This window comes from Buchnera aphidicola (Macrosiphum euphorbiae), assembly GCF_005237295.1.
Classification (GTDB): domain Bacteria; phylum Pseudomonadota; class Gammaproteobacteria; order Enterobacterales; family Enterobacteriaceae; genus Buchnera; species Buchnera aphidicola_AP.
In genome coordinates, this window is the sequence record NZ_CP033006.1 from 115,343 (window position 1) to 346,028 (window position 230,686).

Here is a 230,686-nt window from a genome sequence, read left to right on the forward strand (position 1 = left end):
TGGATTTAAAATTCCTAAATATCCTAATAAATATTTTTATGTTTGGCTTGATGCTCCTATTGGTTATATAAGTGCATTTAAAAATCTTTGTTTTAAAAATAAAGAGTTAAACTTTAATGAATTTTGGAATGAAAAATCCAATTATGAATTGTATCATTTTATTGGTAAAGATATTATTTATTTTCATACTTTGTTTTGGCCTGCAATATTGGAAGCCATTTCCTTTAGAAAACCTAGTGGAATTTTTGTTCATGGTTATCTTACTATGAATGGATTAAAATTATCAAAATCACGAGGTGCTTTAATTAAAGCTAGCGATTGGATTAAATGTTTTGATTCAGATAGTTTGCGTTATTATTATGCAAGTAAGTTATCTAATAAAATTCATGATATTGAAATTAATTTAGAAGATTTTGTTCATAAAATAAATAATGATATTGTTAATAAATTAGTTAATTTAGCATCAAGAAATGCTAGTTTCATTAATAAATATTTTAATGGATATCTATCGAGTACAATAAGTGATATTAAATTATATGAATATTTTGTTGATGTCAGTAGTAATATTGAAAATTTTCTAGAAAATCGTGAATTTAGTCGTGTTGTAAGAGAGTCCATGAGATTGCTAGATATAGCTAATCAATATATTAATGAAAAAAAACCATGGAATATTGAAAGAACAGAAATAAATATTCTAGAATTACAAAAAATTTGCACAATGGGTATTAATTTATTTAGAATTGTTATGATTTTCTTAAAACCAATCATGCCTGATTTAGCAATTAAAACAGAATCTTTTTTAATTGCAAAATTGACTTGGAATAGCATCAAAGAACCATTATTATCTCACCAAATAAATCAATTTATCCCATTATACACTAGAATTAGTGTAAAAAAAATTTTTGAATTAATTGATCTGTGTAGATAGAAATAAATTTATTTTGAAAATATACAAGAAATTACACTCAATAAAAGTGTACTAATAAAATGAAAAAAAATCATTATGATTTGATTTTAAATCATTTTTCCAAGATACTGTCCAAGCATTTCTATACTGATTTTTTATATTAACAACAAATAATCCTAGAGCGCTGATTAAATTATTGTTATAAAATAAAAGTGGAATTTGATTTCTTAACCAAGGAGGAATATTTTTTTCTTGCCAAATTTTTTTTATTTTTCTTTTTTTATTCCTCCCTAAAATTAGCACATTTCCTTCGTATTGAAAACGAATGTTAACTAATTCATTGTTTTTAGGTGCTGGAAGTGTCATGCCATTATTATTTTTTATTAAATATCCTAAATTATTTGGAAGTGTTAGTTTTTCGTTTTTTTTATGCCAAAATAATAAAATACTTTTAATATCAGGTTGTGTTTTTATAAAGTGTAATGATTTTTTATAACGCCTTATTTCATATTTTTTTAAACTTACTTTAGGATTTGCATCTATTCGACTAAAAATTATTTGATGATAAATACATTGAATATTTTTGTAAGAAGGTATTTTTATTTTTTTTAATGAAAGCCAATATCTAATTAACGCTGTACACATTTCTTTTTTCATATTTTTAAAATTTTCAATATTTAAAGAATCATCATATTGTATAAAATGATAAATTTTTTTATGAAGAAAGTAATTTAGCAACATAGTTTCTTTTTGACATATATTCGTTGTACGAAAACAATTTTTTAAAAAATAAGGCCATCTTTTTTCTAGTATAGGAATAATTTTATTTCGTATAAAATTACGATCATAATCAATGTTTAAATTACTAAAATCTTCAATCCATTGTAAATTTTTTTTTATTGCCCATAGTTTTAGTTCTTTTTTTGTTTTTTTTAGAAAGGGTCGAATTATTTTTTTGGTTCCAAATAAAGTCTCAAAAGACATGCTAGAAAGTCCCGTAGGACCGCTTCCTCTTTTCAAGGATAAAATAAATGTTTCACATTGATCATTCATATGATGACCAGTAAGCAGTATTTCGTTGGGAAGTAAATGATTGTATATAATGTTATATCGCTTTATTCTTAATGTTTCTTCAATATTTTTTGTATTTTTTTTAATATTAATATTTTCAATAATTAAAGGTATGTAATTTACATGACAAATTTTTTTACAATGTTCTGTCCATTTTTTTGAAAGTGAAGTAAGATTATGATTGATATGAATGGCACGTATTTTTATATAGTATTTCTTTTTTATTTCTAGTAATTGATAAAGTAAAACTGTGGAATCTAATCCGCCACTAAAAGCTATTAAAAACGATTTATTGTTATATTTCCTAATAGTTTTTTCGATCAAATAAAAATTACCTATAAATTTATATTTTTTAATACGTTCGAGTGGACTTGAACCACCAACTTCTACCATGTCATGGTAGTGCTCTAACCAATTGAGCTACGAACGTAAATATTAAAAAATTTTTTAATATTCTTACGATTTAAATTATATATTATTATTAATCCAATATACAAATACTTTTTATAAAAGATTGGAGATTTATAAAAAATATTTTATTTTTTATATAATTAATATTTGTAAAATAAATTTAAAATTATTATTTTAAGGAAATATTATGTTTACAGGTATCGTAAATGGAATTGCTACTATTGTTTCTATAGAAAAGAAAAAGAAAAAATATATCTATAAAGTTAAAATACCATCTATTTTATCTAAAAATTTAAAATTGGGTGATTCAGTATCACATAATGGATGTTGTTTAACTGTAAAATTAATTGATAATTCTTATATAACATGTGATGTTATAGAAGAAACTTTAAAAACTACTAATTTAGGAATATTAGATGTTGGAGATGATATTAATATCGAAAGATCAGTAAAATATGGAGATGAAGTTGGTGGTCATATAATATCTGGTCATATTATGAATACTGCTGAAATCTCTAAAATATTAAAATCAGATAACAACAATTGTGTTATATGGTTAAAAATGAGAAATAAATCGTTAATGAAATATGTTTTTTATAAAGGATTTATTTGTATTGATGGAATTAGTCTTACTATTGGAGATATTATTAAAAATGAATTTTGTGTTAATATTATACCCCACACTTTTTTATCTACTACTATAAAAGATAAAAAAAATGGTAGCTTAATGAATATTGAAATTGATTTTTATACTCAAACAATTGTAGATACAACAGAACGCTTAATTAAGAATTATATTAAATATGGTTCATAATTTCATTTAAATAATAAAAAATTTTTATTTTTAATAGATGTAATCTAAAATAATTGAATGATTAAGAGAACAATCAATGTGCTTAATTACAGGAATTGTAAATGAAACATTATATTTTATTTTTTGTTTCTAACATATTAATTGAAAATTTTATTTTAGTAAAATTTCTTGGTTTATGTCCTTTTTTAGGGGCTTCAAGTAAAATTGAAACTGCTTGTGGAATGAGTTTTGCAACTACTTTTGTTGTACTTATATCATCAGTATTATTATGGTCTGTGAATTTTTTTATTTTATTGCCTCTTGATTTAGTTTATTTAAGAATTATAGCTTATATATTAATTATTTCGTTTAGTGTTCAATTCTTAGAAATAGTTCTACGTAATACTAGTCCTATTTTATATCGTTTACTTGGAATTTTTCTTCCGTTAATTACAACTAATTGTGCGGTTTTAGCTATTCCGTTATTCAGTTTGTATTTGAATCATACATTTTTAGAATGTATATTCTATGGAATAAGTGCCTCATTGGGATTTACTTTAGTAATGATTATTTTTTCTTGTATTCGTGAACGTATAATATCATCTGATATTCCGTTGCCATTTCAAGGTGCTCCAATTATTTTAATTACTGTAGGTTTAATATCTATTACATTTATGGGTTTTAAAGGTTTAATAAAATTTTGATGATGCTAATACTTTTTATTTTTGGTACGTTATCTTTTCTATTGGGAATTATATTAAGTTTTACTGCTTATAAGTTTCAGTTTAAAAAAGATCCTGCTATAGAAATAGTGAATAAATTATTGCCTCAAAGTCAATGTGCTCAATGCGGATATTCTGGATGTTATCCGTACGCTAAAGCAATTGTGCAAAACTCTGAAAAAATTGATAAATGTACTCCTGGTGGTGCTGATCTTATATTAGAAATAGCTGATGTCTTGAATATAGAAGAATCTAAAGAAAATTTAATCATTAAAAATAAAAACAAAAAACTAAAACATAATGTTGTATGGATAGATGAAAAAAACTGTGTTGGATGTTCAAAATGTGCGACTTTTTGTCCAGTAGATGCAATAGTTGGTGCACCTAATTTTATACATACAGTTTTAGAAAGATTTTGTACTGGTTGTAATATTTGTATATTACATTGTCCTACTGATTGTATTAAAATAAAAAAAAGAGATATATGAATAATATAAATTTATCAAAAATAAAAAAATTTTTTAAAAATTTTCCTCCTTTAATTTTATGGAAAAAAATAATTTTCTCTGTTTTTAACATAAAAAAAAATATGATTTTAAGGGTGGTTTAAAATATTTATTAGAAAAAAATAAATCTAACGATTTATTGTTAAAGTCTCTACCTCTCCCTGATAAATTTTTTATTTTTGTAAAAGGTGATTTTTGTAATAAAAAATTACGTATTAAAATAAATCAAAAAGTGTTGCGTGGACAACCTCTAATTTTTAGTGATAATTTTGATGTGCCTATTCATGCACCCACTTCAGGTTTAATAGAGAATATTTATTTTAATTCCGATCCTATTAAAAAAAATATAAAAATTGTAGTTTCTTCTGATTATCGAGACAAATGGATTAGATTAAATCCTATTAAAAATTATACAAAACATACTCCTGAAAAACTAATTAAAATAATCCATCAATCAGGTATTGTTGGTCTTGGAGGAGGTCAATTTTCTTCTGCAAAAAAATTAATGTTAAGTATTAATAAAGTACACACTTTAATTGTAAATGCTGTGGAAAGTGAACCTTATATATCATCAGATAAGTGTTTAATATATAATCATATTGATGAAATTTTAATAGGATGCAAGATTATTTGTTGGATTACTAAAATTAAAATAGTTTTTATTGCTATTCAAGAAAATAACGTTAAATTAATTTCAAAAATTCATGATTTCATTGAAAATGAATCATTATTTAAAATTTGTATTATTAAAAAAAAATACCCTGGAGGTAGTAGCAAGGTACTTATTAAATCTTTAACAGGAAAAGAAATACCTTATGATAAACACTCTATAGATATAGGATATCTTATTTTTAATGTTGCTACAATATTTTCTATGAAAAGAGCAATTATTGATGGAGAACCATTAACGGAACGTATTGTAACTTTTTTAAGCGACAAGAATTTTTTATCTGGTAATTTTTGGGTTAGGATTGGAACTCCAATAAAGTATTTTTTAACTAAAGAAAAATTAAACAAATATTTTATTGAATCTATATATTTAGGGGGTCCATTCATGGGGAAAAAGATTAGTGATGTAAATTATTCTGTTTTAAAAAAGACAAATTGCATTTCAATTGCATTTGAAGAAGAAAAATATAAGAATATCACTGAACAAAATTGCATTCGATGTAGTTATTGCTCAGATGTATGTCCAGTAAATTTGCTCCCCCAGCAAATTTATTTGTATAGTAAAAGAAAAAATCATGAACAAACAAAAAAACATTATGTTTTAGATTGTATTGAATGTAAAGCATGTGAAAAAGTATGTCCTAGTTATATTCCATTAGTAAAATATTTTAAACAAGAGAAAATTATTTTAAAAAATATTAAATTAGAAAATAATCGTAAAAAAATATCATTAATTCGTTTTAAAAAAAGAGAGGAACGATTATTAGATGTAAAAAGAATCATTAATATAAATGATAAGAATTTTAATCTTATTAAAAATGCTAATTTATTTTCAAAACAAAAAATAGATAAAAATATTAATGATATAAAAAAAAATATACGAAAAAAAAGAGTTCAAGATGCAATAAAACGCATGCAATCTAAAAAATAGAGTTTTATATAAATATATTTTATAATAATAAATCATGTAAGAAGAAAAATGAACTTTCCTTATATATATAATTTTTATAGTGTTAGAAAAATAATGTTTTTAGTTATTTTAGCTTGTATTCCGGGTATTGTTGCTAAATTCTACTTTTTTGGTAGCGGTGTTTTAATACAAATTTTATTTTCTATATTAATTGCTTTGTTCCTAGAGATTACTATTTTAAAAATACGTTTTAAAAAAGTTCAAATTAATTTGAAAGATAATTCAGCAGTTTTAACTTCAGTTTTATTTGGAGTTAGTATTCCTCCTTTACTTCCCTGGTGGATGATAATCATTGGCTTAATTTCTTCTATTATTGTGACAAAACATTTATATGGTGGTCTTGGTCAAAATATATTTAATCCAGCTATGGTTGGATATGTAGTATTATTGATATCTTTTCCCATTTACATGAATGATTGGCATAAAAGAGATTTTTCTGTTTCTTTTTTTAATGATTTAAAACAATCTGCATATGTTATTTTTTTAAAAGATCATATAGACCATATTGATAAAAATAATAGCATTGATGATCCTAGTTTAAACATTACTCCTGATTCTTTTACAGAAGCTACTCCTTTAAATGATTTTAAGATTAAGTCACATTTGATGAAAGATGATTTTTCATTAAAAAAGTATATCTTAAAAAATAAAAAAATTTCTGTTCAATCCAGTTGGAAGTATATAAATATAAGTTTTTTTTTAGGTGGTGTTTGTTTATTGTTTGCAGGAATTATTTGTTGGCGCATTCCAATAAGTTTTTTAACTTCATTAGGTATTTTGTCAATGACAACTTATTGTTATTCAGAAAAATTATTTATGTCTCCATTAGTTCATTTTTTTTCTGGTGGAACTATGCTATGTGCATTTTTTATTTCTACAGATCCAGTGACTACTTCTTGTACTAATATAGGAAAAATAGTTTTTGGGATTATTATTGGTACTTTAGTTTGGATTATTCGTAATTATAGTGATTATCCTGATGCAATTGCTTTTTCTGTCTTATTTGCAAATATGACAGTTCCATTAATAGATTATTGTACAAAAACTTCTGGATATGGTCATAATAAGATATGAAAATTTTTAAAGAAATATTAAAAAACGCTTTTTTAATGAGTATCTTTTCAATTTTATTTATATTTGGGACAATATTAATAAATAATATAACAAAAAATAAAATTATTTGTCAAAAAGAAAAAGAAAAAAAAAAATATTAGAAGAGGTTATTCCTTCTAATATGTATCATATGTTTGAAAAAAAAACGTATAAAATTAAAAATAAATTTTTAGGAGATGATAAAACTCATAATTTATGGATATTATTTAAAAAAAATAAAATACCTGAAGCAGCAATTGTTGAAACTACAGCACCTGATGGATATTCTGGTTCTATTTATATGTTAGTTGCGGCATATTTTAATGGAAAAATTATTGGGGTAAGAGTTTTGTCTCACAAGGAAACACCTGGAATTGGAGATAAAATTGAATTATCTATTTCTGATTGGATCAGTAAATTTACTGGCATGTATGTATCTTCTATCGAAGATAATAATTTTACGTTGCGAAAATATGGAGGAAAAATTGAACAATTTACAGGAGCTACAATAACACCACAATCAGTAACAAATGCAGTTAAAAGAACTGTTTTTTTTATTAAAAATATACCATCAAAATTTGATTTATTAGATAGAGATGTTCATGAATATTAAATATTTTTTATATGATAGATTATGGAAAAAAAATTCTTCTTTAGTCCAATTATTAGGACTATGTCCAGTTTTAGCAATGACAACTAATTCTATCAATGCTATAGGATTAGGGATAACAACTACTTTAGTATTAACTTTTACAAATACAATTATTTCTATTCTTAAAAAACTTATACCTAAAGATTTAAGAATTCCAATTTATATGGTAATTATTTCTTCTGTTGTTACATCTATAGAAATGTTAATTCATGCGTATCAATTTAATTTATATCAATCTTTAGGTATTTTTATTCCATTAATAGTTACTAACTGTATTATTGTAGGACGAGCAGATCTTATCGCTTATAAAAAATCTATAATAGAATCTTTTTTTGATGGTATTTTTATAGGTTTAGGTTCAACTTTTTCTATGTTTATCATAGGTTCTATACGTGAAATATTGGGTAATGGAACTTTATTTTTTGGAGCTAATAAGTTTATTTCGAGTATAGATAGTTCAACTTTTATTACATTATTAGATAAAAAACATACAATAATTTTAGCTATTTTCCCACCTGGTGGTTTTTTTGTATTAGGTTTTATAATTGCTATTAAAAATTTTATAGATGTATGTTATAAAAAAAATATAATTGAAAATTCCTTGCAATGTTCATGTGTTAATAAAATAAAAAAATAATATTATAATGAATAAAGAAAAACGTTATAAAATTTTATCGATATTTAACAGTAAATATCCTGAACCTAAGATAGAATTAATTTTTTCTTCCGATTTTGAATTATTATTATCTGTAATGCTTTCGGCTCAATCTACTGATGTTATTGTAAATAAAACTACTAAAATGTTATTTAAAATAGCAAATACTCCTGAAAGTATTTTATCATTAGGATTAGCATGTCTTAAAAATTACATTAAAGATATCGGTTTATACAATACTAAAGCATTAAATATTATTCGTAGTTCTTTTTTAATATTAACTAAATACAATGGAATTATTCCAAATAATCGTATTGAATTAGAGTCTTTACCTGGTGTAGGAAGAAAAACATCTAACATTCTTTTAAATATACTGTTTAAAAAGAAAACTATTGCTGTAGATACACATGTTTTTAGAGTATCGAATCGTACTAATTTTGCTAAAGGGAAAAATGTGAAAGAAGTTGAAATGAAATTAATTAAAGTAGTTCCTAACATTTTTAAATTAAACTTTCATGCATGGTTTGTTTTACATGGTCGGCATATTTGTACTGCTCGGAAAATTAAATGTAATATATGTTTAATATTTAAACAATGTGAATTTAATAAAAAAAATTTTAATATATTTTGATGGATATATCAGTGATTATTGTAAAAGTTGTTTTACCTATTCCTATTAGACAATATTTTAAATATTTTGCACCTAATTGTATGCGTCCTGTTATTGGAGGACGAATTTTAGTTCCTTTTAATTCTAAATATATAATAGGTGTCGTGGTTGCTATTTATAAAAAAAATGATATAAGTCAATTAAATTTGAAATATATTAAATCATTGATTGATACTAAATCACTTTATCCTAATATTATATTAGATCTTTTGGAATGGATAAGTAAAAATTATCATTGTCCTATTGGAAATATATTTTTTTTTATTTTACCAAAGATTTTACATTCTAATTATATTATAAAAAATAAATATATTTCTGAGTGGAGTATAACAAAAAAGGGTCGGGAATTAGATTTAAACCATTTAAAAAGAAAAAAAAAACAATTACATACTTTAATTTTTTTAAGGAAAAAAAGTGTTTTAAGTACTGAATTAAAAAAATACAACTTATCTAAAGCAATTTTAAAAAAATTAGAAATTCAAGAACTATGTAAAAATAATACTGATAATAAGATTTTTTTTAAAAAAAAAATATTAACACTAAAAAAAGATTTTTTTTTAAATGTCAGAACATCGATTGTGCTTAATGATATTTTAATAAAAAAATGTTTTTCATCTTGGTTGTTAACTAAAATTAATTTATATTCAAAAGTTAAATTTTATTTAGGTTTGATTAAGTCCGTATTATATAAAGGTATGCAAATTTTAATTTTAGTTCCTTACATTAAAAATATAAATATAATTTTAGTATTTTTAAAAAAATATTTTAGCATCCCTATTGATATAATACATTCAAAATTAACTAGTACTAAATACTTTAAAAACTGGATCAGAACAAAAAATGGTGAAAATTCTATTGTTATTGGTACAGGAAAAAGTATTTTTTTACCATTTTTAAGATTGGGTGTTATTATTTTTCTTGAAGAACACAATTTGAAATATAAAAGCTTAAATGAATGTAGATATAATGTTAGAGATTTAGGCATTTTAAGAGCATATAAAGAAAATATACCGATAATTCTAGACTCAGAAACTCCTTCGTTAAAAACATTGTATAATATTTTATATAAAAAGTGTTCTTACATTAAATTATATTCATGTAATCATGTGAATAGATTGAATAATAATATTATTGATTTAAAAAAAGATAAAATAAAATTTGGTCTATCTTTGACTTTAATAAATGAAATTCATAAAAATTTTAAAAGAAAACAAGTCTTATTAATTTTTAATAAATTTAGTTTATTTTTTTATGTATTAAAATGTAATAAATGTAATTGGATATTTGAATGTAGTATTTGTCATGATTATTTAGAAATTAATCAATATCGCAATATATTATCTTGTAAATTTTGTTTAATTCAAATCAAAAAACCAATTTTTTGTTTTAATTGTGGATTTCTTTCTCTAATTATAACAAGTATAGGAATAGAAAAAATTAAAGATAAAATACAAAATATTTTTCCAAATATTTCTTTGTTCTTTTTATTAAGTAAAAAAAACATAGATCAAAAAATATTAAATACGAAAATTTATGAGTTTTCTATTTTAAATCCTTATATCATTATTACAACTGAAGAAGTTGTTCAACAATATTATTTTCCGCATATACAATTAATTGTTTTGATTTGTATTGATAATTATTTTTTATCTTTTAATTTTCGTGCTGTAGAATATTTTGCTCAGTTTTATATTAATTTAGTTCAATTAACTAGAAAAATAAAAAAATCATTTAAAATATTTATACAAACATCATTTCCTAATGATTTAAATTTAAAAGAAATATGTAATAATGGATACTTTTCTTTTTCGAAGAAAATATTATCAATTCGAAAAAGTTTTTTATTACCTCCTTGGAGCTTTCAGAGTGTTATTTATTCAGAAAGTTTATACGCTGAACATAATATAGTTTTTTTAAGTTTAATTCGTAAAATCTTAGAAAAAAAATCTAATAAACATAATTTTTTTTTATGGTGTGTAGGTCCTTATAATACTTTTTTGCCAAAAAATAAGAAAAAATATTTTCATAAATTATTAATTCAATGTTCTTCACGTTCTTTTCTTAAAAGTATATTAAATGAATGTATTGATTTAATTAATATTTTTACTGTTTCTAAAAAGGTTAAATGGTTTATAGATATTGAACCTAATTAGAATTAAATAGAATTTGTATTCTTGAGGAATAATTAATAGTTTTTATGCTTTGCTCATTGATGTTCTAAGAAAATTAGAATAAGATATTTTTAAAAAATATAAGATATCAATTAAACTGTGAGATATTTTTTTATTTGTAGAAGATTAATATTAAAAAAGAGGTTTTAATGAATGAATTTAATTTAATTGAAAGATTACACAATAGAGGTTTAATATCTTATATTACAAATGAAGATAATTTAAGTAAACTTATTCAAAATCACTCAATTTCTCTTTATTGTGGCTTTGATCCTACAGATGAAAGTCTGCATATAGGTCATCTTTTACCTTTAATCACTCTAAAAAGATTTCAAATGGCAGGTCATAGACCTATAATATTAATAGGAGGAGCTACAAGTCTAATTGGAGATCCTAGTTTTAAAGACAAAGAACGCATTTTTAATACCAATAAAAATATTAATATATGGACAGAAAAAATTAGCAAGCAAATTTCTTGTTTTTTAGATTTTAATTGTGGAGAAAATAGTGCTTTGTTATTAAACAATAATACATGGTTTAATAAGATTAATATCTTATCTTTTTTAAGAGATGTGGGGAAATATTTTTCAATTAACACTATGATTAATCGAGCTGCAGTTAAACAACGCATTACAAGACCAGATCAAGGAATTTCATTTACAGAATTTTCTTATAATTTATTGCAAGCATATGATTTTTTTATTTTAAATAAACAATATGGAGTAGATCTCCAAATTGGAGGATCAGATCAGTGGGGTAATATTTCTTCAGGAATGCATTTAATAAATCGTAGATCCAAAAAATCAGCATATGGTTTAACAGTGCCTCTTCTTATCCAGTCTAATGGTGTTAAATTTGGTAAAACAGAATCGGGGACGATATGGTTAGATGCAAATAAAACTAGTCCTTATAGATTTTATCAGTTTTGGATGAACATAGAAGACTCTAATGTTTATCATTTTTTAAAGCTTTTTACTTTCATAAAAACATCAGAAATCAACAAAAGGGAACAAAAAAAATATATTGATAATCAAATTATTAATGATAAGTCTTTTTTAGCAAAAAATATTACTCAATTAGTACATGGAAAAGAGAAATTATTAGCAGTGGAAAGGATTACAGAATTTCTATTTTCAAAAAATATTACTAATATCGAAGAAGCTGATTTTCAACAATTAAAACAAGATGGTATACCATTTATTGAAATAGATAATATAAAAGATTTGCAAGAAGCGTTAGTATTAACCTCATTAGCAGAATCTAGAACTCAGGCTAAAAATATGATAATTTCTAATTCTATATCTATTAATACTAAAAAAATAAGAAAAAATCATATTTTTAATAACCAAGATAAATTGTTTGGAAAGTTTACTTTGTTATCTCGAGGTAAAAAACAACATTCTTTATTATGTTGGTAATTTATTTTTAATTCATTGAAAAACTTTCGCCACAACCACAAAATTTTTCTAAATTAGAATTATAAAACTTAAATATTTTATTTATATTATGTTTTACAAAATCTATTTTAATACCTTCCAGAAAGGGTATATCTTTAGAAGATATATATATAAGAATATTTTTATAAAAAAAACTAATTTCTTTTTTATCTCTTTCTTTTTTTAATTCTGAAGATTTTACTAATTTCATAGTATAACGAAATCCTGCACATCCTGATTTTTTTATACTTAATCTTATTCCTATATTATCAGAGTTTAAATTAATGAGAAATAAAATTTGTTTCATAGCATCTTCAGTTATTGAAATATTTTTCCATGTATTTTTTTTTGGCAAATAAGTGCTAACTTCATTTTTATTCATCATGTCCTCTTTTTAAAAAATATATTTATGAAAAAAAAAATATATTTAGAATATACTTCTATTTTAAATAAGTATTTGTATTTTAAAGAATATTCTTTTTTATTAATTATTTTTATAAATTTTAATGTTATAATTATTTTATCTTTCTTTAGGAATATAAATTTTTTTTTATAAATCTACATTAATTTTACAAGAAATTATTTATAATATAAAAATGTTGAGGTACAACAATTATATGCAAAATCCAAAAGAGAAAATGGATTTATCGCAGTCTATTTTATCACTGATATTTATTATTGCTATGGGTGTAATAAGTTTTTTGGTAATCCATCCATTTATATTAGGATTTTCTTGGGCTAGTATGATTGTCATTGCCACTTGGCCTCTTATGTTAAAAATACAGAAATGTTTGGGCGGAAAACGTTCACTTGCTGTAATAATTATGATTGTAATTTTGGTTCTTTTATTTATTATTCCAGTATTTTTCTTAGTAAATAGTTTAATTGCAACAAGTATACCTCTTATTCATTGGTTTAGTTCAAATACTCTAGAATTTCCAGAATTAATATGGCTGCAAGATATTCCTCTTATTGGTAAAAAAATATTTATTAGTTATCGAGAATTATTAGATAGCGATGGAGGTGAATTAATTCGCGAAGTCAGACCTTATATGGGAAAAACTACTGAATTTTTTATAATACAAGTTAAAGATTGTGGGTTATTTATTGTGCATTTAATACTAATGTTATTTTTTAGTGCTTTATTATATTGGAATGGTGAAAAAGTTAGCAATTTTATTCATCATTTTGCTTTTCGACTTAGTAAAAAAAATGGTAATGCTATTGTTTTATTAGCTACTCAAGCAGTTAGAGCTGTTGCATTAGGTGTTGCAGTGACAGCTTTGATTCAAGCTTTATTGTCTGGTTTGGGATTATTAGTTTCTGGTGTTCCTTATTGGGCTTTATTAATGATAATAATTTTTTTTTCTTGTTTAATACAATTAGGACCATTGCCTATTTTGATACCTTCAATTACATGGCTTTATTGGAGTGATCATCCTACTTGGGGTGCAATATTGTTAATTTGGAGTTGTCTTGTATTTATACTTGATCATATACTTAGACCATTTTTTATACGTTTAGGAGCTGATTTACCTATTTTATTAACTTTATCTGGAGTAATTGGTGGTTTATTGACTTTCGGCATGATTGGCTTGTTTGTTGGTCCAGTAGTACTAGTAATATTTTATCGTTTAATAATGTCATGGATGTACGGAATTTCAATTGGATCTTTTGCAGAACAGACATCGTTAAAATAAAATTTAAATTAATGTTAAGATAATAGATAAAATAAATGCTTTTAATTAAATATAATCTAAATTATGATAATATATAAAAGATAATTTAGTTATATTTTCGTAATCAATAAGTAGAAAATTGATTATATTATATAACTATAATTGTTTTTAAGATTTAATCTTCATTTTTTTCTATTTGAAATTTCTGTTATATTATTTAAAGTATACTATTAAACAATCTTCTCCCTAATATTATGAAATTTTTTATTAAGTATTTAAAAAAACTATTAGAAATGAGATTATGACTGGTTAGTTTTTCGTGATTTTTATGAAATATTCATATTCTTTCCAGAATAAAAAAACTCATTTAGAGAACAAAATGAAAAAAACAGATGAATTACGTACGATACGAATTGATCCATTAATAACTCCAGCTGAATTAGCTAAAAAATATGCTATTACTTCAGATATCATGGATACTGTTATTGCAACAAGACAAAATATTGCTCGTATTATGACCGGACAAGATTTGCGACTACTTGTTGTGATAGGTCCATGTTCAGTTCACGATCCTATCGCTGCAGTAGAATATGCACATCGATTATATGAATTACGATTAAAATATAAAGATCGTCTTGAAATTATAATGCGCACATATTTTGAGAAGCCAAGAACAGTTGTTGGATGGAAAGGACTTATCTCGGATCCAGATTTAAATGGAACTTTTCGAGTTAATCATGGATTAGCTGTAGCTCGTAAATTATTACTAGATATAAATGCATTAGGAATGCCTGCAGCAACAGAATTTCTTGATATGGTCATAGGCCAATTTATTGCAGATTTAATTAGTTGGGGCGCTATTGGTGCAAGAACAACTGAAAGTCAAATTCATAGAGAAATGGCTTCTGCTCTTTCTTGTCCAGTAGGTTTTAAAAATGGTACTGATGGTAACATACGAATTGCAATTGATGCTATTCGTGCAGCAAGTGTGCGACATTTATTTTTAGCACCTAATAAAGATGGACAAATGACAATTAATCATACTAGTGGTAATCCATATGGGCATATAATTATGCGAGGTGGTCGTTCTCCTAATTATCATTCTGATGATATTAATTTAGCAGTAAAACATTTACGCGAATTTAATTTATTAGAACATTTAATGATTGATTTTAGTCATGGTAATTGTTTAAAACAACATATCCGTCAAAAAAATGTTTCTGACTCTGTTTCATATCAAATTTCTCATGGTTCTAAAGCTATTTTTGGTGTTATGATTGAAAGCTTTTTAGAAGAAGGTTTTCAACCAGTAATTAATAATCAGCCATTAATATATGGTAAATCGATTACTGATGCGTGTTTAAATTGGAAAGATAGCACTTTAATTATTAAACAATTAGCAGATGCTGTAGATGCACGTTTTTAATTCATATGCTAGTCAAAAAAATTTGACTAGCATCGTTTTTTCAATTTTGAGATATTTTATATAAAGTTTATTTTTATACTATATATGCAAAATTTTTTTTACATAAGAACATATATCCTGTAAACACTTAATAAGCAATTGATTTTTCAGATAGAAAACAATTAATATTTTTTAATTAAGGACTTAAGAATGCCTGTAATAAGATTTTTTGATGGAAGTCAGCAGGTGTACGAGCATTCTGTTTCATTGATAGAGATTATTAAAAACAAAAAACCTAGTATTATGAAATCTCTTATTGCAATTTCTGTTAATAATCATTTTGCAAATTTGAATACTTTAATAAAAGAAGATTCTTTTATAGAATTTATTAATGAAAAAGATCATAAAGCATTAAATATCGTTCGGTATTCTTGCGCACAGCTTTTAAGCTATGCTGTAAAAAATACATGGCCACTTTCACATATTGCTTCAAGTAATATTATAGACAATGGTTTTTATTGTGATGTTGAGGTTGAAAGAAAAATTTCAGAAAAAGAGCTTATCTTATTAGAAAATAATATGAAAACTCTTGTAAAAAAAGAATATGATATTTTAAATAAATTAGTTTCTTATACTGAAGCAAAAAAACTATTTCAAAAGTTTTTTGAGAAATATAAAATCTCTTTAATTGATAAAAACAGCAATTTTGAGAAGAAAGTTTCTCTTTATTATCATGAAAATTATGTAGATATTGATATAGGAATGCAAGTTTTTAATATAAAATGTTGTAAATATTTTAAATTACAGAAAATCGGAGGTGTTTACTGGGAGAGAAATAAAAAAAATAAAATGTTACAGCGTATTTATGGTACTGCTTGGACTAATCAGAAAGAACTAGATAAACATATTCACTATTTAAATGAATTAGATAAAAGAGATCATAGAAAAATCGGGAAATTTCTGCAATTGTATCATATGCAGGAAGAATCTCCAGGTATGATTTTCTGGCATAATAAAGGCTGGATTATTTTTAATGAACTAGAAAATTTTGTTCGATTGAAATTAAAAGAATATAAATATAAAGAAGTTAAAACACCATTATTAATAGATAAGTTAATTTGGAAGAAAAGTGGACATTGGGATAATTATAAAAATTCTATTTTTACTACAATATCAGAAAATCGAGAATATTGTGTTAAACCAATGAATTGTCCTGGACATGTACAAATTTTTAATAGTAGATTAAAATCGTATCGCGACTTACCTATCCGTATGGCAGAATTTGGAAGTTGTCATCGTAACGAACCTTCAGGATCTTTACATGGGTTAATGCGGGTACGTAATTTTACTCAAGATGATGCTCATATATTTTGTACTCGAGAACAAGTGCGTTCTGAAATTAACAATTGTATTAAAATGATATATGATTTGTATAGTACATTTAATTTTAAAAAAATATTAGTTAAATTATCTACACGTCCAGAAAAGCGTATTGGGACCGATTCTCTATGGAATGAATCGGAAAAAGATTTATCTGATATGTTGATAGAAAATCATTTATCATTTGAATATCAATTAGGAGAAGGCGCTTTTTACGGACCTAAAATTGAATTTATTTTACAAGATTCTTTAAACCGAAATTGGCAATGCGGAACGATTCAACTTGATTTTTATTTGCCATTACGTTTAAGTTCGTTCTACATTAATGAAAAAAATGAACGTAAAGTTCCTGTAATTATTCATCGGGCTATATTAGGCTCAATAGAACGATTTATTGGCATATTAATTGAAGAATGTGCAGGTAATTTACCAACATGGTTATCTCCAATACAAGTAGTGATAATTAGTATCACCGATATTAGTTCAGATTATGTAAAAAAATTGTTTAAAAAATTCTCTGGATTTAATATTCGTATAGAATCTGATTTAAGAAATGAAAAAATAGGTTTTAAAATTCGAGAACATACGCTTCGTCGAATCCCTTATATCTTAATTTGCGGTGAAAAAGAAATTAGTTCTAAAAAAATATCTGTTCGAAATCGAAATGGTCATGATTTTGGAATGATTGATGTTGATCTTTTTATTAAAAAGTTGCAAAAAGAAATTATTGATCGCAACTTTTATCAAATGGAGGAATAAAGTATTAAAGGTGGAAAAAGAATTCAATTAACACGTCCTAATCGAATTAATAGTGAGATACGTGCTATTAAAGTTCGTCTGACAGGCGTTGAAGGTGATCAAATTGGTATAGTTAATTTACGTGAAGCTTTAGAAAAATCTGAGGAGTTAGGATTAGACTTAGTTGAAATTAGTCCGAATGCTGAACCTCCAGTTTGTCGTATCATGGATTATGGAAAGTTTCTTTATGAAAAAAGTAAATCTTCCAAGGAACAGAAAAAAAAACAAAAAGTAATCCAGATAAAAGAAATAAAATTTCGTCCAGGAACTGATGAAGGTGATTATCAAGTTAAATTACGTAATTTAGTACGTTTTTTAGAAGATGGTGATAAAGCTAAAATTACTTTGCGATTTAGAGGACGAGAAATGGCACATCAAAAAATTGGTGTTGATGTGCTAAATAGAGTTAAAAATGATTTAATTGAATTAGCAATTGTAGAATCTTTTCCATCTAAAATTGAAGGTCGACAAATGATAATGATTTTAGCGCCAAAGAAAAAATAATCGCTTTTAATTAGATTTTTTAGAATTAATATACATATTATTTAAATAATTTTTTATATTTTTTTTCATAATTTAAATGAAATAGTTTATGCCAAAAATTAAAACTTTAAAAAGTGCAGCTAAACGTTTTAAAAAAACTGCATCTGGTAAATTTAAACGTAAACAAGCAAATTTACGTCATATTTTAACGAAAAAAACAACAAATAAAAAACGTCATCTTCGTCCTAAGATTCTAGTATCTAAAGGAGATATAGATAAGGTTAAATCTTTTTTACCATATGCGTAAATTAACTTATTTTATTAAGATTTTACGAATAGGAGAGCATAAATGGCTCGTGTAAAACGTGGGGTAATTGCTCACGCTCGTCACAAAAAAATCTTAAAACAAGCAAAAGGTTATTATGGAGCTCGTTCACGCATTTATAGAGTTGCTTGTCAAGCAGTGATTAAAGCTGGTCAATATGCTTATCGTGACAGACGACAACGAAAACGACAATTTCGTCAATTATGGATTTCGCGTATTAATGCTGCTGTTCGTCAAAGTAAAATGTCTTATAGTAATTTCATGTTTGGTTTAAAAAGAGCTTCAATTAACATTGATCGAAAAATGTTATCTGATATCGCTGTATTTGATATTTTTTCATTTAATGCATTAGTAAAAAAAGCAAAAGAAGCTTTATTGTAAATATTAATTTTTAATCTGTAAGAGGGGGAAATTAATCTCCCCTCTATTTTTAATGATTGATAATATTCAATAGATTTTTTTGTATTTCAAATTTAGACTTATTAGTCTAAATAAAAATAAGCTTCCTTTATGGGAGCTTTTTCGTATGTTAAATATATACTTAAATATTAATAAAATAAAAAAATACACAATATGCTAAATTTAAATAAATTATTTGAAACTGTCAAAATAGATATAAAAAATTCAAAAAAAATAGAAGAATTAGATGAAATTCGCATTAAATATTTAGGTAAAAAAGGTGTTTTTATTTCTTATATGAAACATTTAAAAAACTTGCCTTTTGAAGAAAAGAAGAAATATAGTATTTTTATAAATGAAAAAAAGCAAGAAATTATTAGTAAAATCAATCAAAAAAAACAAAAATTAATCACACTTATTCTAGAAAAACGTATTAGAAAAGAAACTATTGACGTATCGTTACCTGGACGTCGTACTGAACGTGGTTGTTTGCATCCTATAACACAAACTATTAATTATATAAAAAACTTTTTTTTAACATTAGGTTTTCAATCAATAAATGGTCCTGAAATAGAAGATGAACATCATAATTTTGATGCTTTAAATATTCCTCAAGACCATCCAGCTCGAGATAGTCACGATACTTTTTGGTTTGATAATACGAGATTATTAAGAACTCAAACTTCAAATATGCAAATTCGTATTATGAAAAAAGAAACACCTCCAATTAGATTTATTTTTCCTGGAAAAGTATACCGTAATGATTACGATGTTACACATACACCTATGTTTCATCAGATTGAAGGTTTGATAGTTGATAAAAATATTAATTTTTCTCATTTAAAATGGATTATATATAAATTTTTATATAATTTTTTTGGAGACAAAGTTTCTATTAAATTTCGTCCATCATATTTCCCTTTTACTGTTCTTTCCGCAGAAGTAGATATTATTAATTGTCATGGAAAACCTTTAGAAATATTAGGATGTGGCATGGTACACCCTAATGTTTTAAAAAATGTTAATATTGATTCAAAGATATATTCTGCTTGTGCTTTCGGAATAGGTGTTGAAAGAATAACTATGTTACGCTATGGAATATCTGATATTCGATCTTTTTTTGAAAATGATATAAGATTTTTAAATCAATTTAAATATAATTAGTGAGATAAAATGAAATTTAGTGAAAAATGGTTACGTGAATGGATAGATCCAAAAGTTAATAGCAAGATTTTACATGAACAAATTTCTAGTTCTGGTATTGAAGTAGAACATGTCAAAAAATTTAAATCTACATTTTATGGTATTGTAGTTGGTAAGATAGTTCAATGTATTTTACATTCTCAATCTCATAATCTCAAAATACTAAAAGTAGATATAGGCAAAAAAGAATTGTTAAACATTGTATGTGGAGCATCTAATTGTTGTAATGGCATGAAAGTTGCAGTAGCTACTGTGGGTTCTATTTTGCCTAACAATATTATAATTAACAAAAGAGTTTTAAAAGGAGAATTATCTGAAGGAATGCTATGTTCTTTTTTTGAATTAGGTCTTTTTTTTAATGATAATAAGATTATTGAATTTTCTAAAAAAACACCAGTAGGAATTAATGTTAATGATTATTTATCATTAAACGATAATATTATTAAAGTTGCTACAACATCAAATCGTCCAGATGGTCTCAGTATTTTAGGCTTATCTCGCAATATAGCTGCTATAAACAATTCAAAAATATCACCTTTAATATATAAATCAGTCCCTGTTATTATTGACAAAAAAATTGATATTGATATTCAAGCTAAAAAAGAATGTATTAATTTTGTAGGAAGAATTGTACAAAATATTGATGTAAATGTTGATATTCCTTTTTGGATGAAAAAAAAATTATTTTTTTCTGATCTTTTGTCAGAAAATATTATAACAAATATTATGAATTATGTATTAATTGAAATAGGACAACCATTAAATGTGTTAAATTTAGATAATATAAATAATCCTATTATAATTCGTATGGCAAAAGATAAAGAAAATATATTTTTGGAAAAAAATATAGAGGTACGTTTAAATAAAAATATATTAGTTGTTTCTGATAAAGAGAAAATATTGTCTGTTCCTGGCAATATTAATTCTTATGTTGTTAACATAAATAAAAACACTAAAAATATATTATTAACTTCATCTTTAATTAATAGAAAATCTATTTCTTATATTATAAAAAAAATGAAATCTAATAAAGTGTTAGAATATTATAATTATGGTATTGATCCATTTCTTCAAAACTATGCTATTGAATATGCAACTGATTTAATTATAAAAATATGTGGGGGTATTCCTGGTCCTATTAGTTCTAAAAAAACTAATTCAATTGTATATAATAATAAAATCAGGTTAAATTATGAAAAATTAAATAAAATAACAGGTGTTTCTTTTGATGTAATTGTTGTTTCAAAGATTTTACATAGTCTTGATTACCAGTTAAATTTTCAAGAAAAATTTTGGGATGTCATTCCTCCTAGCTGGCGATTTGATATATTAATTGAGGAAGATGTAATTAGTGACATACTTCGAATATATGGATATAACAAAATTTGTTCAACTCCATTGAAAGAATTTTTAAACTGCAACAAAAAAAATGAATTAACAGATTCTTTATTTAAAAAGTCTGCTATTATATTAATTAATCAAGGTTATTATGAAGTTATAAACTATGGTTTTATTGATCCTAAAATACAAAATTTAATTTTCCCGAATAAAAAAAATTTATTATTATCTAATCCTATTTCTCAGGATATGTCATGTATGCGTGTATCGCTATGGCCTGGTTTGCTTAAAAATATTTCTTATAATAAAAATCGTCAGAAAAATAGTATTCGTATTTTTGAAAGTGGACTTTGTTTTTCAATAGATAAAACTGAAAATCTTAGTGTTAAACAAGAAGTTTTTTTAGCAGCAGTAATTAGTGGAAATTACATTAAAGAAAATTGGTATGATAAAACCAGGAAAATGGATTTTTATGATTTAAAAGGTGATTTAGAATCTATATTAGAATCATTTTGTAAATTAGATCATATAGAATTTCGACGAGAAATAATATCTGGACTACATCCAGAACAAAGTGCATCTATATATTTTAAAAATTATTTTATTGGTAATATTGGAGCTATCCATCCCAGATTAGAAAAAGAATTAAACGTTAACAGTTCTACATTTTTATTTGAAATATCATTCAATAATTTTCCAGATATTAAACCATTAAAAATTCAAGAGATTTCAAAATTTCCTACTATTCGACGCGATATTGCAATATTGATATCAGAAGATATTGCTGTTTATACTGTTATTAAAAAATGTAAAAATTTTTTTATTAATCAAAAAGTAGAAATTAATTTATTCGATATATATTCTTGTAAAGAATTTTATAATAAGAAAAAAAGTTTAGGGATTAGTTTTATTTTTCAGAATCAAGAAAGAACTTTGAAAGATAGTGAAATCAATTTAATGATGAACGATTGTATAGGAGTATTAAATAAAAAATTTCAAGCTATCTTAAGGAAATAAACTTATGGTACTTACAAAAGCCGAAATTTCAGAAAATTTATTTGAGAAATTACAATTGACTAAAAAAGACTCAAAGAGATTTGTAGAATTTTTTTTTGAAGAAGTTAAAAAATCTTTAGAAAAAGGAGAAGATGTTAAATTGTCTGGATTTGGAAATTTTCAAATAAAGAATAAAAAAGCTCGTCCTGGTAGAAATCCTAAAACAGGAGAAATTTTTCTTATCACAGCTAGACGAGTAGTTACTTTTAAAGCTGGTCAAAAGCTAAAAGGTAAAATTGATGATTATTTAATAAAAAAATAATGATTTTTAACATATTTTTAAAAATATGCTTTCTTTTAAAAAGAAGTGAAGCATGTAACTTTCTGAATTTTTTAATTTAATAAAATCAATTGTATCTTTTTATCCTTATTTTATTCGTAGTATATATCGTTTAATAATTGCTTGTAGACATACTAAGATACTAACCCATAAATGTTTCTTCAACATTGTCAATAAAATTGATCTTGAAATTTAATTATTTTAAAAAATATCGAAGTAATTACTATTCATTTTTTTTGGATATAAAGAAAATAGAAGTAAAATTGATTTTTTTTTAAAATATTAGATGTTCTAAACATAGCAGAAAAAACTTAAAATTTTAATAATATTAGTATAGAAAATAACATTTTTTAGAAATAAAAATAAAATTAAAACTTTCATTGTTGATTATAAAAATTTTCTTTAAATTCTGTTTTATAGTAATTTTTTATTTATTTATTGAAATTATTAATGATATTAGAGAAATCTCTTGACTATCTTATAGTAAAAGATTTAGGAATATATCAGATATTGACCTGTATTAAATTATATAAAAAAATATATTCTATTGCTATATTTAATACTAGATTATATTTTGATTTAACTTTTTTTAGATAAATTACACAAGAACGATTTAGTCATAAATTATATAATTTTTCTATATAGGTTCTAGTATATTTTAACTTATTAGAATCATTAAAATCAAAAAAAATATTATTTATTATGTGTTAGTTGAAGTTTTTTCTTCGATAATTAAAAATATTAAGTTTCATGAAAAAAGGTAATCCTATTATTCCGATAGAAATTAGTATATTTTGTGTTTTAAAAAATGTCATTTATTTTCCCGAATAAAATAAAAATTTTATTTTAGTAATGTTAATATTTTTATATGTCTTATTTATAAAAAAAATTATTGATATATCGATTATTAATTTTAATTTTTTTAAATTAATATTAATTATGTCAGTTTCTTATTCTTAAGATATAAAAATATAATAAATATTTATCATAAAGCAACTATAAATATATTTTTTATTTATAGCCACGTGATATATAGAATTCATAATAAATTAGCTTTATACAAAAGATTTATTATGTAATATATTTTAAACAAGAATTCTTTTAAAAATATTATAAGAATTTTGGAGATGAAATGAATTTTCAAGTTGTTCATCAAGATGGAAATGCTAGATATGGTGTATTTAATTTTCATAACGAATTAATAGAAACACCTATTTTTATGCCAGTAGGTACTTATGGTTCTGTAAGAAGTATTAGTACAGAAGAGATTAAAAATACAGGAAGTAAAATTATTCTAGCTAACGCTTTTCATTTATATTGTAGACCTGGACATGAAATAATAAAATTACATGGCACCTTGCATAATTTTATGAATTGGTCAGGACCTATTCTTACCGATTCTGGAGGATTTCAAGTTTTTAGTCTTTCACGATTCTGCAAGGTCAATGAAGAAGGAGTTATTTTTCAAAATCATATTAATGGGAAGAAAATGTTTTTAACCCCAGAAATCTCTATGAAAATTCAATTGGATTTAGGTTCAAATATTGTTATGATTTTTGATGAATGTATTGAATACACTCAAGACTGGCAAAAAACAAAAAATGCAATGGAGAGATCATTACACTGGGCAAAAAAAAGTCGTTTACATTTTGATTTTTATAAAAATAGAAATTTATTATTTGGCATTATTCATGGAGGAATATATCCATCTTTGCGTGATATATCGCTAAAAGAATTAATAAAAATCGGTTTTGACGGGTATGCATTAGGTGGTTTAGCTGTTGGAGAAACAAAAAAAGAAATGTATCAATTATTAGATCATATTTGTCCTCAAATGCCAAAAAACAAACCTCGATATTTAATGGGAGTAGGTAAACCTGAAGATTTAATAGAAGGGATAAATCGGGGTGTAGATATGTTTGATTGTGTTATACCCACTCGAAATGCAAGAAATGGATATTTATTTGTTACAAATGGTATCATTAAAATTAGAAATAAAAAATATAAAAAAGACTTATCGTGTTTAGATAATACTTGCACTTGTTATACTTGTCAATATTATACTCGTTCTTATTTACATCATTTAGATTCTTGCAATGAAATATTAGGAGCTCGTTTAAATACAATACATAATTTGCATTATTATCAGACATTAATGTTTAATATAAGAAATGCAATAAAAAATAATAAATTTCATCAATTTGTATTGAATTTTTATGAGCAAAAAAATAAAATCGTTTTGTAGAAAAATAATTTTAAGGAAAAATAAATGAGTTTTTTTATTCAGAATGCTAATGCTGTGACAAACGGAACGTTAGAAAGTAGTAATTCCTATTCTTTAATATTTATGGTTATAATATTTTTGCTAGTTTTTTACTTTATGCTTTTTCGTCCTCAACAAAAGAAAGATAAAGAACATAAAAATCTTATGAATTCTCTTGTTCAGGGAGATGAAATTATAACAACTAGTGGTTTATTAGGACGAATAAAAAAAATCACAAAAAATGGATATATTTTACTTCAACTGAATGATACAAGTGAAGTATTTATAAAGCAAGACTTTATAGCATCATTATTGCCTAAAGGCACTTTAAAATCTTTATAATTTTAAAGAAAATAGATTATTTATATTTAATACTCAATTTTTAAAAATAAATTTAATATAAATAAGAAAAATCTGTTATTGTAAAAAAAATTTTTTTTATTTCATCTAATAGAAGTAGTCGATTTAAACGTATTTTAGCATTGGTATCATATACTTTAACTTTTTTAAAAAAATTAGATATAGGTTGTTCGAAATCTTTAATTTTTATTAAAATATCTTGATATTTTTTTTCTAAAAATAAATTTTTTGTGTTAATTTTAAATTTTTCTATTTGATTAAATAATATAATTTCTTCTGCTTCTTTTATTAGTTTTGTGTTAATACATCCAGTAATTTTGTTATTTTCTTTTTCTAAAATATTAGATATTCTTTTAATAGATAATATTATTAGTTCCGAATTTTCTATTTTTATAAAATAAGATATAGCTTGTATTCTTTGATGAATATCTATTAGATTTGTTGATTTATATGATAATACTGATTTAATGATTTTTATACTATATCCAGTTTCCTCATACCAATGAAATAGTCTTTTTATAAAAAATTTAAAAATTTTATCAGATAAAATTACATTTTTAAAATTTTTTTCATGATGTAAACAAAGACTTTTATTAATTAAATCTTTCAGATTTAATGTTATGTTTTTTACTATAATAATACGTATTATTCCTATAGCTAAACGTCGTAATGCAAATGGATCTTTGTCTGCACTAGGGATGTTTCCAACATAAAACATTCCTGATAAAGTATCCATTTTATCAGCAATTGATAATGCGCAACCTATAGAAGTACATGGGAGTTTATCACCTGAAAAAACTGGTAGATATTGCTCTTTAAGAGCAATGGCAACATCTTTTTTTTCTTGATCTTCTAAAGCATAGTACATGCCTATCGTACCTTGTAATTCTGGAAATTCGCATACTATATGAGTGACAAGATCACATTTAGACAGAAGTGCTGCTCTAATTGAATCTTGTATATTACTAGAATTATATTTAGCAATCCATTTTATAAGCGTTTTAAGACGTAATGTTTTTTCATATAATGATCCGAGATTATTTTGAAATAAAACTTTTTTTAGAGATAAAAGATAGTTTTCTAATTTTACTTTTCTATCATTTTTAAAAAAAAACTCAGCATCTGAAAGTCGTGCATGCATCACTTTTTGATTACCCATAATAATTTTTTCTGGTTTTTTTGAATTAATATTAGAGACTAAAATAAAATTTGGAAGAAGTTTTTTTTTAAAATCATATACTGGAAAACATTTTTGTTGTTTTTCTATAGTATGTATTAGTATTTGTTTCGGTAAGTTGAGAAATTTTTTTTCAAAATCAGCTAAAAGTACTGTAGGTGATTCTACTAAAGAAGTTACTTCCTCAATTAAAAAATCATTATTTTTTATACAACCATTAATTTTTTGTGCAGTTTCTTTGATATTTTTTATAATTTCTTCTTTTCGAATTGTATAATCAGCAATAATTTTATTTTTTTGAAAAAGAATTTTTGGATAATCTTTTGCATCTTTGATTGTTATTTTATTTTCTTTTGAAGAAAGGTGATTTTGCAGAAGATTACTAGAAGGAATATTAAATATATTTCCAGTGATAGTTTGATTGTTTAAGAGAATTACAATATTGCGAATAGGACGAAAAAATTTTTGATTATTTTTTTCCCATCGCATATATTTTTTTATAAAGATATTTTTAAGAGCTGATTCAGTAATTTTAGGGATCAATAGTTCAATTTTTTCTTGCTTTTTTTTTGTTTTATATAACAACCATTCACCTTTCTCATTTTTTAAACGATGAGTTTCATTTATATTAATTTCGAAATGTTTTAACCAACGTATAGCCGTTTGTGTTAAAGATCCATTTTGATCATAAGCATGTACTATCGATGGACCCCTTTTTGTTATTTCTATAAACTTATCTGTTGTATCAATATCTATTACTTTTAATGCTAGTCTTCTTGGAGTAGAAAAGCATCGAATATCTTTATATGAAATATTATAAAAATTCAATTTTTTCACGAAATTTTCATGAAAATATGAAGATATTTTATATAATAATCTAGAAGGTAATTCTTCGGTTCCTATTTCAATTAACAATGTTTTTTTTATCATTTTTTTCTCTTTTTTTCTGACATAATGGAAAACCTAATTTTTTTCTCATATTCAAGTATTTTATGGCTACTTCAGTAGTTAATTTTCGAATACGCAAAATATAATTTTGACGTTCATTTGAAGATATAGCTTTTCTTGCATCTAATAAATTAAATATATGATTTGCTTGTAATATTTTTTCATATGACACTAATAATAATGGTTTTTTTAACTTCATTAACTTTTTTGCTTCTGATTCATATTCTTCAAATGCATTAAATAAAAAATTAATATCAGAATGTTGAAAATTGTATTGTGATTGTTCTATTTCATTTTGTTGAAAAATATCTCCATAAGTTATTTTTTGATTATCATGTGTATTCCAAACTAAATCGTATACATTTGATTTATTTTGCATATGCATAGCAATTCTTTCTAAACCGTATGTTATTTCTACAGTTACAGGATTACATTCTAATCCACCTACTTGTTGAAAATAAGTAAATTGAGTGATTTCCATTCCATTTAACCAGACTTCCCATCCAATGCCCCAAGCACCTAACGTGGGGTTTTCCCAATTATCTTCTACAAAACGTATATCATTTATTTTTTCGTCTATATTTAATAAATTTAATGATCTTAAATAAAGATTTTGAACATTATCTAGAGAAGGTTTGATAATTACTTGAAATTGATAGTAATGTTGCAAACGATTGGGATTTTCTCCATATCTTCCATCAGAAGGACGACGACAAGCTTGTACATATGCAGCATTAATTGGTTCTGGTCCAATAGTACCTAAAAAAGTGATATTATGAAATGTTCCTGCTCCTATCGGTAAATCTAATGGTTGAAAAATAGTACATCCTTGTTGTAGCCAGTAATTTTGTAAAATTGTAATTAAACTATAAAAATTGTTATGATTATTTTTCATTGTACATCCAGAAAGGATAATAAAGATAAATTGTATGTTTTTATAATAATTCTTTTGAATTTTATATATTTGATATAATTCAAAATATATTTATCATACACAACATTTACCATATACAAATAATTATAAAATTTTAAAAAGAATTAAATTTAAAATATAATGTATTATTAAAAAAAATAAAATATCTCATTTAAAAAGAATACAATGATATAAATGAAAAAGAAAGAAAATTATTGATTGCTTAATATATATGATAAATTTTAATTCTACTGAATTTAAATTTAACAAGTAATATTTTAAAATACAAATTAGTTTATGTATAAAAAATTTATTTTATGAGTTTTCTTTAGGATTAATGTATAGAAATTTTTAAAAATATATTTTTAGGTAACATAATATTATAAAAGACAAAGAAATGATTGTAATTTAAAATATATTTATGTATTTATATTAAGTGGAATTATATAGTTTTCATGTTTAAAAACTTTAATTTTAATAATTTCCAATAAATTAGAAATTAATTATATTGTAAGTTCTATTAGAAACTAAAAATATAGAAACTAAAGATATTGCAATCATTATAAACATTTAATTTTTTTAATTCTTATTTAGAAGATTATTTAAATCTGAAGAAAATCTTAATAAGTTTCTGTATCTACAAAAATATTAAATAACCAATTAAATATATTCAATTTATTTTTATTGATTAAAATATGTTTTCTCAGTATTATATTATTTTAAACATAAAAATTTATATTTATAATTTTAAAAAATAATTTTATACTAAAAATATATTCTTATTACTTTATTTTTCAATATATTTTAAATTATTAAAATAAAAATTTTTTATAGGAAAAAGACAAAAAAATGAACTATATTGGTGCACATATTAGTTCTGCTGGTGGTTTAGAAAAAACAGTTTTACGTGCTGTTCAAATTAAAGCAACAGCTTTTTCTTTTTTTACTAGAAATCAGCGTCAATGGATTTCTCCTCCATTAATTCAAGAAAAAATAGACTATTTTAAAGATTTGTGCATTAAATATACATTTAAACCTCAACAAATTTTACCTCATAGTAGTTATTTAATTAATTTAGGTCATCCTATTGATGATTTATTAAGAAAATCTAGAAATGCTTTTATTAATGAAATAATTCGTTGTAGTCAACTTGGTTTAATATTTTTAAACTTTCATCCCGGTAGTCACTTAAATAAAATTACTGAAAATTCTTGTTTGTTAAGAATTTCTGATTCTATTAATATAGCTTTAGAAAAAACTAAAAATGTAGTCGCAGTTATAGAAAATACAGCAGGACAAGGAACTAATGTAGGATATTGTTTTGAACACTTATCTGAAATTATTAAAAATGTTGATGATAAATCTAGAGTTGGAGTTTGTATTGATACATGTCATTTGTTTGCATCAGGATATGATTTGCGTACTGAACAAGATTGTGAAAACACATTTACACAATTTAACAATTTAATAGGATTAAAATATTTAAGAGGAATACATTTAAATGATTCTAAAAGAAAATTTAATAGTCGTGTTGACCGTCATGAAAGTTTAGGATTAGGTGAAATAGGAAAATTAGCTTTTAGATGGATCATAAGAAATAAAGATTTCTACAATATTCCAATGATTTTAGAAACAGTCAATCCTAACATATGGGCAGAAGAAATTTGTTGGTTAAGATCACAGAAAAATTATAATTGAAAAATTTATTATACTTAAAGAGGTTTAAAATGTTGACACTTCAAGTAGAAAGAAGAGTAGAAAAAGGCAAAAGCTTTAGTAGAAGATTGCGGATTAATAATAAAGTTCCAGGAGTTTTATATGGAGTTAATAAAACTGAAATTTTACTTATATTAGATCATAACTCTGTTTTTAATCTACAAAAAAAAGTAGAATTTTACAAAGAAAATTTATTCTTACTGGTTGAAGATGAAAAATATAAAGTTAAAGTGCAAGCTATCCAACGACATTCATTTAAATTAAAATTGTTGCATATGGATTTTTTATATGTTTCTTAACAATAAGAAATATGATCTAATATCATTAGCTATACTTATCGTTTAAAACTGTAATTTATATTTTTTTATCAAAATATTATATTTATAATAATATAGTAGAAAAAATTTTTCTAAAAATCAACATTGTAGGATGAAATTGTATAGCAATTAAGCTTAAAATTCCAGATGACATAGTTAAAATTGCTAACCATCCAATCTTGTTCTTAGTAAAGAAAGAAGTAGTATTATCTACATGATTTTTTCTTATTTTCCACCATTTTGATATTAGCCATGTTCCGATCCATATCAAAATTGCAATGAGTAATAAGAGCCATTTAAAATAATTATTTTGAGAGCTTTGGGGTATTTTTATAGCAATTCCGGTGACTATACCAGGAAAAAAATATACTGGAGGCCACAATATACATCCAATAATACTAGGAAGAATGAATTTTTTTAATGGTAATTTCAACATACCAGAAACCATTGGTATTAATGGCCTAGTCGGACCTATAAACCGTCCGATAATAATAGTCATCATACTATGTCTATGCAATACGAATTTAGTTTTATCGAGTAATTTTTGATTTTTTTTTAAAAAATTAAAATTACATAGCCAATTTTTAAAATACAAGCCAATATAATATGAAATCCAATCACCTAACAAACATCCTATTGTGCCAGATATCCAAGCAGGATAGAATAATAATTTTCCATCACCTATAAACGTTCCTAATGTAGTCATTAAAATAATACCAGGAAGTAATAATCCTACTAAAGCAAGAGATTCTAAGAAAGAAACAACACCAACGACTAAAAGAGAGTATGCTAACGATTGTGTTATAAAAGATATTAACCAAGATTCCATAAATTCTCATTATTTTAGGGTGTATTAAAAATAAATTTTTGCATAAATAATTTATACTTTATATTTTTTTTAAACTAACCTCAAGAAAATATTATAAATTTATTTTAATTTTTTTTAATACCTGTAAAGAAAATCATAAAAAATATTTTTTATTATATTATTAATAATGAAAATATTTTGGTATAAAACACTTATTTATAAAAGAAGAATTGTAATGAAAGTATGTATTTTTTTATTTTTTTATATTTTTACTGGCATTTTTTATGTTTTAGCAAAAGATAATCACATAGATCAAATTGCAGCCATTGTTAATGATCAAATCATATTAAATAGTGATGTAAATAAAATTCTTTTTTTATTAAAAAAAGAAGGTAGAAATTTTAAAATTCCTTTAAAAAATAATTTTTTAAAAGAAAAAGTAGTTCAAAAATTAATTGTAGATTCTTTAATATTACAAGAAGCAAATAGAATGAATATTAAAGTGACTGCAGAACAAATTGATAGTGTTATTAAAAATATTGCTGTAAAAAAAAATATTAGTTTTAAGCAATTAAAAAATCATATTTTATTTCATAATCTTCACGATCATTTGTATTATGACAACTATATGAAAAATATTGAAAAATTATTAAAAATAAAAATAATACAAGATTATCAACTTCGTAAACGCATTAATATTTCTGAACAAGAAATCAGTTTTATTTTTAAAAAACTCGTGGAAAATAATAAAAAATTTAAAAAAATAAATTTAAGCTATATTTTACTGCCTTTTTCAAAAAAAGATTCTGATGATACTATTAAAAATAGAAAAGAAACAGCAGAAAAAATCGTAAAAAAACTTCAAAAAGGTTATAATTTTGAAAAATTATTCATAAATTGTAAAAAAAATAGATCTATTTTTTTAGTAAAAAAAAGTTTTTGGATGCATTTTTTAGATATACAAAATAATTTTTCTGAAACTTTAAATATTTTTAAAAACGGACAAATTTTAGGGCCTTTTTTAGGAGACAAAGGATTTTATATTTTAAAAGTGAATGATATTAAAAATAATAATGAGACGATTGAAACTGAATTTTACATACAACACTGTTTAATAAAGCCATCTATTGTTTTAACAGATGTAGAATCAAAAAAGAATATTTTTAGTATATATAAAAACATTAAAAAAGGACTTTATAATTTTGATGATGCAGTTAAAAACTTATCTCATGACTCTTATTCATCTAATAAAAAAGGTGATTTAGGATGGATTTCAAAAGAATTATTTAGTTTTAATTTTAATAAAGAATTACTATATTTAAATAAAAATGAAATTAGCAAACCTATTAAATCTGATTTTGGATGGCATATATTTAAATTACTAGATAAACGTGAAGTAGATCAGTTTTATAACTTCAAAAAAAAACAAGCTTATAATATTCTATTAAACCAGAAAATGAAACTAGAAAAGCGTAAATGGATAGAAGAACTTAAAAATATTGCTTATATCAAAATTATAAGTTCATAAGTATATTTTCTTTAAATACATTTAAATTTTAAATAAGTTAATATAAATTTATGATTATAAAAAATTTCAAAAAACATTTTCCTTTGAAAAAGTATGGACAAAATTTTCTTGTAAATAAAAATACTATTCAAGATATTGTTAAAATCATTAACCCCAAGACAAAACAAACATTAATAGAAATTGGACCTGGATTAGCCGCACTAACTAAACCAATCTGTCAATTATTAGAAGAACTTATTGTCATTGAAGTAGATCCTAATTTATTATTTTTATTAAAAAAACGTTCATTTTATTCAAAATTAATAGTTTTTTGTCAAAGCGCGTTAAATTTTAATTATGTAGATTTATTTTATAAGAAAAAACAATTAATTCGTATTTTTGGAAATTTACCATATAATATTTCTACATCTTTGATTATATTATTGTTTAAACAAATTCAATTTATTCAAGATATGAATTTTATGTTGCAGAAGGAAGTTGCTGAAAGATTAGTTTCTATTCCTGGTAATAAATCTTATGGTCGTTTAAGTATTATATCTCAATATTACTGTAATATTAAAATATTATTAGACGTTAGACCTGAAGATTTTCAACCTATTCCTAAAGTGAGTTCTGTTTTTATTAATTTAACTCCTCATACCAATTCTCCTTATTTTGTTTATGACATAAATATTCTAAGTTATGTTACAAAAAATGCTTTTCAGAATAGAAGGAAAATTTTACGTCATAATTTAAAAAATCTATTTTCTGAAAAAGAACTAATTATATTAAACATCGATTCAAATTTACGAGCTGAAAATATTTCTATTTTTCAGTATTGTCAATTATCTAATTATTTATATAAAAAATTAAATGCTATTTCAAAAGTTAATAAAATTAACTTTTAATACTCTGATTTTTATTTTAAGAGATGATAATATATGAGTACTTATTTTATAAGTGATATACACGGTTGTTATAAAGAATTTAGAATGCTGTTAAAACAATCATCTTTTAATACTAAGAAAGATTATTTGTGGATTGCAGGTGATTTAGTATCTAGAGGTCCCAATTCTCTTGATGTTGTAAAATATCTTTATTCTTTAAAAGATAGAGTAAAAATAGTTTTAGGTAATCATGATATTAATTTAATTGCAGTACATGCTGGTGTCAAGAAAAATAAAAAAGAAAATTGCTTTGATGAATTTCTTTCTTCATCAGATAGTACTAACTTAATAAATTGGCTTCGTTGTCAACCTCTTTTAAAAGTTGACGAAAAACGTAAAATTATTATGGTACATGCGGGAATTAGTCCACAATGGGATATTAATATAGCAAAATTTTGTGCATTAGAAATTAACTATTTTTTATCGGGTAAAAATTATTCTGTATTTCTACAAGATATATATAATAATAAAATAAATTTTTGGCAATTAAACCTAAACCCATTAGATAAACTACGATATGCTATAAATGCTTTTACAAGAATGCGATATTGTCATCCTGATGCTCGATTAAATATGTCGTATAAGCAATCTCCTAGTTTTGTTAAATATCCTTTAAAACCATGGTTTTTAATACCGTCTAATATTTCAAAATTTTATTCTATTTTTTTTGGACACTGGTCTTCTTTAAAAGGAACTTATATACCTAAACCTTTTTTTGCATTAGATGGTGGTTGTTGTTGGGGAGAAGAATTAATTATGTTCCGATGGGAAGATAAAAAATGGTTTTCACAAGCTTTTTTATCAAAATAATTTATATGAATTACTTATTTTGAAAAATATTTACTTTATCTTGATAGAATTTCAAAATAATAGTTATATGGATTGACTGAATTTTTAAGATTTCTTTTTCTAAATAAAACTTTCCAAGATGGAAATAATCTATATTCGGGAAAATAAGAATCACCAATAATATTGATATCTATATGAGTTAAATATAATTTATTAGCATAAAATAACATTTCTTTATATATTTTAGCTCCTCCGATAACCATAATTTCTTGATTGCATGTCGCAGAGATAATTGCATCAGATATTGAATTAGCCCAAATTATACCTTTTTTTTTGATTTTATTAGTGCTAATAACTATATTTTTACGCATTGGTAAAGGTTTTTTAATAGATTCCCAAGTTAAACGACCCATAATAATATTTTTATTTATTGTTTTTTGTTTAAACCATTTTAAATCTTCTGGAAGATACCAAGGAATTGTATTATTATTCCCAATCACAAAGTTATTAGACATAGCAGCGATCAGACTTATATTCATGAGGAAATAGAGTTCCTTAATATGAATTATAAATATGTTTCACAACATATTTATAAAAATTTATTTAATTTAAGCGAAATAGATTATTTTTTATGATAAAGTTATTGTATTTTTTTATGCATCTCTTGTAAAGATTTAACATTTTTTGTTGGGTTTTCATTTAAGGCCATAACAGTTGCAAAAGCTCCATTGACTGTTGTATCATAGTGTACTTTATATTGAAGAGCACTTTGACATATTAGTTTTGAATCTTTTAATCCTTGATGACAAGATGTAGTATTAACAATATAAGAGTACTCCCCGTTTTTTAAACGATCCTGTATGTGAGGACGTCCTTCATGTACTTTATTTACTAACCTAGACGCAATTCCAGACTTTCTCAAAGCTATAGATGTACCTCTGGTTGCATCTATCTTGAAACCTATCTTTTTTAATTTAACTGCTAGGTTTACAATATTATTTTTATCATCATCTCTGACTGAAAGTAGTATACGACCTGTTCTTTTCATATTCGTATGAGCGCCTAACATAGCTTTAGAGAAAGCTTCGGAAAAATTTTTTCCAATGCCCATTACTTCTCCTGTAGAACGCATTTCTGGACCTAATATAGGATCTACACCTTGAAATTTATCAAATGGAAGAACGGCTTCTTTTACTGAGAAATATGGTGGAATAATTTCTTTAATAAAACCTTGTTCTAATAATGTTTTTCCACACATTACTCGAACAGAAATTTTTGCCAATGCAAGACCTGTTGCTTTCGAAACGAATGGAACTGTACGCGCTGCTCTTGGATTTACTTCGATAATATAGATTATATTATTTTTAATAGCGAACTGCACATTCATTAATCCTCTTACAGATAATTCTAAAGCTAGTTTTTTTACTTCATTTCTAATTTCATTTTGAACTTTATCAGTTAAAGTATATGCTGGTAATGAGCATGCAGAATCGCCAGAATGAACTCCAGCTTGTTCAATATGCTCCATGATTCCTCCAATTAAAACTGTTTTGCCATCACATATAGCGTCTACATCTACTTCTGTAGCATAATCTAAATATTGATCTAATAAAATAGGCGTCGTATTATTTTCTTTTAATACTGTTTTGAAATAATTTTCTAATCCGTGTGATTCATACACAATTTCCATTGCTCTACCACCTAAAACATAAGATGGTCGTACCATTATTGGATAACCAATTATTTTAGCTTTTTTATGAGCTTCTTCTAAAGTAAAAACTGTTGCATTTAAAGGTTGTTGTAACTTTAATTTAGTGACAGTTTTTTGAAAACGATCACGATCTTCTGCGTTATCAATAGCATCTGGACTTGTTCCTATAATAGGAACACCTTCTTTTTCAAATGCACGTGCTAATTTTAAAGGTGTTTGTCCTCCATATTGAATAATAATTCCTTTAGGTTTTTCTATTCTTACTATTTCTAAAATATTTTCTAATGTAATTGGTTCAAAGTATAGTCTATCTGAAATATCATAATCAGTAGATACTGTTTCTGGATTGCAGTTAATCATGATTGCTTCGAAACCATCTTCTCGTAAAGCCTGAGCAGCATGTACACAGCAATAGTCAAATTCTATACCTTGTCCTATTCTATTAGGACCACCACCTAATATAATAATTTTTTTATCATTTTTATTGGGATATGATTCACATTCATCCTCCCATGTTGAATACATATAAGCTGTTTCAGTTGAAAATTCAGCTGAACATGTGTCAATTCTTTTATAGACAGGATGTAAATTTAGTTTATAACGTAACTTTCTTATTTCGCTTTCATTTTTTTGTGTTAGTATTCCAATTCGTTGATCAGAAAAACCTTTTCTTTTAATAAAATAAAGAAAATCTCGTTGTAATCCAATAAATCCATGTTTTATAATTTTTTTCTCTAAGAGAATAATTTCTTCAATTTGAATAAGAAACCATGGATCAATTGATGTTAAATTAAATACATCGTTTACAGACATACCAGCTCGGAATGCATCACCTATATACCAAATACGTTCAGAACCAGCATCTTTTAATTCATGTCTAATTTTGATTAAATATTCTGGATCAAGATGAGATATTTTAGAATCAAAACCACTAACACCTATTTCTAAACCACGAATAGCTTTTTGTATAGATTCTTGGAAAGTACGACCTATTGCCATTACTTCTCCGACAGATTTCATTTGTGTAGTCAATCTATCATCACATCCTAGAAATTTTTCAAAATTAAATCTGGGAATCTTTGTTACTATATAATCTATTGATGGTTCAAATGATGCAGTAGTATTCATTCCTGTTATATCATTTGCAAGTTCATCTAATGTATATCCAATGGCTAGTTTAGCTGCGATTTTTGCAATAGGAAATCCTGTTGCTTTAGATGCTAATGCAGAAGAACGAGAAACTCTAGGATTCATTTCAATAACAATCATTCGACCGTTTTTTGGGTTGATTGCGAATTGTACATTAGAACCTCCTGTTTCTACGCCTATTTCTCGTAAAATTGACATAGATGCATTTCTCATTACTTGATATTCTTTATCAGTAAGAGTTTGTGCAGGTGCAACAGTAATTGAATCACCCGTATGAATTCCCATTGGATCTAAATTTTCAATTGAACAAACTATAATGCAATTATTATTTTTATCTCGAACAACTTCCATTTCATATTCCTTCCAACCAATAAGTGACTCATCAATTAGAAGTTCTGTACTAGGAGATAATTTAAGTCCTCTTTCACATATTTTTTCAAATTCTTCATGATTGTAAGCAATTCCTCCTCCATGTCCACCCATAGTAAAAGAGGGACGAATAATACATGGAAAACCTACATTATTTAAAACTATAAATGCTTCTTGAATATTATGCGCAATACCACATTTTGCAGTTTCTAAATTCAGTTTCCTCATAGAGTCTTCAAATAATTTTCGATTTTCAGCTTTTTTAATTGCATTAACTGTTGCACCTATTATTTTCACTCCATATTTATCTAAAATACCTTTATGATCTAATTCTAAAGCACAGTTTAAAGCTGTTTGTCCTCCCATAGTTGGAAGAAGTGCATCGGGTTTTTCTTTTTGAATAATTTTTTCTACTATTTTCCAGTGAATTGGTTCGATATATGTAGCATCAGCCATACAAGGATCTGTCATAATAGTTGCAGGATTAGAATTTACAAGAATTATTTTGTATCCTTCTTCTTTTAAAGCTTTACAAGCTTGTGCACCTGAATAGTCAAATTCACATGCTTGTCCAATCACTATTGGACCTGCACCAAGAATTAAAATTGATTTTATATCAGTAGATTTAGGCATTTTTTTTCCCTAATTAATTACTGAGTTTTAGTTTTTTGATAAATGATTAATTTAATGAAATGATCAAATAAAGATGAAGCATCATGTGGTCCAGGGCTTGCCTCTGGATGACCTTGAAAACTAAAAGCTAGTTTATTGGTTAAAGATAGTCCTTGTAATGTGCCATCGAAAAGAGAACTATGTGTAATTTCTATGTTATTTGGTAGATTTTTATTATCTACAGTGAAACTATGATTTTGAGATGTGATAATAACTCGGTTGTTTTTAATTTCCTTAACGGGATGATTGGCGCCATGATGTCCAAATTTCATTTTTATAATTTTAGCTCCGCTAGCTAAAGCAAGTAGTTGGTGTCCTAAACATATTCCAAAAATAGGGATATTAATTTTTAAAAAATATTGGATAGCATCAATAGCATAACGGCAAGGTCTTGGATCACCTGGCCCATTAGATAAGAAAATTCCATCTGGAGATAAATTTAAAACTACTTTTGGATCTGTTTGAGCAGGAACAATTGTTAAATAGCATCCTCTATCTACGAGCATACGAAGTATATTTCTTTTTACTCCAAAATCGTATACAACAATATGAAATAAAAATTTCTGTTTGTTAATAGAAATAAAATTTTTTTTATTAAAAGTGAAACTGCCTTGTTTCCAATTATAAATAAATTTAGTAGAAACTTCTTTTGCTAAATCTAAACCTTGTAAACTTAAGAAGTTTTTAGCTTTTTCATGCGCTATAGTATAATTGTGTTTTTTATCTTCTATAATACATCCATTTTGCGAACCTTTTGTGCGTAAAATACGTGTTAATTTTCTTGTGTCAATATCAGATATTGCAACAATATTATTCTCTTTTAAGTAGGAAGATAGATTTTTTTTATTTCGATAATTACTTGAAACTGGTGATAAATCACGAATAATAAGACCTTTTACATGAATTTTAGATGATTCTTCATCATTAGAATTAGTTCCAACATTGCCAATATGAGGATGAGTTAATGTCACGATTTGATGTGAATAAGAGGGATCAGTAATTATTTCTTGGTAACCAGTTATTGATGTATTAAAAACAACTTCACCTACAGTTATTCCTTTAGCCCCAATAGCTCGTCCGTGAAATCTAGTCCCGTCTTCTAAAACTAGTACTGCTGATTGGCTCAAAACATCCTCCATTAAAAAAACTTTTTTTTATATGCTAATTTTTATTACTGTTGTATTAATTACATTTTATTTTAACTAAAATTAATATTTTTGTCTATTATCATGACAAACATTTATATTTTGTTAAAAATCATATAATTTAATTGAGATTAAATATTTTTCAAATATGAGTTTATATTAGATAATAATAAAATTATTAATAAAATGCGTTGTTATTCATTTATTATTAAAATGATAGCACATCTTTCATATCAAATAGACCTTCATTTTTTTTGTGAATCCATAAAGCTGAGTGTATAGCACCTTTAGCAAAAGATTTTCTATTAGATGCAGTATGAGTAATTTTAATTTCTTCACTAGAACTAGAAAACATAACACTATGTTTTCCAATAATATTACCTGCACGTACAATAGAAAATCCAATTTTTTTTGCATCTCTGATTTCAGTTATTCCTTTTTTATAATATATAGAATGTTTGTTTAAATCCCAATTCATTACTTTTGATATAACTTCGCCTATTGCTAAAGCTGTACCTGAAGGAGAATCTATTTTATTACGATGATGATATTCAATAATATCCATATCAGAATTTTTTCCTATAACTTGAGTAGTTTTTTCAATTAATTGAAACAGCAAATTAATTCCTATGCTAAAATTTGATGATACGATCATAGCAATATTTTGAGAATAGGATTTTATGATATTGATTTCTTCTCTTGAAAACCCAGTAGTTCCGATGATAATATTTTTTTTAAATTTATTACAGTATTGTAGATATTTTAATGTACTACTAGGTTTAGTAAAATCAATTAAAACATCAAAATCATTTTTTTTTATATTTAACATATCAGTAATACAGACATCCATTTTGCCTATTCTGAGAATGTCACCAATATCTTTTCCAATTAGCGGGTGATTTTTTTGAACTAAGGCTGCTGTTAAATATGCATGATCATGTTTTCGTATTTCTTTAATAAGTATTTGACCCATACGACCCATAGGACCAGTAATTGCAATACGAGTTTTTTTATTCATTTTTTTCATCCGCATCGTGTAAAATTGTTTTGATGTTTAATAGTTTTTTAGGCATTTTAAAAATTTTTTTTTCTTTAATACCTATCATTTCTATTGGTTTATTAGCACCTAGTTTTTGTAAATGTTGGATTACTTCTGTTACTAATATTTCTGGTGCAGATGCACCGGCTGTAATACCGATATAATTTTTATTTTTTAACCATTTTTCTTTAATATCAAGAAAAGATTCAATAAGTTTTGTATATGTACCAGTTTCTTTTCCTAATTCCATCAGACGATTAGAATTAGAAGAATTCCTTGAACCTATTACAAATATTATATCAGTTACTTGAGATAATTTACGAACTGCTATTTGACGATTAATTGTTGCATAACAGATATCTTCTTTAATAGGACCAGAAATCTTTGGAAATTTATTTTTTAAAGCAGTAATGATATTTTTTGTATTTGTAATAGATAGAGTAGTTTGTGTAACAAAATTTAATTTTTGATGATTTTTAACAGATAAATTATTTACGTCTTTTACAGATTCGACAAGATATATTTTTCCATTTTTGTTGTTATATTGTCCCATTGTACCTTCTACTTCAGGATGTCCTTTATGACCAATAAGAATTGTTTCTATTCCTTTATTGCTAGATTTTGAGACCTCTACGTGTACTTTTTCTACTAAAGGACAAGTGGCATTTAATATAATTAAATGTTTTTTTATCGCTTCTTGTACAACTTTTTTTGATACACCATGTGCAGAAAAAATAACTACTGAATGATCTGGAATTTGTGAAATTTTTTCAACAAAAATAACACCTTTTTTACGTAATTCATTGATAACATATTGGTTATGTACAAGTTCATGTCTGATATAAATTGTTTTTTTATAAATTTTTAATGCATTTTCAACTATTGAAATTGCTCTTTTAACGCCAGCACAAAAGCCTCGAGGGTTGGTTAGTATAATATTCACTCTATGATCTCTGGAATATGCATATTAATAGTGATTAAATATTATATAAATTATTTAATTTTTTATATTTAATAATTTATTCGTATAAGCATTATTATGCCAATAAAAATACTACAATCAGCTATGTTAAATGTAGCAAAATGCCAATTATTAATATGTACATCAATAAAATCTATTACGAATCCATAATTAATTCGGTCTATTAAGTTTCCTATTGCACCTGCAATGATAAAGGAATATCCAGTTATTTTTTTCGTGTCTTTTTTTTTTGATTTTACAATAATTCTTGCTACTACTAGTATAGTAAAAATACTAATAATTGATAAAAACCATATTTGCCATCCTTTTTCATTAGATAATAAACTAAATGCTGCACCATAGTTATGTACATGAAAAAAATTTAACATTGAAAAAATTTTTTTTGTTTCATATATTTTGATATATTCTGTAATGCAATATTTACTAGATATATCTAAGACAAGAATAAAAATTATTATAGCTATATAAATCCAGTTTTTTGATTTTTTAAGATATTGATTTTTCATTATATAAATATACGTTTTTCACCATGGCCTGTAGTGTTTAAAATACAGCGATTGCAAATATTGCTATTTTTTATATGGTTTTTAGAAAAATTAAAATAATGCCAACATCGTGGACATTTTTTACCTTTAACTTTTTCTAAAAAGATTTTTAAACATGGAACAATTTTACTTTTTTTTGTGTTTGCAGGAGCTGTATCATACAATTTTACTTCTATATCAGATGTTAAAAAAATAAACTTTATTTCTTTTCCTAGGATTTTTAGTTTATTTAATAATTCAGTCGAAACATATAAAATAATCGAAGCTTCAAGTGAATTATTAATAGTTTTGTTTTTTATTTCTTCTTCTAAGAATTTATTTATTTCGTTTTTTATTTCAATTATTTCATTCCAGAATTGATAATTAAATAAATCATCTTGATCTAAATAAAATAATTTGTCAAACCACTCTTCCATAAATACATATTGAGAATTTTTGTTTGGTAAATAGCTCCATATTTCATCGGCAGTAAAAGATAATATTGGTGCTATCCATCGTACAAGTGAATTAATTATATAATACATAGCTGTTTGAGAACTACGTCTTTCTTGACTATTAAATTTTAATGTATATTGTCTATCTTTTATTATATCAAGGTAAAAAGAGCCCATTTCTATAGAACAAAAATACATTAAACGTTGTACTATCGCATGAAAGTTATAATTTTTATATAAATCAATAATTTCTTCTTGAACTATTTTAGTTTGTCCTATAGCCCATTTATCTAAAAAAACCATATTATCTTTAGATATTGTGTCTCTTTTGGGATCAAAATCATTAATGTTTGCCAACATAAAACGTGCTGTGTTTCTGATTCTTCTATATACTTCTGATGAACGCTTTAATATTTCATTAGAAATTGAAATATCGCTAGAGTAATTAGAAGAAGCAATCCATAGCCTCAAAATATCAGCTCCTAATGTATTTACTACATCGTTAGGACTAATAGTATTGCCTATAGATTTAGACATTTTTTGTCCTTTTTGATCTACAACGAATCCATGTGTTAATACTTCAGAATATGGTGCCTTCTTAGTAATTAATGTTGATATTATTAATGAAGACATAAACCAGCCTCTATGTTGATCTGATCCTTCTAGATACATGTCTGCATTTTTTTTAGTATATTTTTTATTATTGTATTCTATTGAAGTGTGTGTATTCCCTGATTCAAACCATACATCTAATATATCTAAAACTTTTTCATATGACTTATATTCTTCATCCAATATCTCTTCTAAACTTATGTTCCACCATGCTTGTATCCCCTCTAATTCTACTTTTTTTGCTATTTTTTCCATTAAAAGAAAAGTATCGGGATGAATTGTTCTTTTTTTCTTATGCATAAAAATCGACATTGGAACACCCCATTTTCTTTGTCTTGAAATGCACCAATTAGGTCTTTTTTTGATCATCTCTCTTATTCTTAATTCTCCCCATTCTGGTATCCAATGTACATTTTTTATTTCTTTTAATAATTTATCACGTAATTTCATTTGGTCTATATTTATAAACCACTGCGGAGTGGCTCTGTATATAACTGGACTTTTGTGTCTCCAACAATGTGGATAATTATGTTGCAAATATTTATGATTAAATAATGTATTATTTTTAATTAATAATTTTATAATAATTGGATTAGCTTTAAAAACGTTTATACCATCTAATTCAGGATGTATATCAGAAATATAGTCTCCTTTAAAATCTACTAAATTGCTTGTTTTTATATCATATTTTTGACTGATTATATAGTCATCTACCCCATGATCTGGTGCTGTATGAACAGCTCCTGTTCCTGATTCAAGAGTTACGTGTTTTCCCAAAATTATAGGTAAATTAATATTTTTTAAAAATGGATGTGAAAACTTTATTTTTTCCAATAATTTTCCTTTAATAGAATTTATTTCTATCCATGTTTTTATATTTAATATGTTTAGCACACTTTTAACTAATTCTTTTGCCATAATTAAATAATGTTTTTTAGTTTCTATTAATTGATACTGAAAATTTGGATGTATTGAGATAGCTTTGCTAGATGGAAGTGTCCACGGTGTTGTTGTCCAGATAAGTAGGTGAATTTCTTTCTTATTTGAAATTTGAAAATGAAATAAATTTTCTATAATTAATTTTTCTTTACATTTAAACCCAACCATAATTGAATCTGATTTTTTTTTAGAATATTCAATTTCTGCTTCAGATAATGATGATGAACATTGTAGACACCAATGTATAGGCTTGAAATCTTGATATAAATATTTTTTTTTAATAATTTTAGACAAAGTTCTAATTATATTTGCTTCATTTTTAAAGTTCATTGTAAGATGAGCATTTTCCCAATCACCTATTACTCCTAATCTAATAAAATCTTTTTTTTGTTTTTCAACTTGATTTTGCGCGTATTTTCTACATTTTTCTTGAAATTTTGAAGTAGATATTTTTTCCTGATTAGATTTAATTTTTTCTTCAACTTTTTGTTCGATTGGCAAGCCATGACAATCCCAAGATGGAATATAAGGCGCATCAAAACCTGACATATTTTTAGATTTGATAATAATATCTTTTAAAACTTTATTCACTGCATGTCCAATATGAATATTTCCATTAGCATATGGCGGACCATCATGAAGAAAAAATATTTTTTTTTCTTGCTTTTTTTTTCTAATTAATCCATATAAATTGTTTTGATGCCAATCTTTTAATATTTCTACCTCTTTTTTTGAAAGATTTCCTCGCATAGAAAACTTTGTTTTAGGCAAGTTTAAAGTTTTTTTATAATCATTCATTTTTGTTTTTTTCCATTATTTTTAATAAATTTTAAAATATTTTTTAACTATTAAAACATCTTGAAAAATTTGATTTTTTAGTTCTTTTTTTGAAGGAAAAACTTTTTCATCACGTATTTTTTGATATATAAATACTTCTATATCTTTTCCATACAAATCTATTTCTATATTAAATAAGTGTACTTCAAGTAATTTATTTTTTTGAGTATTGAAAAAACTGGGTTTGATCCCAATATTAGATATCCCTATAGCTTTTTTTTTATTTAAAGAATATCTTACTTTCACTGCATATACTCCATTAGTCAATGGAAAATTTTTATTTAAAAGTATATTAGCTGTAGGATAATTTATTGTTCTTCCTATTGCATGTCCATGAATGACTTTACCGGATATACTAAATGTACGACCAAGAAACAAAGAAGCTAATTTCGTATTATTTTCAGAGAGTGCTTTTCTAATATTAGTACTACTAATTTTTATATTATTTTTATATAAGGATTTAACTTTTATAACATTAAATTGATATTTATTTCCTAATTTTTTTAATAGATCAATATTTCCATTTTTTTTAAATCCGAATCTAAAATCATCTCCTATTACTATAAATTTTACATGCAGTTTATTTATTAGTATATTTATGATAAAATCTTCTGCACTTAGAGATTCGAAAGACTTATTAAATCTAATACATAAAATGCGATTGAAACCGTAAGAAGAAATACGTTGCACTTTTTCACGGAATCGTGTAATTCGAATAGGAGCATTATTTTTTCTTAAAAATTCTAGTGGTTGGGGTTCAAATAAAATAATTATAGTTGATAATTTATATTTTTCACCTATTTGACATGTATTTAAAAATAATTTTTGATGACCTAAGTGTACTCCATCAAAGTTTCCAATAGTGATAACTGAATTAGAATTTATTTCCTTAATATTATGGATGCCTCGTATAATCTTCATTGTTAAGTCAACCTTGTTAAATGAAGCAAATTAGATTGAAAAACTTTTTTTTTAAATGTTATAGCGTTTTTGTATAATTTTTTTAATAAAAATTACTTTTAATTAAATTCATTATTAAAATTATATTAATAATAATGTATTTTTAGTATTTTAATATTGTTTTTTTCAAATAAATATGTGATTTTTTAAAATTTTAGAGGTAAAAATTGGCTAATATAAAATCTGCTAAAAAAGATGCAGTTACATCTGAAAAACGTCGAAAAAAAAATTCTAGTCGACGCTCAATGATTCGTACTTTTATAAAAAAAGTACGAGTAGCTATCATGTCTGGGAATAAAAAAATAGCAGAAGATGCATTTAAAAAAATGCAACCCATTATTGATAGTCATGTAAATAAAGGTTTAATACATAAAAATAAAGCTGCACGCCATAAGTCTAATTTTTCATTACAAATTAGTAGAATATGTAAAACATAGTATTGTCAATAGTATTGCCTCTAATTTATAGAAGCAATACTTTATAAAATTCTATCTTGTCAAGTCATCAAAAAATCTTTTTACTCCATCAAAAAATCTTTTTGAACGAGGACTATTTTTTTCACCTCGAAAACCATTAAAACTATTTCCTAGTTCATGTAAAAGATTTTTTTGTTTTTCATTAAGATTAACGGGTGTTTCTACAACAACACGACATAATAAATCACCTTGATGTCTGTTTTGTATAGATTTTACTCCTCTTCCACGAATACGAAAAAGTTTTCCTGATTGTGTTTCATGAGGTATTTTTAGTTTAACTCTACCGTCTAGTGTAGGAACCTCTATTTCTCCACCTAATGCAGCCATTGTAAAATTTATCGGTACTTCACAGTATAAATTATTTTCTTCTCGCTCAAAAATAGGATGTTTTTTAACTGTAATTTGCACATAAAGATCGCCTGATTGTGCACCATTAGCACCAGCTTCTCCTTCGTTATTTAAACGAATTCGATCATTGGTATCAACACCTGGTGGAATTTTTACTGATAATGTTTTATATTTGTCAATTCGTCCTTGTCCACGGCATAAATTACAGGGATCAGTAATTACTGAACCTTTTCCGTGACATGTCGGACATGATTGTTGTACAGTAAAAAAACCTTTTCTAATATGTATTTGACCTTTACCATGACATGTAGAACATGCACGAGGTTTAGTTCCAGTTCTTGCACCAGTTCCATAACATGTTTGACATTTTTGAAGAGTTGGAATTTGAATTTCTTTTTTTGTCCCTTTTACTGCTTCTTCTAATAAGATTTCTATATTATAGCATAAATCCGCTCCTTTTTTAGATCTTTGAGTTCTATTTCCACCAAAAATATCTCCAAATACATCTCCAAAAATATCTCCAAAATCTGCAGAACTGGTAAAAGTGCTACTGTATGTATTATTAGACTGACCATTTTCAAACGCTGCATGTCCATATTGATCGTATGCATTTCGTTTTTCTTCATTAATTAAAATTTCGTAAGCTTCTTTTATTTCTTTAAATTTTCCTTCAGCAGTTTTATCTCCTTGATTTCGATCAGGATGATACTTCATTGCTAATCGTTTATACGCTTTTTTAATTTCGCGTTCTTCAGCTGATTTCGGAATCCCTAGAACTTGATAATAGTCTTTTTTTGCCATTCTTACTTACTCTTCCTGATTTAAAAATAATTACACGGGCGTAGAAGATTATCTGCGCCCGTGCTAGTTTAAAGTCCGTAATAGTTACTTTTCAATCTTTTATTAAAATTAATTATTTTTTAGGATCTTTAATTTCTTCAAATTCTGCATCTACAACATTTTCGTCTTTTTTAGTAGACGATATATTTTCATCTTCCTGATTTTTTTCTGATTTTTTTTGATGAATTTCTGTTAGTACAGAAGATATTTTTAAGAGATTTTGTATATTTTTTTCAATATCAGATTTGTTTTCTCCTTTTAATACTTTTTCTAATTCATCTAAAGCCAATTGAATATTTTTTTTATTTTCTTCTTCAATCAAATCTTTATTTTCATTTAATTGTTTTTTTATACTATGAACTAACTGATCACCTTGATTTCTTGTTTGAATTAATTCTTCAAATTTTTGATCTGCTTCAGAATTAGCTTCTGCATCATTCACCATTTTTTTGATTTCTTCTTCATTTAGTCCGGAAGATGCTTTTATAGTAATTTTTTGTTCTTTTCCAGTTTTCTTATCTTTTGCAGATACATGTAATATTCCATCAGAATCAATATCAAATGTTACTTCAATTTGTGCCGTTCCCCTAGGTGCTGGATCAATTCCATCTAAGTTAAATTGTCCTAATGATTTATTATCTGATGATCTTTTACGTTCACCTTGTAACACATGTATAGTTACTGCTGATTGGTTATCTTCTGCTGTTGAAAATATTTGACTATGTTTAGTAGGAATAGTAGTGTTTTTAGTTATAAGTGGAGTCATTATTCCACCCATAGTTTCAATTCCTAGTGATAAAGGAGTCACATCAAGTAATAAAACATCTTTAACATCACCAGAGAGTACTCCTCCTTGTACTGCAGCACCAACCGCTACAGCTTCATCTGGATTCACATCTTTTCTAGGTTCTTTTCCAAAAAAGTCTGCCACTTTAGCTTGAACCATAGGCATTCTTGTTTGACCACCTACTAATATTACATCATTTATATCTGATATTGATAATCCTGCATCTTTTAAAGCAACTTTTAGTGGCTCAATAGAACGTATTATTAGATCTTCTACTAAAGATTCTAATTTTGATCGAGTGACTTTGATATTTAAATGTTTAGGTCCACTAGCATCTGCTGTAATATAAGGAAGATTAACATCTGTTTGCTGTGCAGATGATAATTCTATTTTGGCTTTTTCTGCAGATTCTTTTAAACGTTGCATAGACAATGGATCATTTCTTAAATCTATTCCTTGTTCTTTTTTAAATTCTGTTACTAAATAATTAATTAATCTACTGTCGAAATCTTCTCCTCCAAGATGTGTGTCTCCATTCGTAGCAAGAACTTCAAACGTTTTTTCTTTATCTACATCATCAATTTCAATAATAGATATATCAAAAGTTCCACCACCTAAATCATAAACAGCTATTGTTCTGTTTCCTTTTCCCTTATCTAAACCATATGCAAGTGCTGCTGCTGTTGGTTCATTAATGATTCTTTTTACTTCTAGTCCTGCAATTCTTCCAGCATCTTTAGTTGCTTGACGTTGAGCATCATTAAAATATGCAGGCACTGTAATAACGGCTTCTTTTACTGTTTCTCCTAAATAATCTTCTGCAGTTTTTTTCATCTTTTTTAATACTTCTGCAGAAATTTGAGGAGGTGCCATTTTTTGTTTTTTAATATCAATCCATGCATCACCATTATCAGAATTTACAATTCTGTAAGGCATAATTTTTATATCACGTTGTACTTCATCATCTTTAAATTTTCTACCAATTAAACGTTTTATAGCAAAAAGTGTATTTTTTGGATTAGTTATAGCTTGACGTTTAGCAGGTTGTCCGACTAAAACTTCCCCTTCTTGAGTATACGCAATAATTGAAGGTGTAGTGCGATCGCCTTCAGCATTTTCTAAAACACGTGGTTTGTTGCCATCCATAATGGCAACACAAGAGTTGGTTGTTCCCAAGTCAATACCAATAATTTTACCCATTAACGTTTCTCCTATTTAATATCTTGATAAATTGGGTTTGCAACCTTTATGTGGCCATTTTTTTGGCTTTTAATTAGTTACATAGCGTTTTATATTATTACTTTACTTCTACAATGTTGAATGATTATTAGATGGGGTCGCTTTTTCGCTCATCAAGGGTTAAGAGAAAAAAAATAAAGTTTTAATAAACTATAAACTATATATTATAAGTTTTTTTATTTAACATATTGGTTAACATATTTAATGTTATAGTAAGTTTGTTTTTTTATATAGTTTAGATATATAAAATAATTGACATTTAGTAACTTAAGTATTTTAAAAATTTTTAGGGGAAATCTATGTTCATAAATACAGAAACAATTACTGAATGTTTATCTTTTTTTGTTTTTGTAGTTTTTTCTTTAGGATTATGTTGTTTTATGCTTTTTTTAAGTTGGTTTTTAGGTGGTAGATCTTCATCTAGATATAAGAATACTCCTTTTGAATCAGGGATTGTGCCAACAGAAAACGCTTATCTTTATTTTTCTGTAAAATTTTATTTAATTGCTATGTTTTTTGTTGTTTTCGATGTTGAAACACTTTATTTATATGCTTGGTCTATTAGTATAAAAGAATCTGGATGGATTGGATTTAGTGAAGCTTTGATGTTTGCAATATCTCTTTTATTAGGATTATTTTACTTGGTTCGTATTAAAGCGTTAAATTGGGTGTCTTCAAAATAAAAATAATATTTAATTGTGTTAAACATATCATATATTTTAATTTAATGAGATAAAAAATGAATTATACTTTAACTAGAGTAGACATTGATAAAAATAATAAAAAATATCCAAAACAAACGATTGAGTCTGTTTCAGATCCTATTAAAGAATATTTAAAAAAGAACATTTTTATGGGTAAAATAAATCAATTATTGCATAAATTAGTTAATTGGGGACGGAAAAATTCTTTATGGCCTTATAATTTTGGATTGTCTTGTTGTTATGTTGAAATGGTTTCTGCTTTTACTTCCGTTCATGATGTTGCACGTTTTGGATCTGAAGTGTTACGTGCATCTCCTAGACAAGCTGATGTCATGGTAATTGCAGGTACTCCATTTATAAAAATGGCTCCTGTTATTCAACGATTATATGATCAAATGTTAGAACCGAAATGGGTGATTTCGATGGGGGCATGTGCTAATTCTGGAGGTATGTATGATATTTATTCTGTTGTTCAAGGTGTAGATAAATTTTTACCAGTTGATATTTACATTCCTGGTTGCCCACCTCGTCCTGAAGCATATATGCAAGGTTTAATGTTATTGCAAAAGTTAATTAATGAAGAAAGAAGACCATTATCTTGGGTTGTTGGAGAACAAGGTGTATATCATAAAAAAATGCTGTCTGAAAAAGTTAAAAAGAGAAGTAAAATAATTAAGATTATTAATCTTCCAACTTCAGAAAAAATTTAACTATTTAATTGAAAGATATAAATTTATTTAATATGACTCATGTTTTTTAGATAATAATATTATTATATTTTTAAACTAAGTACAGTGAGAGATTTATGATGGATTTAATTCCAAAAGAAGATGTATTTTTATTGAACAAAAAAACTGAAGAACAATCAACAGATTCAGTAATTAAAAATTTATTTGATGTTTTTGGTAGAGAATTGTTTTTTCATCAAATTACTTTAACTGGTTTTCCTGTTATTTGGATTAATAAAATATTATTAATAGAAGTAGGAAAATTTTTATGTAATTTATCTCAACCATATATTATGCTTTATGATTTGCATGGTATAGATGAACGTCTCAGATTGAATCGTGAAAATTTACCTAAAGCTGATTTTTCTGTTTTTTATCATTTGATATCTATTGAACGCAACTCTGATATTATGATTAAAGTACCATTGTTGAAACATGATTTAATTTTGCCAACATTTACTGTTCTATTTCCTAATGCTAATTGGTATGAACGTGAAACTTGGGATATGTTTGGTATTGTTTTTAATAAACATCCTAATTTGACTCGTATTATTATGCCTAGTACATGGAAAGGGCATCCATTAAGAAAAGATTATTCAGCAAGAGCAACTGAGTATGAACCTTTTTTCTTAAACGAAGAGAAAGAAGATTGTGAAATGGAGGGACTAAGATTTAATCCTGAGTCATGGGGTATGAAACGTAAACATGATAACGTAGAATTTATGTTTTTAAATTTAGGACCTAATCATCCTTCTGCTCATGGTGCTTTTAGAATTATTTTACAATTAGATGGTGAGAATATTATAGATTGTGTTCCGGATATTGGATATCATCATCGCGGAGCTGAAAAAATGGCAGAACGTCAGTCATGGCATAGTTACATTCCATATACTGACCGAATCGAATATCTTGGTGGTTGCGTAAATGAACTTCCTTATGTGTTAGCTGTAGAAAAACTAGCTAATATCTCAGTTCCAGAAAAAGCAGAAGTTATTAGAGTAATGATGTCAGAGTTATTTCGAATAAATAGTCATTTATTATATATTTCAACTTTTATTCAGGATGTAGGATCTATGACTCCAGTTTTTTTTGCTTTTACTGATCGTCAAAAAATATATGATTTAGTTGAAGCAATTACAGGTGCTCGTATGCATCCTGCTTGGTTTCGTATTGGTGGGGTAGCTAACGATCTGCCAGAAGGTTGGCATGTTTTATTAAAAGAGTTTCTTGATTGGATGCCAAAACGATTAAAATATTATATAACAACTGCTTTAAAAAATAGTATTTTAATTAATCGCTCAAAAGGAATTGCTGAATATAATAGAAAAGAAGCATTGCAATGGGGTGTGACTGGTGCAGGTTTACGTGCTACAGGATTAGATTTTGATGTAAGAAAATGGAGGCCGTACTCTGGATATCAAAATTATACTTTTGAAGTACCAATAGGTTCAGGAATAAGTGATTGTTATTCGAGAGTTATGATTAAAGTAGAAGAAATTTATCAAAGTCTTATTATTTTAAAACAATGTTTGCATAATATGCCAAAAGGTTCTTTTAAATCTCAAGATCCATTAACCACACCGCCTTCTAAAGAATGTGTTTTACAAAATATTGAAACTATGATTACTCATTTTTTGCAAGTTTCTTGGGGTCCAGTTATTCCAGCAAATGAAAGTTTTCAAATGATTGAAGCAACAAAAGGAATTAATAGTTATTACTTAATCAGCGATGGTGGTACGATGAGTTATCGTACAAGAATACGTACACCTAGTTTTCCACATTTACAACAAATACCTTCAGTAATTCGTGGAAGTTTAATATCAGATTTAATTGTATACTTAGGTAGCATAGATTTTGTTATGTCTGACGTGGATAGATAATTATGAATAAAAAAAAAGTCAAATTCGAGAAATTTCTATAAAATTTAAATTAACTAATGAAGAAATAAGTGAAATAGAAAATCAAAAGAAATATTATGAAAATTTTCGTGCTATTTCAATAGAAGCATTGAAAATTGTTCAAAAAAAACGAGGCTGGATTTCTGATCAAGCCATTTATGCTATTGCTGAAATACTTCAAATCAAACCAAGTGATGTTGAAGGAGTTGCTACTTTTTACAGTCAAATTTTTCGTCAACCCGTAGGTCGTAATATCATTCGTTATTGCGATAGTGTCGTTTGTTTTTTAACTGGTTATAAAACAATCAAAATAGCTTTAGAAGATTATTTAAAAATAAAAATAGGAGAAACCACTAAAGATAATAGATTTACCTTATTACCAGTTTGTTGTTTGGGAAATTGTGATAAAAGTCCAACAATCATGATTAATGAAGATACATACTCTTTTTTAACTCCAGAATCTATACCACATTTGTTGGAATCATACAAATGAATAAAATTTTACGTATTGCAGAGACACATCCTCTAACTTGGCGGTTAAGAGATGATCAAAAAACTGTGTGGATTAAAGAATATTGTAATTTAAATGGTTATAAAGCTTTAAAAAAAGCATTAAAAGATATGTTACCAGAAGATATTGTGAATATAGTAAAAGAATCTGGTTTGAAAGGAAGAGGAGGGGCAGGATTTTCTACTGGTTTAAAATGGAGTTTAATGTCTAAAAATACATCTTACATAAAAGAATGTTCTTATTTAGTATGTAACGCTGATGAAATGGAACCTGGCACATATAAAGATAGATTATTAATTGAAAAAATTCCCCATCAATTAATTGAAGGAATAATATTGGCGTCGTATGCATTAAATGTTTCTCGTGCGTACATTTTTTTAAGAGGAGAATATATTCAAGCAGAATACATTTTGAAAAAATCTATACAGGAAGCAATAAATTTTGGTTATATTGGATTAAATATTTTAGGAAGCAGCTTTAATTTTGAATTAGTTTTACATACTGGAGCTGGGCGATATATTTGTGGTGAAGAAACAGCTTTAATCAATTCTTTAGAAGGTCGTAGAGCGAATCCTAGATCCAAACCACCATTTCCAGGAGTATTTGGTTTATGGGGAAAACCTACTTGTGTAAATAATGTCGAAACATTATCTAACGTTCCATCTATTATACTAAATGGTGTAGATTGGTATAAAAGTTTATCTAGAAGTTCTGATACAGGTACTAAATTAATGGGTTTTTCAGGAAAAGTAAAAAATCCTGGTGTTTGGGAATTACCTTTTGGTATTACTGCTCGTGAAATTTTAGAAGATTATGCATTTGGAATGAAGTCTGGTTTTTTCTTAAAAGCTTGGCAACCAGGTGGTGCAGGTACAGATTTTTTAACTGAAGAACATTTAGATCTTCCAATGGATTTTAATAGTATCAGTCAAGCTGGTAGTCGTTTAGGAACTGCTCTTTCTATGGCTGTTGATAACAAAACTAATATGGTTTCTCTTGTGTATAATATAGAAAAATTTTTTGCTCGAGAATCATGTGGTTTATGTACTCCATGTCGAGATGGATTGCCATGGATTGTAAAAATATTAAAAAGTTTAGAACAAAAAACAGGGCAAAAGAATGATATTCAAAATCTAGAACGATTATGTTTTCATTTAAGTCCTGGAAAAACATTTTGTGCTCATGCACCCGGAGCAATAGAACCTTTGCAAAGTGCTATCAAATATTTTCGATCTGAATTTGAATCTGGAATTAATGTAAAAAAAATTCATTTGAATAAAAAAATCATTGGGATTCAATCTAATGATATTTAGTTGAAATATCAAAATTGTTATAGAAAATATTTATTTTAATTAGATTACTCTAAAATAGAAGTTTTTGGAATTATTCTCTTATGGCTAAAATTTATATAGATCATAAAATTTATAATGTTAATAAATCAGGAAATTTATTGCAAGCCTGCTTATCTGTAGGTATTAATGTTCCTTATTTTTGTTGGCATCCTTTATTAGGAAGTTTAGGAGCATGTCGTCAATGTGCAGTCACACAATATGATAGTTTAGAAGATCGTAAAGGTCGATTAATTATGTCTTGTATGACTCCTGTAACTGATGGAGCTATTATTTCTGTTAAAAGTGCTGAATCAGAGATTTTTCGAAGTACTATTATTGAACTTTTATTAACAAATCATCCTCATGATTGTCCAGTATGTGAAGAGGGTGGTCATTGTCATTTACAAGATATGACTGTAATGACAAAACATAGTATGCGAAATTATAGATTTAAAAAAAGAACACATAAAAATCAATATTTAGGATCTTTTATTAAACATGAAATGAATCGATGTATTGCGTGCTATCGTTGTGTTCGATACTATAATGATTATGCAGATGGTGTTGATTTTGGAGTGTATGGTGCTAATAATAATGTTTATTTTGGTCGTGTAGAAGATGGTAAATTAGAAAGTGAACATTCAGGAAATTTAATAGAATTATGTCCTACTGGAGTATTTACTGACAAAATTCATTCTAAAAAATATAGTCGTAAATGGGATATGCAATATGCTCCAGGCATATGTCATAATTGCAGTATTGGATGCAATATTAGTATTGGAGAACGTTATGGTGAAATACGTCGAATAGAAAACAGATATCATGAAAACATAAATCATTATTTACTTTGTGACCTTGGTCGTTTTGGGTATTCACATGTTAATTTGAATGAACGTCCAAAAAAACCTACATATATTAATTGTAATAATCATTTAACTGTGTTGAATTTTGATGAAGCTATAAAAATGGGAGTCACTTTCTTTAAAAAATATAAGCGTATAATTGGAGTTGGTTCTACGAGATCAAGTATAGAAAATAATTTTGCATTACAAGAACTAGTCGGAAAAGAGAATTTTTCTAATGGAATGTCTAAAAAAGAGCAAGCGTGTATTAGAGTAATTTTAGAATTTTTAAAAAATAATTATATATATACTCCATCGTTAAAAGAAATTGAAAGTTATGATGTAATTTTAGTTCTTGGAGAAGATCTAACACAAACATCTGCTCGTGTTGCTTTAGCTGTTCGTCAAGCAGTTAAAAATAAAGCAAAAGATATAACACATTTACATGGAATACCAAAATGGAATGTTTCTTCTAGTATTTATATTTCAGAAAAATTTAGAAACTCTTTATATATAATGCATACACATGAAAGTAAATTAGATGATATTTCTGAATGGTGCTATTTTGCACCTATCGATAAACAAGTAGATTTAGCATCTGCCATTGCTCATGAATTAGATAAAAGTTTACCAAAAGTTTTAAATCTAGATTTAAAATTAAAAGAAAAATCATTATTAATTGCTAATCGATTGATTTCATCTAAAAAAACATTGATTATTTCAGGTTCTCATTCTTTTAGTGATTCTATTATACAAGCAGCTATAAATATAGCTAAAGCCATTAAAATTCATACTATTAATCATCATGTCGGTGTTACTTTTTTAACATCGTCTTCTAATTCTTTGGGTTTAGCATTGCTCGGAGGTATGTCTATAGAATGTGTTTTAGATAAAATTAAACAGGAAAAAGCAGACGCTGTAATTTTTATGGAATACGATTTATATCGTTTTGCCTCTCAACATGATTGCGATCATTTTTTTAAAAATAAAAAAAATGTGATTACTATAGATCATCAGTATACAGAAACTTATAAAAAATCTGGATTATCTTTGCCTTCAACAAATTTTACTGAAAGTTCTGGAACAATAATAAATTTTGAAGGAAGAGCACAGCGTTTTTTCCAAGTTTATGATCCCAGTTTTTATAATAAAAATAATTGTCTTTTTGATAGTTGGAAATGGTTGCATACAATCAAATCAAAAATTGATAATACAGAAGTATATTGGTTTAATTTAGATGACGTAATCAATACTTATTCCAAAAAATATTCAATTTTCGAAAAAATTAAAACAATAGAATTAAGTTCTAGTTTCAAGGTGCAGGGACAAAAAATTGCTCGATCTCCTATTCGGTCTAGTGGAAGAACATCTTTACGTGCGGATATCGATGTTCATGAACCTTGTCAGCCTAAAGATGTTAATAGTATGTTTGCGTTTTCTATGGAAGGATACAATCAACCCGACGCGTCTGTATCTCATATTCCTTTTGCTTGGTTTCCTGGATGGAATTCACCTCAAGCATGGAATAAATTTCAGATAGAAGTAGGTAAAAATTTAATATCTGGTGATTCAGGAATACATATTTTTAAAGAAAATAAAAGTAAAGTCGATATGTATTCAAATGTAATTTCAAAAAATTTTATAATAAAAAAACAGTGGAATATAATTCCTTATTATCATCTTTTTGGAAATGAAGAATTAACTCAATATTCTTCTGCTATACAAGAAAATATCCCTTTAGAATATGCTTTAATTAGTCTAATAGATGGAATTAAGTTAGGTCTAAAAAAAGATTCTATAATAGAATTTAATTGTTTAAATAAAGATTATTATTTAGCAGTACAATTCTCTAAACATTTAAGTGAAAAACAAATAGGCTTGCCAATTGGAAGAAAAGGTTTTCCTATTATGCTTGTTGGTAAAACAATTAAATTTTTACAGGAATTTATTCAATGATTTGGTTAGACACAAACATTATTAAAATAATTTTTTGTTTGTTAAAAGTTATTTTTATTTTATTTTTAACGGTTTTTTCTGCTGCTATGTTAAGTGTGATTGAACGAAGATTGCTAGCTTTTTTTCAAAATAGACATGGACCTAATCGAGTTGGTTGGATGGGAAGTTTACAATTATGTGCTGATATGATTAAAATTTTTTTTAAGGAAGACTGGATTCCTCCTTTTAGTAGAAAGTTTATTTTTGTTTTATCACCAATAATAGCTTTTACTTCATTATTATGTGTTATTCCAATTATTCCTTTTACTTCGCATTTTGTTATTATTGATTTAAATATAGGGGTTTTATTTTTTTTAATGATGGCTAGTTTGTCTGTTTATTCCGTATTATTTGCTGGTTGGTCTAGTAATAATAAGTATGCATTGTTAGGATCTATGCGTGCTTGTGTTCAAACGTTAAGTTATGAAGTATTTTTAGGCTTATCATTAATGGGAGTAGTCGCTCAATCAGGATCTTTTAAAATATCTGATATTATAAACAGTCAAAGAGATATATGGAATGTTTTCCCACAGTTTTTTGGTTTTTTAACATTTTTTATAGCAGGTTTGGCAGTATGTCATAGACATCCCTTTGATCAACCTGAATCTGAACAGGAATTAGCTGATGGTTATCACATTGAATATTCAGGAATGAAATTTGGTCTATTTTTTATTGGTGAATATGTTTCTATTATTACAATTTCTTCATTAATAGTAACAATTTTTTTTGGTGGTTGGCTTGGTCCTTGGATTCCTGGATTTATTTGGTTTGCTTTAAAAACTATTTTTTTTATTGTTATTTTTATTTTGATCCGAGCATCTTTACCAAGACCACGGTATGATCAAGTATTACTATTTGGATGGCAATTTTGTTTGCCATTAACATTATGTAATTTGTTTTTAACTGCTTTTTTTATTTTGTTATAAATTTTATAAGAGATTTTTTATTTATGATATTAAAAAATATTATTGTCGGATTTTTTACCCAAATAAGAAGTATTTTAATGGTTGGTATGAATATTTTTTCTAAATCTGAAACTAAATTATATCCAGAAGAAAAAGTATATCTAGCTCCTCGTTACAGGGGTCGTATTATATTAACTCGTAATATAGATGGACAAGAACGTTGTGTTGCTTGTAATTTATGTGCTGCAGTTTGTCCTGTTGATTGTATTTCTTTACAAAAATCTGAAAAAACTAGTGGTCGTTGGTATCCAAAATTTTTTAGAATAAATTTTTCTCGTTGTATATTTTGTGGTTTATGTGAAGAGGCTTGTCCTACAGCTGCAATACAATTAATTCCTGATTTTGAGTTATCTGATTTTAAAAGAAAAGATTTAATATACGAAAAAAAAGATTTATTAGTTTCAGGTCCTGGTAAATATCCAAATTATGATTTTTATAATTTTTCCGGTGTAGCTATAAAAGGTAAAAAACCGGGCGATTTAAATATCGAATCCAAGCCTGTCGATGTAAAAGATTTATTGCCATAAGGAGATTTTTATGGAATTTGTTTTTTATATATGTTCATTTTCAGCAGTTATTTCTACTTTTTTTGTGATTATCCAAAAAAATGCAGTATATTCCTTGTTGTACTTAATAATTTCTCTTTTATCCATATCTGGTATTTTTTTTTCACTCGGAGCTTTTTTTGCTGGTGCTTTAGAAGTTATTGTTTATGCTGGAGCTATTATAGTGTTGTTTGTTTTTGTTATTATGACTCTTAACATCAGTAATGAATATGATTTACAAGAGCAAAATTACTTAAAACCTATTTTTTGGATTGGTCCTAGCATTTTATCATTAATATTATTTTCATCTATGACTTATGCAATATTTTGTTTAAAAGAAAAAAGAATAGATGGTATTTTAATTGATTCTAAAATGGTGGGGATGAATTTATTTGGTCCGTATGTGCTCTTAGTTGAATTATCCTCTATTCTTTTATTATCTGCTTTAGTTGTTGTATTTCATATTGGAAAAGAAAAGAAATATTTAAATAAAAATAAAATTCTGTAATCAATTAATTTTTATTAAGGATAATAATGCATGATTTCTTTATTTCACGGATTGTTTCTATCATTAATATTATTTATTTTAGGTTTAACTTCTTTAATTGTTCGACGTAATATATTGTTTATATTAATTGGTTTAGAAATAATGATGAATGCTGCTGGATTAGCATTGATAGTAGTTGGCAGTTACTGGCATCAAACAGATGGTCAAATAATGTATATATTTGCTATTACTTTAGCTGCATCAGAAGCTAGTATAGCTTTGGCATTATTACTTCAAATTTATAGGCGTAAAAAAACATTAAATATTGATATTTTAAGTGAGATGAATGGATGAATATTATTTTTTTCATAATTTTATTTCCACTAATCGGATTTTTATTTTTATCTTCTGTACAAGGTGTTATTTCTAGAAAAAGTATATCAAAAATAGGTATATTTTCTATATTTATATCATTTATTATAACTTGTTTTTATGGTGCAAGTATTATTGAAAATAATGATCAAATTTTTACTCAGATATTGTGGAAATGGTTATCTATTAATGAATTAAATATTGATTTTGCTCTATTTTTAGATGGGCTGTCTTTAAGTATGTTATTTGCAATTACAGGTGTAGGTTTATTAATACATATTTTTTCTTCTTGGTATATGAGACACAAAGAAGGTTACTCACGTTTTTTTGCATATACTAATTTGTTTATAGCAAGCATGTCAGTTTTAGTGCTAGCTGATAATTTTTTGTTTATGTACTTAGGATGGGAAGGAGTCAGTGTATGTTCTTATTTATTAATTGGTTTTTATTATACTGAATATAGAAATAACATTTGTGCTTTTAAAGCTTTTATTTTAACTCGAATTTCTGATATTTTTTTAATTATTGCAATATTTTTAATATATAAAAAATACAATACTTTTAATTTTCAAGAAATTAAATTTTTATTAAGTTTTTTGAACATAGAAGGTTTTTCTGATCTAAATCTTATCACACTTTTCTTATTATTGGGTGTGATTGGGAAGTCAGCTCAATTACCGTTACAAACTTGGTTATCTGATGCAATGGTTGGTCCAAGTCCTGTTTCTGCTTTAATACATGCTGCTACTATGGTAACAGCAGGTGTTTATTTGATAGCAAGAACACATTTTTTATTTTTACTAACTCCTGAAATATTATATTTTGTAGCGCTTATTGGCACATTAACAATATTAATTGCTAGTTGTTCTGCTTTAGTTCAAAATGATATAAAACGTATTTTAGCCTATTCTACAATGAGCCAAATAGGATATATGTTTTTAGCTCTAGGGGTTAAGGCATGGAGTGCAGCGATTACACATTTGATTGTGCATGCGATTTTTAAAGCATTATTATTTTTATCTGCAGGTTCATTAATCCTGTCATGTAAAAATGAAAAAAATATATTTAAAATGGGTGGTTTACGTAAACAGCTACCTTTTTTATACATTAATTTTATAGTCGGAGGTGCATCTTTAATTTCTTTTCCGTTAATTACCTCTGGGTTTTATAGCAAAGGTAATATTTTATTTAATGTTTTACAAACTGATCATTTTTATTTATTTTTAATCGCGTTATTTTGCTCTTTTTTAACAGCTATTTATACATTTAGAATGATTTTTATTATTTTTCATGGAAAAAATGTTCATAAAGTTAGTTTATCTAAAAATTTAGCACACAATATTTCATTATTCATTCTTTTATTTTTTTCTACTGTGTTTGGTTCTTATATATCACCACCATTGTTATATGTATTTCCTTTATCTTATTTATTGACAGATAATAAATTAATATTTGAAATAATATGCAGTATATTATCTATTTCTGGAATATATTTCTCTTATTATTTTTGGATTCAAAATCCATATTGGATTAATAAAATTTTTGAATTTAAATTAATAAGATGTATATATTACTTTTTTTTAAAAGGATGGGGTTTCGATTGGTTCTATAATATATCTTTAGTAAATTTTTATTTGTATGTATCTAAAATTTTATCTTCTGATCCATTCAACAAAATTGTCAATTTTTTTCTAAAAATGATTCAAATATTTAATTTTTATTTATTAAAAACTAGTAATGGTTATACAAGATGGTATGTAACTTCAATAATATTAGGTGTAAATTTGATTTTTTTGTTAATTTTATTTTATTAGTTTAATTTAAAATAGTATGTTCTATTAATAAATTTATATTTTCTAAAAATAAAAAATAATTCCATTAATTAAATAGTTATAGTGAATAATAGGAATATACGTGTAATGTTACTCTCTTTGTTAATTATCATTCCATTTTTTAGTAGTTTTTTTTCTTTTTTCTCTTATAGACTGCATAAAAATTTTCCTCGCTGGATTGCATTATCAGGAATAATTTTCACATTATTAATTGTCATTCAAATATTTATTCAGAAAGATGTTAATTTTTTTCAGACAAGACATGATCTTGACTGGGATCATCAATTAATTATACCTTGGATATCAAGGTTCGGTATTGAATTTAACATTGCAATTGATGGTTTTTCTATTATCATGCTTATTTTTGCTTCTTTTTTGTCTATAATAGCGATTTTATGCTCATGGCATGAAATAAAAAAAAACGAAGGATTTTTTTATTTTAATTTTATGCTTGTTTTAACCGGAATTATTGGTGTTTTTATTGCTTGTGATCTTTTTTTGTTTTTTTGTTTTTGGGAAGTTATGTTACTTCCAATGTATTTTTTAATTGCATTATGGAGTGATCAAACTGAAAAAAATAAAAACTTTCTTGCCGCTAATAAGTTTTTTTTGTATGGACAGGTTTCTGGTTTAATACTTTTATCGTCTATTTTATTATTGGTTTTTAGTTATTATCAAAGTACTAATATATTAACCTTTAATTATAATTTATTGCTTGATACACCAATTAATCGACATATAGAATATATAGTTATGATAGGTTTTTTCTTATCATTTGCTATAAAAATGCCTATTGTTCCATTTCATGGATGGTTACCAGATATACATTCCCAATCAGTTTCTTGTGGTGCAGTAGAAATTATTGGTGTTTTACTAAAAACTGCTCCTTATGCTCTTTTACGGTATAATTTAGTTTTATTCCCTTATTCAACAGAAAAGTTTTCTTTCATTGCAATGTTTTTAGGTCTTTTAAGTATTTTTTATGGAGCTTGGCTTGCTTTTTCTCAAACTAATATTAAACGATTCATTGCTTATTCTTCTGTTTCTCATATGGGTTTAATTTTAATAGCTATTTATAGTAATAATGAAATAGCGCTTCAAGGAGTAGTCATTCAGATGTTATCAAATAGTTTGACTACTGCTGCTTTATGTATTTTATCTGGTCAAATCTATAAACGTTTTAAAACTCAAGATATAAAAGAAATGGGGGGTTTATGGTCTTGTATTTATTGGATTCCAGGTTTTTCTTTGTTTTTTTCTCTTGCAAATTTAGGGGTTCCTGGAACAGGAAATTTTATTGGTGAGTTTTTGATTTTGTCTGGTGTATTTCAAGTTTTTCCAATAGTGTCTATATTAGCAACAATAAGTATTGTTTTTTCTTCTATTTATTCTTTAAACATGATGCAAAAAATTTTTTATGGTCCATGCAAAAAAAAATTTTCAAATTTTTTTATAAAAAAAGAAGAATTATGGTTAATAATAGTATTGATATTTATGTTAGTTTTTTTAGGTTTAAATCCACAAAAAATTATAGATATTTCATATAATTTTATACATAACATTGAAAAAGAATTTAATAATTCTATTCTAAAGATAAGGTTGTAATCAGTAATGACAATAAATTTACAACAATTAACAGCATTGCTACCTTTGTTGATTATAATATTCACTGCATTAACAGTTATGTTATCTATTTCTTATAATCGAAATCATTTCTTTATTGCTGTTTTTAGTATATTAGGTTTTATATCTGCATTTTGTTCGCTATATTTATTGACTAAGATTGTTCCTATAGATATAACTTTTTTATTTTATATTGATAGTTATTCTATTTTATATATTGGAATGATTATGATTTCTAGTATCTGTGCATGTATTTTTTCATATCCATGGCTACTAAAATATCCATTTAATAAAGAAGAATTTTATTTGTTAATAATAATTTCAAATTTAGGGGCTATTTCATTAATTATATCAAATCATATGGCGGCATTTTTTATTAGTATTGAACTTATATCTTTACCAATTTTTGGTTTGATTGCTTATTCTAGTTATCAAAAATATTCTTTAGAAGCTTCGTTTAAATATATTATTTTATCTGGTATTTCATCTAGTTTTTTATTACTTGGTATTGCATGGATTTACTCTATTTCTGGAAGTCTTGATTTTTTATCAATACATCAAGTTTTTGATATTGCCTCTAAAAATGAAAAGTTAGTAGTTTTATTTGGTATTAGTATGGTTCTTGTATCTTTATTTTTTAAATTATCAATTGTGCCATTTCATTTATGGACTCCTGATATTTATCAAGGAACGCCTACATCAGTATTATCTTTTTTTTCAACCACTGGTAAAATTGCTGTTTTTAGTGCATTGTTACACTTTTTATCACGTATCTCTGATTTGGATAATGAAATATTATATTTTATATTATTATTAATTACTATTTCTTCTATATTAATTGGCAACTTAATGGCTCTTTTTCAGAAAAATATTAAAAGATTTTTTGGATATACATCAATATCTCAATTAGGATATCTGTTAATAGTATTATTTATATCTAAGAAGAATTATTTATTTTCTTTAGAAGCTAGTGCAATATATTTGTGTAGTTATTTATTTAGTAATATAGCATGTTTTGGTATTATTAATTTAATTTCAAATGCAGACAAAAAAAATAATATTGATTCATCAATACATTCATATCAAGGATTATTTTGGTCACAACCACTTTTATCTGCTATATTTACTTTATCACTGCTTTCTTTAGCAGGTATTCCAATGACTTTAGGGTTTATTGGAAAATTTTATATATTATCAATCATTACACAAGAACATTTATGGATAATAGGTTTTTCTTTTCTGATTGGAACTGTGTTAGGTTTATATTGTTATTTAAGGATAATTTTGAATTTGTATTTAAATCAAGAAAAATTATTAAAAATAAATTCGAATATATCTAAAAATTGGTTTTATACTCCTTCTGGGGCAGTAATATGTATTTCAGGAATAATATTGTTAATATTAGGTATATATCCGAGTCCATTAATTAGCTTAATGAAATTAACTATATAATATTTATTTTTAAAATACATATATATATTATATTTTAAAAATTTGTACTGATAAAAAAGGGATGTTTAGTATATACTTTTTTATGTGCTATAACTTTAGAGTATTTTTTCTTAATTTTTATGATGTTTACAATAGATAATTATATCTATAAGATAAAAAAAATATAATAATATTTGAAATATTATTTTCTTTATAATTTTTTTTAGTTTTTTATTTCTATTATTTTTTTAATATTGTGGTATGTAGTTTTTGAAAATGAAGTCAGTCAAATTTCTAATTTAAAAATTATATTATTTTCTACTAGTTATTTATTAAAAACATTGTTTTCAATAAATAATGTTTTTATAATGTTTTGTTTTTTAACTTTTAAAATATTAAAAAATTTTTAAAAAATATTATTATCTTGCTGGTATATAAAAAAACTAAAATTAAATATAGACTATTAGTTTTTTAATTTTTATTGAAATAAAAATGATATTTAAAAAATTCTTGATTGTTCTAGTTTTTATTACTTTATAATAATATTAATTATTATAACAATGACATCTATAATCAATAGTATTTCGTATAATAAAAAATATTAATATTTTTACTTAAAAATATAATTATACATAGAAATTTTCAATATTACTTCATACTAAAAGATACTAAGAGTGATATGCTTAATAAAAATTATTCTTTATCTATGTGGCTTGAATATTTAGAGAAATTAGATAGAAAAACAATATATGATCTTCTCGAATTAAAATCTCTTGCAAAAAAGTTAGATGTGTTAGATTCAAAAGCTTTTATTTTTACTGTTGCAGGAACTAATGGAAAAGGAACAACTTGTGCAATGTTAGAAAGATTACTATTAAATTCAGGTTATCAAGTAGGACTATACACTTCTCCTCATCTTATAAAATTTATCGAAAGAGTTCGGGTTAATGGATTTTTTCTTAATGAAGAAGAGCATGTCTCTGCTTTTCAAAATATAGAATCAGAAAGAAATGGTGTTTTACTAACTTATTTTGAATTTATTACACTTGCTGCATTGATTTTATTTAAAAGATATTCATTAGATATTCTTATATTAGAAGTAGGATTAGGAGGTAGATTAGATGCTACCAATATTTTAGATTCTGATATATCTATAATAACTAATATAGGTATAGATCATACTTCTTTGCTAGGAATAGATCGTGTAAGTATTGCACGTGAAAAATCTGGTATTTTTAGAAAAAATAAAATTTCTGTAATCGGAGAGATAAATATTCCTGAATCTATGTATCAAATAGCTAAAGAAAAAAAAACAATATTAAAAAAAATTAATATAGATTGGTCATGGGAAAAAAAAAATTATTATTGGAATTTTTTTCATTCAGATATTAAGTTATATAATTTACCTATTACTCAAATACCATTACCAAATACAGCTATTGCATTAGCTGCTCTTTATTATTCAGGAATTAAAATTGATCAAAAAATTATAAGAGAGTCTATTTCTAATGTTCAATTATTAGGTAGATTTCAGATAATTTCTACTCATCCTTATATTATTATTGATGTAGCTCATAATCCTGATGCTGCTTTTTATTTATCTAAAAAAATAGATGAAATCAATATAAAAGGAAAAATATATGCAGTGGTAGGTATATTAAACGATAAAGATATTTCAGGTATCATCAATCCGTTAAAAAGTAAAATTCATTATTGGTTTGCTGCACCTTTAAAAACAATGCGAACTGCTACTAAAAAACAATTAAAAGATATTTTTCCAGTGTACAATACATCTGTTTTAAATGATATTAATGAAGCTTATAAAAAAGCGTTTATATTAGCAAAAAAACAAGATGCTATTATAGTTTTTGGTTCTTTTTTGACTGTTGCAGAATTTCTTGCTTTAAATATATAAATGCAAGTAACATAATACATAAAAAAATATAATTTTGGAAAAATCTATGTTTCTACTAGATTATATTATTATTGTAACTGTTATTGTTTCAGTTTTTTTTGGTTTATTACGTGGGCTTTATCAAGAAATATTTTCCGCTTTTTTTTGGTTTTTTAATTTTTATTTTTTTAATAAATATGATTATTTTAGTTCTTTTTTTAAAAATGCAATTCAAAATGTTTTTTTAAAAGATAAAATTTTAATATTAGTTATGATTGTTTTTTTTTTATTATAAAATATATTTTAAATTTTATTATGAAAAAGATTATCAAAAAAATCAAATTTTCTTATTATAATATTATTTTAGGAGGTTTATTTGGATTATTCCGTAGTATATTTTTAATATTTTTATTTCTTTTTATTTTTAATTATTTTAACCAGAATAGTTATATATATTATATAGATCATTCTATGTTAATCTCTATTTTTTTAAAATATAAAAAGTACTTTTTATTGCTTTTAAGTTTATTTTAAAAACTAAGCACATTATTCGTATCAGCATAAAAAATTATAGTGTGCTTAGAATTGCAGAAGTTTTAATAAAGTACGTTTAATGTTCAAACATAGCAGAAATAGATTCTTCATTACTAATGCGTCTTATTGCTTCTGCTAACATGCCTGCCAAGGTTAGTGTTCGAACGTTTGGTAGTAATTCAATTTTTTTTGATAATGGAATAGTATCACATACAACTACTTCATCAATAACAGAATTTTTTAAGTTTATTGATGCGTCTCCAGAAAAAACAGGGTGCGTTGCATATGCAAAAACTCTTTTTGCTCCTCTTTCTTTAAGTGCTTCTGCAGCTTTACAAAGAGTGCCTCCTGTATCTATCATATCATCTACTAAAATACAATCACGATTAGCTACGTCTCCAATAATATGCATAATTTGAGATACATTAGCACGAGGTCTTCTTTTATCGATAATTGCCATGTCAGTATCATAAAGTAGTTTAGCAATTGCTCTGGCTCTTACTACTCCACCAATATCAGGAGACACTACAATTGGATTTTTTAGTTCTCTTTGAAGCATGTCTTCTAAAAGAATTAAACTACCAAAAACATTATCAACAGGAACATCAAAAAAACCCTGTATCTGTTCTGCATGAAGATCTACTGTTAATACACGATCTACTCCAATACTAGATAGAAAGTCAGCTACTACTTTTGCTGTTATAGGAACTCGTGCTGATCTAACTCTACGGTCTTGACGAGCATATCCAAAATATGGTATTACTGCAGTAATCCTGCCAGCAGATGCTCTTCTTAAAGCATCTACCATTACAACCAATTCCATTATGTTATCATTAGTAGGCGAACAAGTAGACTGAATAATAAAAACATCCCCACCTCTTACATTCTCATTTATTTGAACACTTATTTCACCATCACTAAATCGGCCTACAGCTGCTTTTCCTAAATTAATATACAATCGATTTGCAATGAATTTTGCTAGTTTAGGAATAGAATTTCCAGAAAAAAGTTTCATATCAGGCATAAAGAACCTTTTTTATTTTGAATTAGTAATTTTTTACATATTTAATTGCAAAATATGTTATTTTGTTCTTTGAATAAATAGATTTATATAAAAATATTTTTTTAGTTAAATATATATATATTTTTTTTTATAAAGAGTTTTATGCAATGGTGAAATATTAACACTTTTTGCTATAAATCCTTTCATATTTTTAGGCAACAAAGAAAAAATTTTTTCTGCAGATCTCTTATTATTAAATTCAGAGAAAACGCAAGAACCTGTTCCAGTCATCCGTGAAGGTGCATATGAAGATAACATGGAAATTAATTTTTTTATTTTAATAAATTTTTTTTTCGCTATATTTTCAAAATCATTGCTAAACGGTAGTGTCAATAATTCTGGAATTGATTTTTTAGGTGTATCACTTTTTAAAAATGGACTAGAAAACATCTTTCTTGTTGAAATATGAATATAAGGATATACAACTAAATACCATTTTTCTTGTTGTATAACAGGAGATAATATATCTCCTATTCCTTCAATAATAGCTGTTTTTCCTGTAATAAAACCAGGCACATCTGCTCCTATTTTAAGACTGAATAAGGCTAGTTCTTTTAATGTGTATTCCGTGTTCCATAATTTATTTAAAACAATTAAAGTAGTTGCAGCATTAGATGAACCTCCACCTAATCCACTTCCTGTAGGTATTTTCTTTTTTAAAATTATTTTTGCTCCATAATTAGGATTGAGTAATTTTCCATCAAATAATGCTTTTTCTTTTAGTAAATTAGCAGCAATAATGATACTATTTTTTACATTTAGAAGGTTTTTTTTTTCGCTAAACAACTGAATACAACCTGTTTTATTGGCAATGATTTTTAATGTATCACCATAATTAAGAAATTGAAATAATGTTTGTATATTATGATACCCATCTTTGCGTATGCTTGTTACATAAAGAAATAGATTAATTTTTGCAGGAGATAACCATGTATGGATCATTTTAAGTTTTATTTATTAATTTAAAAATTTTTTTTATGTTAGTTTTTATTAAAATTACATGAAAAAAATTAAAATGATATACTTATTTTAGTATAGATATTTTAATTTTTATAGTTTTTAAAAATTACTAAATAAAAAAATATTTTTTTTAATTTTAATTATATTAATAATACATTGTTTGATATTAATTAAAATTTATTTTTAAAATATTCTGATTAATAGAAGAAGGATTTTATGAATAGCTCTATTTTAAATAAATTAAAATCTTTACGAAATCGTTATCAAGAAATTGAAGTCATGCTTACTCAGAAAAAGATTATCTCGGATCGAGATAACTTGAAAAGTTTATCTAAAGAATATTTAAAACTTTCTAAAATTATAAAATATTTTATTCAATGGGAACAATTAGAAGATGATATCAAGAATGTTAATATTTTATTAAATGACATAGAACTTCAAGACATGGCTGAAGAAGAATTGTTTTTTTTTAATAAAAAAAAGAAAACATTAGAAAAAAAAATTAGTCAATTATTATTACCTAAAGATCCTAATGATAAACATAGTTGTTTTATTGAAATTAGATCAGCAACAGGTGGAGATGAATCTTCTATTTTTGCTGGTGAATTATTTAGAATGTATTTTCGATATGCTGAATATTATTCATGGAAAGTAGAAATAATGAATGCGAGTGAAAGTGAAAAAGGAGGATTTAAGGAGATAATTATAAAAATTACAGGAAAAGGTGCATGTGGTCGTTTAAAATTTGAATCAGGTGGTCATCGTGTGCAAAGAGTTCCAGAAACAGAATCACAAGGAAGAATTCATACATCTACTTGTACTGTTGCAGTTATGCCTGTCACTCCTGAAGCTGAAAAAGAAGAAATTAATTCTTCAGATTTAAAAATTGATACTTTTCGTTCTTCTGGTGCAGGAGGACAACACGTTAATACAACTGATTCCGCTATTAGAATTACTCATATTCCTACTGGAAATGTAGTAGAATGTCAAGATGAACGTTCACAGCATAAAAATAAAGCAAAAGCCTTATCTATTTTATCAGCACGTATTTATGCTGCTAAATTAGAAAAAAATCATCAAGAAAAATCTTCTATGAGAAGAGTTTTGTTAGGAACGGGTGAACGATCAGATAGAAATAGAACATATAATTTTCCTCAAAACAGAATCACAGATCATAGAATTAATTTAACTATCTATAAATTGGATGAAGTATTACAAGGAAAATTAGATTTGCTTATTGATCCAATAACTCAAGAATATCAAGCAGATATGCTTGCTTCTTTATCCCAATCAGAACTATGAACATTAAAAAATGGTTAAAAAAATCTATTAAAAGATTATCTTTTGTCGATAATCCAAAATATGAAGCCGAATTTTTACTGGGTTATGTTTCAAAATGCACACGTAGTTTTATTATTAGTTCTGATGATATTGAATTGACTCAGAAACAATATGAATATTTAAATTATTTAATTTATCGTAGATCTTTAGGAGAACCTATAGCTTATATAATAAAAGAAAAAGAATTTTGGTCTTTGTCTTTATGTGTTTCATATGATACTCTTATTCCAAGACCTGATACAGAAATTTTAGTCGAACAAGTATTGTCTAAAATTAAGAGTAATTCTGTTTTAATTCTTGATTTAGGTACTGGATGCGGAGCTATTTCTCTAGCTTTAGCAAGTACATGCTCTGATTGGAACATTATTGGTATTGATAAATCGGAAAAAGCTCTTACAATAGCCAGAATTAATGCAGATAAACTAAATATTAAAAATGTGACTTTTTTTTGTAGTAATTGGTTTTCAAATATAAATCACAAATTTAATATTATTGTAAGTAATCCACCATATATTAGTAAGAAAGAAATAATATTTTTTAAAAAAGATATTTTTTTTGAGCCGTTTGATGCTTTGATATCTGGTAATAATGGATTATCAGATATTAAAAATATAGTAAAGAACGCAAAAAATTATTTATTTCATGGAGGTTGGTTATTAATAGAGCATGGATGGAAACAAAAATTACAAGTACAATATTTATTCAGAAAATATAATTTTGTTGAAATAGAATCTTATAAAGATTATGGAGGAAATGATCGTGTGACAATCGGTAAAAAATATGATAAATAAAATTTTATAATATTTTAAAAGTTTTATAAAATAAAAAAATGTTTTATTAACAATAATAAAAAAAAATGTTATATTTTAATATAAAATATATTAATTATATATAAAATTATACCATTTAAATTTGTTTACTAATTTAAAAAAATATTACTATTACTAATAATATGAAAGCGATTTCTAATATTGATTTTTCTAAATTATCACTTTTTGAATCTATTATTATTGCTTCTCAAGCTATTCGAGAAGATTTTCCTTCAGATCGTGTTTTATCTGAATTAAAAAGTAGAATAAAAGAAGCCGAATCTTACATTTCATCTGAAAATGAACCTAATCGACAATTAGAAAAATTGTTGGAATTATTTTATGTTCACTGGAATTTTGGTGGCGCAAGTGGTGTTTATAATCTTTCAGATGCACTATGGATTGATAATGTTCTTAAAACACGAAAAGGTACTGCAGTATCCTTAGGTATTCTTTTCTTACATATTGCTCAGGAATTAAAATTGCCATTAAATCCTGTTGTATTTCCTACTCAACTTATTTTAAGAGCAGATTGGATTAATAAGAAAAAATGGCTTATTAACCCTTTTAATGGAGAGATATTAGATCAACATACATTAGAAGTCTGGTTAAAAGGCAATATTAGTCCTACAGCAGAATTATATGAAAATGATTTGTATAAATCTGAATCTATTACTGTTATTCGAAAAATGTTAGATACATTAAAATCTGCATTAATGGAAGAAAAAAAAATGGAATTAGCATTAAATGTTACTAATTTATTACTTAAAATTGATCCAAATGATCCATATGAAATTCGTGATAGAGGCTTAATATATGCACAATTAGAATGCAATCATGTTGCTTTAACAGATTTAATCTATTTTGTAGAACATTGTCCCGAAGATCCAATTAGTGAAATTATTAAAATTCAAATTCATTCTATTGAACAAAAAAAAATTGTATTACATTAAAATTATTTATGGTATAACTGGTAAATTACGTTTATGCAATGTATTAAAGTACAATTTTTCAATAATTTTTTGGTTTTCGAGATCTATTTTTTTTCCTTCTAAATAAGAATCAATTACATTATATGTAACTCCTAAAATGGATTCGTCATCTTGTTGTGGATGCTCATCTTCTAAATCTGCCATTGGTTTTTTTAAATACAAATGCTTTGGACAATTTAATTTTTTTAATAATAATTGAATTTGTCGTTTATTTAATTTGGCAATAGGATTTATATCCGTTCCGCTATCTCCATATTTTGTAAAAAATCCGGTTATGCTTTCTGCCGCATGTCCTGTGCCGACTACTAGACCCTTTTTTACTGCAGCAACGCTATATTGCACTTTCATTCTTTCTCTAGCTTTTTCATTGCCTCTTATATAATCTGAAATAATAATACCTGATTTTTTTAAAGAATTTTCACTACTTAAAACCGCTTTTTTGATGTTAATATTAAATACTTGATCTGGTCGTATAAAATTAATTGCATCTTGACAATCTGTTTCATCGGATTGAATACCATATGGCAAACGTAATGCGATAAATTGATAATTGATGTCTTTTCTTTCATTTCTTAATTTTTCAGCAGTTATTTGACATAATTTGGCAGTTAATGTAGAGTCTTGTCCTCCACTAATACCGACTATTAAAGATTTTAGGTAAATATGATCAAGTAAATATTTTTTTAAAAAATCAATACAATTTTTAATCTCTATTTCTGGTATAATTACTTCTTTTACTCCTAGTAATTTAATAATTTTTTTTTGAAGTGTCATCTTATTCTCCTGGTTTTTTAAGAAGTTTAAATATTTTTATATGAAATATAAAATGTATTTTTTAATATTATTACAACAGAAAAATGGATAAAAAATTGAATAATTTAATTTTTGTATTAAATTGTGGTAGTTCTTCTATAAAATTTGCAATATTAAATCCTAATAATGAAAAAAAATATTTATCTGGTTTAGTAGAGTGTTTGTTTTTGTCAGAAACATATATTACTTGGCAGTGTTCAGGTGTAACATATAAAAAAAAAATAGGTTCAAAAATTAATCATGAAACTGCCTTAAATTTTATTATAGACCAAGTTTTATCAGAACAAAAAGATATTTTTAAAAATTTAATAGGTGTAGGACATAGAGTAGTTCATGGGGGAACTAAAATAAAAAAATCAACTTTAATTGATAATAATATTATCAAATGTATTCAGGACGCAGTTTCTTTTGCCCCATTACATAATCCAGCTAATTTAATTGGTATTAAAATAATTATAGAAAAATATCCTAGTTTATCAAGAAAAAATGTAGCAGTTTTTGATACATCTTTTTATCAAAATATGCCTGAAACCTCTTTTCTATATGCAATTCCGTATAATTTTTATAAGAAACATGGTATTAGACGTTATGGTGCTCATGGTACTAGTCATGATTACGTTGCTCATAAAACTTCTATTATATTGAATAAAAAATTCAAATCTTTAAATATTATAACATGTCACTTAGGTAACGGAACTTCTATTTCTGCTATTTGCAATGGAATATGTGTAGATACTTCAATGGGATTAACTCCTCTAGAAGGATTAGTTATGGGGACTCGAAGTGGGGATTTAGATCCTTCAATTATTTTTTTCATGAATAAAAGTCTTAATTTAAGTATTAATGAAATTGAAACAATCTTAAATAAAAAATCAGGATTATTAGGATTAAGTGGTATTAGCAGTGATTTTCGCTATTTTGAGAAAAATTATAGTTGCAAAAAACATGCTAAAAGATCTGTAGATATTTTTTGTCATCGTTTATCAAAATATATTGCTTCTTATATGAGCTTAATGGAAAATCGTTTAGATGCTGTAATTTTTACTGGCGGAATTGGTGAAAATGTACCTTTGATTAGAGAGTTAACTCTTTCTAGATTATCTATATTCGGTTTCAAGATTGATTTAAAATTAAATTTATCTATGACAGCGGGTAGATCAGGAATAATAACTCAATGCACTTCTCGTCCAGTTTTTGTAGTTGCAACAGACGAAGAGTTAGCAATAGCTCAAGAAACTAGTAATATAATTAGTGACAAATAATTATTTTTTAGTATTTTATTATTTTTATATGTCATAACAGGATAATTATGTCACGTATTATAATGTTAATTCCTCTAGATATAGATATTGGTTTGACTTCAATAAGTTTGAGTATGATTGATTTTTTTGATAAAAATAAATCCGAAAAAAAATCTATTCCATCTATATTATATTTTTCTTTCATAAAAAATTCATTAGATGATACATCGTCAATTATTAAAAAATATTTTTCAAAAATTGTTCATGTACTAGATGATATAGATTTTTCTGAAATTTTTTTTAATTCTTCTGAATATTTGTTTTTATCAAATAAAATTATAGAAGAATGTTATAATAACAAGTTTTTATATCAATTTATTTTAATTGAAGGTATAAATAATAATCATAGTGTTAATTCTCAAGAGATTAATTATGATATTTCTCAAAATTTAAATGCAGAAGTGATATTTATATCGAATTTAGAAAATTCTTCTTCAGCATGTATCAAAAAAAAAGAAAGACAAATAAATTTATTTTTAAAACAAAAAAAGTATAAAAATGTTTTAGGTGTAATTTTTAATAAGATTAATTCTCCTTTTATAGAAAAAAAATATGATTTTATAAAAAAACTAACATTTTTAAAAAAAATAAAATCTCAAGAAAAAATAATTAGTTCAAAAGAGGTTTTTAAAAATAATTTTTTTCCAATTATAGCTTGTATTCCTTGGAACAAAAATATTATAAAAACATATGTAATGGATCTTTTTAATTTTTTAAATGTGAAATGGATTAATTTAACACAAAAAAAAACTTCTATTATAGAAGAAATAATTATATTTGATGAAAGTTCTCTAAATATGTTAAATAAGAATTATTTAAATACTTTAATAATAATTTCTTTTAGTCGTATAGATGTTTTTATAGATATTTTAAATTTAAATTCTAATTTTGATAGTAGCAAGATTAAATGTATTATATTAACAGGAGTATTAAAATCAAAAAAATATATTATTTCTTTATGTAAAGTTTTAATTAAAAAATCTATTTCTGTTCTTTTTACAGAAAGTAGTACAATGGATATTGTATCGCAATTGCAAATATTTAACTTTAATATTAATGTAAAAGATTTAATATATATTAAAAAATTGCAAAAATATATTTCTAGTTTTTTTTGCTATTCTTCTATTATCGTTTCTAAAAAAAAGTACAATTGTAGTGTCATGTATTCACCAAAAGAATTTTGTTATACATTAAAAATATTATCAAAAAAAAGAAATAAACGTATCATACTACCTGAATCATATGAAATAAGAATATTAAAAGCTGCTGCAATATGTTGTGATTCTAATATTGCTCAATGTGTATTATTAGGAGATCCAAAAAAAATATATAGTATAGCAAATGAACAAGGAATTTACTTAAATAAGGATATTGAAATAATTAATCCTGTTTCGATAAGGGAAAAATATGTTTCTCGTCTTTTAGAACTTCGAAAAGAAAAAGGTATAAATGAGTTTTCTGCAAGAAAACAATTACAAGACAATACTGTTTTAGCTACTTTAATATTAGAATCTAACCAAGTTGATGGATTAGTTTCTGGATCAGTAAATACAACATCTGATACTATACGTCCAGCATTACAAATCATTAAAACTAATCCTCAGAGTTTGTTGGTTTCATCTATTTTTTTCATGTTGTTACCAAATCAAGTTTTTATTTATGGCGATTGTGCTATTAATATTAATCCAACTGCAGAAGAACTAGCAGAAATTGCAATTCAATCTGCAGATTCAGCAAAGATTTTTGGAATAAAACCACGTATTGCTATGCTATCTTATTCAACTGGTTGTTCTGGATTTGGATATCAAGTTGAAAAAGTAAAAGCAGCTACTTCTATTGTTAAAAATAAAAGACCTGATTTAATTATTGATGGTCCTATACAGTATGATGCAGCAGTTTCAAAAAGCGTTTCTAAATTAAAAGCCCCTTGTTCACCAATTGCAGGATCTGCAAATGTATTTATCTTTCCAGATTTAAATTCTGGTAATATAGCTTATAAAGCTGTTCAGCGTTCTTCAAAAATAGTTTCTATTGGTCCAATGTTGCAAGGATTAAGACAACCAGTCAATGATTTATCACGAGGCGCTTCAGTAGAAGATATTGTTTATACTATTGCATTAACATCAATTCAATCTTGATAAAAAATATATTTTATAAAATAAAAAAAATATATTTTTTCATATCTTAATTACAATATTTCCATTTGGTTGACAACAACATGGAAATATTTCGCTTTCTTTAAATAAAGCAGCCATGGGCTGTTTTTTTAAGTAGAATATTTCTCCTTTAATCAATTCAATTCTACACATTCCACAATATCCAGATCGGCACTGATATTCTATATTGATATTATTTAATTCTAAAGCAAATAATAACGAGTTTTTTTTTTATAAATAATTTTTTTTTTGATATTTATTATTTCAATAATAGTGTAAGTCATTTTATAATTTAAATTTTTTAAATTCATTATTAGATAGTTCTGAATCAATCTGACCAACTAGATAAGAACTAATTTCTGTTTCTTGCGGAGCAGTTTGTATATTATCAGAAGTTAACCAATTATTAATCCAAGGAATAGGATTAGATTTTTTTGTAAAAGGCATTTTAAAACCTATTGCGTGCATACGCATATTTGTAATATATTCTATATATTGACAAAGAATATCTTTATTTAATCCGAGCATTGAACCATTTTGAAACAAATATTCTGCCCATTTTTTTTCTTGTTGTGAAGCTGAAATGAAGATATTAATAGCTTCTTCTTTACATTCTAAAATTATATCTTTCATGTCCTCATTATTTTTTGCATTGCTTAAAATATTCAAAATGTGTTGAGTTCCCGTTAAGTGTAATGCTTCATCACGTGCTATTAATCTTATAATTTTTGCATTTCCTTCCATTATTTCTCTTTCTGCAAATGCAAATGAACATGCAAAACTAACATAAAATCTAATTGCTTCTAAAACGTTTACACTGATTAGACATAAATATAATTTTTTTTTGAGCAAGTGTAAATTGACATAAATTTTTTTTCCATTTACTAAATGGACACCTTCACCAAATAAATGCCAATAGCTCGTTAATTTTATTAGTTCATCATAATATATAGAAATATTTTGAGCACGGTCATTAATATTTTTATTTGAAATGATGTCATCAAATACTAAAGATGGAGAATTTACAATATTTCTAATTATATGAGTATAAGAACGTGAATGGATGGTTTCTGAAAAAGACCATGTTTCAATCCATGTTTCTAGTTCAGGAATGGAAATAATTGGTAAAAAAGCTATATTAGGGCTTCTTCCTTGAATGGAATCAAGTAAGGTTTGATATTTTAAATTACTAATAAAAATATGTTGTTCATTATTAGGTAAGTTTTGAAAATCTATTCTATCTTGAGAAAGATCTATTTCTTCAGGTCTCCAGAAAAATGATAATTGTTTTTCAATTAATTGTTCAAATATATTATACTTTTGTTGATCATATCTAGCAATGTTTACAGGTTGTCCAAAAAACATGGGCTCTTTAAGTTGATTATTTTTTTTTTTTGAAAAAATTGTATAAGACATATTATTATACCTAATGATGAATTAAATGTTTTAGTATGTATTTTTTTAAATACTTATATTTTTTGTTTTTATATAATACATGAGCCACTGTCGCAAATATTTTCTGTTATAGATTCAGATATAATGTTCTGATGTTCTTCAGAACCATCTCGAGTATTTTGATAATATAGTGTTTTTAAACCAAGCTTATAAGATAATAGAAGGTCGTAAATAAGTTGTTTCATAGGTATTTTATTGTTTAAAAATCTTTTTGGGTCATAGTGAGTATTTACTGAAATAGATTGATCGATAAATTTTTGCATAATACCAGTAAGTTGCAGATATCCTGTGTTATTTGGTATATCCCAAAGCAATTCATATTGTGACTTTAATTTTTTATATTCAGGAACAACTTGACGCAAGATTCCATCTTTTGATACTTTAATACTAATAAAACCTCTTGGTGGTTCGATGCCATTTGTTGCATTAGATATTTGAGAAGATGTTTCTGAAGGCATCAAGGCAGATAATGTTGAATTTCTTAAACCATATTTTTTAATTTTAGAACGTAATAAATTCCAGTCTAAATGTAGAGGTTCATTACATATAGCATCAATATCTTTTTTATATGTATCTATAGGTAATTTTCCTAAATAATAGTTAGTATGATTAAATAGAGAGCATGCTCCTTTTTCTTTTGCTAATTCACAAGATGCTTCTAATAAATAATATTGCATTGCTTCAAAAGTTTTATGTGTTAAATTTTTTGCGCTACCATCTGAATAACGTACTTTATTTTTAGCTAAATAATATGCAAAATTAATGACACCAATACCTAACGAACGTCTAGAAATAGCTGATTTTTTAGCTGCTAGTATTGGATAATTTTGATATTCTAATATTTCATCTAATGCACGTACAGATAATATAGATAATTCTTTAAATTCATTGAGATCTTTAATAGTTCCTAAATTAAAAGCTGACAATGTACACAGTGCTATTTCTCCATTTACATCATAAATATCATTTAACGCTTTAGTAGGCAATGTAATTTCTAGACATAAATTAGATTGTCTTATTGGAGATAATTTCGGGTTAAACGCACTGTGTGAATTACAATGATCTACATTTTGTATGTAAATACGTCCAGTAGAAGTTCTCTCTTGCATCATTAATGAAAATAGATCTAATGCTTTGATTGTTTTTTTTCTTATGTTTTTATTTTTTTCATATTGTAGATATATTTCTTCAAATTTTTTTTGATCAGAAAAAAATGTTTCATATAAGTCGGGAACATCAGAGGGGCTAAATAATGTTATTTGATCTCCTGATAACATTCTTTGATACATTAATTTATTAATTTGAATTGCATAGTCGATATGACGTACTCTGTTTTCTTCAATTCCTCTATTATTTTTTAAAACTAATAAACTTTCGACTTCAAAATGCCATATTGGATAAAAAATAGTTGCAGCTCCACCTCTAACACCTCCTTGAGAACAAGATTTTACAGCACTTTGAAAATGTTTATAAAAAGGTATACAACCAGTATGAAATGCTTCTCCATTTCTAATGGGACTTCCTAACGCGCGAATTTGTCCAGCATTAATACCGATTCCAGCACGTTGAGAAACATATTTAACAATAGAGCTCGTTGTAGCATTAATAGAATTTAAATTATCAGCACATTCAATTAAAACACAGGAACTGAATTGACGAGTAGGAGTTCTAACTCCGGACATAATTGGTGTTGGTAATGAAATTTTAAAAGTAGATATAGCATTATAAAAACGATGGATATAATTCATTCGAATATTTTTAGCATATTGAGCAAATAAACATGCGGCTATTAAAATATATAAAAATTGTGCGCTTTCATATATTTTTCCACTTACACGATTTTGTATTAAATATTTTCCTTCTAACTGTTTTACCGCTGCATATGAAAAATTCATATCTCGCCAATGATCAATAAAAGAATTCATCTGTAAAAATTCTTCATAAGAATAATTTTTCAATAAATTTTTATCATATTTTCCTAAAAAAACCATTTTTTTTACATGATCATATAGTTGAGGTGGTTCAAATTGACCGTAAGCTTTTTTTCTAAGATGAAAAATAGCTAATCTTGCAGCCATATATTGATAGTCTGGTGTATCTTGTGAAATGAGATCAGCTGCAGCTTTTATGATAGTTTCATGAATATTTATAGTAGTAATATTATTATAAAATTGAATACGAGAACACAATTCAACTTGTGATACAGATATATTATCTAATCCTTCAGATGCCCAATTTAATACTTTATGAATTTTATCTAAATTAATTTTTTCTTTTCTTCCATCACGTTTAGTAACAAACAGACTATTTTTCATAATGAATTTAACTTATTATAAAGAGTATAAAAAAATTTTTTATTTTTATTTAATTATTAATATATATTAGATGTTTTAAGAGATAAATGTATTTTTTTTTATATAGGTTCTACAATTTTTTGTAAAGCAACAACTTTTTCATTTTTTGAGGTTCTTATCAATATTACACCTTGTGTATTTCTTCCTAATACTCCTACTTCAGAAACCCTAATTCTAACTAATGTTCCTGCATTAGTAATCATCATAATTTGATCTTTTTCTACAACCTGTATTGCTCCAATGATTTTACCATTTTTTTTTGTAATTTTAATAGAGATAACGCCTTGAGTAGCACGTGATTTTATAGGAAAATCAGTAATTTTTGTGCGTTTTCCATACCCATTTTTTGTTGCTATCAAAATACTTCCTTTATTTTTTGGTACGATTAAAGAAACAACTTTATCATTTTTTTTAATTTTAATACCTTTTACACCAGATGCAGTTCTGCCCATAGTTCGAACACTGTTTTCTAAAAATTGAACTACTTTACCATTTTGTGTAAATAACATAATGTTATTATTTCCATCAGTTAAAGCAACTCCAATTAATTCATCGTTTGCATGTAAATTAATAGCGATAATTCCTGCAAGTCTAGGCTTTTTAAATTGATTTAAAGAACTTTTTTTTACTATTCCATGTGCTGTAGTCATAAAAATATTAAGATTATCTTTATATTCATGCACTGGTAATATCGCTGTAATTCTTTCTTTGGGACTTAAAGGTAATAAATTAACTATAGGTCTTCCTCTTGCATGTCTACTAGACTCTGGTAATTGGTAAACTTTCATCCAATACAGAATACCACGACTAGAAAAACATAATATAGTGTCGTGTGTGTTTGCTATTACTAAACTTTCTATAAAATCTTCTTCTTTTATTTTTGCAGCCGATTTTCCTTTTCCACCGCGTCTTTGAGCATTATAATCAGAAAGAGGTTGATATTTTACGTATCCTGAATGAGATAGTGTGACTACTACATCTTCTTGATTAATTAAATCTTCAATATTAATATCAGAATGATTTTCAATAATTTCTGTGCGTCTTTTATCACTAAAATTATTTTTTATGAATAATAATTCTGATTTAATAACATTAAACATACGGTTTGGATTTTCAAGTATTTCTTTTAATTCTTTAGTTTTTTTTATTAAATCACTATGTTCAGCAATAATTTTTTTCTTTTCTAAATTAGTTAATTTATGTAAACGTAAATCTAATATAGCTTGTGCTTGTTGTTCAGTAAAAAAGTATTCAAGTTTTTTATTTGAATAATTTTCTTCTTTTAAACAATCATGTTTTTTTATCGTTTCAGATATCCATTTTTTTTTAATTAAAAAATTTTTTGCATCTATGGAGTTTCCTGAGTTTTTTATTATTTCAATAATTATATTAATGTTTATTAAAGCAGTGTTTAATCCTTCAAGAATATGCATACGATTGCGCATCTTATTTAATTCAAAAATACTACGTCTTGTAATAATTTCTTGTCTATGAAATAAAAAATATTTTAATATTTCTTTTAAAGATAACGTTTTTGGTTGTCCTTGACATAACGCAACCATATTAATCCCAAAAGATATTTGCAGTTGAGTTAAAGCATATAGTTGATTTAAAATTATTTCAGATATTGCTTCTTTTTTAATTTCTATAACAATTCTCATTCCATCTTTATCAGATTCATCACGCAAAGCAGTAATCCCATCAATTCTTTTGTCTTTTACTAGTTCTGCTATTTTTTCAATTAAACGTGATTTATTTACTTGATAAGGTATTTCGTCAAATATAATAGATTCTTTTTTATTTTTGTTATTTTTTTCAATTTTGTTTCGTGCTCGAATATAAATTTTTCCTTTTCCTGTACGATAAGCTTCTTCAATACCTAATTTTCCATTTATAATCCCAGCTGTTGGAAAATCTGGTCCTGGAATATATTTGATTAACTCTTCTAGAGTAATATCATTATTGTCAATATAAGCTAAGCATCCATCAATGACTTCATGCAAGTTATGAGGTGGAATATTTGTAGCCATTCCTACAGCTATACCTGATGAACCATTTATTAAAAGATTAGGTATTTTTGCGGGTAGTATTTCTGGAATATATTCAGTTCCATCGTAGTTTGGCAAAAATTCAACAGTATTTTTTTCTAAGTCACTTAATAGTTCATGAGCTATTTTAGACATTCGAATTTCTGTATATCGCATTGCTGCTGCCGAATCTCCATCGACAGAACCAAAATTTCCTTGACCATCTATAAGCATATAACGTAATGAAAATTTTTGAGCCATACGCACTATGGCATCATATACAGCAGAATCTCCATGTGGATGATATTTTCCTATAACATCACCTACTACACGAGCAGATTTTTTATATGTTTTATTCCAATTATTATTTAATACATACATCGCAAAAAGTATTCTTCGGTGAACAGGTTTTAAACCATCTCGAACATCTGGCAAAGCTCGGCCAACTATTACAGACATAGAATAGTCTAAATAAGAGCTTTTTAACTCTTCTTCAATATTGACCTGTATGATTTCTCGTGCAGGATCTTTCATATGAACTTTTATCTCTTTTATTAAAAACGATCAAATTAAGTAAAAAAGTATAACATAATTAAACTATTAGATGCATATAAAGAAAATCATTCTTCAGGATAAACAATCCTATTATTGTAAAAAACATTTTTTTTATATTGTTTATTTGAAACGAAAGTATTATTATAAAAGAATTATAATTTTATATAAAAATTATTAATTTAATTAAAGATATAATAGTTTATTAACTTGACTTGAAAATGAGATCTTATTATGAAAGATGAAGAAAAAAATTTAATAGAAAATTTATTTCATCGTTTGAAGAAAATTGAATTAAACTCTTCTGAAAGAGATGAATCAGCAGATAATTTAATTCAAAATTTAGTGAAAAAACAACCAGCTTCTTCTTATTATATGACTCAAACAATATTGATTCAAGAAACAGCTATAAAAAAAATGAGTATGAAAATTGAAGAATTAAAAACAAAAATAAAGCAATTGAATAAAGAGGAATTAAATAAAAAAAGAAGTTTCTTGTCTAGTTTTTTTAAAAAAAATTCTTCTGCTCAAGTATCATCTAACGATAACAGTATGTGGCAAAAAAAAACAGATACATTGCCGAATAATTATTCGAATACAACTAGTTTACCTGTTAATCAATCATTTCCGACAACAAACAGTAATGGCAGTAGAAGCAGTAGTTTTCTTGGTAGTGCATTACAAACAGCAACAGGCGTAGCAGGTGGGATGATTTTAGGTAATATGTTAATGAATGTTTTTAACCACACGAAACCAGAAGAAGATATATTTGATACTGTTAATAAATCGTCTTTAAATCAGCATGCAGAAGATAATTTTTTAAATAATAATTCTAATAATAATAATGATCTAATAAATTATGAATATGATCAATCAGATATTAATAGAAACGAATCAAATTCAGAAAGCATCAATAATGATGTTTATGATACAGATGATGATATTGATATTGATGATGATAACTTTATTTAAAAATATGTATTGTTCTAATTTATAATAAATGATATTAAGACTGTATTATAAAATAAAATACAGATTAAAAAATAAAGCCAGCATAAAATATTTTTTTTGCTGACTTTAAGTTTTTTTTTAAGAATATTTACTTAAATATTCAGCAACTCCTTCTGAAGAAGGGGCTATACCTTTTTCTCCTTTTTTCCAATTAGCAGGACATACTTCACCAAATTTATTATGAAAATCTATAGCGTCTACCATGCGTATCATTTCTTTTATGTTTCGTCCAAATGGTAAATCGTTTACAACTTGGTGACGTATAATCCAATTAGAATCAATTAAAAATGAAGCTCTCAGTGCTACACCAAGATTTGGATGTTCAATCCCATAAGATTTTTGAATGCTATGTTTTATATCAGATACCATAGGGAAGTTTATTTTCCCAATTCCACCATTTTTAGGTAATATTTTTTGCCATGCTTGATGAACAAAAATACTATCAATTGATACACCCACAATTTTTACATTTCTTTTTTTGAATTCTAAATATAGTGTATTGAATTCTATAATTTCAGATGGACATACAAAAGTAAAATCCATTGGCCAGAAAAATAGTACAATTGATTGACCATTAGAATATTTTTTAAGATCAAACTGTTCAACGATTTCATTATTTTTTAAAATCGCTGGAGCTATAAAGTTAGGTGCATTTTGTGTTACTAGAACCATTTTTTTTCCTATAATATTATATTATCAAAAGAAGATTGTTATTAAATTTTTATTAAAAATGGAAATTAAAAATGAATCCAATTCTAACTTGGAAAGATGTTTTATCTCAAGAAAAAAAAAAAGATATTTTATTGATATAATTAAATTTCTTAAAAAAGAACGTTTAAATAAAATAATTTATCCAGAACAGAAAAATATATTTAATGCATTTTTTTTAACTAATTTTAATGATATAAAAGTCGTTATTCTTGGACAAGATCCATATTTTTCTAAGAATCAAGCACATGGTTTATCGTTTTCTGTGCCGAAACGTTTTACTATACCACCTTCTTTAAAGAACATATACAAAGAGTTAAATAGTGATTTTAAAAAAAAATATAGTTTTAATCATGGATGTCTTGAAAACTGGGCTCATCAAGGTGTTTTTTTGTTGAATACTATTTTAACAGTTGAATCAGGAAAACCAAAATCACATAGTAATATTGGATGGACTATTTTTACTGATAAAGTAATTTCTACAATTAATTTATATAGAAATTCTATTATTTTTTTGCTATGGGGCAATGATGCACAAAAAAAATCTTATTTAATTAATGAAGATAAGCATTATATATTAAAAACATCTCATCCTTCTCCTTTATCAGCATATCGAGGTTTTTTTGGATGTAAACATTTTTCTTTAACTAACAAAATATTAGTTGAAAATAAAAAAAAACCGATTGATTGGTTTGTTATTTAAAAAAATAAAAGATTTTCTATTCTTAAATAATATAAAATTATTATTTAAGTAAGAATTTTATAAAATAAAAAAATATTAATTTTTAGCAATTGTTACTATTGCTTTTCTTAATAATACCTTATTGAAGGTAAATCCCTTTTTATTAGTAGAAATGATATGATTAGGAAGTGTATTTTCAGATAATTCTTCCGACATTAATGTATGAATATCAGGATTAAAAAGTTCATTTTTTTGACCTTCGACTTTTACTCCTAATTTATGCAATATATTTAATAAAGATTGCAATGTAAGTTCGATACCTTTTATTAAAGGCTCGTCTTTTATATTTAATTTATCAGATAATATTAAAATATCTTCTAAAGAATCTATTATAGGAATTATTTTTTTTAAAAATGTTTCAGTTTCTGTTTTTTTTATTTTTTTTATTTTGTCTTCAGTGTTTTTTTTTATATTTTCTATATTTGCTAATTTTCGTAATTCAATATCACTAATTTTTTTTTGATTTTGAATTATTTCTAATTTTAAATCTTCTATTTTTTGGTTTTGCAGAGTAAGTGTATCAATTGAATTATCTTTTTTTTCTTTTATAGTATTATTATTTTGACAAACATTTTCTTCATGTAATTTTTTTTCTTTATTTTCCATAAAAGTTACCATTTATTAAATTAATAATTAAGCTATTATAAACCTTATAATTAATCTTTCAAGACTGTTTAGTATTATAATATAATATACATTATTTTTTTGGGAATTTTTATGTAATGAAGCAACATTTCACTTGTATAGGTATTGTTGGGCGTCCGCGTCATGCGAGTGCATTAATAACACATAAGACTCTTTATAAGTGGTTAATAAAAAATGGTTATAAAGTTTTTATTGAACACACTGTTGCTAAAGAATTAAAATTAAATAATCCTCATACTGCTACATTAATTGAAATTGGTGAATCTTGTGATTTAGCAGTTATTATAGGGGGTGATGGTAATTTATTATGTGCAGCACGTGTTTTGTCGTTTTATAATATTAAAATTATTGGGATTAATAGAGGTAATCTAGGTTTTCTTACTGATTTAAATCCGGATACTGGTTTAAAAAATTTATCAGAGGTTTTATCTGGAGATTATTTTTTGGAAAATCGGTTTTTGTTGGATGCACAAGTTTGTCAAAAAAAAATAATTTCAAGATCTAGCATAGCTATTAATGAAGTTGTTTTACATGCAAAACATTTAGCTCATATGATAGAATTTGAGGTGTATATTGATAATAAATTTTCTTTTTCTCAGCGTGCAGATGGATTAATTGTTTCGACGCCTACAGGTTCTACTGGTTATTCGCTGTCAGCTGGTGGACCAATTATAGCAGCATCTTTAGATGCTATTCTATTAGTTCCAATGTTTCCACATACTTTATCTGCTCGTCCTTTAGTAATTCACAGTAATAGTACAATTTGTTTAAAATTTTCTAATATTCAAACTAATTTAAAAATAAGCTGTGATAGTCAAACTATTTTAACAATTAAAAAAGATGAATGTGTATTTATTCGTAAAAGTTGTTATTATTTAAATCTTATACATCCTAAAAGTTATAATTATTTTAAAACTTTAACTTCTAAGTTAAGTTGGTCTAAAAAATTTTTTTAGATTATTTAATAAATATAAGCAAATATGAATTTAATCAAAATATTTTTGAATGATTGATGTTTTTTATTAATATAAATTATTGTAAAATACTAAAAATACTATGTAATATACTATAAAGAGTATTAATTATTTTTTATGTGAACTATGATAAGATATTATTATGAATAATTATATCAAAATGCTATTGATAGTCATGTTATTTTCTAGCTGTTCTATTTTAGAAAAAAGAAAACTTAGCTCAGATTTTTTAGAAAAAACATATTTAAATGAGAACATGTTAAATAAAAATTATGTTGGTATGACAAGACAACAAATAGTTTATATTTTTGGTATACCAATCATTTCTGATTCTTTTAATGATGTATATCATTATTGTTTATATAATTTTAAAACCGATAATAAGCTCCAAAAAAAAATGTTAAATTTATATTTTAAAGAAAATAAAGTTTCAAAATTTAATATCACATAGTTTTATAAATATTTTTGGAGCTGGCGGGATTTGAACCCGCGTCCAAAATTTCTACGAATAAAGTACTACATGCTTAGTTTTTTCTTTATTCAATTCATTACCTAATTTGGAAAAACGCATTTTAGGTATATAGCTTGAAAAATTTCTTCGTGTCACCGTCAAGCTTGATGTTCACGTTTTTCTCTTTTTTATAACCTTCCTGATTTCTCGTCCTAAGAGAAAGGCTGAGAAGGAAGGGCTTAATACAGTTTTTTAAGCTGCTAAAGCGTAGTTTTGTTTATTATTTGCAATTATTGTTTCACGGCTTTTATCGAGGCAAACCGTTCCTCGGCATGCACTTTACTTTGTTGATAATTTTGTCAAATCCAAAAACAGCCCCTTTTTTCTAACAACGTAGTATTACAAAAAAAAATAAGTTTGTCTATCAATTATTTTGTAGTATTCTAATAAAATTTTTATATAAATTATTCAAATAAATATTTTATACGAATTTTAAAAATGGAAATTAATATGAGTATTATTGAAAAAATAAAGAAACAAATTAAAGATAATATTATTTTAATTTATATGAAAGGAACTCCTGAAGCTCCTAGTTGTGGTTTTTCTGCACAAGCAGTAAAAGCTTTATCAGTTTGTGGTGAAAAATTTGCTTATGTAGATATCTTAGAAAACACAGAAATTAGAAATAAACTTCCAGAATATGCAAATTGGCCAACATTTCCTCAGTTGTGGATAGATGGTGAATTAATTGGCGGTTGCAGTATTATACTTGAAATGTTAGAAACTGGTCAATTAAAAGAACTTATATCAAAAACAGTAAAAAAATATAAAACATAATTTTCAAAAAAATCTAAATGTAGATAATGTATATAGAAAATTAGATATGACATTAAATAAAGAGTATTAAATTTTTGATCTTTATTGCTAATGTCATATCTTTTTCTTATTAAAAAAACTATAAAATATATAAGATAATTATGTTGTTAATATTTTTAATACTAACTATTAAAGTGTTTTTTCTAAATTAAGAGGCCAACCACCTAAACGTTTCCAACGATTTACTAATTCACAAAAAAGTTCAGCAGTCTGCAAAGTATCATAAAGTGCAGAATGTGCTTGATGGTTATCAAATGACAAGCCAATAGCTTTACATGCTTTAGATAAGACAGTTTGGCCGACTACTAATCCGCTTAATGCGGCCGTATCAAATGTAACGAATGGATGAAAAGGATTATTTTTTATTTTCACTCTTTGAATTGCAGCCATTAAAAAATTATGATCAAAATTAGCGTTATGTGCTACAACAATTCCTCGACTACATCCTTGTATTTTAATTCCTTTGCGTACCATTTTTAATATAGATTGAATTGCTATTTTTTCGCTAATAGCACCACGTAATGGGTTAAATGGATCAATTTTATTGAAAGCTATTGCATCAGAGTTTATTATAGAACCTTTAAAGGGTTCTATATGAAAATGCAATGTATTTTCTTTGTGTAACCATCCTAATTCATCCATTTTTAATGTAATTATAGCAATTTCTAATACTGCATCAGTATTTGCATTGAATCCTGCTGTTTCAATATCTATAACGACAGGATAAAAAGTACGAAACCGATTACTTAGTAAATTGAATTCTTGAGTTGTAGACATCAAAATCTCATTTTTTAAAATATTTTTTATTGAATACAGTTAATCTTTTATATTTTTATAATTTTAGTTCTAGATACTTTAAAAATATGTATTATGGTTCTTGTGAATAATTTAATAAGTGTACTATAATTTATAAGAATGTTTAAGATTAAATTATCAATTTAATATTTTTAAAAAATAATGCAGTAATTTTATTACAATCATATCTAAGGAAATAAAATGAGTTATGTTCTGCCTTCTTTACCTTATTCATATAATGCGTTAGAACCATTTTTTGATGAACAAACTATGAGAATTCATCATACTAAACACCATCAAAATTATATTAATAACACTAATTCTATTTTAGAAAATACAACTTTTTCTTCATTATCTATTGATGAATTAATATCTATTTTTAATGAAATTATTTTAGAAAATAAAAATGTATTACGTAATAACGCAGGTGGTCATATAAACCATAGTTTTTTTTGGAAAGGTTTAAAATTAGGGACAGTTTTAACAAATGATCTAAAAATAGAAATAGAAAAACAATTTGGTACTATTGATAGTTTTAAAGAAAAATTTGAGTCAATAGCACTTAATCATTTTGGTTCTGGTTGGGTATGGTTAGTAAATCAAAATGGTGTTTTATCTATAGTTTCTACTATTAATCAAGATAATCCTTTAATGGGGAAATCAATATCTAATACTTATGGTGATCCTATAATTGCCTTAGATGTCTGGGAACATGCTTATTATTTAAAATATCAAAATAGACGGTTAGATTATATTAAAGCTTTTTGGAATGTTGTTAATTGGGAAGAAGCTTCTAATCGTTTGCAGAAGTAGTTTATAAACCATATTAAAACAGTATTATTTATATAGATTACATATTATATCGTTGTTTTTTTATGGCATTTTATGTAATTCTTAAAAAACATATAATATATATTATATGTTTTTTAATTTATTTTATAAAATATTAAAATAATGATTTTAAGATTAAAGGATATTTTTTGAATATTATTAAAATGATAGTCGGATTATCTAATCCAAAAACAGAATATCATAATACACGTCATAATATAGGTTCTTGGTACGTTTATTCCTTAGCAAAAAGTTATTTGAACAATTTTAAAAAAGAAGAAAAATTTTTTGGTTTTACTTCTTCTTGTTATATAGATTCAAATCATGTTCGATTACTGGTACCTAATATCTTTATGAATATAAATGGTCAGTCAGTATTAAAAATGGCATCATTTTATAATATTAATTTAAGTGAAATATTAATAGTTCATGATGATCTAGAACTTAATCCTGGAATTATAAAATTAAAATATAGTTATGGACATAATGGACATAATGGACTAAGAAACATTATTAGTGTTTTTAATAATAAAAAGATTAATTTTTATCGATTTAGAATTGGAATTGGTCGTCCAATAAATCGTGATCAAATAGCTTCTTTTGTATTATCAATTCCAACAAAAAAAGAGAGAATATTAATTGAAAGATCAATTTTACATGCAATAGAAGAAAATTTTATTTTAAATATTTTAAAATGTTAATTAAACAAAAATATCTTCTATTTTTCAAGGCGCATAAGACATGGGTTTTAAATGTGGTATTATAGGTTTGCCTAATGTTGGCAAATCTACTTTATTTAATCTTTTAACCAAGGGAAATTCAGCAGTTGCTAATTTTCCATTTTGTACTATTAAACCAAACATAGGTATTGTTCCAGTTATTGATGAACGTATTGAGCATCTTGCAAAAATTGTTTCTCCTAAAAAAATAGTTAATGCATTTATAAAATTTATAGATATCGCCGGATTGGTTAAAGGAGCATCTAAAGGTGAAGGATTAGGTAATCAATTTTTAGCTAATATACGAGAGACAGATGCGATAGTACATGTTGTACGTTGTTTTAAAAATGAAAATATTACTCATATTTATAATAAGGTTGAACCTGCTCAAGATATAGATATTATTAATGCTGAACTTATATTATCTGATTTTGATCTTTGTGAAAAAAATATATCACAATTACAAAAAAAAATATCATTAAAAAGTAACGAGACAGAAAAAAAAATTCATGTTTTAAAGAAATGTATCAATCATTTAACAAAATTTTTAATGCTAAAAACTCTTAATTTAAATAAAGACGAAAAAGAATTAATTAGTTATTTGCGCTTTTTGACTTTAAAACCAATAATGTATGTTGCTAATATGAATGAAACAAAAGAATCTTATTATTTTTTAGACAAATTGAATAAAATTGCTAAAAAAGAAGGTTCTACAGTTATTCCAATTTATGCAAATTTAGAATCAGAATTAGTTGAAATGAACAATGAAGAACAAAAATCTTTCATGAAAGAATTTAATATAAAAACTTTAGGTTTAAATAGTATTGTTTCTGCCGGTTATAAACTATTAAATTTAATAACTTTTTTCAGTGTTGGGATAAAAGAAATTCGTGCTTGGGAAATTCTTAATGGAAGTACCAGTATTCAAGCTGCTCATAAAATACATAGTGATTTTAGCAGGGGTTTTATTAGAGTAGAAATTATCAAATATATAGATTTTATAAAATATAAAAGTGAAGTGAAAATTAAAGAAATGGGTAAAATGAGAATAGAAGGGAAGAGATATTGTATTCAAGATGGGGATATTGTTCGTTTTTTATTTAATGTTTAAAATTACTTAATTTTTAAATTTATATATGTATTGTTTATTAGAGAGGAAGATTTCATCTATCCTCTCTAATGTGATAATTTTTATTTTTCTAATAAAAATGTTTTTAATTTACTAAAAATAGGATCAATATTATGAGATAATAATGGAAGATCAATTCTATTTTTCAGTTCATTAGGCAATGAAATTTTAATTTTTAATATTTTTTCTATGGTATTTTTAAATTTAGCTGGATGAGCGGTACCTAGAAATAGACCAAATTCATTTTTTTTCAATTGATCTCGTAGTAATCGATATGCTATTGCAGCATGAGGTTCGGAAACATAACCTAACTCAAATAATTCTTTTAATGATTCTTTAGTCGCAGTATCTGATACGCTGCCAAATCTGAGTTCTTTTAAATTCCATTTTTTTCTATAAAATAATTCTTCAATTCGAGGCCAATTATTAGGTTGGCTAATATCCATAGCATTCGAGATTGTAGATACAGTTTTTTTAGGATTCCATGTTCCATTGTCAAGGAACCTTGGGACGGTATCGTTAGCATTTGTACAAGCTATAAATGATTTAATTGGTAATCCAAGAGATTTAGATAATAATCCAGCAGTTAGATTACCAAAATTACCACATGGTACTGCTATAACTAAATTTTTTCTTTGTTGCTCTGAAATTAAAGAAAAAGCTTCAAAATAATAACAAATTTGCGCTAATAATCTACTTATATTAATAGAGTTAGCTGAATTTAATCCTATTGATTCTTTAAGTTTTTTATCGTGAAAAGCTTCTTTTACTAGTTTTTGACAATCGTCAAAACTACCGTTGATTGATACAGTTTTTATATTTTTTCCTAAAGTACAAAATAATTTTTCTTGTAACTCACTAATCTTTCCTTTAGGATATAAAATAATTACTCGTACATTCTTCATTTCATAAAATGCATGTGCTACTGCTGCACCTGTATCACCTGATGTTGCGGTTAAAATAGTAACTGACTCATTGTTTTTATTGAGTGACAGTATCATTTGAGCCATAAAACGTGCTCCAAAATCTTTAAATGCTAATGTTGGTCCGTGAAACAACTCAAAACAATGTATGTCTTCTGTGATTTTTATTTTTAATGGATGTTTAAACAAAAAAGCCTGTTTAACATTTTCATATAATTTTTCTTTAGATATTTCGTGATAAATGAACTTAGAAAGTATTTCAGTACTACGAGTAATAAAATCCATTTTTAATATTTTTTGTAATTCGATAGGTGTAATAATAGGTAATTCTACGGGAAAAAATAATCCTTGTTGTTTTCCTAATCCTAATTTTACAGCTGTTTCAAAGTTTACTTGTTCGCTATGATCTTTTAAATTATAAAGTCTCATTTTTTATCCTATTTTACGTGCACCTTTTGAATCTAAAAAACAAATGTGAACAAATCCTGTTTCATTTTGTAAATAATTTTCTGTTAACCATGAAGATATTTTTTGAGCTGTATGTATATTATCAGAAATAGAAAAAATAGTAGGACCTGAACCAGATATACCACAACTAATAGCTCCAATTTTTTTAATGTTTTCTTTGGCTTTTAAAAAATTAGGCAGTAATTTTATACGATATGGTTCTGCTATAAAATCTTGCATTAATCGTGCTGCTAAATAAGGTTGTTGACTATATGAGGCATGAATGAAACCAGCTAAATAACGACTATTTTTAATGCATGTTTCTTTTTTGTACTTTTTTGGTAGTATTTCTCTTGCTTCTGAAGTAGGAACTTTTATTCCTGGCCAGGCTATTATCCAGAACCAATTCTTAAAACTTGGGATTGTTTGGCTTATTATCTCAGAATCTTCTAGTATTAACTGTAACCCTCCAAGATAAGATGGAGCAACATTATCATAGTGTATGCTTCCTGATATTTCACCTTCTATTTCTCCCATAAGAAATAATAATTCTTTTGAACTTAAAGGTTTATTACACAATTCATTCATAGCAACTAAAGTGGCTACTACTGAACAAGCACTAGAACCTAGTCCTGATCCAATAGGCATATTTTTTTCTAGTAGAATAGAAACTGGAACATTTTTTTTTATGACACTACAAAATTTTAACCAGCATTTCCAAACGATATTTTTTTCAGTATTTTTAGGTAATTTGTTAGAAAATACACCTTTGTTGATTAAGTTGAATTTCTTTGATAATTTTACTGTTACAAAATCGCCTAATAAATCACCATTTATAGGTATAATTGCTGCACCTAAAATATCAAATCCCACTCCAACATTACCAATAGAAGCTGGCGCATAAATTTTAATCATTACTATGCTCCTGACGTTTATGATAGTGTACGCAGTAAGTCGGAAAATACTCCAGACGCTGTAACATTATTACCGGCACCGTAGCCTCTTAGTACTAAAGGAATAGGTTGATAATAATTAGTATAAAATGCGAGTGCATTTTCACCATTTTTTATTTTATATAATGGATCATTAATTTTCACTTCTTCGAGTTTTATAAAAAATTGTTTCTTTTGTTCTATAGTTGCAACAAATCGTAGTACATTTCCTGCACTGCGTGCTTGATTAGTTTTTTCTAAAAAATACAAATCTAATTCTTTTAGTTTCAATAAAAATTTATCAACATCTTTATATCTTTTAAAATTTTCCGGTAGTAAAGGTTCAATTTTTATATCTTTGAGTTCTATATCATATCCAGATTCACGTGCTAAAATTAGCAGTTTTCTTGCAACATCTATACCAGATAAATCATCACATGGATTTGGTTCAGTAAAACCTAAGTCTTTAGCTTCCTTAGTAGCTTGTGACAATAAAACACCTTCTTCTAATCTTCCGAAAATAAAAGATAATGACCCAGATAATATACCTTTAAACCGAATTAAAGTATCACCTGTTTTAAATAGATTTTGAAGAGTTTCTATTACTGGTAATCCTGCTCCAACGTTAGTTTCATATAGAAATTTTTTATTTGTTTCAGTAGTAGCATTTCTTATTTTTTTATAGTAGCTCCATTCACTAGTATTTGCTTTTTTATTTGAAGTAACAACATGAAAATCATTATAAATAAAATTTACATATTGTTCTGATAATAATTGATCAGACGTACAATCAACAATTACTGAATTTGAAAAATTATTATTCTTTATTAAACTATTTAATAGTTCTAAATCAAAGTTCTTACTTGATTTTTTAAAATCTCTTTTCCAATCAGATAAATTATGTTCATTATTTAAAAAAAATATTTTTTTAGAATTTGCAATAGTACAAATTTTAATCTCTATATTTCTTTCTTCTAAAAATTTTTTTTGTTTTAATATTTGATTTAATAGTGTACGACCAACTCCACCTATTCCCATTAAAAAAACATGAATGATTTTTTTATTGCAAAATAATATATTATGAACATTTTGAACAGCTTTTAAAATATGTTCTTTTTTCATTACTAGTGAAATAGAATGTTTTGAAGAGCCTTGTGCAATTGCAAGAATATTAATTTTTGAAGCTCCTAGAGTAGAAAATATTTTTGATGCAATATTATATTTTTTATAAATATTTGATCCAATTACTGAAAGAATAGATAGGTTTTCTTTTGTTTTAAAGGGATTTAGTAATCCATTTTTCAATTCTAATTGAAATTCTTTGTTTAATGAGTGTAGAACTTTATAAACATCATGTTTGAAAATACAAAAATTTATTTTATATTCTGAAGATGATTGAGTAATTAGTAATATTTTAATGTTATCTCTTGAGATTATAGAAAATACACGTGGAATAATATTTCTTACATCTTTTATATAAGGTCCAGATATATTAAACATTACTATGTCATTAAGATAAGTAACACCTTTCAAGAAATCTTTTTTAGAATCATTCTTTTGACAAATTAAAGTTCCAATAGATTCAATTTTATCAGTATTTTTAATAAAACATGGGATTTTAAACTGAGAAAGTGGTTCAATAGTACGAGGATGTAATACCTTAGCACCAAAATAAGATAATTCCATTGCTTCTTGATATGATATTGATTTCAATAAATAAGTATTTTGAATTTTTCTTGGATCAGAAGTAAAAACTCCGTCAACATCAGTCCAGATCTCACAGCAATTTGCATCCAAACAAGCTGCTAAAACTGCAGCAGAATAATCAGAACCATTTCGTCCTAATACTACTAATTCTTTATCTTTATTACCTGAAATAAAACCAGGCATCAAAATAATATTATTTTTATCAATATTTATATTATGAATACGTTCTTTAGATTTAGATATGTCAACTCTTGAATCTAAGTAGTTGTTACCTATGGAAACAAAATTCTTGACAGGATTGATGATAGTTACATTATGATTCTTAGATTGTAATATACTTTTCATAATAAAAACTGAAAGTATTTCTCCACGAGAAATTATAGTGGCACGAATATTATCTGGACATTGTTTTAATAATATTATTCCATGTATTATATTTTTTAATTTATCAAATTCTTTTTTTATAATTTTTTCTATTTCTTGATAGGGAAAATTAGATTGTATTTTTAAAAGATTATTTGTTAATTGAATAAATATATTTTCTGCAAGATCTATACTTTCTAAAATTTGATTATTCTTAATTGTTTTTTCTACAACTTTAACAAGATAATTAGTAACTTTAGCTGGTGCTGAAAGAACCACTGCAATTTGATCTTTTTTAACGTTTTCTTCTATAATATTAGCTACACATAAAAATTTTTCTGCATTAGCTAATGAAGTGCCACCAAATTTTAATAATTTCATATTTTATAATTCCTTATGTTTATGTCATAAAAAAACCCGCCTTTGGGTATGGGCAGGTTTTTTAAAAAGATCATCTGAGCCCACATCATGACTAGTTATAATAATTAGAACAGCTATTCTAGTGAAGAGGCTATAAATAGATATTAATATTTTTTTGTGAATACATAAAGTCTGTTAATTAATTCTATTAAGTAATATCTTTTAATATATAATTTATATTGTTAATGAAAAATATTTTTATTTATTTAGAATGCTGTAAAAGCAGTATTTTTTGATTTTATCATAAATTAGATATGTTTATGTTCATAAAAAATTATTTATTTATGAAATATTATTTTTTATAATTAAATATAAAATATAACATAAATTACATTTTGATATAGACAGAATACATGTTTTTAATTTTTTTAATTTGTGTAATTACTGTTTTTATTGAAAACTTTTTTCATTGAATTAATTTTTATAACATAATGATCATTATTAGTGGAATAGTTTAAAAAATAAATATTTTATTTTTAATTTTATATTAAAAGTTAATATGTTTAATATATTGTATTTTTCTTAAAAAATATCAGTCTATTATTTTAAATTTTTAATATAATTCACTTTACATTAACCATTTATTTAATATTATGAAACATATCATTCAAGTTATCATTACTGAAAAAGAACTTGATATTCGCGTTCGAGAATTAGGTCAAGAAATTACTAAAAAGTATAAAAATAGTAAAAATAAAATGATATTAATAGCATTACTACGTGGTTCATTTGTATTTATAGCTGATTTATGTCGGAGAATTAATATTAAACACGAAATAGATTTTATGACAACTTCTAGTTATGGTCGGGGAATGCTATCTAGTGGCGACGTAAAAATTATCAAAGATTTAGATGAAGATATTTATAATAAACATGTTTTAATTGTAGAAGATATTATTGATTCAGGAAAAACTTTAAGTAAAGTATTAGGTATTCTGAAACTTAGAAATCCAAAATCATTATCAATTTGTACTCTTTTAGATAAACCTGATTACCGTGAGGTGGATATTAATGTTGATTTTATAGGGTTCTCTATTTTGGAGAATTTTTTTATAGTAGGTTATGGTATTGATTATGCTCAATCTTATCGTCATCTACCATATATAGGAAAAGTAGTTTTTAAAAAATAAAATAACATAAAAGATACAGCTATTTCAATTAATTAAAGAAAATTTTTTATTATCAATTAAACGAGTTTTTCCTAACCATACAGATGCTAGAAGAACTACTTTTTTAATTTTTTTAGATGGATTTTTTAATGTTTTGGAATCATATATATTAAATACATCAATAGAAAACCCTTTTTGAATTAATAAATTTTTTGATGCATTAATGATTTTTTTTCTAACATGACTTTCTTCTTTTGCAATTTTTTCACATGTTTCTCTTATAATTTTATATAAATAAGGTGCTATTTTATTTTCTTGAGAATTTAAATTATTATTTCTTGAGCTTAGAGCAAGTCCATTTTTTAGTCGTATTATAGGTAAGCTAATTATCTTTATCATATAATTCAATTCTTTTACAAGAATTTTTATAATTAATAATTGTTGATAATCTTTTTCTCCAAAGAAAGCAAAATCTGGTTGTATAAAATTGAATAATTTGGCAATAATTGTTGTGACACCTTTAAAATGTCCCGGTCGTGCTTGCCCCTCTAAAATTTTCGATAATTTTGGAACTTCAACAAACGTTTGATTTTTTATACCATTAGGATAAATTTGATCAATATGAGGAAAAAAAACTATATCTACATTTTTTTCTTTTAATATTGCACAATCTTGTATAAAGGTTTGGGGATAGTTTTTTAGATCTGATAAATTATTAAATTGCATTGGATTGATAAAAATACTTACTATAATAATATCTGCATATTTTTTTGCTAACAGTATTAATTTTACATGACCATTGTGCAAATTACCCATTGTAGGAACTAGACCTATTTTTTTATTTGTTTTTTTTAGAAGTATTATTTTTTTATGTAATATTTCTATTTTTTTTATAATATACAATTTAACTCCATATTTTTAGAAACTATATTTTTTATTAGGAAAAATGCCTTTTTTAACTTCGTATATATATTTTTGAATTGCTTTTTGAACACTACCACTTTCAGAAAGAAAATTTTTAGTAAAACTAGGCTTTTTACCTTCAGTAATTCCTAATAAGTCATGCATTACAAGAATTTGTCCATCAGTATATTTGCCTGATCCTATCCCAATAACTGGAATAGATAAATTTTCAGTTATTTGTTTTGCTAATTTTTCTGGAATACATTCCACTACAAGCATTTGAATTCCAGATTCTTCTAATAATAAGGCATCATCTATTAATTTTTTTGCATCACTTGCGTTTCTTCCCTGAACTTTATATCCGCTTAAATAGTTAAAGGATTGGGGTGTTAAACCTATGTGACCACATACTAATATTGATCTATCAGATAGTTCTTTAATAATTTCAACTAGCCATTTTCCACCTTCTATTTTTATCATATTTGCACCGGATCTTATAATTTTTGCCGTGCTTTTAAGCGCTTGTTTAGTATTGTAATAAGACATGAACGGTAAATCAGATAACAAGAAAGTGTTTGGTGCTCCTTTTCTAACTGCTTTTGTATGATACTCAATATCTTTAATTTTTACTGATAATGTAGAACTGTGACCTTGTATAGTCATTCCAAGAGAATCACCTGTAAGTATAACTGGAATACCTTGATTAGAAAATAATTTAGCAAAGCTAAAGTCATAAGCTGTGATGGCTGCAAATTTTATTTTATTTTTTTTCCAATTTTTTAATTCAGAAATTGTAATAGATTCCATATTTACTCCGGTTGATTATATTTGGATAACAATGTAAATTGAATTGTGAAAGGATATTCAAATTAATTTTTTCAATCAATTGAACATCCTCCCTATCTAAATATTTCAATCTGTAAAATTAACCAGTCATTTGTTTTTCTCTAATTTCTGCTAGTGTTTTACAATCAATACAAAGATTAGCAGTAGGTCTAGCTTCTAAACGACGAATTCCAATCTCAATACCACAAGAATTACAGTAACCAAAATCTTTTTCTTTAATTTTTTTTAAAGTGATTTCAATTTTTTTAATTAATTTTCGACTGCGATCGCGATTTCGTAAATCTAAACTAAATTCTTCTTCTTGTGTAGCCCGATCAATAGGATCTGGAAAATTTGTAGCTTTATCTTGTATATAGAGTAGAGTATGGTTAATTTCATCTTTTAATTGATTTTTCCATGTTTCAAGAATTTTATGAAAGTGTAACATTTGATCTTCATTCATGTATTGTTCATCTATTTTTTTTTGATAAGGTTCTAAACCTGCAATAGAAAGAACATTTAAAGATGATGTTTTTTTATTTTTTTCTTTTTCCATAGCTCTCTCCGAGATAATATTTTTAATAAATATTGAAAATAAAGAAAAATTGTCAATATAATATTTATTATATTAATTTTATAAATTTAAATTTAGCAAACATTTTTTAAGATATATTAAATTTATATTTTTTCTTAATGTACTATTCAGATTTTAATTGAAAGAATTTAAGTCAGAAAAAACTTTCTTAAGTTTTTTAAAAAAATACTTTAAAATATTGTATTTGAATATAATTTTTTCTTATCTTATCGATAAATGAAACATTATAATAAACTATGTTAACATAAACTATAATTAAATATTTTTTTATATGATTAGATTAATTTTTAAAGAAATGTCTTTTTTATAAAAAATAAATTTATTATTTTTATTGATATTTATAATAGGATTTTTTTAAATGGCATCAAATAACATTAAGAAATTTGCTTTGGGAGTTGAATATGATGGAAGTTTATATCATGGATGGCAACGTCAAAAAAATGTGCCTAGTATTCAAGAAGAAATAGAAAGAGCCTTGTCTATGATTGCCAATCATAAGATAAATATTATATGTGCAGGTCGTACTGATGCTGGAGTTCATAGTGTAGGACAAGTTATACATTTCAACACTACAGCTGTTAGAAAAAAATCATCTTGGTCAATAGGAGTAAATAGTTATTTATCTAAAAATATTTCTATTGTATGGGTGAAAGAAGTTCCAGAAAATTTTCATGCTCGTTATAGTGCTATTACACGTTCTTATCGTTATATAATATACAATGGTAGTCTTCGTTCTGCTATTTTTCAGACTAAATTAAATCATATTTATAAGGAATTGAATGTAAAAAAAATGTATTCTGAATCTCAATTTTTATTAGGAGAACACGATTTTACATCTTTTAGAGCACTTGGTTGTCAATCATATTCTCCATATAGAAAAATTACAAAATTAAACGTTTTTCGTTTTGATAATTGGGTAGTAATTGATATTACAGCTAATTCTTTTTTATATCATATGGTTCGCAATATTGTTGGTTCTTTAATTGAAATTGGTATTTCTAAAAAAAAAGAATATTGGATTCAGGAGTTATTAAAAAAAAAAGATAGAAATTATGCAGGAGCAACTGCTCCAGCCAAAGGTTTATATTTAGTATATGTAGAATATCCTTTACATTTTAACTTACCAAAATCAGTATATAAAACTATGTTCTTTAAATAAAAAAATATTAAATTATTTTTATCTTTTAATTTTTATAAAATTATTTGTAATAAAATTAGCGAGAATTGTTAATGTATATAAATATAAAAAAAAAAGAAAAATATTGATAAAAATATTTTTTTTCATGTTAATTTCAATAATTTTTTATGGGTTTTATTTATATATTAAGATAAATCGATCAATCACAGGAAAAGTATGGATTCTCCCTACTTCAATATATGGACGTATAGTTAATTTAGAACCAGGCAATTTATATTCTCAGAATGAGATCTCAAATCTTTTAGAAAATACAATGTATAGAAAAGTAGATTCGGTTATGTTGCCCGGAGAATACAGTATAAAAGACAACACTATAGAATTTATACGACGTTCTTTTGATTTTCCTGATATTAAAGAAGGTGAGTTTCATACACGCTTATCTTTTAATAAAAACACTTTAATAGAAATTAAAAATATTGAAAATAATCGTAATTTTAGTTTTTTCCGTTTAGAACCTAAATTAATTGCCATGTTGAAATCTTCTGAAAAAAAGAAACGTATATTTATTTCTCGTAATAAGTATCCCGAAATGTTAGTCAAAACACTTTTAGCAATTGAAGATAAGTATTTTTATCAGCATGATGGTATTCATATATCTTCTATAGGTCGAGCTTTTTTAGCGAATGTTATGGCTGGTCGTACAATCCAAGGTGGAAGCACTCTTACTCAACAGTTAATAAAAAATTTATTTTTAACAAATACTCGTTCCATTTTGAGAAAAATAAATGAAATGTATATGGCTTTAATTTTAGATGGTTTTTATACAAAAGACCGAATTTTAGAGTTGTATTTAAATGAAGTTTATCTAGGACAAGATGGTGATGAACAAATTCGAGGATTTCCTCTTGCTAGTATTTATTATTTTGGTCGACCAATAGATGAATTGACTTTAGAACAATACGCTTTATTAGTTGGAATGGTAAAAGGCGCATCCTTATATAATCCTTGGACTCATCCTACATCTGCATTAAAAAGAAGAAACTTAGTGCTATTTTCATTATATGAACAAAAATATATTACTGAAAATATTTATAAAGATTTATGTAAACGATCTTTAAATGTTCAACCTAAAGGTAATATTATTTCACCTCATCCTTCTTTCGTACAACTCGTCTATCAAGAATTTAAAAAAAAAATTCATAGTCCAATCGAGAATTTTTCGGGCATAAAGATATTTACAACTCTTGATCCTACTTCACAAAATGCAGTGGAAAAAGCTGTAAAAATAGAAATGCTTTTATTAAAAAGAAAAAAAAGACTAAAAGATTTAGAAGTTGCTATGATAGTTATAGATAGATTCACTGGAGAAGTCCAGGCAATTATTGGGAGTTCTAAACCAGAATTTAATGGTTACAATCGTGCTTTAAAAGCTCGTCGTTCTATTGGTTCTTTATCTAAACCAATAACATATTTAACTGCTTTATCACAACCAAATAAATATCGTTTGAATAGCTGGATTTCTAATCGTCCTATTTCGATTAAATTAGATAATGGTAAATATTGGATACCAAAAAATAATAACTTTTCTTTCAGTGGAAAAGTAATGTTATTAGATGCTTTAATTAATTCGATTAATATTCCTGCAGTTAATCTCAGCATGGATATAGGATTAAAAAAATTAGTTGATAGTTGGTTACATTTAGGTATTTCTAAAAATCAAATTACTCCTTTTCCATCAATATCTTTAGGAGCTATTAATTTAACACCTATTGAAATAGCACAAGTATTTCAAGTAATTGCAAATGGTGGTTATAAATCATCATTATCATCAGTTAGATCAATTATTTCTGATGATGGTCAAGTATTTTATCAGAATTTACCTCAATCGAAACATATAGAATCCTCTGAAGCTTCTTATTTAACACTATATGCTATGCAACAAGTAGTTAATAGTGGTACGGCAAAATCATTAGGAGTAATTTTTAAAGAATTTTCTTTAGCAGGGAAAACTGGTACTACAAATAATTTAGTTGATAATTGGTTTGTAGGTATTGATGGAAAACAAATTGCAATTACTTGGATAGGAAGAGATAATAATAAAACAACAAAATTATACAGTGCTTCTGGGGCAATGCAAATTTACAGAAGATATCTTCAATATCAACGTCCAATACCATTAGTATTAAAACCTCCAAAAAATATTAATATGTTTTATGTTGATCATTTGGGTAAATTATTTTGTGAAAAAAATGATAAACACAATCGAATTTTACCCGTATGGTCTGTAAAAAATCAAGAAACTTGTAATCATGATGAATTATCAGAACATTTTTTAATAAAAGAAAAAAAGAATTTTTTATTTCGATTAAAAGATTTTTTTAAAAAATAGAAATTTTTTATTAATGAAGGTGTAGTTTTAATCTATATGATTATTTAGGTTTTTATCATCTATATATTATTGATGTTAATTTTAGAATGTTTTATTAATAAAGTTTTTTTTATTATATTTCATATGTACTGAATTGAAATAATTTTTAAGTCATTTAAAAGAATAATAAAAAATTTTTAATTATTACTTAATTTAAAGATTGTAAATATGAGAATGTACAGTATGTTAATTAAATTTTTAACTAAAATATTCAGTAATCGTAACAATCGTATTTTAAAAAAGTTCAAAAAAATAGTTTTATCTATTAATGAATTAGAAGAAAAATTTAAATGTTTATCAGATAAAAAATTGAAAGAACAAACAAAACTTTTTCGTTTACGATTGAGCAATGGTGAAACTTTAGATGATATATTGCCAGAGGCTTTTGCTACAGTTCGAGAAGCGAGTAAACGCGTTTTTAATATGCGTCATTTTGATGTGCAAATTCTTGGGGGAATAGTTTTGAATCAACGATGTGTTGCAGAAATGCGAACAGGAGAAGGAAAAACTTTAACATCGACGTTACCAGCTTATTTAAATGCATTAAGTGGAAAAGGTGTGCATATAGTAACTATGAACGATTATTTAGCTCAGCGAGATGCTGAAAAAAATGCTCCTTTATTTGCATTTCTTGGTTTAACAGTAGGATTAAATTCATCTGAAATGTCTTTTTTTTCTAAAAGAAAAGCTTATTTATCTGATATTACTTATGGCACGAACAATGAATATGGATTTGATTATTTGCGTGATAATATGGTTTTTTCTTCTAAGGAAAGAGTGCAGAGAAAATTAAATTATGCATTAGTAGATGAAGTAGATTCAATTCTAATAGATGAAGCTAGAACACCTTTAATTATTTCGGGACCATCAGAAGATAGTTCTGAATTATATAAAGAAATTGATAAAATTGTCCCTTCCTTAATTTCTCAAAAAAAAGAAGATTCAGATATTTTTAGTGGAACAGGGCATTTTACTATTGATGAACAATCAAAACAAGTATATTTAACAGAAAGAGGATTAATAAAAATTGAAAAAATATTATTTGATAGGAAATTAATGAATACAGGTGAATCATTGTACTCTTCAAATAATATAATATTAATGCATCATGTCTTATCTGCGTTGCGTGCTCATAAATTATTTATTCGAGATGTTGATTATCTTGTAAAAAATAATAGTGTAGTTATTGTAGATGAGCATACAGGTCGTACTATGCCAGGAAGAAGATGGTCAGATGGACTACATCAGGCAATAGAAGCTAAAGAAAATGTTCCTATAAAAAATGAAAATCAAACTCTTGCGTCTATTACTTTTCAAAATTATTTTCGCTTGTATAAAAAAATAGCAGGTATGACAGGTACTGCTGAAACTGAATCTTTTGAATTTAGTTCTATTTATAATCTTGATACCATTGTGATACCAACAAATAGAACGATGATACGTAAAGATTTGCCTGATTTAGTGTATATCACTAAAAAAGAAAAAATTAATGCTATTATTAAAGATATACAAGAATGTATAGAATTAAATAAACCTGTATTAGTTGGCACAGTATCTATTGAAAAATCAGAAATTATTTCTAAGAAATTATTAAAATTGAATATCAATCATAGTGTTTTAAATGCTAAATTTCATGCTAAAGAAGCTGATATTATAGCACAAGCAGGCAAACCTAAATCTATTACAATTGCTACTAATATGGCTGGAAGAGGAACAGATATAGTGCTTGGTGGTAATTTAGAAGTTGAATTAAATCGACATAAAAATATAACTTCAGATGAAGTTGAAAGAATTAAAAAGAAATGGAAAAAAGAACATGACTTAGTTGTTTCTGCTGGAGGGCTACATATAATTGGCACTGAACGTCATGAGTCACGTCGTATTGATAATCAATTGAGAGGTCGTGCTGGTCGTCAAGGAGATAGTGGTTCTTCACGTTTTTATCTTTCTATGGAAGATTCATTGATGCGGATTTTTGCATCTGATAAAATCATTTATATGATGCGTAAATTAGGATTATCTTCAAATGAAGCTATTGAACATCCTTGGGTAACTAAAGCTATAGAAAATGCTCAAAAAAAAGTAGAAAATCGAAATTTTGATATTAGAAAACAATTATTAGAATATGATGATGTTATTAATGAACAACGTAGTGCGATTTATTCCCAACGTAATAAATTAATTGATGCAAAAAATATAAAATCAATGATTTATGATATTTTCAAAGATGTTTTGAAAAAAAATATTATTTTATACATGCCTAAAAATACAATGAAAGATAAATGGAATATTATTGGGTTAGAAAATAAATTAAATTTTGATTTTCATTTAAATATACCAATTTCAGATTGGTTAACTATAGAACCTAATTTAAAATATGAAAAAATTATAAGTAACATAATTGATTTTGCAAAAATTAATTATAAAAATAAAGAAAAATTAATTGGTTCAAATAATATGCGTACAATAGAAAAAATGATTATGTTGCAAACATTGGATTCACTTTGGAAAGAGCATTTATCAGCTATAGATTATTTAAGACAAGGTATTCATTTGCGTGGTTATGCTCAAAAAGACCCTAAACAAGAATATAAAAGAGAATCTTTTAATATGTTTTCTAGCATGTTAGAATTATTAAAATATGAAGTAATATCATTTCTTAGTAAAATTAATTTATCTTATGCAAAAAAATATATAGATTTAAATAAACAATTTGTAGTTAATCCCAATGATACTAAAATTAGTCGAAATGCACTTTGTGTATGTGGTTCAGGTAAAAAATACAAGTATTGTCACGGTAGTTTATAACTATGCGTCTTATACAAAAAAAGATATTTTTTTACTCAGGATAAATTCAATGAATTATATACATGCAGCAATTGGAATTATTATAAATAAAAAAAAAGTTTATATAACTAGAGGAAAATATAAAAAAAATACTTGGGAGTTTCCAGGTGGAAAAATTAAGAAACATGAAAATATAGTACGTGCATTAAAAAGAGAATTATTAGAAGAAGTTGGCATTACTATATTACAATTTAATTTTTTTAAATATATAAAATATATTAATTCTAAAAAAAAATTAAAGTTATACTTTTTTTTAATAAAAAAATGGAAGAGCCAACCTTATAGTATTGAAGGATGGTCTTATCGTTGGGAATTTTTATATCATTTAAGAACTCTTGATTTTCCACCTGCAAATCATAATGTTATAACTTTTCTTAAAAAGAAATATTAATATTTTTATGTCTTATTATAAAAATATCAATAAAATTTTGTTAAATAGTTTTTTTTAATTTCTGTGATTTTTTTATCATTTTTTTTTGATAAATATGAATAAAGTAAATTAAAATAATAAATATATGAATTTATTTTTTTTATGTTTTTTTTATTAAAAATAATATCATCTGATATAGAAATTCTTTGTTTTCTAGTAGCTTGTAATGCAATAATTTTTTTAGCTTCAAGGAGATTAATTTTATCTCTTTTAATTATACGTTTTATTTGTTCTTTTACTGGTGTGTCAACTAAAAGAATCCTATGAGCTTTTTTTTCTAATTTTTTTTCAATTAGCAATGGCACTACCCATAAACACCAATTTGATTGTGTGAGTTTTATTTGAGTTTTAGTTTCTTGGTAAATTTTAGGATATAATAAGTTTTCTAGCCATAAACGATGATTTTTATTATTAAAAATATATTTTCTAAGCAGAATTCGATTGATTGAATTTCCTGTATTTAATATTTTTTTTCCAAATTTTTTTTTAATAGAAAATAATATCTGTGAATTGTATTCTATAATATTTTTTGCAATAACATCTGTATCAATAATATTGATACCTATTTTTTTAAATCCATTAGAGACAGTAGTTTTTCCACTACCAATCCCTCCAGTAAGTGCTACAATATAAGTCATGATATTTTAAATCTCCATTATCAGTATTATATGTTTAAATCAGTATTATATGTTTAAATAAGGATAATAATTTTATGAGAATTGAAGAAGATATTAAATTAGGTTTTAAAGATGTACTGATTAGACCAAAACGTTCTACATTAAAAAGTCGTGCTCAAGTTGATCTTGTTCGTTGTTTTTCTTTTAAATATTCGTCTATTATCTGGTCTGGTATTCCTATTATCGCAGCAAATATGGACACCATAGGTACATTTGAGATGGTGAAATCTTTATCAAATTTTAATATATTAACAGCAGTTCATAAGTATTATTCTTTTGAAGAATGGGAAATTTTTGTTAATTCATCTTCTAAAGAAGTATTAAATCATGTAATTGTATCAATTGGAATTTCTAAAATAGATTTTTTAAAAATTAAAAAAATATTTTTATTGTCTTCCGATTTAAAATATATTTGTATTGATGTTGCAAATGGTTATTCTGAACATGTTGTTTCTTTTTTAAAGTCAGTAAGAGATTATTTTCCAGATAAAATTATTTGTGCTGGTAATGTTGTTACTGGAGAAATGGTTGAGGAATTGATACTTTCTGGAGCAGATATAGTCAAAGTTGGTATTGGTCCAGGTTCAGTATGTACTACACGGGTAAAAACTGGAGTTGGTTATCCTCAACTTTCAGCGATTATAGAATGTGCTGATGCAGCACATGGTTTAAGTGGACAAATCATTAGCGATGGAGGGTGTACTGTTTCCGGAGATATTGCTAAAGCTTTTGGAGGAGGTGCAGATTTTGTTATGTTAGGAGGAATGCTTTCAGGTCATAAAGAATGTTCAGGAGATATAGTTAAAGAAAAATCAAAAAAATATATGTTGTTTTATGGTATGAGTTCTATCTCTGCAATGAAACGTCATGAAGGTAAAATTGCTGGATATCGGGCATCTGAAGGTAAGACAGTTAAAATACCTTTTCGTGGAAGTGTAGATTGCACTATACGTGATATTCTTGGAGGATTACGTTCTTCTTGTACTTATGTTGGTGCAGAGAAATTAAAAGAACTAACAAAAAGAACTACATTTATACGAGTTACCGAACAAGAAAATTGCATTTTTAATATTTTTAAATAATATTCATTTAAAAGATTTTTGATATTTTAAAATCAATAAAATTAATTATATTTATATATATTTAATTTTATTGATTTTTTTTAGATATTCATGATTGATTCTCAATCAAACGAATAGTGTGTAAAAATAAAATTTTATTAAAAAAATAATATAATAATTTTTTAGACCGAATTTTAATTTAATCGTTAAATACATATAATGTATAAGGAATTTATGCCATGTCAGAACGTTTATATAATGACGTGGATCCAATTGAAACTAGTGATTGGGTGCAAGCTATTGAATCTGTTGTTCGTCAAGAAGGTCGCAAAAGAGCACATTTTTTAATTGAACAAGTTTTAAAAAAATCTAAAATTAATAGAGTGGAGTTTTTTAGATGTTTTTTTACCAGCGACTATATTAATACTATTTCTAGTGAAGATGAATTTGAATATCCTGGCAATCTTATTTTAGAAAAGCGTATTCGCTCAGCAATTCGCTGGAATGCTATAATGATGGTATTGCGTGCATCAAAAAAAAATTTAGAATTAGGTGGACATTTATCATCTTTTCAGTCTTCTGCTACAATATATGAAGTATGTTTTAATCATTTTTTTAGAGCTAAAAATGATAATGATGGAGGCGATTTAGTTTATTTTCAAGGTCATATTTCTCCAGGTATTTATGCACGTTCTTTTTTAGAAGGACGTTTATCAGAAGAACAACTTAATAATTTTAGACAAGAAGTTGATGGAAAAGGATTGTCTTCTTATCCCCATCCTAAATTAATGCCAAATTTTTGGCAATTTCCTACTGTATCTATGGGTATAGGACCAATTTGTGCTATTTATCAAGCAAGGTTTTTAAAGTATTTACAAAATCGGGAATTAAAAAATACTTCAAAACAAATAGTTTATGCTTTTTTAGGTGATGGTGAAATGGATGAACCAGAATCTAAAGGTGCTATTTCTATTGCTGTTCGTGAAAAATTAGATAATCTAATATTTATAATCAATTGTAATTTGCAAAGACTGGATGGTCCAGTAGTAGGAAATGGAAAAATTGTAAATGAATTAGAAAGTTTTTTTTATGGTGCAGGATGGAAAGTTATAAAAGTTATATGGGGAAGTAGATGGGATTGTTTATTAAAAAAAGATAAGACTGGAAAATTAATTCAATTAATGAATGAAACAGTAGATGGAGATTATCAAACTTTCAAATCTAAAGATGGCGCATATGTTCGAAAATATTTTTTTGGTAGATACAAAGAAACATATGATTTAGTTAAAGATATGACTGACGAAGAAATATGGAAATTGAATAGGGGAGGACATGATCCTAAAAAAATGTTTAATGCATTAAAAAAAGCAAAAGAAACAAAATATAAACCAACAGTTATTTTAGCACATACTGTTAAAGGATACGGTATGGGAGTAACTGCAGAAGGTAAAAATATTGCTCATCAAATAAAAAAGATAGATATTAATGGAATAATGCATATTCGAGATCGTTTTAATATTCCTATAAAAAATGAAGATATAAATAAATTACCATATATGACTTTCGAAAAAAATTCTGAAGAATATTGTTATATGCATTTACAACGAAAAAAATTAGATGGTTACATTCCCTTTCGTTTATCTCGTTTTACTAATCAATTAGTTTTACCAGAGTTAATAGATTTTCAATCATTATTAGAAGAACAAAAAAAATATATTTCTACAACTATAGCTTTTATACGTGTTTTAAATATTATTTTAAAAAATAATTCTATAAAAAATCTAATAGTACCAATTATTGCTGATGAAGCACGAACTTTTGGGATGGAAGGACTGTTCCGGAAAATTGGTATTTATAGTTCTAGTGGTCAAAAGTATGTTCCTCAAGATCGAGAACAATTAGCATATTATAAAGAAGAAAAAAAAGGTCAAATATTACAGGAAGGAATAAATGAATTAGGTGCAGCTTCATCTTGGTTAGCTGCCGCGACTTCTTATAGTACCAATAATTTTCCTATGATTCCTTTTTATATTTATTATTCAATCTTTGGTTTTCAAAGAATAGGGGATTTATTTTGGGCTGCTGGAGATCAACAAGCAAGAGGTTTTTTAATTGGTGGGACTTCGGGAAGAACTACTTTAAATGGTGAAGGATTGCAACATGAAGACGGACATAGTCATATACAATCTTTAACGATTCCTAATTGTATATCTTATGATCCTGCTTTTGCTTATGAAGTTGCTGTAATTATACAAGATGGATTAAGACGTATGTATGGTCCTTCTCAAGAAAATATATATTATTACATTACTACAGTTAATGAAAATTATTATATGCCTGCTATGCCTATAGGTGCAGAAGAAGGTATTTGTAAGGGAATTTATAAATTAAAAACTTTACATGGTACTGCATCAAAAGTACAGTTAATAGGTTCTGGTGCCATTCTACGTTCTGTTTGCGAAGCCGCGGAAATTTTGTTAAAAGACTATTCTATTACAACAGATATATACAGTGTTACTTCTTTTACAGAATTAGCAAGAAATGGTGAAGATTGTGAACGATGGAATATGTTACATCCCAATGAAGAAAATAAAATAGCATATGTTAAACAAGTGATGAATAAAAATCCTACTGTTGCAGCTACTGATTATATGAAATTATTTGCTGAGCAAATTCGTCATTATATTCCATCCCCAGAATATCATGTATTAGGAACAGATGGTTTTGGTCGTTCAGATAGTCGTGAAAAATTACGTAATCATTTTGAAGTTAATGCGTATTATATTGTTGTAGCTGCTTTAAATTTATTAGCTAATATAAATAATATTGAGAAACAAGTAGTAGAAGATGCAATTTTTAAATTTAATATCAATGCTAATAAAATTAATCCGCGTTTAGCTTAAGAGGTAAAAAACAGTGGATATAGAAGTAAAAATGCCTGACATTGGTTTAGATAAAGTAGAGGTAATAGAAATCTTAGTTAATATTAATGAAAAAGTAAAATTAGAACAAGGATTAATAACTGTAGAAGGAGATAAAACTTCTATGGAAATACCCTCACCGATATCAGGTGTGGTAAAAAATATCTATATAAAAATTGGTGAAAAAATTACAACTAATTCGCTTATAATGATGTTTAAAGTTGATAGAATCAATTCTTTAATAAAGAAAAAAAAAGAAAATTATTTAAAGGAAGATATTGATCTAAATTTTAAAAAAAAATTAAAAAAAGATATTTTATTTCATGCGACTCCAGTTATAAGACGTTTAGCACGAAATTTAAATATTAATTTATCTAATATTACTCCTACCGGTCCTAAAAATCGGATTTTAAAAGAAGATGTAGAATCATATCAAAATCATTTAAAACAAAATATTTTAGAAGAAAAAAATACAATTAATTTTAACGATTATAATAAATCCAAAACAGAAGAATTAGAATTAAGTAGTATTCAAAAAATTATAGGTGAGAATCTACATCGTAATTGGACAAATATACCTCATGTTACACAATTTGATGAAGTCAATATTACTGTATTAGAAAGATTTCGTCAGAAATATAATAATGAAAAGAAAAGTCAAAATAAAATAAGTAATAATATTACAATATTAGTTTTTATAATCAAGGTAGTTGCATATGCATTAGAGAAATTTCCTATTTTTAATAGTTCTTTCACTTTAAACAATAAGAAAATTATTTTGAAGAAATATATTAATATCGGATTTGCTGTAGATGTAAATAATGATTTATTTGTTCCTGTATTAAAAGATGTTAATAAAAAAAATATTGAACAATTATCTTCTGAATTAAAGTTGTTGTCAGAAAAAACACGAAAAAGAAAATTAAACACTTCAGATATGACAGAAGGATGTTTTACTATATCTAATTTAGGTGGGATTGGAGGCAGTTGGTTTTCTCCAATTATCAATGCGCCTGAAGTAGCAATTCTTGGTGTTTCAAAATCTCAAATAAAACCATTATGGAATGGAAAAGAATTTATTCCATCTTTAATGTTACCATTATCTTTATCTTATGATCACCGTATAATTAACGGAGCTTATGCCGCGCGTTTTATTACATTTATTGGGAAGCTATTATCTGATATACACTTATTAATTATGTAGTTTTTACATGTATTTAATATCATTTTTTTAAAATTAATTTATAAGGGGTTATAATGCATCAAAAAATTTATACACAAGTTGTAATTATTGGATCAGGTCCTTCAGGTTATTCTGCAGCTTTTCGTTGTGCAGATTTAGGTTTAGATACTGTTTTAATAGAACGTTATAATAAATTAGGAGGGGTTTGTTTAAACGTTGGTTGTATTCCTTCAAAAACATTATTGCATATAGCTAAAGTAATTAAAGAATCAAAAGAATTACATAGAACAGGTGTTTTTTTTAGTGAACCAGTAATTGATATTGAAAAAATTAAAAATTGGAAAGAAAATGTTATAAACAAACTAACTAATGGTTTGTCTAATATGAGAAAACAAAGAAAAATAAGAATTTTTCAAGGAAATGCTGTTTTTGAGACCAATAAAAGTCTTTTTGTTACAAACGAAGAAGATCAATTTTCTATTTTCTTTGATAATGCAATTATTGCAACAGGTTCTAAACCGATTAAAATTTCTTCAATACCTAATGATGACACAAGAATTTGGGATTCAACTGATGCTCTATCACTTACAATGATACCAAAGCGTTTTTTAATTATAGGTAGTGGAATTATTGGTTTAGAAATGGCTACAATATATAGTGCATTAGGTTCAAAAGTTGATATTATTGATCGATTTAATCATTTTCTCCCTTCAATAGATAAAGATATTACTGATATATATGTAAAATCTATTAATCAGAGATTTAACTTAATGTTAAATACTCACATAGATAAAGTTGAAATAAAAAAAACAGGATTAAAAGTAGATATTGTTCAAGAAAATATTGCTAAAAAAAATATATTTTATGATGCCGTATTAGTAGCAATAGGAAGGACTCCTAATATTGACAGATTAAAATTAGATGAAATAGGACTAAAAATAAATAGTTTTGGTTTTATTGAAGTAGATAATCAATTAAGAACAAACATACCTAATATTTATGCTGTTGGTGATGTAACTGGCACACCTATGTTAGCCCATAAAGGAGTACATGAAGGTCATATTGCGGCAGAAGTCATTGCTGGTAAAAAACATTATTTTGAACCTGTAATTATTCCATCCATAGCATATACGGAACCAGAAATTGCTTGGGTAGGATTAAATGAAACACAAGCTAAAAAAGAAAAGATAGATTATAAAGTTGCAATTGTTCCTTGGAGTATATCGGGTAGAGCTATTGCTTCGAACTCTAGTATAGGTATGACAAAATTAATTTTTAATAAAGACAATAATAAAATTATTGGTGGTGCTATAGTAGGTACAAATGCTGGTGAATTAATTGGTGAAGTTGGACTAGCTATTGAAATGGGATGCGATGCTGAAGATATTGCATTAACTATTCATGCTCATCCTACTTTATATGAATCAATCGGATTATCTGCAGAAGTTTTTCAAGGCACAGCAACAGATGTATTAAATTCTAAGTTCAATAAATAATTATTGATTTTTTAAAATGTTCTATTTTTATTTAAATTAACAAATTTCTCTTAGAAAAAGAAAAGATTATAGAAATTAAGCTTCTATAATCTTTTCTTTTTCTAACAAAAATTTGTTTTATTCTGAAGAATCTATCATAGATATATTTCTTCCATAATAGATTTCACGCATTTCCCTCCAGAGCAAGTTGACAATATAAGAACGTTCTTCTTTTTCTAGATCTTCTAGATTAATGTTAAATAAATAATTTTTTAAATCAAATTCTCTTAATAACATTCGAGTATGAAAAATATTTTCTTGATATATATTTACATCAACCATGTCATACATTGATTTTATATCATTTGACATAAAATTTTGAATTGAATTTATTTTATGATCAATAAAATGTTTTATACCGTAAATATCTCTAGTAAATCCTCGAACACGATATTCAATGGTAACAATATCTGATTCTAATTGATGTATAAGATAATTCAATGCATTTAGAGGTGATATAATTCCACATGTTGAAACTTCGATATCAGCTCGAAAAGTGCAAATACCACTTTGAGGATGGCTCTCTGGATATGTGTGTACACATATATGACTTTTATCTAAATGTGCAAGTACAGAAGATGATATAATGTTGCTGTTTAAAACACTAATTTTTTCTATATTGATTGGTTCTTCACATACTAGAATAGTGACACTTGCGCCTTGAGGTTCATAATCTTGATGAAATATATTTAAAATATTAGCACCAATAATTGAACATGTTTCTTTTAAAATTTTAGTTAATCGAATAGCATTATATTGTTCATCAATATAAGCAATATAACTATTACGTGAATCGTTAGTATTCGCATAGCAAATATCATAGATACAAAAACTTAGGCTTTTAGTTAAATTATTAAAGCCATATAATTTTAGTTTTTGCAATTTAATTACTCTCCTATGAAAGGATTTTTAAATTTCATCTAATGCATTAAGAATGTATTGAGGTAAATAAAAACTACTTATATGAATTTTAGCATTATAGTAATTAAAAGTTAATTTTGCATATTTTATGCGTGTTTGTATTTCTATTAAACTGTTTTTGTGTAATTCTATATTATTAGTACCCCATGCAAACATCATCATTCCACCATAATAAGTAGGGATATTTGCTTGATAAAATTTTGTATTATAAAAATGTTGTTTTAAATTTTTATAAGTAAGAATAGTTTCATCTTTTTGAAGAAAGAAAACGCCATTTTGTGATACAAAAAGACCATTTTTTTCAAGACAGTTCTTACAATTAAAATAAAATTCTGATAGAAATAAATTTTTTCCACAACCAATAGGATCTGTAGAATCTGATATGATTAAATCAAATTTATCTTTTGTTTTTTTTGTAAAATTTAGACCATCATCAATAATTAATTTTAAACGAGAGTCTTCATAAGCATTATTACTATGGTTAGGGAAATATTTTTTACATAAATCAATAATATTGATATCAATTTCTACCATAGTGATATTTTCAATGGTTTTATGTCTACATACTTCACGAAGTATACCTCCATCACCTCCGCCTATTATTAATACGTTCTTTATCGAACCATGAGAAAATATGGGTACATGAGTTAGCATTTCATGATATATAAATTCATCACGTTCGGTTGTTTGAACAATATCATCTATTGCCATAACTTTTCCAAATACAGCATTTTTAAAAATCATCACTTTGTGATGAGAAGTATTTTTTTTATATAGCAATTTTTCAATTAAAAAATGTTGTCCAAGATGACAATAAAGTTTTTCATGCCATGTTTTTTTTTGATCCATGGTTATATTTATATATCCTATAAAATGTAATGTTATAGATTATTTTGGGATTAATAAAAAATTACGAGTATTTTGAAATAGTAGATTTTATTTTCGGAATTTTTAAAAGAAGGATAATAATTCTTAAAAATATAAATTGCTTTTTAAAAATAACTTTATCACTTGTATAAAAAATTTTTTATAAAATTTTAAAAAAATGAAGGTTATGAAAAAATTGTCTTAATAGAGGTTATCAAAAATAATATAAGAATGCTATTATTTATTAAATAGATTACATGATATTTATATATTAATTAAATTTTCTAGAATTATTTTCACAAATTCAGAAAGTTGACATGATGCAATTGAAATATTTTTTTTAAAATTAAAAGTAGCATTATTATCAGATGCATCAGATATAGATTTTATAACAATAAGAGGAGTATTAAATTTATAGCAAACTTGAGCTATTGCAGTAGATTCCATTTCAACGGCTATTGCAGAAGGAAATATTTTTTTTAAAATTTTTATACGTGAATTTTCTCTAATAAATGAATCTCCACTAATAATAAGTCCTTTTGTAAATTTTAATTCATATTTATAAGAATTTTTTTTACAAAAATTATATATTTTTTTATTAATTATAAATTTTTTTGGATATTTAGGTATTTGTCCTTGAAAATATCCAAAATTTGTTAAATCTACATCATAATAGCATGTTTTTTCGGGTATAATAATATCACCAATTTTTAGTTTTGAGTTTAAACTTCCAGCAGAACCACTATTAATAATTATATCTATTTGACATAAATTAACAAGAACCATAGTTGCAATGCTAGCAGAAACTTTGCCTACTCCTGATTTTATTAAAAAAATATCATTTTTTTTAAATTTTCCTATATAAATTTTGTAATTTGCAATTATTTTTTCTACATATGGATGTATTATTTTCTTTAGTACTTCAGTCTCTTGACTGATAGCACCTATTATTCCAATTTTCATTTTAATATGATATATATTTAATAATTAAAAATTATACAAGATTATTTGATCTATCTTGTGGTGTTTTAAATGCTAAATGATGAACCGCATCCACATGTATTTTTTGCGTTAGGATTAGAAACTATAAACTTAGAACCTTCTAGATTTTCTAAATAATCTATTTTACCACCGTATAAGTACTGCAAACTAATAGGATCAATAATTAATGAGATATCTGATTGAGTAATAATAACATCATCCTCATTCATTAATGCATCAAAAACAAACTGATATTGAAAACCACTGCATCCACCACCATTTATATAAATTCTTAATTTTAAATTATGATTTTTTTGGATTTCAATAAGATATTTTATTTTTTTAATTGCTTTTTCAGTGAATGTAAGATAATCTTTAACAGTTTTTTTCATTTTTATTTTATTCTCAAAATTTGTTAAATATATTTATTTGACATAGATATTCTATTATGATCTTATCATAAATAAATATTGTTTGAAAATTTTATATGTGCATTTTAAATTTAAAGCGTATCCGTGCGCCGATAGAGAATTTAGTCATTATTGGCGCAGGTTATCAGGAACAATAATATTATTTATTAGGACTTAATTCAACATTTTTAAAGATTTTTTCAAATAATTTTAAAAAAATCAATCTGCTTTCTTACGAAGAAAAGATGGGATGTCTAAATATTCCGGTTCTTTGTTAATTTTTTCTTCTGAATTTTTTATTTCTTTTTTGATAATTTTTTTATCGATTTTTGTTGGAGATATATTTAAATATTGATAACGATAATCCATTAACACTTCTCGAGAAGATTTATTTTTTATTTGGTTAATATCTAAATTTTTTTCCATTCCAATACCAGTAGCTACAACTGTTACACGAAGAGAATCGTTCATATCAGGATCTAAAGAAGTGCCTATGACAACTGTTGCATTATCTGAAGAAAAAGATCTAATAGTATTTCCGACAGTTTCAAATTCGTCTAACTTTAAATCAAATCCAGCAGTAATATTGACTAATACACCGCGTGCACCAGACAAATCTATATCTTCTAGCAAGGGGCTAGATATAGCTATTTCCGCAGCTTCTTCTGCACGATTTTCTCCGGAAGATATTCCAGTTCCCATCATTGCATATCCCATTTCTACCATTACAGTACGTACATCAGCAAAATCTACATTCATTAATCCAGGTCTTGTAATTAATTCCGCAATACCTTGTACAGCGCCTTTTAAAACATTATTGGCTGCACTAAAAGCATCTAACAAAGAAATTCCTCGACTGAGAACTTTTAACAATTTATCATTAGGAATTGTAATTAAGGAATCTACATATTTTGATAGTTCGATTATACCTTGTTCTGCTACAATCATTCTTTTTTTACCCTCAAAATTAAAGGGTTTTGTCACTACAGCAACAGTGAGAATACCTAATTCTTTTGCAATTTCAGCTACTACAGGAGCAGCTCCAGTTCCAGTTCCACCTCCCATGCCAGCTGCTATAAAAACCATATCAGAACCATCTAATGCAGATTTTAATAATTCTTTATCTTCTTCTGCTGAGGTGCGTCCAATTTCTGGATTAGCTCCAGCACCTAATCCTTTTGTTATATTGTTTCCTATTTGTATAGTTTGTCCTACTTCTATTTTTCTTAGTGCTTGCGCATCAGTATTAACTGCAAAAAATTCTACACCTTCAATACGTTCTCTAACCATGTGTTCTACTGCATTTCCACCTCCGCCTCCAACACCAATTACTTTAATTATTGCGTTATTACTTAATTCTGCAGGTTCAAACATGATTGGTTTCCATTATATATCTATTTTTTATAAAGTTTTAAGTATAATATATTTTTAAAACTCTTTTTTAAACCAATTGTTAATTTGTTTAAAAATTTTTTCAAGAAAAGAATTTTCTTTTTTTTTCTTATCGATATTTATATAAGATTCTTTTCCATAATGCAATAAACCAATTACTGTGGAGTAATGTGATGCAGTTATTTCCTCTATTGATCCAGAAACATTAAAAGGTTTAGCAACACGGATTTTTTTATGAAAAACTTTTTCTGCACAGTCAGTTAAATATGAAATATTTGACCCACCTCCAGTAAGTACTATGCCACCTAATAATTCATATTTTTCTCCTTTTTTATGTAGTTTTTTTTGTGTATAAACAATTTTATTTTGTACTAAAGATAGCAATTCAATATATCTTGATTCGATTACTTCTATTAATGCATCTTGTTGTAAAGTTTTTGGAAAATTACTATTTGTATCAGAAAAATCAATATTTTTTGATGTTCCTAAAGACGGTTTTTTTGTAGATCCATATTGAATTTTCATATTTTCTGCTTCATAGTAAGAAGTACTAAAGGCATATGAGATATCACTAGTTACAATATTTCCAGCATATGGTATAACCTGGCTATATTGTATAGATCCATTAATATAAATAGTAAAGTCTATTGTTCCTCCACCTATATCAATCATACATACGCCAAGATTGCATTCATCTTCAGTTAAAACAGCTTTACTTGAAGCAAGACCTGAAAAGATAACTTGATCAACTTTTACATCACATTTTTCTACAGCTTTAATAATATTTTTTGTCATATTTTGATGGCAAGTAATTAAATGCACTTTTACTTGCATGCGCACTCCAGATAAACCTATAGGGTTTTTTATTCCAGATTGCTGATCAATTGAGTATTCTTGAGGTATTACATGTAATATTTGATGTTCGTTAGGAATTTGAACAGATTTTGCAATATGTATTACATTTTCTAAATCTTCTTTTGTTACTTCATCTTCAGAAATTGGAATCATACCTATTTCATTTTGAGAATTAATATATTTATTAGATAAAGACAGATATACAGAAGTAATTTGACAATCTGCCATAATTTCAGCTTTATTAATAGATTCCTGTATACATGAAACTATTGAATCTAAATTGTTAATTCTTCCTTTATCTATTCCTTTAGAAAAACAAGTTCCAAATCCAATTATTTTAATTGTATCATCTGTTAATACTTCTCCTACCAAAGTTACAACTTTAGTAGTACCAATTTCTAATCCGACTACTAATTTTCTATCTTTTGATATGATCATTTATTTTTTAGCCTGTACTTTATTTCTTTGTTTTATTGCTTTTTTGATAAATTAATTTCTTGTTTTTTTGCATATATAAAATATCAAAATCAATAGTCGTACTTTTAAACATAAACTATGTTAATTAATTTTATACTTAAATAAATCTTAATTTTTCATATTTAAAATTAATAATACTAGTTCATCAAATGATATTCCCATTTCTTTCGCAGAAATTGGAACTAAACTTCTGTTTGTCATTCCAGGTATAGTATTGGCTTCTAGTAACCAAAACTTGTTTTCATTATCTAATATAAAATCAATCCTTCCACATCCACTGCATCCTAGTGTATTCCATGCTAAGATTGCTGTTTTTTTTAATTCTATTTCTTGGGTTGTGTTTAATCCACTTGGACACAAGTATTTGGTAGAAGAAGATATATATTTAGAATTATAATCATAAAAATCATTATTAGTAGAAATATGAATAGAAGGTAGTGCTTTTTCGCCTAAAATAGATATTGTATATTCTTTTCCTTTTATAAATTTTTCAATAAGAATATTGTCATCATAATCAAAAGCTATATTTATAGCATTATTAAGTTGTTTAAGATGAGATACTAGTGTTATACCTATACTCGATCCTTGATTATTTGGTTTGATTAAGACAGGAAATCCTAGTTTTAATATTTTTTTTATTATAATTTTATACGAAGATGCAAAATTTTTTTTTTTGAAATATAAATATCAGGTGCTGTTAAAAGACCGCGGGATTTCCATAGTAATTTAGTTCTAAATTTGTCTATAGAGATCGAAGATGCCATAATTCCACTTCCTGTATAAGGAATTTTTAAATATTCTAGCAGTCCTTGAATACTACCATCTTCTCCACCTTTTCCATGTAATGAAATATATGCTTTATCAAAACCTTCTTGTTTTAATTGTATTAAAGAATAATCACGTGTATCAATGGGATATGCGTTTAATCCAGATTTTAATAAACTATTAAGAACAGCATATCCTGATTTAATTGAAATTTTTCTTTCAGAAGATGTTCCACCCAATAAAACTGCTATTTTTTTGTTCATTTTATCACTTTTTTATTTTTTTAATTAATATTTTATGCATTATCGTATCTATATTTCCCGCACCTTGTATTAAAATAATATCATTTCCATTTAATTTAGAAACAAGAATATCTAATATTAGATTATGATCAGAAATAAAAATTACATGATTTTTTCCTAATTTTTTTATGTCGTTAAAAAGTGAAAGACTATCTGCTCCAACAATAAATTTTTCATTTGCAGAATATACATTTAATATTATAAGAACATCAACTTGAGATAAAATTTGAACAAAATCATGATATAAATTATATGTTCTTGTATAGCGATGGGGTTGAAATATCATTATTAAGTTTTTATTCGGCCAACTTATTCGTATTGTTTTAATAGTTTCAGATAACTCTGTCGGATGATGTCCATAATCATCTATTAACATACAATTACTATTTTTACTAATATCTTTTTGAATTGAAAGAAATCCTAGAAATTCAAATCTCCTACAGGTGCCTTGAAATTTTTTTAATGATAAAATTATATCACGAATTTTTACTCCCTCATTTATTGCGAGAGCAATAGCAGCTGCTGCATTTAATGCATTATGTCTGCCAGGTATATTTAATGTTAAATTAAATTTTTTTTTATCCTTTAAAAGAATTTGAAAATTACCAAGAAAATAATTTTGTTTATAGCACAAAATTCGCACATCTGCATTTTTATCAAAACCATATGTAACTACTTTACATTTTATATCAGGTAAAATATCGCAAATAGCGCTATTGTCTATACATACTATAGCGGTTCCATATAATGGAATTTTTTTTAAAAAAATCAGAAAGGTTTGTTTTAATTTTTTAAAACTATTGTTGTAATGATTTATATGATCAATTTCAATATTAGTTATAATTACTATTTTCGGATTTAAATATAAAAGAGAAGCATCACTTTCATCTGCTTCTACAATAAAATAATCAGAAGAACCTAATTGTGCATGAGAATTAATTGATTTTATTAAACCACCGTTAATTACAGTAGGATTTAGACCACTGTCAATAAAAATATCAGAAATCATCGATGTTGTAGTAGTTTTACCATGTGTTCCAGAAATTGCTATTCCAAATTTAAAATTCATCAATATTTCAAGCATTTCTGCTCTTAATAATATGGGAATATTATTTTTTTTAGCAGCAATCATTTCTTTATTTTTTGATGAAATAGCACTAGATTTAATAATAAAATCAATATTTTGAATATTTTCTTCCGAATGTTGAAAATATATAGTTGCACCTAGATTAATTAACTTTTCTGTAATTAAACTTTTAAATAAATCAGAACCGCTAATTTTATATCCTAATTTTAATAAAATTAAAGCAATCCCGACCATGCCTGCACCACCAATTCCAATAAAATGAATATTTTTATTTTTTTTTTCAGAAATAAAAAAGTTAATTTTTTTTATATCTTTTACATTCATACTTTAATCTTTTTCATTTTTATATGTTTAAATATGTAAGATTTATGTTTTTTTAGCAACATTATTAATAATATTGAAAATATTTAACATGGAATCACGAATACCGAGAGAAAAAGCTTTTTCTGCCATAATCAATAGTTTATCTCTATTGAGCGAATTGAGTATATTAACTACTAACGCAGTATTAAAATTTGATTGGTCAATTATTTTTGCCGCACCAATAGATTCTAAATTTTCTGCGTTTCGATGTTGTTGTTTATCTTTATGTGGATAAGGTATAAAAATAGCAGCTATTCCTACTATAGATATTTCACTTACAGTTAATGCTCCAGAACGACAAATAATTATATCAGCCCATTCATATGCAGAAGCTATATTTTTTATAAAACAGGTAATTGCACATTGATCTAATTGTAATTCTTGATATTTTTTTTTGGTTTTTTCTAATTCATAACTCCCTGTTTGATGCCAAATAATAATTTTTTTCTTTAATAAAAATAATACTTCAGGTAATATATAATTTAAAATTGATGATCCCTGACTACCACCAATAACTAATACTCGTAAAAGACCCTCTCTATTTTTAAAACGATTCATAGGAGGATTGACATTTATAATACTTTCACGAACTGGATTGCCAACTACTTCTGCATTTTTTAAAACTCCAGGATATGCTTGCATATTTTTTGTAGATATTTTAGAAAGCCATCGATTTGTAATTCCTGCAATTTTATTTTGTTCATGTAAAACAAATGGAATTTTGCAATTCCAAGCAGCAATCCCCCCTGGACCAGATACATATCCCCCCATTCCCAATATGATATCTGGAGACCAGTTTTTTATTATTTTTTTAACATCGTAATAAGCACGTAATATATACATTGGTGAAATAATTAAATTTTTCAAGCTAGTATTACGTAGTCCTTTAATTTTTATATAATGAAGTTTAATACCATATTGAGGTATAATTTTAGATTCTATACTATTTCTTGTTCCTATCCAATTAACATACCATCCTTTTTTAATCAAATAACGTGCTATAGTTAGTCCTGGAAAAACATGACCACCACTTCCGCCTGCCATAATTATTATTTTTTTAGCAATCATTTAGGTCCTCTAGGAAATGCTTGTGATGTTCTTAATCTCATTTCAAAATCTATTCTTAATAGAAAAAAAATAGCTATTGAATTTATAATTAAACTAGACCCACCGTAACTAATAAATGGTAAAGTTAAACCTTTAGTTGGTAAAATGCCAGTAACAGCACCAACATTAATTAATGTTTGAAAACTAAACCAAATACCAATAGAACATGATAAAAAACCTGAAAAAATTTGTTTTTTTTCTAAAGCTTGTTGTCCAATACACATGGCACGAAAAGCAATAGTAAAAATTATTAACAATATTAAAAAAGAACCAATATAACCTAATTCTTCACCTATAATAGAAAATATAAAATCACTATGTGCATCAGGTAAATAATTTAGTTTTTGTATTGAATTACCCAGACCTTGTCCTAAAAAATTTCCACGACCTAATGCTATTAATGATTGCGTTAGTTGATATCCATTTCCAAAGGGATCTTCCCAGGGATTCCAAAAAGATAAAACTCTTTTAACACGATACGGTTCTAGTAATACTAATGAAATTACTATTAATAAACTAATTGTGATAATTATAAAAAATTGTCCTATTTTAGCACCAGAAATAAATAAAATAGATAAAGTAGTAAAAAAAAGCACAATAACAGTTCCTAAATCAGGTTCTGCTAATAGAAGAATAGATTGTATTGTAATAATGCTCATAGGCTTAAAAAATCCCCAGAAATTATTACGTACTTCATTAGATTTTCGTGATAAATAACTAGATATATAACAGAAAGAAGAAATTTTACATATTTCAGATGGTTGTATATGTAAGAAACCTATATTTATCCATCGAAAAGATCCATGTATTGAATGACCTACTAATAATACGAAAATTAGCAATAAAATTGAAATAATTAATATGATATTGCTATTTTTCTCCCAGAAAATAATTGGTGTGCGTAAAAAAATAAAAGATAATAAAAATATTAAAAAAAAATAAAATATTTCTCTTTTTATGAAAAAAAAAGGATTATGATATATATTTTGACTTATAGGAATTGATGTGGACATAACCATAATCAATCCAATAGAAAACAAACTTAAAGTCAACCATAACAATACACGATCATATAGTATAAAAATATGATTTTTTCCTTCAATATTTTCTTTATTTTTTAAATTTTTTTTTTGTAAGTACATCAAGTTATTTCCTTTATTAATTTTATAAAAAAATTACCCCTCTCTTCAAAATTAGAAAATTGATCTAAACTACTGCATCCAGGAGACAAAAGCACTGTATCACCTGATTTAACTTGTTTTGAAACTAATATTATTGCCTGTTCTAAAGTTTCAACATAAATAGATTTTTTCTTGCATATTTTTGATAGTTTAATACCATCTTTCCCAAAACAGTAAATTTTTATTTTTAAGTTTTTAAAATATATTTTTAATGTATTAAAGTTTGCAAACTTGCTATCTCCACCTAATAATAATCGTATTATTCCAGATGTTTTTATGGATTGTAAAGCAACTGTAGTACTATTTACATTTGTAGATTTAGAATCGTTTATCCAACTTATTCCTTTTTCATGTTTAATTATTTGACACCGATGTGGTAAGTTTGAAAAATTTTTAAGTGTGTTTATTACATGATTCCTAGGAAATTTCATTGCATCTGAAATAGCAATAGAGACTAATACATTATTATAATTGTGATCACCAGATAATAATATTTCATTAGCATTCAATATTTTTTTATGTTTATAAAATAAAATGGCATCATTATTTTGATAAGATACATAATAATCACTTTGACTTGTTCCAAAACTAATCCAAGTTTTTTTTTTATTGTGAACAAGATTCTTTAATTTATCATTAGAATTGATTATACAAATTTCTGCTTGTTTATAAATAGATATTTTAGTATTTTTGTATTGTTGAAATCCTTGTGGATACCGATTTATATGATCTTCGGTAATATTAAGAATAACTGCTATTTTTGATTTTAAAGTAAATGTATTTTCTAGTTGAAAACTAGATAGTTCTATTATGTACAAATCTACTTTTTTATCAAGCATTTTTAGAACAGGAAAACCAATATTTCCACCTAGAGAAACTTTGTAACCTGCGTTTTTTGCAATTTTTGCAATCATTGTAGCTACTGTGCTTTTTCCATTAGTTCCTGTAATCGAAATAATAGGAATGGTCACTTCTCTAGCAAATAATTCAATATCACTAAGAATTTCAATTCCTAATAAACGTGCTTTAATTAAAATAGGTTTAAATGAAGAAATTCCTGGGCTTATAATGATTAGATCTGATTCTAAAATCCATTTATTTTTTAAATTTCCTAAACTGTATTCAATTTTTTTAGGAATTTTTGTGAAATTTACAGGACATTTAGATTCATCAATAATTTTAGGTTTTATACCTCTTCGTAAAAAAAAATTAAGACATGATATTCCTGTTAATCCCATACCTAAAATTAGTATTTTTTTACCGAAATAATTATATGACATCAACACACCTTTAAAGAAATAAGACCTATTAATAGTAATATTAATGAAATAATCCAGAATCTTACAACAATTAAAGATTCCAATATTCCTTTAATTTCATAGTGGTGGTGAATTGGGGCCATTTTAAAAATTCTTTTTTTTCTAATTTTGAATGATATTATTTGAATGATAACAGATATTGTTTCAAAAACAAAAATTCCACCCATGATAATTAGCAACAATTCTTGATGCAATAATATTGCTATAGTTCCTAGAGAACCACCTAATGATAAGGATCCGACATCTCCCATAAATATCTTAGCTGGATAGCTATTAAACCATAAAAAACCTAATCCTGATCCAATAATTGCCATACATAATACAGCTAATTCTCCTGAATTTTTTATATAATGAATATGTAAAAAATTAGGGTTGTTTATATTTTCACTAAATAAAGATATTAATGCAAAACCACAAGCTAAAAAAATTATAGGCATAATAGCTAAGCCATCTAATCCATCTGTAATATTAACGGCATTGCTAGTTCCAACTATTACGAAATAACAAAGAAATATATATAAATAATTTATTTCAAAAGAATTTTTTATATAAAAAGGGATCATTAATTGAGTAGAAATAATATTTTGATTATTAGTATTCATTATACAAATAAATACTAAAGCAAAAATAGATAGAAAAAAATATTTCCACTTTAATGTTAAGCCTTGAGAATTTTTATATTTTATTTTCTTATAATCATCTATTAAACCTATTACACCATATCCTATTAACATAACAATAACGTACCAAATATAAATATTAGATAAATTACAATATAATATTGTCGAAAATAATATAGAAGAAATTACAAAAATTCCACCCATAGTAGGTATTTCATTTTTTGAGTAATGTGTTTTAGGTCCATTTTCTCGTATTATTTGATATTTTTGCGATTTTTTAAAGTGATATATGAAATATGGTCCGAGATATAAATTAATAAAAAAAGAAGTTAATAAGCTAAATATTGCGCGATATGGTACATAAGAAAAAATATTTAAATTAAAATTCAAATACTCATTAAATAAAACTAACATTTTTTTTACTCTCCTTTATAAGCTCTTCTACTACTTCTTCCATTTTTGTACTACGAGATCCTTTGATTAATATCGTTATTTTTTCTTTCTTTGAAAAAAAATCTTTTAGAGATTTGCATAATTTTTTTTTATTATAAAAATGTTTGCCATTATTAAAAACCATAGTAATTTGATTACTTATGTTTCCAATACTAAAAATTTTGTTAATTTTAGATAAATTAGCAGTGTTTCCTATCATTTTATGATATAAAATACTATTTTCTCCTAATTCAGCCATGTCTCCAGTAACCAGTATTTTATAGCCTGGCATTTTTTCTAATACTTTTATTGCTGAAATCATAGATGAAACGTTAGAATTGTATGTATCATCAATTAAAATTTTATTAGGCTCCAATATAATTGATTCTAATCTTCTTGACACGAGAGGAGTTTCTGATAGTCCTTTTTTTATTTTTTTTAAAGGTATTTTAAGTGCGAAAGAAAGAGCGCTAGCTGCTAATGCATTAGATATATTTTGATAACCTAAAAATGGTAGAGAAATATTTATTTTTCCACATGGTGTGTGCATTGTAAAAGATGTACCATACACATAAATTTTAATATTACTACAAAAAAAATTGCTATATTTTTTTTTTTAATGGAAAAAAATAAAATCTTATTTTTTTTTATATCTTTTTTCCATTGTGAAAGATGGTGACTATCCAAATTAATAACAACTATTCCTTTAGGTTTTAATCCGGTCAATATTTCTGATTTTGCTTTAGATACTCCTAATAATGATTTGAACCCTTTTAAGTGAGCACAATGAATATTATTAATTAATATAATCTCTGGTTGACTAATATTGCTAGTATAAGAAATTTCACCTGGTTTATTTGCTCCTAATTCAATTACAGCATATTTATGTTTTTTTGTTAACTGTAATAAAGTCATAGGTACACCAATATTGTTATTTGAATTATTAATAGTAGATATTGTATTTCCATTTTTTCTAAGTATAGATGCTGTCATTTCTTTTACTGATGTTTTTCCACAAGAACCAGTAATGGCCAACACTTTTACGTTAGTTTTTTTCCGAATCCAACTAGAAATTTGACCTAAAGCAATAGATGTATTTTTTACTATGATATATGAAACAACATGAGAATTTATATTCTTTTGTGTAATAAAAGCAGAACACCCTTTTTTAATAGCATCATTTATAAAAATATGTGCATCAAATTTTTTTCCTATCAAAGCAATAAAAAGACAACCTGGAATAATTTTTTTAGTATCAATTACAATCTCATCTATCAATAAATCTGTTCCATGTAGCTTTCCATTAGTAATTAAAGCAATTTTTTTTAATGATAAAGAAATCATATCTTTTTTTCCAATAAGTTTAAGACTATTTTTTTATCTGAATAATTGATATGTCTATTTTGAATTATTTGTTTTTCTTCATGTCCTTTTCCAGCTATCAAGATTATATGGTTATGTTTTGCTTGACAATAAGCATAAGATATTGCTTTTTTTCTATTTGTAATAATTAGTATTCTTTTTTTATTTTTACAACCATTTAAAATATCTTGGATAATTGTTTTTTCTTTTTCATTTCTTGGGTTATCATTAGTAATGATAACTTTATCTGACATTTTTTCTGCAATCGCTCCCATAATAGAACGCTTTTTTTTGTCCCTATCTCCTCCACATCCAAATATACACCATATATACCTTGAATAATGTAATCGAATAGCATCAAGTGTTTTTTTTAATGCATCAGGTGTATGAGCATAATCAATAATAAAAGTTGGTTTTTTAATAAAAGTAAATATTTCCATTCGACCATGTACAGGTATTAATTTTGAAGATGTGCGAATCAGATCAGATAAACTATAACCTAGTTCTAAAAGACAAGCTAATGATAACAAAAGGTTTGTTGCATTAAAATGTCCAATTAGATGAGATGATATTTTACCTGCCCCCCAACTTGATTCAAATGCAATAAGAACAGAATTATTAATATACTTAATATCAGTGGCATTTATCCATTTTTTAGAATATTTTTTTTGTTTAGGATTTTGAATAGTAACTGCTACCGTATAGTAATTAAGTAGTTTTTTTAGCCATATTTTCCCATATTCATCATCGGCATTTAGTATGATTTTTTTTACTTTATGTGTGCTAAATAATAACCATTTTGCTGATTCATATTGTTTCATATTTTGATGATAATCTAGATGATCTTGTGTAAGATTTGTGAAAATTGCAATATAAAAAGGAACTTCTTTAACACGATTTTGCATTAAACCATGTGAAGAAACTTCCATAGTAACTAGTTTAGCTTTTTTTTCTAGTACTATAGATAAGAATAAATGAATAAAAATTGCCGAAGAAGTGGTATTTTTTGTAGGATTTAAGGAATTGTAAAAACCGTTTCCTAAAGTTCCCATAGTTGCGGTTTTATTACCTAAAATTTCGCTCCATTGATTAATTAATTGTGTTACAGTTGTTTTTCCATTAGTACCAGTTACACCAATTATTTTTAATTTTTTCCCTGGTTCTTTATAAAAACGATTGGCTAACATCGATATATTTTCAGATAGTTTAAAAAAATATATTATAAGAACATTACCAATGTATTTAAATATTCCATGATTTTCTTTTTTTTTAGTTTCGCACAAAATTGCTGCTGATTGTTTGTAAATAGCTTCACGAATAAAATGACGTCCATCTTTTTTTGTTCCTGGAACAGCTATAAATAAATCTCCTTTAGTTATAGTTCTGCTATCCATATTTAAATTCAAAACATATTTATTTGGAATATTTTTAATCCATGGTGATAATAAATATTTTAAGCAAGTTTTATTCATTCATTTCCTTTTGATTTAATTTAAAGACTATTATTTTAATTTAATAAATTGTCTGGTTTTATATTCATTTTTTTTAATACTAAAGTCATTATATTACTGAAAACTGGAGCAGAAACTGCACCTCCATAATATTTTTTTCCTTTAGGATTATCGATAACAATTATCAATGAAAATCTTGGATTACTAGCTGGTGCGATTCCAGCAGTATAAGCTGTGTATTTTTTAATATAATACCCATGAATTCCTACTTTTTTTGCAGTTCCTGTTTTAATAGCAACACGATATCCTTTCACTGCTGCTTGAACACCTCCTCCTCCGGGTTTAGCAACACTTTCCATCATATTAATTACTTTTTTTACATATTTTTTTGGGAAAATTCTCTTTTCTTCTATTGGGCTACTAATTTTTATAATTGAAAGCGGGCGATATATTCCATAACTTCCAATAGTGGCATATAATCGAGCTAGCTGAAGAGGCGTTACCATTAGTCCATATCCAAAAGAGAAAGTAGCTTTATCTAAATCAGACCAGTTTTTTTTTTTAGGTAAAAATCCGCTTTTTTCGCCAATTAGTCCTAGTTTAGTCGGTTGTCCTAGTCCAAAATTAATATAACTATCAATTAATTTTAAAATTGGCATAGATAATGCGATTTTTGATACTCCTACATTACTAGATTTTTGTAATATTCCGGTTATAGTAAGTTGGTCATGATAGGAAACATCTTTTATTTGATGCTTTCTAATAAAAAAAGGTTTTGTGTTAATTATTGAATTTTCTTGGATTATTCCTAGTTTTAATGCTTCCATAATTACTATTGGTTTTATTGTTGATCCTGGTTCAAAAATATCTGTAATAGCTCTGTTACGTACATTTTTTTTTATCGTATGTTTCATATTATTAGGATTAAATGCAGGACTATTTGCCATAGCTAGCACTTCCCCAGTTTTAATATCAATTAAAATAGCAGTTCCAGAATCAGCTTTATTTTGTTCTACCGATTCATTTAGTTTATGATATACAATAGTTTGTAATTTGGTATCAATACTGAGTGTCAGGTTGTTAGATGCGCTTTTATCAACCAAAGATATATTTTCAACGATTTGGCCTATATTATCTTTTCTTATCTTTCTTTGTCCTGGTTTTCCTGTTAAAAGTGCATTAAAACTTTTTTCTATACCCTCAATGCCTATTCCATCTATATTGGTTATTCCTATAAGTTGAGCTGCAATTTTTCCGAAAGGATAATATCTTTTTGATTCTTCCAATAAAAAAATACCAGGCAACCGCAACTTTTTAATATATTCTGAAATTTCAGGATTGATTTGACGTGCTAAATAAATAAATTTTGATTTTTTGTAAGAATTTATATGAAAGATTATTTCTTTTAATGGGATAGAAAGAACTTCTGATAACGCTTTCCAGCGTTTATCATTGTTAATATTTTTAGTGTCAAGAATTACTGATGGATCTGCGCAAATAGCGTTTACTGATACAGTAACTGCTAGCGGATAACCTGATCTATCATTAATAATTCCTCTTGTGCTAAGTAAAGATTGTATTCTTAATGTTCTACGATCTCCTTCTATTATTAGTGGATTCGGATTGATTATTTGTAAAAAAATTACGCGTAGGGTCAAAATTATTAAGGATAAAAAAATAAAATTATATAATATAGAAAATCGCCAATTTATATAGTTTATTTTTTTTATTTTTTTTTCTTTAAAAAAGTTAATTTTTTCTTTTTTGTACATTTTCGAAATGATATCCATCAATTTACATTTTCTTTATTAAATAAAAATTATTTTTTTTGAACTGTAGAATGAATAGATAAAGAATTTTTTTCAATTATTAAATTTCTCCATTCGTCGTTTTTTTCTTTTTTTTTAAAATAAGATTTTCTTCTTGAGTAATTAATAGACGAGTTTTATAAACTGTTATAACAACAAGACTAGCAGATAATATAATAGATATTAATAAAATTAAGTGAGTTTTTCCATATAAAAGGAAATCATTTTTGATTATTGTTGGTAAATCATAACGTTGAATTTTCATATTTATTTTTTTATTTCTGCTACACGAAGTATAGAACTACGAGCTCTAGGATTGTCATTTATTTCACTTTGAGTTGGTGATATACGATTGATGATTTTTAATTTACATATTTTTAAATCATTTAATTGTTTTTCTGTAATAGCCATACCATATGGAATTGTTGCTTTCGTACTATTTTTAATCATAAATTTTTTTACTATTCTATCTTCTAAAGAATGAAAACTAAGAATTGATATACGCCCGCCTGGTCTTAATATTTTTAGCGTACTTTCCAAAGCTTTTTTAATTTCTTCTAATTCTTGATTGATATAAATTCTAATAGCTTGAAAACTTCTTTTTGCTGGATGTTTAAATTTATTTTTTATCGGTATAGCTTTTCTAATAATATTTGCTAATTCTAAAGTACTTGTTATTTTTTTTATTTGACTTGCATATTTAATTGCATAAGCTATTTTTTTTGAAAATCGTTCTTCTCCAAAATTTTTCAAAACGAAAGCAATTTTGTTGACATTGCTTTTAAAAAGCCATTCTGAAGCAGAAATTCCATGATTAGGATTCATTCGCATGTCTAAAGGTCCATCTTGTTTAAATGAAAAACCTCTTTTATAGTCATCAATTTGCAATGAAGAAACTCCTAAATCAAATATAATTCCATTAACTTTTCCTATAATTTTTTTATTTTTTGCATAATCTAATAATCTTGAGAAATTTTCATTGATTATATGAAAGCGTGAATCTTTAATATTATTTCCTATAGAAGCAGCGATTGGATCTTTGTCAATGGAATATAGTTTTCCATCTTTTCCTAGTTTTTTTAAAATTTCATGTGAATGTCCACCTGTTCCGAATGTGCTATCAATATAAATACCATTTTCTTTTATTTTTAAAGAATGAATTAATTCTTTTTTCATTACTGGAATATGTTTAAGTATACGATTCATTTTAAAATATAATATGATATAAAGTAAGAATACAGTACATGGTCATTTTGAAGAAATGACCATGTGTAATATATTTTATTTAAAAACTTCATCATTTAAATAGTATTAACCTAAATGTAAATGATCTTTTAGTATTAACCTAAATGTAAATGATCTTTAGTGTATTTTTAAAAAATTTTTTTAATGTTTTTGTTAAAACATTTAAAAAATTTATAAATAAATTATTTTTTATGTAAAAATTTATCCCCGAGAAATTCCAACAATTCCAGAACGGGTTACTTCAATAACTTCCGAGATATTACGTATTATTTTTAAAAAAGAATCAATTTTTTTTGTAGTTCCAGATAATTGTAATATATATGTTGTAGATGTTATATCTATAATTTGTCCTCGAAAAACTTCGGTAACATGTTTTACGTCATCTCTTTTATGGTTGTTAATCTGAACTTTTAATAATATAATTTCACGTTCTATATGAGAAGATTGTTCAATTTGTACGACTCTCAATACATCTATTAATTTATGAAGTTGTTTTTCAATTTGTTCAATTGTTTTTTCATTTCCTACAGTTTGTATAGTCATTTTTGATAAAGAAGGATCTTCAGTAGGTGCAAGTGTAATAGTTTCTATATTATATCCTCTTTGTGAAAAAAGGCCTATTACTCGTGATAATGCACCTGATTCATTTTCTAATAGAATAGATAAAATTCTTCGCATATTTTAGGAGGCCTCTTTTTTTCTTAACCACATTTCATTCATACCACCGCCTTGAATCTGCATAGGATAAACATGCTCAGAATTATCTATTTGAATGTCTACAAATACTAAATGACCATCAGATAATTTATTTAATGCTACTTTTAATTTTTCTTCTAATTCTATAGGTTTAGTGATTTTAATACCAAAATGTCCATAAGATTCTGATAATTTTACAAAATCCGGAAGTGAATCCATATAAGAATGAGAATGTCGTCCGGAATAAATCATGTCCTGCCATTGTTTAACCATTCCTAAAGAAGAATTATTAAGATTTAATATTAATACTGCTAAATTATATTGTCGTGCTGTAGATAATTCTTGAATATTCATTTGAATACTACCGTCTCCAGTAATACAGATGACAGTTTCTTTAGGTAAAGCTAATTTAACTCCTAATGCTGCAGGCAATCCAAATCCCATTGTACCTAAACCACCTGAATTTATCCAATGTCTAGGTTTGTTAAATGGATAATATAATGCAGCAAACATCTGATGTTGTCCAACATCTGAAGTAATATAAGATGTGCCTTTTGTGAGTTTGAATAGAGTTTTAATTACTGTTTGTGGCTTTATTTTATTACTTTTTTGATTATATTTAAGACTATTAACTTCTTTCCATTTTTTAATGGTATTCCACCAATCTTTTAAAAATAATGTTTTCTTTTCTTTTTTTAATAGTTCTAGCATTTTTTTTAAGACGTATTTTGCATCTCCGACAATAGGTATATTAGCTGAAACAGTTTTAGAAATAGAAGTGGGATCAATATCAACGTGCAAAATAATAGCATTTGGACAGTATTTATTTAAATTGTTTGTTGTTCGATCATCAAATCTAACTCCGATTGCAAAAATTACATCAGCATGATGCATTGTCATATTAGCTTCATAAGTACCATGCATGCCTAACATAGAAATATTTTGAATATGAGTTCCTGGAAAAGCACCTAATCCCATTAAAGAAGTAGTAACAGGACAGTTTAATTTTTCTGCAAAAATTTGTAATTCTTCACTGCTGTTAGAGCTAATAATTCCGCCACCTGCATAAATTACAGGTTTTTGAGAGTTTAATAGTGTATATAGTGCTTTTTTAATCTGTCCTATATGACCTTTAGTTGTTGGATTATATGATCGTATATTAATTTTTTCTGGCCATTTATAATAGAATTTACTTTCTTTTTTTAAAATATCTTTTGGTAAATCAATTACTACAGGTCCCGGACGTCCGCTTGATGCTAACCAAAAAGCTTTTTTAAAAATAACAGGTATATCTTCAGTTTTTTTGACTAAAAAACTATGTTTTACTACTGGTCGAGAAATGCCAATCATATCACATTCTTGAAAAGCATCATAACCGATTAATGAAGAGGCAACTTGACCGGATATAACAACCATGGGAATGGAATCCATGTATGCTGTAGCAATACCAGTAATGGCATTAGTTGCACCTGGTCCAGAAGTAACTAACACAACTCCTATTCTTCCAGTAGAACGAGAATAACCATCTGCCATATGAGTTGCAGCTTGTTCGTGTCTTACTAGAATATGTTCAATTCCACCAACAGTTTTTAGAGCATCATAAATATCTAGTACAGCACCACCAGGATAACCAAATATATGCTGTATTCCCTGATCAATTAATGATCGAACGACCATTTCGGCTCCTGATAACATTTCCATTTTTTCCTCCAGGACACTAATTTATTAGGTTGGATTTCCTAGTTCGCTATCTATCAGTTTATCCTGTAGTTTATCTAGATAAAATTAGCGCTATTTAATATAAAAAATTTCAAAAATAAAATATTTCAAAATTTTTATTTTTAAGTATTATGTTTAACTTTTATACAATAAAAAATTATTTGATTTTTAATTAATACTGCATGGAACTATAATATTAATTTTTATTATTACAAATATATCAGAGATTATCAATTAATAGAAAGCATTAAGTATAATTTATATGATTTACTTTTAATATAACAAATTATTAGATGTTATGTTTGTTAACTAAAAATTTTTTAAATTGAGGTGAAGTCCATGTTGAAAAAAAATTTTTTTCTTTAGTAATAAGACAAACAGCTAATTTTTCTTTCAATGCTAATTCTTTAGCTTTTTTAAAACCTAATATTAGTAATCCTGTATCCCAGCTATCAGCTTCTAAAGCTGTTGAGGAAATAACACTAACTGAAACTAAATTGTGATTTATAGGTTGCCCGTTAGCAGGATCAATTAAGTGTGAAATATATTTTCCATTAAGATAGTAATAATTGCGATAACTACCTGCTGTACTAATTGCATTATTTTTCAAATGTATTAACAAATGTATTGATTTTTTTTGATCAATTGGTTTTTGAATAGCAATAATTTTAGCTTTTTTTTTATATTTTTCTGTTTTAACTAGAACAGTTCCGCCCACTGAGATAGTGTAATTTTTTATTTTTTTTGTTTTTAGTATACATGATAGATGATCTACAGCAAAACCTTCACCAAGAGTAGAGAGATTAATTTCTATTCCATCTATATCTTTTTCTAAAAACATTCCAAAAGAATTTTTAATAAGTTTTAAGTGTTGACTACCTGAAAGGTGAATTTTTTCTTTTATTTTTTTTTGGGAAGGATAGCTATCTGGTTTTTCTTTAGTACCAAATCCCCATATATTAATTAAAGGACTAATTGTAATATCTAATTTTCCATTAGTTTTTTTATTAATTTTTAAAGCAATTGAAATAATATTAAAAAAATTTTCATTAATTTTTTTCTGTTGGTGTTTTTTTAACCTATTAAATTGAGAGACTATAGAGTTTTTTTTCCAAGATGAAAGCATTTCTTCATCTTCATTTAAATATTTTTGTATTAAATTTTTTATATGTCTTTTGTTTTTTAAATTAGGAATTTTAACTTGCCAATATGTTCCCATAGTTTTTCCTGTTAATACAGTAATATTTTTTTTTTCTTTTTGTAAAGGTTTATTATGGAAAAAAACTATTATAAATGTAATAAAAATAAAAATTCTGCAAATGATATTCAAAGACATAAATGATGTCATTCTCCTAATTAATTGAAATAAATTTTAGTAATTACTTTATAAAAATGAAATTCTAGATATTTTTTTTTGCACAATAATTATTGTTGATATTTTTTTTAGGACTTTTAAGTATAAATATTTATTGTTTTATATGCTCTAGTCTAATCTTGATATTAGTATAAATTTTTATAATATAGATATTAAGGAGGAATGGAGTTAAATATCGATGGAGTGTATAATAAACATTTATTCGATTAGGTAATGCATTATAATAATTTTTTTATTTGCAGATTAGATTGTAATTATGAGAAAGAAATAATGAAAAAATCAGCCATCACATCAAGCCAAGTAATACTGATTTTGACGCTATTACTAAGTTTTGGAATGTTTTGGAGTGATGTTGCTCCTACTACAAAAAATAGCACTGTTTCGAGAGAAATATATCCTAGTTTAGCGCCAATGTTGGAAAAAGTTATGCCTTCAGTAATTAGTATTAATATTGAAGGAAGTACTATTGTACGTACTTCTCGTTTACCTCATCAATTTCAGCCATTTTTTGGCGATAATTCTCCTTTTTGTCAAGGTAATTCACCATTTCGACATTCTCCTTTTTGCCGAGTTAATCCTGATTCTGATAGTACTAATGAAAAATTTCGTGCATTAGGTTCTGGTGTAATTATCAATGCTGACAAAGGATATGCAGTAACAAATAATCATGTTGTTGAACATGCAAATAAAATTCAAGTTCAATTAAGTGATGGACGTCGTTATGAAGCTCAGATAATTGGAAAAGATCCGCGTTCTGATATTGCTTTAATCCAATTAAAAAATGCAAACAATTTAAGTGCTATAAAAATTGCTGATTCTGATTCTTTACGAGTAGGTGATTATACTGTAGCTATTGGAAATCCATATGGTCTTGGAGAAACTGTTACTTCAGGTATTATTTCTGCTTTAGGACGAAGTGGTTTAAACATTGAGCATTATGAAAATTTTATTCAAACTGATGCGGCAATTAATAGAGGTAATTCTGGTGGGGCATTAGTTAATTTAAATGGTGAATTAATTGGAATTAATACTGCTATTTTAGCACCAGATGGTGGAAACATCGGAATAGGATTTGCAATTCCTGGGAATATGGTAAAAAATTTAACTGCACAAATGGTTCAATTTGGACAAGTAAGACGAGGTGAATTAGGAATAATAGGCATGGAGTTAAATTCAGATTTAGCACAAATTATGAAAATAAATGCACAAAAAGGTACTTTTGTTAGTCGAGTTTTACCTAATTCTTCTGCATTTGAGGCAGGCATTAAAGCTGGTGATATTATAATTTCTTTAAATAAAAAACCCGTTTCTAGTTTTTCAGCATTACGTGCTGAAATAAGTTCTTTACCAGTGGCAACTAAAATGGAATTAGGAATATTTCGAGAAGGGAAAATAAAAAATATCATTGTCGAATTAAAACATTCTATAAAAAATAATTTAAATTCAGAGAATATTTATATAGGAATTGAAGGTGTAGATTTAAGTAATTATGTATCTAATGAACAAAAAGGTGTGAAAGTAGAGAATGTAAAATTAAATACTCCTGCTTTCAAGATTGGTTTTAAAAAAGATGATATTATTATTGCGGTTAATCAGCAATTAATAAGTAATTTAGAAGAATTAAAAAAAATTTTAGATACTAAACCTAAAATATTAGTTTTTAGCGTGAAAAGAGGAAATGATAGTATATATTTAGTAAGTGAGTAATTGTTTCATAGTTCCGCCCGAAAAAATACGGGCGGTTTTTTAATTTATGTTATATTTCTTAATAATTGATTGATTTCTGTTTTTTTGAGTGTTTGTGAATCTACTTTCTTTACAATAATAGCAGCATAAAGATTATAGTTTCCATTTTTAGATGGCAAGCTTCCAGAAACTACAACAGAATAAGCTGGTATTCTTCCATAAAAAATCTTTCCATTTTCTCTATCATAAATTTTGGTACTTTGTCCAATAAAAACTCCCATAGAAATTACACATCCTTTTTCTACAACAACTCCTTCTACAATTTCGGAACGAGCACCAATAAAACAGTTATCTTCAATAATTGTAGGATTATTTTGTAGTGGTTCTAAAACTCCGCCTATACCTACTCCTCCAGATATATGTACATTTTTACCAATTTGAGCACAAGAACCTATCGTAGCCCAAGTGTCTACCATAGTTCCTTGATCAATATATGCACCTATATTTATATAAGAAGGCATGATGACTGTATTATAGTTGATGAATGCACCATATCTTATAGTTGCTGGTGGTACTATGCGTGTTTTTTCTTGTTTAAATTTTTTTTCATCATATTTTTCATATTTTAATGGAATTTTATCATAGTAATTAGTATAACTACCTTTTATAAAGTCATTTTTTTTTATGTAAATATATAGTAGAATTGCTTTTTTTAACCATTCGTGTGTAATCCAATTATTGTCTTTTTTTTCCGAAATCCTAATTGTGCCATTATTTAATAATTTAATAATATGAAAAATAGTTTTGCAAATTCTACTATCAATATTATTAACATTAATTTTATTCTTATTTTCATAAGCGTCTTCAACTATTTTCTTTAATTCTTGCATCTTCTAATTTAACCTGATTTATTATGAATGAATAAGAGATTTTTTATTGTAAAAAATTAAATATTATTTAATTTTTATTAATTAATTTTGCAGGAATATCTTCATCTTTTTGCCATGTTAAAATATCGCATCCATAGTTCGTTACTAATATGGTATGTTCATATTGAGCTGATAAAGAACGATCTTTAGTCTTTATGGTCCATCCATCTTTCATGCATCTTACTCGAGGATTTCCAGCATTAATCATTGGTTCAATAGTAAAAATCATTCCCTCTTCTAAAATAATATCATTTTCTTTGTTTTTGTAATGTAATACATGAGGTTCTTCATGAAAATTACGACCAATACCATGACCACAATATTCTTTTACAACAGAAAAATTATTATTTTCAACATAATTTTGAATAATTTCACCGATTTTGTATAGGGGTATGCCTGGTTGAACTAGTTTTAAAGCTAAATAAAGACTTTTTTGAGCTACTTTACATAAACGTTTGGACAAAATACTCGGTTTGCCTATAAAAAACATTTTTGAAGTATCACCATGATAGTGATCTTTAATAATTGAAATATCTATATTAACTATATCTCCTTCTTTGAATATTTCCTTTTCATTTGGGATTCCATGACATACTACATCATTAATAGAAATGCAGATCGATTTAGGAAAACCATGATATCCTAAACATGCTGAAACAGCTTTTTTTTTATGAACAATATAATTATGACAAATTTGGTTGATATCTTCTGTGCTTATTTTTGGTTGAAGATATTTTTCTATCATTTCCAATACTTCAGCTGCTAATTTTCCAGATTTTCGCATTTTTTTAATTTCTGATGCTGTTTTAATTATACAACTCATGATATTTAGCCGTTTTTTGTATCAATTTTTAAAATTTAAGATATATTAGAATTATACTGTAAAATATATTTTTTTTTTAAAATTTAATTATAAAATTAAATAAAAATATTAATAATTATTCGTTTTTTCATATAAAAACATGATATAAATTATGTTATATGATATGTAAAATAAAAATAAAAAATTAATATATTGATCTTTATTTTTATTTAATATAATACTTATAAAGTATTTAATATTTTAAAATTAGGGGTAATTATGGAGATAGTATTAATGCGCGATATGTTAAAAGCAGGAGTTCATTTCGGGCACCAAACACGTTATTGGAATCCAAAAATGAAACCTTTTATTTTTGGAACTCGTAATAGAGTACATATTATTAACTTAGAAAAAACTCTTCCAATGTTTAATTTTGCTCTTTCTGAATTAAAAAAAATCTCTTTAAAAAAAGGAAGAATATTATTTGTAGGTACTAAAAGGGCTGCAAGAAAAGGGATAAAAGAAGCTGCTATTAATTGCGAACAATTTTATGTAAATCATCGTTGGTTAGGCGGAATGCTGACAAATTGGAAAACGGTTAGACAATCTATAAAACGTTTAAAAGATCTAGAAATAGAATCGAAAGATGGCACGTTTTCTAAGTTAACTAAAAAAGAAGCTTTAATAAGATCACGAGAATTGTGCAAATTAGAGAATAGTTTAGGTGGCATTAAAAATATGGGCGGATTGCCTGATTGTTTATTTGTTATTGATGCTGCACATGAAAATATTGCAATTAAAGAAGCTAATAATTTAGGTATTCCCGTATTTTCTATTGTTGACACTAATTCTAATCCTGATGGAGTAGATTATATTATACCGGGAAACGATGATGCTATTCGATCAGTAAATCTATATTTAAAATCTGTTGCACTTATTATTTCTAAAACAAATAAGCAAAATTTATTAGATAAAGCATTAATTCATTCTAAAAATAATTTAGACATTGAATAAGAAAGATTTTATAAAATTTAAATAAATTATTTATAAAAAGAAGGCAATTAAGTATGACAAATAATAATAATATAAATACTTGTCTTATTAAAGAACTAAGATCTCGTACAGGAGCAGGTTTTTTAGAATGTAAACGAGCATTATTGAAAGAAAATGGAAATATCGAATTAGCTATTGATAATTTACGCAAATCAGGTCAGATGATTGCTGAAAAAAAAATAAATAATATTACTAATCAAGGTGTAATTTTTTCAAAAATTCAAAATAATATTGGTGTTATGCTTGAACTGAACTGTGAAACTGATTTTGTTTCTAAAGATCATTCATTTATTTGTTTAGGAGAAGATATTATATTAAAAGCATTAGAAAAAAAAATTAAAAATATTAATCAATTAAAAGATATGTTTGAATCAAAAAGAACGGATTTAGTTTTAAAAGTAGGCGAAAATATTAATATACGTCGTTTTTGTTGTATTGAAGGTGAAAATATTTTTTCCTATCTTCACGGGATTCGAATTGGTGTGTTAGTTAGTGCAGGTCCTTTAAATAAAATCATATTAAAAAATATTGCGATGCATATAGCTGCAAGTAAACCCGAATATTTACATCCAGAAAATGTATCTAGTGCAGTGTTTAAACGTGAATATGAAATTCAGTCAGAATTAGCAAGCAATCTTAAAAAACCGCCACATTTATTAAAAAAAATTATCGATGGCAGGATGAATAAATTTATCAATAATATCTCTTTAACAGGTCAGAATTTTATTATAGATCCCACAAAAACAGTAGGAGATATTTTAAAAGAAAATCATTCGTATATTACATCATTTATTAGATTTGAATTAGGTGAAAAATATCTTTAAATAAATTATGGATTTAAAAACATATTAATATAAAATATATTTAGGTTGAGAAATATGTCTACGAATAAGAAATTTATATATCGACGTATTTTATTAAAAATAAGTGGAGAAGTATTACAAGGAGTTAATAAATTTGGCATTGATATAAACTCTTTGAAAAGAATAGCAAAAGAAATTGAATCTGTAGTAAAAATTGGAATTCAAGTAGGTTTGGTGATTGGAAGTGGCAATTTATTTCGTGGTGCAAAATTATCTGAATTAGGTCTTAATCGAGTAGCTGCCGATCATATTGGGATATTATCAACAGTTATTAATAGCTTAGCAATGAAAGATACAATTAATTCAATTTCTTCTATTAAGACTTGTTTAATGTCTGCAGTACCATTAAATGGTATTTGTGAAATATACAGTTGTGAACGAGCAATACATTTATTATCTAATAATTTCATTATTATTTTTGCTGCTGGAACAGGTAATCCTTTTTTTACAACTGATTCAGCCGCTTGTTTGCGAGGTATTGAGACAGAATCTGATATTATTTTGAAAGGCACTAAAGTTGATGGAGTATATTCACAAGATCCAAAAAAAAACGAGCATGCTATTCTATATAGAAAATTAACATATAAAGATGTCCTTAAAAAAGAACTAAAAGTCATGGATTTAGCTGCTTTTACGCTTGCTCGAGATTATCATTTGCCTATCCGAGTTTTCAATATAAACAAGCCTGGATCTTTATATCGTATTATGATGGGTAATAATGAAGGCACTCTTATTACTAGATAAATTTTTGAAAAATGTAATAATATTTTATTAAATTGAGAACATATTAAATAGGTAATCATGTGATTAATCAGATTAACACACACACTCAGGAACGAATGGAGAAATGTATTCAAACATTTCAAAAAAATATTAATAATATTAAAACCGGTCGAGCATCTCCGAATTTACTTCATAACATTTATATTGAATATTTTGGTTCTAAAACTTCTTTACGTCAAGTATCTAATATAATAGTTGAAGATTCTCATACTCTTAAAATTAATGTTTTTGATAATTCTATTACATCTTTAATCAGTAAAGCAATTTTAAATTCAAATCTTGATTTAAATCCAATTGTGAAAGGTAAAGATATAATAATACCAATACCTTCATTAACAGAAGAAAGAAGAAAAAAATTAATTAAAATTATTCGTAATGATGCTGAAAGCAGTCGTATTAAAATTCGCAATATTCGTAGAGATTCAAATGATAAAATTAAGAGACTTGTTAAAAATAAAATTATTAGTGAAGATAATGAACATATTTCTCAGACCAAAATACAAACTATGACAGATGAATGCATTAGAAAAATAGATTCTATTTTGTCTAAAAAAGAAATCGAACTTATGAAAGTTTAAGATTTTTATTTTTAATATATATATTTGATATAATAAAATATAAATTAAAAAATTTATGTAAAAAAGTTTATTAATTTTTTGTAATTAAGAATATTTATGAAAAAAATTACTATTTTAGGATCAACTGGTTCTATTGGTATTAGCACCTTATCTATTATTCAAAAAAATCGAAATTTATTTAAAGTAGTTGCTTTAGTAGCTAATACAAATATTTCTACTATGTTACAGCAATGTGAATTGTTTTCTCCTGATTGGGCAGCAATGAGAGATGAGAAATCTGCTCACATATTAAGCAAAAAATTAAAACATAGAAAGATAAAAACTCAAGTTCTTTTTGGGGAAAAAGATATTTGCATATTAGCTTCATTACAAGAGATAGACCAAGTTATATCTGCAATTGTTGGAGTAGCAGGTTTGTTGCCAACACTATCTGCAATATATGCTGGAAAAACTATATTATTAGCTAATAAAGAATCTTTGATTACATGTGGTCATTTATTCATGAAAGCAATTGCTTCAAGTGGTGCTAAAATTATTCCTATTGATAGTGAACATAACGCTATTTTTCAAGTCTTACCTTTAGACATTCAAAAAAATTTAGGTGTAGCTAGTTTAAAAAAAAATAATATTAAAAATCTTATTTTAACTGCTTCTGGAGGACCTTTTTATAAATTTTCTTCATCTGATTTATCTGGCGTGACTCCAGATCAAGCATGTTCTCATCCTAATTGGTTTATGGGAAAAAAAATTTCTGTAGATTCAGCAACTATGATGAATAAAGGTTTAGAATATGCTGAAGCAAGATGGTTATTTAATGCGTCAGGATCAGAAATTAAAATTTTAATTCATCCTGAGTCAATAGTTCATTCTATGGTGCAATATTGTGATGGTTCTTTATTAGCACAATTATCAGTACCTGATATCAGAATCTCTATTTCGTATGCAATGTCTTGGCCTGATCGTATTCATACAGAAGTTAATTTTTTAAGTTTATCTCAAATAAATAACTTATCTTTTTTCGAACCTGATTTTGTTCAGTTTCCATGTTTAAAATTAGCTATTGATTCTTTTTCTCAAGGTCAATCTTCTATGATTGTTTTAAATGCTGTGAATGAAGTTGCTGTATCAGCTTTTCTTAATTCCAGAATTTCTTTTACTGAAATTTATGAGATAAATATTGAAATATTAATGTCTTCCTGTTTTTCAGAACCTGATTGTATTCAAGATATTTTAGAAATTGATAGAAAAGCAAGAATATTGGCTCAAAAAAAAGTGTTATCTTTAGTTGTTTAAACATACATTATTATTAATGTATTAATTATTTCATTCAGAATATTTTAATAAAATTCTATTTTTTAAGAGAAATATATACGTACTATGCAGTGTAAATCCTCATTAGAATATAATGAAAAAAAGCATGAATATAATCCTCGTCATGTGGCAATTATTATGGATGGAAATGGACGATGGGCTAATAAGAAAGGTAAAATGCGTATTTTCGGTCATAAAGAAGGTTTTAAAGCGGTTAAAGAAGCAATAAGATTTTCTATTATAAATGATTTAAAAATATTAACATTATACGCTTTTAGCAGTGAAAATTGGAATCGTCCATTATTTGAAATTAAATCGTTAATGGAGCTATTTTCTTATGCATTAGAGAGTGAAATTAAAAATTTAAAAAAATATAATATTAGATTTAAAGTTATTGGTGATATAACATATTTTAATAAAAAATTACAAAATAGCATTCATAATGTAGAACAAATGACCTCGAATAATAGTGGTCTAATTTTAAATATAGCTGCAAATTATGGTGGAAGGTGGGATATCGTTCAAAGTATTAAGAAGATTATTCACAAAGTTCAACGAGGAATCTTGAATGTAAATAATATTAAAGAAAAAACTTTTTCGGAATACTTATCGACTAGTAAACTGCTTCCAGTAGATTTAGTTATTAGAACAGGAGGAGAAAAAAGAATTAGTAATTTTTTATTATGGCAAATAGCTTATTCTGAATTGTATTTTACTGATGTTTTATGGCCTGATTTTAATCATTATGTTTTTCAAGAGGCCATAGATGCTTTTATTTCTCGTGAACGTCGTTTTGGAGGATTTAAAAAATATGAGAAAGAATAAGTTTTTATATCATTAGTATTTTTTATGTAAATAAAATTTGAATTTATATTGAATATTCATATTAAATAATAAAGTTTTTAAATTATTGCAATAAATATTTTTTTACTAAACAATTATGATGCAAAACATAACTAACAAGTAATTATGTTTTAAATTTTATTTTTACTTTATCATTTCTCTTGAATTGTAAGTGTTTTTAATAAATTTTACGAAAAAAGAAATCTATTGCAGGAAAAATTATAATAATAATGTTAATTAAAAATTTTCTTATAGCTTTTTTAATGTTTTTTAGTGTGGTAGTTTGTGCAAAGGATACATTTTTAGTTAAAGATATTCAGTTTAAAGGATTAAAAAAATTTTCACAAAATGAAGCATTAAAAAATATTATTTTTAGTATCGGAAGTGAAATATCGCAATATGATGTACAAAATAGTATTAAATCTTTATTTAAAACAGGAAAGTTTGAAGATATTAAAGTGGCGTTTTCAGAAAATACCATTACTTTTAATATTAAAGAAAGACCTGTTATTTCTAATATTGTTATTTCTGGTAACCATATTTTGAATTATTCTATTTTAGATAAATATTTAGAGAAACTAAATATTAAAGAGGGAAGACTTTTTAACGATTTTTTTATTAAAATTTTTATTAAAACAATAGAAGATTTTTATCATGATATTGGAAGATATAAATCAAATATAACAATATTAAAAAATTTTTCTGAAAATAATACTGTGAATTTAAAAATATTAATCAATGAAGGTATGCCAATAAAAATTAATAGTATAAAAGTAGTTGGTATTCAAGATTTTTGTAAAGAAAAAATTATGTCATTATTTAAGTTGAAAGATCATCATGCTTGGTGGGATTTTCTAGAAAAATGCATTTACTCCCCAAAAGAACTAAATAACGATTTAGAAAATTTAAAGTATTTTTATTTAAATCGTGGATATTTTTATTTTAATATAGATGCTCAAAAAGTAGATTTTCTTCAAGATAAAAATGAGGTAAATATCACTATAAATATTTCTGAAGGAAAAAAGTATAGAATTTCAAATTTTTTCATCAATGGCAATTTTTTTCCATATCAAGAATTAATTACTAAGTTTATTACAATTAATCGTTATGAATTTTATAATAAAGAAAAAATTGATGTTATAGCACATAGAATAACAAGATTTTTATCTGAAAATGGATACATTAATGCTAAAATTATAGTTGAACCAAAAATTAATCATGAAAAAAAAACAATAGTATTAGATTTTAACATTGATATTAAAAAACGTTTTTTTGTGAAAAATATTCATTTTGAGGGAAATGAAATAACTCAAGATAAAGTTTTACGTCGTGAAATTAAACAAATAGAAGGTGAATATTTCAATATAAAATTAGTAGAATTAGGTAAAAAATTACTAGAAAAAACAAAATATTTTAGTGATGTTGAAATAATTAAAAAAGTGAATCCTGACAAATCTAATCAAGTGGATATTACCTATAAGGTAAAAGAACAACCTACTGGTTCTATAAATTTTGGATTGGGATATGGGATAGATAGCGGTACGAGTTTTAATGTTTCTTTTTCCCAAGAAAATATGTTTGGTTCTGGAAACGCTTTGAAAGCTAGTATCATTAAGAATAATAATCAAAAATATGCTGATATATCAATGAGTTATCCGTATTTTTTTTCTAATAGTGCAGATTTAAACACTAGATTTTTTTATAACGATTTTAAATATAATTTTAGCAGTATTTCAAATCTTATAAAAAAAACTTATGGTTTTGAAAGCAATTTAGGGTTTTTAATTAATGATTCTAATAAAGTAAACTTTGGATTTGGATATACTCATAACGGTATTAATAATAAAGAAAAAATAATCGATTCTTCTTTATTAACAAAAAAATCATTAGATTCAATGTTTTTAAAAAATAGTTTAGTGGAAGATTTTACTATAAATTATTCTTGGATTTATGATAATTTAGAATATTTTTATTTTCCTACTTCTGGTAATCAAATACACATTAGCGGAAAAAACACTGTTCCTGGATCTGATAATAATTTTTATAAAATAATATTTGATGGCCAGAAATATATTCCATTAAATCAAGAAAAAAATTTAATATTTTTAAGTCATATTTATATGGGAATGGGGAATATCTTTAATAAAGAAAAACTTCCTTTTTATGAAAACTTTTATGCTGGTAGCACAAATAATATTCGTGGTTTTCGTATGAATACTATCGGTCCTAAAACAACATATAATCGTGATCAGTTAGACGATTGTATTGGATATAAAAATAATAATATATGTGAATCAATTGATTCAATCGGTGGAAACTTGACTTTAGTTTCTAATTTAGAGCTTATTGTACCTTGTCCTTTTATAAATAAAAAATATTCTAAATTTCTTCGTGCTTCTTTGTTTTTAGATGCTGGTAATGTTTGGGATACACAATATGATAATACTAAAAATATTGATTTTTTTTCATTTCTAGAAAATAACATATTAAATGATATTTATTCATCAGTTGGTCTTTCATTACAATGGTTTTCTCCGATTGGTCCACTAGTTTTTTCTTATGCAATTCCTATTCAAAAAAATCAAAATTATCAGTTAGAACCATTTCAATTTAATATTGGTAAAAATTGGTAATTATAATATAAGTTAAGATAAAAATTATTTGGTATATTTTATTATAAAAATATTTATTTTCTTAATATCAAATAAATAGTTTAAATCAAATTTATAATTTTCAAATATAATTTTTGACTTCAATAAAATTATGAAATGAGGTAAGTATTTTGAATGTTGTAAATAATACGTTAAATATTAAAAAAATTTTAAAAATTTTACCTCATCGCTATCCTTTTTTACTAATTGATCAAGTTGTAAACTTTGAAAAATTTAAATATTTGCAAGCAATAAAAAACTGTACTATAAATGAACCGTATTTTCAAGGCCACTTTCTAAATGAGCCAATTTTTCCTGGTGTATTAATTGTTGAAGCTATGGCTCAAGCAGCAAGCATTCTAATATATAAAAGTTTAGGTAAATTAAACATAAATAAATTGTATCATTTTGTAGGTATAGATAATACTCGTTTTAAGAAAACAGTGATTCCTGGAGATCAAATATTTATAGAAGTAACTATTTTAAAATCTAATAAAAATATTTTAGTTTTTAAAAATACAGCTGTAGTAAATAATAATATTATTTGTAAATCTAATATTACATTTGCTAAAAAATATTTATTTTAAAATAAAAATTTATATATAAATTTCGGAAAATATATGAATAAACCAAAATTTATTCATCTTCATGTACATAGTGATTATTCCATTATTGATGGATTATCAAAACCTGAAGACTTAGTTAAAAAAGCAGCATCTTTAAATATGCCTGCTATTGCAATAACTGATTATAATAATTTATACGGTGTGATTAAATTTTATAAAATGGCTCATAAATTAGGTCTAAAACCTATTATTGGTGTTACAGTAAAATTTTTTTCTGATTTAATTAATAATGAATTAACGAAGTTAACTTTATTAGCATCAACTCAAGAAGGATATAAAAATTTAATTTTATTAATTTCTCGTGCCTATCAAAAAGGATATATCAATAATGATGATGTTACTATTGAAAAAAAATGGTTATTAGAAATTAATAAAGGATTAATATTACTTTCTGGAGGTACTCAAGGTGAACTTGGAAAAATTTTACTTAACGGTCAATCGTCGTTAATATCTACTTGCTTATCGTTTTATCAAAAATATTTTCCTGATTCTTACTATTTTGAATTATTTCGTACAAATAGAGATAACGAAGAAAAATATCTACATTTAGCTATAGATTTATCTTTATCTACTAATTTTCCTGTTGTTGCTACTAATGATGTTTGTTTTTTAAACGAAGAAGATTTTAAAATTCATAAAATTAGAATTGCTATTAATGAAGGTAAAACATTACAAGAGTCAAAAATTCAAAATAATTATAGTAATCAGCAATTTTTAAAAAGTGAAAAAGAAATGTCTGATCTTTTTTCAGATATCCCAGAAGCGCTTATAAATAGTGTGGAAATAGCGAAACGTTGTAATGTTTTTATATATTCTGGAAGATATTTTTTACCCCAGTTTTCAACAGGAAAAACAAGTGTAGAAAATTATTTAATTACACAATCATATAAAGGCATAAAAAAACGTTTAAGTTTTTGCGACTTTAATAAAAAAAAATATAAATATATTTATCAAAAATATAAAAATCGTTTAGATATGGAATTGGATGTAATTAATAAAATGGGTTTTCCTGGATATTTCTTGATTGTTATGGAATTTATACAATGGGCAAAAGATAATAATATACCAGTCGGTCCAGGACGAGGTTCTGGAGCAGGTTCTCTTGTAGCGTATGCTTTAAATATTACAGAAATAGATCCATTATCTTTTGATCTTTTATTTGAAAGGTTTTTAAATCCAGAACGTATTTCTATGCCTGATTTTGATATTGATTTCTGTATGGAAAAACGCGATAAAGTCATTGATCATGTTTCAGAAATATATGGTAGAAATGCAGTTGCACAAATTATTACTTTTGGGACATTAACAGCAAAAGCTGTTATTAGAGATGTGGGGCGAGTTTTAGGGTATCCATATGGATTTATTAATAAATTATCTAAGTTAGTGCCTTTAGATCCTGGAATCACTTTGAATGAAGCTTTTTCAAAAGAATCTGAATTATCTAATTTTTATAGAAATAATGAAGATGTTAAAAATTTAATTGATATTGCTAAAAAATTAGAAGGAACAAATAGAAATGTTGGTAAACATGCAGGAGGTGTAGTTATTTCACCTACTAAAATTACTGATTTTTGTCCATTATATTGTGATGAAAAAGGGGATAATCCAGTAACTCAATTTGATAAAAATGATGTAGAATATGTGGGATTAGTCAAATTTGATTTTCTTGGTTTACGCACACTCACTATTATTAATTATGCAGTAGAAATGATTAATGTAAGATTAAGAATTTATAAAAAAAATCTAATAAATATTAATTTTATTCCTCTTGACGATGTAAAGTGTTTCGATTTATTGAAAAAATCTGAAACTACTGGTGTATTCCAATTAGAATCTTATGGTATGAAAGATTTAATTAAAAGATTACAACCTGATTGTTTTGAAGATATAATTGCTTTAGTAGCACTTTTTAGACCCGGTCCGCTGCAATCTGGAATGGTCGATAACTTTATTAATCGAAAACACGGACGTGAGAACATTTCATATCCTGATCATAAATGGCAACACATATTATTAAAACCTATACTAGAATCAACATATGGCATTATCTTATATCAAGAACAAGTAATGCAAATAGCACAGGTTTTAGCAGGTTATACACTAGGTAGTGCAGATATTTTAAGACGTGCAATGAGCAAAAAGAATTTAAAAGATATGTCAAAACAACGTGTAATATTTGAAGCAGGAGCTTTAAAAAATGGTATCAATAAAAATTTATCAATAAAAATTTTTGATTTGTTAGAGAAATTTGCAGGATATGGATTTAATAAATCTCATTCTGTAGCTTATGCTTTAGTTTCTTATCAAACTTTATGGTTAAAAGCACACTATCCTGCTGAATTTATGGCTTCAGCTATGACATCTGATATAGATAATACAGAAAAAATTATTGTTTTAGTTAATGAATCTTTGAATATGGGAGTAAAAATTATACCTCCAAATATTAATTTAAGTAGATATGAATTTTATGTAAACGACCAAAGTAATATAGTCTATGGTATTGGTGCTATCAAAGGAATAGGAGAAAACTCAGTACGAAATCTTATTGAAGAACGCGAAAAAAACGGATTTTTCTATGATTTGTTTGATCTTTGCATGAGAATTGATCCTAATAAAATAACTCGTAGAATTTTAGAGAAATTAATAATGTCTGGAAGTTGTGATTGTTTTAATGAAAATAGAAATTATTTGCTTAAATCAATTGATGATGCTATAAATGCATCAAAAGAATCTCTTAGAACGCAATCTTTTAAACAGGAAAGTCTTTTCGGTGTTTTCAAACATGAGTTAAAACAAGTAAAAAAACATAATTTTATTAATTTAACTTATTCTGAAAAAAATAAATTAGAAAATGAATATCAAGTATTAGGATTTTATCTTACAGGACATCCTATTGATCAATATGAAGAAGAATTAAAATATTATGTAAATAGTCTAAAATTATCACAATTAAAATTTTTTAGAAAAAATAAGAAAGTTTTAGTTGCAGGAATTATTGTCTCTATTAAAATAAAAATTACTAAAAATAAGAATCGCATAGCTATTTTAATATTAGATGATAATACTATTCGTTTAGAAGTCGTGATTTTTACAGATTTATTAAATTTAAATGAATCTATTTTAAAATTAAATACACTTTTATTTGTAAGAGGAGTTTTAAATGTTAGTTTTATCAGTAAAAATATTAAAATGATAGCTTATGATCTCATAGATTTAAGTATGATGAGAAAAAAATATATAAATAAATTAATTATTACATTAAATGAAGAAAAAACTGATGTGTTTTTTTTAAATAAGTTATGTGACTGTTTGGACAAACAATCTAAAGGAAACGTGCCTGTTTTTATTTCTTATTATAAAAAAAGATCACGCTTAAAATTAGAATTAAATAAGGAATGGTCTGTTATAATTACTGATGATTTTTTAAATGAATTAAAATTATTAGTGGGGTCAAAAAAAATACAATTAGAATTTTTTTAATAACATCTTTTAAAGTAATTTATATAAAAAATCAATAGATTCTATAGAGTAGAATTTTTAATCAAATTTTTAAAAAAAAATTTGATTAATGATGTTTTTGAGTATTAACGTAATAATTTTTTAAAAAATATTTTTTATAAATAAAATTATATGAATAATTTTAGTTTCTAAGTTGCTTCACGATAAAATTTATTATGTCTTTAATATGAATTAAAATGTTTTTCTTGTTTTTTCTTTCACGATATTCAACATTATTATTTTTTATTAAACGTGTACTAAGAATAATTTGATGGGGAATACCAATTAAATCAATTTCATTGAACATAACTCCCGGTTGTTTATTACGATCATCCAAGATAACGTCTATTCCTATTTTTTTGAAATTTTGATATAAAATATTTGCCATTTTTTTAATTTGATTAGATTTTTCCATATTTATAGGCAAAATAACTAATTCAAAAGGCGCAATAGAATGTGGCCAAATAATACCGTTTTTATCATGATTTTGTTCAATAACAGCTGCTACAATTCGTGTTATTCCTATCCCATAACAACCCATATATAAATTTTCTTGTCCACCATTTTTTATCTTAATAGACTTTTGCATTTTTCTAGAATATTTTTGTCCGATTTGGAATATATGACCAATTTCAATGCTTTTTTTAATATTTAATAATCCTATACCATTGGGACTGAAATCATTTTCTGTTACTTTTCTAATATCTTTAATTATTGGTATAGGTAAATCAATACCCCAATTTACATTAATAAAAAAATATTTATTAATATTTGAACCAATAGTAAAATTTTTCATTTTATAAGTAGAAACATCAGCAATAATAGGAATATTTAATCCTAAAGGTCCTAAGAATTTTTTTTCCGTTCCTATTAATGACATAGTTTCTTTTTCATTGAGGAATATCAAAGGTTTTTTTAAAATATCAATTTTTTCTATTTTAAATAAGTTTAATTCATGATCTCCTCTTATTAACAACGCAGCGATTGAAGTTATGTGTTTTATTTTTATTTGTACTAAAAAAGTTTTAATTTGATTATGTAATGGTGTATTTAATTTCTCAGAGCTTATTATAGACTTATTAGTTTTTGATTTATCTTGAATAATTGTAGATTGATCTTTTTTTTTAAAAAAACTTATTGTTTCTATAGATTCAGCCATATTAATATTTGAAAAATATGATTTATCAGAAGAAAAAACTATTTCATCTTCTCCATTTTTAGAAAAAGCTTGAAATTCATGTGAAATATTACCTCCCATAGAACCTGAATCAGCTTTTACTACACAAAAATCTAACTTCATTTTTTTAAATATATTTATATAACTATTATAAAATTTATTATATGTTTTTTCTAGACACGTTTGGTTAATATGAAAAGAGTAAGCGTCTTTCATTGTGAATTCACGTGCTCTAATTACTCCAGAACGAGGTCGTGTTTCATCTCGAAATTTTGTTTGTATTTGATATATAATTAATGGAAGTTCTTTATATGAATGAATTTCAGTACTAATAAAATTAGTAACTACTTCTTCATTTGTAGGTCCTAAAATAAATTGGTTGTTACGACGGTCAGAAAATTTTAATAATTCCTCTCCATATACACTAAAGCGACCACTTTCTTTCCATAAATATTCAGGTTGAATAATAGGCATTGATATTTCTAATGCGTTTATTTTTTCCATTTCTTTTATAATGATTTTTTTTATTTTTTTTAGTACTCTTATCCCAGTTGGAAGCCAAATATATAAACCTGAAGATGTTTTTCTGATCATACCACTTCTTAACATTAGTTGATGGCTGATAATTTTTGCGTCATAAGGTATGTCTTTTAAAGTTGATAATAAATATTGACTTGTAAGCATTTATTGAGGTCTCAAAAATAAAATTTTTTTAATGGTGAACATAATTTTATTATATAATAGAATTATGTTCTAAATAATTTATTTCAAAATAAAATATGTAAAAAAATAAATATATATACTTTTTTTGAATTAATATAAATATTATATATTTTTAAAAAAATTGAATATAAATGTATATTATTTCAATATGTATAAAACGGATTTAGTCTGTGTAGATCATTAATAAAATTAACTTGTTTTTTTTTTAATACAGAGGTTTAATGATTTTTTTACATATAAAAACAGTGGTTAAAAATATCTATAATGAATCATAATACAAATGAGGAAAAAACAGAAAATCCTAGTGAACATCGTATTAGAAAATTTCGTAAAACAGGAAAAACAAGGTATTCTAGAGAATTAAATTCTTTATTAATTTTATTAGTAGGATTTATAAATTTATGGTGGTTTAGAGATTTAATTATTTTTAATCTTGGTAAAATGATGTCTAATAGTTTTTGTTTTGATAAGAATGATTTTTTAAATAAAAATAATATTTTATTAGAAATATGTACATCTTTAAAAGATATATTATATGTTTTTTTTCCATTTTTAATATCTTTGTTAATTGTAACTACAATACCTCCTATACTTTTCAGTGGTATTAAATTAAATTTTAAATCATTAAAATTTAATTTTATAAAATTAAATCCTTTTCAGGGTTTGAAAAGAATGTTTTCTTTGCAAATAATGATAGAGTTTTTAAAGATTATATTGAAATTATTTGTAGTTAGTAGCATATCCTTTTGGTATTTATATGTTTCTTTTTCTAAAGTCTTATCTTTAATTAACGAAAATTATATATCTTCATTATTAGATGGATGTAATGTAATTTCTGTTTGTTGTTTTTTAGTAATATTAGGATTAGTTCCTATTGTTTTTTTTGATATTATTTGGCAACAATTTAATTACTATAAAAAATTAAAAATGACTCGTCAAGAAATCAAAGATGAATTAAGAGAGAAAGAAGGAAATCCAAATATAAAAATTCGGATTCGTCAAGAAATGAAAGCTGCTATGCGCAGAAGAATGATTGCAGATATTCCTAAAGCTGACGTAATTATCACTAATCCTATACATTATTCTGTTGCACTTAAATATGATGAAAGTAAAATGAACGCACCTAAAGTGATAGCTAAAGGTATAGGTGAAGTAGCTATAAAAATACAGAATTTAGCACTTAAAAATAATATCTCTATTATTTCTGCACCATCATTAGCTCGTTCATTATACCGTTATTCCGAAATAGGACAATACATTCCTGGTCCTCTGTATAAAGCTGTTGCAGAAGTTTTAGCATGGGTTTGGAAAGTACGACAATGGAAAAAAGAAGGCGGCGTTTTTCCTGAAAAACCTAGAAATATACTAGTTCCATCTGAATTAAATTTTACAGGAGAACATAAAACTGATGATTAATTTGTCTTCTTTTTTTCGTATTGTAAAAAGTTTAAAAACAACTCAATGGCAAATACTTTCAGGTCCAGTACTTATTTTAATGATTTTATCAATGATGGTTTTGCCATTAGCACCTTTTGTTTTAGATATTTTCTTTACTTTTAATATTGCTTTATCAATAATAATTTTGCTTGTTTCTATGTTTACCCGTCATACTTTAGAATTTACTGCTTTTCCAACAATTCTACTATTTTCTACATTATTACGTTTAGCGTTAAATGTGGCATCTACTCGTGTTATTTTTTTAAGGGGTCATACTGGAACAGATTCGGCAGGAAGAGTAATTGAATCATTTGGTCATTTTTTAGTAGGTGGAAATTTTGCTATTGGTATAGTTGTGTTTATAATTTTAGTTATTATTAATTTTATTGTTATTACTAAAGGAGCTAGTAGAATAGCGGAAGTTGGTGCACGATTTATATTAGATGCTATGCCAGGGAAACAAATGGCAATTGACGCTGATCTAAACGCAGGTTTAATTGGTGAAGAAAAAGCTAAAAAACGCCGTATAAAAATAACACAAGAAGCTGATTTTTATGGTTCTATGGATGGTGCTAGTAAATTTGTACGCGGAGATGCAATTGCTGGAATTTTAATAATGATCATTAATATTTTTGGGGGTTTAATTATTGGTCTAATACAACATCATATGCTATTAAATAAAGCTGTAGAAGTTTATACATTGTTAACTATTGGAGATGGTTTAGTTGCTCAAATTCCAGCTTTAGTTATTTCTACCGCAGCAGGTGTTATCGTGACACGCGTTAGTAGTAACCAAAATGTTGGGGAACAAATGGTTAGTCAATTGTTTTATAATCCTCAAGTTATTTTATTGAGTGCAATAGTATTAGGAATTCTTGGTTTGGTTCCAGGAATGCCAAATATTATATTTTTAGCATTTACAGTTTTATTGTTCATTCTTTCTTGGTGGTTATACGAAAAAAAATATGATCTAGAAAATAATTTTTTAAATTCTAATAAAAAATATAAACTAATACATGATGCAATTTCTGAAGCATCTTGGAAAGATGTTGAACTAGAAGATCCAATTAGAATAGAAATAGGTTATAAATTAACACCAATGACAGATGTTAATCAAAAAGGTGATTTATTAGATAGAATTCGTGTAGTTCGTAAAAAAATTGCCCAAGAAATTGGATTTTTGCCTCCACTAGTACGTATTAAAAATAATATGAATTTATCAGGAAATATTTACCGTGTTTTTATTAAAGGAGTAGAAGTAGGTCAAGGAAAATGTTTTTATGGGCGTTTTATGGCTATTAATTCAGGCAGAGAAACAGAATCTTTACCTTTTGAAAAAATATATGAACCTACTTTTGGTTTATCTGGTTATTGGATTGATGAAGAATTTAAAAATACCGCTCAAAAAAAGGGGTATTCTGTTATAGAATCTAGTGTTGTGATTTCAACACATTTAAATTTTTTAATTACTAAGCATGTTGATGAATTATTTGGACGTCAAGAAGCTCAACAATTATTAGAACATGTCAGTGTAGAAATGCCAAAATTAACTGAAGATTTAGTCCCGAATGTAATTAATTTAACAGTACTTCATAAAGTTCTTAAAAATTTATTATTAGAACATGTTCCAATACGTGATATGAGAACTATTTTAGAATCATTATCAGAATGTGCAGATACTCAAAAAGATCCAAATGAACTAACCAGTACTGTACGTATTGCATTAAGAAAAATTCTTATGCAAAAATTATTTCATCAAAATAGTATTATTGAAATAATAGGACTAGAATCAAATCTAGAGCAATTATTATTAAATAGTTTAAAAGCGGGAACTAATATTATAGAACCTACTCTATCTGCAAGTTTATTAGAAAAAACAAAAGAAGCTATTAAAAAACAATTATTAATAGGTGCTCCTCTTGTATTATTAGTCAGTCATCCCTTGCGATATTTCTTATCTAAATTTTTACGACAAAGTTTTCCAGAATTAACTGTTTTATCTCATCTTGAAATTATAGATGCAAAAAAAATAAAAATGACTAATATTATTGGTGTTTCATAAAAAATAGAATTAGAAAGTTGTTTTATCTATATTTTAAATACAGATTGGTGTGGCGGTAAGTAGTGCGTTTTAGTGCTACATTATTTCCTCACCTTGCTGGTTTTTTAGAGTTTGTATAATATGAATAATATTTTACATTTTTTTTGTCACTTTAATACCAAGTATATTAAGTCCTTTTTTTAACGTTTTAGCTGTTAAAATAGATAACTTAAGTCTACTTTTACGATTTTTTATTTTTTTAGAAAAAAGTATAGAACAATTTTCATAAAAATTAGAAAAACTTGTTGCAAGTTGATAAAGATATTTGCATAAGATATGAGGTGTTCCTTTTTGAGAAATCAGCAGAATAATTTCTTCAAACTCTAATATTTTAATAGCTAAATTAATTTCATTTTCTTTTTTCAATACAATTTTTTCTTTTAATTTATTCACAGGAATAGTAGATTTTTTTAAAATGGAAATAATTCTTGTATAAGCATACTGAATATAAGGGGCAGTATTACCTTCGAAACTTAGCATTTTATCCCAGTCAAAAACATAATTAGTGTTTCTATTTTTAGATAAGTCTGCATATTTTACTGCGCCAATACCTATTATATTAGCTAATTGAACTGCTTTTTTTTTAGATAAATTAGTTTTTTTTTGTTTGATTAAATGTATTGCTCTTTCTATGGCTTCATCGAGAAGTGCAGAAAGTTTGATGGTATCACCATTACGAGTTTTAAATGGACGTTTATTTTTTGATAACATCATTCCAAACATATGATGTTCTAATGATAAATTAGGAGATGTATAATTAGCTTTTTTAGCTATAGTCCAAGCTTGTATTAGATGTTGATGTTGACGAGAATCAGTATAATATATAATACGATTAGCATGTAATTTTTGACATCTGTATTTAAAACAAGCAATATCAGTAGTAGAATATAAAAATCCCTTATCTTTTTTTTGAATAACAACACCCATAGATTCTCCTAATCTATTCTTGAATTCTTTTAAAAAAACAACTGTAGAACCGTCTTTTTCAATTGCTATTTTTTTATTTTTAAGATCGTTAACAATATCAGGAAGCATTTTGTTATATACACTTTCTCCCATAGTATGATTTTCTTTTAAAGTTACATTTAGCTTTTTGTATATTTTATAATTTTCCAGCATTGTAATCGATACTAATTTTTTCCAAATAGAAAAACAATTTTTATCTCCATTTTGCAACTTTACTACGTATTCTCTAGATTTTTCTGCAAATAATTCATCAATGTCATATTTTTTTTTTGCTCTACAATAAAATTTTTCTAGTTGTGTGAGAGATAAGTTGTCATGTTTTAATTTTTTATCTTCTAAATATGCAATTAACATCCCAAATTGTGTTCCCCAATCACCGATGTGGTTTGCTCTAATCACATTATGTCCTAAGAAATCTAATATTCTTGCCATAACATCTCCAATTATTGTTGAACGTAAATGTCCAATATGCATTTCTTTCGCAATATTTGGAGAAGAATAATCTATTACAATATTTTGTGATTTAGAGCGATTTATACCAAGACGAGATGAAATAAAAATTTTTTCTAATTGTTCCGAGATCCAGTTTTCATGGATAAAAATATTAATAAAACCTGGTTGAGAAAATGTTATTTTTTTATATCTAGATTTTTTTTTAATATTCAATATTATTATCTTGGATAATTCATATGGATCTAAATTTAATATATTAGATATTTTTATTAAATTATTAAGTTGATAATGACCTAATTTTGTTTTTTTATTCAATATAATAATAGGGTCGTATTCTTTATGATCAATTTTAATTAAAGCATTTTTAATATCTTTTTTTATTATGTTTTTTAAATTCATTATAAAAGCCTTTTCTTATATTACATTGAATTTTTAATTATTTTTTAAAAAACTAATGTAAATACATATTTTATGATATCTTACTAAAAGTAAATCATAATTGCATTTTCAGAATATATTATATATATTACATTTTATATTTTTTTATTTATTTATTAAATAAAATTTTTAATTTTGTTTTATAAAAATATTTTAGTTCAAATAAAAATAAAAATTAAAAATTTTTTATAAAAAGGTTGACAATAGAATAAAAAAAATGTAATCTCTTAATCTAAAGTTTTAGATATAAAAACGCTCTTTAAAAATATATTAGATAATCTGTGTGGGCACAGACAATTAAGTACAAAATTTATTTTTTGTTATTTAAAAATCTCTTAAAGATTTATTTGTTTTATTTCTTTAAGAAAATTTCTTTCAATTGAAGAGTTTGATCATGGCTCAGATTGAACGCTGGCGGCAAGCCTAACACATGCAAGTCGAGCGGCAGCGAAAAGAGAGCTTGCTCTCTTGTCGGCGAGCGGCAAACGGGTGAGTAATATCTGGGGATCTACCCAAAAGAGGGGGATAACTACTAGAAATGGTAGCTAATACCGCATAATGTTGAAAAACCAAAGTGGGGGACCTTTTGGCCTCATGCTTTTGGATGAACCCAGACGAGATTAGCTTGTTGGTAGAGTAATAGCCTACCAAGGCAACGATCTCTAGCTGGTCTGAGAGGATAACCAGCCACACTGGAACTGAGACACGGTCCAGACTCCTACGGGAGGCAGCAGTGGGGAATATTGCACAATGGGCGAAAGCCTGATGCAGCTATGCCGCGTGTATGAAGAAGGCCTTAGGGTTGTAAAGTACTTTCAGCGGGGAGGAAAAAAATAAAACTAATAATTTTATTTCGTGACGTTACCCGCAGAAGAAGCACCGGCTAACTCCGTGCCAGCAGCCGCGGTAATACGGAGGGTGCAAGCGTTAATCAGAATTACTGGGCGTAAAGAGCGCGTAGGTGGTTTTTTAAGTCAGGTGTGAAATCCCTAGGCTCAACCTAGGAACTGCATTTGAAACTGAAAAACTAGAGTATCGTAGAGGGAGGTAGAATTCTAGGTGTAGCGGTGAAATGCGTAGATATCTGGAGGAATACCTGTGGCGAAAGCGGCCTCCTAAACGAATACTGACACTGAGGCGCGAAAGCGTGGGGAGCAAACAGGATTAGATACCCTGGTAGTCCATGCCGTAAACGATGTCGACTTGGAGGTTGTTTCCAAGAGAAGTGACTTCCGAAGCTAACGCATTAAGTCGACCGCCTGGGGAGTACGGCCGCAAGGCTAAAACTCAAATGAATTGACGGGGGCCCGCACAAGCGGTGGAGCATGTGGTTTAATTCGATGCAACGCGAAAAACCTTACCTGGTCTTGACATCCATAAAATTTTTTAGAAATAAAAAAGTGCCTTCGGGAATTATGAGACAGGTGCTGCATGGCTGTCGTCAGCTCGTGTTGTGAAATGTTGGGTTAAGTCCCGCAACGAGCGCAACCCTTATCCCCTGTTGCCAGCGGTTCGGCCGGGAACTCAGAGGAGACTGCCGGTTATAAACCGGAGGAAGGTGGGGACGACGTCAAGTCATCATGGCCCTTACGACCAGGGCTACACACGTGCTACAATGGTTTATACAAAGAGAAGCAAATCTGTAAAGACAAGCAAACCTCATAAAGTAAATCGTAGTCCGGACTGGAGTCTGCAACTCGACTCCACGAAGTCGGAATCGCTAGTAATCGTGGATCAGAATGCCACGGTGAATACGTTCCCGGGCCTTGTACACACCGCCCGTCACACCATGGGAGTGGGTTGCAAAAGAAGCAGGTATCCTAACCCCTTAAAAGGAAGGCGCCTACCACTTTGTGATTCATGACTGGGGTGAAGTCGTAACAAGGTAACCGTAGGGGAACCTGCGGTTGGATCACCTCCTTAAAAATATATACTTTTTTGAAAGTGCCCACACAAATTATCTAATAAAAAAATTAGAAGGCTTGTAGCTCAGATGGTTAGAGCGCACCCCTGATAAGGGTGAGGTCGGTGGTTCAATTCCACTCAGGCCTACCATAAAAAATCATCTGGGGGCTATAGCTCAGCTGGGAGAGCGCCTGCCTTGCACGCAGGAGGTCAGCGGTTCAATCCCGCTTAGCTCCAAAAATCTTTTTTTAATCTTAACTTCACAAATACTTCAAAAGAGTTTAAATTATTTTTTAGTCCAAGATATTTTTTTATACATTGCTCATCTGTCCTTAAAAATAAGTTAATTTTCTTTTCAAACATAATAAATGAAGGCAAACTAGATTTGCCGAAATTATTTAATCTCTTTTTAATTCTTTTGAAATATAAATTAATTGATTCATCGTTAGGTAAAAAAAACATAGCAAACTTTAAATTTGATAAAGTATATTCATGAGAACAGCATAATATAGTATTATTTGGAAGAGAGGCAATTATTTTTATAGAATTATACATTTCTAAGTGTTTATCTTCATAAACACGTCCACAACCACCTGAAAAAAGAGTATCTCCACAAAAAATATACGGGTTGCTATAATAAGAAACATGACCTAATGTGTGACCTGGGGTAAAAAAAACATGAAAAATTTTATTTAAAATGAAAATTTTATCTCCTTTATTTACAATTTTATTGACGCCATGTCGTTTTGTTTCATTAGGACCAAAAACATTTATTTTTGGGAAACATTCAATAATTTTCTTCACTCCTCCTGTATGATCAATATGATCATGAGTTAATAAAATAGCTACAGGTTGCCATTTTTTTTTCTCTAATTCTTTTATTATAGGTTCAGACAAACCAGGATCTATGATTATGCAAAAATTTTGAAGATTATAAAGAATCCAAACATAGTTATCAACTAATATAGGTATTTTTTTTAACATCATAATGTTTTCTTATTTTCTTGTTATAGTTATTTTTATAAAAATAATTGTAATTATTATTTGCTATTTTCATAGTAAATATCTTTTATTGAAGGATTTCTAGCAGATTGACGCGCTATGATATCACATCTTTCATTTTCTAAATGACCAATATGAGCTTTAATCCAAAACCAGGTTACAAAATGTTTTTTTAAAGCTGTATTGATACGTAACCATAAATCTAAATTTTTTACAGATTTTTTTTTAGTAGTTTTCCATTTTTTTTTTTCCATATAGGCATCCAATCCAAAATTCCTTTTTTTACATATAAACTGTCTGTTGTAATCTCAACGAGACATGATTGATTAAGAGATTCTAATCCTGATATTACAGCCATTAATTCCATTCGATTATTAGTAGTTAGATGAAATCCTGAAGTTAATATTTTTTCATGTTTTTTGTAACGTAATATTGTACTGTATCCTCCTGCACCAGGATTTCCTAAACAAGAACCATCTGTAAACATTTTAACTATTTTTAACATAATGATAGCTATTCCAAATTATCTAATTATATTTGAATAATTTAAATTTAAAAGTATTATGAATAAAAAAAGAATAATTATATTAGATACCGAAACAACAGGTATAAATCAAACTAGTCTTCCTCACATAAATCATAGAATTATAGAAATTGGAGCTGTTGAAATTATTGGACGACGTTTTACAGGAAATAATTTTCATGTTTATATTCAACCTGGTAGATTAATAGAATCTGGAGCATTAAAAGTTCATGGTATTACTAATAATTTTTTATTAGATAAGCCTTTTTTTAAAGATATTGCTGATCAGTTTTTAAATTACATTAAAAAATCTACATTAGTTATTCATAATGCCTCATTTGATTTAGGATTTATAAATCAAGAATTAATGATGCTAGATAAAAAAATGAAAAATATTGATACGTTTTGTTCTATTGTGGATACATTAAAAATAGCTCGAACATTATTTCCTGGAAAAAAAAACACATTAGATGCTTTATGTACACGTTATAAAATAAATAAATCTCATAGAAATCTACATAGTGCAATAATAGATGCTCATCTTTTAGGTAAATTATATCTTTTAATGACTGGTGGTCAAGAGCCTATGTTGTTTTATGATATTATGAATCATAAAAAAAATTATCAAACAACAAAAAAAAATATTGAAATAAAAAATTCTTCTTTAAGGATATTACATCCTACAGTACAAGAAGCAGATCTACATAAAAAATATTTGCAGTATATGAAAGATAACAGTCTATGTTTATGGTGTTAATTTTTAAATAAATATAAAAAAGATTATTGACTGATTTTTTTAAAATATGTACAATATAAAAATACTAACAAGGTGTGGTAGTTCAGTTGGTTAGAATACCGGCCTGTCACGCCGGGGGTCGCGGGTTCGAATCCCGTCCGCACCGAAAAAATTTAAAAATATTATCTAAAATTTATTATTTAAAATAAAATATCCAGTTTTTTCATTAAAAAATACACGTTAAAAATTATGTATAAAAAAACAATTTTTTCCGAATTTGATGTTGCATTAAACATATTAAAAAAATTTTTAGAAAACGATAGTCAAATAGAAAACATTCAAAAATCAGCTATCCTAATCGCTCAATCATTTAAAAACGGTAAAAAAGTAATATCATGTGGAAATGGAGGATCACATTGTGATGCAGTACATTTTTCAGAAGAACTAACTAGTGTATATCGAAAAAAAAGATCTGGCTATCCCGCTATTTCTATTTCTGATAGCAGCTATATGTCTGCAGTAGGTAATGATTTTGGTTATGATCAAGTATTTTCACGTTTCATTGAAAGTGTTGGATGTTTAGGTGATGTATTATTAGCAATTTCTACTTCTGGAAATTCCCCAAATATAATTAAAGCCATAGTAGAAGCAAAGAAAAAAAAAATGAAAGTAATTGTTTTAACAGGAAATGATGCAGGTAAAATTAAAAAATTATCTGATATAGAGATTTGTATTCCTTATTATGGGTATTCAGATCGAATACAGGAAATGCATATTAAAATTATTCATATATTAATACTAATTATTGAAAAAGAAATGCAAAAACACTAACTATTTTTTTAAATAATTTTTGTTAAATACACTAAAATCCTATAATAACTTCAAAATATTTCCACTTTTTAATCAATACTATTTTATAGTTTCGGAATTTTTTTTATGAGTGAGAAATACATTGTTACCTGGGATATGCTTCAAATTCATACTAGAAAACTAGCTAATCGGTTACTTAAAAACATACATTCTTGGAATGGAATTATTGCTGTAAGTCGAGGTGGTCTTGTTCCATCAGCTTTACTAGCAAGAGAGCTAGGTGTTCGATGTGTTGATACTGTGTGTATTGAAAGTTATAATTATAATTGCTTAAAGAAAAATAGAAAAATAATTAAAAAAGCGGAAGGCGATGGAGAACAAATTATTGTAATAGATGATCTAGTGGATACTGGTGGTACTGCAAAAATTATTCGAAGTCTGTATCCAAAAGCATATTTTGTAACTATATTTGCCAAGCCAATGGGTCGTTTGTTAGTTGATGATTACATTATAGACATTCCTCAAAATATATGGATTGAACAACCATGGGATATGTCAATTTCTTACATTCCTCCTATTATTCAGAACTATAAAATCAAATAAAACATCTTAAAAAAATAATATTATTTTTCCTAAGAAATTTTTAATGTAATGATTTTAAATAAATAAAATTAAAAATTTTCAAAATAAATACATACTAAAAAGGATGTTTTTATGATAAATACAGAAGAAAAAAAAGTAGATAACAAAAAAAATATAAAAATTAATGATGAAAAAAATAAAAATGACTATCTAATAAAAAAAAATTTAACTCAATTTTTAGAAATTCAATTAAAAGAATCTGAAAAAAAAATAATAGAATTGGAGAAGACTACTGAAAAAGAAATAATGTTGATTTTTAATAGACTGAACAAAGAAGTTGAAAAATCCATAAAATTTTCTTTAGAAAAATTAATTATAGATTTTCTCCCTATTGTAGATAGTATTGAACGTGCACTAAATTTAATAGAAGAAATAAGTAAATCAAAAGAAAATTACATAGGAATTTTGCATAAGTTAAAATTTATTTGTAATTTGCTAGAAGAATTTTTTAATGTGTTTGGTATTAAAAAAATAAATGATGTCAATGTATTATTTAATCCATCTATCCATCAAGCTATGTCAGTACATTATACTAATGAAATAGAATCTAATCAAATAGTTACAGTAATGCAACCAGGTTACATTCTTCACGAATCTCGTTTATTACGTCCTGCTATGGTCATAGTTTCGAAGAAAAAAAAATAAAATTATTATATATTTTAGATTTAATAATATTTTTAAATTTTTTATTATTATTAAATCTAAAAATAATTTTTTTAATATTTTAATATATTTTAAAATTTTTATTTGATCGAAAAATATTTTTTCTTCTCCATTCCCTAGGATCTATCATCAAATTTCTATAAATTTCAATTCTATCGCCATCTTTTATTTTGGATTTTAAATGCACTATTTTATTATATATTCCTATCCTATTATGATAGAACGATATGTTATTTATTAGATTGAATAAATTTGATGCCAAGATAGCATCTTTTACAGTAGATCCTAATTTAATCTTAACTTCGCGAATATGTTGAATTTCTGGTAAAGCATAAATCACTGTTGCTTGAATAATATTCATATTTTTTTAAAAATTTTTATTATTTATTTCATTAATATTATACAAAGATTATTTTTATTTTAACTTATTTTGCTTTTGGAATGAATTTAATTATGCTACCTAAAAAAAAATCTCATAAAAAATCTTCTAAAATTGTAATAAACAAAAAAGCATATCATAATTACTTTATAGAAAAAGTATTTCAATCTGGTCTAGTATTAGAAGGTTGGGAAGTTAAATCTATTAGATCAGGCAAAGTAAATATTTCAGAAAGTTATATAATAAGTTATCGTAATGAAATATATCTTTGTAATTCTTTAATTCAACCTTTACATATGTCTTCAAATCATATTACTTGTAATCCAACAAGAAGAAGAAAATTATTATTACATAGAAATGAAATTGATTTTTTATCTCTTAAGCGAAAAAATACAGGATATACAATAATTTCATTATCTTTATTTTGGAAAAAATCTTGGTGTAAGTTAGAATTTGGATTAGCAAAGGGTAAAAGCGTTCACGATAAAAGAACAAAATCAAAGAAAAAAGAATGGGAAAAAGAAAAATTTAAAATACTCAAACAAACAAAAAAAACATATTAAAACATTTTATGAACTATAAAAAAGATGAAAATTGGATGAAAATCGCTTTAAAATATGCATATTATGCTAAAGAAAAAGGCGAAGTCCCTATAGGTGCGATACTAGTATTTAAAGAACGTATTATCGGGATAGGATGGAATAGTTCCATTACTAAAAATGATCCAACTGCACATGCAGAAATTATAGCTTTGCGTGATGCAGGAAAAAAAATAAAAAATTATCGATTGTTAAATACTACATTATATGTAACTTTGCAACCTTGTGTTATGTGTTCTGGAGCAATTATACATAGTCGTATTAAACGTTTAGTATTTGGTGCAAATTATGAAAAATCAGACAATAAATATTGTTTGAAAAATATTTTTTTAAATGCGCAAAAAGATTATAAATTAGATATTAAAAAAAATGTTATGAAAAATGAATGTTCTGATATTTTAATAAATTTTTTTCAAAAAAAGAGAAAAAAATAAATTTCATTTTTATAAAAATTTGCAGTTAAGTTTCTAAAATAACTAAAGCATAAGCGTATAATTTTTCATCAGATATACTCACATGTATAGATTTACATTTTATTTCTTTAGATCTTTGTAAAGCATTTTTTAAAAAACATAATTTTGGTTTTCCTGATTTATTATGAAAAAATTCTAATTGATTAAATGTTATGCCATAATTTATACCTGTTCCTAATGCTTTGGCAGCCGCTTCTTTGGCAACAAATTTTTTTGCAAGAAAACTAATATTGTTCTGATTAATAATATATTTTTTCCATTCTTTTGTAGATAAAATTCTTTTAGCAAAATTATCTCCGTAGTTTAAAATAATATTTTTAATACGTAATATTTCTATGAAGTCTATTCCTATACCTACAATTGCCATTATGAAAGTATACCTTTTATAAATATAATTTATTTGATTTGTAAAGATGATTATTTTTTTTAAAATTAGTTAAACATTTTAACTTTTAACTAATTTTAAAAAATTAGTTGTGTAATTTTATTTTTTTAAGTTTTTATATTTAACCCATAAGATAAGATGAGTTTTAATATGAAATTCTTTTTCTATATTATTTCTTGAAATAATACTGATCTTCTTTATTCTTTCTCCATTATGACCAATTACAATAGCTTTTTGCCTTATATTCTCAACCCAAATTATAGCTCTTATATGAAGAGTTATTTTTTCTTTTTTTTCACAAGATTCAATTTCTACTTTTATTATGGAAGGTAATTCATCTCCTAAAAATAATATTAATTGTTCTCGAATAATTTCAGATATTGTGAAAAATTGAGAGTTTGTTGTAATATGAAACTCAGGGTAGACATGAGGTTGATGAGGTAAATAAGATTTTATTACATTATTTAATAAAATGATATTTTTTGTTTTTTTTGCAGAAATAGGAATAATATCTACAAAATCAAATTTTTTTTTAAGAAAATCAATAAAAGGTAACAATATAACTTTATTAATAATTTTATCGATTTTATTAATTAAAATAATGATTGGTATTTTATTTTTTTTTATTTCATTTAAAATTATTTCATCATATTTTGTCCAATAAATTCGATCAATAATTAACATTATTAGTGTTGAAATTTTTATTTTTTCATGAAAACTATTTTTTGAATATTGAATATGATTATTTTTTTTATCAAAAATTATCCCAGGCGTGTCTATATAAATAGATTGATGATTATTTTGAGTTTTAATACCAGTAATATTACTTTGCGTTGTGTTTTTTTTTCTTGATACAATAGAAATTTTTTTCCCGACTATTTTATTAAGTAATGTTGATTTACCAACGTTTGCTTTCCCAATAATAGTGATGTATCCACAATTTTTTTGTTTTATTTTCACTCTACACCTAATTGAATTAATGCTTTTTGTGCTGCGTCTTGTTCGGCTTTTCTTCTGCTAGAACCAGTTCCAATTAAATATTCTGAAATCATGCTAATTTTACAATGAATAGTAAATAATTGATTATGAGCTTCACCGTATACTTCGACTATAAAATATGTAGGTAAAGATAAATGTCTTGATTGCAAGTACTCTTGTAATCGTGTTTTAGGATCTTTCTGTGTATCTCCAGGACTAATTTTTTCCAAACGTTTTTCATACCATTTTAATATTAATTCTTCTACTGTTTTAATATTGCTATCTAAATAAATACTACCAATTAAAGCTTCTACAGTATTAGCTAAAATAGATTCACGACGAAAACCGCCACTTTTTAGTTCTCCCTGTCCTAATTTTAAATATTCTCCTAAATCAAATTCATATGCAATTTCTGCCAGGGTATTTCCTCGGACTAAAGTTGCTCTCATGCGACTCATGTCGCCTTCATCAATATATGGAAAATGTTGATATAAAGCATTAGCAATTACAAAACTTAAAATAGAATCACCTAAAAACTCTAGTCTTTCATTATGTTTACTGCTTGCACTACGATGTGTTAATGCTTGTTTTAGAAGATCTTTATGAGTAAAAGTATATCCTAGTACTTTTTGTATTTTTTTTGTCACGATATGATTCATTTTATACCGATTTCAATAATATTTTAATTGATTGTATATATAATAGGAAAACAGAAAATTTGATAAAATTGAATTTATACGTTAGTGAATATAAATATATATTACTAATTACATTTTGACTACACTAATTCTTTCTAATATATATTTCCAATTCTATTTATACGTATACCAGTAGGCCATTCATTTTCATTTTTATCAAAACTCATCCATATTTTAATGGCTTTTCCCACTAAGTTTTTTTCAGGTACAAAACCCCAATAACGACTATCTAAACTATTATCACGATTATCTCCCATCATAAAATATTCACCTTTAGGTACAATCCAAGTTAATTTAGGCATATTTTCTTGTTGAAAATAATCTTTTTTTGAATTTTTCATTTCATTTAATAACAATATGTTATGTTTGACATTGTTAAGATTTTCTTCAACGATATTAAAGTATAATGAATTATATATTTTTTTTTCTTCTATTGTGTTTTCCTTATTAAAAAAATATATTTTTTGAATAAAATTACTTATTTTAGGGTTTGAATAATTAATTAATAATTCTCCTTGACATTTTTTTTTATTTAAATAATTAGCACATATGTGCATGTGTTTACTATTAAAATCATATTTAATCTTATCTCCAGGTAATCCTATTATACGTTTAATATAATCTGTATTATGATCTTTTGGATTTTTAAAAACTACAATATCACCACGTTTGGGTTTACTTGTTTTTATTAATGTTTTATGTGTAATTGGTTCTTTAATACCATATGAAAACTTTTCCACTAGAATAAAATCGCCCACCAAAAGAGTAGGCATCATAGAACCTGAAGGAATTTGAAAAGGTTCATAAATAAATGAACGTACAATAAATATTATCAAAAAAATTGGAAAAAATGATGCTAGGGAATCAAAAAAATATATTCTATCTTTTAATTTTATTATATTTTTTTGATATAGATGATTATTTTTAAATATTTTTTTATTAATTAAATAATTTTTAACATCTTTGACACGATAAAAAATCCAAAATATTCCCGTCACTAATGTACTAATTAATAAAAAAATAGTTAATATATTAGCCATTTTTATTTCCTTTTATTAATTTTTTTTAGTATTTAAAATTGAAAGAAATACTGTTTTAGGCATGTTAACATTACCTATTTTTTTCATTCTTTTTTTTCCATCTTTTTGTTTTTGTAATAATTTCTTTTTTCTGCTGATATCACCGCCATAGCACTTTGCTAATACATTTTTTCTTAATTGTTTAATAGTAGAACGTGCAACAATGGAATTATTAATCATTGCTTGAATAGAAATATCAAATTGATGTCGGGGTATTAACATTCTCATTTTATTAACTATTTCACGAGAACGATATTGTGCGTTTTTATAATAAGACAACATTGTCAATGCATCTACTTTTTCTGAATTAATTAATATATCTATACGCACCATTTTAGCGGATTGAAAAAATTTAAAATCATATTCTAATGAAGCGTATCCACTAGAAACAGACTTTAATTCATCAAAAAAATTTAATACTACTTCATTCATGGGTATATTGTATTTTAATAATACCTGATGTGTATGATAAACCATATTAATTTGAACACCTCTTTTTTTTATACATAACTTGATGACTGGACCAAGAAATTGAGGGGGTAATAGAATGTTGCATTCTACTATAGGTTCTTTGATTTTTTTAATATCATTCATATTAGGAAAATTAGAAGGAGTATCTAAATAAATTATTTTTCCATTAATTAATTCTATTTCATAAATTACTGTAGGTGCTGTTGAAATTAAATCAATAAAATATTCTCTTTCTAAACGAGCTTGAATAATTTCCATGTGTAATAAACCTAAAAATCCACATCTAAATCCAAAACCAAGAGCTGTAGAATTTTCTGGTTCATAAAATAAAGAAGAATCATTTAAACTAAGTTTGCCTAATGCATCTCTAAACGTTTCGTATTGATCTGATGTAACAGGAAATAGACCAGCATATATTTGAGGTTTAATTTTTTTAAATCCTGTTACTGTTTTTTTTGCTGGATTGTTCGCGTGCGTTAAGGTATCACCAACTGGAGCAGCAACAATATTTTTTATGCCACAAATAATCCAACCTACTTCACCACATTTTAATTGACTTTTATTCAATTTTTTTGGAGTAAAAACTCCTAATTGATCAACAATATAATTTTTTCCTGTACTCATTACCTGAATTTTATCTTTTTCAAATATAATTCCATTTTTAATTCTGATTAAAGATACTACCCCTAGATAATTATCAAACCATGAATCTATAATTAAAGCTTGAAGTGGAGAATCTATTGAACCATTAGGAGAAGGAATATCAGTAATTATACGTTCTATAAGTTCTTCAATACCTTCGCCTGTTTTAGCTGAACATCTGATTGCATCTAATGCAGATATTCCTATAATATCTTCAATTTCTTTAGCTACTTTTTCTACGTTCGAATTCGGAAGATCTATTTTATTTAATACTGGAACAATTTCTAAATTCATTTCTAATGCATTGTAACAATTAGCTAAAGTTTGTGCCTCGACTCCTTGGGTAGAATCTACAACTAATAGTGCACCTTCACATGCAGCTAATGATCGAGATACTTCATAAGAAAAATCTACATGACCTGGAGTATCAATAAAATTTAAATTAAAAATATTACCTAATTTATTTTTGTAATCAATCATAACACTTTGAGCTTTAATAGTAATACCGCGTTCTCTTTCTAAATCCATTGAATCTAATACTTGATTAAACATTTCTCTTTCAGATAACCCACCACATATTTGTATTAATCGATCAGATAAAGTTGATTTTCCATGATCAATATGAGCTATAATAGAAAAATTTCTTATATTTTTCATGTTTTTATACCATGTTTATTTTTTATATATTTTAACATGCAGTAAAAAATATTTTTTATTATTTTTGTAAAATTTTTGATTAAATTAATTTATTTAAAATAAAGGCCAGTTAAACATAATATGTTTTACGAATATAACAACATAATTTATTTATTATTCTTTTTTATAATATATAATGTAATATTAAATATGTTACAAAATATATGAAATAAGATATTAAAAATAATATGATTTTATGAAAATAAAAAAAAATAAAAAAGTAATTATTGCTATGTCCGGAGGTGTTGATTCATCGGTTTCAGCATGGATTTTAAAGAAAAGACAATATCAAGTAGAAGGTTTATTTATGAAGAATTGGGAAGAAGATGATAAATCAGGATATTGTAATTCTACTCAAGATTTGTTTGATGCTGAACAAGTATGTAAAAAATTAAACATATATCTTCATAAAATAAATTTTTCTTCAGAATATTGGGAATATGTTTTTAAAGATTTTTTGATTGAATATAAAAAAGGAAAAACACCAAATCCCGATATATTATGCAATAAAGAAATCAAGTTCAATATGTTTTTGAATTATTCAATTCAAGAACTCGCAGCAGATTATATCGCAACAGGACATTATGCTCGTATAAAAAAAATAAATAGAAAATATTTACTTTTAAAAGGCATCGATCTTAACAAAGATCAAAGTTATTTTTTATACACCTTAAATAGTACTCAACTAAAAAGAATTTTATTTCCTATTGGACATTTAAAAAAAAATAAAGTTAGAGAAATTGCTAAAAAAATAGATTTAAAAATTGCTGAAAAAAAAGATTCCACTGGTATTTGTTTTATTGGTCCAAAAAAAATAAAAAATTTTTTGAGTTCTTATCTTCCTGAAAAAAAAGGTGATATAGTTACAGTCTCTGGACAAGTTATCGGAAAACATTGCGGAGTTTTTTATTACACTTTAGGTCAACGACAAGGTTTAGGAGTTGGTGGAATAAAAGGAAAATACAATATGCCATGGTATGTTGTAGAAAAAAATATTAAAAAAAACATATTAATTGTTGCTCAAGGTTCTTATAATAAACATCTTATGTCTGTAGGCTTAATTGCGAAAAATATCAACTGGGTTAATAATGATCAAATATCTTTTCCCTTCTCTTGTATGGCAAAAATAAGATATCGTCAAAAAGATATTATATGTAAAATAGAATATATAAACAATAGATATATACGAATATTATTTGATTCACCTGTTATTGCAGTCACACCTGGTCAATCAATAGTTTTTTATTTATCAGAAATATGTATAGGTGGTGGGATTATTGTATCTAGATTGCCATTATTGTAATTTTAATTATTTTAAAAAGTAAGGAGATAATTTTGACAAAAAAAATGGACTTAATTACGTTATCACTTGCAGGCATATTTCAATCAGCTCATTTAGTTCAGCAATTTAGTTCAGCAATTAGCTCATTCAGGAAAGTGTGATAGTAATGCATTTAGTATATGCTTAAAAAGTATTTTAGAAATTAATCCTACTTCTGTAATTACAATATATGGAAATCATGAAAAAAACTTAGTAATAGGATTAAAAATACTATTATCAACTTTAACTTTTTCTAGTTTTTCCTATTCTTATTGTGAATTAATTAAATATATTTTAAACATGATAACTATTGAAAGAAAATTAAAAAATAATCGTATGGCAATTTATTCTTTAAGAAATAAAATAGCAGTTATATCGGGTGAATATTATTTAAATTATAATATAAAAAATTTAACTAGTAAACTAGCAAATCTATATCTTGAAATTATTAGTTCGTTAGGTTCTCGTATTTTAGTAAAGGGAGTAAAAAATTTTTTGCAGGATCTTCAAATACAAGAAAAAATTCGATGTTTGTTATTTTCAGGTATACGTTCTATAGTTTTGTGGAAACAATATGGCGGTAATCAATTACAATTAATATATTTTAGATGTTTTATCATTAAAAAAATAAAAAAAATATTATATGATTTAAGAGATATTACTTAATTCTTCTTTTAAAGTGTCAAAAATCAGGATGCAAGATATGGAATTAACTTCATTAACAGCTATTTCTCCTATTGATGGTCGATACAGCAATTTAACAATATTATTAAGAAATATTTTTAGCGAATTTGGGTTTTTAAAATATCGTGTTAATATTGAAATTCAATGGCTAAAAAAAATAATTAGCATGTCTCAAAAATTAGAAATTCATGATATTAAAAATAAAGAAATATTATTTCTTGATAATATTGTTAAAAAATTTAATGAAGCAGATGCAATCTTCATTAAGAATATAGAAAAAAAAACTAATCATGATGTCAAAGCTTTAGAATATTTTTTAAAAAGTAAGATTTCTAATAAATCTAAAAATCTTTCGTCTATTTCAGAATTTGTACATTTTGGATGCACTTCAGAAGATATTAATAATATAGCATACGCGTTAATGATGAAAGATGCTCGTGATCAAGTGATTTTACCATTATGGGATAAAATTATAAGCGTCTTAAAAAAAATGGTTTTTAAATATAAAAAAAATCCTTTGTTATCCATGACTCATGGACAACCGGCCACTCCGTCAACTATGGGTAAAGAAATTGCTAATTTTTATTATCGAATGAAACGTCAGTATGTAAAACTTAAAAAAATAGAAATATTAGGAAAAATTAATGGTAGTACTGGCAATTATAATGCATATTTAGCAGCATATCCTGAAATTAATTGGCATAAAATAAGCGAGGAGTTTGTAACATCATTTGGCATTAATTGGAACCCATATACTACACAAATTGAGCCACATGATTACCTTGCAGAATTTTTTAGTTGCATGTCACTTTTTAATACTATTTTAATTGATTTTAATCGTGATATGTGGGGTTATATTTCTCTTAATTATTTTAAACAAAAATTAATAGATTGTGAAATAGGTTCTTCAATAATGCCACATAAAATTAATCCAATTGATTTTGAAAATTCTGAAGGTAATTTAGGACTATCTAATTCTCTAATGAATCACATGATAACAAAGCTTCCTATTTCTAGATGGCAGCGGGATTTAAGTGATTCTACAGTATTGCGAAATTTAGGTGTAGCTATTTCTTATTCAATTATTTCATATTATTCTGTACTATCAGGAATCGATAAATTGGAGATTAATGAATCTCAATTATTCAAAAATTTAGATAAGAATTGGTCTGTTTTATCTGAACCTATTCAAACTGTTATGCGTCGTTATGGAATTAAAAATGGATATGAAAAATTAAAAAAATTAACTCGTGGAAAGAAAATTAATAAAGATATTATACATATTTTTATTTCTAGTTTAAATATTCCAGAAGAAGAAAAAAAACGTCTAAAAGATTTTACTCCTTCTAACTATATTGGTGGAGCTACTCAAATGATAAATGAAATAGAATAAATAATAACTTTATAATATATGTTATTGTTTTATTGTAATAAAAATTACATATATTTTTACGATCATTTAAGATATTCAAAAAATTAAGGAGATTTTTTATATGACATTAGGCATTATAATTATTACTATGCTATTATTGACTGGATATAATCAGTTTTTGAATATTAAACAAGATTCAAAAATAAATTATTTTTTAAATAAAAATAGAATAGAAAATACTTTAAAAAATTGGAATAATATTATTCAAATTGCTGCACATCAATATAAAGTAGATGAAAAATTAATTAAGTCCATTATTTATGCGGAGTCTTCTGGAAATCCTTATGCTAAAAGTAAATCTAATGCTATCGGATTAATGCAAATAAAACCTTCTTCAGCCGGAGCAGAAGTATATCGATTAAATGGAAAAACAGGTCAGCCTTCGATTAAAGCATTATACAACCCACAAATAAATATTGATATAGGAACTGCCTATATTAGTTTTTTACAAAAAAAATTAATTAGTATAAAAAACAAAGATGTAATGAGATATGCTACTATTGTTTCATATGTGAATGGAAACAGTGCACTTCTTAAAACGTTTTCTAAAAATAGAAAAGAAGCAATAAATATCATCAATACTATGACAACAAAATCTTTTTGTGCACACATAAAAAAAAACATCCAGCGATGCAAGCTTTTCGTTATTTAATGAAAGTAATCATGATTTACGAACTAATATAAAATATTTTTTTAAATTTACAATTAATAATATAAAAAATTAAAAGACTTATATTAATAATATATTTCGAGATGTAAAAATGGGATTTTTAAAAGGTAAAAAAATTTTAATAATTGGGATTTCAAGTGTAAGATCAATTTCTTTTGGTATAGCTAAATCTTTATATAGACAAAAAGCAGAATTAGGATTTGTATGTCAAAATGAAAAAATAAGAAAAAAAATAAAAATTTTAGCAGAATCAATGAAATCTTCTATTGTATTATCTTGCGATGTTTCTAATGATGAGAACATTAAAAAACTATTTATGGATTTAAAACAAGTATGGAAAAGATTTGATGGATTAGTTCATGCTGTTGCGTATTGTCCCAAGGAATATTTAAATGGGGATTTTATCAACAATGTTACTAGAAAAGGATTTAATATTTCTCATGAAATTAGTTCCTATAGTTTTTTAGCATTAGTCAAAGAATGTAGAAAAATGTTAAATAATTTTTCTTCTTTGTTAACTTTATCGTATTTAGGTGCACAACGTGTAGTGCCAAATTATAATCTTATGGGTCTAGCTAAAGCATCATTAGAAGCAAACGTTCGTTATATGGCTTATTCATTAGGAAAAGAAAACACTCGAGTTAATGCCATTTCATCTGGTCCCATTAGAACTATTTCTTCTTATAAAATTAAAAATTTTAATAAAATACAAAATTATTCTAATTCATCTTCATTTTTAAAAAATTCCATTACTAGTGAAAATATAGGTAATACGGCATCTTTTTTATTATCAGATTTGTCTTTAGGCATTACAGGTTCAGTTATTTATGTTGATAATGGATTTAACATAAGCAGCATAAATGGTCTAATATAATATCGTCATTTAAATTTTAATGGATTTTTCTTAAATAAGAATATAATTTTTTATTTAAGAAAAATACTTAAAAGAAATGATGATCTACAATATTTTATAAATGAATTATATATATTTAAATTAACTTTTAAATTTATAAAATTATTAATTTTTTACTATTACTTAGGTTGTATTATTATGTTCCAAAATAATCCATTACTTACACAGTTAAAAAAAAACCTACATGCTAAAACGCCACGTGTTGAAGGCATAGTAAAAAGCACTGAAAGAGGATTTGGATTTTTAGAAATTGATGTACAAAGAAGTTATTTTATACCTCCAAAAAACATGAAAAAAGTTATGCATGGAGATAAGATAGTTGCATTACTAAAAACAGAAAAAGATAGAGAAATAGTTGAACCTGAAAAATTACTTGAACCTTTTTTAAATAGGTTTGTTGGAAAGATAGAAAAAAAAGATAATAGACTGTTTATAATGCCAGATTATCCATTTTTAAAAGATCTTATAATATGTCAACCTAGTAAAAATTGTGTTAATATTTTTCAGAATGGAGATTGGGCAATAGCTCGATTAACAAAACATAAACTTAAAGGAGATTATATCTTTTGTGCTGAACTAACTGAAAAAATTACAAAAAAAGATGATCCATTAATACCATGGTGGGTAACTTTGGCACGTCATAATCTTGATAATAAAGAACCTTTAGCAGAAGAAAAAGATCTTATATTAAAAGAAAATTATGATAGAAAAGATTTAACAGATTTAGATTTTATAACTATAGATAATATAAACACTAAAGATATTGATGATGCTATTTTTGTTAATGAAAAAACCAATGGTGACATTTCTTTAACTGTAGCCATTGCAGACCCAACAGCTTATATACAATATGGTAGTAAACTAGATATTTTAGCATCCAAAAGAGCTTTTACAAATTATTTACCGGGTTTTAATATTCCCATGTTACCCCGAAAGTTATCAGAAGATATATGTTCATTGAATCCTAATAAACGTCGTCCTGTGTTAGCATGTAATATTACTATTTTAAAAAATGGAAATATATCTGATAAGATTGAATTTTTTTTAGCATGGATAAAATCGAAATCAAAATTATCTTATGATCATGTCTCAGATTGGATTGAAAATTCTGGTTCATGGATACCGCCGACAAAAGCTATTGAAAAACAGATATTAATTTTACATCGTTTATGTTTATTACGTATGAAATGGCGTAAAGTCAATGCAGTATTATTTAAAGACAGCATAGAGTATCGTTTTCATTTATCTGAAAATGGAAATATTATAGATGTTTTAGTTGAAAAAAGACGTATTGCTCATAAAATTATCGAAGAATCCATGATACTTGCAAATATATCTGCCGCTAATTTTTTATCTAAAAATCTTGGTTTTGGTATATATAATATACATGCTGGTTTTGATCCTGTTAATGCTGAAAATGCAGTTTCTTTTTTAAGAAGTTATAATTTAAAATTTAGTGCTGAAGAAATAACTACTTTAAAAGGTTTTTGTAATCTTAGACGTGTTTTAAATATATTATCAAACAATTATATTGATAGTCGTATTCGTCGTTTTCAATCTTTTGGAGATTTTAGTACCATACCCGGACCTCATTTCGCACTTGGTTTTTCAGAATATGCAACCTGGACTTCTCCTATTCGCAAATATAGTGACATGATTAATCATCGTTTGTTAAAATCTATTATAAAAAAAGAATCGTCGATTAAACCTACTGAAGACATTAAATTAAAAATAAGTGAACAAAGACGACGTAATCGAATGTCTGAAAGAGATATTTCAGATTGGCTTTATACTATATTATTACAACAAAAAAAATACAAAAATAAAAAATTTGATGCTGAAATAATTGATATTTCAAGAAATGGAATAAGAGCTCGATTAATAGAAAATGGTGCTAATGTTTTTATTCCTGGACTTTTTATACATCCTATTAGAGAAGAATTAAATTTTAATCAAGAAACAGGTAAGGTATTTGTTAATAATATTATACGTTATAAAATATCTGATTTAATTCAAGTAACCTTATCAGATATTCGTCTAGAAACACGCAGTATTATTGCCAAACCTGAACTTTCAAAATTAAAATAAATGAAAAATAAATTTTTTATATTTTATATAAAATATATCAAATCATATTAGTTACGATAAAAATATTTTAAAAAAGTTATAAAAATTCAATATAAATTTAGGAATATAATATGAACATTTCAATTTTTGATTTATCTATATATATAAAATTCTTTATAGGTTTATGTGCTTTAGTTAATCCAATTGGAATGATTCCTATCTTTACAACTATGACAAATAATCAGTCCTTTTTAGAAAGAAAAAAGACTAATTTAATAGCTAATTTTTCAGCATCATTAATTTTATTAATATCATTATTTTTTGGTGCTGATATCTTAAATATTTTTGGTATATCTATTAATTCCTTTCGAATTGCTGGTGGGATACTAATTATTAGCATAGCTTTTTCCATGATCAGTGGTCAATTTATTAAAAAAATAAAAAAAACAAAAGATAAAAAAGAAGAAAATAAACTGGATAATATCAGTGTTGTGCCCTTAGCTATGCCTTTAATTGCTGGTCCTGGAGCAATTAGTTCTACTATTGTTTGGAGTACTTATTATTCAAGTTGGATGAATTTATTCCTATGTAGTTTAGTAATTTTTTTATTTTCTTTTGTTTGTTGGTTATGTTTTGAAGCTGCTCCATGTGTAGTACAAATTTTAGGGAAAATGGGAATTAATATTATTACTCGTATTATGGGTTTATTGCTAATGTCTCTCGGAATAGAATTTATTATTATTGGTATAAAATCTATTTTCCCTGGATTATTACATTAATCTAATTTTTTACATTTAAATTTCTACTGGATTATTCTTGCAAAAAAAATTTATCTTTTTTCGTAATTTAGGACTAGAAAATTGGTTAACAACTATTAAAAAAATGAACAATTTTACAAAATTACGTAATGTTTATACATTTGATGAAATTTGGTTCGTGGAACATCATCCAATTTTTACTCAAGGACAATTAAAGGAAAAAGAAAATATAATTTTCTCTAGTGATATTCCGATAGTAAAAACTGACAGAGGTGGTCAAATTACATATCATGGACCTGGACAACAAGTATTATATTTTTTAATAGATTTAAAACGTCGAAAAATTAGTATTCGTCAATTAATAGATATAATGCAAAAAATAGTAATAGAAACTTTAAGTAATTTTTCTCTTAAAGCATATATTAAAGAAAGATCACCAGGTGTATATATAAATAAAGAAAAAATATGTTCTTTAGGATTGCGAATAAAAAAAGGATCAACTTTGCACGGTTTAGCACTTAATATTGATATGAATTTAAAACCGTTTGACTATATTTATCCTTGTGGAGATATGAATATAAAAATGACACAAATAAAAAATTTTAATTCAAAGATTAAGTTAAAAGATGTGCAAATTATTTTAATCGAACAAATATCTAAATTATTCAAAGTTATTATGATAAACAGTGATTGAAATAAGAAATTAATTAAATAATTTTAATTAATTATAAATTTTATGTCATATATTGAACTTCGACTTAAATAATTATTTTTTTTAAGTCTATATATAGTATATATAGTATATATTTTAATGCTTTGCATCGAGATAATAAATTTCATGAAGAAAAATAAAGATGTCTTATTAAAAAATAAGACATCAGAAAAATTAAATTTTGTTACTACTAAAAAAAATTGCAACATTACAGAGAAATTAAAAAAACCTAATTGGATAAAAATCAAAATACCTATTAATACATCTCGTATATATCAAATAAAAAATGCTTTACGAAAAAATAATCTACATTCTGTTTGTGAGGAAGCTCACTGTCCTAATTTATCAGAATGTTTTAATAATGGTACTGCAACATTTATGATTCTCGGATCCACATGTACACGAAATTGTCCTTTTTGTGCAGTTTTTCATGGAAAACCTAATCCTGTAAACATAGAAGAACCTAAAAAACTATCTGATACTATTTTTGACATGGGAATCAACTATGTGGTAATTACATCAGTCGTACGTGATGATTTATATGATGGAGGTGCTCAACATTTTGTTAATTGTATTCAAGCTATTCGAAACAGAAATACTGTAAAAATTGAAATATTAGTTCCTGATTTTCGAGGAAGGATAGAATTAATTTTGAATATTTTTAATAACGCATTACCTGATGTTTTTAATCATAATATCGAAAATGTTCCTAGAATGTACAAAAAAATTCGTCCCGGAGCAAATTACAAAAGATCTTTGTTGCTGTTAGAATCATTTAAAAAAAAATATTTTAATATCCCAACAAAATCAGGTTTAATGCTAGGTATTGGAGAAAAAGATATAGAAATTATTCAAGTTATGAAAGATCTTTATTCAAGCGGTGTTACATTATTGACAATAGGCCAATATTTGCAACCTAGTATGTATCATCTACCAGTAAAACGTTATATATCAATTTCCGAATTCGAAAGCCTAAAAAAAGAAGCTTTATCTATTGGTTTTACCAACGCTTTTTGTGGTCCTTTTGTTCGTTCATCATATCATGCTAGTGCTCAATCGCATTTACCTATGAAGAAATAATAATATTGAAAGCATTTAAAAATTAATGTTTATATGTCACATAACTAACAAGTTTTATATTAAAAATACATAGGAAATAATATTTTTTTTATCGATATATATTATTTATACTAGAGGTTACATAGTGTTGAATCCTAATTTATTTAAAATACCCAAAATCATTATTGCATTAGATTTTTGTAATAAAAAATCAGCTATGAAGTTAGTAAATCTTCTTAATCCATCAATTTATTATTTAAAAATTGGTAAAGAAATGTTTACAATTTTAGGTTGCAAATTTATAAAAGAATTACATCAACTGGGATTTAATATATTTCTTGACTTAAAATTTCATGACATCCCAAATACTGTATTTAACGCCACAAAAGCAGCTGCAGACTTAGGAATATGGATGTTAAGTGTTCATGCTGCTGGTGGCAAAAAAATGTTAATTTCTGCAAAAAAAGCATTAAAATCGTTTAAAACAGCTCCTTTATTAATAGCTGTAACAGCATTAACAAGTTTAAAAGAAGAAGAATTACAAGAAGTTGGCATTCAAATTTCATTAACAGAATATATCTTAAAATTATCAAAATTATCTAACGATTGTGGTTTAGATGGTATTGTATGTCCAGGAAAAGAAGCAAAGAAAATTAAGTTTTTATTTGGTAACAAATATAAAATTATTACACCTGGTATTAGAATTTCTAAAGATTTACTATATGATCAAAATAACATCATTACTCCTAAAGAAGCAAAAGAATGCAAAATAGATTATATAGTAATAGGACGTTCTATTACTATGTCAAAAAATCCAATTAAAAAATTAGATCTAATAATAAAATCTATGCAATAAATCAAAATCAAAAATATAAAAATATTATAAAATATTTGTTTTAATCCTGAATTAGGAGCATTTATGCAATTAATAGAAAAAGCTATATTACCTACTCATTGGGGAGATTTTTTCATATTTGGTTTTGAAGAAAAGAAAAATGGAAAAAATCATGTTGCTCTTGTATATGGTGATATAAAAAAAAATACTCCTACTCTTTCTAGAGTTCATTCGGAATGTCTAACAGGAGATGCTTTATTTAGTTTACGATGTGACTGTGGTAGCCAATTAGAAATGTCTATGGAAAGAATTTCTCAAGAAGGAAGTGGTGTATTAATTTATCATCGTCAAGAGGGTAGAAATATTGGTCTTCTTAACAAAATTAAAGCATATGCTTTACAAGATAGAGGATTAGATACTGTACAAGCTAATCAAAAACTTGGTTTCTCAGCAGATGAAAGAGATTTTTCATTATGCGCTGACATATTTAACATATTAAAAATTAAAAAAATTCGTTTATTAACAAATAATCCATTTAAAGTACAGATGCTCAGTAATGCTGGTATAAATATTGTAGAACGTGTTCCTCTTATTACAGAAAAAAATCCTAAAAATGCTTATTATTTAAAAACCAAAGCTAAAAAAATGGGTCATTTATTATTTGAATAAACATGATTAATTTTTTCAATATGGAATAGTTTTCATTATTTAAAAAAACTTTATGATTTAAATATTAGGGGTTTTTTTGATGAACCCCCGGATAAGAATTATAATAAAAAATCTTCTAATATTTTTTTATGATTTAAAATAGCATTTTTAATTACTGATGGAGTTCGTCCTTGACCAGTCCATGTTTTGAAATCTCCATTCTTATTAATATATTTATATTTTGCTGGTCTTTTAGGTCTTTTACGTTTTTCTGATGATTTAATAGAGTTGCTTTTTGTTAGTAATTCATTAGGATTTATACCATCAGCAATTAACATTTCTCTATATTTTTTTAATTTTATTGTCCTCTTTTCTATTTCTTCTTGTATTTTTTTTTCTTCTTTTTTTCGTTCATCAACAACAATTTTAAATTTTTCCAATATTTCTTCTAGAATTTCTAAAGAACATTCTCGCGAATGTACACGAAGTGTACGAATATTATTTAGAATTTTTAGTATTTCATTCATTAGTATGTTCTCATAATATCAGTTTAAGATAAAAATGTTTTTACTTAACAATCAATATCAAAAATGAGAAATTAATAATTTTAATAAAAAAGAACTTATTTATTAAAAAAATGAAGATTTTTTAAAAATATGTTTTTAAATTAGTTAAAATTTCTATGATTTTTTTATAGAAAATATTTATTTTTTTTTAATTTTATAATGTTTAAAAATTAAACAATATTTTAAATTTGTATATAAATATATAACATGGTTTTATCATCGGTACAATAAAATGATTCCCATGAAATATAAATATATATTTATTAAAATTGATTATTTATAAAAAATATTGAGTAAGTATGACCGTTATAGCAATGGACTTAAAAAATAAAAGATTTTTTCAAGAATTCTTGTCCAATATGCACGCATAGACCAAACTTTTTTATCTATTAATTTAGAATCAGAAATATATTTATTTTGTATACAAAATAAATTCTGTCCAAAATCACTATCATCAATCACTAAGGTAATTTCAAAATTTAACCAAAGACTTCGCATATCTAAATTTACAGTTCCAATTAAACTTAATTGTTGATCTACTAATATACTTTTACTATGTAAAAGTCCTTTTTGAAATTGGTAAATTTTTACACCAGCTTCTAATAGTTCACTAAAAAATACTCTGCTTGCCCACTTTACTAAAATAGAATCATGATATAAAGGTATAATAATACTAACTTCAACTCCTCTTTGAGCAGCAGTACAAATAGCTTGTAACAAATCTTCACTAGGAACTAAATAAGGAGTTGTCATAATCAATTCATGTTTAGCTGAGTAAATGGCTGTTAATAATGCTTGATGAATCATATTTTCTGGAAAACCAGGTCCAGATGCAATTACTTGAATACTAGAATTATTCTTAGATGTTTTCTCTATAATTTTTTCATTAGGTAGTTGAGGTAAAATTTTTAAACCTGTTTCAATTTCCCAATCGCATGAATAAATTATTCCCATTGTTGTAGCTATAGGTCCTTCTATTCTTGTCATTAAATCAATCCATTGACCAATACCAGAAGATTTTTTAAATAAATAAGGATCAACAAGATTCATACTACCGGAATATGCAATATAATTATCAATCAGTACAATTTTTCTATGTTGTCTAACATCAATACGTCTTAAAAAAACTCGTAATAAATTGACTTTTAGAGCTTCTACCACTTGAATACCAGATTTACGCATTATTTCGACCCAGGGACTCTGAAAAAATTCAATACTTCCTGCTGAATCGAGCATTAATCTACAGTGTATACCTCGTTTTGCAGAATCAATGAGAGCTATTGCTACATCATCTGCTATTCCACCTGGTTTCCAAATATAAAATACTATTTCAATATTTTTACGTGCCAAGTAAATATCACGTATTAATATTTGCATAATTTTTTTAGTATTAGTGAGAAGTTTAATTTTATTACTTTTAATACCAGATAAACCTTGCCTATGTTTACATAATTGAAATATCGAATTAGCTACGTCACTATTTTTAATTTGAAAAATATATTTGCAAGATTTCAATTCATTAAGCCATTTATTAGAAATAGACCATATTCTATTTGCAATTTTTTTTTGTCTTTTTCCTAAATATAGTTCACCAAAAAAAAACCAAATTGAAAGTCCAATAAACGGAATAATATAAATTGTTAAAAGCCAAGACATAGAAGAGGGTATATTGCGACGTTTAATTAAAACTCGAAAGGTAATATTAGCAATTAATAACCAGTATATTAAAAAAATTAGACATTTGATTAAATTATAGAAAATATCCATCCATTGAAGGTCCTATTCATGATTTTGTCAAAAGGTCATATATTTAATTAAATATTTTTCTATTTTTTCAAAAAAAAGCATATTTAATACTTAAATTAGCAAGATATTCATACTAAAAAATTATTTGTTAGTATTTTAAAAAGTAATTTTATTGTTGAAGTCAATAGAAAAAAATTATATAAAACTATATTTGTTCAACACTTTTAAAAAAAGTACTTTTAAAATAGATAAGAGTCTAATTATTTTCATCAAGTGTTGAACACAGTACTTTGAAAATATTTTTTATAAAAATTAAAAAAATTTTTTAGAAGTATATATTTTTCTATAAATTTTTCAAGAAAATATAAAATTATTACAATAATATAAATATATTTTTTATAATTAATAATTAACATATAAAATTTAATTAATGTATTTATTTAAATAATACTCATAGGTAATAATTCACGAGGTTTTCCTGTTTTATCAATAGCCACATAAACAAATATTCCTTCTGCAGCACAATAATATTGACCCAATGGTTGAGAATAAATCTTTTTAATCCATATTTCTATATTAATTTTAATAGAACTTTTACCAATTTTAATACAATTCGTATAGCAATTAACAATATCACCAACTGATATAGATTTCATGAAATTAATTCCATCAACTCGTACAGTTGCAACTTTTCCACCTGCAATTTCTTTTGCTAATATTGCTCCACCCATATCCATTTGAGACATAATCCATCCACCAAAAATATCACCATTAGCATTAGTATCTGAAGGCATAGAAAGCGTTTTTAATGATATTGTTCCATTTGGTAATTTATTTTTTTCTGACATTATTAAAAATTTCACTCTATTATTATGTTGTAAAAAAATTATTTATTTTTTGATGCTTTGTAATTTATATAAATACTAGTCATTAAAATTAGAAAAAATGTTAGAGATGTGAAACCGAAAACTTTAAAGTTAACCCATGTTGTTTCTGAAAAATAAAATGCTATATAAATATTTAAAATTGCACAAAACAAAAAAAATAAAGACCATAAAAAATTGATTTTATGCCAATAAATATTAGATATTTTTATATCTTTTTCTAAAAGTCTTTGTATCATTGGTTTTTTTGTAAAAAACTGACTAATGAATAGTATTATAGAGAAAATCGCATAAATAATTGTTATTTTCCATTTAATAAATTGACTATTATGAAAAAATATTGTAAGTGATCCAAAAAAAGCAATAACAAAAAAACTAAATAAACTAATTTTATCTATTTCATTATAAAAAATCCAATGAAGTATACATATCAATCCTGATATAACAATTAAAGAACCAGAGGCTATAAAAATATCATAAAACTTATAAAATATGAAGAAAGTAAGCATTGGTAATATATTTAATATTTGTTTCATAATATAAACCTAGATAATCTTTAAATTTTTAAGAACGTAAAAAAATCATATAAAAACGAAATAAGTATATAATCAAAATAGAAAATAACATATTCATACTAATATTTGATATTAAAAATAAAATATTATTATTAATAAAATGTATATTAGTTACTAATATTGTTAAAAGAAATTTACTACAAATCCAAAACAAAACAACTGGTTCTATTATTCTTATATATTTCCAGGAAATATATATACTAAGACGTATAGAATCAATTAATCCGTGTTGTTTAAAAGAGAAAATAATAGGTGATAATGATAGTATTATTGATAATAATATTCCAGGGATAATTAAAAACATATAACCCATTTGTATAATAAAAGTAGTTAAAAAATTTAATATAAATAAACTTGGCAAAAATGAAAAAAGAGAACCGATTGATGATATAATTGATTCTTTCTTATTTTTAGATAAAACAGAAATTAAAGTTATAATACTACCTAATAATATTGTTTTACTTATTAATGACTCTATACTTTTAAAAATGAAATATTTCAATAATTCATTTTTATCTTCGAAAGTCATATTATTCATTAATTCTAAAAATGAGCTAAAACGAGTAAATTGATTATTTTTTATTATAGATATAATATGCATATCTGGTTTAACAAAAAAATCTATTAATATATTAATACAAGCAACCAATGCAGATATAAAAAAAATAATTCCTATTTGTTTAGAAAAAAAATGACGCGTATCATGACGTAATTTACTTGCTGTAATTAGCATATGTATATTCCTTATAAATACTTTATATAAATTGAAGATTATACATATTATTTGAAACGATCACGTTTTTTTTAAAACATAAAAAATAATCCATTCTAATAAAGAATATTATTTTAACTTAGTGGAAATTTTTAATAAGTTAGTAAATTCTTTTATTTCTTTAATCATTTTTTTTTCTTCGTTTAAATATTTCTCAACAATTTTTATGATTGCTGAACCACATATTATACCAGATAAACCTAATGATATTGCTTTTTTAACTTGTTTAGAATTTGAAATTCCAAAACCTTGCAGTAAAGGTATAGAATTATTTTCTTTTATTTTTTTTATAAATTTTTCAGGCAATGACGAAATTTTATTTTTAATTCCAGTTACTCCAGAACGAGATAATACATAAATGAATCCTTTTGCATATAAAGAAATTTTATGTAAAAAATGATCGTCAGCATCCGGAGGACAAGTAAAAATGGAATTAATTTGATATTTGTTTGCAGTTTTATAAAAAATTTTTGATTCTTCGATGGGAACATCTGCTATAAGTACAGAATCTAAACCAGAATTAAAACATTGCAAATAGAAATTATCAACACCTTGATTATATATAAGATTAGCATATATTAAAATACCAATAGGTAATCTTTTATATTTTTCACGTATTTTTTTTAATGTCTGAAAATATTGAAAAAAAGTATTTTTTTTAGATAAAGCGCGTAAATTTGCTTTTTGAATAATTGGTCCATCAGCTAATGGATCTGAAAATGGAATTCCAATCTCTAAAGCATCTGCTCCATTTTCAATTAAAGTTTCAATAATTTTTATTGATATTTCTAAAGAAGGATCTCCTAAAACTACAAAAGGGACAAAACATCCTTCTCTTAAAAAAGATAATTTTTTAAACATTTTTTGATATCGACTCATCATATTTTTCCTTTTTTTTTAAAATATCATGTACTGTCAAAATATCTTTATCACCGCGACCGGAAAGATTTACGATGATAGTTTGTTTTTTTTTGGGATGTACACTCATTAACTTTAGTGCATATGCTAATGCGTGAGAAGATTCTAAAGCAGGAATGATACCTTCTTTTTTGCATAGAGTGTGAAATGCATTTATTGCTTCTTCATCAGTGATAGAAACATATTGAGCACGATGAATACTATTTAACCAGGAATGTTCAGGGCCAACAGATGGGAAATCTAATCCTGCTGAAATTGACCAAGATTCTTGGATTTGCCCTTCTTTATTCTGCATTAAATGAGACTTCATACCAAAATAAATGCCAGTTCTACCATGTTTTAAAGGCGCTCCATGTTTTCCTGTATGTATACCATAACCAGCTGGTTCTACTCCAATTAAATTAACTTTATCATGCATAAAATCTGAAAAAATTCCAATAGCGTTAGAACCTCCACCAATACATGCAATAATTGAATCTGGAAGTTTGTTTTCTTTTTCTAAAATTTGTTTTTTAGCTTCTTCTCCAATCATTCTCTGAAATTCACGAACAATAGTAGGATATGGATGTGGTCCAGCTGCTGTACCAATCATATAATGAGACGTTTTATAACTACTAGACCAATCGCGTAAAGCTTCGTTACATGCATCTTTTAATGTTCCAGAACCATTTTTTACTGATATAACTTTTGCACCCATTAATTTCATGCGAAATACATTAGTTTTTTGTCTTTTAATATCTTTGATACCCATATAAATTTTACATTTTAAATTTAATAGTGCACAAGCAATTGCAGCAGCCACACCGTGCTGACCAGCACCAGTTTCAGCAATAACTTCTGTTTTTTTCATTCTAATTGCTAACATAGCCTGTCCTAAAACTTGATTAGTTTTATGTGCTCCACCATGTAATAAATCCTCTCTTTTTAAATAAATTCGTGTTTTTGTACCTCTAGTTAAATTACTACATAAAGTTAATGGAGTTGGTCTTCCAGCATAATTTTTTAATAAATTATGAAATTTTTTTTGAAAAAGAGGATCTTTTTGTGCAGCAACAAAGTTTTTCTCTAATTCTAATAAAGCTGGCATTAATATTTGCGGAACGTACATACCACCAAATTCACCAAAATAAGGATTTAGTAAAGTCATGTAATGATTTCCTATAGTTTATTAAATAAAAAACAATTTAATAATATCTTAATTGTTTAAAAATTGATTTTATTTTTTTATGATCTTTAATACCAGGAGATATTTCTATACCAGAATTAAAATCTAATCCTGAACAATTTAATTGAGAAGCTAAAACGCAGTTATCAAAATTAATTCCTCCAGCTAAAATTACATCATCTAAAATATGATTGTGTAAAATTGACCAATTAAAAGACGTATTACTTCCTCCACAATAAGAATCAAATAAATATTTATTTATATTATTCCAATTACGATTTGGTAATTGCGATTGAATAGAAAAAGCCTTCCAAATTTTAATTTTTTGAGGCAATATTTTCCTTAATTCATTAATGTATTTTTGATTTTCTTGACCATGCAATTGAATTGCATAGAGAGATAATGCTTCAGCAATATTAGAAATAATATTTATATTTTCATTTTGAAAAACTCCCACAAATCTTAATTTGCTATTTATAATAATGTTTTTTGCGGATTTTATAGTAATATGACGCAGAGAATTTTTTATAAAAATCAATCCACCATAAATAGCTCCACATTTTTCAGAAATTTTTATGTCCACACTTCGAGTTAATCCACAAACTTTATTATAACCAAACATTATAGAACGTACACCAACCTCTAAGTTAGTTTTAGACATTAAGTGAGAGCCAATTAAAAAACCATGAACAAACTTACTTAGTTCTTTTATTTCACGATATTTTTTTATTCCTGATTCACTGATAATTATAATATCTTTTTTAATTAAAGCAGATAAGATACGAGTACGATTTAAATCAATTGACAAATCATGTAAATTACGATTATTAATACCAATAATATCAGCATTTAATTTAAGAGCACGTTGTAATTCTTTAATGTTATTTACTTCAGTCAATATACCCATGTTTAATTTTTTTGCTATTAAAGATAACTCTTTATATTTTGTATCATCTAAAACAGATAACATTAATAAAATAGCATCTGCATTATAATATCTAGCTAAATATACTTGATATGAATCAATAAAAAAATCTTTACATAAAATAGGTTGAGATACACATTGTCTTACTACATTTATAAATTTTAAATTTCCATGAAAATATTTTTCATCTGTAAGAACTGAAACAGCAGAGGCATATTTTTTATAAACATTAGAAATTTCAACTAAATCAAAATTATTTCTAATAATTCCTAAAGAAGGAGATTTTTTTTTATATTCTAATATAAAACACGGTTTTTTTTCTTTTAAAGAATTATAAAAATTGCGTGTGTTGTTGTTGATTTTATTTTGAAAACTAATCAACGGTTGTTTTGTTTTTCTTAATGTAATCCAATCACTTTTATATTGTATAATTTTTTTAAGCATTGTTTCTTTCATGATTCTCTTCTTTTAACATATCAGCAACATTTTGCATGTGTTTATAAACATCTCCGCTTCTTATTTTATTTAATGCTAATTCAGTGTTTTCTTTTAAATTTTCGTGTCCAAATACCTTTAATAATATTGCTACATTTACTGCTATTAGTTCTTCATATAATCTATTACCTTTACCTTTCATTATTTGATTGATGATACGATAATTTTCTTCTAAAGAATTTATTGTTAATATTTTTTTGGAATGAGTTTTTAAACCAAAATCTTCTGGTTGTAATTGATATGATATAATTTCTTTATTTAATAATTCAGAAATATATGTTGTTCCATATAAAGTTACTTCATCAGTATTATCACTATGTAAAACTATACCCCTTTGATATTCTAGATCTTTTAAAATATTTACTACAGGACTTATTAATTTTTGATTGTAAACACCAATAACGGTTAGAGGAGGTAATGCAGGATTAAGGAAAGGACCTAGTAAATTAAAAATGGTTTTAGTTTTGAGAATTTTGCGCACGTGATTAGAATATTTAAAACCATTGTGATATTTTGGTGCAAATAAAAAACAAATATTTAGTTGATCTAAAGTTTGACGAGATTTTTCTGGAGATGCATTTAAATTTATATTAAATTTTTTTAAAAGATCAGAAGAGCCCGATTTACTAGAAACTCCTTGATTACAATGTTTAATAATTTTAAAACCACATGTTGCAGCGACAAATGCACTTGTAGTTGATATATTTATAGTATTTCTAGTATCTCCGCCTGTTCCTACAATATCAGAAAAAATATAATCAGGTTTTGGGAAATATTTCATTTTTTTTAAAAATGCAATTATTGCTCCTTTTACTTCTTCTGTTGATTCACCTCGTATACGAATTGCTGTTAATATAGATGATAATTGTATATCTGTTATCTTTCCAGAAGAAATTAATGTAAATAATTGATAACTTTCTTCTTTGCTTAAAGATTTTGAACTATAAATTTTATTTAAAATATTTTGCATTTATTACCTTTAAAAATTTTTAAATACATATTTATTGATATATAAAATTTTTTAATGTTTATATTTTTTTAAATTTTAACAATAATATATTGATATAAATATTTCAATTTAAATTTAAAAAACTTTTTTAATAAATTTTTTATAAACTAAATTTTGTACCAAAAAAAATAAAATATACTTATCTCTCAAAGAGATGATGTATGTTACATTTTTATTTTTTGGAGTTTTTTTAAATGAATAAAATACTAATAATAATATTATTTTCTTTAGTTTCTCTTACTTGGGGAACCACCTGGATTGCAATGAAAATTGCCACAGAAACAATTCCGCCATTTTTTGCTACTGGCATACGTTTTTTAGTTGCATCTCCTTTATTAATTATTCTTGCATATTATACAAAAACACCGCTTTTATTTCCATGTGGGCAAAGGTGGTTCCAATTTTTTATTTCAATTTTTTATTTTTCTATACCATTTACATTAATGTTATATGGGGGTATTTATGTAAGTTCTTCTATCGCTTCTATTATATTTTCAAATATGCCTGTAGCTGTATTAACAGTATCATTCTTATACTTAAAACAAAAACTATTTTTAACTCAAAAAATAGGGATATTAATTTCTTTAATTACATTATTAATAGTTTTACTGATAGAATTAGAATCACAATGTTTTTTTCAGTGGAAAGGAATGTTAGCTTTACTCTTTGCCTTATTTAGTCACGCTGTTGTTTACGCTGAATGTCAAAAAAAATGCTGCAATGTATCTGTCATAACTTTTAATGCTTTGCCGTCACTAATATCTGGAATATTGTTATCTATAATATCTTGGTTTATAGAACATCCTCATATTGAAGATTTTTCTAATAGATCTATTTTAGCTGTATTTTATCTTGGCGATTTTTCTGGAATTTTTGGTATCTTATCTTATTTTTATTTGCAAAAAAAAGTCAGTGCGTTTTATGCTTCTACTGTTTTTTTAATTTTTCCAGTTATTGCTGGATTTTTAGAAAATTATATTTATAAAAATACCATTTTATTATGTGAAATGTGGTTTATTTTCCCATTAATTATAGGAATATTATTAACTTTAATTCCAATTAATTATTTAAAAAAATAAAAAATAATAAAAGGTCTAATAAATGAGTGAAAAAATACAAAAAATATTATCTCATTTTGGATATGGATCACGTCGTAAAATTGAAGAAATGATTGAACTTGGAATTATACTTATTAACGGGAAAAAAGCAGTAATTGGTCAACGTGTAGATAATAATAATCCTGGAGAAATTACAATTAAAGGAGAAAAAATATCTATAAAAAACACACAATTTGCTACAAAGGTAATTATTTATAACAAACCGGAAGGCGAAGTTTGTACTAGAAATGATAATCAGAATCGTCCAACTGTTTTTGATAAATTACCATTCTTAAATATTCACAGATGGATTAGTGTTGGAAGATTAGATCTAAATACAAGAGGATTATTGTTGTTTACAAACAATGGAAATTTAGCTAATAAACTTATGCATCCTAGTAATAAAATAGAAAGAGAATACTATATTCGAATTTTTGGAGAAATTAATGAAAATACAATGAATATTTTAAAAAATGGAGTTAAAATTAAAAATAGCTATTCTTCATTTAAAAGCATACAAGTTATTAATCATAATAAATATTCAAAAAAAAATAAATGGTTTAAAGGTGTTTTATGTGAAGGAAAAAATCGTGAAATCAGATTTATGTGGAAAACAGTTAACTGTCAAGTTAGTCGATTAATTAGAATACGGTATGGTAACATTATTTTACCTAAAAATCTAAAATTAGGACATTGGACTGAATTAAATTCTACATTAGTAGATAATTTATCTAAGTTAGTTGCTTTAAAAAAATATTAAAAAATTTTTCTACCTATCTTTTTAAAAAGGTTTATTGTGTGAATTTACTTATAAATTATGAATTATTCTTAGCGAAAATTATTACTTTTATTATAATTAGTATTTCTACACTAATTTTATTTTATAAAATAATAAAAAGAAAAAAAAACAATCAAAGTAAAATAAAAGTTACTTTACTACAAGACAATTATAAAAATGTAAAAAATCAAATATTATTATCTACAATGCAAGATTTTGAAAAAAAAATATGGTTTGAAAAAGAAAAAGAAAAAAATAAAAAAAATAAAAAAAAAATATTAGACAACAAAAATCAATATCTTCAAAATAAAAAGAAAAAATTATATATACTAGATTTTAAGGGAGATGTTTATGCTAATGAAGTAATTGGATTGCGAGAAGAAATATCTGCCATCCTTTCAGTAGCAAATGAAAATGATGAGGTTTTATTACGTCTAGAGAGTTCTGGGGGTGTAATTCATGGCTATGGATTAGCTGCTTCTCAGTTAAATAGATTACGTCAAAGAGGAATACGTCTGACTATATCTATTGATAAAATCGCAGCAAGTGGAGGATACATGATGGCATGTGTTGCTGATTATATTGTTGCAGCACCATTTGCAATAATAGGTTCAATTGGAGTAGTAGGTCAAATGCCTAACTTTAATAAATTATTAAAAAAATGCAATATAGATATTGAACTTCATACTGCAGGTGATTATAAACGAACTTTGACAATGTTTGGAAATAATACCGAATCAACACGTAATAAATTCTGTGAAGAATTAAATGCAACACATAAACTGTTTAAAAATTTCATCAAGGAAATGAGACCATCTTTAGATATCGAGAGTGTATCTAATGGAGAACATTGGTTTGGAACAATTGCTTTACAAAAAAAATTAGTAGATCAAATTGCTACAAGTGACGATATATTAATGTCTAAAATAGAAGAATATACTTTATTAAGCATTAAATATATTTATAATAAAAAAATGCTAGAACGTTTTACTTCATCTATAGTACATAATATTAGTAAAACTTTACTTAAAATATTTTCTCATAAAAATTATTTATAGTTTTAAAAACATAAAAAAAGTTTTAAATGCAATTAATCTTGAGCCAATCACTTATTTAGAATCTGAGTCAATATAATTACATACGATTTATTGGATAAAAATATGCAAAAATCTCTCGTGATAGTTGAATCTCCAGCAAAAGCAAAAACTATAAATCAATATTTAGGTTCTGAATACATAGTTAAGTCTAGTATAGGACATGTACGAGATTTGATAACCAGTAAATCACAAAATAAAGCGAAAAATAAAAAATTTTCTGATGAAAATATTGCTTTAAGAACTAATGAAAATACGATTCTAATAAAACAAATAGGAATTAATCCTTATAAAGATTGGAATGCTGAATATCACATTTTACCTGGTAAAGAAAAAATTATTTCTGATTTAAAAATTATTGCAAATCAAGTAGATCATATATATCTTGCTACAGATTTAGACAGGGAAGGAGAAGCAATAGCTTGGCATTTAAAAGAAGTTATTGGGGGGGATTCTACTAAATTTAGTCGTGTAGTATTTAATGAAATAACTAAACATTCAATAAAAAAAGCTTTTGAAAAAGTAGGTCATATAAACATGAATCGAGTGCATGCACAGCAAGCACGTCGTTTTATGGATCGAATTGTAGGTTATATGATTTCGCCTTTATTATGGAAGAAAATTTCTAGGGGTTTATCTGCAGGACGAGTTCAATCTGTAGCAGTTCGTATAATATCAGATCGTGAACATATTATAAAAAATTTTATTCCGGAAGAGTATTGGAAAATAAATGTATCTCTGTTTTATGAAGATAAAAAAAAGATTAGTATGGATGTAACACATTATCATAATAAAACATATTATCCAGTAAATAGAAATGAAGTGAATTTCGCAATAGAAAAAATGAAAAAATCATTATTTATTGTTAAAAATTATAAAGAAAAAATTTTTTATAAAACAGCATCTGCTCCATTTATAACCTCTACTTTACAACAATTTTCTAATCTTCGCTTAGGTTTTAGTGTAAAAAAAACAATGTTTTTAGCGCAGAAATTATATGAAGAAGGTTATATAACTTATATGAGAACTGATTCCACTTATTTAAGCAAACATGCCATTAAAAAAGCTCGAACATATATAAAAAATTTTTATGGCGATGATTATTTACCTAAAGAACCTAATTTATATTCTAATCAAAAATATTCTCAAGAAGCTCATGAAGCTATTCGACCATCTGATATTCAAGTAAAAAATATAAAATCAAACAATTTAAGTTCGGGTGCTAAAAAATTATATGAGTTAATTTGGAATCAGTTTATAGCTTCTCAAATGACATCAGTTAAATATAAGTCTATTACCATAATAGTAATGGCTGACATGTTTACATTGCAAAAAAATGAACGAATAGTTTTATTTAATGGTTGGACAAAAGTTTTAATTGAAGAAGAAAATATTATTTCTGAATTTCCTGTGTTAAATGTAGGAAATTTATTATTAATAGATGAAATTATACCCAGTCAAAAATTTACTAAACCTCCACCACGTTTTACTGAAGCATCTTTAGTGCGTGAATTAGAAAAAAAAGGTGTTGGAAGACCTTCCACCTATTCTGCAATTACATCAAAAATACAAGATCGAGGATATGTTAAAATTAAAAAAAATAAATTTTACGCAGAAAAAATGGGAGAAATTCTTACTGTACGACTAAAAAAAAGTTTTAGTGATTTAATTGATTACAATTTTACTGCAAATATGGAAAAAAAACTTGATAAAATTGCTGAAAATAAAATTAAATGGAAAAGTGTACTTGATTCTTTTTTTAAAAATTTTTCTAAACAGTTAGAAAAAGCTAAAAAAAGTCCAGAAGAAGGGGGGATGGAATTAAATACAATTGTTCCAACTTCAATTAATTGTCCAGTTTGTTGCAAGAAAATGGGAATAAAAAATGCTGTAACTGGTGTGTTTCTTAGCTGTTTAGGATATAATAATACTGAATCTAAAAATTGTTGCAAAAAAACTATAAACTTAATTTCATTAAATGATTTTGATAAAAAAGATAATAAAAAACAATTATCTTTAAAATTAACTAATCGATGTGAAAAATGTAACATGTCTATGGATAGTTATTTTATTAATCAAAAACTAAAATTACATATTTGTATTAATAATCCTAGTTGCATTGGTTATAAAATTGAAGAAGGGGTTTTTAAAAGTCCTCTTTATTTATCTGAAACAATTCAATGTGAAAAATGTCAGAACAAAATGATGCTTAAAATAGGTCCATTTGGTAAATTTTTTACATGTATAAATAAAATATGTAAAAATACAAGAAAGATTTTGCCTAATGGTGAGATATCTGATCCAAAATTAGAACCTATTCCTTTTCCAGAATTACTATGTAAAGAATCCAACGCATGGTTTGTTTTACGGGAAGGAATTTCCGGTATTTTTTTTGCTGCAAACACTTTTCCTAAATCACGCGAAACTAGATCTCCATTTGTAGAAGAATTAGTGCGATTTCAACATTTATTACCAGAAAAAATACACTATTTATCTAGCGGTCCTACAATTGATGAAAATGGAAATAAAACTATTGTTTGTTTCAATAGAAAGACTAAAAAACATTATATTACTTCTAAAAAAGAAGGAAAATTTACAGGTTGGTCAGCTATATTTATTAATAAAAAATGGTGTATAATAAATAAATAATATTTATAAAAAATAAGATGATATCTGATTAAAATATTTTTTAAAAAATATAATTTTTAACTTTATTATATTAAATAATATGCACGTATTTTTTCAGTAATTAATCTGACAAATTTTGGGCTGCTAGTTATATTTCCAGAATGACAATGATTATATTCATGACCTCCTGTAAAATTGCTAATTAAACACCCAGCTTCTCGAACTTGTAGTTTACTTGCTATAAAATTATTTGGTTCTAAATTAAAATCAAATAAACAATCTATTTTTCCCGCTGCTACATAAGCAGCATCAAGTACAGTAGAACCAGTACATCTAAAAGAAATTCCACATAAAATTAATTTTTTATATATTTCAAAATAAGATAGTGTTTCACTGTAAATTTTATTCGGTAAATTAACAGCAACTGTAGTGTAATTTAAAGTGTTAATTTTACTACATCTGGTTCGGTATCCATTTAATTGAGAACCCTGTCCTTTTACTGCTGTAAATAAATCATTTTTTATGGGGTCGTATATTACAGAAATTTCAGTCTTACTTTTTACAACTACAGCAATAGAAATACAAAAATATGGAAAATGTTTGATAAAATTATTTTTTCCGTCTAATTCATTGATAATCCAAATAGTATTTTTTTCATTCTGTTTAAAAATAATATTTTCATTTTTTTTTAAGATAATATGGTGAGGATAAGATCTATAAATAATTTCACTGATTATTCTATTAATTTTATACATTATATTTTTTATAAATATTTTATTTTTATCTACATCTTCCTTAATAAATTTATGTGCATCATAATTTTGAATAATAATATTTCCTCCTTTTCGTACTGCACGAATAGCAATATTTAACATTGGATGCATAGAAAACCCCTAAATTTTTAAAACTGATTAGAATAATACCATGATTTAAAGATCTTTGATATTTATTGAAGATTGTTTTTATTAAAGAGAAATTTTATTTTTTTAGATATAAAAACAGTATCAAGATTAATAAATTTATTATATTAATGTATAATATTAATATATAGAATAGTAATAATATATTATTACTATTTTTTTTGTTAAGGTAAAGTTTTAAATGAAAAGATATTTTATACTAATTAATTTTAGGTATTTAGATGAATAAGAATATTAATATATTCAAAATTTCAGAATCTAAAATTAATTTATTAGATTTAAATCGTCAAGATTTAAGATATTTTCTTACTTCTTTAGGCGCGAAAAGTTTTTGTACAGAACAAATCATGAAATGGATTTACAATCATTATTGTAATGATTTTTATAAGATGTTTAACATTAGCATAAAAATAAGAAATAAATTATATGAAAAATCTTATATTTCTGCATCAGAATTTATAGAAGAAAAAATTTCTTATGATGGGACAATAAAATGGATTACTTCTATTAACAACCAAAGAATTGAAACAGTGTACATTCCGGAAAAAAAACGTTCTACTCTTTGTATTTCTTCACAAATAGGATGTTCTTTAAAATGTAATTTTTGTGCTACCGGAAAAGCAGGTTTTCAAAGAAATTTAAAAGTTTCTGAGATTATTGCTCAAATTTGGCAGGCAAATAAAATATTAAAAGAAAAAAATATTACAAACCATGTTACTAATATAGTGTTTATGGGTATGGGTGAACCTTTATTAAATTTAAATAATGTTGTATCTGCATTAAAAATAATTTTAGATGAATATGGTTTTGGTTTGTCAAAACGTCGTATTACTTTATCTACCTCAGGAATAGTCCCAGCATTAGATAAATTAAGAAATACAATTGATGTTTCTTTAGCAATTTCTTTACATGCTCCGAATGATATTATTAGAAATCTTATTATGCCAATCAATAAAAAATATAATATTTCTTCTATTTTAAATTCTACACTAAAATATTTAAAATATTCAAAAGCTAATCGAGATGGAGTAACAATAGAGTATGTTATGCTAGATGGAGTTAACGATTCTAATGAAAATGCTCAACAATTAGCTACTTTATTAAGCAATATACCTAGTAAAATTAATTTAATTCCTTGGAATTCTTTTTTAGGTTCATCTTTTTTATGCAGTAATATTCGTCGAATTAATATTTTTGCAAATATTCTTAGAAAAAGAGGATTTACTGCAATAATCAGAAAAAATAGAGGACAAGATATTAATGCTGCATGTGGTCAATTAACCGGTAGTATAATAAATCCTCTTAAAAAATAATTTAATTTATTATTCTTCCCTTTATATATAAAAAAATATGAATAAATCGAAAATTATTAATAGAAGAAAATCAGATCGTATTTATGTTGGTAAAATACCTATTGGAAATAATGCACCTATTTCAGTTCAATCAATGACTAATACTCGAACTACAAATACTTTAGAAACTATCAATCAAATTCTAGAATTGCAAAAAGTAGGAGTAGATATTATCCGTATTTCTATACCGACTTTAAAAGCTGCAGAATCATTTAAAGAAATTAAAAAACAAGTAAAAATTCCATTAATTGCAGATATACATTTTGATTATAGATTAGCGTTAAAAGCTATAGAATATGGAGCAGACTGTCTAAGAATTAATCCTGGAAATATTGGAAATATAAAACGAGTATCAGAAGTAATTACTTATGCAAAAGATAAAAATATACCAATTAGAATTGGTGTAAATGCAGGGTCTTTAGAAAAAGATATATTAAAAAAATATAAAACCCCTACCCCAGAAGCTTTAGTAGAATCTGCTATGAGGCATATTGAATATTTTGATACTTTAAATTTTAATCAATTTAAAGTTAGTGTTAAAGCATCTAATGTATTTTTAGCAGTTGAATCATATCGATTATTAGGAAAAAAAATTACACAACCTTTACATATCGGAATAACAGAAGCAGGAGGTTTAAGAAATGGAACAGTAAAATCTTCTATAGGTATTGCTTTACTATTATTAGAAGGTATTGGAGATACAATACGAATTTCATTAGCCGCTAATCCTATTGAAGAAGTGAAAGTAGGTTATGATATTCTAAAAGTCTTAAATTTAAGATCAAGAGGAGTTAATTTTATTGCATGTCCTACATGTTCTAGACAAGAATTTGATGTAATTAATACAGTAAATCAATTAGAAAAGAAATTAGAAGATATTTCAACCCCTATAGATGTATCAATTATCGGTTGTGTTGTTAATGGCATAGGTGAAGCTAAAACAGCAACTTTAGGATTAACAGGACATTATAAAAATAGTATATTTTATGAAGATGGAATAAGACAGAAAAAAAAAATAAAAAATGAAGAAATTATTGAAAAAATGGAAATTAAAATTCGAAAAAAAATAAAAAATATAGAGAAATTAAATAATGTAAAAAAAAATAATATTTAACTGTATATTTTAATTATTTTATATCTAATATTAAGAGATAATAGTGAAAAAAGAAATTAAATCTATTAGAGGAATGCATGATTATCTTCCAAAAGAATTAAAAATATGGAATTATGTAGAAATTATATTAAAAGAAGTTCTAACTAGCTATTGTTATTTAGAAATTAGGTTACCTATATTAGAAAAAACTAAAATTTTTAAAAGAGCAATTGGCAACATTACTGATGTAGTAGAAAAAGAAATGTATTCTTTTAACGACCGAAAAGGTAATAGTTTAACTTTACGTCCCGAAGGCACCGTAGGATGTGTACGAGCTGTAATACAACATCATTTATTAAATCAAAAAAATAATAAATTTTGGTATTTAGGCCCTATGTTTCGATATGAAAGACCACAAAATGGAAGATATCGTCAATTCTATCAATTAGGAGCAGAAGTATTTGGTTTTGATACAGAAGATATAGATTTAGAAATTATTATCCTAACACATCGTTTATGGAAAAGAATTGGTATTGATTCATATGTAACTTTAGAAATCAATTCAATAGGTTCCAAAATTGATCGTTTTGAATATAAAAAAAAATTAGTTTGCTTTCTTAAAAAACATGAACATTTATTAGATGAAGATTGTAAACGACGATTATATACTAATCCCTTACGTATTTTAGATTCGAAAAATCAAGATATTCAAAAAATATTAAAAGAAGCACCGTTATTAAGTGAGTATATCGATATTTCTTCAAGTAGTCATTTTAAAAATTTATGCAATATGCTGAATTCTCATAAAATAAAATATAAGTATAATCCACATTTAGTACGAGGATTAGATTATTATAATAATACTGTTTTTGAATGGAAAAGCAATCAACTAGGTACACAAGACACTATTTGTGCAGGTGGTCGATATGATCATTTAGTTGAAGAAATGGGAGGTAAAAAAACATCTGCTATAGGATTTGCAATAGGAATAGAACGTTTAGTTTTACTAACAAAATCAATAAAGAATTTTTCTGAAAAATTAGAAGAAATTAATATCTATATTATTTTTATAGGAAATAATAATAAATATCATGCTGTAAACTTATCTGAAGAAATAAGAGATTTATACCCAAAATTAAAAGTTTTTATTAATTTTTTCAATCAAAATCTTAAAAAAAAGATAAAAAACGCTATAAATTCTTCAGCAAGAATTATAATCTTAATAGGTGATAATGAAATTAAAAAAGGATTTTTTTTAGTTAAAGACTTAAAAAAAGAAAAGGAATATCATCTTTTAAAATATGAATTAATGATAAAAATTCAAAAAATTTTTAAATAAATTTAATTTTTTAATTATTTTATATTTTTCATGAAACTCAATTTTTTAGGTAAAAAATGTTAAATAATAAAATAGATCTTTCAAAATATGATCCAGAAATATGGTTAGCAATAGAAAAAGAAAAACAAAGACAGGAAAATCATCTAGAATTAATTGCATCAGAAAACTATGCTAGTAATTATGTCATGAATGCACAAGGTTCACAATTAACTAATAAATATGCAGAAGGTTATCCTGGAAAACGCTACTATGGTGGTTGTAAATATATAGATATAGTAGAAGAATTAGCAATTAATCGAGCAAAAAAATTATTTGATGCAGATTATGCTAATGTTCAACCTCATTCTGGTTCTCAAGCTAATTTTTCTGTTTATACAGCATTATTAAAATTTGGTGATACAATATTGGGTATGAAATTATCACATGGAGGTCATTTAACTCATGGGTCTTCGGTAAGTTTCTCAGGAAAAATGTATAATGTCATTCAATATGGAGTCAATAAAAATGGTGAAATTGATTATGAAGAAGTTTTAAACTTAACTCAAAAATATAAACCAAAAATGATTATTGGTGGTTTTTCAGCATATTCTGGTATTTGTGATTGGGAAAAAATGCGTGTTATTGCAGATAAAGTGAATGCTTATTTAGTTGTTGATATAGCTCATATTGCGGGTTTAATCGCAGCTAAAATTTATCCAAATCCAATTAACTATGCTCATGTTGTTACAAGCACGACTCATAAAACATTGGCAGGACCTCGAGGAGGACTTATTCTTGCTAAAAATGGCAGTGATACTTTATATAAAAAATTAAATTTATCAGTCTTTCCTGGTGCACAAGGAGGACCACTAATGCATATAATTGCTGCAAAAGCAATCGCGTTCAAAGAAGCAGCACAACCTAAATTTAAAGAATATCAAAAACAAATAGTAAAAAATTCTAAAGTTATGGTTCAAAAATTTTTAGAAAAAGGATATCAAATAGTATCAGGAAAAACCAGCAATCATTTATTTTTACTTGATTTAACCAATAAAAAAATTACAGGCAAAGATGCTGATATCGCTTTAAGTAAAGCTAATATAACTATTAATAAAAATACTATACCTAATGATTTGAAAAGTCCTTTTATTACTTCAGGTATACGTATTGGTACACCTGCTATTACTAGAAGGGGGTTTAAAGAAAATGAAGTTTCTGAAGTATCAAATTGGATATCTAGTATTTTAGATAACGTGCATGATGATGATAATATTATTAAAATTAAACAAAAAGTGTTAGAAATTTGTTTAAAATATCCTGTTTATATTTAATCAAAATACCTCAAATATATCCATCTTTGTTAATAATTATATTAATGATTATAAAAATAATATTTTTCAAAAAACGTATTTTTTATTTAGGTAATTTTATTTTGATTTTTTTAACATTTATTTTGTTTTTATTATTCAAATATGGAATTTCACCTAAAAATGGAGATTTAATATAACTTAACAAAGTTTGGATGTAGTACATATTATATTTATCTTTTGGAAAAATATTATTAGCAATCCAACCTCCACATGTTATTTTTTCCGAAATAATAGCTTTTTCTGTTAAAATAGCATGGTTAATACACCCTAATTTAATCGCGACAATAATAATAACAGTTAATTTTTCTTTTTTAACCCAATCAGAAAAAGTTTCTTTATCAGACAATGGTGTATACCATCCACCGGCACCTTCTACTAAAATCCAATTGCTTTTCTTGGTAATATTTTTTAATCCTAAAGATAATTCTATTTTTTTAATATTTTTTTTTTGAAATTTACTTAAGATGTGAGGAGGAGCGTTTTCAAAAAATGAAATCGGATTCACTTCCTTTTCACTTAATATTATAGAACTACTTTTTTTTAGAATAGTCGCATCATTGTTTAAAAAATTACATGTTTTTTTTTGATGTCCAGAAGATATAGGTTTATATCCTGCTGTTTTATATCCAAATGCAGCTGCTTTTTTTAATAAAATGCTACTTGCAATTGTTTTTCCTACATTTGTATCAGTTCCGGTAATAAAAAATTTTTTAATCATGATAAAATCTTATTTTAATAGATAATGTATAATTTAGAAAAAACGATTGCTCTCAACATAATAATTAATATCAGTAAAAATATTTTTTATTATTAATTCAATTTAAAGAAAAACATTATTTTTTAATATAAATACTAATATATTTCTAGATTGAGTAACTCGATATAAGTTATGATGCGTATTTTATAAAATAACGCACAACTATAATATTGAGTTACTCTAAAAATTAAAAATAAAATTATTCTCATTTAGAATAATTGCCTAATATTTTATTTACAACACAAAATATTTTTAAATTTTTAAGAATTTAAGAAATAATTTTCTATATTATATATTATAATATATTTATTATATATTATAATATAGCTGCATTATAGTATTGATCTTTATTAATTTTTAATGACTGCATTATAGTACTGTATTTATCTTTTTTTAATACAGGTTGTTTTTTATATTCAGGGTATAAATTTAATTTTTCAAATAATTCTAAATCATGTTTTTCTTCTGGATTATCTGCAGTAAGTAATTTACATCCATAAAAAATAGAATTCGCTCCAACCATAAAACACATCGCTTGAGTTTGATCATTCATATTTTCACGTCCAGCAGATAGTCTAATATAAGATTTTGGCATCATGATACGAGCTGCAGCAATAACACGAATAAAATCAAATGGTTCTACATTTTTATTATCTTCCATTGGTGTACCCGGAATTTTAACTAACATATTAATAGGTACACTTTCTGGTTGAATAGATAAGTTAGACAATTCCATTAATAATTCAATACGATCTTGTATTTTCTCACCTAAACCTATAATACCTCCAGAACAAATTTTCATTCCAGCATTGCGAACTTTATCTAGTGTATTTAGTCGTTCTTGATATGTTCGAGTGGTAATAATACTACTGTAAAAATTTTCAGAAGTATCTAAATTATGATTATAAAAATCTAAACCTGCATTTGCTAATTTTTTTGCTTGTGAATTATTTAAAGTACCTAGAGTCATACACGTTTCCATTCCCATTTCTTTTATTTCTTTAATAATTTTTTCTAAATAAGGCATGTCTTTTTCTTTTGGATTTTTCCATGCAGCACCCATACAAAATCGACTAGAACCTGAGGATTTAGCTTTTTTTGCAGCACTAAGAATTTGTTCTATTTCTAATAATGGTTCTTTTTTTAAACCTGTTTTATATCTAGCACTTTGTGGGCAATATTTACAATCTTCTGGACAAGATCCCGTTTTTATCGAAAGTAAAGTGCTGATTTGTATTGTATTGGGATTAAAGTTTTTTCTATGTTCTTTTTGAGCTTGAAATATAAGATCAAAAAATGGTTTTTTAAAAAGTATTTTTGTTTCTTCTAGAGTCCATTTTTTTTTCATATTACCTCCAAAAAATTATGGTTTTATTTTAGTAAACGTTTATACTTAATTATCTAATATTTTATATATAAATCATCATGAGTCAATTTGATACATTTTTTGATTACAAACATATTTGGCATCCATATTCTTCTATGATTAATCCTCTTCCTTGTTATACTGTTATATCTGCTAAAGGAGTCTATTTAAAATTAAAAAATGGTAAAAATATAATAGATGGCATGTCTTCATGGTGGTCTGCAATACATGGATATAATCATCCCATTCTAAATAAAGCATTAAAAAAACAGATAAGAAAAATGTCTCATGTAATGTTTGGTGGAATTACACATCCCCCAGCAATTGCACTTTGTCAAAATTTAATTTCATTAACTCCAGAGAAATTAGATTGTATTTTTCTGTCTGATTCCGGTTCAGTTGCCATTGAAATCGCGATAAAAATGTTAATACAGTATTGGCATTCGTTAGGTCAAAAAAGAAAATTATTTTTAACTATTCGTAATGGTTATCATGGTGATACTTTTGCGGCAATGTCAGTTTCAGATCCTGAAAATTCTCTCCATAAAATATATAATAATTTAATACCAAAAAATTTATTTGCAGATGCTCCAATTTCTTCATTTCATAAAGATTGGAATGCTAGTGATATTGTATCTTTTAAAAAAATAATAGAAAAAAATTCATCAAAAATAGCAGGAGTTATATTAGAGCCTATAGTACAGGGTGTAGGAGGGATGAATTTTTATCATCCTACGTACTTAAAAAAAATAAAAATTTTATGTAATTATTATTCTATTCCAGTAATTTTTGATGAAATTGCCACTGGATTTGGTCGAACTGGAAAAATGTTTGCTTTTGAACATGCTAATGTTGTACCAGATATATTGTGTTTAGGAAAATCAATTACAGGTGGAACAATAACTTTAGCTGCGACTTTAACTTCACGTCATATTGCTAATACTATTAGTAAAAGTAAATCAGGTTGTTTTATGCACGGTCCTACTTATATGGGCAATCCATTAGCATGCGCAGTTGCTAATGCTAATATAAAAATATTAAAAACTAATCAATGGAAATTACAAGTATTAAGTATTGAAAAACAACTATTTAAAAATTTGCAACCATTAATTAATCATCCATATGTAATTGATATACGTATATTAGGAGCTATTGGTGTAATTGAATGTTCTCATTCAGTAAACATGTTTTTAATACAAAAATTTTTTGTCGAAAATGGTGTTTGGATCAGACCATTTAGAAAATTAATTTATATTGTACCACCTTATACTATTAGTTCTCATGCATTAAAAAAATTAACTAACGTTATTATAGATGCCTTAAATAACATTAAATTATTTTTGTAAATTTGGATTTCAATCTAATTGATGTGTAAGTATCCATACAGGTTGTCGACTAGTATTATATGTCTTTAATTTTTTTAATTCACCAGTTCTATTAGAAATGCTATAAATAATAAATGTGTGTGATTTTTCTCCAGCAACTATTAAGTATGTATCATTAGTATTTATGTGAAACGATCGCGGTTGTTCTTCTGTTTGATAACTTTTAAAAAAAATAATTTTATTATCATTTTGATTAATGTGAAATAATGAAATAATATTTAAAAGTCTATCTGTAGCATATAAAAAACGACCGCAAGATGTTAAATGAATATCAGAAGACCAATAATGCTCTAAAATTTGATTTTTCAATAAATTGATATTTTGTATATTTTTTATTTTTATTATGTTGTCTTTTTTATATATTTTCCATGTATCTATAGTCCCATTTAATTCGTTTATAGTATAGATAAAATCTTGATTAGGATGAAAAGCAATATGACGAGGCCCTGATTTTTTTCTAGTATGCAGTATTTTTTGTTCAGTACTTTTTAATATTCCAAAATTTGTTAAATAATATAAATAAATAGCATCTTCTTTAAGAGCCATTACAAACAACAAATTATATTTATAATTTATTTTAGCAGCATGACAACCTTCTATATTATGAATAATTTGTATTGGATCTTGCGGTATGCCATGTTTATTTAATGGACTTACGCTAATACAATTAGAATGATAAGAACTACAAAATAAAAATTTTTTATTTTTATCAAAAGAAATATAATTTGCTTTTCCAGGAATGCTACTTTCATGTTTTTTTTCAAGAAGACCATTATTTTTTATAAAATACGTAACAATTTTATTGTTCGGAAAAATTCCAGCATATAATAAATTTTTATTTTGAATAATTTTTATAGGTTGAATATTACCATCAGTTACAATTTTTTGTATTAAATTCATGCTTCCATTATCATGTAAATTCCATACTTCTATATTTTTATCTTCTGAATTTGCAATATAAACAACTTGTTTCATATAATTCCTTATATTTTTTTAAAGAAAATCACTAGTAATTATGTCATAAAATATCTTTTAAAATCATTAAAATAATAAAGACGTTCAATAATAATTTTAGGATATGTTTTGATAAGATAAAATTTAAAAACTATTTCTATGTAAATTTCTTAATAATTTAACAATCCATTTAAGGCGTAAATAATCTTCTTCTAAATTTAAAATAAATTTTATTTTAGTTGAGCTTTCCATTTTCCAGACATTTGGTTCTTCTTGAAATATTTTTAGTAAATATTTAATATTCACAGAATTATTATGATTAAATTCTATAAAACCTATATTTTTGTTAGATTTAATGCGTTTAATACCAATTTTATGTGCTATTAATCGAATTTGAGCAATTAAAATTAAATTTTTAGAATAATTAGGTAATTTGCCAAACTGATTAATTAGTTCATATTTTATTGCTTCTATTTGCTTCTCATTTTTAGCATCGGAAATCTTTTTATAAAAAAATAGTCTTGTATTAATATCTACTATATAATTATCAGGAAATAAAGAAGATACATGTAATTCAATTTCTAATGATTGCTTTGGTAATTTTTTATCAGCTAAAATTTTTCTATTTTTTAATAAATCAATAGCATTTTTTAATAATTCCATATACAAAGAAAAACCTATATTTTTTATATGTCCACTTTGTTCTTTACCTAATATTTCACCTACTCCTCTAATTTCAAGATCTTGATTAGATAAAGAAAAACCACCTCCAAAATTATCTACTGATGAAATTGCTTCTAGTCTTTTTTTTGCATCTGACGTAATTTTATTAAAATTATTAACAAGAAATAAAGCATATCCTTGATAATTTGATCTACCAATGCGACCACGAAGTTGATGAAGCTGAGATAATCCAAAATGATCAGAATTTTCAATAATAATTGTATTAGCTCTTGGTACATCAACACCACTCTCAATAATTGTAGTACAAATTAAAACATTAAATTTATTATTATAAAATTCATTCATAACCTTTTTTAAATCAATGTTTTTCATTTGTCCATGACCTACTTTGATTTTGGCTTCAGGAATTAATGCTGATAGTCTTTCAGCAATATTTACAATATTTTGAACTTTATTATATATATAATAAATTTGACCACCTCTTGATATTTCACGTAGTATTGTTTTTCTTATTAATAAGGGGTTGTATTCTTGAATGAAAGTTTTGATAGCTAGTCTTTGAGCTGGAGGTTTTGATATTATAGATAAATCTTTTATACCAGTCATTGCCATATTTAAAGTTCGGGGTATAGGTGTAGCTGTTAAAGTAAGTATATCAATATTGGAGTATATTTTTTTTATAATTTCTTTATGCATTACACCAAATCTATGTTCTTCATCAATAATTAACAGTCCAAGACTATGCCATTCTATTTTTTTAAATAATAATTTATGAGTACCTATTATAATATTTATTTTTCCATTTTTAGTGTTTTTAAAGATTAAATCTTGTTCTTTTTGTGTTTGAAATCTAGATAGTATATTAATGCTAATAGGCCAATTAGAAAAACGCATTTTAAAGTTTTTACAATGTTGTTGTGCTAGTAAAGTAGTCGGGACTAAAATAGCCACTTGTTTGTTATTAGATACAGCTAAAAAAGAAGCTCGCATTGCAATTTCTGTTTTTCCAAAACCTACATCACCACAAATTAAACGATCCATAGGAATTGATTTAGACATATCTCTTAATACAAACTTCATTACTTCGTTTTGATCTGATGTTGTTTCAAAAGAACAATCATTGCAAAAAATTTTATATTTTTTTTGATCTTTTTTAAATGCAAAACCTTTTTTAGATGCTCGTTTAGAATAAATATGTAATAATTGTGCAGCATGATCATAAATAATTGTACTGATTTTATCTTTTTCTTTATTCCAATCGTCACCACCTAATTTATGAAGAGGAGCATTTTCTATTGATGTACCAGTATAGGGGGAAATAAGATGTAAATATGAAATTGGCACATATAATTTATCTCCTTCTGCATATGAAATAATTAGATACTCAGATTGGATACTAGCAGTTTTTATAGTAGTTAACCCTTCATATCTTCCAATACCGTGTTCAGCATGTATGATCGGATGGTTTAAAACTAATTGAGAAAAACTACTATTTTTTATGGTATTAATATTTTTTTTTATATTAGAGATGCATTTATCATCAATTAATAATGGCAGTAAATCTTTTGTACCAATAAATAAAAAATTATTTTCTTTGTCTAAAAATCCGTTTTTAAGATCTTTTATCATATAAAAATAATCAAATTTTTTATTGATATCAACAGTTCTTTTTATATATTGCGGATAAATTTTATTTCTTTCTAAATAATTTAAAATTTTTTTTAGAGAGTCTTCTTCTGTCAAGGAAAATATTATTTTTCCTGAAAAAGAATATAAATAAGATAATAAGTTGTTAACTTTTTTTTGGTTGTTAATATTATGAAAAAAATTTGATGATTTTTGATTTTTAAAATTAATAATATTTTTATTTTCTGTCATTTTCATAGAAGAGTATTTCTTTAAAATAAGTAATGATATTTTAATTTAAAACAGATTTTTTTAATTATAAAAACACGATTTTTAATCGTATTAAATTTTTTTGTAAATTTAAAAAATTAAAATTAAATAATTTTTCTAATATAAATATTCTTTCATTAATAAAATTTTTATTTATTTTAATTATTTTAAATTTTATTTCTTTAGAATTATTATGATTTTGTGTATTAGATATTTCATATTAAAATATTTTCTTGAATCATTGAAAGAAAACAATTTATTAAAATGAAATTATTTTTTATTTAACTTTAAAAATAATTTTTTTAACTGAAAATAAACTTATTTAAAAAATATATAAATAATAACATTTAAAAACAATAACAAATTTTATTTTGTAAAAATTAAATTTATAAAATAGAAAAAACGTGATATCTTTAGATAATAAAAAGATACCACAAAACAATGCGATAAAATATAAAAGTTATAATGTACATATTTTTTCATTTATATAATACTAGTCTTTAGTATATAATAAAAGAAGTAAAAATAAGAATTAAAAGACTTTTTTAATATAAAAAAAATCTATATTGCATGTATTTTTAATTAAGTTATATAAAAGAGAGTTTTCATATATTTTTAAAATAAAATTTTTGTATGTTATTAAATATATAAAAATGTTTAAGAAAATTTTACATCAATTTAAGATAATACATCAGAATGTACAAACCTATATCTCTTTTTATCGCTGTACGATATTTATGGAATACTCATTTACCAAAGTTTAAAAAAATTATTACGATTTTATCGATTTTAGCTATTACTGTTAGTACAGCTTCATTAATTATTATCATGTCTATGATAAATGGTTCTGAAGAAAATTTTAAAAAAAATGTTTTGTCTTTTATTCCACATTTGATAATAACTAATAAGAATCAGTATATTAAAAAATCCGAATTTCCTGAAAATATTTTAAAATTACATAATATTGAAAAAATTTCTGATTTTTTTAGTAAAGAAATCATTGTTCAAAGTGAAGATGATGTTGCTATGGCAGAAATAATTGGAATAGATAATACAAATTTTTTTAATATGAAAAACTATGGCATAAAAAATATTTCAGATATCCTTAAGACAGGATCCTATAATATAATTATAGGAGAACAATTAGCTAAAAAACTTAATGTTCATATTGGTGATGCACTTGAATTAATTCTATTATCTAATAAAAAAAATTTTTTTTCAGGACAAATTTTTAATCAACGTATGTTTAAAATAATTAGTATTTTTTCAACTAAAAGTGAAGTTGATTATTATCAAATTTTAATGGATAAAGAAGATAGTTTAAATTTTCTAAATTATTCTAAAAATCATGTTACTGGCTGGCGAGTATGGTTAAAAAACCCATTATCTTTAAACATTAAAGAAATAAAAAAAACAACAGATAAGTTAGTTTTATTGGATTGGAAAATACAAAAAGGTGAGCTTTTTAAGGCCATGAAAATTGAACAATATATTATGTTATTTTTATTTTTTTTGATTTTATTAGTAGCTATTTTAAATATATTTATAATTCTTACTGTATATATAATAGAAAAAAAAAATGCTATAGCAATTTTAAAAACACAAGGATTACTAAATTGGAAAATTATGTTAATATTTATTATGTTTGGTTCAGGTACTGCAATTATTGGTAATATATTAGGAACAATAATAAGCATTGCACTAATAATTCAAAATGATTTCTTAAAATTTTTTATTAAGATTTTTTTCAATGAAACTGATATACCAATAATTATTGAACCATATCAAGTATTTATAATTAACATTCTATCTACACTATTTACAATTTTTTCAACATTATATCCATCATGGAATGCTGTTCGATTAAAACCATCTAAAATTTTATCTAATGACTAATATTATTATAAAATGTATTGATTTAACCAAATCCTATCAAAACGGAGATTCAAGTTTTAATATTTTAAAAAATATATGTTTTGAATTAAAAAAAGGAGATATAGCAGGTATTATTGGAAAATCAGGTTCAGGAAAAACTACATTTTTACATTTACTTGCTGGATTAGATTCCCCAACTTCTGGTGATATATTATTTAATGGTAAATTATTTAGTTCTATGTCATCTAATCAAATGTCCAAATTTAGAAATATTGAATTAGGTTTTATTTATCAATTTCATCATCTAATGTTAGATTTTAATATATTAGAAAACGTTGCAATACCTCTTTTGATAAGCAATAAAAATATAAAAGAATCTGAAAAAATATCATATAAAATGCTAAAAAAATTTCATTTAGAAGATAAAATAAAAAAATATCCATCTCAACTTTCTGGAGGAGAAAGACAGCGTGTTGCCGTTGCTAGAGCTTTAATTAATAAACCTTCTTTAATAATAGCAGATGAACCTACTGGGAATTTAGATGCATATAATACAAATATCATTTTGAATTTAATATTTCAATTAAATGCTGATTTTAATACTTCCTTTTTAATTGTTACACATGATCCTATTTTAATAAAAAAAATACCTATTTTATTCCAAATGAAAAATGGTCAATTATTTAATTATAAAAATTAGTTAAAAGAAGTATCCAATGAATTTTTTACCTTTTTTAATTGCAAAAAGATTGCATTTTAAAGAAAATAAAAACTATACAGTATTATTAATTTCTATTTTATCTAAAATAGGAATTTCTATTAGTATATTTGCATTAATTATAAGTTTTAGCGCGTTAAACGGATTTCAGATATTATTGAATAAAACAATTTTATCAACTTTCCCTCATGGAATTATTCAATTGACTGATAAATCATTGTTAAAATGGCAAGATATAATAAACGAATTAAAAATGTTTCCAGGAATTACTTATTCTGAACCTTATATCGTTGCTAATGGATTGTTAGTAGTAAAAAATAAGGTAAAACCAATTGAAATTAAAAGTTTCAGCAATATAGAATATTTAAAAAAAACTTTATCTTTTTCAGATAATAAAAATAATTTCCTTGAAAACATGCACCATCAACATGAAATTATTCTTTCATCTTATTTGTTAAAATATTTATCAATAAAAAAAGGTGATTGGATTAATATATTTTTTTTAAATAAGAATGATAACCATATTAGTTCTCAGATACGCAATTTTTCTTTAAAGATTGTAGGTGTATTTAAATCCAATGGAATGTTGAACGCAAGCATGGGATATGTTCCCTTTGATTTTTTTAAAAAATTTTTTTACATGGATAATAAGATTGATGCAATCGAATTACATATGTCTAATCCTTTTAATGCAGATAAAATTATTTTGAGTGCTGCAAAAAAAATAAATAAACCTCTTTTAACATACACTTGGATTGATAGTTATAAATATATATATCATGATATCAAAAAAATTAAAACAATCATATATTTAGGACTTTTATTACTAGTAATTATTTCATGTTTTAGTATTTCATCTATTTCTCTAATGACTATATCTAAAAGAACACGAGAGATTGCTATTTTACGTAGCATGGGTGCTAATAATTTTCTTATCCAACTAATTTTTTTATATTATGGATTACGCTCTATTATTATTGGTAATGTAATAGGTTTATTCATAGGGATAGTAACCATTTTAAATTCTAAAAAAATTATATTTTTTTTAGAAAAAAAATTCACGTATAATATACTCATAGATAACATCTATTATAATAATTTTTTTTTATTAAAAATCAATATATCAGATGTAATAATTATTTTTACTAGTACTATAATAATAGGAATTATAACAAATTATTATCCAGCATATTATGCTTCAAAAATTAATCCTAGCAAAATATTAAAAGAATATTAAAAGAAAATTTTTTAAAAAATATGAATTCTAATAAAAAACATAATTAAACAAAATAAATAAAAAAATTTAATAAAATATTAAATAGTGAATTATTAAGATAATTTTTAAAAATGGTGAAAACTATGACTGTTAAAGTGGGTATTAATGGATTTGGTCGTATTGGACGCGTAGTATTTCGACTTGCTCAAAAACGTTCAGATATTGAAATTATAGCTATTAACGATTTGTTAACTCCTGAATATATAGCTTACATGTTAAAATATGATTCTACACATGGTATTTTTCAAAATATTATTGAAGTTAATAAAGAAAATATTGTTATTGATGGAAAAAAAATTCGTATTACTTCAATAAAAGATCCTGAAAAACTAATGTGGAATGATTTATCAATTGATGTAGTAATTGAATCAACAGGTCTTTTTTTAACTAAAAAAGAAGCTTATAAACATATTTTAGCTGGTGCAAAAAAAGTAGTGATAACCGGTCCTTCAAAAGATAATATTCCAATGTTTGTGAGAGGTGCTAACTTTCATAAATATAAAGGAGAAGATATTGTATCGAATGCATCCTGTACTACCAATTGTTTAGCACCTTTATCTAAAATAATAGATGATGAATTTGGTATTATTGAAGGTTTAATGACCACTGTTCACGCAAGTACAGCTACGCAGAAAATTGTCGATGGAGCTTCTAATAAAGATTGGAGAGGTGGTAGAGGAGCATTGCAAAATATTATCCCATCTTCTACCGGAGCAGCTATTGCTGTAGGAAAAGTCTTGCCAAACTTAAATGGTAAACTAACTGGTATAGCATTTCGAGTGCCAGTATCAAATGTATCTGTAGTAGATTTAACAGTTCGTTATAAAAAATCTGCTACATATTCTGAAATATGTCAAACAATCCAACGAGCTTCTCAAGAAGAAATGAAAGGAGTGTTAGGATATACTGAAGATGAAGTTGTTTCTTCAGATTTTAATGGTGAAGAATTAACTTCTATTTTTGATGCCAAAGCGGGTTTATCTTTAAATAATAATTTTGTTAAATTAATTTCTTGGTATGATAATGAAACAGGTTATTCTAGTAAAGTTCTCGACTTAGTTTCTTTAGTATCCAGATATAGACATTAAATATAATTTAAGTAGATATTTTTAAAAATACAAATATAATTTTTTATTTGTGAAAATAAAATTTATACTGCAATTCAAAAAAATGATAGATATATTTTATTTTTTTTATACATATTTAGCGGTATTCAGTTTACACTCCATACCGCTATTTATATTTTAAAAAAATATTTTTATATAATCTACAGAAATATTTAGATTATTTTTAATATATAGATGATTGAATAATACAAGTTAAATATATTGCATGGTTTTTTTTAAATTAATATAGATTACTTTTTTTTATATTGTATAAATATAATATAATTAATTTTTTATTTTATTTGTATAATATATACTTGTGAAAAACTGAATTTCTAATTCATAAAATTTTCTTTTAGAAGAATTTATTATCAATAATTAAAACACATTATTAATAATTAATTATATCTACAATAAACAATTTGATATAGTATTTAACTATAAAATATTGTTACTTTTTAATTATGTTTAAATTATATGGAATCTAATTATGTATAACTTCGATTTTTTTATTTAATTTTTTTATAAAAATTTTAAAATTCTTGTTTTAAAATGTTCTGGATAATAAAAAAATGATTTCTTTAAAAAATTTTATTTTTTCTCTTTTCATGTTTAATTTAGATTAAAATGTGGAATAATTTTTTTTACCCATTTTTTTATTCTTTGTTCAGTTTTTTCTGGTTGTCGATCTTCATCTAAAATTAATCCAAAAAAATATTCTGGATTTAATAAAGCTTTAGATTGTTCAAAAAAATATTCCTTTGTAGGCCATTTGCCAATTATATTTGCTCTATTTTTTTTAACAATATCATGAATAACACCTACTGCATCACAAAAATATTCACTATAATCTTCTTGATCACCACATCCAAATAATGCTACAGTTTTATTTGCAAAATTAATTTTTTTTAAAGTTGGTAAAAAATCATCCCAATCGCACTGAACTTCACCATAATACCAAGTAGGCACTCCTAATATTAAAAAATTAAAATCTTCAATATCTTTCTGAACAGTATTACTGATATCGTATAATATAGAAATATTATTACCTATGTATTTTTGAAGTAATTTAGCTATTTTTTCTGTATTTCCAGTATCACTTCCAAAAAAAATACCTATTTTTTTCATTTTGATCTCCTATAATTAAATATATTTTCTAAATATAGAAATATATTCATGTATTTAAATTTATATTTTTATATAAGAAAATTTTTACTTTTTTAAAAAAGAGATATTCAATAGATTTAAAAATAAGAATTTAAAAATTTTATAAAAATACAAATTTATTATTCAAAAAAAGTAAATTTTTATTTTTGAAATATAAAAAGACATATATTTATATTAAATTTATATATAAAAATTCTATTTTTATATATGTTATATAAAAAAATTATTTTCAAATTAAAAATTGTTGCTCGATTTTTTTTTATCTATAATATAACAATATTATTGTAAAAATTTTTATAAATATGATAATTTTAAAAAATAAAAAATTTTTTTATTTTTATGTTAATTTAAATGATATTTATTCTTTTATCATTATAAAAAATAAAATACTATTTTCTAGTCAAGTCGTAATTAATTTTAATTGCTACATTTATGGAAAAAATAGTTATAAAAAATTTTCTATAAAAAATATACTTTTATAAGGCATTTCCTCTAAACTTAATATATTAAATATAAATATTATGCAAAAAAATTTAATTTGGTTTCGCAATGATCTACGTTTATATGACAATACGGCTTTATATCAAGCATGTAAATCTGAAAAAGATAAAGTAATAGGTTTATTTATTGCAACCCCTAAGCAGTGGAATGATCACTATATATCTAAAAAAAAAATATCTTTTATTTATTATCATTTAGTTTCTTTGCAAAAAGAATTATTAAAATTAAATATTATTTTACATTATCATGAATCTACTGATTTTTTAAATTCTATAGAATACCTTATTTTTTTTTGCAATCAACATAAAATAAATAATTTATTTTACAATTATCAATATGAAATCAATGAACGTAATCGAGACTATTTATTAAAAAAAAAATTATCTCAAAAAGGATTTTGTGTAAAAGGTTTTCACGATAATCTGTTATTTCCTCATGAGAAAATTAGAAATAAAAAAAATGAAACATATAAGATTTTTACTTTTTTTAAAAAAAAAGTTATGCAGTATTTATATACTAATACACCTAAGTGTTTTCCTGTTCCTTCTAAGAGAAGACCTGATAGAGATATTTTTTTAAATTCTATTTCCTTAAACGATTTAATTTTTCATTTCAATAAAAATATTTTTCCAATTGGAGAAAAAAACGCTATTAAACGCTTAAAAAATTTTTGCATGTATAAGATCAGAAATTATTCGTTTGAACGAAATTTCCCTTTTTTAGATAGTACCAGTATGTTATCTCCATATTTATCTGCAGGAATAATATCATCTCGACATTGTCTGATGATGATTTTAAAAACGAAAAATAATATTTCATCAAATGTTCTTCTCACTTCCTCCTGGTTTAATCAAATATTATGGCGTGAATTTTATTACCATTTATTAATTGGATTCCCAAAAATTAGTAAATCTGAATCATTAGTTGCATGGGAAAAAGAAATTAATTGGACAAACAATATAAAATATTTTAATGCTTGGAAAGAAGGAAATACAGGTTTTCCTATAATAGATGCTGGCATGAGACAATTAAACGAATTAGGTTGGATGCATAATAGATTGAGAATGATTACATCTAGTTTTTTGGTAAAAAACCTTTTAATCAATTGGAGAAAAGGAGAAAAATATTTTATGTCTCATTTAATTGATGGAGATTTAGCTCTAAATAGTGGAGGATGGCAATGGTCAGCATCAGTGGGTTGTGATCCCGTACCTTACATAAGAATTTTTAATCCATTACATCAATCAAAATCTTTTGATAGATCAGGTGATTTTATAAAGAAATTTATTCCAGAATTAAAAAATGTTCCTAATAACTATATTCATCAACCACATGAGTGGTCAAGAAAGCAAAATTTTAAAATAGACTATCCTATCCCTATTATCAATTATAACGATAGTAGAAAAAAATCTTTATCAATATTTAATCAAGCACGATCAAAATTTAAAAAATAGGTATAAAAATTTTATGAATAATTTTTTTTTAGAAGATATTGTCAATAAAAAATTATCATCCAATGAATGTAACGATATAGTTCCTAATGGTTTACAAATTGAAGGGACAGCAGTAATAAAAAAAATTATTACTGGAGTTACTGCTTGTCAAGCTTTGTTAGATAAAGCATTATTTTATAATGTTGATACTATAATAGTTCACCATGGTTATTTTTGGAAAAATGAATCAAGATATATACATAATATGCAAAGAAAACGACTAAAAACTATACTTTCTCATGATATTAACTTGTACAGTTGGCATTTACCCTTAGATATACATCCAGAATTAGGTAATAATGCACAAATAGCTAAAAAACTAAATATTCGTATTCAAGGTAATATTTTGCCTTATGTTTTTTGGGGAAGTATAAAAAACAAAATAACAGGTTTCGAATTCGCAAAAAAAATAGAGAAAAAATTTAAAAAATATCCTATACATCTTCATGAAAATGCTCCATTGTATATTAGTCGTATTGCTTGGTGTAGTGGTAGAGGACAAGGTTTTATTAAACAAGCATGTGCATTTGGCATCGATGCTTTTTTAACAGGTGAAATCTCAGAAGAAACTACTCATATCGCTAGAGAGTTAGGTATTCATTTTTTTTCTTTAGGACATCATGCAACTGAAAAAGATGGTGTTAAATCTTTAGGTGAATGGTTACATAATAAATATAATTTATGTGTTAATTTTATTGATATTTATAATCCTGCATAATCTTATTAAATACATTAATGTATTTTTTATTATTGTTAAAACTAATTCAATTTTTTAAATTATATAGTAATTAATATATTTATACATTTCTATAAATATATTTTTTTGTTTAAAATATTTATAAAATTTTATGTAAAAACTTTTTTAAAAGAAAATTATGAACAAAAATAAAACAAAAAATTTATTAAATTCCTCTTGGTTATCTAGAGAAAACCAAGGTTACATAGAAAAAATATATAAAAATTTTTTAATAGATGCTGAATCTGTGGATATTATGTGGCATGAAGCATTTTTAGAACTTTCTAAAAACGAAAAAAATCCTTATAAGATAAATAATACAAATAAAAATATAGATTCACTTATTAATAAAATTAATCATATTATCAATTCATTTCGTATACAAGGTTACAAAAAATCTTTAATTGATCCGCTTGAATTGAAACAAAAAAAAAATATTATAGATTTAGATCTGTCATCTTATAATTTTACACAAGAAGAAATAAATAAAAATATTGAAATAAATTTCAAGAACTGTACTAATTTTAAAAGTGACGTAATAAGTTTATATAAAATATTATCTAAAAAATATTGCGGTTCTATTGGTTTTGAATATATGTATATAGATAATTTATTAGAAAAACAGTGGATTACAAATTATATAGAATCTTACTTTGATGAAAATCTATTAACTGTAGAAGAAAAAATAAACTTTTTAAAGGAAATAACTTATGCTGAAACTTTAGAAAAATATATTGGTAAAAAGTTTCCTGGTGCAAAGCGTTTTTCTTTAGAAGGAGCAGAAACATTAATTCCTATGCTACATGAAGTAATAAGGTTTTCAAAAAAAAATAATATATCTGAAATAATATTAGGTATGGCTCATAGAGGTAGATTAAATGTACTTGTTAATGTTTTAAATAAAAGTCCAAAAATTTTATTTGATGAATTTTCTGGTTTATATTCATGTAGAAAAAGAAGTGGTGATGTAAAGTATCATATGGGAGGAACTGCAGAAATAAAAAATGAAAAAAAAATAACATTCAATATGGCATATAACCCATCTCATTTAGAAATAATTAATCCAGTAATTGCAGGTATAGCTCGATCTTATATTGATGAAATGAAAAAAGTCGATAATGAAATTATACCTATTAGTATTCATGGAGATGCTTCTGTAATTGGTCAAGGAGTGGTACAAGAAACATTAAACATGTCTCAAACAGAAGGTTACCAAATAGGAGGAACTGTTCATATAGTTATTAATAATCAAATTGGATTTACTACTTCTAATCCTAAACATCTTCGTTCTAGTCGATACTGTACTGATATTGCCAAAACAATTCAAGCACCTATTTTTCATGTTAATGCAGATGATGTAGAAGCATCTATTTTTACTATTCAACTAGCCCTTAATTTTAAAAAAAAATTTAAAAAAGATGTTTTTATTGATTTAGTTTGTTATAGACGTAATGGACACAATGAAGTAGATGAACCATCTGTTACACAACCTATAATGTATCGTAAGATAAAAAATCACTTTACTGTAAGAAAAATATATTCTGATTTCTTAATATCTAAAAATATTATTTCTCTTGAAAAGAATCAAGACATTATAAATAAATATTTATCTAAATTACAAACAGGACAATATATTTTTTCAAAACATAAAAAAATATGTTTTAACGAAGAAAATCGTCTAGAAGAAAAAAAAATAAAAAGAACAAAAAAAACTATAAAACTTTCTAAGTTACAAAATTTGGCTTGTATCATCAACAATATTCCTGATTCAGTTAAAATGCATCATCGAGTTAAAAAAATTTACAAAGAAAGATTAGAAATGTCTCAAAGGATGAAATTATTTGATTGGGGAGCAGCTGAAACATTAGCTTACGCAACAATTATTAATGAAGGAATCTCTTGTCGTATTTCTGGAGAAGATGTAAGAAGAGGTACTTTTTTTCATCGTCATGCTTATATTTATGATCAAATTAACGGTTCCACTTATGTTCCATTAAATAATATTAGTAAACAACAAGGAAAGTTTCAAATTTGGGATTCTGTATTATCAGAAGAAGCAGTTTTAGCTTTTGAATACGGATATTCTTTATTTCCATCTAATACACTTACTATTTGGGAAGCTCAATTTGGAGATTTTATTAATGGTGCTCAAATAGTTATTGATCAGTTTATAAGTTCTGGTGAACAAAAATGGAATAAAAAATCTAATTTAGTCCTTTTTCTACCTCATGGTTACGAAGGACAAGGACCTGAACATTCATCGTCTAGAATCGAACGATTTCTTCAACTTTGTGCTGAAAAAAATATGCAAGTATGTATCCCTACTACATCATCACAAATATTTCATATTTTACGACAACAAATATTTAAGAAAATTTATAAACCATTAATTATTTTTACTCCAAAATCTCTTTTAAGAAATCCGATGGCAAGCTCTTCTTTAGATGCTATTGTTAATAGTAAATTTCAAAAAATAATAGATGAAATAGATATTGTTGATAAACAAGAAAAACGTCTTATTTTCTGTTCTGGAAAAATATATTATGATTTATTAAAAAATCGTCGTGAAAAAAAAATTAATTCTATTCTTTTAATCCGTATTGAACAGTTATATCCATTTCCTAAAACTGAAATATTACAAATACTAAAAAATTATTTTTATATAAAAGATTATATATGGTGTCAAGAAGAACCTTATAATCAAGGTGCATGGTTTTATATTAAAGATCACCTGAATGATATATTACCATCAAATTCTTTATTAAAATATATCGGTCGTACATCTTCAGCTTCACCTGCAGTTGGCTGTATTTCTATTCATAAAAAACAACAAGAAAGAATAATTCACAATGCGTTAAATATCAATTCAACAATAGGATAAAGAATGAAGAAGATGAATATTCTTGTTCCAGATTTACCAGAATCTGTTAGTGATGCAACAGTTGTAAAATGGCATAAAAAAATAGGAGAAAAAGTTAATTCTAATGATAATATAGTTGATATTGAAACAGATAAAGTGATGTTAGAAGTATCTTCTCCATGTGATGGAATATTAAAATCTATTTTAGAAGAAGAAGGGAAAATAGTTAAATCTCAACAAATACTAGGTGAAATTAATCAGTTTGATATTATTCATAATAATATTATAGAAAAAGATAATTTATTAAATACAAAAAAAAATTATGTAAATAAGGAAGAAAAAGAAGATGTAAAATATTCTTCTTTTCAAAATAACGAACAGCATCTTACTCCATCTGCAAGAAGATTAATTAAAATAAATAATGTTAATAAAAGTTATTCAAATAAAATCATAGAAACAGATAATCAAATTAATTTTGAAAAAATTATAAAAAAAGAAGAAAAAAAATTAAATAAAACTCTATTAAATAATAATGCTTTAGATTTCGATGAAGATAAGGAAAAAGAAAACAAAAAATTCGAAAATAGAGTAAAAATGACTCGATTACGTCAAAGAATTGCAGAACGATTGCTAGATAGTAAAAATAATACAGCTATGCTAACAACTTTTAATGAAGTAAATATGCAACCAATAATACTTCTACGCAAAAAATATGGCGAAGATTTTGAAAAAAAACACAGTATTAGAATTGGATTCATGTCTTTTTTTGTAAAAGCAGTAGTTCAAGGTTTAAAAAATTTTCCAGAGATAAATGCTTATATAGATAAAACGGACATAGTTTTTCATAAGAATTTTGACATAAGCATTGCTGTTTCGACACCAAGAGGATTAATAACACCAATACTAAAAAATGCTGATAAAATGTCAATGTCAGAGATAGAAAAAAAAATAAAAGACTTTTCTATTAGAGGCTTTCAAAACAAAATTAATATTAAAGAATTGATAGGTGGAAATTTTACTATTACTAATGGGGGTATTTTCGGTTCTTTAATATCTACACCTATTATAAATCCTCCTCAAACAGCTATATTGGGTATGCATATGATTCAAGAACGTCCAGTAGTTGTTAATGGAAAAATTAAAATCCTTCCAATGATGTATATAGCATTATCTTATGATCATCGTTTAATAGATGGGAAAGAATCTGTAGGGTTTTTAGTAAATGTAAAAAATATATTAGAAGATTTTACTCGTATTTTAATTGATGTTTAAAATTATTTTTTATCATTTAATATTTAATACTTTAAGAGTACAGTGATTAAATTAATTATAAACTGTACTTTTATTATTACAATTAAAAATAAAAAAAAATTTTTATATAGAAAAAAAATTTTAAAAATAAAAAAAATAATATTTTTATACATAAAGAAAAAGAAGAGAACAAAATGAAAATCAACAAAGTGGTTTTAATTAGACATGGTCAAAGTGAATGGAATGAATTAAATAAATTTACTGGATGGCATGATGCTGAATTATCTGAAAAAGGAAAAAATGAAGCAAAATCTGCTGCTGTATTGTTAAAAAAAGAAAAATTTTTTTTTGATTATGCATATACATCTGTATTAAAAAGAGCTATTCATACTTTACAATACATTTTAGATGAATTAAATCAGAATTGGCTATCAGTTCGAAAATCTTGGCATTTAAACGAAAGACATTATGGTGCATTAGAGGGATTGAATAAAGACGAAGTTATTCAAAAATATGGACAAAAAAAAGTTATGCTATGGAGGAGAAGTTTTAATATTAGCCCTCCTTTAATTGACAGAGAAGACAAACGTTTTCCCGGCAATGACATACGTTATTCTCATTTAAATATTAATGATATTCCTTTAGGGGAAAGCTTAGAAATCACCGTAAAACGAGTTATACCTTATTGGAATAAAGTAATTTATTCTCAATTAAAGAACAATAAAAAAATATTGATTGTAGCACATGGAAATTCTTTACGTGCTTTAATCCAATATTTATATAAAATAAATAATGAAAAAATTTTAGAATTAAATATTCCTACTGCCACACCTATTGTTTTAGATTTTAACCAAGATAATAATCCAACTAAATGGTATTATTTAAAATAATTTTTTTAAAAAACTATTTTTTACTTTTATATTCCTTAAAACTTCAATGCTAAATCGATCCAGTTATATTTAGAATTATATTTATATAAAGTCATATAAATATTTTTTCAAAAAAATATTAAATAGATTTTTCAAATTTTATTTTTAATAAAAATAAAAGAAATAAAATTTTATAGAGGTCAAAAAAAGAGGTTCTAATGATCAAAAAAATTGGAGTCTTAACCAGTGGTGGAGATGCTCCAGGAATGAATGCTGCAATTAGAGGAGTTGTTAGAACAGCACTTAGTGAAAAATTAGAAGTATTTGGAATTTATGATGGATATTTAGGTTTATATGAAAATAGAATGATTAAACTTGATAGATACAGTGTATCTGACATGATTAATAGAGGTGGAACATTTTTAGGATCAGCTAGATTTTCTAGTTTTTATCAAGACAAAATACGTTCTATTGCAGTACAAAACATAAAAAAAAGAAAAATAGATGCTATTGTTGTTATTGGAGGTGATGGATCTTATATAGGAGCTCAAAAATTAACAGAAATGGGTGTTCCATGTATTAGTATTCCAGGTACTATAGATAATGACGTGTCAGGTACTGATTATACAATAGGTTATTTTACCGCTTTACAAACTGTAGTTGAAGCTATTGACCGATTGCGTGATACTTCTTCTTCTCATCAACGTATTTCTATCGTAGAAGTAATGGGAAGATATTGTGGAGATTTAACATTAGCTGCAGCTATTGCTGGTGGATGCGAATTTATTGTATTACCAGAAATTGACTATAAAAAAGAAGAATTAGTTGTTGAAATTCAAGCCGGTATTGCTAAAGGTAAAAAACATGCCATTGTTGCAATAACAGAATATATTTGTGATGTAGAAGAATTAGCACAATATATTGAAAAAAAAACAAATCGAGAAACTAGAGCGACAATTCTTGGACATATTCAAAGAGGTGGATCTCCTGTAGTGTATGATCGTATATTAGCTTCAAGAATGGGTGCATATTCAGTTGAATTATTAATAAAAGGTTATGAAGGTAAATGTGTGGGAATACAAAATGAAAAAATGGTTTTTCATGATATAAAAAATGCACTAAAAAATATGAAACGTACTTTTAAAAAAGATTGGTTAATTACTGCTAAAAAGTTATATTAATATAAAATTAGTGCCGGTTTTACCGGCGCTCTAATTTTTAAATAAAGTATGTGGGCTTTTAAAAAAATGAATATTTTTAGTAAAAATAATATTATAAAAAAATGTTTTATCGAGTTTTTCGGAACAGGTTTAGTAATCTTTTTTGGAATAGGATCCTTAGCTGCTTCAAAATTAACAGATATTAATTTAAATCAATTTGAAATAAGTTGTATTTGGGGTTTTGGAGTATCTATATCAATTTATTTTAGTTCTTCAATATCTGGGGCTCATTTAAATCCAGCGATTACTATTTTTTTTTGGTTATTTGCTAAATTTAATAAAAGAAAAGTATTACCATATATTATATCTCAAATATTTGGTTCTTTTTTTTTTACAACGTTAATATATTATCTTTACAATAATTTGTTACTTTCATTCGAAATGAAAAATCATATTATAAGGGGAACATATGAAAGTCTTAATATAGCTTCTATTTTTTGTGTTTATCCTAACTATAATAATAGTTTTATTTATGATTTCATAATAGAAATTTTTTCAACTGCACTTTTTATGATAATTCTATTAGAGTTTAACAACAGAAATAACAATTGTTTTTTACATAACAAATCTATAGTACCCATCTTAATAGGTCTCTTAGTTTGCATGATTAATTTAGTTATCAACCCCTTAAATAACATAACGTTAAATCCAGCACGAGATTTAGGTCCTAAAATCTTTCTAAGTTTAACTGGATGGGGTGTTTTAGCTTTTACTGGAGGAAACGAAAATATTTTGTATTGTTTAATTCCTATAATAGGTCCAATTTTAGGTGCTAACTTAGGTGGATGGATACATAAAATATTAATTAATAACAGTTAATCTTTTTTTTAAGTGATATCATGAGCAATTCTTATAATTTTTAAAAATTCTTCAGAACTTAAAGATGAATTACCAATTAAAAAACCATTTATATCCGGCTGTTCAATAAATTTTTTTGCATTAGAATGATTGATAGAACCACCATATTGGACCGTTATATCTTCTGCTTTAATTAAATCATATTTTTCAATATAACTTTTTATAAATTTATGTATACATTGTACGTCTTCTGGATTAGCTGATAAACCTGTTCCAATTGCCCAAACAGGTTCATAAGCAATTATTGTATTTTTAAATGCCGATTTTCCTAATTTTTTAAATATAGAATTTAATTGTTTCTTAATAATTGTTTGAGTTTGACCATTTTTCTTGTCTATTTCTGTTTCACCTATACATAAAATAGGTATCAAATTAAATTTTTTAATTAAATGAAATTTTTTAGCGATAATATTATCAGTTTCATAATGTAATAAACGTCTTTCAGAATGTCCAACAATAACGTATTTTACTCCTATGTCTTGTAGCATTAAAACAGAGTTTTCACCAGTAAATGCTCCTTGCAAATTAATATCTATATTTTGTGCACCAAGCATAATATTCATGTTATTTATATTTTTATATACTCTTTCTAAATATATAGTTGGAGGAGCAATTATAATAGTATTTTTTTTTAAATAAGTTGATGAGTGAAACTTTAAATATTCAAAAAAGTTCGCAATCATTTTTTTACTTCCGTTTAATTTCCAATTAGCTATAATAAAAAATTTTTTCATTTATTGCCTTAATAAAAATATTGTTTTTAAATTATAGAAACTAAGCTTTCTTATAAAAAATTATATAAACTTAGTTTCTATTGTAAAAAATATTAAAAAATATTACTTGTATATATTTGTCCGATCTCGTAATTTTTTTCCTGGTTTAAAATAAGGAATATACTTTTCATTTAATTTCACTATTCTTCCAGTCTTAGGATTTCGACCCATACGAGAAGAACGATAATGTAGAGAAAAACTACCAAAACCTCGAATTTCAATTCTTTGTCCTTGTGCTAATGACGTAGTCATATGTTCTAACATTTCTTTCGTAGCACGTTCTATCATTTTGTTTGAAATATGAATTCTTTGTTCAGCAATCTTTTCGAATAATTCTGACTTCGTCATAAAACCTCTATAATTTACAAATCTTAAAAATATATGGATTTTATTACATTTTAAACAATACTTATATGAAAAAATATATATTTTTCATAAAATAAACAATTATTCAGTGTTTTTAGCTGCTTTAAATGCTTCTGTCATAACGTTAGAAAAAGCATCATCACTCTTTTTACTATTAGAAGAAGTCGTTAAATCTTGTTTTTCATTTTCGTTTATATTATGAATTGTAAGATAAATTATTCTATTTTTTCGATCAAAATTAGATAATTTAACTAAAAGGTTATCTTCAATTTTTAATTTATTAATTATCTGTTCAGAATGTAAACGAGGAATATCAGATAATTTTATAATCCCTTCTAACTGTTCTGGTAATTTTACAATAATATTTTTTTTATCTAAAGATTTAATTTGACCACTAACAATTGCACCTTTTTTGTGATTTGTAATATATACGTTAAAAGGGTCTTCTTCTAATTGTTTAATTCCTAAAGATATACGTTCTCTTTCTGCATCTACTTGAAGAACTACGGCGGAGATTTCATCATTTTTTTTATATTTTTTAACTGCTTCTTCACCAGGCATTGTCCAAGAAATGTCAGATAAATGTACTAATCCGTCAATACCTCCATTTAAACCAATAAAAATACCAAAATCTGTAATAGATTTGATTTTTCCATTAACATGAATCCCTTTCTTATGAGTTTCAGAAAACTCTTTCCATGGATTAATCTTACATTGTTTTAAACCAAGAGAAATACGACGACGTTCTTCATCTATATCTAAAACCATAACTTCAACGATATCATTAACGACTACTACTTTCGATGGGTGGATATTTTTATTAGTCCAGTCCATTTCAGATACATGTACAAGACCTTCTACTCCTTCTTCAATTTCCACAAAACAACCATAATCTGTTAAATTTGTTACACGTCCGCTTAATTTAGTTTCTTCTGGATAACGCTTAGAGATAGCTATCCATGGATCTTCACCTAGTTGTTTCAATCCTAATGAAACACGTGTTCTTTCTCTATCAAATTTTAAAATTTTAATATTAATTTCGTCACCTACATTTACTATTTCACTAGGATGCTTGACCCTTTTCCAAGCCATATCAGTAATATGTAGAAGACCATCTACACCACCTAGATCTACAAAAGCTCCATAATCCGTTAAATTTTTCACAATCCCTTTAACATGCATGCCTTCTTGTAAATTTTCTAATAATTGATCTCGTTCAGCACTATTTTCCGATTCAATAACAGCACGACGTGAAACAACAACATTATTACGTTTTTGATCTAATTTTATTACTTTAAACTCTAATTCCTTTCCTTCAAGATGTACTGTTTCTCGAACCGGACGAACATCTACTAAAGAACCTGGTAAAAATGCACGGATATCATTTAGTTCAACAGTAAAACCACCTTTAACTTTACCATTGATAATTCCAATAACCGTTTCTGATTTTTCATGAGCTTGTTCTAGTATTAACCATGCTTCATGACGCTTTGCTTTTTCACGAGATAAAAGTGTTTCACCGAAACCATCTTCAATAGCATCTAAGGCAACATCAATTTGATCTCCTACGTTTACATCTAAAAAACCTTGAGAATTTTTAAATTGTTCCGCAGGAATAGCAGATTCAGATTTAAGACCCGCATCAACTAAAACTATATCTTTTTCTATAGCAACAATAGTACCGCGAATAATTGAAC

At 25.3% G+C, this 230,686-nt stretch carries 196 protein-coding genes, 4 tRNA genes, 1 rRNA gene, 1 other RNA gene and 4 pseudogenes (2 of these 206 cut by a window edge); 119 read left to right on the forward strand and 87 right to left on the reverse strand.

The genetic code is table 11. The features are described from left to right. On the forward strand, window positions 1-928 hold the 3' portion of the coding sequence (gene metG / locus D9V71_RS00545) for a methionine--tRNA ligase (protein ID WP_158340450.1). The gene continues 716 nt to the left of window position 1, outside the view; 928 of the gene's 1,644 nt are visible here — the last part of the coding sequence; the start codon falls outside the window, past its left edge; the stop codon is at window positions 926-928. A gap of 51 nt (window positions 929-979) precedes the next feature. Here the strand turns inward: metG and tilS are convergent, their stop codons facing one another. Together tilS and D9V71_RS00555 are read right to left on the reverse strand one after the other, a co-directional pair. Further along, complete coding sequence (gene tilS / locus D9V71_RS00550) at window positions 980-2,302, reverse strand: tRNA lysidine(34) synthetase TilS (protein WP_158340451.1); 1,323 nt, start codon at window positions 2,300-2,302, stop codon at window positions 980-982. A gap of 32 nt (window positions 2,303-2,334) precedes the next feature. After that, a tRNA-Val gene (locus D9V71_RS00555) sits at window positions 2,335-2,408 on the reverse strand. 168 nt (window positions 2,409-2,576) lie between these two features. Between D9V71_RS00555 and D9V71_RS00560 the strand changes: the two genes are divergently transcribed. The 10 genes and pseudogenes from D9V71_RS00560 to tyrS all read left to right on the forward strand — a co-directional run bounded on the left by D9V71_RS00560 (window position 2,577) and on the right by tyrS (window position 12,707). Continuing rightward, window positions 2,577-3,203: a riboflavin synthase subunit alpha gene (locus tag D9V71_RS00560; RefSeq protein WP_158340452.1), complete on the forward strand. Its 627-nt coding sequence runs from the start codon at window positions 2,577-2,579 to the stop codon at window positions 3,201-3,203. A 101-nt stretch (window positions 3,204-3,304) separates the two neighbouring features. Beyond that, window positions 3,305-3,886 carry an electron transport complex subunit RsxA gene (gene rsxA, locus D9V71_RS00565; protein WP_158340453.1) on the forward strand — a complete coding sequence of 194 codons (582 nt, stop codon included), beginning with the start codon at window positions 3,305-3,307 and terminating at the stop codon, window positions 3,884-3,886. Window positions 3,887-3,888: 2 nt separating this feature from the next. Further along, window positions 3,889-4,392, forward strand: coding sequence for an RnfABCDGE type electron transport complex subunit B (locus tag D9V71_RS00570; protein WP_158340914.1), 504 nt, complete (start codon window positions 3,889-3,891; stop codon window positions 4,390-4,392). A 109-nt stretch (window positions 4,393-4,501) separates the two neighbouring features. After that, window positions 4,502-6,010, forward strand: a pseudogene (gene rsxC / locus D9V71_RS00575) (electron transport complex subunit RsxC); the annotation flags it as partial. A 48-nt stretch (window positions 6,011-6,058) separates the two neighbouring features. Beyond that, window positions 6,059-7,123 carry an RnfABCDGE type electron transport complex subunit D gene (locus D9V71_RS00580; protein WP_158340454.1) on the forward strand — a complete coding sequence of 355 codons (1,065 nt, stop codon included), beginning with the start codon at window positions 6,059-6,061 and terminating at the stop codon, window positions 7,121-7,123. Between the two features lie 160 nt (window positions 7,124-7,283). Beyond that, a complete protein-coding gene (locus tag D9V71_RS00585) occupies window positions 7,284-7,754 on the forward strand; it encodes an RnfABCDGE type electron transport complex subunit G (protein WP_244278917.1) in 471 nt (156 codons plus the stop codon). After that, a complete protein-coding gene (locus D9V71_RS00590) occupies window positions 7,744-8,430 on the forward strand; it encodes an electron transport complex subunit E (RefSeq protein WP_158340455.1) in 687 nt (228 codons plus the stop codon). Before D9V71_RS00585 ends, D9V71_RS00590 begins: the two co-directional genes overlap by 11 nt. A 7-nt stretch (window positions 8,431-8,437) precedes the next feature. Next, a complete protein-coding gene (gene nth, locus D9V71_RS00595) occupies window positions 8,438-9,079 on the forward strand; it encodes an endonuclease III (RefSeq protein WP_158340456.1) in 642 nt (213 codons plus the stop codon). An 11-nt stretch (window positions 9,080-9,090) separates the two neighbouring features. Then, entirely contained in the window at window positions 9,091-11,271 is a 2,181-nt protein-coding gene (priA, locus tag D9V71_RS00600; protein ID WP_158340457.1) for a replication restart helicase PriA, read from the forward strand. A gap of 167 nt (window positions 11,272-11,438) precedes the next feature. Further along, on the forward strand, window positions 11,439-12,707 hold the full coding sequence (gene tyrS / locus D9V71_RS00605) for a tyrosine--tRNA ligase (protein ID WP_158340458.1): 1,269 nt from the start codon (window positions 11,439-11,441) through the stop codon (window positions 12,705-12,707). Between the two features lie 7 nt (window positions 12,708-12,714). Here the strand turns inward: tyrS and D9V71_RS00610 are convergent, their stop codons facing one another. After that, window positions 12,715-13,107, reverse strand: a complete 393-nt coding sequence (locus D9V71_RS00610; RefSeq protein WP_158340459.1) for an iron-sulfur cluster assembly accessory protein — start codon at window positions 13,105-13,107, stop codon at window positions 12,715-12,717. Between the two features lie 235 nt (window positions 13,108-13,342). Here D9V71_RS00610 and ydiK point away from each other — a divergent pair, with 235 nt between their 5' ends. From ydiK to yajC, 11 genes are all read left to right on the forward strand, one after another. Beyond that, a complete protein-coding gene (gene ydiK, locus D9V71_RS00615; protein WP_158340460.1) occupies window positions 13,343-14,425 on the forward strand; it encodes an AI-2E family transporter YdiK in 1,083 nt (360 codons plus the stop codon). A gap of 358 nt (window positions 14,426-14,783) precedes the next feature. Continuing rightward, window positions 14,784-15,830: a 3-deoxy-7-phosphoheptulonate synthase gene (locus D9V71_RS00620; RefSeq protein ID WP_158340461.1), complete on the forward strand. Its 1,047-nt coding sequence runs from the start codon at window positions 14,784-14,786 to the stop codon at window positions 15,828-15,830. 189 nt (window positions 15,831-16,019) lie between these two features. Continuing rightward, a complete protein-coding gene (thrS, locus tag D9V71_RS00625) occupies window positions 16,020-17,948 on the forward strand; it encodes a threonine--tRNA ligase (protein ID WP_158340462.1) in 1,929 nt (642 codons plus the stop codon). Window positions 17,949-17,951: 3 nt separating this feature from the next. Further along, window positions 17,952-18,491 carry a translation initiation factor IF-3 gene (gene infC / locus D9V71_RS00630; RefSeq protein WP_158340463.1) on the forward strand — a complete coding sequence of 180 codons (540 nt, stop codon included), beginning with the start codon at window positions 17,952-17,954 and terminating at the stop codon, window positions 18,489-18,491. 88 nt (window positions 18,492-18,579) lie between these two features. Next, complete coding sequence (gene rpmI / locus D9V71_RS00635) at window positions 18,580-18,777, forward strand: 50S ribosomal protein L35 (protein WP_158340464.1); 198 nt, start codon at window positions 18,580-18,582, stop codon at window positions 18,775-18,777. A gap of 42 nt (window positions 18,778-18,819) precedes the next feature. Beyond that, window positions 18,820-19,176, forward strand: coding sequence for a 50S ribosomal protein L20 (rplT, locus tag D9V71_RS00640; RefSeq protein ID WP_158340465.1), 357 nt, complete (start codon window positions 18,820-18,822; stop codon window positions 19,174-19,176). Window positions 19,177-19,368: 192 nt separating this feature from the next. Beyond that, a complete protein-coding gene (pheS, locus tag D9V71_RS00645) occupies window positions 19,369-20,358 on the forward strand; it encodes a phenylalanine--tRNA ligase subunit alpha (protein ID WP_158340466.1) in 990 nt (329 codons plus the stop codon). A 9-nt stretch (window positions 20,359-20,367) separates the two neighbouring features. After that, window positions 20,368-22,752 (forward strand): phenylalanine--tRNA ligase subunit beta, encoded by a 2,385-nt coding sequence (pheT, locus tag D9V71_RS00650; RefSeq protein ID WP_158340467.1) that lies wholly within the window; start codon window positions 20,368-20,370, stop codon window positions 22,750-22,752. A 4-nt stretch (window positions 22,753-22,756) separates the two neighbouring features. Then, window positions 22,757-23,053, forward strand: coding sequence for an integration host factor subunit alpha (locus tag D9V71_RS00655; RefSeq protein WP_158340468.1), 297 nt, complete (start codon window positions 22,757-22,759; stop codon window positions 23,051-23,053). A 1,150-nt stretch (window positions 23,054-24,203) separates the two neighbouring features. After that, the gene (gene tgt / locus D9V71_RS00660; protein ID WP_158340469.1) at window positions 24,204-25,316 is read left to right on the forward strand and encodes a tRNA guanosine(34) transglycosylase Tgt; all 1,113 of its coding nucleotides are present in this window, start codon (window positions 24,204-24,206) and stop codon (window positions 25,314-25,316) included. 24 nt (window positions 25,317-25,340) lie between these two features. Next, window positions 25,341-25,676: a preprotein translocase subunit YajC gene (yajC, locus tag D9V71_RS00665; protein WP_158340470.1), complete on the forward strand. Its 336-nt coding sequence runs from the start codon at window positions 25,341-25,343 to the stop codon at window positions 25,674-25,676. Between the two features lie 52 nt (window positions 25,677-25,728). On the opposite strand, the gene glyS is transcribed toward yajC, so the two are convergent. Next, a complete protein-coding gene (gene glyS, locus D9V71_RS00670) occupies window positions 25,729-27,801 on the reverse strand; it encodes a glycine--tRNA ligase subunit beta (RefSeq protein WP_158340471.1) in 2,073 nt (690 codons plus the stop codon). Next, window positions 27,776-28,714, reverse strand: coding sequence for a glycine--tRNA ligase subunit alpha (gene glyQ, locus D9V71_RS00675; protein WP_158340472.1), 939 nt, complete (start codon window positions 28,712-28,714; stop codon window positions 27,776-27,778). The genes glyS and glyQ overlap by 26 nt, the downstream gene beginning before the upstream one ends. An 867-nt stretch (window positions 28,715-29,581) precedes the next feature. Here glyQ and nfo point away from each other — a divergent pair. Next, entirely contained in the window at window positions 29,582-30,430 is an 849-nt protein-coding gene (gene nfo, locus D9V71_RS00680) for a deoxyribonuclease IV (protein ID WP_158340473.1), read from the forward strand. 29 nt (window positions 30,431-30,459) lie between these two features. After that, window positions 30,460-30,747, forward strand: coding sequence for a 50S ribosomal protein L25 (rplY, locus tag D9V71_RS00685; RefSeq protein WP_158340474.1), 288 nt, complete (start codon window positions 30,460-30,462; stop codon window positions 30,745-30,747). 82 nt (window positions 30,748-30,829) lie between these two features. Here the strand turns inward: rplY and D9V71_RS00690 are convergent, their stop codons facing one another. Next, window positions 30,830-31,594, reverse strand: coding sequence for a DedA family protein (locus tag D9V71_RS00690; protein WP_158340475.1), 765 nt, complete (start codon window positions 31,592-31,594; stop codon window positions 30,830-30,832). Between the two features lie 166 nt (window positions 31,595-31,760). Here D9V71_RS00690 and D9V71_RS00695 point away from each other — a divergent pair, with 166 nt between their 5' ends. From D9V71_RS00695 to D9V71_RS00705, 3 genes are read left to right on the forward strand one after another with little or no spacing between them, the layout of a single operon-like run. Further along, the gene (locus D9V71_RS00695; RefSeq protein WP_280094072.1) at window positions 31,761-33,101 is read left to right on the forward strand and encodes a peptidylprolyl isomerase; all 1,341 of its coding nucleotides are present in this window, start codon (window positions 31,761-31,763) and stop codon (window positions 33,099-33,101) included. A 53-nt stretch (window positions 33,102-33,154) separates the two neighbouring features. Then, window positions 33,155-33,988 carry a 16S rRNA (adenine(1518)-N(6)/adenine(1519)-N(6))-dimethyltransferase RsmA gene (rsmA, locus tag D9V71_RS00700; protein WP_158340918.1) on the forward strand — a complete coding sequence of 278 codons (834 nt, stop codon included), beginning with the start codon at window positions 33,155-33,157 and terminating at the stop codon, window positions 33,986-33,988. A 33-nt stretch (window positions 33,989-34,021) separates the two neighbouring features. Continuing rightward, complete coding sequence (locus tag D9V71_RS00705) at window positions 34,022-34,837, forward strand: symmetrical bis(5'-nucleosyl)-tetraphosphatase (protein ID WP_158340477.1); 816 nt, start codon at window positions 34,022-34,024, stop codon at window positions 34,835-34,837. Between the two features lie 35 nt (window positions 34,838-34,872). On the opposite strand, the gene folA is transcribed toward D9V71_RS00705, so the two are convergent. The 8 genes from folA to ribF all read right to left on the reverse strand — a co-directional run bounded on the left by folA (window position 34,873) and on the right by ribF (window position 46,171). Next, window positions 34,873-35,355, reverse strand: coding sequence for a type 3 dihydrofolate reductase (gene folA, locus D9V71_RS00710; protein ID WP_158340478.1), 483 nt, complete (start codon window positions 35,353-35,355; stop codon window positions 34,873-34,875). A 101-nt stretch (window positions 35,356-35,456) separates the two neighbouring features. Next, window positions 35,457-38,678 carry a carbamoyl-phosphate synthase large subunit gene (carB, locus tag D9V71_RS00715; RefSeq protein WP_158340479.1) on the reverse strand — a complete coding sequence of 1,074 codons (3,222 nt, stop codon included), beginning with the start codon at window positions 38,676-38,678 and terminating at the stop codon, window positions 35,457-35,459. A gap of 17 nt (window positions 38,679-38,695) precedes the next feature. After that, complete coding sequence (carA, locus tag D9V71_RS00720; protein ID WP_432207082.1) at window positions 38,696-39,844, reverse strand: glutamine-hydrolyzing carbamoyl-phosphate synthase small subunit; 1,149 nt, start codon at window positions 39,842-39,844, stop codon at window positions 38,696-38,698. 226 nt (window positions 39,845-40,070) lie between these two features. Further along, window positions 40,071-40,880 (reverse strand): 4-hydroxy-tetrahydrodipicolinate reductase, encoded by an 810-nt coding sequence (dapB, locus tag D9V71_RS00725; protein ID WP_158340481.1) that lies wholly within the window; start codon window positions 40,878-40,880, stop codon window positions 40,071-40,073. Beyond that, window positions 40,873-41,844: a 4-hydroxy-3-methylbut-2-enyl diphosphate reductase gene (gene ispH / locus D9V71_RS00730; RefSeq protein ID WP_158340482.1), complete on the reverse strand. Its 972-nt coding sequence runs from the start codon at window positions 41,842-41,844 to the stop codon at window positions 40,873-40,875. The genes dapB and ispH overlap by 8 nt, the downstream gene beginning before the upstream one ends. Window positions 41,845-41,912: 68 nt before the next feature. Further along, window positions 41,913-42,389 carry a signal peptidase II gene (lspA, locus tag D9V71_RS00735; RefSeq protein ID WP_158340483.1) on the reverse strand — a complete coding sequence of 159 codons (477 nt, stop codon included), beginning with the start codon at window positions 42,387-42,389 and terminating at the stop codon, window positions 41,913-41,915. After that, on the reverse strand, window positions 42,389-45,211 hold the full coding sequence (ileS, locus tag D9V71_RS00740; RefSeq protein ID WP_158340484.1) for an isoleucine--tRNA ligase: 2,823 nt from the start codon (window positions 45,209-45,211) through the stop codon (window positions 42,389-42,391). The genes lspA and ileS overlap by 1 nt, the downstream gene beginning before the upstream one ends. Window positions 45,212-45,232: 21 nt before the next feature. Further along, window positions 45,233-46,171 carry a bifunctional riboflavin kinase/FAD synthetase gene (gene ribF, locus D9V71_RS00745; RefSeq protein WP_158340485.1) on the reverse strand — a complete coding sequence of 313 codons (939 nt, stop codon included), beginning with the start codon at window positions 46,169-46,171 and terminating at the stop codon, window positions 45,233-45,235. 206 nt (window positions 46,172-46,377) lie between these two features. Here ribF and rpsT point away from each other — a divergent pair, with 206 nt between their 5' ends. Beyond that, window positions 46,378-46,647: a 30S ribosomal protein S20 gene (rpsT, locus tag D9V71_RS00750; protein WP_158340486.1), complete on the forward strand. Its 270-nt coding sequence runs from the start codon at window positions 46,378-46,380 to the stop codon at window positions 46,645-46,647. A gap of 51 nt (window positions 46,648-46,698) precedes the next feature. Here the strand turns inward: rpsT and dnaJ are convergent, their stop codons facing one another. Both dnaJ and dnaK read right to left on the reverse strand, forming a co-directional pair. Further along, the gene (gene dnaJ / locus D9V71_RS00755; RefSeq protein WP_158340487.1) at window positions 46,699-47,835 is read right to left on the reverse strand and encodes a molecular chaperone DnaJ; all 1,137 of its coding nucleotides are present in this window, start codon (window positions 47,833-47,835) and stop codon (window positions 46,699-46,701) included. Between the two features lie 112 nt (window positions 47,836-47,947). Then, complete coding sequence (gene dnaK, locus D9V71_RS00760; protein WP_158340488.1) at window positions 47,948-49,861, reverse strand: molecular chaperone DnaK; 1,914 nt, start codon at window positions 49,859-49,861, stop codon at window positions 47,948-47,950. Window positions 49,862-50,199: 338 nt separating this feature from the next. Here dnaK and ndhC point away from each other — a divergent pair, with 338 nt between their 5' ends. From ndhC to D9V71_RS00840, 16 genes are all read left to right on the forward strand, one after another. Further along, entirely contained in the window at window positions 50,200-50,583 is a 384-nt protein-coding gene (gene ndhC, locus D9V71_RS00765; RefSeq protein WP_158340489.1) for an NADH-quinone oxidoreductase subunit A, read from the forward strand. Window positions 50,584-50,639: 56 nt separating this feature from the next. Then, window positions 50,640-51,314: a NuoB/complex I 20 kDa subunit family protein gene (locus D9V71_RS00770; protein ID WP_158340490.1), complete on the forward strand. Its 675-nt coding sequence runs from the start codon at window positions 50,640-50,642 to the stop codon at window positions 51,312-51,314. Between the two features lie 95 nt (window positions 51,315-51,409). Then, window positions 51,410-53,212 (forward strand): NADH-quinone oxidoreductase subunit C/D, encoded by a 1,803-nt coding sequence (gene nuoC / locus D9V71_RS00775; protein WP_158340491.1) that lies wholly within the window; start codon window positions 51,410-51,412, stop codon window positions 53,210-53,212. Window positions 53,213-53,234: 22 nt separating this feature from the next. Continuing rightward, window positions 53,235-53,723, forward strand: coding sequence for an NADH-quinone oxidoreductase subunit NuoE (nuoE, locus tag D9V71_RS00780; RefSeq protein WP_158340492.1), 489 nt, complete (start codon window positions 53,235-53,237; stop codon window positions 53,721-53,723). Beyond that, on the forward strand, window positions 53,720-55,054 hold the full coding sequence (nuoF, locus tag D9V71_RS00785; RefSeq protein ID WP_158340493.1) for an NADH-quinone oxidoreductase subunit NuoF: 1,335 nt from the start codon (window positions 53,720-53,722) through the stop codon (window positions 55,052-55,054). Before nuoE ends, nuoF begins: the two co-directional genes overlap by 4 nt. An 80-nt stretch (window positions 55,055-55,134) precedes the next feature. Continuing rightward, entirely contained in the window at window positions 55,135-57,870 is a 2,736-nt protein-coding gene (gene nuoG, locus D9V71_RS00790; RefSeq protein WP_158340494.1) for an NADH-quinone oxidoreductase subunit NuoG, read from the forward strand. Then, a complete protein-coding gene (nuoH, locus tag D9V71_RS00795; RefSeq protein ID WP_158340495.1) occupies window positions 57,867-58,835 on the forward strand; it encodes an NADH-quinone oxidoreductase subunit NuoH in 969 nt (322 codons plus the stop codon). The genes nuoG and nuoH overlap by 4 nt, the downstream gene beginning before the upstream one ends. A 23-nt stretch (window positions 58,836-58,858) precedes the next feature. Beyond that, window positions 58,859-59,401 (forward strand): NADH-quinone oxidoreductase subunit NuoI, encoded by a 543-nt coding sequence (gene nuoI, locus D9V71_RS00800; protein ID WP_158340496.1) that lies wholly within the window; start codon window positions 58,859-58,861, stop codon window positions 59,399-59,401. Between the two features lie 10 nt (window positions 59,402-59,411). After that, window positions 59,412-59,927, forward strand: coding sequence for an NADH-quinone oxidoreductase subunit J (gene nuoJ, locus D9V71_RS00805; protein WP_158340497.1), 516 nt, complete (start codon window positions 59,412-59,414; stop codon window positions 59,925-59,927). 30 nt (window positions 59,928-59,957) lie between these two features. After that, window positions 59,958-60,260 carry an NADH-quinone oxidoreductase subunit NuoK gene (gene nuoK / locus D9V71_RS00810; RefSeq protein WP_158340498.1) on the forward strand — a complete coding sequence of 101 codons (303 nt, stop codon included), beginning with the start codon at window positions 59,958-59,960 and terminating at the stop codon, window positions 60,258-60,260. Continuing rightward, a complete protein-coding gene (gene nuoL, locus D9V71_RS00815; protein ID WP_158340499.1) occupies window positions 60,257-62,092 on the forward strand; it encodes an NADH-quinone oxidoreductase subunit L in 1,836 nt (611 codons plus the stop codon). The genes nuoK and nuoL overlap by 4 nt, the downstream gene beginning before the upstream one ends. A gap of 105 nt (window positions 62,093-62,197) precedes the next feature. After that, complete coding sequence (nuoM, locus tag D9V71_RS00820; RefSeq protein WP_158340500.1) at window positions 62,198-63,715, forward strand: NADH-quinone oxidoreductase subunit M; 1,518 nt, start codon at window positions 62,198-62,200, stop codon at window positions 63,713-63,715. 6 nt (window positions 63,716-63,721) lie between these two features. Next, entirely contained in the window at window positions 63,722-65,185 is a 1,464-nt protein-coding gene (locus D9V71_RS00825; protein ID WP_158340501.1) for an NADH-quinone oxidoreductase subunit N, read from the forward strand. A 658-nt stretch (window positions 65,186-65,843) separates the two neighbouring features. After that, window positions 65,844-67,079: a bifunctional tetrahydrofolate synthase/dihydrofolate synthase gene (gene folC / locus D9V71_RS00830; RefSeq protein ID WP_158340502.1), complete on the forward strand. Its 1,236-nt coding sequence runs from the start codon at window positions 65,844-65,846 to the stop codon at window positions 67,077-67,079. Between the two features lie 46 nt (window positions 67,080-67,125). Further along, complete coding sequence (locus D9V71_RS00835; RefSeq protein ID WP_158340503.1) at window positions 67,126-67,353, forward strand: hypothetical protein; 228 nt, start codon at window positions 67,126-67,128, stop codon at window positions 67,351-67,353. Between the two features lie 20 nt (window positions 67,354-67,373). Next, complete coding sequence (locus D9V71_RS00840) at window positions 67,374-67,592, forward strand: CvpA family protein (RefSeq protein ID WP_158340504.1); 219 nt, start codon at window positions 67,374-67,376, stop codon at window positions 67,590-67,592. A 76-nt stretch (window positions 67,593-67,668) separates the two neighbouring features. On the opposite strand, the gene D9V71_RS00845 is transcribed toward D9V71_RS00840, so the two are convergent. Continuing rightward, on the reverse strand, window positions 67,669-68,616 hold the full coding sequence (locus D9V71_RS00845) for a ribose-phosphate pyrophosphokinase (protein WP_158340505.1): 948 nt from the start codon (window positions 68,614-68,616) through the stop codon (window positions 67,669-67,671). 105 nt (window positions 68,617-68,721) lie between these two features. Next, window positions 68,722-69,597, reverse strand: coding sequence for a 4-(cytidine 5'-diphospho)-2-C-methyl-D-erythritol kinase (gene ispE, locus D9V71_RS00850; RefSeq protein ID WP_158340506.1), 876 nt, complete (start codon window positions 69,595-69,597; stop codon window positions 68,722-68,724). 234 nt (window positions 69,598-69,831) lie between these two features. Here ispE and prfA point away from each other — a divergent pair, with 234 nt between their 5' ends. The 3 genes from prfA (at window position 69,832) to sirB1 (ending at window position 72,718) form a co-directional block, all read left to right on the forward strand. Continuing rightward, on the forward strand, window positions 69,832-70,917 hold the full coding sequence (gene prfA / locus D9V71_RS00855; RefSeq protein ID WP_158340507.1) for a peptide chain release factor 1: 1,086 nt from the start codon (window positions 69,832-69,834) through the stop codon (window positions 70,915-70,917). After that, window positions 70,914-71,747, forward strand: a complete 834-nt coding sequence (gene prmC, locus D9V71_RS00860; protein ID WP_158340508.1) for a peptide chain release factor N(5)-glutamine methyltransferase — start codon at window positions 70,914-70,916, stop codon at window positions 71,745-71,747. The genes prfA and prmC overlap by 4 nt, the downstream gene beginning before the upstream one ends. A 161-nt stretch (window positions 71,748-71,908) precedes the next feature. After that, the gene (sirB1, locus tag D9V71_RS00865) at window positions 71,909-72,718 is read left to right on the forward strand and encodes an invasion regulator SirB1 (RefSeq protein ID WP_158340509.1); all 810 of its coding nucleotides are present in this window, start codon (window positions 71,909-71,911) and stop codon (window positions 72,716-72,718) included. Between the two features lie 6 nt (window positions 72,719-72,724). On the opposite strand, the gene nadE is transcribed toward sirB1, so the two are convergent. Next, window positions 72,725-73,531 carry an ammonia-dependent NAD(+) synthetase gene (gene nadE / locus D9V71_RS00870; protein ID WP_158340510.1) on the reverse strand — a complete coding sequence of 269 codons (807 nt, stop codon included), beginning with the start codon at window positions 73,529-73,531 and terminating at the stop codon, window positions 72,725-72,727. A gap of 83 nt (window positions 73,532-73,614) precedes the next feature. Here nadE and D9V71_RS00875 point away from each other — a divergent pair, with 83 nt between their 5' ends. Then, window positions 73,615-74,832 (forward strand): acetate kinase, encoded by a 1,218-nt coding sequence (locus tag D9V71_RS00875; RefSeq protein ID WP_158340511.1) that lies wholly within the window; start codon window positions 73,615-73,617, stop codon window positions 74,830-74,832. Between the two features lie 47 nt (window positions 74,833-74,879). Then, window positions 74,880-77,009, forward strand: coding sequence for a phosphate acetyltransferase (gene pta, locus D9V71_RS00880; RefSeq protein WP_158340512.1), 2,130 nt, complete (start codon window positions 74,880-74,882; stop codon window positions 77,007-77,009). A gap of 39 nt (window positions 77,010-77,048) precedes the next feature. On the opposite strand, the pseudogene yfaE reads toward pta, so the two are convergent. From yfaE to gyrA, 4 genes and pseudogenes are all read right to left on the reverse strand, one after another. Continuing rightward, window positions 77,049-77,311, reverse strand: a pseudogene (gene yfaE / locus D9V71_RS00885) (class I ribonucleotide reductase maintenance protein YfaE). Between the two features lies 1 nt (window position 77,312). Next, the gene (gene nrdB / locus D9V71_RS00890) at window positions 77,313-78,443 is read right to left on the reverse strand and encodes a class Ia ribonucleoside-diphosphate reductase subunit beta (protein WP_158340513.1); all 1,131 of its coding nucleotides are present in this window, start codon (window positions 78,441-78,443) and stop codon (window positions 77,313-77,315) included. A 68-nt stretch (window positions 78,444-78,511) separates the two neighbouring features. After that, on the reverse strand, window positions 78,512-80,797 hold the full coding sequence (gene nrdA / locus D9V71_RS00895; protein ID WP_158340514.1) for a class 1a ribonucleoside-diphosphate reductase subunit alpha: 2,286 nt from the start codon (window positions 80,795-80,797) through the stop codon (window positions 78,512-78,514). 98 nt (window positions 80,798-80,895) lie between these two features. Beyond that, a complete protein-coding gene (gyrA, locus tag D9V71_RS00900) occupies window positions 80,896-83,397 on the reverse strand; it encodes a DNA topoisomerase (ATP-hydrolyzing) subunit A (RefSeq protein ID WP_158340515.1) in 2,502 nt (833 codons plus the stop codon). A 252-nt stretch (window positions 83,398-83,649) separates the two neighbouring features. Here gyrA and D9V71_RS00905 point away from each other — a divergent pair, with 252 nt between their 5' ends. Next, window positions 83,650-84,387, forward strand: coding sequence for a DUF2076 domain-containing protein (locus D9V71_RS00905; protein ID WP_158340516.1), 738 nt, complete (start codon window positions 83,650-83,652; stop codon window positions 84,385-84,387). A 117-nt stretch (window positions 84,388-84,504) separates the two neighbouring features. Here D9V71_RS00905 and D9V71_RS00910 read toward each other — a convergent pair whose 3' ends face one another. Beyond that, window positions 84,505-85,098 carry a peroxiredoxin gene (locus tag D9V71_RS00910; RefSeq protein WP_158340517.1) on the reverse strand — a complete coding sequence of 198 codons (594 nt, stop codon included), beginning with the start codon at window positions 85,096-85,098 and terminating at the stop codon, window positions 84,505-84,507. 71 nt (window positions 85,099-85,169) lie between these two features. On the opposite strand from D9V71_RS00910, the pseudogene ung reads away from it, so the two are divergent. Further along, window positions 85,170-85,837 (forward strand): annotated as a pseudogene (gene ung / locus D9V71_RS00915) (uracil-DNA glycosylase). Window positions 85,838-85,912: 75 nt separating this feature from the next. Here the strand turns inward: ung and grpE are convergent. Then, window positions 85,913-86,482, reverse strand: a complete 570-nt coding sequence (gene grpE / locus D9V71_RS00920) for a nucleotide exchange factor GrpE (RefSeq protein WP_158340519.1) — start codon at window positions 86,480-86,482, stop codon at window positions 85,913-85,915. A gap of 116 nt (window positions 86,483-86,598) precedes the next feature. On the opposite strand from grpE, the gene nadK reads away from it, so the two are divergent. Both nadK and D9V71_RS00930 read left to right on the forward strand, forming a co-directional pair. Further along, window positions 86,599-87,477, forward strand: coding sequence for an NAD(+) kinase (gene nadK, locus D9V71_RS00925; RefSeq protein WP_158340520.1), 879 nt, complete (start codon window positions 86,599-86,601; stop codon window positions 87,475-87,477). 160 nt (window positions 87,478-87,637) lie between these two features. After that, complete coding sequence (locus tag D9V71_RS00930) at window positions 87,638-87,946, forward strand: outer membrane protein assembly factor BamE (RefSeq protein ID WP_158340521.1); 309 nt, start codon at window positions 87,638-87,640, stop codon at window positions 87,944-87,946. A gap of 12 nt (window positions 87,947-87,958) precedes the next feature. Here the strand turns inward: D9V71_RS00930 and ssrA are convergent. Beyond that, window positions 87,959-88,325, reverse strand: a transfer-messenger RNA (tmRNA) gene (gene ssrA, locus D9V71_RS00935). A gap of 131 nt (window positions 88,326-88,456) precedes the next feature. On the opposite strand from ssrA, the gene grxD reads away from it, so the two are divergent. Beyond that, on the forward strand, window positions 88,457-88,783 hold the full coding sequence (grxD, locus tag D9V71_RS00940) for a Grx4 family monothiol glutaredoxin (protein ID WP_158340522.1): 327 nt from the start codon (window positions 88,457-88,459) through the stop codon (window positions 88,781-88,783). Between the two features lie 168 nt (window positions 88,784-88,951). Here the strand turns inward: grxD and rnt are convergent, their stop codons facing one another. Continuing rightward, complete coding sequence (gene rnt, locus D9V71_RS00945; protein WP_158340523.1) at window positions 88,952-89,599, reverse strand: ribonuclease T; 648 nt, start codon at window positions 89,597-89,599, stop codon at window positions 88,952-88,954. Window positions 89,600-89,818: 219 nt separating this feature from the next. On the opposite strand from rnt, the gene D9V71_RS00950 reads away from it, so the two are divergent. The 3 genes from D9V71_RS00950 to ychF all read left to right on the forward strand — a co-directional run bounded on the left by D9V71_RS00950 (window position 89,819) and on the right by ychF (window position 92,278). Continuing rightward, window positions 89,819-90,430, forward strand: coding sequence for a Fe-Mn family superoxide dismutase (locus D9V71_RS00950; protein ID WP_158340524.1), 612 nt, complete (start codon window positions 89,819-89,821; stop codon window positions 90,428-90,430). Window positions 90,431-90,612: 182 nt separating this feature from the next. Then, window positions 90,613-91,149, forward strand: a complete 537-nt coding sequence (pth, locus tag D9V71_RS00955) for an aminoacyl-tRNA hydrolase (RefSeq protein ID WP_158340920.1) — start codon at window positions 90,613-90,615, stop codon at window positions 91,147-91,149. A 40-nt stretch (window positions 91,150-91,189) separates the two neighbouring features. Then, on the forward strand, window positions 91,190-92,278 hold the full coding sequence (gene ychF / locus D9V71_RS00960; protein WP_158340525.1) for a redox-regulated ATPase YchF: 1,089 nt from the start codon (window positions 91,190-91,192) through the stop codon (window positions 92,276-92,278). 80 nt (window positions 92,279-92,358) lie between these two features. Here the strand turns inward: ychF and thrC are convergent, their stop codons facing one another. The 3 genes from thrC to thrA are packed head-to-tail and all read right to left on the reverse strand — an operon-like array spanning window position 92,359 to window position 97,049. Then, window positions 92,359-93,648, reverse strand: coding sequence for a threonine synthase (gene thrC / locus D9V71_RS00965; RefSeq protein ID WP_158340526.1), 1,290 nt, complete (start codon window positions 93,646-93,648; stop codon window positions 92,359-92,361). 3 nt (window positions 93,649-93,651) lie between these two features. Next, window positions 93,652-94,581: a homoserine kinase gene (thrB, locus tag D9V71_RS00970; RefSeq protein WP_158340527.1), complete on the reverse strand. Its 930-nt coding sequence runs from the start codon at window positions 94,579-94,581 to the stop codon at window positions 93,652-93,654. Window positions 94,582-94,598: 17 nt separating this feature from the next. After that, on the reverse strand, window positions 94,599-97,049 hold the full coding sequence (gene thrA, locus D9V71_RS00975) for a bifunctional aspartate kinase/homoserine dehydrogenase I (RefSeq protein ID WP_158340528.1): 2,451 nt from the start codon (window positions 97,047-97,049) through the stop codon (window positions 94,599-94,601). A gap of 632 nt (window positions 97,050-97,681) precedes the next feature. On the opposite strand from thrA, the gene hpt reads away from it, so the two are divergent. Beyond that, window positions 97,682-98,218 (forward strand): hypoxanthine phosphoribosyltransferase, encoded by a 537-nt coding sequence (gene hpt, locus D9V71_RS00980; RefSeq protein ID WP_158340529.1) that lies wholly within the window; start codon window positions 97,682-97,684, stop codon window positions 98,216-98,218. A gap of 24 nt (window positions 98,219-98,242) precedes the next feature. On the opposite strand, the gene panC is transcribed toward hpt, so the two are convergent. The 3 genes from panC to dksA form a co-directional block, all read right to left on the reverse strand. Continuing rightward, the gene (panC, locus tag D9V71_RS00985; RefSeq protein WP_158340530.1) at window positions 98,243-99,100 is read right to left on the reverse strand and encodes a pantoate--beta-alanine ligase; all 858 of its coding nucleotides are present in this window, start codon (window positions 99,098-99,100) and stop codon (window positions 98,243-98,245) included. Between the two features lie 15 nt (window positions 99,101-99,115). Further along, window positions 99,116-99,907, reverse strand: a complete 792-nt coding sequence (gene panB / locus D9V71_RS00990; RefSeq protein ID WP_158340531.1) for a 3-methyl-2-oxobutanoate hydroxymethyltransferase — start codon at window positions 99,905-99,907, stop codon at window positions 99,116-99,118. Window positions 99,908-100,025: 118 nt separating this feature from the next. After that, entirely contained in the window at window positions 100,026-100,481 is a 456-nt protein-coding gene (dksA, locus tag D9V71_RS00995) for an RNA polymerase-binding protein DksA (protein WP_158340532.1), read from the reverse strand. Window positions 100,482-100,878: 397 nt separating this feature from the next. Here dksA and truA point away from each other — a divergent pair, with 397 nt between their 5' ends. The 4 genes from truA to D9V71_RS01015 all read left to right on the forward strand — a co-directional run bounded on the left by truA (window position 100,879) and on the right by D9V71_RS01015 (window position 107,324). After that, window positions 100,879-101,679 (forward strand): tRNA pseudouridine(38-40) synthase TruA, encoded by an 801-nt coding sequence (gene truA / locus D9V71_RS01000; protein WP_158340533.1) that lies wholly within the window; start codon window positions 100,879-100,881, stop codon window positions 101,677-101,679. A 64-nt stretch (window positions 101,680-101,743) separates the two neighbouring features. Continuing rightward, window positions 101,744-104,047 (forward strand): penicillin-binding protein 1B, encoded by a 2,304-nt coding sequence (gene mrcB / locus D9V71_RS01005; protein WP_280094073.1) that lies wholly within the window; start codon window positions 101,744-101,746, stop codon window positions 104,045-104,047. Between the two features lie 222 nt (window positions 104,048-104,269). Continuing rightward, window positions 104,270-106,894, forward strand: a complete 2,625-nt coding sequence (secA, locus tag D9V71_RS01010) for a preprotein translocase subunit SecA (RefSeq protein ID WP_158340922.1) — start codon at window positions 104,270-104,272, stop codon at window positions 106,892-106,894. A gap of 49 nt (window positions 106,895-106,943) precedes the next feature. Continuing rightward, window positions 106,944-107,324, forward strand: a complete 381-nt coding sequence (locus tag D9V71_RS01015) for an NUDIX domain-containing protein (protein ID WP_158340535.1) — start codon at window positions 106,944-106,946, stop codon at window positions 107,322-107,324. A 26-nt stretch (window positions 107,325-107,350) separates the two neighbouring features. On the opposite strand, the gene coaE is transcribed toward D9V71_RS01015, so the two are convergent. Further along, window positions 107,351-108,001, reverse strand: a complete 651-nt coding sequence (coaE, locus tag D9V71_RS01020) for a dephospho-CoA kinase (protein WP_158340536.1) — start codon at window positions 107,999-108,001, stop codon at window positions 107,351-107,353. Window positions 108,002-108,075: 74 nt separating this feature from the next. On the opposite strand from coaE, the gene D9V71_RS01025 reads away from it, so the two are divergent. The 4 genes from D9V71_RS01025 (at window position 108,076) to lpdA (ending at window position 114,701) form a co-directional block, all read left to right on the forward strand. Next, entirely contained in the window at window positions 108,076-109,122 is a 1,047-nt protein-coding gene (locus D9V71_RS01025) for a GMP reductase (protein WP_158340537.1), read from the forward strand. 218 nt (window positions 109,123-109,340) lie between these two features. Next, the gene (gene aceE, locus D9V71_RS01030) at window positions 109,341-112,004 is read left to right on the forward strand and encodes a pyruvate dehydrogenase (acetyl-transferring), homodimeric type (RefSeq protein WP_158340538.1); all 2,664 of its coding nucleotides are present in this window, start codon (window positions 109,341-109,343) and stop codon (window positions 112,002-112,004) included. Window positions 112,005-112,017: 13 nt separating this feature from the next. Beyond that, window positions 112,018-113,226: a 2-oxo acid dehydrogenase subunit E2 gene (locus D9V71_RS01035; protein ID WP_244278918.1), complete on the forward strand. Its 1,209-nt coding sequence runs from the start codon at window positions 112,018-112,020 to the stop codon at window positions 113,224-113,226. A gap of 53 nt (window positions 113,227-113,279) precedes the next feature. Continuing rightward, complete coding sequence (lpdA, locus tag D9V71_RS01040) at window positions 113,280-114,701, forward strand: dihydrolipoyl dehydrogenase (protein ID WP_158340539.1); 1,422 nt, start codon at window positions 113,280-113,282, stop codon at window positions 114,699-114,701. 117 nt (window positions 114,702-114,818) lie between these two features. Here the strand turns inward: lpdA and speD are convergent, their stop codons facing one another. From speD to D9V71_RS01145, 23 genes are all read right to left on the reverse strand, one after another. Then, window positions 114,819-115,622 (reverse strand): adenosylmethionine decarboxylase, encoded by an 804-nt coding sequence (gene speD, locus D9V71_RS01050; RefSeq protein ID WP_158340540.1) that lies wholly within the window; start codon window positions 115,620-115,622, stop codon window positions 114,819-114,821. Window positions 115,623-115,649: 27 nt separating this feature from the next. After that, on the reverse strand, window positions 115,650-116,510 hold the full coding sequence (speE, locus tag D9V71_RS01055; RefSeq protein ID WP_158340541.1) for a polyamine aminopropyltransferase: 861 nt from the start codon (window positions 116,508-116,510) through the stop codon (window positions 115,650-115,652). Between the two features lie 282 nt (window positions 116,511-116,792). Next, window positions 116,793-117,491: a 5'-methylthioadenosine/adenosylhomocysteine nucleosidase gene (locus tag D9V71_RS01060; protein WP_158340542.1), complete on the reverse strand. Its 699-nt coding sequence runs from the start codon at window positions 117,489-117,491 to the stop codon at window positions 116,793-116,795. A gap of 65 nt (window positions 117,492-117,556) precedes the next feature. Then, on the reverse strand, window positions 117,557-117,901 hold the full coding sequence (gene erpA, locus D9V71_RS01065; RefSeq protein WP_158340543.1) for an iron-sulfur cluster insertion protein ErpA: 345 nt from the start codon (window positions 117,899-117,901) through the stop codon (window positions 117,557-117,559). Between the two features lie 237 nt (window positions 117,902-118,138). Further along, complete coding sequence (ftsZ, locus tag D9V71_RS01070; RefSeq protein WP_158340544.1) at window positions 118,139-119,293, reverse strand: cell division protein FtsZ; 1,155 nt, start codon at window positions 119,291-119,293, stop codon at window positions 118,139-118,141. A gap of 54 nt (window positions 119,294-119,347) precedes the next feature. Beyond that, window positions 119,348-120,604, reverse strand: coding sequence for a cell division protein FtsA (gene ftsA / locus D9V71_RS01075; RefSeq protein WP_158340545.1), 1,257 nt, complete (start codon window positions 120,602-120,604; stop codon window positions 119,348-119,350). A gap of 147 nt (window positions 120,605-120,751) precedes the next feature. Continuing rightward, window positions 120,752-121,288, reverse strand: a complete 537-nt coding sequence (locus D9V71_RS03195; RefSeq protein ID WP_347877303.1) for an ATP-grasp domain-containing protein — start codon at window positions 121,286-121,288, stop codon at window positions 120,752-120,754. Further along, window positions 121,282-121,671: a hypothetical protein gene (locus D9V71_RS03200; RefSeq protein ID WP_347877302.1), complete on the reverse strand. Its 390-nt coding sequence runs from the start codon at window positions 121,669-121,671 to the stop codon at window positions 121,282-121,284. The genes D9V71_RS03195 and D9V71_RS03200 overlap by 7 nt, the downstream gene beginning before the upstream one ends. A 4-nt stretch (window positions 121,672-121,675) precedes the next feature. Next, the gene (gene murC, locus D9V71_RS01085) at window positions 121,676-123,121 is read right to left on the reverse strand and encodes a UDP-N-acetylmuramate--L-alanine ligase (RefSeq protein WP_158340546.1); all 1,446 of its coding nucleotides are present in this window, start codon (window positions 123,119-123,121) and stop codon (window positions 121,676-121,678) included. A gap of 42 nt (window positions 123,122-123,163) precedes the next feature. Beyond that, on the reverse strand, window positions 123,164-124,228 hold the full coding sequence (murG, locus tag D9V71_RS01090) for an undecaprenyldiphospho-muramoylpentapeptide beta-N-acetylglucosaminyltransferase (RefSeq protein WP_158340547.1): 1,065 nt from the start codon (window positions 124,226-124,228) through the stop codon (window positions 123,164-123,166). Beyond that, complete coding sequence (ftsW, locus tag D9V71_RS01095; protein ID WP_158340548.1) at window positions 124,225-125,412, reverse strand: cell division protein FtsW; 1,188 nt, start codon at window positions 125,410-125,412, stop codon at window positions 124,225-124,227. Before ftsW ends, murG begins: the two co-directional genes overlap by 4 nt. Continuing rightward, a complete protein-coding gene (gene murD, locus D9V71_RS01100; protein WP_158340549.1) occupies window positions 125,409-126,728 on the reverse strand; it encodes a UDP-N-acetylmuramoyl-L-alanine--D-glutamate ligase in 1,320 nt (439 codons plus the stop codon). The genes ftsW and murD overlap by 4 nt, the downstream gene beginning before the upstream one ends. Then, window positions 126,728-127,801 carry a phospho-N-acetylmuramoyl-pentapeptide-transferase gene (gene mraY / locus D9V71_RS01105; RefSeq protein WP_158340550.1) on the reverse strand — a complete coding sequence of 358 codons (1,074 nt, stop codon included), beginning with the start codon at window positions 127,799-127,801 and terminating at the stop codon, window positions 126,728-126,730. The genes murD and mraY overlap by 1 nt, the downstream gene beginning before the upstream one ends. After that, window positions 127,785-128,369, reverse strand: a complete 585-nt coding sequence (locus D9V71_RS03140) for a glutamate ligase domain-containing protein (protein WP_244278919.1) — start codon at window positions 128,367-128,369, stop codon at window positions 127,785-127,787. Before D9V71_RS03140 ends, mraY begins: the two co-directional genes overlap by 17 nt. Next, window positions 128,345-129,163, reverse strand: coding sequence for a Mur ligase family protein (locus D9V71_RS03145; protein WP_244278920.1), 819 nt, complete (start codon window positions 129,161-129,163; stop codon window positions 128,345-128,347). The genes D9V71_RS03140 and D9V71_RS03145 overlap by 25 nt, the downstream gene beginning before the upstream one ends. Then, a complete protein-coding gene (gene murE, locus D9V71_RS01115; RefSeq protein WP_158340551.1) occupies window positions 129,160-130,653 on the reverse strand; it encodes a UDP-N-acetylmuramoyl-L-alanyl-D-glutamate--2,6-diaminopimelate ligase in 1,494 nt (497 codons plus the stop codon). The genes D9V71_RS03145 and murE overlap by 4 nt, the downstream gene beginning before the upstream one ends. Before the next feature lie 35 nt (window positions 130,654-130,688). Continuing rightward, entirely contained in the window at window positions 130,689-132,404 is a 1,716-nt protein-coding gene (gene ftsI, locus D9V71_RS01120) for a peptidoglycan glycosyltransferase FtsI (RefSeq protein WP_158340552.1), read from the reverse strand. 47 nt (window positions 132,405-132,451) lie between these two features. Then, window positions 132,452-132,502: a hypothetical protein gene (locus D9V71_RS03210; protein WP_432207083.1), complete on the reverse strand. Its 51-nt coding sequence runs from the start codon at window positions 132,500-132,502 to the stop codon at window positions 132,452-132,454. Beyond that, window positions 132,502-132,705 (reverse strand): cell division protein FtsL, encoded by a 204-nt coding sequence (locus D9V71_RS01125; protein ID WP_244278921.1) that lies wholly within the window; start codon window positions 132,703-132,705, stop codon window positions 132,502-132,504. Before D9V71_RS01125 ends, D9V71_RS03210 begins: the two co-directional genes overlap by 1 nt. Window positions 132,706-132,707: 2 nt before the next feature. Further along, a complete protein-coding gene (gene rsmH, locus D9V71_RS01130) occupies window positions 132,708-133,646 on the reverse strand; it encodes a 16S rRNA (cytosine(1402)-N(4))-methyltransferase RsmH (protein ID WP_158340553.1) in 939 nt (312 codons plus the stop codon). A 240-nt stretch (window positions 133,647-133,886) separates the two neighbouring features. Continuing rightward, a complete protein-coding gene (gene ilvN, locus D9V71_RS01135) occupies window positions 133,887-134,363 on the reverse strand; it encodes an acetolactate synthase small subunit (RefSeq protein WP_158340554.1) in 477 nt (158 codons plus the stop codon). Window positions 134,364-134,366: 3 nt separating this feature from the next. After that, window positions 134,367-136,082 (reverse strand): acetolactate synthase 3 large subunit, encoded by a 1,716-nt coding sequence (gene ilvI, locus D9V71_RS01140; RefSeq protein WP_158340555.1) that lies wholly within the window; start codon window positions 136,080-136,082, stop codon window positions 134,367-134,369. A 307-nt stretch (window positions 136,083-136,389) separates the two neighbouring features. Continuing rightward, window positions 136,390-137,448, reverse strand: coding sequence for an FAD:protein FMN transferase (locus D9V71_RS01145; RefSeq protein WP_244278922.1), 1,059 nt, complete (start codon window positions 137,446-137,448; stop codon window positions 136,390-136,392). 297 nt (window positions 137,449-137,745) lie between these two features. Here D9V71_RS01145 and degP point away from each other — a divergent pair, with 297 nt between their 5' ends. After that, on the forward strand, window positions 137,746-139,182 hold the full coding sequence (gene degP / locus D9V71_RS01150; RefSeq protein ID WP_158340556.1) for a serine endoprotease DegP: 1,437 nt from the start codon (window positions 137,746-137,748) through the stop codon (window positions 139,180-139,182). Between the two features lie 44 nt (window positions 139,183-139,226). Here degP and dapD read toward each other — a convergent pair whose 3' ends face one another. Together dapD and map are read right to left on the reverse strand one after the other, a co-directional pair. Next, on the reverse strand, window positions 139,227-140,051 hold the full coding sequence (gene dapD / locus D9V71_RS01155; RefSeq protein ID WP_158340557.1) for a 2,3,4,5-tetrahydropyridine-2,6-dicarboxylate N-succinyltransferase: 825 nt from the start codon (window positions 140,049-140,051) through the stop codon (window positions 139,227-139,229). Between the two features lie 67 nt (window positions 140,052-140,118). After that, window positions 140,119-140,913, reverse strand: a complete 795-nt coding sequence (gene map, locus D9V71_RS01160) for a type I methionyl aminopeptidase (RefSeq protein WP_158340558.1) — start codon at window positions 140,911-140,913, stop codon at window positions 140,119-140,121. Window positions 140,914-141,171: 258 nt separating this feature from the next. Between map and rpsB the strand changes: the two genes are divergently transcribed. From rpsB to dnaE, 9 genes are all read left to right on the forward strand, one after another. Then, window positions 141,172-141,906: a 30S ribosomal protein S2 gene (rpsB, locus tag D9V71_RS01165; RefSeq protein ID WP_158340559.1), complete on the forward strand. Its 735-nt coding sequence runs from the start codon at window positions 141,172-141,174 to the stop codon at window positions 141,904-141,906. A gap of 53 nt (window positions 141,907-141,959) precedes the next feature. Further along, entirely contained in the window at window positions 141,960-142,769 is an 810-nt protein-coding gene (tsf, locus tag D9V71_RS01170; RefSeq protein WP_158340560.1) for a translation elongation factor Ts, read from the forward strand. A gap of 54 nt (window positions 142,770-142,823) precedes the next feature. After that, window positions 142,824-143,552 carry a UMP kinase gene (gene pyrH / locus D9V71_RS01175; protein WP_158340561.1) on the forward strand — a complete coding sequence of 243 codons (729 nt, stop codon included), beginning with the start codon at window positions 142,824-142,826 and terminating at the stop codon, window positions 143,550-143,552. 59 nt (window positions 143,553-143,611) lie between these two features. Further along, window positions 143,612-144,169, forward strand: coding sequence for a ribosome recycling factor (gene frr, locus D9V71_RS01180; protein WP_158340562.1), 558 nt, complete (start codon window positions 143,612-143,614; stop codon window positions 144,167-144,169). A gap of 96 nt (window positions 144,170-144,265) precedes the next feature. Next, the gene (gene ispC / locus D9V71_RS01185; RefSeq protein WP_158340563.1) at window positions 144,266-145,462 is read left to right on the forward strand and encodes a 1-deoxy-D-xylulose-5-phosphate reductoisomerase; all 1,197 of its coding nucleotides are present in this window, start codon (window positions 144,266-144,268) and stop codon (window positions 145,460-145,462) included. Between the two features lie 84 nt (window positions 145,463-145,546). Further along, window positions 145,547-146,305 carry a polyprenyl diphosphate synthase gene (gene uppS, locus D9V71_RS01190; protein ID WP_158340564.1) on the forward strand — a complete coding sequence of 253 codons (759 nt, stop codon included), beginning with the start codon at window positions 145,547-145,549 and terminating at the stop codon, window positions 146,303-146,305. Between the two features lie 248 nt (window positions 146,306-146,553). Continuing rightward, window positions 146,554-148,956: an outer membrane protein assembly factor BamA gene (gene bamA, locus D9V71_RS01195; RefSeq protein ID WP_158340565.1), complete on the forward strand. Its 2,403-nt coding sequence runs from the start codon at window positions 146,554-146,556 to the stop codon at window positions 148,954-148,956. Between the two features lie 149 nt (window positions 148,957-149,105). Beyond that, window positions 149,106-149,561, forward strand: coding sequence for a 3-hydroxyacyl-ACP dehydratase FabZ (gene fabZ, locus D9V71_RS01200; protein WP_158340566.1), 456 nt, complete (start codon window positions 149,106-149,108; stop codon window positions 149,559-149,561). 33 nt (window positions 149,562-149,594) lie between these two features. Next, the gene (gene dnaE / locus D9V71_RS01205; RefSeq protein WP_158340567.1) at window positions 149,595-153,080 is read left to right on the forward strand and encodes a DNA polymerase III subunit alpha; all 3,486 of its coding nucleotides are present in this window, start codon (window positions 149,595-149,597) and stop codon (window positions 153,078-153,080) included. Between the two features lie 160 nt (window positions 153,081-153,240). Here the strand turns inward: dnaE and D9V71_RS01210 are convergent, their stop codons facing one another. Then, a complete protein-coding gene (locus D9V71_RS01210; RefSeq protein ID WP_158340568.1) occupies window positions 153,241-154,959 on the reverse strand; it encodes a proline--tRNA ligase in 1,719 nt (572 codons plus the stop codon). A 303-nt stretch (window positions 154,960-155,262) separates the two neighbouring features. Here D9V71_RS01210 and flhB point away from each other — a divergent pair, with 303 nt between their 5' ends. Beyond that, window positions 155,263-156,414: a flagellar biosynthesis protein FlhB gene (gene flhB / locus D9V71_RS01215; RefSeq protein WP_158340569.1), complete on the forward strand. Its 1,152-nt coding sequence runs from the start codon at window positions 155,263-155,265 to the stop codon at window positions 156,412-156,414. Beyond that, window positions 156,407-158,497, forward strand: coding sequence for a flagellar biosynthesis protein FlhA (flhA, locus tag D9V71_RS01220; RefSeq protein ID WP_158340570.1), 2,091 nt, complete (start codon window positions 156,407-156,409; stop codon window positions 158,495-158,497). The genes flhB and flhA overlap by 8 nt, the downstream gene beginning before the upstream one ends. Window positions 158,498-158,629: 132 nt before the next feature. Here flhA and argS read toward each other — a convergent pair whose 3' ends face one another. Next, the gene (gene argS / locus D9V71_RS01225; RefSeq protein ID WP_158340571.1) at window positions 158,630-160,354 is read right to left on the reverse strand and encodes an arginine--tRNA ligase; all 1,725 of its coding nucleotides are present in this window, start codon (window positions 160,352-160,354) and stop codon (window positions 158,630-158,632) included. 415 nt (window positions 160,355-160,769) lie between these two features. Between argS and D9V71_RS01230 the strand changes: the two genes are divergently transcribed. From D9V71_RS01230 to D9V71_RS01240, 3 genes are all read left to right on the forward strand, one after another. Continuing rightward, window positions 160,770-162,316 (forward strand): 16S ribosomal RNA (locus D9V71_RS01230). Window positions 162,317-162,371: 55 nt separating this feature from the next. Further along, a tRNA-Ile gene (locus D9V71_RS01235) sits at window positions 162,372-162,448 on the forward strand. 14 nt (window positions 162,449-162,462) lie between these two features. Continuing rightward, window positions 162,463-162,535: transfer RNA gene (locus D9V71_RS01240), tRNA-Ala, on the forward strand. On the opposite strand, the gene gloB is transcribed toward D9V71_RS01240, so the two are convergent. Continuing rightward, window positions 162,527-163,285 carry a hydroxyacylglutathione hydrolase gene (gene gloB, locus D9V71_RS01245; protein ID WP_158340572.1) on the reverse strand — a complete coding sequence of 253 codons (759 nt, stop codon included), beginning with the start codon at window positions 163,283-163,285 and terminating at the stop codon, window positions 162,527-162,529. The two genes, D9V71_RS01240 and gloB, sit on opposite strands and share 9 nt — an antisense overlap. 53 nt (window positions 163,286-163,338) lie before the next feature. Further along, window positions 163,339-163,805: pseudogene (gene rnhA, locus D9V71_RS03115) on the reverse strand (ribonuclease HI). A gap of 58 nt (window positions 163,806-163,863) precedes the next feature. On the opposite strand from rnhA, the gene dnaQ reads away from it, so the two are divergent. The 5 genes from dnaQ (at window position 163,864) to D9V71_RS01280 (ending at window position 166,656) form a co-directional block, all read left to right on the forward strand. After that, complete coding sequence (gene dnaQ / locus D9V71_RS01260) at window positions 163,864-164,580, forward strand: DNA polymerase III subunit epsilon (protein ID WP_158340575.1); 717 nt, start codon at window positions 163,864-163,866, stop codon at window positions 164,578-164,580. A 71-nt stretch (window positions 164,581-164,651) separates the two neighbouring features. Further along, window positions 164,652-164,725 (forward strand) — tRNA-Asp (locus D9V71_RS01265). 83 nt (window positions 164,726-164,808) lie between these two features. Next, a complete protein-coding gene (gene lpcA, locus D9V71_RS01270; RefSeq protein WP_158340576.1) occupies window positions 164,809-165,390 on the forward strand; it encodes a D-sedoheptulose 7-phosphate isomerase in 582 nt (193 codons plus the stop codon). A 105-nt stretch (window positions 165,391-165,495) separates the two neighbouring features. Then, window positions 165,496-165,972 (forward strand): xanthine phosphoribosyltransferase, encoded by a 477-nt coding sequence (gpt, locus tag D9V71_RS01275; RefSeq protein WP_158340577.1) that lies wholly within the window; start codon window positions 165,496-165,498, stop codon window positions 165,970-165,972. Between the two features lie 111 nt (window positions 165,973-166,083). Beyond that, a complete protein-coding gene (locus tag D9V71_RS01280; RefSeq protein ID WP_158340578.1) occupies window positions 166,084-166,656 on the forward strand; it encodes a nucleotide exchange factor GrpE in 573 nt (190 codons plus the stop codon). Window positions 166,657-166,735: 79 nt separating this feature from the next. On the opposite strand, the gene D9V71_RS01285 is transcribed toward D9V71_RS01280, so the two are convergent. Beyond that, window positions 166,736-167,035, reverse strand: coding sequence for an RnfH family protein (locus tag D9V71_RS01285; RefSeq protein WP_158340579.1), 300 nt, complete (start codon window positions 167,033-167,035; stop codon window positions 166,736-166,738). 92 nt (window positions 167,036-167,127) lie between these two features. Here D9V71_RS01285 and smpB point away from each other — a divergent pair, with 92 nt between their 5' ends. Next, entirely contained in the window at window positions 167,128-167,616 is a 489-nt protein-coding gene (gene smpB, locus D9V71_RS01290; RefSeq protein WP_158340580.1) for an SsrA-binding protein SmpB, read from the forward strand. Window positions 167,617-167,624: 8 nt separating this feature from the next. After that, window positions 167,625-168,086 carry a tRNA adenosine(34) deaminase TadA gene (gene tadA / locus D9V71_RS01295; protein WP_158340581.1) on the forward strand — a complete coding sequence of 154 codons (462 nt, stop codon included), beginning with the start codon at window positions 167,625-167,627 and terminating at the stop codon, window positions 168,084-168,086. A gap of 25 nt (window positions 168,087-168,111) precedes the next feature. Here tadA and acpS read toward each other — a convergent pair whose 3' ends face one another. From acpS to lepA, 5 genes are all read right to left on the reverse strand, one after another. Then, the gene (gene acpS / locus D9V71_RS01300; protein ID WP_158340582.1) at window positions 168,112-168,492 is read right to left on the reverse strand and encodes a holo-ACP synthase; all 381 of its coding nucleotides are present in this window, start codon (window positions 168,490-168,492) and stop codon (window positions 168,112-168,114) included. A gap of 117 nt (window positions 168,493-168,609) precedes the next feature. Next, window positions 168,610-169,470 carry a GTPase Era gene (era, locus tag D9V71_RS01305; protein WP_158340583.1) on the reverse strand — a complete coding sequence of 287 codons (861 nt, stop codon included), beginning with the start codon at window positions 169,468-169,470 and terminating at the stop codon, window positions 168,610-168,612. Further along, window positions 169,467-170,147, reverse strand: a complete 681-nt coding sequence (rnc, locus tag D9V71_RS01310; protein ID WP_158340584.1) for a ribonuclease III — start codon at window positions 170,145-170,147, stop codon at window positions 169,467-169,469. Before rnc ends, era begins: the two co-directional genes overlap by 4 nt. A 134-nt stretch (window positions 170,148-170,281) precedes the next feature. Beyond that, window positions 170,282-171,226, reverse strand: coding sequence for a signal peptidase I (gene lepB, locus D9V71_RS01315; protein ID WP_158340585.1), 945 nt, complete (start codon window positions 171,224-171,226; stop codon window positions 170,282-170,284). A gap of 15 nt (window positions 171,227-171,241) precedes the next feature. Further along, window positions 171,242-173,035, reverse strand: coding sequence for a translation elongation factor 4 (gene lepA / locus D9V71_RS01320; protein ID WP_158340586.1), 1,794 nt, complete (start codon window positions 173,033-173,035; stop codon window positions 171,242-171,244). 235 nt (window positions 173,036-173,270) lie between these two features. Between lepA and mnmA the strand changes: the two genes are divergently transcribed. From mnmA to ribA, 11 genes are all read left to right on the forward strand, one after another. Beyond that, on the forward strand, window positions 173,271-174,377 hold the full coding sequence (gene mnmA / locus D9V71_RS01325) for a tRNA 2-thiouridine(34) synthase MnmA (RefSeq protein ID WP_158340587.1): 1,107 nt from the start codon (window positions 173,271-173,273) through the stop codon (window positions 174,375-174,377). 156 nt (window positions 174,378-174,533) lie between these two features. Next, window positions 174,534-175,061, forward strand: a complete 528-nt coding sequence (locus tag D9V71_RS01330) for a DUF489 family protein (RefSeq protein WP_244278923.1) — start codon at window positions 174,534-174,536, stop codon at window positions 175,059-175,061. Window positions 175,062-175,098: 37 nt separating this feature from the next. Next, the gene (gene purB / locus D9V71_RS01335) at window positions 175,099-176,472 is read left to right on the forward strand and encodes an adenylosuccinate lyase (RefSeq protein ID WP_158340588.1); all 1,374 of its coding nucleotides are present in this window, start codon (window positions 175,099-175,101) and stop codon (window positions 176,470-176,472) included. Between the two features lie 100 nt (window positions 176,473-176,572). Beyond that, window positions 176,573-177,163: a transglycosylase SLT domain-containing protein gene (locus D9V71_RS01340; RefSeq protein ID WP_167553833.1), complete on the forward strand. Its 591-nt coding sequence runs from the start codon at window positions 176,573-176,575 to the stop codon at window positions 177,161-177,163. A gap of 109 nt (window positions 177,164-177,272) precedes the next feature. Then, a complete protein-coding gene (locus tag D9V71_RS01345) occupies window positions 177,273-178,055 on the forward strand; it encodes an enoyl-ACP reductase FabI (protein WP_158340589.1) in 783 nt (260 codons plus the stop codon). Between the two features lie 177 nt (window positions 178,056-178,232). Further along, window positions 178,233-180,182, forward strand: a complete 1,950-nt coding sequence (gene rnb / locus D9V71_RS01350; protein ID WP_158340590.1) for an exoribonuclease II — start codon at window positions 178,233-178,235, stop codon at window positions 180,180-180,182. 110 nt (window positions 180,183-180,292) lie between these two features. After that, window positions 180,293-180,940 (forward strand): YchE family NAAT transporter, encoded by a 648-nt coding sequence (locus D9V71_RS01355; RefSeq protein ID WP_158340591.1) that lies wholly within the window; start codon window positions 180,293-180,295, stop codon window positions 180,938-180,940. Between the two features lie 37 nt (window positions 180,941-180,977). Further along, a complete protein-coding gene (gene lipB / locus D9V71_RS01360; RefSeq protein ID WP_158340592.1) occupies window positions 180,978-181,613 on the forward strand; it encodes a lipoyl(octanoyl) transferase LipB in 636 nt (211 codons plus the stop codon). 144 nt (window positions 181,614-181,757) lie between these two features. Next, window positions 181,758-182,711 carry a lipoyl synthase gene (gene lipA, locus D9V71_RS01365; RefSeq protein ID WP_158340593.1) on the forward strand — a complete coding sequence of 318 codons (954 nt, stop codon included), beginning with the start codon at window positions 181,758-181,760 and terminating at the stop codon, window positions 182,709-182,711. Window positions 182,712-182,835: 124 nt separating this feature from the next. After that, on the forward strand, window positions 182,836-183,546 hold the full coding sequence (gene pyrF / locus D9V71_RS01370) for an orotidine-5'-phosphate decarboxylase (RefSeq protein ID WP_158340594.1): 711 nt from the start codon (window positions 182,836-182,838) through the stop codon (window positions 183,544-183,546). Between the two features lie 63 nt (window positions 183,547-183,609). Next, on the forward strand, window positions 183,610-184,194 hold the full coding sequence (ribA, locus tag D9V71_RS01375) for a GTP cyclohydrolase II (RefSeq protein WP_158340595.1): 585 nt from the start codon (window positions 183,610-183,612) through the stop codon (window positions 184,192-184,194). Between the two features lie 98 nt (window positions 184,195-184,292). Here ribA and D9V71_RS01380 read toward each other — a convergent pair whose 3' ends face one another. From D9V71_RS01380 to trpD, 9 genes are all read right to left on the reverse strand, one after another. Beyond that, entirely contained in the window at window positions 184,293-184,700 is a 408-nt protein-coding gene (locus D9V71_RS01380) for an H-NS family nucleoid-associated regulatory protein (RefSeq protein ID WP_158340596.1), read from the reverse strand. A 345-nt stretch (window positions 184,701-185,045) separates the two neighbouring features. Beyond that, window positions 185,046-186,506 (reverse strand): cardiolipin synthase, encoded by a 1,461-nt coding sequence (gene cls, locus D9V71_RS01385; RefSeq protein ID WP_158340597.1) that lies wholly within the window; start codon window positions 186,504-186,506, stop codon window positions 185,046-185,048. Window positions 186,507-186,925: 419 nt separating this feature from the next. Beyond that, a complete protein-coding gene (gene yciA, locus D9V71_RS01390) occupies window positions 186,926-187,333 on the reverse strand; it encodes an acyl-CoA thioester hydrolase YciA (RefSeq protein ID WP_158340598.1) in 408 nt (135 codons plus the stop codon). 38 nt (window positions 187,334-187,371) lie between these two features. Then, on the reverse strand, window positions 187,372-187,905 hold the full coding sequence (locus tag D9V71_RS01395) for a septation protein A (RefSeq protein ID WP_158340599.1): 534 nt from the start codon (window positions 187,903-187,905) through the stop codon (window positions 187,372-187,374). Between the two features lie 28 nt (window positions 187,906-187,933). Then, complete coding sequence (locus tag D9V71_RS01400; protein WP_158340600.1) at window positions 187,934-188,677, reverse strand: YciC family protein; 744 nt, start codon at window positions 188,675-188,677, stop codon at window positions 187,934-187,936. Between the two features lie 108 nt (window positions 188,678-188,785). After that, window positions 188,786-189,595: a tryptophan synthase subunit alpha gene (gene trpA, locus D9V71_RS01405; protein ID WP_158340601.1), complete on the reverse strand. Its 810-nt coding sequence runs from the start codon at window positions 189,593-189,595 to the stop codon at window positions 188,786-188,788. Then, window positions 189,570-190,781, reverse strand: a complete 1,212-nt coding sequence (trpB, locus tag D9V71_RS01410; RefSeq protein WP_158340602.1) for a tryptophan synthase subunit beta — start codon at window positions 190,779-190,781, stop codon at window positions 189,570-189,572. The genes trpA and trpB overlap by 26 nt, the downstream gene beginning before the upstream one ends. Before the next feature lie 37 nt (window positions 190,782-190,818). Further along, window positions 190,819-192,180, reverse strand: coding sequence for a bifunctional indole-3-glycerol-phosphate synthase TrpC/phosphoribosylanthranilate isomerase TrpF (gene trpCF, locus D9V71_RS01415; protein WP_158340603.1), 1,362 nt, complete (start codon window positions 192,178-192,180; stop codon window positions 190,819-190,821). Further along, window positions 192,161-193,189 (reverse strand): anthranilate phosphoribosyltransferase, encoded by a 1,029-nt coding sequence (trpD, locus tag D9V71_RS01420; protein WP_158340604.1) that lies wholly within the window; start codon window positions 193,187-193,189, stop codon window positions 192,161-192,163. The genes trpCF and trpD overlap by 20 nt, the downstream gene beginning before the upstream one ends. 233 nt (window positions 193,190-193,422) lie before the next feature. On the opposite strand from trpD, the gene D9V71_RS01425 reads away from it, so the two are divergent. The 4 genes from D9V71_RS01425 (at window position 193,423) to topA (ending at window position 198,846) form a co-directional block, all read left to right on the forward strand. After that, complete coding sequence (locus D9V71_RS01425; protein WP_158340605.1) at window positions 193,423-194,307, forward strand: DMT family transporter; 885 nt, start codon at window positions 193,423-193,425, stop codon at window positions 194,305-194,307. Between the two features lie 22 nt (window positions 194,308-194,329). Further along, window positions 194,330-195,085 carry a pseudouridine synthase gene (locus D9V71_RS01430; protein WP_158340606.1) on the forward strand — a complete coding sequence of 252 codons (756 nt, stop codon included), beginning with the start codon at window positions 194,330-194,332 and terminating at the stop codon, window positions 195,083-195,085. Window positions 195,086-195,123: 38 nt separating this feature from the next. Next, a complete protein-coding gene (sohB, locus tag D9V71_RS01435) occupies window positions 195,124-196,161 on the forward strand; it encodes a protease SohB (protein WP_158340607.1) in 1,038 nt (345 codons plus the stop codon). Between the two features lie 102 nt (window positions 196,162-196,263). Then, on the forward strand, window positions 196,264-198,846 hold the full coding sequence (gene topA / locus D9V71_RS01440; RefSeq protein WP_158340608.1) for a type I DNA topoisomerase: 2,583 nt from the start codon (window positions 196,264-196,266) through the stop codon (window positions 198,844-198,846). A gap of 65 nt (window positions 198,847-198,911) precedes the next feature. Here the strand turns inward: topA and D9V71_RS01445 are convergent, their stop codons facing one another. Next, window positions 198,912-199,709, reverse strand: a complete 798-nt coding sequence (locus tag D9V71_RS01445) for an inositol monophosphatase family protein (protein WP_158340609.1) — start codon at window positions 199,707-199,709, stop codon at window positions 198,912-198,914. Between the two features lie 257 nt (window positions 199,710-199,966). On the opposite strand from D9V71_RS01445, the gene rlmN reads away from it, so the two are divergent. The 4 genes from rlmN to glyA all read left to right on the forward strand — a co-directional run bounded on the left by rlmN (window position 199,967) and on the right by glyA (window position 204,839). Continuing rightward, window positions 199,967-201,058 (forward strand): 23S rRNA (adenine(2503)-C(2))-methyltransferase RlmN, encoded by a 1,092-nt coding sequence (gene rlmN / locus D9V71_RS01450; protein ID WP_158340610.1) that lies wholly within the window; start codon window positions 199,967-199,969, stop codon window positions 201,056-201,058. A 37-nt stretch (window positions 201,059-201,095) separates the two neighbouring features. Then, window positions 201,096-202,211 (forward strand): flavodoxin-dependent (E)-4-hydroxy-3-methylbut-2-enyl-diphosphate synthase, encoded by a 1,116-nt coding sequence (gene ispG, locus D9V71_RS01455; RefSeq protein WP_158340611.1) that lies wholly within the window; start codon window positions 201,096-201,098, stop codon window positions 202,209-202,211. Window positions 202,212-202,284: 73 nt separating this feature from the next. Further along, the gene (gene hisS, locus D9V71_RS01460; protein WP_432207084.1) at window positions 202,285-203,529 is read left to right on the forward strand and encodes a histidine--tRNA ligase; all 1,245 of its coding nucleotides are present in this window, start codon (window positions 202,285-202,287) and stop codon (window positions 203,527-203,529) included. 56 nt (window positions 203,530-203,585) lie between these two features. Further along, on the forward strand, window positions 203,586-204,839 hold the full coding sequence (glyA, locus tag D9V71_RS01465; protein ID WP_158340613.1) for a serine hydroxymethyltransferase: 1,254 nt from the start codon (window positions 203,586-203,588) through the stop codon (window positions 204,837-204,839). An 82-nt stretch (window positions 204,840-204,921) separates the two neighbouring features. Here the strand turns inward: glyA and bioD are convergent, their stop codons facing one another. Further along, a complete protein-coding gene (bioD, locus tag D9V71_RS01470) occupies window positions 204,922-205,596 on the reverse strand; it encodes a dethiobiotin synthase (protein ID WP_158340614.1) in 675 nt (224 codons plus the stop codon). A gap of 355 nt (window positions 205,597-205,951) precedes the next feature. Then, window positions 205,952-206,983, reverse strand: a complete 1,032-nt coding sequence (gene bioB, locus D9V71_RS01475) for a biotin synthase BioB (protein WP_158340615.1) — start codon at window positions 206,981-206,983, stop codon at window positions 205,952-205,954. A gap of 77 nt (window positions 206,984-207,060) precedes the next feature. On the opposite strand from bioB, the gene bioA reads away from it, so the two are divergent. Then, window positions 207,061-208,347 carry an adenosylmethionine--8-amino-7-oxononanoate transaminase gene (gene bioA, locus D9V71_RS01480; protein ID WP_158340616.1) on the forward strand — a complete coding sequence of 429 codons (1,287 nt, stop codon included), beginning with the start codon at window positions 207,061-207,063 and terminating at the stop codon, window positions 208,345-208,347. A 9-nt stretch (window positions 208,348-208,356) separates the two neighbouring features. Here bioA and pgl read toward each other — a convergent pair whose 3' ends face one another. After that, window positions 208,357-209,361: a 6-phosphogluconolactonase gene (gene pgl / locus D9V71_RS01485; protein ID WP_158340617.1), complete on the reverse strand. Its 1,005-nt coding sequence runs from the start codon at window positions 209,359-209,361 to the stop codon at window positions 208,357-208,359. Window positions 209,362-209,484: 123 nt separating this feature from the next. Further along, window positions 209,485-211,908: a transcription-repair coupling factor gene (gene mfd / locus D9V71_RS01490; protein ID WP_158340618.1), complete on the reverse strand. Its 2,424-nt coding sequence runs from the start codon at window positions 211,906-211,908 to the stop codon at window positions 209,485-209,487. A gap of 708 nt (window positions 211,909-212,616) precedes the next feature. Between mfd and D9V71_RS01495 the strand changes: the two genes are divergently transcribed. The 4 genes from D9V71_RS01495 to gap all read left to right on the forward strand — a co-directional run bounded on the left by D9V71_RS01495 (window position 212,617) and on the right by gap (window position 216,877). Next, window positions 212,617-213,816 (forward strand): lipoprotein-releasing ABC transporter permease subunit, encoded by a 1,200-nt coding sequence (locus D9V71_RS01495; RefSeq protein ID WP_158340619.1) that lies wholly within the window; start codon window positions 212,617-212,619, stop codon window positions 213,814-213,816. Next, window positions 213,809-214,495, forward strand: coding sequence for a lipoprotein-releasing ABC transporter ATP-binding protein LolD (gene lolD, locus D9V71_RS01500; RefSeq protein ID WP_158340620.1), 687 nt, complete (start codon window positions 213,809-213,811; stop codon window positions 214,493-214,495). Before D9V71_RS01495 ends, lolD begins: the two co-directional genes overlap by 8 nt. 16 nt (window positions 214,496-214,511) lie before the next feature. Next, on the forward strand, window positions 214,512-215,750 hold the full coding sequence (locus tag D9V71_RS01505; RefSeq protein ID WP_158340621.1) for an FtsX-like permease family protein: 1,239 nt from the start codon (window positions 214,512-214,514) through the stop codon (window positions 215,748-215,750). Between the two features lie 122 nt (window positions 215,751-215,872). Continuing rightward, window positions 215,873-216,877 (forward strand): type I glyceraldehyde-3-phosphate dehydrogenase, encoded by a 1,005-nt coding sequence (gene gap, locus D9V71_RS01510; protein ID WP_167553834.1) that lies wholly within the window; start codon window positions 215,873-215,875, stop codon window positions 216,875-216,877. Window positions 216,878-217,507: 630 nt separating this feature from the next. Here gap and fldA read toward each other — a convergent pair. Next, window positions 217,508-218,023: a flavodoxin FldA gene (fldA, locus tag D9V71_RS01515; protein WP_158340623.1), complete on the reverse strand. Its 516-nt coding sequence runs from the start codon at window positions 218,021-218,023 to the stop codon at window positions 217,508-217,510. A gap of 560 nt (window positions 218,024-218,583) precedes the next feature. Here fldA and phrB point away from each other — a divergent pair. From phrB to D9V71_RS01550, 7 genes are all read left to right on the forward strand, one after another. Further along, the gene (gene phrB, locus D9V71_RS01520) at window positions 218,584-220,017 is read left to right on the forward strand and encodes a deoxyribodipyrimidine photo-lyase (RefSeq protein WP_158340624.1); all 1,434 of its coding nucleotides are present in this window, start codon (window positions 218,584-218,586) and stop codon (window positions 220,015-220,017) included. Window positions 220,018-220,030: 13 nt separating this feature from the next. Then, window positions 220,031-220,774: a Nif3-like dinuclear metal center hexameric protein gene (locus D9V71_RS01525; RefSeq protein WP_158340625.1), complete on the forward strand. Its 744-nt coding sequence runs from the start codon at window positions 220,031-220,033 to the stop codon at window positions 220,772-220,774. Between the two features lie 157 nt (window positions 220,775-220,931). Continuing rightward, window positions 220,932-223,673, forward strand: a complete 2,742-nt coding sequence (locus D9V71_RS01530; RefSeq protein ID WP_158340626.1) for a 2-oxoglutarate dehydrogenase E1 component — start codon at window positions 220,932-220,934, stop codon at window positions 223,671-223,673. 3 nt (window positions 223,674-223,676) lie between these two features. Further along, window positions 223,677-224,924, forward strand: a complete 1,248-nt coding sequence (sucB, locus tag D9V71_RS01535) for a dihydrolipoyllysine-residue succinyltransferase (RefSeq protein WP_158340627.1) — start codon at window positions 223,677-223,679, stop codon at window positions 224,922-224,924. A 173-nt stretch (window positions 224,925-225,097) separates the two neighbouring features. Beyond that, the gene (gene gpmA / locus D9V71_RS01540) at window positions 225,098-225,793 is read left to right on the forward strand and encodes a 2,3-diphosphoglycerate-dependent phosphoglycerate mutase (protein WP_158340628.1); all 696 of its coding nucleotides are present in this window, start codon (window positions 225,098-225,100) and stop codon (window positions 225,791-225,793) included. 197 nt (window positions 225,794-225,990) lie between these two features. Continuing rightward, on the forward strand, window positions 225,991-226,953 hold the full coding sequence (gene pfkA / locus D9V71_RS01545) for a 6-phosphofructokinase (RefSeq protein ID WP_158340629.1): 963 nt from the start codon (window positions 225,991-225,993) through the stop codon (window positions 226,951-226,953). A 66-nt stretch (window positions 226,954-227,019) separates the two neighbouring features. Continuing rightward, window positions 227,020-227,811, forward strand: coding sequence for an MIP/aquaporin family protein (locus tag D9V71_RS01550; protein ID WP_158340630.1), 792 nt, complete (start codon window positions 227,020-227,022; stop codon window positions 227,809-227,811). An 8-nt stretch (window positions 227,812-227,819) separates the two neighbouring features. On the opposite strand, the gene tpiA is transcribed toward D9V71_RS01550, so the two are convergent. The 3 genes from tpiA to rpsA all read right to left on the reverse strand — a co-directional run. After that, entirely contained in the window at window positions 227,820-228,584 is a 765-nt protein-coding gene (gene tpiA / locus D9V71_RS01555) for a triose-phosphate isomerase (protein WP_158340631.1), read from the reverse strand. A gap of 102 nt (window positions 228,585-228,686) precedes the next feature. Beyond that, window positions 228,687-228,971 (reverse strand): integration host factor subunit beta, encoded by a 285-nt coding sequence (ihfB, locus tag D9V71_RS01560; RefSeq protein ID WP_158340632.1) that lies wholly within the window; start codon window positions 228,969-228,971, stop codon window positions 228,687-228,689. Between the two features lie 99 nt (window positions 228,972-229,070). Beyond that, window positions 229,071-230,686, reverse strand: partial view of a 30S ribosomal protein S1 gene (gene rpsA, locus D9V71_RS01565; protein ID WP_158340633.1) — the 3' portion only. 61 nt of this gene lie beyond the right edge of the window; the window shows 1,616 of its 1,677 coding nt (coding positions 62-1,677); the start codon falls outside the window, past its right edge; it ends in the stop codon at window positions 229,071-229,073.

What these genes read in the sequence shown, in the direction of transcription:
- D9V71_RS00560 (WP_158340452.1), top strand. Translation starts at nt 2,577, where the DNA reads ATGTTTACAGGTATCGTAAATGGAATTGCTACTATTGTTTCTATAGAA.
- rsxA (WP_158340453.1), top strand. Translation starts at nt 3,305, where the DNA reads ATGAAACATTATATTTTATTTTTTGTTTCTAACATATTAATTGAAAAT.
- D9V71_RS00570 (WP_158340914.1), top strand. Translation starts at nt 3,889, where the DNA reads ATGCTAATACTTTTTATTTTTGGTACGTTATCTTTTCTATTGGGAATT.
- D9V71_RS00580 (WP_158340454.1), top strand. Translation starts at nt 6,059, where the DNA reads ATGAACTTTCCTTATATATATAATTTTTATAGTGTTAGAAAAATAATG.
- D9V71_RS00585 (WP_244278917.1), top strand. Translation starts at nt 7,284, where the DNA reads ATGTATCATATGTTTGAAAAAAAAACGTATAAAATTAAAAATAAATTT.
- D9V71_RS00590 (WP_158340455.1), top strand. Translation starts at nt 7,744, where the DNA reads ATGAATATTAAATATTTTTTATATGATAGATTATGGAAAAAAAATTCT.
- nth (WP_158340456.1), top strand. Translation starts at nt 8,438, where the DNA reads ATGAATAAAGAAAAACGTTATAAAATTTTATCGATATTTAACAGTAAA.
- tyrS (WP_158340458.1), top strand. Translation starts at nt 11,439, where the DNA reads ATGAATGAATTTAATTTAATTGAAAGATTACACAATAGAGGTTTAATA.
- D9V71_RS00610 (WP_158340459.1), bottom strand. Translation starts at nt 13,107, where the DNA reads ATGAATAAAAATGAAGTTAGCACTTATTTGCCAAAAAAAAATACATGG.
- ydiK (WP_158340460.1), top strand. Translation starts at nt 13,343, where the DNA reads ATGCAAAATCCAAAAGAGAAAATGGATTTATCGCAGTCTATTTTATCA.
- D9V71_RS00620 (WP_158340461.1), top strand. Translation starts at nt 14,784, where the DNA reads ATGAAAAAAACAGATGAATTACGTACGATACGAATTGATCCATTAATA.
- thrS (WP_158340462.1), top strand. Translation starts at nt 16,020, where the DNA reads ATGCCTGTAATAAGATTTTTTGATGGAAGTCAGCAGGTGTACGAGCAT.
- rpmI (WP_158340464.1), top strand. Translation starts at nt 18,580, where the DNA reads ATGCCAAAAATTAAAACTTTAAAAAGTGCAGCTAAACGTTTTAAAAAA.
- rplT (WP_158340465.1), top strand. Translation starts at nt 18,820, where the DNA reads ATGGCTCGTGTAAAACGTGGGGTAATTGCTCACGCTCGTCACAAAAAA.
- pheS (WP_158340466.1), top strand. Translation starts at nt 19,369, where the DNA reads ATGCTAAATTTAAATAAATTATTTGAAACTGTCAAAATAGATATAAAA.
- pheT (WP_158340467.1), top strand. Translation starts at nt 20,368, where the DNA reads ATGAAATTTAGTGAAAAATGGTTACGTGAATGGATAGATCCAAAAGTT.
- D9V71_RS00655 (WP_158340468.1), top strand. Translation starts at nt 22,757, where the DNA reads ATGGTACTTACAAAAGCCGAAATTTCAGAAAATTTATTTGAGAAATTA.
- tgt (WP_158340469.1), top strand. Translation starts at nt 24,204, where the DNA reads ATGAATTTTCAAGTTGTTCATCAAGATGGAAATGCTAGATATGGTGTA.
- yajC (WP_158340470.1), top strand. Translation starts at nt 25,341, where the DNA reads ATGAGTTTTTTTATTCAGAATGCTAATGCTGTGACAAACGGAACGTTA.
- glyS (WP_158340471.1), bottom strand. Translation starts at nt 27,801, where the DNA reads ATGATAAAAAAAACATTGTTAATTGAAATAGGAACCGAAGAATTACCT.
- glyQ (WP_158340472.1), bottom strand. Translation starts at nt 28,714, where the DNA reads ATGAAAAATAATCATAACAATTTTTATAGTTTAATTACAATTTTACAA.
- nfo (WP_158340473.1), top strand. Translation starts at nt 29,582, where the DNA reads ATGAACTATATTGGTGCACATATTAGTTCTGCTGGTGGTTTAGAAAAA.
- rplY (WP_158340474.1), top strand. Translation starts at nt 30,460, where the DNA reads ATGTTGACACTTCAAGTAGAAAGAAGAGTAGAAAAAGGCAAAAGCTTT.
- D9V71_RS00690 (WP_158340475.1), bottom strand. Translation starts at nt 31,594, where the DNA reads ATGGAATCTTGGTTAATATCTTTTATAACACAATCGTTAGCATACTCT.
- D9V71_RS00695 (WP_280094072.1), top strand. Translation starts at nt 31,761, where the DNA reads ATGAAAATATTTTGGTATAAAACACTTATTTATAAAAGAAGAATTGTA.
- D9V71_RS00705 (WP_158340477.1), top strand. Translation starts at nt 34,022, where the DNA reads ATGAGTACTTATTTTATAAGTGATATACACGGTTGTTATAAAGAATTT.
- folA (WP_158340478.1), bottom strand. Translation starts at nt 35,355, where the DNA reads ATGAATATAAGTCTGATCGCTGCTATGTCTAATAACTTTGTGATTGGG.
- carB (WP_158340479.1), bottom strand. Translation starts at nt 38,678, where the DNA reads ATGCCTAAATCTACTGATATAAAATCAATTTTAATTCTTGGTGCAGGT.
- dapB (WP_158340481.1), bottom strand. Translation starts at nt 40,880, where the DNA reads ATGAATAAAAAAACTCGTATTGCAATTACTGGTCCTATGGGTCGTATG.
- lspA (WP_158340483.1), bottom strand. Translation starts at nt 42,389, where the DNA reads ATGAAAAATCAATATCTTAAAAAATCAAAAAACTGGATTTATATAGCT.
- ileS (WP_158340484.1), bottom strand. Translation starts at nt 45,211, where the DNA reads ATGAATGATTATAAAAAAACTTTAAACTTGCCTAAAACAAAGTTTTCT.
- ribF (WP_158340485.1), bottom strand. Translation starts at nt 46,171, where the DNA reads ATGAAGATTATACGAGGCATCCATAATATTAAGGAAATAAATTCTAAT.
- dnaJ (WP_158340487.1), bottom strand. Translation starts at nt 47,835, where the DNA reads ATGGCAAAAAAAGACTATTATCAAGTTCTAGGGATTCCGAAATCAGCT.
- dnaK (WP_158340488.1), bottom strand. Translation starts at nt 49,861, where the DNA reads ATGGGTAAAATTATTGGTATTGACTTGGGAACAACCAACTCTTGTGTT.
- ndhC (WP_158340489.1), top strand. Translation starts at nt 50,200, where the DNA reads ATGTTCATAAATACAGAAACAATTACTGAATGTTTATCTTTTTTTGTT.
- D9V71_RS00770 (WP_158340490.1), top strand. Translation starts at nt 50,640, where the DNA reads ATGAATTATACTTTAACTAGAGTAGACATTGATAAAAATAATAAAAAA.
- nuoC (WP_158340491.1), top strand. Translation starts at nt 51,410, where the DNA reads ATGATGGATTTAATTCCAAAAGAAGATGTATTTTTATTGAACAAAAAA.
- nuoF (WP_158340493.1), top strand. Translation starts at nt 53,720, where the DNA reads ATGAATAAAATTTTACGTATTGCAGAGACACATCCTCTAACTTGGCGG.
- nuoG (WP_158340494.1), top strand. Translation starts at nt 55,135, where the DNA reads ATGGCTAAAATTTATATAGATCATAAAATTTATAATGTTAATAAATCA.
- nuoH (WP_158340495.1), top strand. Translation starts at nt 57,867, where the DNA reads ATGATTTGGTTAGACACAAACATTATTAAAATAATTTTTTGTTTGTTA.
- nuoI (WP_158340496.1), top strand. Translation starts at nt 58,859, where the DNA reads ATGATATTAAAAAATATTATTGTCGGATTTTTTACCCAAATAAGAAGT.
- nuoJ (WP_158340497.1), top strand. Translation starts at nt 59,412, where the DNA reads ATGGAATTTGTTTTTTATATATGTTCATTTTCAGCAGTTATTTCTACT.
- nuoK (WP_158340498.1), top strand. Translation starts at nt 59,958, where the DNA reads ATGATTTCTTTATTTCACGGATTGTTTCTATCATTAATATTATTTATT.
- nuoL (WP_158340499.1), top strand. Translation starts at nt 60,257, where the DNA reads ATGAATATTATTTTTTTCATAATTTTATTTCCACTAATCGGATTTTTA.
- nuoM (WP_158340500.1), top strand. Translation starts at nt 62,198, where the DNA reads ATGTTACTCTCTTTGTTAATTATCATTCCATTTTTTAGTAGTTTTTTT.
- D9V71_RS00825 (WP_158340501.1), top strand. Translation starts at nt 63,722, where the DNA reads ATGACAATAAATTTACAACAATTAACAGCATTGCTACCTTTGTTGATT.
- folC (WP_158340502.1), top strand. Translation starts at nt 65,844, where the DNA reads ATGCTTAATAAAAATTATTCTTTATCTATGTGGCTTGAATATTTAGAG.
- D9V71_RS00835 (WP_158340503.1), top strand. Translation starts at nt 67,126, where the DNA reads ATGTTTCTACTAGATTATATTATTATTGTAACTGTTATTGTTTCAGTT.
- D9V71_RS00840 (WP_158340504.1), top strand. Translation starts at nt 67,374, where the DNA reads ATGAAAAAGATTATCAAAAAAATCAAATTTTCTTATTATAATATTATT.
- D9V71_RS00845 (WP_158340505.1), bottom strand. Translation starts at nt 68,616, where the DNA reads ATGCCTGATATGAAACTTTTTTCTGGAAATTCTATTCCTAAACTAGCA.
- ispE (WP_158340506.1), bottom strand. Translation starts at nt 69,597, where the DNA reads ATGATCCATACATGGTTATCTCCTGCAAAAATTAATCTATTTCTTTAT.
- prfA (WP_158340507.1), top strand. Translation starts at nt 69,832, where the DNA reads ATGAATAGCTCTATTTTAAATAAATTAAAATCTTTACGAAATCGTTAT.
- prmC (WP_158340508.1), top strand. Translation starts at nt 70,914, where the DNA reads ATGAACATTAAAAAATGGTTAAAAAAATCTATTAAAAGATTATCTTTT.
- sirB1 (WP_158340509.1), top strand. Translation starts at nt 71,909, where the DNA reads ATGAAAGCGATTTCTAATATTGATTTTTCTAAATTATCACTTTTTGAA.
- nadE (WP_158340510.1), bottom strand. Translation starts at nt 73,531, where the DNA reads ATGACACTTCAAAAAAAAATTATTAAATTACTAGGAGTAAAAGAAGTA.
- D9V71_RS00875 (WP_158340511.1), top strand. Translation starts at nt 73,615, where the DNA reads ATGGATAAAAAATTGAATAATTTAATTTTTGTATTAAATTGTGGTAGT.
- pta (WP_158340512.1), top strand. Translation starts at nt 74,880, where the DNA reads ATGTCACGTATTATAATGTTAATTCCTCTAGATATAGATATTGGTTTG.
- nrdB (WP_158340513.1), bottom strand. Translation starts at nt 78,443, where the DNA reads ATGTCTTATACAATTTTTTCAAAAAAAAAAAATAATCAACTTAAAGAG.
- nrdA (WP_158340514.1), bottom strand. Translation starts at nt 80,797, where the DNA reads ATGAAAAATAGTCTGTTTGTTACTAAACGTGATGGAAGAAAAGAAAAA.
- gyrA (WP_158340515.1), bottom strand. Translation starts at nt 83,397, where the DNA reads ATGAAAGATCCTGCACGAGAAATCATACAGGTCAATATTGAAGAAGAG.
- D9V71_RS00905 (WP_158340516.1), top strand. Translation starts at nt 83,650, where the DNA reads ATGAAAGATGAAGAAAAAAATTTAATAGAAAATTTATTTCATCGTTTG.
- D9V71_RS00910 (WP_158340517.1), bottom strand. Translation starts at nt 85,098, where the DNA reads ATGGTTCTAGTAACACAAAATGCACCTAACTTTATAGCTCCAGCGATT.
- grpE (WP_158340519.1), bottom strand. Translation starts at nt 86,482, where the DNA reads ATGGAAAATAAAGAAAAAAAATTACATGAAGAAAATGTTTGTCAAAAT.
- nadK (WP_158340520.1), top strand. Translation starts at nt 86,599, where the DNA reads ATGAAGCAACATTTCACTTGTATAGGTATTGTTGGGCGTCCGCGTCAT.
- D9V71_RS00930 (WP_158340521.1), top strand. Translation starts at nt 87,638, where the DNA reads ATGAATAATTATATCAAAATGCTATTGATAGTCATGTTATTTTCTAGC.
- grxD (WP_158340522.1), top strand. Translation starts at nt 88,457, where the DNA reads ATGAGTATTATTGAAAAAATAAAGAAACAAATTAAAGATAATATTATT.
- rnt (WP_158340523.1), bottom strand. Translation starts at nt 89,599, where the DNA reads ATGTCTACAACTCAAGAATTCAATTTACTAAGTAATCGGTTTCGTACT.
- D9V71_RS00950 (WP_158340524.1), top strand. Translation starts at nt 89,819, where the DNA reads ATGAGTTATGTTCTGCCTTCTTTACCTTATTCATATAATGCGTTAGAA.
- pth (WP_158340920.1), top strand. Translation starts at nt 90,613, where the DNA reads ATGATAGTCGGATTATCTAATCCAAAAACAGAATATCATAATACACGT.
- ychF (WP_158340525.1), top strand. Translation starts at nt 91,190, where the DNA reads ATGGGTTTTAAATGTGGTATTATAGGTTTGCCTAATGTTGGCAAATCT.
- thrC (WP_158340526.1), bottom strand. Translation starts at nt 93,648, where the DNA reads ATGAGACTTTATAATTTAAAAGATCATAGCGAACAAGTAAACTTTGAA.
- thrB (WP_158340527.1), bottom strand. Translation starts at nt 94,581, where the DNA reads ATGATTAAAATTTATGCGCCAGCTTCTATTGGTAATGTTGGAGTGGGA.
- thrA (WP_158340528.1), bottom strand. Translation starts at nt 97,049, where the DNA reads ATGAAATTATTAAAATTTGGTGGCACTTCATTAGCTAATGCAGAAAAA.
- hpt (WP_158340529.1), top strand. Translation starts at nt 97,682, where the DNA reads ATGAAACATATCATTCAAGTTATCATTACTGAAAAAGAACTTGATATT.
- panB (WP_158340531.1), bottom strand. Translation starts at nt 99,907, where the DNA reads ATGGAATCTATTACAATTTCTGAATTAAAAAATTGGAAAAAAAATAAA.
- dksA (WP_158340532.1), bottom strand. Translation starts at nt 100,481, where the DNA reads ATGGAAAAAGAAAAAAATAAAAAAACATCATCTTTAAATGTTCTTTCT.
- truA (WP_158340533.1), top strand. Translation starts at nt 100,879, where the DNA reads ATGGCATCAAATAACATTAAGAAATTTGCTTTGGGAGTTGAATATGAT.
- secA (WP_158340922.1), top strand. Translation starts at nt 104,270, where the DNA reads ATGTTAATTAAATTTTTAACTAAAATATTCAGTAATCGTAACAATCGT.
- D9V71_RS01015 (WP_158340535.1), top strand. Translation starts at nt 106,944, where the DNA reads ATGAATTATATACATGCAGCAATTGGAATTATTATAAATAAAAAAAAA.
- coaE (WP_158340536.1), bottom strand. Translation starts at nt 108,001, where the DNA reads ATGACTTATATTGTAGCACTTACTGGAGGGATTGGTAGTGGAAAAACT.
- D9V71_RS01025 (WP_158340537.1), top strand. Translation starts at nt 108,076, where the DNA reads ATGAGAATTGAAGAAGATATTAAATTAGGTTTTAAAGATGTACTGATT.
- aceE (WP_158340538.1), top strand. Translation starts at nt 109,341, where the DNA reads ATGTCAGAACGTTTATATAATGACGTGGATCCAATTGAAACTAGTGAT.
- lpdA (WP_158340539.1), top strand. Translation starts at nt 113,280, where the DNA reads ATGCATCAAAAAATTTATACACAAGTTGTAATTATTGGATCAGGTCCT.
- speE (WP_158340541.1), bottom strand. Translation starts at nt 116,510, where the DNA reads ATGGATCAAAAAAAAACATGGCATGAAAAACTTTATTGTCATCTTGGA.
- D9V71_RS01060 (WP_158340542.1), bottom strand. Translation starts at nt 117,491, where the DNA reads ATGAAAATTGGAATAATAGGTGCTATCAGTCAAGAGACTGAAGTACTA.
- erpA (WP_158340543.1), bottom strand. Translation starts at nt 117,901, where the DNA reads ATGAAAAAAACTGTTAAAGATTATCTTACATTCACTGAAAAAGCAATT.
- ftsZ (WP_158340544.1), bottom strand. Translation starts at nt 119,293, where the DNA reads ATGTTTGAACCTGCAGAATTAAGTAATAACGCAATAATTAAAGTAATT.
- ftsA (WP_158340545.1), bottom strand. Translation starts at nt 120,604, where the DNA reads ATGATCATATCAAAAGATAGAAAATTAGTAGTCGGATTAGAAATTGGT.
- D9V71_RS03200 (WP_347877302.1), bottom strand. Translation starts at nt 121,671, where the DNA reads ATGAACAAAAAAATAGCAGTTTTATTGGGTGGAACATCTTCTGAAAGA.
- murC (WP_158340546.1), bottom strand. Translation starts at nt 123,121, where the DNA reads ATGAATGTAAAAGATATAAAAAAAATTAACTTTTTTATTTCTGAAAAA.
- murG (WP_158340547.1), bottom strand. Translation starts at nt 124,228, where the DNA reads ATGATTGCTAAAAAAATAATAATTATGGCAGGCGGAAGTGGTGGTCAT.
- murD (WP_158340549.1), bottom strand. Translation starts at nt 126,728, where the DNA reads ATGTCATATAATTATTTCGGTAAAAAAATACTAATTTTAGGTATGGGA.
- mraY (WP_158340550.1), bottom strand. Translation starts at nt 127,801, where the DNA reads ATGTTAGTTTTATTTAATGAGTATTTGAATTTTAATTTAAATATTTTT.
- D9V71_RS03140 (WP_244278919.1), bottom strand. Translation starts at nt 128,369, where the DNA reads ATGCACACACCATGTGGAAAAATAAATATTTCTCTACCATTTTTAGGT.
- D9V71_RS03145 (WP_244278920.1), bottom strand. Translation starts at nt 129,163, where the DNA reads ATGATTTCTTTATCATTAAAAAAAATTGCTTTAATTACTAATGGAAAG.
- murE (WP_158340551.1), bottom strand. Translation starts at nt 130,653, where the DNA reads ATGAATAAAACTTGCTTAAAATATTTATTATCACCATGGATTAAAAAT.
- ftsI (WP_158340552.1), bottom strand. Translation starts at nt 132,404, where the DNA reads ATGTACAAAAAAGAAAAAATTAACTTTTTTAAAGAAAAAAAAATAAAA.
- D9V71_RS01125 (WP_244278921.1), bottom strand. Translation starts at nt 132,705, where the DNA reads ATGAAAATTCAACGTTATGATTTACCAACAATAATCAAAAATGATTTC.
- rsmH (WP_158340553.1), bottom strand. Translation starts at nt 133,646, where the DNA reads ATGAATCGTATACTTAAACATATTCCAGTAATGAAAAAAGAATTAATT.
- ilvN (WP_158340554.1), bottom strand. Translation starts at nt 134,363, where the DNA reads ATGCGAAGAATTTTATCTATTCTATTAGAAAATGAATCAGGTGCATTA.
- ilvI (WP_158340555.1), bottom strand. Translation starts at nt 136,082, where the DNA reads ATGGAAATGTTATCAGGAGCCGAAATGGTCGTTCGATCATTAATTGAT.
- D9V71_RS01145 (WP_244278922.1), bottom strand. Translation starts at nt 137,448, where the DNA reads ATGACATCATTTATGTCTTTGAATATCATTTGCAGAATTTTTATTTTT.
- degP (WP_158340556.1), top strand. Translation starts at nt 137,746, where the DNA reads ATGAAAAAATCAGCCATCACATCAAGCCAAGTAATACTGATTTTGACG.
- dapD (WP_158340557.1), bottom strand. Translation starts at nt 140,051, where the DNA reads ATGCAAGAATTAAAGAAAATAGTTGAAGACGCTTATGAAAATAAGAAT.
- map (WP_158340558.1), bottom strand. Translation starts at nt 140,913, where the DNA reads ATGAGTTGTATAATTAAAACAGCATCAGAAATTAAAAAAATGCGAAAA.
- rpsB (WP_158340559.1), top strand. Translation starts at nt 141,172, where the DNA reads ATGGAGATAGTATTAATGCGCGATATGTTAAAAGCAGGAGTTCATTTC.
- tsf (WP_158340560.1), top strand. Translation starts at nt 141,960, where the DNA reads ATGACAAATAATAATAATATAAATACTTGTCTTATTAAAGAACTAAGA.
- pyrH (WP_158340561.1), top strand. Translation starts at nt 142,824, where the DNA reads ATGTCTACGAATAAGAAATTTATATATCGACGTATTTTATTAAAAATA.
- ispC (WP_158340563.1), top strand. Translation starts at nt 144,266, where the DNA reads ATGAAAAAAATTACTATTTTAGGATCAACTGGTTCTATTGGTATTAGC.
- uppS (WP_158340564.1), top strand. Translation starts at nt 145,547, where the DNA reads ATGCAGTGTAAATCCTCATTAGAATATAATGAAAAAAAGCATGAATAT.
- bamA (WP_158340565.1), top strand. Translation starts at nt 146,554, where the DNA reads ATGTTAATTAAAAATTTTCTTATAGCTTTTTTAATGTTTTTTAGTGTG.
- dnaE (WP_158340567.1), top strand. Translation starts at nt 149,595, where the DNA reads ATGAATAAACCAAAATTTATTCATCTTCATGTACATAGTGATTATTCC.
- D9V71_RS01210 (WP_158340568.1), bottom strand. Translation starts at nt 154,959, where the DNA reads ATGCTTACAAGTCAATATTTATTATCAACTTTAAAAGACATACCTTAT.
- flhB (WP_158340569.1), top strand. Translation starts at nt 155,263, where the DNA reads ATGAATCATAATACAAATGAGGAAAAAACAGAAAATCCTAGTGAACAT.
- flhA (WP_158340570.1), top strand. Translation starts at nt 156,407, where the DNA reads ATGATTAATTTGTCTTCTTTTTTTCGTATTGTAAAAAGTTTAAAAACA.
- argS (WP_158340571.1), bottom strand. Translation starts at nt 160,354, where the DNA reads ATGAATTTAAAAAACATAATAAAAAAAGATATTAAAAATGCTTTAATT.
- gloB (WP_158340572.1), bottom strand. Translation starts at nt 163,285, where the DNA reads ATGATGTTAAAAAAAATACCTATATTAGTTGATAACTATGTTTGGATT.
- dnaQ (WP_158340575.1), top strand. Translation starts at nt 163,864, where the DNA reads ATGAATAAAAAAAGAATAATTATATTAGATACCGAAACAACAGGTATA.
- lpcA (WP_158340576.1), top strand. Translation starts at nt 164,809, where the DNA reads ATGTATAAAAAAACAATTTTTTCCGAATTTGATGTTGCATTAAACATA.
- gpt (WP_158340577.1), top strand. Translation starts at nt 165,496, where the DNA reads ATGAGTGAGAAATACATTGTTACCTGGGATATGCTTCAAATTCATACT.
- D9V71_RS01280 (WP_158340578.1), top strand. Translation starts at nt 166,084, where the DNA reads ATGATAAATACAGAAGAAAAAAAAGTAGATAACAAAAAAAATATAAAA.
- D9V71_RS01285 (WP_158340579.1), bottom strand. Translation starts at nt 167,035, where the DNA reads ATGAATATTATTCAAGCAACAGTGATTTATGCTTTACCAGAAATTCAA.
- smpB (WP_158340580.1), top strand. Translation starts at nt 167,128, where the DNA reads ATGCTACCTAAAAAAAAATCTCATAAAAAATCTTCTAAAATTGTAATA.
- tadA (WP_158340581.1), top strand. Translation starts at nt 167,625, where the DNA reads ATGAACTATAAAAAAGATGAAAATTGGATGAAAATCGCTTTAAAATAT.
- acpS (WP_158340582.1), bottom strand. Translation starts at nt 168,492, where the DNA reads ATGGCAATTGTAGGTATAGGAATAGACTTCATAGAAATATTACGTATT.
- rnc (WP_158340584.1), bottom strand. Translation starts at nt 170,147, where the DNA reads ATGAATCATATCGTGACAAAAAAAATACAAAAAGTACTAGGATATACT.
- lepB (WP_158340585.1), bottom strand. Translation starts at nt 171,226, where the DNA reads ATGGCTAATATATTAACTATTTTTTTATTAATTAGTACATTAGTGACG.
- lepA (WP_158340586.1), bottom strand. Translation starts at nt 173,035, where the DNA reads ATGAAAAATATAAGAAATTTTTCTATTATAGCTCATATTGATCATGGA.
- mnmA (WP_158340587.1), top strand. Translation starts at nt 173,271, where the DNA reads ATGAAAATAAAAAAAAATAAAAAAGTAATTATTGCTATGTCCGGAGGT.
- purB (WP_158340588.1), top strand. Translation starts at nt 175,099, where the DNA reads ATGGAATTAACTTCATTAACAGCTATTTCTCCTATTGATGGTCGATAC.
- D9V71_RS01340 (WP_167553833.1), top strand. Translation starts at nt 176,573, where the DNA reads ATGACATTAGGCATTATAATTATTACTATGCTATTATTGACTGGATAT.
- D9V71_RS01345 (WP_158340589.1), top strand. Translation starts at nt 177,273, where the DNA reads ATGGGATTTTTAAAAGGTAAAAAAATTTTAATAATTGGGATTTCAAGT.
- rnb (WP_158340590.1), top strand. Translation starts at nt 178,233, where the DNA reads ATGTTCCAAAATAATCCATTACTTACACAGTTAAAAAAAAACCTACAT.
- D9V71_RS01355 (WP_158340591.1), top strand. Translation starts at nt 180,293, where the DNA reads ATGAACATTTCAATTTTTGATTTATCTATATATATAAAATTCTTTATA.
- lipA (WP_158340593.1), top strand. Translation starts at nt 181,758, where the DNA reads ATGAAGAAAAATAAAGATGTCTTATTAAAAAATAAGACATCAGAAAAA.
- ribA (WP_158340595.1), top strand. Translation starts at nt 183,610, where the DNA reads ATGCAATTAATAGAAAAAGCTATATTACCTACTCATTGGGGAGATTTT.
- D9V71_RS01380 (WP_158340596.1), bottom strand. Translation starts at nt 184,700, where the DNA reads ATGAATGAAATACTAAAAATTCTAAATAATATTCGTACACTTCGTGTA.
- cls (WP_158340597.1), bottom strand. Translation starts at nt 186,506, where the DNA reads ATGGATATTTTCTATAATTTAATCAAATGTCTAATTTTTTTAATATAC.
- yciA (WP_158340598.1), bottom strand. Translation starts at nt 187,333, where the DNA reads ATGTCAGAAAAAAATAAATTACCAAATGGAACAATATCATTAAAAACG.
- D9V71_RS01395 (WP_158340599.1), bottom strand. Translation starts at nt 187,905, where the DNA reads ATGAAACAAATATTAAATATATTACCAATGCTTACTTTCTTCATATTT.
- D9V71_RS01400 (WP_158340600.1), bottom strand. Translation starts at nt 188,677, where the DNA reads ATGCTAATTACAGCAAGTAAATTACGTCATGATACGCGTCATTTTTTT.
- trpA (WP_158340601.1), bottom strand. Translation starts at nt 189,595, where the DNA reads ATGAGTCGATATCAAAAAATGTTTAAAAAATTATCTTTTTTAAGAGAA.
- trpB (WP_158340602.1), bottom strand. Translation starts at nt 190,781, where the DNA reads ATGACTTTACTAAATCCTTATTTTGGTGAATTTGGTGGTATGTACGTT.
- trpCF (WP_158340603.1), bottom strand. Translation starts at nt 192,180, where the DNA reads ATGAAAGAAACAATGCTTAAAAAAATTATACAATATAAAAGTGATTGG.
- trpD (WP_158340604.1), bottom strand. Translation starts at nt 193,189, where the DNA reads ATGCAAAATATTTTAAATAAAATTTATAGTTCAAAATCTTTAAGCAAA.
- D9V71_RS01425 (WP_158340605.1), top strand. Translation starts at nt 193,423, where the DNA reads ATGAATAAAATACTAATAATAATATTATTTTCTTTAGTTTCTCTTACT.
- D9V71_RS01430 (WP_158340606.1), top strand. Translation starts at nt 194,330, where the DNA reads ATGAGTGAAAAAATACAAAAAATATTATCTCATTTTGGATATGGATCA.
- topA (WP_158340608.1), top strand. Translation starts at nt 196,264, where the DNA reads ATGCAAAAATCTCTCGTGATAGTTGAATCTCCAGCAAAAGCAAAAACT.
- D9V71_RS01445 (WP_158340609.1), bottom strand. Translation starts at nt 199,709, where the DNA reads ATGCATCCAATGTTAAATATTGCTATTCGTGCAGTACGAAAAGGAGGA.
- rlmN (WP_158340610.1), top strand. Translation starts at nt 199,967, where the DNA reads ATGAATAAGAATATTAATATATTCAAAATTTCAGAATCTAAAATTAAT.
- ispG (WP_158340611.1), top strand. Translation starts at nt 201,096, where the DNA reads ATGAATAAATCGAAAATTATTAATAGAAGAAAATCAGATCGTATTTAT.
- hisS (WP_432207084.1), top strand. Translation starts at nt 202,285, where the DNA reads ATGCATGATTATCTTCCAAAAGAATTAAAAATATGGAATTATGTAGAA.
- glyA (WP_158340613.1), top strand. Translation starts at nt 203,586, where the DNA reads ATGTTAAATAATAAAATAGATCTTTCAAAATATGATCCAGAAATATGG.
- bioD (WP_158340614.1), bottom strand. Translation starts at nt 205,596, where the DNA reads ATGATTAAAAAATTTTTTATTACCGGAACTGATACAAATGTAGGAAAA.
- bioB (WP_158340615.1), bottom strand. Translation starts at nt 206,983, where the DNA reads ATGAAAAAAAAATGGACTCTAGAAGAAACAAAAATACTTTTTAAAAAA.
- bioA (WP_158340616.1), top strand. Translation starts at nt 207,061, where the DNA reads ATGAGTCAATTTGATACATTTTTTGATTACAAACATATTTGGCATCCA.
- pgl (WP_158340617.1), bottom strand. Translation starts at nt 209,361, where the DNA reads ATGAAACAAGTTGTTTATATTGCAAATTCAGAAGATAAAAATATAGAA.
- mfd (WP_158340618.1), bottom strand. Translation starts at nt 211,908, where the DNA reads ATGAAAATGACAGAAAATAAAAATATTATTAATTTTAAAAATCAAAAA.
- D9V71_RS01495 (WP_158340619.1), top strand. Translation starts at nt 212,617, where the DNA reads ATGTACAAACCTATATCTCTTTTTATCGCTGTACGATATTTATGGAAT.
- lolD (WP_158340620.1), top strand. Translation starts at nt 213,809, where the DNA reads ATGACTAATATTATTATAAAATGTATTGATTTAACCAAATCCTATCAA.
- D9V71_RS01505 (WP_158340621.1), top strand. Translation starts at nt 214,512, where the DNA reads ATGAATTTTTTACCTTTTTTAATTGCAAAAAGATTGCATTTTAAAGAA.
- gap (WP_167553834.1), top strand. Translation starts at nt 215,873, where the DNA reads ATGACTGTTAAAGTGGGTATTAATGGATTTGGTCGTATTGGACGCGTA.
- fldA (WP_158340623.1), bottom strand. Translation starts at nt 218,023, where the DNA reads ATGAAAAAAATAGGTATTTTTTTTGGAAGTGATACTGGAAATACAGAA.
- phrB (WP_158340624.1), top strand. Translation starts at nt 218,584, where the DNA reads ATGCAAAAAAATTTAATTTGGTTTCGCAATGATCTACGTTTATATGAC.
- D9V71_RS01525 (WP_158340625.1), top strand. Translation starts at nt 220,031, where the DNA reads ATGAATAATTTTTTTTTAGAAGATATTGTCAATAAAAAATTATCATCC.
- D9V71_RS01530 (WP_158340626.1), top strand. Translation starts at nt 220,932, where the DNA reads ATGAACAAAAATAAAACAAAAAATTTATTAAATTCCTCTTGGTTATCT.
- sucB (WP_158340627.1), top strand. Translation starts at nt 223,677, where the DNA reads ATGAAGAAGATGAATATTCTTGTTCCAGATTTACCAGAATCTGTTAGT.
- gpmA (WP_158340628.1), top strand. Translation starts at nt 225,098, where the DNA reads ATGAAAATCAACAAAGTGGTTTTAATTAGACATGGTCAAAGTGAATGG.
- pfkA (WP_158340629.1), top strand. Translation starts at nt 225,991, where the DNA reads ATGATCAAAAAAATTGGAGTCTTAACCAGTGGTGGAGATGCTCCAGGA.
- D9V71_RS01550 (WP_158340630.1), top strand. Translation starts at nt 227,020, where the DNA reads ATGAATATTTTTAGTAAAAATAATATTATAAAAAAATGTTTTATCGAG.
- tpiA (WP_158340631.1), bottom strand. Translation starts at nt 228,584, where the DNA reads ATGAAAAAATTTTTTATTATAGCTAATTGGAAATTAAACGGAAGTAAA.
- ihfB (WP_158340632.1), bottom strand. Translation starts at nt 228,971, where the DNA reads ATGACGAAGTCAGAATTATTCGAAAAGATTGCTGAACAAAGAATTCAT.